The sequence below is a fragment of the Gramella sp. MAR_2010_147 genome (assembly GCF_900105135.1).
In the GTDB taxonomy this organism is placed as follows: Bacteria; Bacteroidota; Bacteroidia; order Flavobacteriales; family Flavobacteriaceae; genus Christiangramia.
The window spans coordinates 1,672,469-1,903,154 of sequence record NZ_LT629741.1 but is presented as its reverse complement, the minus strand read 5'-3'; the positions used below and the strand labels follow the sequence as shown (position 1 = coordinate 1,903,154).

General features: G+C 37.5%; 215 protein-coding genes and 4 tRNA genes (2 of these 219 cut by a window edge). 118 read left to right on the top strand and 101 right to left on the bottom strand.

Annotation, left to right across the window (positions count from 1 at the left end; translation table 11 throughout):
- Nucleotides 1-537 carry the 3' portion of a dihydrofolate reductase gene (locus BLT95_RS08620; RefSeq protein WP_089665694.1) on the top strand. 1,551 nt of this gene lie to the left of the window's left edge, so the window shows 537 of its 2,088 coding nt (coding positions 1,552-2,088); its start codon lies beyond the left edge, outside the window; the stop codon is at nt 535-537.
- Nucleotides 538-1,020: 483 nt separating this feature from the next.
- Here the strand turns inward: BLT95_RS08620 and BLT95_RS08615 are convergent, their stop codons facing one another.
- From BLT95_RS08615 to ruvC, 13 genes are all read right to left on the bottom strand, one after another.
- Nucleotides 1,021-1,239: a VF530 family protein gene (locus tag BLT95_RS08615; RefSeq protein WP_089665693.1), complete on the bottom strand. Its 219-nt coding sequence runs from the start codon at nt 1,237-1,239 to the stop codon at nt 1,021-1,023.
- Nucleotides 1,240-1,425: 186 nt separating this feature from the next.
- Nucleotides 1,426-2,004 carry an alkylphosphonate utilization protein gene (locus BLT95_RS08610; RefSeq protein WP_089665692.1) on the bottom strand — a complete coding sequence of 193 codons (579 nt, stop codon included), beginning with the start codon at nt 2,002-2,004 and terminating at the stop codon, nt 1,426-1,428.
- A 74-nt stretch (nt 2,005-2,078) separates the two neighbouring features.
- A complete protein-coding gene (locus BLT95_RS08605; protein ID WP_089665691.1) occupies nt 2,079-3,788 on the bottom strand; it encodes a DUF885 domain-containing protein in 1,710 nt (569 codons plus the stop codon).
- Nucleotides 3,789-3,985: 197 nt separating this feature from the next.
- Entirely contained in the window at nt 3,986-4,990 is a 1,005-nt protein-coding gene (locus tag BLT95_RS08600) for a metal-dependent hydrolase (RefSeq protein ID WP_089665690.1), read from the bottom strand.
- Between the two features lie 116 nt (nt 4,991-5,106).
- Nucleotides 5,107-5,469: a GIY-YIG nuclease family protein gene (locus BLT95_RS08595; protein ID WP_347584291.1), complete on the bottom strand. Its 363-nt coding sequence runs from the start codon at nt 5,467-5,469 to the stop codon at nt 5,107-5,109.
- A 132-nt stretch (nt 5,470-5,601) separates the two neighbouring features.
- On the bottom strand, nt 5,602-7,380 hold the full coding sequence (locus BLT95_RS08590) for a DNA mismatch repair protein MutS (RefSeq protein ID WP_089665689.1): 1,779 nt from the start codon (nt 7,378-7,380) through the stop codon (nt 5,602-5,604).
- Nucleotides 7,380-7,739 (bottom strand): MmcQ/YjbR family DNA-binding protein, encoded by a 360-nt coding sequence (locus BLT95_RS08585; RefSeq protein WP_089665688.1) that lies wholly within the window; start codon nt 7,737-7,739, stop codon nt 7,380-7,382. Before BLT95_RS08585 ends, BLT95_RS08590 begins: the two co-directional genes overlap by 1 nt.
- Before the next feature lie 101 nt (nt 7,740-7,840).
- A complete protein-coding gene (locus tag BLT95_RS08580) occupies nt 7,841-8,455 on the bottom strand; it encodes a DUF4230 domain-containing protein (RefSeq protein WP_089665687.1) in 615 nt (204 codons plus the stop codon).
- A gap of 1 nt (nt 8,456) precedes the next feature.
- Nucleotides 8,457-8,807, bottom strand: a complete 351-nt coding sequence (locus BLT95_RS08575; RefSeq protein ID WP_089665686.1) for a DUF4260 domain-containing protein — start codon at nt 8,805-8,807, stop codon at nt 8,457-8,459.
- Between the two features lies 1 nt (nt 8,808).
- Nucleotides 8,809-9,555: a cyclase family protein gene (locus tag BLT95_RS08570; protein ID WP_089665685.1), complete on the bottom strand. Its 747-nt coding sequence runs from the start codon at nt 9,553-9,555 to the stop codon at nt 8,809-8,811.
- A 252-nt stretch (nt 9,556-9,807) separates the two neighbouring features.
- Nucleotides 9,808-10,932: a radical SAM family heme chaperone HemW gene (hemW, locus tag BLT95_RS08565; protein WP_089665684.1), complete on the bottom strand. Its 1,125-nt coding sequence runs from the start codon at nt 10,930-10,932 to the stop codon at nt 9,808-9,810.
- Between the two features lie 14 nt (nt 10,933-10,946).
- On the bottom strand, nt 10,947-11,318 hold the full coding sequence (locus tag BLT95_RS08560; protein WP_089665683.1) for a four helix bundle protein: 372 nt from the start codon (nt 11,316-11,318) through the stop codon (nt 10,947-10,949).
- 23 nt (nt 11,319-11,341) lie between these two features.
- Nucleotides 11,342-11,893 carry a crossover junction endodeoxyribonuclease RuvC gene (ruvC, locus tag BLT95_RS08555; RefSeq protein WP_089666884.1) on the bottom strand — a complete coding sequence of 184 codons (552 nt, stop codon included), beginning with the start codon at nt 11,891-11,893 and terminating at the stop codon, nt 11,342-11,344.
- A gap of 73 nt (nt 11,894-11,966) precedes the next feature.
- Between ruvC and BLT95_RS08550 the strand changes: the two genes are divergently transcribed.
- The gene (locus tag BLT95_RS08550; RefSeq protein WP_231896348.1) at nt 11,967-13,133 is read left to right on the top strand and encodes a glycosyltransferase; all 1,167 of its coding nucleotides are present in this window, start codon (nt 11,967-11,969) and stop codon (nt 13,131-13,133) included.
- 198 nt (nt 13,134-13,331) lie between these two features.
- Here the strand turns inward: BLT95_RS08550 and BLT95_RS08545 are convergent, their stop codons facing one another.
- The 5 genes from BLT95_RS08545 to BLT95_RS08525 form a co-directional block, all read right to left on the bottom strand.
- Nucleotides 13,332-13,805 (bottom strand): hypothetical protein, encoded by a 474-nt coding sequence (locus tag BLT95_RS08545; RefSeq protein WP_172822581.1) that lies wholly within the window; start codon nt 13,803-13,805, stop codon nt 13,332-13,334.
- A gap of 126 nt (nt 13,806-13,931) precedes the next feature.
- A complete protein-coding gene (locus BLT95_RS08540) occupies nt 13,932-15,077 on the bottom strand; it encodes a tetratricopeptide repeat protein (RefSeq protein ID WP_157718033.1) in 1,146 nt (381 codons plus the stop codon).
- Between the two features lie 18 nt (nt 15,078-15,095).
- Entirely contained in the window at nt 15,096-15,566 is a 471-nt protein-coding gene (locus BLT95_RS08535; RefSeq protein WP_089665680.1) for an energy transducer TonB, read from the bottom strand.
- Between the two features lie 18 nt (nt 15,567-15,584).
- Nucleotides 15,585-17,171 (bottom strand): M56 family metallopeptidase, encoded by a 1,587-nt coding sequence (locus tag BLT95_RS14485; protein ID WP_231896347.1) that lies wholly within the window; start codon nt 17,169-17,171, stop codon nt 15,585-15,587.
- The gene (locus tag BLT95_RS08525; protein WP_089665679.1) at nt 17,171-17,533 is read right to left on the bottom strand and encodes a BlaI/MecI/CopY family transcriptional regulator; all 363 of its coding nucleotides are present in this window, start codon (nt 17,531-17,533) and stop codon (nt 17,171-17,173) included. The genes BLT95_RS14485 and BLT95_RS08525 overlap by 1 nt, the downstream gene beginning before the upstream one ends.
- 109 nt (nt 17,534-17,642) lie before the next feature.
- Here BLT95_RS08525 and BLT95_RS08520 point away from each other — a divergent pair, with 109 nt between their 5' ends.
- The 14 genes from BLT95_RS08520 (at nt 17,643) to BLT95_RS08455 (ending at nt 27,781) form a co-directional block, all read left to right on the top strand.
- Nucleotides 17,643-18,140: a DUF456 domain-containing protein gene (locus tag BLT95_RS08520; RefSeq protein WP_089665678.1), complete on the top strand. Its 498-nt coding sequence runs from the start codon at nt 17,643-17,645 to the stop codon at nt 18,138-18,140.
- 58 nt (nt 18,141-18,198) lie between these two features.
- A complete protein-coding gene (locus tag BLT95_RS08515) occupies nt 18,199-19,239 on the top strand; it encodes an NAD(P)/FAD-dependent oxidoreductase (RefSeq protein ID WP_089665677.1) in 1,041 nt (346 codons plus the stop codon).
- Between the two features lie 108 nt (nt 19,240-19,347).
- Complete coding sequence (locus tag BLT95_RS08510) at nt 19,348-19,923, top strand: YceI family protein (protein WP_089665676.1); 576 nt, start codon at nt 19,348-19,350, stop codon at nt 19,921-19,923.
- Nucleotides 19,920-20,825, top strand: a complete 906-nt coding sequence (locus tag BLT95_RS08505) for a DUF5777 family beta-barrel protein (protein ID WP_089665675.1) — start codon at nt 19,920-19,922, stop codon at nt 20,823-20,825. The genes BLT95_RS08510 and BLT95_RS08505 overlap by 4 nt, the downstream gene beginning before the upstream one ends.
- Nucleotides 20,826-20,835: 10 nt before the next feature.
- Complete coding sequence (locus BLT95_RS08500) at nt 20,836-21,291, top strand: Rieske (2Fe-2S) protein (protein WP_089666882.1); 456 nt, start codon at nt 20,836-20,838, stop codon at nt 21,289-21,291.
- A 112-nt stretch (nt 21,292-21,403) separates the two neighbouring features.
- Nucleotides 21,404-22,171, top strand: a complete 768-nt coding sequence (locus BLT95_RS08495; protein WP_089665674.1) for a TatD family hydrolase — start codon at nt 21,404-21,406, stop codon at nt 22,169-22,171.
- A 50-nt stretch (nt 22,172-22,221) separates the two neighbouring features.
- Entirely contained in the window at nt 22,222-23,355 is a 1,134-nt protein-coding gene (locus BLT95_RS08490) for a 1-acyl-sn-glycerol-3-phosphate acyltransferase (protein WP_089665673.1), read from the top strand.
- On the top strand, nt 23,348-24,376 hold the full coding sequence (locus tag BLT95_RS08485; RefSeq protein WP_089665672.1) for an asparaginase: 1,029 nt from the start codon (nt 23,348-23,350) through the stop codon (nt 24,374-24,376). Before BLT95_RS08490 ends, BLT95_RS08485 begins: the two co-directional genes overlap by 8 nt.
- Before the next feature lie 67 nt (nt 24,377-24,443).
- Nucleotides 24,444-24,531 (top strand) — tRNA-Ser (locus BLT95_RS08480).
- Nucleotides 24,532-24,598: 67 nt separating this feature from the next.
- Nucleotides 24,599-25,402: a MotA/TolQ/ExbB proton channel family protein gene (locus tag BLT95_RS08475; RefSeq protein ID WP_089665671.1), complete on the top strand. Its 804-nt coding sequence runs from the start codon at nt 24,599-24,601 to the stop codon at nt 25,400-25,402.
- Between the two features lie 13 nt (nt 25,403-25,415).
- Nucleotides 25,416-25,853, top strand: coding sequence for a hypothetical protein (locus tag BLT95_RS08470; RefSeq protein ID WP_089665670.1), 438 nt, complete (start codon nt 25,416-25,418; stop codon nt 25,851-25,853).
- A 1-nt stretch (nt 25,854) separates the two neighbouring features.
- The gene (locus tag BLT95_RS08465) at nt 25,855-26,463 is read left to right on the top strand and encodes a biopolymer transporter ExbD (protein WP_089665669.1); all 609 of its coding nucleotides are present in this window, start codon (nt 25,855-25,857) and stop codon (nt 26,461-26,463) included.
- A 30-nt stretch (nt 26,464-26,493) separates the two neighbouring features.
- Nucleotides 26,494-26,976, top strand: coding sequence for a biopolymer transporter ExbD (locus BLT95_RS08460; RefSeq protein ID WP_089665668.1), 483 nt, complete (start codon nt 26,494-26,496; stop codon nt 26,974-26,976).
- A gap of 88 nt (nt 26,977-27,064) precedes the next feature.
- Nucleotides 27,065-27,781: a porin family protein gene (locus BLT95_RS08455; protein ID WP_089665667.1), complete on the top strand. Its 717-nt coding sequence runs from the start codon at nt 27,065-27,067 to the stop codon at nt 27,779-27,781.
- Here BLT95_RS08455 and BLT95_RS08450 read toward each other — a convergent pair.
- From BLT95_RS08450 to pyrH, 8 genes are all read right to left on the bottom strand, one after another.
- Nucleotides 27,750-28,382, bottom strand: a complete 633-nt coding sequence (locus BLT95_RS08450; protein WP_089665666.1) for a hypothetical protein — start codon at nt 28,380-28,382, stop codon at nt 27,750-27,752. The genes BLT95_RS08455 and BLT95_RS08450 overlap by 32 nt on opposite strands.
- Nucleotides 28,382-29,839 carry an RNA polymerase factor sigma-54 gene (gene rpoN / locus BLT95_RS08445; protein WP_089665665.1) on the bottom strand — a complete coding sequence of 486 codons (1,458 nt, stop codon included), beginning with the start codon at nt 29,837-29,839 and terminating at the stop codon, nt 28,382-28,384. The genes BLT95_RS08450 and rpoN overlap by 1 nt, the downstream gene beginning before the upstream one ends.
- Nucleotides 29,840-29,920: 81 nt before the next feature.
- A complete protein-coding gene (locus tag BLT95_RS08440; protein WP_089665664.1) occupies nt 29,921-30,790 on the bottom strand; it encodes an RluA family pseudouridine synthase in 870 nt (289 codons plus the stop codon).
- Between the two features lie 4 nt (nt 30,791-30,794).
- Entirely contained in the window at nt 30,795-32,237 is a 1,443-nt protein-coding gene (gene asnS, locus BLT95_RS08435; protein ID WP_089665663.1) for an asparagine--tRNA ligase, read from the bottom strand.
- Between the two features lie 74 nt (nt 32,238-32,311).
- Complete coding sequence (locus tag BLT95_RS08430; RefSeq protein ID WP_089665662.1) at nt 32,312-34,726, bottom strand: efflux RND transporter permease subunit; 2,415 nt, start codon at nt 34,724-34,726, stop codon at nt 32,312-32,314.
- A 77-nt stretch (nt 34,727-34,803) separates the two neighbouring features.
- Entirely contained in the window at nt 34,804-37,266 is a 2,463-nt protein-coding gene (locus BLT95_RS08425) for a DUF5686 family protein (protein WP_089665661.1), read from the bottom strand.
- 97 nt (nt 37,267-37,363) lie between these two features.
- Nucleotides 37,364-37,915 carry a ribosome recycling factor gene (gene frr / locus BLT95_RS08420; protein WP_089665660.1) on the bottom strand — a complete coding sequence of 184 codons (552 nt, stop codon included), beginning with the start codon at nt 37,913-37,915 and terminating at the stop codon, nt 37,364-37,366.
- Between the two features lie 26 nt (nt 37,916-37,941).
- Nucleotides 37,942-38,649, bottom strand: coding sequence for a UMP kinase (gene pyrH / locus BLT95_RS08415; protein ID WP_089665659.1), 708 nt, complete (start codon nt 38,647-38,649; stop codon nt 37,942-37,944).
- Between the two features lie 193 nt (nt 38,650-38,842).
- On the opposite strand from pyrH, the gene BLT95_RS08410 reads away from it, so the two are divergent.
- Complete coding sequence (locus BLT95_RS08410; protein ID WP_089665658.1) at nt 38,843-39,535, top strand: zinc metallopeptidase; 693 nt, start codon at nt 38,843-38,845, stop codon at nt 39,533-39,535.
- A 58-nt stretch (nt 39,536-39,593) separates the two neighbouring features.
- Here BLT95_RS08410 and BLT95_RS08405 read toward each other — a convergent pair whose 3' ends face one another.
- Complete coding sequence (locus BLT95_RS08405) at nt 39,594-40,064, bottom strand: Lrp/AsnC ligand binding domain-containing protein (protein WP_089665657.1); 471 nt, start codon at nt 40,062-40,064, stop codon at nt 39,594-39,596.
- Nucleotides 40,065-40,116: 52 nt separating this feature from the next.
- On the bottom strand, nt 40,117-41,490 hold the full coding sequence (locus BLT95_RS08400; protein ID WP_089665656.1) for a saccharopine dehydrogenase family protein: 1,374 nt from the start codon (nt 41,488-41,490) through the stop codon (nt 40,117-40,119).
- Between the two features lie 66 nt (nt 41,491-41,556).
- Between BLT95_RS08400 and BLT95_RS08395 the strand changes: the two genes are divergently transcribed.
- Both BLT95_RS08395 and pckA read left to right on the top strand, forming a co-directional pair.
- Nucleotides 41,557-41,946, top strand: coding sequence for a DUF423 domain-containing protein (locus BLT95_RS08395; RefSeq protein ID WP_089665655.1), 390 nt, complete (start codon nt 41,557-41,559; stop codon nt 41,944-41,946).
- A gap of 79 nt (nt 41,947-42,025) precedes the next feature.
- The gene (pckA, locus tag BLT95_RS08390; protein WP_089665654.1) at nt 42,026-43,624 is read left to right on the top strand and encodes a phosphoenolpyruvate carboxykinase (ATP); all 1,599 of its coding nucleotides are present in this window, start codon (nt 42,026-42,028) and stop codon (nt 43,622-43,624) included.
- 81 nt (nt 43,625-43,705) lie between these two features.
- Here pckA and BLT95_RS08385 read toward each other — a convergent pair whose 3' ends face one another.
- Nucleotides 43,706-44,452, bottom strand: a complete 747-nt coding sequence (locus BLT95_RS08385) for a uroporphyrinogen-III synthase (RefSeq protein WP_089665653.1) — start codon at nt 44,450-44,452, stop codon at nt 43,706-43,708.
- Nucleotides 44,453-44,476: 24 nt separating this feature from the next.
- Nucleotides 44,477-45,130, bottom strand: coding sequence for a DUF4271 domain-containing protein (locus BLT95_RS08380; protein ID WP_089665652.1), 654 nt, complete (start codon nt 45,128-45,130; stop codon nt 44,477-44,479).
- A gap of 102 nt (nt 45,131-45,232) precedes the next feature.
- Between BLT95_RS08380 and BLT95_RS08375 the strand changes: the two genes are divergently transcribed.
- Genes BLT95_RS08375 through BLT95_RS08365 form a run of 3 tightly spaced genes read left to right on the top strand, consistent with a single transcriptional unit; the run spans nt 45,233 to nt 47,857 of the window.
- Nucleotides 45,233-45,964: a polyprenol monophosphomannose synthase gene (locus BLT95_RS08375; RefSeq protein ID WP_089665651.1), complete on the top strand. Its 732-nt coding sequence runs from the start codon at nt 45,233-45,235 to the stop codon at nt 45,962-45,964.
- Nucleotides 45,964-47,307 (top strand): dihydroorotase, encoded by a 1,344-nt coding sequence (locus tag BLT95_RS08370; RefSeq protein WP_089665650.1) that lies wholly within the window; start codon nt 45,964-45,966, stop codon nt 47,305-47,307. The genes BLT95_RS08375 and BLT95_RS08370 overlap by 1 nt, the downstream gene beginning before the upstream one ends.
- 58 nt (nt 47,308-47,365) lie before the next feature.
- On the top strand, nt 47,366-47,857 hold the full coding sequence (locus tag BLT95_RS08365; RefSeq protein ID WP_157718032.1) for a DUF4296 domain-containing protein: 492 nt from the start codon (nt 47,366-47,368) through the stop codon (nt 47,855-47,857).
- Here the strand turns inward: BLT95_RS08365 and BLT95_RS08360 are convergent.
- Nucleotides 47,851-48,864 carry an NAD-dependent epimerase/dehydratase family protein gene (locus tag BLT95_RS08360; protein WP_089665648.1) on the bottom strand — a complete coding sequence of 338 codons (1,014 nt, stop codon included), beginning with the start codon at nt 48,862-48,864 and terminating at the stop codon, nt 47,851-47,853. The two genes, BLT95_RS08365 and BLT95_RS08360, sit on opposite strands and share 7 nt — an antisense overlap.
- Before the next feature lie 81 nt (nt 48,865-48,945).
- Between BLT95_RS08360 and tyrS the strand changes: the two genes are divergently transcribed.
- Complete coding sequence (gene tyrS, locus BLT95_RS08355) at nt 48,946-50,241, top strand: tyrosine--tRNA ligase (protein ID WP_089665647.1); 1,296 nt, start codon at nt 48,946-48,948, stop codon at nt 50,239-50,241.
- A 365-nt stretch (nt 50,242-50,606) separates the two neighbouring features.
- On the opposite strand, the gene BLT95_RS08350 is transcribed toward tyrS, so the two are convergent.
- The 4 genes from BLT95_RS08350 to BLT95_RS08335 form a co-directional block, all read right to left on the bottom strand.
- A complete protein-coding gene (locus BLT95_RS08350) occupies nt 50,607-51,581 on the bottom strand; it encodes an acyl transferase (RefSeq protein ID WP_089665646.1) in 975 nt (324 codons plus the stop codon).
- 84 nt (nt 51,582-51,665) lie between these two features.
- Complete coding sequence (locus BLT95_RS08345; RefSeq protein WP_089665645.1) at nt 51,666-52,004, bottom strand: T9SS type A sorting domain-containing protein; 339 nt, start codon at nt 52,002-52,004, stop codon at nt 51,666-51,668.
- A 167-nt stretch (nt 52,005-52,171) separates the two neighbouring features.
- On the bottom strand, nt 52,172-54,157 hold the full coding sequence (locus BLT95_RS08340) for a hypothetical protein (RefSeq protein ID WP_089665644.1): 1,986 nt from the start codon (nt 54,155-54,157) through the stop codon (nt 52,172-52,174).
- A gap of 57 nt (nt 54,158-54,214) precedes the next feature.
- Nucleotides 54,215-57,013 carry a TonB-dependent receptor gene (locus BLT95_RS08335; RefSeq protein ID WP_089665643.1) on the bottom strand — a complete coding sequence of 933 codons (2,799 nt, stop codon included), beginning with the start codon at nt 57,011-57,013 and terminating at the stop codon, nt 54,215-54,217.
- Between the two features lie 176 nt (nt 57,014-57,189).
- Between BLT95_RS08335 and BLT95_RS08330 the strand changes: the two genes are divergently transcribed.
- Nucleotides 57,190-57,873: a response regulator transcription factor gene (locus BLT95_RS08330; protein ID WP_089665642.1), complete on the top strand. Its 684-nt coding sequence runs from the start codon at nt 57,190-57,192 to the stop codon at nt 57,871-57,873.
- On the top strand, nt 57,873-58,952 hold the full coding sequence (locus tag BLT95_RS08325; protein WP_089665641.1) for an ATP-binding protein: 1,080 nt from the start codon (nt 57,873-57,875) through the stop codon (nt 58,950-58,952). The genes BLT95_RS08330 and BLT95_RS08325 overlap by 1 nt, the downstream gene beginning before the upstream one ends.
- Here the strand turns inward: BLT95_RS08325 and BLT95_RS08320 are convergent.
- Nucleotides 58,890-59,951, bottom strand: a complete 1,062-nt coding sequence (locus BLT95_RS08320) for a glycosyltransferase (RefSeq protein ID WP_089665640.1) — start codon at nt 59,949-59,951, stop codon at nt 58,890-58,892. The two genes, BLT95_RS08325 and BLT95_RS08320, sit on opposite strands and share 63 nt — an antisense overlap.
- Before the next feature lie 66 nt (nt 59,952-60,017).
- On the opposite strand from BLT95_RS08320, the gene trmB reads away from it, so the two are divergent.
- From trmB to BLT95_RS08285, 7 genes are all read left to right on the top strand, one after another.
- On the top strand, nt 60,018-60,692 hold the full coding sequence (gene trmB / locus BLT95_RS08315) for a tRNA (guanosine(46)-N7)-methyltransferase TrmB (protein WP_089665639.1): 675 nt from the start codon (nt 60,018-60,020) through the stop codon (nt 60,690-60,692).
- Between the two features lie 6 nt (nt 60,693-60,698).
- Nucleotides 60,699-61,322 (top strand): LysE family transporter, encoded by a 624-nt coding sequence (locus BLT95_RS08310; protein ID WP_089665638.1) that lies wholly within the window; start codon nt 60,699-60,701, stop codon nt 61,320-61,322.
- Nucleotides 61,323-61,667 (top strand): MGMT family protein, encoded by a 345-nt coding sequence (locus tag BLT95_RS08305; protein WP_172822612.1) that lies wholly within the window; start codon nt 61,323-61,325, stop codon nt 61,665-61,667. It abuts the gene before it with no gap.
- 327 nt (nt 61,668-61,994) lie between these two features.
- Complete coding sequence (locus BLT95_RS08300; protein WP_089665636.1) at nt 61,995-63,131, top strand: Mrp/NBP35 family ATP-binding protein; 1,137 nt, start codon at nt 61,995-61,997, stop codon at nt 63,129-63,131.
- On the top strand, nt 63,132-63,377 hold the full coding sequence (locus BLT95_RS08295; protein WP_089665635.1) for a NifU family protein: 246 nt from the start codon (nt 63,132-63,134) through the stop codon (nt 63,375-63,377).
- Nucleotides 63,378-63,405: 28 nt separating this feature from the next.
- The gene (locus BLT95_RS08290; RefSeq protein WP_089665634.1) at nt 63,406-64,467 is read left to right on the top strand and encodes an NAD(P)/FAD-dependent oxidoreductase; all 1,062 of its coding nucleotides are present in this window, start codon (nt 63,406-63,408) and stop codon (nt 64,465-64,467) included.
- A 121-nt stretch (nt 64,468-64,588) separates the two neighbouring features.
- Nucleotides 64,589-64,924, top strand: coding sequence for a 2Fe-2S iron-sulfur cluster-binding protein (locus tag BLT95_RS08285; protein ID WP_089665633.1), 336 nt, complete (start codon nt 64,589-64,591; stop codon nt 64,922-64,924).
- Between the two features lie 157 nt (nt 64,925-65,081).
- On the opposite strand, the gene BLT95_RS08280 is transcribed toward BLT95_RS08285, so the two are convergent.
- The 8 genes from BLT95_RS08280 to rplM form a co-directional block, all read right to left on the bottom strand.
- On the bottom strand, nt 65,082-65,867 hold the full coding sequence (locus BLT95_RS08280; protein ID WP_089665632.1) for a DUF3050 domain-containing protein: 786 nt from the start codon (nt 65,865-65,867) through the stop codon (nt 65,082-65,084).
- A 295-nt stretch (nt 65,868-66,162) separates the two neighbouring features.
- Complete coding sequence (locus BLT95_RS08270; protein ID WP_089665630.1) at nt 66,163-66,600, bottom strand: SRPBCC domain-containing protein; 438 nt, start codon at nt 66,598-66,600, stop codon at nt 66,163-66,165.
- A gap of 10 nt (nt 66,601-66,610) precedes the next feature.
- Nucleotides 66,611-67,786: an acyl-CoA dehydrogenase family protein gene (locus BLT95_RS08265; RefSeq protein WP_089665629.1), complete on the bottom strand. Its 1,176-nt coding sequence runs from the start codon at nt 67,784-67,786 to the stop codon at nt 66,611-66,613.
- A 224-nt stretch (nt 67,787-68,010) separates the two neighbouring features.
- The gene (locus tag BLT95_RS08260; protein ID WP_089665628.1) at nt 68,011-68,733 is read right to left on the bottom strand and encodes a methyltransferase; all 723 of its coding nucleotides are present in this window, start codon (nt 68,731-68,733) and stop codon (nt 68,011-68,013) included.
- A gap of 243 nt (nt 68,734-68,976) precedes the next feature.
- Nucleotides 68,977-69,801: a translation elongation factor Ts gene (gene tsf, locus BLT95_RS08255; RefSeq protein WP_089665627.1), complete on the bottom strand. Its 825-nt coding sequence runs from the start codon at nt 69,799-69,801 to the stop codon at nt 68,977-68,979.
- Nucleotides 69,802-69,891: 90 nt separating this feature from the next.
- Nucleotides 69,892-70,800 carry a 30S ribosomal protein S2 gene (rpsB, locus tag BLT95_RS08250; RefSeq protein WP_089665626.1) on the bottom strand — a complete coding sequence of 303 codons (909 nt, stop codon included), beginning with the start codon at nt 70,798-70,800 and terminating at the stop codon, nt 69,892-69,894.
- A 166-nt stretch (nt 70,801-70,966) separates the two neighbouring features.
- A complete protein-coding gene (gene rpsI / locus BLT95_RS08245) occupies nt 70,967-71,353 on the bottom strand; it encodes a 30S ribosomal protein S9 (RefSeq protein ID WP_089665625.1) in 387 nt (128 codons plus the stop codon).
- Nucleotides 71,353-71,808 (bottom strand): 50S ribosomal protein L13, encoded by a 456-nt coding sequence (rplM, locus tag BLT95_RS08240; RefSeq protein ID WP_011708063.1) that lies wholly within the window; start codon nt 71,806-71,808, stop codon nt 71,353-71,355. Before rplM ends, rpsI begins: the two co-directional genes overlap by 1 nt.
- 354 nt (nt 71,809-72,162) lie before the next feature.
- Here rplM and BLT95_RS08235 point away from each other — a divergent pair, with 354 nt between their 5' ends.
- Both BLT95_RS08235 and BLT95_RS08230 read left to right on the top strand, forming a co-directional pair.
- Entirely contained in the window at nt 72,163-72,732 is a 570-nt protein-coding gene (locus BLT95_RS08235) for a DUF5004 domain-containing protein (RefSeq protein ID WP_157718031.1), read from the top strand.
- Between the two features lie 159 nt (nt 72,733-72,891).
- Nucleotides 72,892-75,543: a DUF5916 domain-containing protein gene (locus BLT95_RS08230; RefSeq protein ID WP_089665623.1), complete on the top strand. Its 2,652-nt coding sequence runs from the start codon at nt 72,892-72,894 to the stop codon at nt 75,541-75,543.
- A 17-nt stretch (nt 75,544-75,560) separates the two neighbouring features.
- Here the strand turns inward: BLT95_RS08230 and BLT95_RS08225 are convergent, their stop codons facing one another.
- The 3 genes from BLT95_RS08225 to BLT95_RS08215 form a co-directional block, all read right to left on the bottom strand.
- Entirely contained in the window at nt 75,561-76,070 is a 510-nt protein-coding gene (locus BLT95_RS08225; protein ID WP_089665622.1) for a DUF3124 domain-containing protein, read from the bottom strand.
- A gap of 10 nt (nt 76,071-76,080) precedes the next feature.
- Nucleotides 76,081-78,909: a DNA polymerase I gene (gene polA, locus BLT95_RS08220; RefSeq protein ID WP_089665621.1), complete on the bottom strand. Its 2,829-nt coding sequence runs from the start codon at nt 78,907-78,909 to the stop codon at nt 76,081-76,083.
- Between the two features lie 402 nt (nt 78,910-79,311).
- On the bottom strand, nt 79,312-80,289 hold the full coding sequence (locus BLT95_RS08215) for a N(4)-(beta-N-acetylglucosaminyl)-L-asparaginase (protein WP_089665620.1): 978 nt from the start codon (nt 80,287-80,289) through the stop codon (nt 79,312-79,314).
- A gap of 157 nt (nt 80,290-80,446) precedes the next feature.
- Here BLT95_RS08215 and BLT95_RS08210 point away from each other — a divergent pair, with 157 nt between their 5' ends.
- Together BLT95_RS08210 and BLT95_RS08205 are read left to right on the top strand one after the other, a co-directional pair.
- On the top strand, nt 80,447-81,673 hold the full coding sequence (locus BLT95_RS08210) for a metallophosphoesterase (protein WP_089665619.1): 1,227 nt from the start codon (nt 80,447-80,449) through the stop codon (nt 81,671-81,673).
- Nucleotides 81,674-81,748: 75 nt separating this feature from the next.
- Nucleotides 81,749-82,045 (top strand): thioredoxin family protein, encoded by a 297-nt coding sequence (locus tag BLT95_RS08205; protein WP_089665618.1) that lies wholly within the window; start codon nt 81,749-81,751, stop codon nt 82,043-82,045.
- On the opposite strand, the gene BLT95_RS08200 is transcribed toward BLT95_RS08205, so the two are convergent.
- Both BLT95_RS08200 and BLT95_RS08195 read right to left on the bottom strand, forming a co-directional pair.
- The gene (locus tag BLT95_RS08200; RefSeq protein ID WP_089665617.1) at nt 82,029-82,706 is read right to left on the bottom strand and encodes a polysaccharide deacetylase family protein; all 678 of its coding nucleotides are present in this window, start codon (nt 82,704-82,706) and stop codon (nt 82,029-82,031) included. The two genes, BLT95_RS08205 and BLT95_RS08200, sit on opposite strands and share 17 nt — an antisense overlap.
- Nucleotides 82,707-83,004: 298 nt before the next feature.
- Nucleotides 83,005-86,313: a DUF2723 domain-containing protein gene (locus BLT95_RS08195; protein WP_089665616.1), complete on the bottom strand. Its 3,309-nt coding sequence runs from the start codon at nt 86,311-86,313 to the stop codon at nt 83,005-83,007.
- Nucleotides 86,314-86,514: 201 nt separating this feature from the next.
- Here BLT95_RS08195 and BLT95_RS08190 point away from each other — a divergent pair.
- The 7 genes from BLT95_RS08190 (at nt 86,515) to BLT95_RS08160 (ending at nt 93,482) form a co-directional block, all read left to right on the top strand.
- Nucleotides 86,515-86,587, top strand: a tRNA-Gln gene (locus BLT95_RS08190).
- A gap of 367 nt (nt 86,588-86,954) precedes the next feature.
- Nucleotides 86,955-87,431: a UpxY family transcription antiterminator gene (locus BLT95_RS08185; RefSeq protein ID WP_089665615.1), complete on the top strand. Its 477-nt coding sequence runs from the start codon at nt 86,955-86,957 to the stop codon at nt 87,429-87,431.
- Nucleotides 87,432-87,533: 102 nt separating this feature from the next.
- The gene (locus tag BLT95_RS08180) at nt 87,534-88,547 is read left to right on the top strand and encodes an NAD-dependent epimerase/dehydratase family protein (RefSeq protein ID WP_089665614.1); all 1,014 of its coding nucleotides are present in this window, start codon (nt 87,534-87,536) and stop codon (nt 88,545-88,547) included.
- 27 nt (nt 88,548-88,574) lie between these two features.
- Nucleotides 88,575-89,453, top strand: coding sequence for a glucose-1-phosphate thymidylyltransferase RfbA (gene rfbA / locus BLT95_RS08175; RefSeq protein WP_089665613.1), 879 nt, complete (start codon nt 88,575-88,577; stop codon nt 89,451-89,453).
- 3 nt (nt 89,454-89,456) lie between these two features.
- A complete protein-coding gene (gene rfbB / locus BLT95_RS08170; protein WP_089665612.1) occupies nt 89,457-90,458 on the top strand; it encodes a dTDP-glucose 4,6-dehydratase in 1,002 nt (333 codons plus the stop codon).
- Between the two features lie 289 nt (nt 90,459-90,747).
- The gene (locus BLT95_RS08165; protein WP_089665611.1) at nt 90,748-93,099 is read left to right on the top strand and encodes a PAS domain S-box protein; all 2,352 of its coding nucleotides are present in this window, start codon (nt 90,748-90,750) and stop codon (nt 93,097-93,099) included.
- The gene (locus BLT95_RS08160; RefSeq protein ID WP_089665610.1) at nt 93,096-93,482 is read left to right on the top strand and encodes a response regulator; all 387 of its coding nucleotides are present in this window, start codon (nt 93,096-93,098) and stop codon (nt 93,480-93,482) included. Before BLT95_RS08165 ends, BLT95_RS08160 begins: the two co-directional genes overlap by 4 nt.
- Nucleotides 93,483-93,539: 57 nt before the next feature.
- Here BLT95_RS08160 and BLT95_RS08155 read toward each other — a convergent pair whose 3' ends face one another.
- From BLT95_RS08155 to BLT95_RS08145, 3 genes are all read right to left on the bottom strand, one after another.
- On the bottom strand, nt 93,540-93,890 hold the full coding sequence (locus tag BLT95_RS08155; protein WP_231896346.1) for a hypothetical protein: 351 nt from the start codon (nt 93,888-93,890) through the stop codon (nt 93,540-93,542).
- Nucleotides 93,891-94,004: 114 nt separating this feature from the next.
- Entirely contained in the window at nt 94,005-94,622 is a 618-nt protein-coding gene (locus BLT95_RS08150) for a metallophosphatase domain-containing protein (RefSeq protein ID WP_089665608.1), read from the bottom strand.
- Nucleotides 94,623-94,710: 88 nt separating this feature from the next.
- A complete protein-coding gene (locus BLT95_RS08145; RefSeq protein ID WP_089666881.1) occupies nt 94,711-94,923 on the bottom strand; it encodes a hypothetical protein in 213 nt (70 codons plus the stop codon).
- Between the two features lie 183 nt (nt 94,924-95,106).
- On the opposite strand from BLT95_RS08145, the gene BLT95_RS08140 reads away from it, so the two are divergent.
- Nucleotides 95,107-96,633, top strand: a complete 1,527-nt coding sequence (locus BLT95_RS08140; RefSeq protein ID WP_089665607.1) for a hypothetical protein — start codon at nt 95,107-95,109, stop codon at nt 96,631-96,633.
- Here the strand turns inward: BLT95_RS08140 and BLT95_RS08135 are convergent.
- A complete protein-coding gene (locus BLT95_RS08135; RefSeq protein WP_089665606.1) occupies nt 96,630-97,457 on the bottom strand; it encodes a universal stress protein in 828 nt (275 codons plus the stop codon). The genes BLT95_RS08140 and BLT95_RS08135 overlap by 4 nt on opposite strands.
- Before the next feature lie 247 nt (nt 97,458-97,704).
- On the opposite strand from BLT95_RS08135, the gene rimP reads away from it, so the two are divergent.
- Genes rimP through infB form a run of 3 tightly spaced genes read left to right on the top strand, consistent with a single transcriptional unit; the run spans nt 97,705 to nt 102,252 of the window.
- Nucleotides 97,705-98,166 carry a ribosome assembly cofactor RimP gene (gene rimP, locus BLT95_RS08130; protein WP_089665605.1) on the top strand — a complete coding sequence of 154 codons (462 nt, stop codon included), beginning with the start codon at nt 97,705-97,707 and terminating at the stop codon, nt 98,164-98,166.
- 12 nt (nt 98,167-98,178) lie between these two features.
- Nucleotides 98,179-99,411: a transcription termination factor NusA gene (gene nusA / locus BLT95_RS08125; RefSeq protein WP_089665604.1), complete on the top strand. Its 1,233-nt coding sequence runs from the start codon at nt 98,179-98,181 to the stop codon at nt 99,409-99,411.
- Between the two features lie 51 nt (nt 99,412-99,462).
- Nucleotides 99,463-102,252, top strand: coding sequence for a translation initiation factor IF-2 (infB, locus tag BLT95_RS08120; protein WP_089665603.1), 2,790 nt, complete (start codon nt 99,463-99,465; stop codon nt 102,250-102,252).
- A 67-nt stretch (nt 102,253-102,319) separates the two neighbouring features.
- Here the strand turns inward: infB and BLT95_RS08115 are convergent, their stop codons facing one another.
- Nucleotides 102,320-102,709, bottom strand: coding sequence for an SPOR domain-containing protein (locus BLT95_RS08115; protein WP_089665602.1), 390 nt, complete (start codon nt 102,707-102,709; stop codon nt 102,320-102,322).
- A 226-nt stretch (nt 102,710-102,935) separates the two neighbouring features.
- Between BLT95_RS08115 and BLT95_RS08110 the strand changes: the two genes are divergently transcribed.
- The 33 genes from BLT95_RS08110 to tsaB all read left to right on the top strand — a co-directional run bounded on the left by BLT95_RS08110 (nt 102,936) and on the right by tsaB (nt 146,714).
- Nucleotides 102,936-104,294, top strand: a complete 1,359-nt coding sequence (locus BLT95_RS08110; protein ID WP_089665601.1) for a c-type cytochrome — start codon at nt 102,936-102,938, stop codon at nt 104,292-104,294.
- A 48-nt stretch (nt 104,295-104,342) separates the two neighbouring features.
- On the top strand, nt 104,343-107,405 hold the full coding sequence (locus tag BLT95_RS08105) for a TAT-variant-translocated molybdopterin oxidoreductase (RefSeq protein WP_089665600.1): 3,063 nt from the start codon (nt 104,343-104,345) through the stop codon (nt 107,403-107,405).
- 36 nt (nt 107,406-107,441) lie between these two features.
- Nucleotides 107,442-109,235, top strand: coding sequence for an NrfD/PsrC family molybdoenzyme membrane anchor subunit (gene nrfD, locus BLT95_RS08100; RefSeq protein ID WP_089665599.1), 1,794 nt, complete (start codon nt 107,442-107,444; stop codon nt 109,233-109,235).
- A 5-nt stretch (nt 109,236-109,240) separates the two neighbouring features.
- Nucleotides 109,241-109,762 (top strand): DUF3341 domain-containing protein, encoded by a 522-nt coding sequence (locus BLT95_RS08095; RefSeq protein ID WP_089665598.1) that lies wholly within the window; start codon nt 109,241-109,243, stop codon nt 109,760-109,762.
- 12 nt (nt 109,763-109,774) lie between these two features.
- Nucleotides 109,775-110,476, top strand: coding sequence for a cytochrome c (locus BLT95_RS08090; protein WP_089665597.1), 702 nt, complete (start codon nt 109,775-109,777; stop codon nt 110,474-110,476).
- A gap of 18 nt (nt 110,477-110,494) precedes the next feature.
- Complete coding sequence (locus tag BLT95_RS08085; protein WP_089665596.1) at nt 110,495-111,889, top strand: quinol:cytochrome C oxidoreductase; 1,395 nt, start codon at nt 110,495-110,497, stop codon at nt 111,887-111,889.
- Between the two features lie 33 nt (nt 111,890-111,922).
- A complete protein-coding gene (locus BLT95_RS08080) occupies nt 111,923-113,104 on the top strand; it encodes a cytochrome c oxidase subunit II (RefSeq protein ID WP_089665595.1) in 1,182 nt (393 codons plus the stop codon).
- A 17-nt stretch (nt 113,105-113,121) separates the two neighbouring features.
- Nucleotides 113,122-114,945: a cbb3-type cytochrome c oxidase subunit I gene (locus tag BLT95_RS08075; protein ID WP_089665594.1), complete on the top strand. Its 1,824-nt coding sequence runs from the start codon at nt 113,122-113,124 to the stop codon at nt 114,943-114,945.
- A 136-nt stretch (nt 114,946-115,081) separates the two neighbouring features.
- On the top strand, nt 115,082-116,104 hold the full coding sequence (gene ruvB / locus BLT95_RS08070) for a Holliday junction branch migration DNA helicase RuvB (protein ID WP_089665593.1): 1,023 nt from the start codon (nt 115,082-115,084) through the stop codon (nt 116,102-116,104).
- Nucleotides 116,105-116,221: 117 nt separating this feature from the next.
- Nucleotides 116,222-117,556, top strand: coding sequence for a cytochrome P450 (locus BLT95_RS08065; RefSeq protein ID WP_089666880.1), 1,335 nt, complete (start codon nt 116,222-116,224; stop codon nt 117,554-117,556).
- 216 nt (nt 117,557-117,772) lie between these two features.
- Nucleotides 117,773-118,696 carry a tRNA epoxyqueuosine(34) reductase QueG gene (gene queG / locus BLT95_RS08060; RefSeq protein ID WP_089665592.1) on the top strand — a complete coding sequence of 308 codons (924 nt, stop codon included), beginning with the start codon at nt 117,773-117,775 and terminating at the stop codon, nt 118,694-118,696.
- 55 nt (nt 118,697-118,751) lie between these two features.
- Nucleotides 118,752-121,040 (top strand): NADP-dependent malic enzyme, encoded by a 2,289-nt coding sequence (locus BLT95_RS08055; protein ID WP_089665591.1) that lies wholly within the window; start codon nt 118,752-118,754, stop codon nt 121,038-121,040.
- 88 nt (nt 121,041-121,128) lie between these two features.
- The gene (gene ruvA, locus BLT95_RS08050) at nt 121,129-121,710 is read left to right on the top strand and encodes a Holliday junction branch migration protein RuvA (RefSeq protein ID WP_089665590.1); all 582 of its coding nucleotides are present in this window, start codon (nt 121,129-121,131) and stop codon (nt 121,708-121,710) included.
- 5 nt (nt 121,711-121,715) lie between these two features.
- Nucleotides 121,716-128,870, top strand: coding sequence for a cell surface protein SprA (gene sprA / locus BLT95_RS08045; RefSeq protein WP_089665589.1), 7,155 nt, complete (start codon nt 121,716-121,718; stop codon nt 128,868-128,870).
- 63 nt (nt 128,871-128,933) lie between these two features.
- A complete protein-coding gene (gene gcvH / locus BLT95_RS08040; RefSeq protein ID WP_089665588.1) occupies nt 128,934-129,314 on the top strand; it encodes a glycine cleavage system protein GcvH in 381 nt (126 codons plus the stop codon).
- Nucleotides 129,304-129,702, top strand: a complete 399-nt coding sequence (locus BLT95_RS08035; RefSeq protein WP_231896345.1) for a VanZ family protein — start codon at nt 129,304-129,306, stop codon at nt 129,700-129,702. Before gcvH ends, BLT95_RS08035 begins: the two co-directional genes overlap by 11 nt.
- Nucleotides 129,703-129,734: 32 nt before the next feature.
- The gene (locus BLT95_RS08030; RefSeq protein WP_089665587.1) at nt 129,735-130,454 is read left to right on the top strand and encodes an energy transducer TonB; all 720 of its coding nucleotides are present in this window, start codon (nt 129,735-129,737) and stop codon (nt 130,452-130,454) included.
- 110 nt (nt 130,455-130,564) lie between these two features.
- A complete protein-coding gene (locus tag BLT95_RS08025) occupies nt 130,565-131,287 on the top strand; it encodes an energy transducer TonB (RefSeq protein WP_089665586.1) in 723 nt (240 codons plus the stop codon).
- A 124-nt stretch (nt 131,288-131,411) separates the two neighbouring features.
- The gene (locus tag BLT95_RS08020) at nt 131,412-133,529 is read left to right on the top strand and encodes a gliding motility protein RemB (RefSeq protein WP_089665585.1); all 2,118 of its coding nucleotides are present in this window, start codon (nt 131,412-131,414) and stop codon (nt 133,527-133,529) included.
- Between the two features lie 89 nt (nt 133,530-133,618).
- Nucleotides 133,619-134,521 (top strand): heme o synthase, encoded by a 903-nt coding sequence (cyoE, locus tag BLT95_RS08015; RefSeq protein WP_089665584.1) that lies wholly within the window; start codon nt 133,619-133,621, stop codon nt 134,519-134,521.
- The gene (locus tag BLT95_RS08010; protein ID WP_089665583.1) at nt 134,512-135,093 is read left to right on the top strand and encodes a cytochrome c oxidase subunit 3; all 582 of its coding nucleotides are present in this window, start codon (nt 134,512-134,514) and stop codon (nt 135,091-135,093) included. The genes cyoE and BLT95_RS08010 overlap by 10 nt, the downstream gene beginning before the upstream one ends.
- Before the next feature lie 45 nt (nt 135,094-135,138).
- Nucleotides 135,139-136,119 carry a cytochrome c oxidase subunit 3 gene (locus BLT95_RS08005; RefSeq protein WP_089665582.1) on the top strand — a complete coding sequence of 327 codons (981 nt, stop codon included), beginning with the start codon at nt 135,139-135,141 and terminating at the stop codon, nt 136,117-136,119.
- Between the two features lie 17 nt (nt 136,120-136,136).
- Entirely contained in the window at nt 136,137-136,499 is a 363-nt protein-coding gene (locus tag BLT95_RS08000; protein ID WP_089665581.1) for a cytochrome C oxidase subunit IV family protein, read from the top strand.
- Between the two features lie 83 nt (nt 136,500-136,582).
- Entirely contained in the window at nt 136,583-137,227 is a 645-nt protein-coding gene (locus tag BLT95_RS07995; RefSeq protein WP_089665580.1) for a hypothetical protein, read from the top strand.
- A 1-nt stretch (nt 137,228) separates the two neighbouring features.
- The gene (locus BLT95_RS07990; RefSeq protein WP_089665579.1) at nt 137,229-137,963 is read left to right on the top strand and encodes an SCO family protein; all 735 of its coding nucleotides are present in this window, start codon (nt 137,229-137,231) and stop codon (nt 137,961-137,963) included.
- Entirely contained in the window at nt 137,960-138,499 is a 540-nt protein-coding gene (locus BLT95_RS07985; protein WP_089665578.1) for a DUF420 domain-containing protein, read from the top strand. The genes BLT95_RS07990 and BLT95_RS07985 overlap by 4 nt, the downstream gene beginning before the upstream one ends.
- A gap of 406 nt (nt 138,500-138,905) precedes the next feature.
- Nucleotides 138,906-139,607, top strand: coding sequence for an ABC transporter ATP-binding protein (locus BLT95_RS07975; protein ID WP_089665577.1), 702 nt, complete (start codon nt 138,906-138,908; stop codon nt 139,605-139,607).
- Nucleotides 139,600-140,844 carry an ABC transporter permease gene (locus BLT95_RS07970; RefSeq protein WP_089665576.1) on the top strand — a complete coding sequence of 415 codons (1,245 nt, stop codon included), beginning with the start codon at nt 139,600-139,602 and terminating at the stop codon, nt 140,842-140,844. The genes BLT95_RS07975 and BLT95_RS07970 overlap by 8 nt, the downstream gene beginning before the upstream one ends.
- A 1-nt stretch (nt 140,845) precedes the next feature.
- Nucleotides 140,846-142,108, top strand: coding sequence for an ABC transporter permease (locus BLT95_RS07965; protein ID WP_089665575.1), 1,263 nt, complete (start codon nt 140,846-140,848; stop codon nt 142,106-142,108).
- Nucleotides 142,109-142,134: 26 nt separating this feature from the next.
- Nucleotides 142,135-143,253, top strand: coding sequence for an efflux RND transporter periplasmic adaptor subunit (locus BLT95_RS07960; protein ID WP_089665574.1), 1,119 nt, complete (start codon nt 142,135-142,137; stop codon nt 143,251-143,253).
- A 62-nt stretch (nt 143,254-143,315) separates the two neighbouring features.
- Nucleotides 143,316-144,752 carry a TolC family protein gene (locus tag BLT95_RS07955; RefSeq protein WP_089665573.1) on the top strand — a complete coding sequence of 479 codons (1,437 nt, stop codon included), beginning with the start codon at nt 143,316-143,318 and terminating at the stop codon, nt 144,750-144,752.
- 4 nt (nt 144,753-144,756) lie between these two features.
- Nucleotides 144,757-146,043: an efflux RND transporter periplasmic adaptor subunit gene (locus BLT95_RS07950; protein ID WP_089665572.1), complete on the top strand. Its 1,287-nt coding sequence runs from the start codon at nt 144,757-144,759 to the stop codon at nt 146,041-146,043.
- 11 nt (nt 146,044-146,054) lie between these two features.
- Entirely contained in the window at nt 146,055-146,714 is a 660-nt protein-coding gene (gene tsaB / locus BLT95_RS07945) for a tRNA (adenosine(37)-N6)-threonylcarbamoyltransferase complex dimerization subunit type 1 TsaB (protein ID WP_089665571.1), read from the top strand.
- Between the two features lie 10 nt (nt 146,715-146,724).
- Here tsaB and BLT95_RS07940 read toward each other — a convergent pair whose 3' ends face one another.
- Nucleotides 146,725-147,588: a mechanosensitive ion channel domain-containing protein gene (locus BLT95_RS07940; protein ID WP_089665570.1), complete on the bottom strand. Its 864-nt coding sequence runs from the start codon at nt 147,586-147,588 to the stop codon at nt 146,725-146,727.
- Nucleotides 147,589-147,660: 72 nt separating this feature from the next.
- The gene (locus tag BLT95_RS07935) at nt 147,661-149,709 is read right to left on the bottom strand and encodes a thioredoxin domain-containing protein (protein WP_089665569.1); all 2,049 of its coding nucleotides are present in this window, start codon (nt 149,707-149,709) and stop codon (nt 147,661-147,663) included.
- Nucleotides 149,710-149,891: 182 nt separating this feature from the next.
- Between BLT95_RS07935 and BLT95_RS07930 the strand changes: the two genes are divergently transcribed.
- Entirely contained in the window at nt 149,892-152,162 is a 2,271-nt protein-coding gene (locus BLT95_RS07930) for an inorganic phosphate transporter (RefSeq protein ID WP_089665568.1), read from the top strand.
- A gap of 62 nt (nt 152,163-152,224) precedes the next feature.
- On the opposite strand, the gene BLT95_RS07925 is transcribed toward BLT95_RS07930, so the two are convergent.
- Entirely contained in the window at nt 152,225-153,139 is a 915-nt protein-coding gene (locus tag BLT95_RS07925; RefSeq protein WP_089665567.1) for a NifU family protein, read from the bottom strand.
- 60 nt (nt 153,140-153,199) lie between these two features.
- Here BLT95_RS07925 and BLT95_RS07920 point away from each other — a divergent pair, with 60 nt between their 5' ends.
- On the top strand, nt 153,200-154,249 hold the full coding sequence (locus BLT95_RS07920) for a type IX secretion system membrane protein PorP/SprF (RefSeq protein ID WP_089665566.1): 1,050 nt from the start codon (nt 153,200-153,202) through the stop codon (nt 154,247-154,249).
- A gap of 3 nt (nt 154,250-154,252) precedes the next feature.
- Here BLT95_RS07920 and murI read toward each other — a convergent pair whose 3' ends face one another.
- The 8 genes from murI to BLT95_RS07880 all read right to left on the bottom strand — a co-directional run bounded on the left by murI (nt 154,253) and on the right by BLT95_RS07880 (nt 162,221).
- Nucleotides 154,253-155,047, bottom strand: coding sequence for a glutamate racemase (gene murI, locus BLT95_RS07915; protein ID WP_089665565.1), 795 nt, complete (start codon nt 155,045-155,047; stop codon nt 154,253-154,255).
- A gap of 71 nt (nt 155,048-155,118) precedes the next feature.
- The gene (locus BLT95_RS07910) at nt 155,119-155,628 is read right to left on the bottom strand and encodes an OmpH family outer membrane protein (protein WP_089665564.1); all 510 of its coding nucleotides are present in this window, start codon (nt 155,626-155,628) and stop codon (nt 155,119-155,121) included.
- A gap of 35 nt (nt 155,629-155,663) precedes the next feature.
- On the bottom strand, nt 155,664-156,473 hold the full coding sequence (locus tag BLT95_RS07905) for an OmpH family outer membrane protein (protein ID WP_089665563.1): 810 nt from the start codon (nt 156,471-156,473) through the stop codon (nt 155,664-155,666).
- 31 nt (nt 156,474-156,504) lie between these two features.
- Nucleotides 156,505-159,126 carry an outer membrane protein assembly factor BamA gene (bamA, locus tag BLT95_RS07900; RefSeq protein ID WP_231896343.1) on the bottom strand — a complete coding sequence of 874 codons (2,622 nt, stop codon included), beginning with the start codon at nt 159,124-159,126 and terminating at the stop codon, nt 156,505-156,507.
- A 7-nt stretch (nt 159,127-159,133) separates the two neighbouring features.
- A complete protein-coding gene (locus BLT95_RS07895) occupies nt 159,134-159,874 on the bottom strand; it encodes an isoprenyl transferase (RefSeq protein ID WP_089665561.1) in 741 nt (246 codons plus the stop codon).
- A complete protein-coding gene (locus tag BLT95_RS07890) occupies nt 159,875-160,576 on the bottom strand; it encodes a DUF6089 family protein (RefSeq protein WP_089665560.1) in 702 nt (233 codons plus the stop codon).
- A 100-nt stretch (nt 160,577-160,676) separates the two neighbouring features.
- Entirely contained in the window at nt 160,677-161,561 is an 885-nt protein-coding gene (locus BLT95_RS07885; protein ID WP_089665559.1) for an NAD kinase, read from the bottom strand.
- Nucleotides 161,562-161,564: 3 nt separating this feature from the next.
- Nucleotides 161,565-162,221 (bottom strand): acetoin utilization protein acuB, encoded by a 657-nt coding sequence (locus BLT95_RS07880; protein ID WP_089665558.1) that lies wholly within the window; start codon nt 162,219-162,221, stop codon nt 161,565-161,567.
- A 90-nt stretch (nt 162,222-162,311) separates the two neighbouring features.
- Between BLT95_RS07880 and BLT95_RS07875 the strand changes: the two genes are divergently transcribed.
- The 8 genes from BLT95_RS07875 to clpX all read left to right on the top strand — a co-directional run bounded on the left by BLT95_RS07875 (nt 162,312) and on the right by clpX (nt 170,620).
- Nucleotides 162,312-163,025, top strand: coding sequence for a pyridoxine 5'-phosphate synthase (locus BLT95_RS07875; RefSeq protein ID WP_089665557.1), 714 nt, complete (start codon nt 162,312-162,314; stop codon nt 163,023-163,025).
- Nucleotides 163,026-163,787, top strand: coding sequence for an alpha/beta fold hydrolase (locus BLT95_RS07870; protein ID WP_089665556.1), 762 nt, complete (start codon nt 163,026-163,028; stop codon nt 163,785-163,787).
- Nucleotides 163,788-163,908: 121 nt separating this feature from the next.
- Nucleotides 163,909-165,159, top strand: a complete 1,251-nt coding sequence (locus BLT95_RS07865) for an outer membrane protein transport protein (RefSeq protein ID WP_089665555.1) — start codon at nt 163,909-163,911, stop codon at nt 165,157-165,159.
- Between the two features lie 7 nt (nt 165,160-165,166).
- The gene (locus BLT95_RS07860; protein ID WP_089665554.1) at nt 165,167-166,717 is read left to right on the top strand and encodes a G-D-S-L family lipolytic protein; all 1,551 of its coding nucleotides are present in this window, start codon (nt 165,167-165,169) and stop codon (nt 166,715-166,717) included.
- Between the two features lie 87 nt (nt 166,718-166,804).
- Entirely contained in the window at nt 166,805-167,146 is a 342-nt protein-coding gene (locus BLT95_RS07855) for a phage holin family protein (protein WP_089665553.1), read from the top strand.
- A gap of 85 nt (nt 167,147-167,231) precedes the next feature.
- Nucleotides 167,232-168,554 carry a trigger factor gene (tig, locus tag BLT95_RS07850; protein ID WP_089665552.1) on the top strand — a complete coding sequence of 441 codons (1,323 nt, stop codon included), beginning with the start codon at nt 167,232-167,234 and terminating at the stop codon, nt 168,552-168,554.
- 108 nt (nt 168,555-168,662) lie between these two features.
- The gene (clpP, locus tag BLT95_RS07845) at nt 168,663-169,340 is read left to right on the top strand and encodes an ATP-dependent Clp endopeptidase proteolytic subunit ClpP (protein ID WP_089666877.1); all 678 of its coding nucleotides are present in this window, start codon (nt 168,663-168,665) and stop codon (nt 169,338-169,340) included.
- Nucleotides 169,341-169,387: 47 nt separating this feature from the next.
- Nucleotides 169,388-170,620, top strand: coding sequence for an ATP-dependent Clp protease ATP-binding subunit ClpX (clpX, locus tag BLT95_RS07840; protein WP_089665551.1), 1,233 nt, complete (start codon nt 169,388-169,390; stop codon nt 170,618-170,620).
- Between the two features lie 76 nt (nt 170,621-170,696).
- Here clpX and BLT95_RS07835 read toward each other — a convergent pair whose 3' ends face one another.
- From BLT95_RS07835 to BLT95_RS07810, 6 genes are read right to left on the bottom strand one after another with little or no spacing between them, the layout of a single operon-like run.
- Entirely contained in the window at nt 170,697-171,269 is a 573-nt protein-coding gene (locus BLT95_RS07835) for a pentapeptide repeat-containing protein (protein ID WP_089665550.1), read from the bottom strand.
- Between the two features lie 44 nt (nt 171,270-171,313).
- On the bottom strand, nt 171,314-172,138 hold the full coding sequence (locus BLT95_RS07830) for a TPM domain-containing protein (RefSeq protein ID WP_089665549.1): 825 nt from the start codon (nt 172,136-172,138) through the stop codon (nt 171,314-171,316).
- Nucleotides 172,098-172,541, bottom strand: a complete 444-nt coding sequence (locus BLT95_RS07825) for a TPM domain-containing protein (protein WP_089665548.1) — start codon at nt 172,539-172,541, stop codon at nt 172,098-172,100. Before BLT95_RS07825 ends, BLT95_RS07830 begins: the two co-directional genes overlap by 41 nt.
- A gap of 4 nt (nt 172,542-172,545) precedes the next feature.
- Complete coding sequence (locus BLT95_RS07820) at nt 172,546-173,142, bottom strand: LemA family protein (protein WP_089665547.1); 597 nt, start codon at nt 173,140-173,142, stop codon at nt 172,546-172,548.
- Nucleotide 173,143: 1 nt separating this feature from the next.
- Nucleotides 173,144-173,473: a MerR family transcriptional regulator gene (locus BLT95_RS07815; RefSeq protein WP_089665546.1), complete on the bottom strand. Its 330-nt coding sequence runs from the start codon at nt 173,471-173,473 to the stop codon at nt 173,144-173,146.
- The gene (locus tag BLT95_RS07810; RefSeq protein ID WP_089665545.1) at nt 173,473-174,450 is read right to left on the bottom strand and encodes a M23 family metallopeptidase; all 978 of its coding nucleotides are present in this window, start codon (nt 174,448-174,450) and stop codon (nt 173,473-173,475) included. The genes BLT95_RS07815 and BLT95_RS07810 overlap by 1 nt, the downstream gene beginning before the upstream one ends.
- Before the next feature lie 131 nt (nt 174,451-174,581).
- Here BLT95_RS07810 and alaS point away from each other — a divergent pair, with 131 nt between their 5' ends.
- From alaS to BLT95_RS07795, 3 genes are all read left to right on the top strand, one after another.
- Nucleotides 174,582-177,197 carry an alanine--tRNA ligase gene (gene alaS, locus BLT95_RS07805; RefSeq protein ID WP_089665544.1) on the top strand — a complete coding sequence of 872 codons (2,616 nt, stop codon included), beginning with the start codon at nt 174,582-174,584 and terminating at the stop codon, nt 177,195-177,197.
- 46 nt (nt 177,198-177,243) lie between these two features.
- A complete protein-coding gene (locus BLT95_RS07800; RefSeq protein ID WP_089665543.1) occupies nt 177,244-178,194 on the top strand; it encodes a GSCFA domain-containing protein in 951 nt (316 codons plus the stop codon).
- A 316-nt stretch (nt 178,195-178,510) separates the two neighbouring features.
- Nucleotides 178,511-179,125 carry a DUF4230 domain-containing protein gene (locus BLT95_RS07795; RefSeq protein ID WP_089665542.1) on the top strand — a complete coding sequence of 205 codons (615 nt, stop codon included), beginning with the start codon at nt 178,511-178,513 and terminating at the stop codon, nt 179,123-179,125.
- Here the strand turns inward: BLT95_RS07795 and BLT95_RS07790 are convergent.
- The 4 genes from BLT95_RS07790 to BLT95_RS14400 form a co-directional block, all read right to left on the bottom strand.
- Nucleotides 179,122-180,879 (bottom strand): aromatic amino acid hydroxylase, encoded by a 1,758-nt coding sequence (locus BLT95_RS07790; RefSeq protein ID WP_089665541.1) that lies wholly within the window; start codon nt 180,877-180,879, stop codon nt 179,122-179,124. The genes BLT95_RS07795 and BLT95_RS07790 overlap by 4 nt on opposite strands.
- 151 nt (nt 180,880-181,030) lie before the next feature.
- The gene (locus BLT95_RS07785; RefSeq protein WP_089665540.1) at nt 181,031-181,573 is read right to left on the bottom strand and encodes a DUF4136 domain-containing protein; all 543 of its coding nucleotides are present in this window, start codon (nt 181,571-181,573) and stop codon (nt 181,031-181,033) included.
- Between the two features lie 28 nt (nt 181,574-181,601).
- Nucleotides 181,602-183,590 (bottom strand): urocanate hydratase, encoded by a 1,989-nt coding sequence (locus BLT95_RS07780; protein WP_089665539.1) that lies wholly within the window; start codon nt 183,588-183,590, stop codon nt 181,602-181,604.
- A gap of 6 nt (nt 183,591-183,596) precedes the next feature.
- Nucleotides 183,597-183,767, bottom strand: coding sequence for a DUF5522 domain-containing protein (locus tag BLT95_RS14400; RefSeq protein ID WP_011708162.1), 171 nt, complete (start codon nt 183,765-183,767; stop codon nt 183,597-183,599).
- Between the two features lie 32 nt (nt 183,768-183,799).
- Here BLT95_RS14400 and BLT95_RS07775 point away from each other — a divergent pair, with 32 nt between their 5' ends.
- From BLT95_RS07775 to hemL, 4 genes are all read left to right on the top strand, one after another.
- Nucleotides 183,800-184,126, top strand: a complete 327-nt coding sequence (locus tag BLT95_RS07775; RefSeq protein WP_089665538.1) for a hypothetical protein — start codon at nt 183,800-183,802, stop codon at nt 184,124-184,126.
- Between the two features lie 126 nt (nt 184,127-184,252).
- Entirely contained in the window at nt 184,253-185,179 is a 927-nt protein-coding gene (locus BLT95_RS07770) for a pyridoxal-phosphate dependent enzyme (RefSeq protein WP_089665537.1), read from the top strand.
- Nucleotides 185,180-185,183: 4 nt separating this feature from the next.
- The gene (locus BLT95_RS07765; protein ID WP_089666876.1) at nt 185,184-185,993 is read left to right on the top strand and encodes a glucosaminidase domain-containing protein; all 810 of its coding nucleotides are present in this window, start codon (nt 185,184-185,186) and stop codon (nt 185,991-185,993) included.
- Nucleotides 185,994-186,049: 56 nt separating this feature from the next.
- Nucleotides 186,050-187,339 (top strand): glutamate-1-semialdehyde 2,1-aminomutase, encoded by a 1,290-nt coding sequence (gene hemL, locus BLT95_RS07760; protein ID WP_089665536.1) that lies wholly within the window; start codon nt 186,050-186,052, stop codon nt 187,337-187,339.
- A 52-nt stretch (nt 187,340-187,391) separates the two neighbouring features.
- Here hemL and BLT95_RS07755 read toward each other — a convergent pair whose 3' ends face one another.
- Nucleotides 187,392-188,909, bottom strand: coding sequence for a GH3 auxin-responsive promoter family protein (locus tag BLT95_RS07755; RefSeq protein ID WP_089665535.1), 1,518 nt, complete (start codon nt 188,907-188,909; stop codon nt 187,392-187,394).
- A 113-nt stretch (nt 188,910-189,022) separates the two neighbouring features.
- On the opposite strand from BLT95_RS07755, the gene BLT95_RS07750 reads away from it, so the two are divergent.
- Nucleotides 189,023-189,817 carry a DUF2797 domain-containing protein gene (locus BLT95_RS07750; RefSeq protein ID WP_089665534.1) on the top strand — a complete coding sequence of 265 codons (795 nt, stop codon included), beginning with the start codon at nt 189,023-189,025 and terminating at the stop codon, nt 189,815-189,817.
- Between the two features lie 235 nt (nt 189,818-190,052).
- On the opposite strand, the gene BLT95_RS07745 is transcribed toward BLT95_RS07750, so the two are convergent.
- Together BLT95_RS07745 and BLT95_RS07740 are read right to left on the bottom strand one after the other, a co-directional pair.
- Nucleotides 190,053-192,755, bottom strand: a complete 2,703-nt coding sequence (locus BLT95_RS07745) for an AsmA-like C-terminal region-containing protein (protein WP_089665533.1) — start codon at nt 192,753-192,755, stop codon at nt 190,053-190,055.
- 23 nt (nt 192,756-192,778) lie between these two features.
- Nucleotides 192,779-193,483, bottom strand: coding sequence for a queuosine precursor transporter (locus BLT95_RS07740; RefSeq protein WP_089665532.1), 705 nt, complete (start codon nt 193,481-193,483; stop codon nt 192,779-192,781).
- Nucleotides 193,484-193,589: 106 nt separating this feature from the next.
- Here BLT95_RS07740 and folK point away from each other — a divergent pair, with 106 nt between their 5' ends.
- On the top strand, nt 193,590-194,726 hold the full coding sequence (gene folK / locus BLT95_RS07735; protein WP_089665531.1) for a 2-amino-4-hydroxy-6-hydroxymethyldihydropteridine diphosphokinase: 1,137 nt from the start codon (nt 193,590-193,592) through the stop codon (nt 194,724-194,726).
- Here folK and BLT95_RS07730 read toward each other — a convergent pair.
- Entirely contained in the window at nt 194,723-195,268 is a 546-nt protein-coding gene (locus BLT95_RS07730) for an RNA methyltransferase (RefSeq protein ID WP_089665530.1), read from the bottom strand. The two genes, folK and BLT95_RS07730, sit on opposite strands and share 4 nt — an antisense overlap.
- 159 nt (nt 195,269-195,427) lie before the next feature.
- Here BLT95_RS07730 and BLT95_RS07725 point away from each other — a divergent pair, with 159 nt between their 5' ends.
- The 9 genes from BLT95_RS07725 to BLT95_RS07685 all read left to right on the top strand — a co-directional run bounded on the left by BLT95_RS07725 (nt 195,428) and on the right by BLT95_RS07685 (nt 203,583).
- Nucleotides 195,428-195,862, top strand: a complete 435-nt coding sequence (locus tag BLT95_RS07725) for a hypothetical protein (protein ID WP_089665529.1) — start codon at nt 195,428-195,430, stop codon at nt 195,860-195,862.
- An 87-nt stretch (nt 195,863-195,949) separates the two neighbouring features.
- Nucleotides 195,950-196,285 carry a hypothetical protein gene (locus tag BLT95_RS07720; protein WP_089665528.1) on the top strand — a complete coding sequence of 112 codons (336 nt, stop codon included), beginning with the start codon at nt 195,950-195,952 and terminating at the stop codon, nt 196,283-196,285.
- A 71-nt stretch (nt 196,286-196,356) separates the two neighbouring features.
- Nucleotides 196,357-196,917, top strand: a complete 561-nt coding sequence (locus BLT95_RS07715) for a Pycsar system effector family protein (RefSeq protein WP_089665527.1) — start codon at nt 196,357-196,359, stop codon at nt 196,915-196,917.
- Between the two features lie 197 nt (nt 196,918-197,114).
- Entirely contained in the window at nt 197,115-198,947 is a 1,833-nt protein-coding gene (locus tag BLT95_RS07710) for an ABC transporter ATP-binding protein (protein WP_089665526.1), read from the top strand.
- Nucleotides 198,948-199,087: 140 nt separating this feature from the next.
- The gene (mutS, locus tag BLT95_RS07705) at nt 199,088-201,667 is read left to right on the top strand and encodes a DNA mismatch repair protein MutS (RefSeq protein ID WP_172822611.1); all 2,580 of its coding nucleotides are present in this window, start codon (nt 199,088-199,090) and stop codon (nt 201,665-201,667) included.
- A gap of 311 nt (nt 201,668-201,978) precedes the next feature.
- A tRNA-Gly gene (locus BLT95_RS07700) sits at nt 201,979-202,051 on the top strand.
- A gap of 14 nt (nt 202,052-202,065) precedes the next feature.
- Nucleotides 202,066-202,150, top strand: a tRNA-Leu gene (locus BLT95_RS07695).
- 199 nt (nt 202,151-202,349) lie between these two features.
- Nucleotides 202,350-202,589: a hypothetical protein gene (locus tag BLT95_RS07690; protein ID WP_157718030.1), complete on the top strand. Its 240-nt coding sequence runs from the start codon at nt 202,350-202,352 to the stop codon at nt 202,587-202,589.
- A 190-nt stretch (nt 202,590-202,779) separates the two neighbouring features.
- Nucleotides 202,780-203,583: a hypothetical protein gene (locus tag BLT95_RS07685; RefSeq protein ID WP_157718029.1), complete on the top strand. Its 804-nt coding sequence runs from the start codon at nt 202,780-202,782 to the stop codon at nt 203,581-203,583.
- A 269-nt stretch (nt 203,584-203,852) separates the two neighbouring features.
- Here BLT95_RS07685 and BLT95_RS07680 read toward each other — a convergent pair whose 3' ends face one another.
- Genes BLT95_RS07680 through BLT95_RS07670 form a run of 3 tightly spaced genes read right to left on the bottom strand, consistent with a single transcriptional unit; the run spans nt 203,853 to nt 205,142 of the window.
- Nucleotides 203,853-204,590 (bottom strand): SOS response-associated peptidase family protein, encoded by a 738-nt coding sequence (locus BLT95_RS07680; RefSeq protein ID WP_089665522.1) that lies wholly within the window; start codon nt 204,588-204,590, stop codon nt 203,853-203,855.
- A 5-nt stretch (nt 204,591-204,595) separates the two neighbouring features.
- A complete protein-coding gene (locus BLT95_RS07675) occupies nt 204,596-204,961 on the bottom strand; it encodes a hypothetical protein (protein ID WP_089665521.1) in 366 nt (121 codons plus the stop codon).
- Complete coding sequence (locus BLT95_RS07670; protein WP_089665520.1) at nt 204,948-205,142, bottom strand: hypothetical protein; 195 nt, start codon at nt 205,140-205,142, stop codon at nt 204,948-204,950. Before BLT95_RS07670 ends, BLT95_RS07675 begins: the two co-directional genes overlap by 14 nt.
- A gap of 439 nt (nt 205,143-205,581) precedes the next feature.
- Between BLT95_RS07670 and BLT95_RS07665 the strand changes: the two genes are divergently transcribed.
- Nucleotides 205,582-205,770, top strand: coding sequence for a hypothetical protein (locus BLT95_RS07665; protein WP_089665519.1), 189 nt, complete (start codon nt 205,582-205,584; stop codon nt 205,768-205,770).
- 136 nt (nt 205,771-205,906) lie between these two features.
- Here BLT95_RS07665 and BLT95_RS07660 read toward each other — a convergent pair whose 3' ends face one another.
- From BLT95_RS07660 to BLT95_RS07635, 6 genes are all read right to left on the bottom strand, one after another.
- Nucleotides 205,907-206,962 carry a hypothetical protein gene (locus BLT95_RS07660; protein ID WP_089665518.1) on the bottom strand — a complete coding sequence of 352 codons (1,056 nt, stop codon included), beginning with the start codon at nt 206,960-206,962 and terminating at the stop codon, nt 205,907-205,909.
- A 172-nt stretch (nt 206,963-207,134) separates the two neighbouring features.
- Nucleotides 207,135-208,055, bottom strand: coding sequence for a hypothetical protein (locus BLT95_RS07655; protein ID WP_089665517.1), 921 nt, complete (start codon nt 208,053-208,055; stop codon nt 207,135-207,137).
- Nucleotides 208,056-208,155: 100 nt separating this feature from the next.
- On the bottom strand, nt 208,156-208,545 hold the full coding sequence (locus tag BLT95_RS07650) for a hypothetical protein (RefSeq protein ID WP_089665516.1): 390 nt from the start codon (nt 208,543-208,545) through the stop codon (nt 208,156-208,158).
- Between the two features lie 11 nt (nt 208,546-208,556).
- A complete protein-coding gene (locus BLT95_RS07645; protein ID WP_089665515.1) occupies nt 208,557-208,832 on the bottom strand; it encodes a helix-turn-helix domain-containing protein in 276 nt (91 codons plus the stop codon).
- A gap of 94 nt (nt 208,833-208,926) precedes the next feature.
- Entirely contained in the window at nt 208,927-209,637 is a 711-nt protein-coding gene (locus tag BLT95_RS07640; protein WP_089665514.1) for a hypothetical protein, read from the bottom strand.
- Nucleotides 209,638-209,698: 61 nt separating this feature from the next.
- Nucleotides 209,699-211,069 (bottom strand): phage integrase SAM-like domain-containing protein, encoded by a 1,371-nt coding sequence (locus BLT95_RS07635; protein WP_089665513.1) that lies wholly within the window; start codon nt 211,067-211,069, stop codon nt 209,699-209,701.
- Between the two features lie 335 nt (nt 211,070-211,404).
- Between BLT95_RS07635 and BLT95_RS07630 the strand changes: the two genes are divergently transcribed.
- From BLT95_RS07630 to BLT95_RS07615, 5 genes are all read left to right on the top strand, one after another.
- The gene (locus tag BLT95_RS07630) at nt 211,405-213,840 is read left to right on the top strand and encodes a zinc-dependent metalloprotease (protein ID WP_089666875.1); all 2,436 of its coding nucleotides are present in this window, start codon (nt 211,405-211,407) and stop codon (nt 213,838-213,840) included.
- 160 nt (nt 213,841-214,000) lie between these two features.
- Nucleotides 214,001-214,195, top strand: coding sequence for a hypothetical protein (locus BLT95_RS14305; RefSeq protein WP_157718028.1), 195 nt, complete (start codon nt 214,001-214,003; stop codon nt 214,193-214,195).
- 99 nt (nt 214,196-214,294) lie between these two features.
- Entirely contained in the window at nt 214,295-214,711 is a 417-nt protein-coding gene (locus BLT95_RS07625) for a transcriptional repressor (protein WP_089665512.1), read from the top strand.
- A gap of 86 nt (nt 214,712-214,797) precedes the next feature.
- On the top strand, nt 214,798-216,786 hold the full coding sequence (locus BLT95_RS07620; protein WP_089665511.1) for a heavy metal translocating P-type ATPase: 1,989 nt from the start codon (nt 214,798-214,800) through the stop codon (nt 216,784-216,786).
- 82 nt (nt 216,787-216,868) lie between these two features.
- A complete protein-coding gene (locus BLT95_RS07615) occupies nt 216,869-217,636 on the top strand; it encodes a LexA family transcriptional regulator (RefSeq protein ID WP_089665510.1) in 768 nt (255 codons plus the stop codon).
- 50 nt (nt 217,637-217,686) lie between these two features.
- On the opposite strand, the gene BLT95_RS07610 is transcribed toward BLT95_RS07615, so the two are convergent.
- From BLT95_RS07610 to BLT95_RS07600, 3 genes are all read right to left on the bottom strand, one after another.
- Nucleotides 217,687-217,986 (bottom strand): hypothetical protein, encoded by a 300-nt coding sequence (locus BLT95_RS07610; protein ID WP_089665509.1) that lies wholly within the window; start codon nt 217,984-217,986, stop codon nt 217,687-217,689.
- A 69-nt stretch (nt 217,987-218,055) separates the two neighbouring features.
- Complete coding sequence (locus tag BLT95_RS07605) at nt 218,056-218,295, bottom strand: hypothetical protein (RefSeq protein ID WP_089665508.1); 240 nt, start codon at nt 218,293-218,295, stop codon at nt 218,056-218,058.
- Between the two features lie 111 nt (nt 218,296-218,406).
- Nucleotides 218,407-219,630, bottom strand: coding sequence for a glycosyltransferase N-terminal domain-containing protein (locus BLT95_RS07600; RefSeq protein WP_089665507.1), 1,224 nt, complete (start codon nt 219,628-219,630; stop codon nt 218,407-218,409).
- A gap of 98 nt (nt 219,631-219,728) precedes the next feature.
- On the opposite strand from BLT95_RS07600, the gene BLT95_RS07595 reads away from it, so the two are divergent.
- Entirely contained in the window at nt 219,729-220,859 is a 1,131-nt protein-coding gene (locus tag BLT95_RS07595) for a DegT/DnrJ/EryC1/StrS family aminotransferase (protein ID WP_089665506.1), read from the top strand.
- A gap of 127 nt (nt 220,860-220,986) precedes the next feature.
- Nucleotides 220,987-222,270, top strand: a complete 1,284-nt coding sequence (locus BLT95_RS07590) for an amidohydrolase family protein (RefSeq protein WP_089665505.1) — start codon at nt 220,987-220,989, stop codon at nt 222,268-222,270.
- A gap of 131 nt (nt 222,271-222,401) precedes the next feature.
- Here BLT95_RS07590 and fabD read toward each other — a convergent pair whose 3' ends face one another.
- The 5 genes from fabD to BLT95_RS07565 all read right to left on the bottom strand — a co-directional run bounded on the left by fabD (nt 222,402) and on the right by BLT95_RS07565 (nt 225,771).
- On the bottom strand, nt 222,402-223,286 hold the full coding sequence (gene fabD, locus BLT95_RS07585; protein WP_089665504.1) for an ACP S-malonyltransferase: 885 nt from the start codon (nt 223,284-223,286) through the stop codon (nt 222,402-222,404).
- 92 nt (nt 223,287-223,378) lie between these two features.
- Nucleotides 223,379-223,879 (bottom strand): pyridoxamine 5'-phosphate oxidase family protein, encoded by a 501-nt coding sequence (locus BLT95_RS07580; protein WP_089665503.1) that lies wholly within the window; start codon nt 223,877-223,879, stop codon nt 223,379-223,381.
- A 98-nt stretch (nt 223,880-223,977) separates the two neighbouring features.
- Nucleotides 223,978-224,838 (bottom strand): fructosamine kinase family protein, encoded by an 861-nt coding sequence (locus BLT95_RS07575; RefSeq protein ID WP_089665502.1) that lies wholly within the window; start codon nt 224,836-224,838, stop codon nt 223,978-223,980.
- Nucleotides 224,825-225,307 carry a dihydrofolate reductase gene (locus BLT95_RS07570; RefSeq protein WP_089665501.1) on the bottom strand — a complete coding sequence of 161 codons (483 nt, stop codon included), beginning with the start codon at nt 225,305-225,307 and terminating at the stop codon, nt 224,825-224,827. Before BLT95_RS07570 ends, BLT95_RS07575 begins: the two co-directional genes overlap by 14 nt.
- A 5-nt stretch (nt 225,308-225,312) precedes the next feature.
- Complete coding sequence (locus BLT95_RS07565) at nt 225,313-225,771, bottom strand: 2TM domain-containing protein (RefSeq protein ID WP_089665500.1); 459 nt, start codon at nt 225,769-225,771, stop codon at nt 225,313-225,315.
- 62 nt (nt 225,772-225,833) lie between these two features.
- On the opposite strand from BLT95_RS07565, the gene BLT95_RS07560 reads away from it, so the two are divergent.
- Nucleotides 225,834-226,910, top strand: coding sequence for an aminotransferase class V-fold PLP-dependent enzyme (locus BLT95_RS07560; RefSeq protein ID WP_089665499.1), 1,077 nt, complete (start codon nt 225,834-225,836; stop codon nt 226,908-226,910).
- Nucleotides 226,911-227,107: 197 nt separating this feature from the next.
- Nucleotides 227,108-227,398 (top strand): isoamylase early set domain-containing protein, encoded by a 291-nt coding sequence (locus BLT95_RS07555; protein WP_089665498.1) that lies wholly within the window; start codon nt 227,108-227,110, stop codon nt 227,396-227,398.
- A gap of 20 nt (nt 227,399-227,418) precedes the next feature.
- Here the strand turns inward: BLT95_RS07555 and BLT95_RS07550 are convergent, their stop codons facing one another.
- From BLT95_RS07550 to BLT95_RS07530, 5 genes are all read right to left on the bottom strand, one after another.
- Complete coding sequence (locus BLT95_RS07550; RefSeq protein ID WP_172822578.1) at nt 227,419-227,703, bottom strand: DUF427 domain-containing protein; 285 nt, start codon at nt 227,701-227,703, stop codon at nt 227,419-227,421.
- 18 nt (nt 227,704-227,721) lie between these two features.
- The gene (locus tag BLT95_RS07545; RefSeq protein WP_089665496.1) at nt 227,722-228,690 is read right to left on the bottom strand and encodes an L-histidine N(alpha)-methyltransferase; all 969 of its coding nucleotides are present in this window, start codon (nt 228,688-228,690) and stop codon (nt 227,722-227,724) included.
- A gap of 12 nt (nt 228,691-228,702) precedes the next feature.
- Nucleotides 228,703-229,866 (bottom strand): ergothioneine biosynthesis protein EgtB, encoded by a 1,164-nt coding sequence (gene egtB / locus BLT95_RS07540; protein ID WP_089665495.1) that lies wholly within the window; start codon nt 229,864-229,866, stop codon nt 228,703-228,705.
- Nucleotides 229,867-229,957: 91 nt separating this feature from the next.
- Nucleotides 229,958-230,368 carry an energy transducer TonB gene (locus tag BLT95_RS07535; protein WP_089665494.1) on the bottom strand — a complete coding sequence of 137 codons (411 nt, stop codon included), beginning with the start codon at nt 230,366-230,368 and terminating at the stop codon, nt 229,958-229,960.
- Between the two features lie 25 nt (nt 230,369-230,393).
- A protein-coding gene (locus BLT95_RS07530; protein ID WP_089665493.1) for an energy transducer TonB crosses the window boundary here: on the bottom strand, nt 230,394-230,686 show its 3' portion. Its footprint extends 85 nt past the window's final position; the window shows 293 of its 378 coding nt (coding positions 86-378); the start codon falls outside the window, past its right edge — the gene reads right to left on this strand; it ends in the stop codon at nt 230,394-230,396.

The following is a 230,686-nucleotide window of genomic DNA, read 5'->3' as shown; positions in this document are numbered from 1 at the left end:
AACGGACTAATGACTCAGTTGGTGAGGTTAGAGCTTGGAGACGATGTTGAAGAGGCTCACATGAGAAACCGCCAGTGGGTAAGCGCCTGGGTTTTTGAGAAAGGCAAGGAAGAAGGAGTGATCGAAAAAGTGGAAAAAGACGGTAAGACTTATTTTGATATCAAAGAATACCAGAAACTAAGAGAACTTTTCGGGGAGCTTTTAAGAGAAACTCAAAGGATTAAATCTGAAGGTGATTATGAAGCTGTAAAAGAGCTTGTGGAGAACTACGGAGTGAAAGTTGATCAGAAGATGCATAAAGAGGTATTAGATCGAAACGCTCAGTTCAAATCTGCTCCTTATAGTGGATTTATCAATCCTGTATTGGTTGCTGAAATGGATGAAAATGGAGAGATTAACACTATTAAAGTAACTCAACCGGCATCTTTTGAAAAGCAGATGATGATGTATTCTGAAAACTTTAGTTTTCTAACTGAGAAGAAAAGAGCTAATGGGGAAACTAAAAAAGAAGAGACTGCGGAGGCAGCTGAAATGTAAAATTTCATTCCTCATAATAAATTCAAAGCCCGGCGATTGCCGGGCTTTGAATTTATGGCTTTATCCTTGTCATTTCGACCGCAGGGAGAAATCTATTTTTAGCTAAATTTTTGTTGTGAGATTTCTCATTCGTTTCACTACTTCTAAATGACATCTGAAAATTAGCCTTCATCCTGAACTTGTTTCAGGATCTTCTCGAATGTCATCTGGGCTACAGGGAGAGATCTTATGAAAGTTTATTCTAATTTAAAGGGTTTTCCAGGAGTTGTTCTTACGTATTGCGAAAAGTAATAATCCAATTCCAAGGCCGATGAGTGCACCATTTAGAAAATCTGGTATTTCTAAATAATGCCAAATCACTTGAGAACCGGCGACAATTAATATTCCGATTGAAAACAATAATTGTATTTTTCGCTTATTCATATTTTCAGCTTTAGCATTCTTTAAAAATACTAATTCCTAATCTGTGGTTTATGAATGAGTTTACTTAAAATCAGTTCTAAGATAAAGTCTTTCCACTTTTTCCCGAGCCCATGGAGTTTTTCTTAAAAACTTAAGGCTGGATTTTATGGTAGGATTACTTTTAAAACAGTTAATATTGATTCGGTCGGCGAGTCCATCCCAACCATAATATTTTTGCAGTTCTTCTACGATAGTTGCCAGTTTTACTCCGTGTAGTGGGTTATTTGGTTGTGATTCCATAGTTGTTATTCTTGAATTATCTTGTGTGATTTCGACCAGCGAGAGAAATCTCCTTTGGAATTAGATTTATTATTCGCTATGCTTCTTCGAAATGACCTTAAAGTGCTTACACCGTCAAGCTGAACTTAATTCAGCATCTCATTTTGAGACCCTGAAACAAGTTCAGGGTGACGCCAATTTGAGAAATTAAACTTTCTTCACAAATTTCGTGAGAATCACGATTTGTTGCCCTTCTACTTTTCCTTCAATTTGTTCCGCATTATCATGAACCAGGGAAACTCTTCTTACGGCAGTTCCGCGTTTCGCCGTTAAACTGGAACCCTTTACATTAAGATCTTTGGTTAAGACTACGGTATCTCCAACTTCAATAATTGCTCCGTTGCTGTCTTTATGAATGATATTATTTCCTGATTTTTCTTCCGAAATTCCGGCTTTTGCCCAGGCTTTTACTTCATCTTCCATATACATCATCTCCAGAAGATCATTTGGCCAGCCTTCAGCTTTTAACCGTTGTAACATTCTCCAGGCCATCACCTGAACCGCCGGAACCGTACTCCACATACTGTCATTTAAGCAACGCCAGTGATTAGGCTCTACTTTTTCAGGATCTTCTATCTGTGTTTTGCAGGTTTCGCAGATAAGAATACTACTGTCCAATCCATCTTCAGGTGAATCGGGAACTTCAAAAACATTCAATTGATCCTTATTTTCGCATAATTCACAGGTGGAATCACTACGTTGTCTTAAATTTTCTTCAATAGTCATTAAAACTGAATTTGCCTGCAAAGATAATTTAAACTCAGGCGCATGAAATTTATTCTTGAACTACTTTTTTATTGTTAAGAATTAGATTTGATATAATTCATCACCCTTTGCTCGAGAATCGGCAAAGTGACCACACCTTCTTCAAGGATCACTTCATGGAATTTCCTGATATCGAACTCTGTTCCTAGCGCTTCTTCGGCTTTCTTTCTAAGCTCCCTTATCTTCAATTCTCCAATCTTATAAGATACAGCCTGCCCCGGCCAGGAAATATATCGGTCTACTTCGGTATTGATCTCATGAATGGAAAGTGCAGTGTTCTTTTCCATAAAATCTACGGCCTCCTCTCTGGTCCAGCCTTCTGCATGGATGCCGGTATCGACTACCAGTCTACAGGCGCGCCACTGTTCGTAAGTAAGCTTTCCGAAGACTTCATAGGGATTACGATAAATACCCATTTCTTCTGCTAAAAACTCTGAATATAAACCCCAGCCTTCCCCAAATGCGGAGATGTAAAAGTTTTTTCTGAATTTCGGAAAATCCTCCCCCAATTCATTGTTCAATGAGATCTGTAAATGATGACCTGGAACCGCTTCATGTGCGGTAAGAGAAGGTAAAACGTATTTTGGACGGCTAGGCAGGTCATAAGTGTTTACCCAGTAATATCCCGGCTGAGTTTCGTTGGAAGCGCCAATATATCTTCCGGTGGTATATTTTGGTGCAATAGCCGCTGGAACTTCTGCTACTCCATAAGGTTTTCGCGGAAGTTTGGTGAAATAGGCCGGTAATTTCGCATCGATCCTTTTAGAAATATCACGAGCGAACATCAGCAATTCTTCCGGAGTCTGAGCATAGAATTGTTCATCGGTTCTTAAGAAATCAAAGAATTCTGAAAAAGTGCCTTTAAAGTCAGTTTTGGCCATTACCTTTTTCATTTCAGTATTGATCCTTTTTACTTCCTCTATACCAATATTGTGTACTTCATCTGCACTAAGGTTCAAAGTAGTATAATATTCTAGCAAATAGTCATAATGTTCCCGGCCGTTTGGAGTCTCAGAAACTCCGAGTGTTTTTCTGGTTTTTGGAAAATACTCAGTTTCAAAGAATGATTTGATTCTTTTAAACTCCGGGATCACATTCTTTGTAATAGCCATTTTCGCAGCATTTAAAACTGAATCCTTTTGTTTTTCAGATAAGGTTGAAGGAAGATCTTCAAAAGGTTTATAAAAATAACTGTCCTTATAATCGTCTACGATCTGGCTGTCATAAGTGCTCTCATAACCTTCAAAGATCACCAGTGGCTGGGTAATTCCGTCTTTTAAACCTTTACGCAGTAAAACGAAATGCTGATCTACATAAGTAGGAATAGCATTCAATTTGTTGAGGTAAGCTCTTACCTGTGCATAATTATTAAGATCTCTTATGTGGTAATTCAGACTTAAATGAAAGCCGGCATCAGAAAGCAGCGGATTCAAATATTCCTTGAATTCATAGGTTTTTACCGTATTTCTCAGGTCATATTTTAGTAATTCCACCGAGATCTTTTGAGTTTCTGAAAGTTTTTCCAATTCGAGGTCTCTCAGTTCTTCCAGCAGGTCTTCAGCAAAATCAGCCTGATTTTTATAATGCTCTTCAGAATAAAGTCCGAGTGGATAATCTGAACGCTTGTAAGGTTCATAATCCTGAAACTCCGTGATGATCTTTTCAAGGGCAATAGAATCTTTTTGAGCAATGACGGAACTTGAAATAAGCAGAAATAAGGCAAAAATCACCGGGAATAGCCGCATAAATAGAATTTTCCCTAAATATAATAAATGTAAATACCTTGAATCGTGAAAACTGTGAATTCGTCACCACGAATTTATTTGAACTCCGTCGAATCTTCGATTTCAGGATCTCATTTTAAATTCAGAATCAAATAATAAAAGATTCTAAATCAAGTTCAGAATGACGCTTTTCCTGTTTAATCTTAAGAATTGAGTTCCTAATTACCGAGAATGCGTGTCCAAAGTCTGGGGAGAAGGTTTTTCGCATCGGTCATTTCCTTTTCGGTTTCCGTAGCCGTTAACTCACCATGCTCTTTAGCTAATTTATAGCTGAAGATAAATTCTGAATCCGGATCTTCAATATCCAGGTTTCCAAATCTTAGATCATTGAAATATAAATGATCATTTTTCGAAGAAAAGGTATACCAGCCTTCAGAAATTTGAATCAACCGATGAAGATTTGGATCGTCTTTTAGATTTTCAGCAAGAGTGTAATTTTTAGGAATGCTGTAGAAATCAATAGGCTGCGTATCAAAAATCGAATAATTACCGATTAAAAAAGCATCTTCGGTCTCGATATTTGCTGTCCATAGTATGGTATTTAGAGGAGTAGGTCTTGTGTCCATTCGCTCATATTTAATATTCTGAGTTTCCAGAGCATCTTCAAATTGCTGAAATGTATAGAATTTCAAGGCTGGTGTGAGCACCAGTAAATAGATACTGCTTACTATCAATCCGATTTGGTTGAACTTTTTCCTTTTAGGGTCGGTGCGTTTAAGACGCATTGCCAGGATTAGAAATATCAGGAAAGGAAGTGTATACAGCGGATCTATTACAAAGATATTCTTATAAGCCAGCCTTAGATCAAAAGGCCAGAATAACTGGGTTCCCCATGTAGTGTGAGCATCGAGTAGCGGATGGGTGAAAAGTCCCCAGAACATGAGCCATGACCAGTTTTTCCAGTTGGCAACCGACTTAGATTCGATCTTTGAAATAAGCCAGCCAAAAATAGGGGCGAAGACAATTGCAAAAACTATGGAGTGTGAAAAGCCACGATGGATTTCAATGGCGGTGATGGTATCGAAAAAGTTACCCACGAAGGTGTCCAGGTCTGGGATGGTGCCGGCGATCGCGCCATAAAGCATGGCTTTATTGCCGACTTTCTTTCCTAAAACCGCTTCGCCTACAGCGGCACCTAATACGATTTGGGTCAATGAATCCATTTGGCAAATATAGGGGCAAATATTTATTTGAGTGAGACCCTGAATCAAGTTCAGGGTGACGTCTTGGGTATAAGAAATTATAAAAGAACTCGTCATGCTGAACTTGATTCAGCATCTCATAATTCAGAAAATAAATCTTTCAAGTTTGGATTGAGTGTCTTAATCAAATCCCATTTCCATTCTTTTCGCCAGTTCTTTAATTGCTTTTCTCTTAAAATAGCCTGGGTGATGTCAGTAAATTCTTCAAAGTAAAGTAAATATTCAAGATTATATTTTTTTGAAAAATCCGAGCCTATTTTATTCTTATGTTCTGTAATTCTTTTGATCAAATTATTAGTTACACCTATATACAGGACAGTTCTATTTTTATTAGAAAGTATGTAGATATAACTTTTTTTCATTTTCAAAAGTAAAGACCCTGAATCGAGTTCAGGGTGACGTTTATTTTGAACGCCGTCATGCTGAACTTGATTCAGCATCTCATAATCTGGCATTTTGATACATTGTCATGCTGAGCGAAGTTGAAGCATACCTATTGAATATCATATTTCGACTTCGCTCCATGTGAAAGGTTTATCCTCATGCGGAACTCGTTTCAGCATCTCCCCAATTTATTCCTCTACAATTTTCATTTTCCGAAGTAAAAATGAAGCATTCATATTCTGGCATATACCATCCTTCAAATGATAGTCAAAATGAAGTTCATCATTTACGATCTCCGCATCAAAATAGAAATTTTTAACCTCATCCAGTTCTTTGCTGATCTCACATAAGCTGAGGTCGTGCGTGGCAATAATCCCGGTAGAATGGGTGCCAACCAAACGTTGCACAAATTTTCGGGAGCCTATCGCTTTGTCGGTACTGTTAGTTCCTTTTAGGATCTCATCAAGAATGATAAAATAATCTTCGGTTTGAATTTTATCTACAATGAATTTCAACCTCTTTAATTCTGAAAAGAAGTAAGATTCATCATCTCCCAAAGAATCATTGGTGCGCATACTACTAATTAGCTTTGTTGGAGAATAACTACAGGAATCTGCACAAACGGGAAGTCCTATATTAGCCATTACGATCTGCAAGGCGACCGTACGTAAAAAGGTACTTTTTCCCGCCATATTTGCTCCTGTAATGATAAAGAACTGTTCACCATCTATTCTGAAATCATTATCAACACGCTTGTTTGGGTCCAGTAACGGATGCCCCAGATTTTTGGCAGTAATTCCACCGCCTTTTTTCAAAATTTCAGGAAATTGATAATGCGAATGGTTAAAAGCAAAATTCCCCAGACTATTATAAGCGTCGGTTCTTTCTACCGCTTCAAACCAATGTTCTACAGCGGTGTGATGATGCTCGATCCATTTTTCAAGTCGGTAACTTTGTCTTAGGTCCCATAGCAGAAATCCGTTGGCAAAGATCGCGAATAATAGATTATTTCGCTGATCCAGTGCATCAATTGCTTTGGAAAATTCTTTTAGAATTTCTGAAGCTTTCTTAGATTCGGAGGTGATCGAAGTTTTCACTTCCAGCATTAATTCTGATTCGAATTCTTCTTTCTCCAGAAAAGAAAGGAGCTGGTGATATTGCTGAAAAGTATCCTGAATCTTGCTTACCGTTCCCGATAATTCATTGATTTTTTTTAGAAAAACTCCGGTTATAAGAACTCCAATTATATACCACAGAAGTACCTGTGAAAAACCGATGATGTCAAAATAAAAAATGCAAAGCACGCCAACTGATAATATTGAAAAAACTGCCGGGAGCCACTTTATATATTCTGGCACGAAACTTTTGTAATTACGAATCCAGTTGAGAATGAACTTAGAGTCTGTTTCGGTTTTTACGAGTGTTGCGGTAGCAGAATAATTCTGCCTCCAGTCGGCCTTGGAAGCAAGTTCTTTAACCGCCTCCTGTTTCTTTAAAATATCAAGCGTTCTATTTGCAAGAAGAATGTTCGCCAGTCTGGCTTTTCCTTCTCTAAGAGACGTTCTGTTCAGAAACTGAAAAAAAGACTTCTTTCCAAAAAGGTCAATATCCCTGGAAAATTCATGATCTTCTGGTTCGAATTTCTTTCCATCGGGCAAATCAGAAAAATCTCTTGTTTCCAGAATTCTTAATTCCTGCTGATTTATATCTATAAGCGCCTTCAATTTTTCCTGTTCCTTTTTTAGATCTGTATGTCTGGAGATAAGAAAAATAAAACCAGCGATAAGCACCATACCCAGTGGGAGCAGGATAGTGATATTTCCATAGAAAAAATAAATGGCAGCACATAAAGACAGAAAAACGAGTAGTCTTAGCGAGCTGGAAAGTGCTAATCTTTTGGTTATTCGCTTTTTTAATTCGGTATATGTTGCTCTTCGGGAGGAGTAAAAATTTTCAGCTTCTGTCATTATAAATCTTCAAGTTCCTTTTTTAATTTTTTGGTAAGGCCATCAAACACCAGCTTATAAGAATGATCTATCAATTCAAAGACCAGTTTTGGTTCGATTGTTCCGTCTAGAATCATGGTGTTCCAATGTTGCTTGTTCATATGATAGCCCGGCAGAATATTTTCCTCATATTCTTCTCTAAGATCGATCGCTCTTTCGGGATCGCATTTTAGATTTGCCCGCAGCGGAACTTCATCTAAAGAAACGATAGAGAACATTTTGCCCATAACTTTCAGCACAAGGTTATCCGGGCCAAAAGGGAGGCCTTCAGTCACTCCTTTTTTATTAAGGCAATAGTCTCTGAAAGTGTCGATGTTCATTTTTCTGATTTTTAGACCTTAAAACGAGTTCAGGGTGACGTAATAAAACCAATTAAGGTAAAAAGTCGTCATGCTGAACTTGTTTCAGCATCTCTGCATTATTACTTTTCAATTTTGTTATTGCTCGCATCTTCAATAGTCAAGGCCGTATAATCAAGTTTCCAGCCAATGGTTTCCACGATCTTTTCCATTAAAACTATAGTGTCAAGAGCTTCCTTTCTTGCCTGATCTATGAGTCCGCTTTGAGGAATTTTGTCTACGATTGCCTTTTTCGCGTCACGGTTAATATCTGTAAGATCTGAAGTGGTAAAAGGATTTGCCCATCCTTCCCGCTTGTCATAATATTTAAAATCGGTCTCGATGGTTAACAGTTCCGGCTGAGGAAAATTAGTAAGAATGATCTTTTTCTGCTCATTATCACTATCCATTCTAATCTTACTGAGATCAAAGCCTATATGGGCCTTGGCTGTTACCAGTACAATTGCTTTTTTCTTTCCAAGAACAAGACTGAGGTACTTCTCTTTCATATTCTCGTAATGATAGATCTCTGAAAAATCACCTTCAATACTAATGAATTTGCAGACGCTTTTAATCTTATCCATCAAAACAACCGACTGTTCACTGGTTTTCAGTTTTGAGCGATCTTTATTAAAAGCAGCAAAGATAAAGTAAGCAATCACGGCACCGACGGCCAGTCCTATAAAGAGTAATTCCATATTAATTTCCTATTTCTCCCAGATGCGTAAATTTAAAGCCTTTTTCGTACTTCAATCCGTATCCCAGTAAACGATCAAAACTGGCGTGAGCGAACAGAATGATGCCTGTAATTTCCAGTGCCTGCAATTTAAGATAATATCCAAGTAAGCCAATCACAATCGCCAGGCCTTTATGATGAAAAATATTATAGAAAAAAGCGCCTGTTTTTGAATTTACAAGGTAACCCAACATGCCAATATCAGGAAGAAAGAATAACCCGACAAACCACCACCACGATAAATGCTGTAAACTAAACACCCAAATGCTAAGCAGGAGCATACCCAGTTCTTCAAGTTTTAAAGTGAACTTCATATTACTGAATTTTATAAAGTACCGGTTTACAAGGCGCCGCATCGTTTTCAAAGGATGCCGGCTGAAGGTTTAGAAAATATTCTCCGTCCTCGATTTTATTTGGCACATAGATCAATTCTGTGATCGTTGCATCAAATCGGGTGTTTTTTGGATAATCCCAGAATGCTTTATGCGCCAGTAATTTTCCGTCGTCCTTTTCTTTATCAACAGAAGGCTGATCAATCAAAAAATGTTTAATTCCTGCTTCCCTAATTAGGATCATAGCATCTTCTTCTAAATAGGGCCAGTTGGTATGCGAATGATTTTTAGCGATTTTACCAATGTAATTCGGAATTGTTCGCAGCACTAAGGCTTCTGAATCTATTTCCCTTAATTCTTTAGAAATATGTTCCTTGGTAAAAACCAGGTCATCACCTTTTTGCTTAGGTTCTATGGAAATAAGCCTGGCCTTGAAAAAGAAGGTTTTTAAATGTTGCTGAATAGTATTCAATTCAGGAGTGATGTGCCCTACACATTCTGTATGTGTGGCATGCGCATGCGGATTAAACCAGATGTTATTGAAATTCACCGAAGAGCCTTTACTCACTTTTCCAATAAAATCACCATCTACTACAGGTTCAATTTTCGGATGTTTTAAATACCAGGCCATAGGATTCTTGTTGTCTCCCCGCAGACTTATGGAAATATCCAGTGGTTTCGAGAAATCTATGGTATAGGAAACTCCTTTATGGCTGATAGTAGCTAACATGTGCGATCAATTGGTCTTAACAAATGTAGCATTGTTAGTTGATAATTGATAATGCTTTATAAAATTAAGAATTGGAAGGTCACTGCGAGTGCGACGAAGTAGTCTTTTGATGAGATTCCTTCGCTGCGCTCGGAATGACTTAACGATTTTCATTTCGACCGAAGGGAGAAATCTAAATTGAGTGATGCTGAACTTGATTCAGCATCTTCAGCGACCTTGAAACGAATTCAGGGTGACGTTTTATGAAAAATTTTAGTCGATATAAAATAAATCTGCGGCGATCCCGTCGCTCAGAAATTTGCCTTTTGAAGTTATATGAAAATTATTTCCGGAAGTTTCCATAAGTCCATCCCGGAGAAATTTATCTGATTCTTTTAAAAAGTGAAGCCTGTATTTTTCTCCGAATTTCTCCTTAATATCTTCTTCGGAAACCCCAAATTTAGTTCGGAGCCTGGTCATAACATATTCGTTATAAGAATCTGTCGTAGAAAGCTTTTCGGTTTGTTGAGGTAAGTTTCCTGCTTCAATGGCTTTATTATATAACGTATTATTACTGATATTCCACTTCCTGGAAATACCGTCATAAGAGTGGGCAGAAGGACCAATTCCCAAATATGGTTCTCCTAACCAGTAGGCCATATTGTTTTGCGAATGATAGCCCGGTTTTCCATAATTGGAAAACTCATAATGCTCGAAGCCGTTGGAGGAGAGTGTATTTACCAAAATATCGAATTGCTCCCGATATTGCTCGTCTTTCACCGGTTTAATCTTTCCCTTTTCGATGAATTTTTTCAGTGCAGTTTTAGGTTCCACGGTAAGTGCATAACTGGAAATATGCGGGATATCAAGATCTAAAGCCTTTTGAAGATTTTGTTTCCATTGTTCGTTGGATTGTCCCGGAATACCATAGATAAGATCAATACTAATATTATCAAAATACTGCTTCGCTAATTCTAATGATTTCAGCGCCTCTTCAGAATTATGCGCCCGGTTCATCAATTTCAGGTTCTCTTCAAAAAATGATTGAACGCCTATACTTAATCGGTTAACCGGAGAAGTATTCAGCATTTTAATCACTTCTTCGGTAAGATCATCAGGATTTGCTTCAAGCGTAATTTCGGCATTTTCAGAAACCTCGAAATTCTGGGAAATGGTTTTGAAAATCAGATCTAATTCTTCAGAATTCAGCAGGGAAGGAGTACCACCTCCAAAATAGATGGTTTGAATAGGTGGTGCTATTTCTCCTTTTCTAAACTCAAGCTCTTTACAAAGCATTTCAACCAATTGAGATTTCTTCTTCGTGGATGTCGAAAAATGGAAATCACAATAATGACAGGCCTGCTTGCAAAAAGGGATATGGATGTAGATACCACTCATTCAATTATCAGTTATCAATTACCAGTTTTATTCATTCTGGTTGATTTTAGAATAGAAAAAAGAATTTTTGACAATTCATCTGCAAGTTTGAACAATTCTGTAAATTCATTTTCATCGATGGAGTTTGAATCATTAAGCAATTTTAACCAATATTTAGTTTCAAGACTTTCTTTGTAGGCGATAGATATTTTAGCAGAAAAATCGGCATTTGAAATAGCTCCATTTGCTTCAGCAACATTCGCTCCGATCGAAGTGCCACATTTTAATAACTGCCTGGATAAAATATATTCTTTTTGAGCATTTAAATCCTTGCATAGAAAAACGATTTTCAATGCAAATTGATAAGATTTATCAGCCAAAACATTTTTCTTTCCAGACTCGATCATTGATCATTGTTTATTGCTAATTGTTATTTGACTTTATTAGGGTTTTGCTTTACAAAAGCATCCCAGCCGGTGTAACTTTTACCGATCTCCGTTTTGCCGGAATTATAAAAATGACAAACCGCAGCGGCAAGTCCGTCGGTCGCATCCAGATTTTTTGGAAGCTTGCCGATCTTCAACTGACTTTGCAGCATTTTTGCCACCTGTTCCTTACTGGCGTTTCCGTTCCCGGTGATGGCCATTTTGATCTTTTTTGGCAGATATTCGGTAATTGGAATTTCCCTGGAGAGGCCGGCAGCCATAGCGACTCCCTGGGCACGTCCAAGCTTTAGCATAGATTGAACATTCTTTCCGAAAAAAGGAGCTTCAATCGCAATCTCATCGGGATGATAATTATCAATTAGTTCTATGGTTCTTTCAAAAATCAGTTTTAATTTCTTGTAATGGTCTGAATACTTGGTAAGCTGAAGTTCATTCATTTGAATAAAACTCATCTTTTTATTTTCTACTTTGATGAGGCCGAAGCCCATAATAGTGGTTCCGGGATCAATACCGAGAATGATCCTTTCGCTTTTCAAAACTGATTTTTCCGAAGAATTGCTCACAAAAATTACCTAATTTGGGACTTTTACAAAGCTAAACAATTCTGTGTTGGCAGCACCAAACTTACAGGTTATGCTTTTGCTGATCTTTTTTGGAATAATTACCGCAGCTTATCTGGGAATAGTGGCCGCATTTGTTTTTGGTTGGAATAAAGTACCTGAATTCAGTCTAACAGGAATGGCTTCAGTAAACACATTTTCTATTATCATTCCTTATAGAAATGAAGCTGAAAATTTACCAGTATTATTCAAATCCTTAAGCAACCTGAATTACCACACCAGTAAATTTGAAATTATCCTGGTAAATGATGATTCTAAAGATGATTCTAAAATTCTGGCTGAAAATTTCAAGGAAGATTTTCCGGAAATGAATATCAAATTACTGGAGAATAAGCATAAAACAAATTCACCTAAAAAGGATGCGATCCAAACTGCGATAGAGTTTTCAAATTTCGATTATATCGCGACTACAGATGCCGATTGTGTAGTTCCTTCTAAATGGTTGCAGTTTTTTGATGAAAGCATTCAAAATTCAGCTTCAAAAATGATTGCAGGACCGGTTGGTTTTATTCAACTAGTAGGTAAAAAAAAGCCTTATTTTCAGAATTTTGAAGAAATGGATTTTATGAGCTTGCAGGCTTCTACCGTTGGTGCTTTCGGCGTTGAAAAAGCTTTTATGTGCAACGCCGCCAATATGTGTTATGAAAAGGAAACTTTTTTAAGGGAAGCAGGATTTAATGATAATGTAAGAGTTGCCAGTGGCGATGATGTTTTTCTGTTACAGAAACTAAGAAAGAAAGGAATTGAGGTTTTCTTTATAAAATCTATAAAGGCTGCTGTTTATACGAATTACCAAAAAAGTTTAAGTGGACTCATAAACCAGCGAATTCGATGGGCAGCGAAAGCTTCATCCTATACCAGTGTTTTTGCAAAATTTACAGGACTTATCGTTTTTCTGATGAATTTATCCCTGATTGTATTAACAGGTCTGACTTTTTTTAAACTTTTTTCATACCAATTCCTGATGTTGATTTTCCTTCTAAAATTCAATCTGGATTTTATATTGATCTATAAGTCGGCAAAATTCATGAACCGGGAAAACCTGATGCGACATTATCTTTGGAGCAGTTTGCTTTACCCGTTTTTTACGGTGTATGTGGCGATACTTTCTTTTTTTAATGGTTATGAGTGGAAGGGGAGAAGATTTCATAAATAATTGAGAATCGAAAATCCCTCCGCACAGGATGACAATGATTAACATTCCTGCGAGGAAATTGAGGGCCGTCACCCTGAACTGGATTCAGGGTCTCTTGAGATGCTGAATCAAGTTCAGCATGACAAGATTTAATAAGAAAGTCACTGCGAGTGAAATGAAGCAGTCTCCTACTTTGTCTTTCTAAAATCTACTATAGGTTTATTCTGCCTTAACCACAACCGGCATTTTAAATACCGTCGAAACCGGAATTCCACGCTTGCTGGCGGGATAGATCTTTGGAAGAGAATCTATGCTTTGCTTTAACCACTGTTCAATTTCAGGTAATTGATTGGTTACGGTGGTATCTGCCTTCACCGAATCGATTTGGGGTGTTCCATCTTTGGTGATTTCAAGATAAATAAAGATCGTGTCGTTGATACTTTCAGTCACTACAGGCTGCTGACTGGCTAAAAAAGAATAGATCGTAGTGGCTACGGTTCGCTCAAAACAGTTTTTGGCCGCGGCCAGTTCGGTTTCATTCTGACAATTTTCAAAAGCAGGATATTCATCTACTTCCTTCCAGTTCAGAGAACGGGATTCCTGTTCCAGAACCTCTTCAGAAGAGATCTTTTTTGTTTCAAAATTGCAGGAAGTTAGTATTAAAGTAAATACAAAAAGTAAAACTTTTTTCATTGGCCATCCGCTTTCGGATTTCAAAAATAGTGAAATATAGCAGGTTAGGAAAAATTGCAAGAATTAAAATATTCAATTATTAACCTGTAATTTTTCGAACAGGGATTTTTAAATGAAAATAGCTGACTATTTCGCCTGGTGCATCTCGCTTTTTAATTCACTAATACGATATTTTGCAACAGAGATCATATCATTTCTGCCAGATTCACCATATTTTTTTATATAGGTTTCATAAAGATTTAAAACTGCTTCCTGATCTTCAAAATATGCATCGGCAGCAATAGCACGTTCTAATAAGGCTCGTTCGTTTTCAGGATTTTCTTTAAGAGCCGACTCAAAATTTTCAAATGCACTTTTAAAGTCTTCCATTCTTTTAAACGTAAGTCCAATATTGAGATATTCACGGTCTACAGCCTGTTTTTTAATTAGCAGTGCCATAGTGAAGTGTTGCTGAGCTTTTTCAACTTCATTTGTTTTAAGGTAAAGCGCGCCGAGGTTGGAATGAACCGCGCTATTCATATCGTTGATATCCAGCATCATTTTATAGGTTTCTATAGCTTTTTCGGGCTGGGAATTGACGCGATAAGCTTTCGCAAGTTTTCCCAGAATAAATTCTGAACCTTCGCCAAGTGCTACTAGTTTTTCATAAGGAGCAATGGCTTTTTCAAATTGCAGGGAAGCAGAATATGCCTGACCTAAAATTGACAATAAGGAAACATTATCTGGCCTTACTTTCAGCCCTGATCTGGCTGAAACGATCGCATTGTAAGATTTGCCATTTTTAAGGTAGTATTTTGCGGTTTTATAAAGTGCTCCCTGATGAGTAGAATCCCAAATTGTTGTTTTAAAGAAGTACCTCATGGCCGTGCTATCCTTCTTTTTCTCTTTAGCAAGTCCAATCCTATAAATGAAGCCAGCATTTTCAGGATATTTTTCACTTAGATCACTGAAAAGACTATCTGCCATGTCCAGTTTTCCGGTTTCCAGAAGCAGTTCACCATAGTCAATAGAGGTGAGAATTTTTTCTGGATTTTTTTTCATTACCATTTTATAATTCTGAAGTGCTTCCTCATTCTGACCATTGGCCTGCTGGATCCTGGCTAATTTTAGATAGACAGTTTCCGATTTTGGTTGCAAGCTTTTTAAAAGTTCAATCGCGGCTGTTTTTTCGCCTACAGCTGAAAGGCTGTCAGCTGTCTTGATAGTTTCTTCCTGAGAAAAACCAGACAGCATACAGCCTAATATTAAAAATATAATAAATCTAATTTGCACTTTTAAATTTTAAGTAGCCTAACCTTTCTTTTTCTCCTTTTCCGGGACTGCAAAAGCTATGGGCAAAGAATACATGATCGCAACCTCTTTACCATCTTTTTGGCCCGGCTGCATCCTGGGTAGACTGCTTACCACACGATTAGCTTCATTTTGCAAAGCATCTCTAACTTCGGCTTTATCTGCTAAGGAGCGGGAACGAACATTTGTGATATCTCCGTTCGCATCAATTTTAAACTGAACGACTATTCGGGTTTGCCCCTGAATATTCAGCTCTTTCCCTAAAGCAGTGTTGAAATTCATATTTACATGATTGGAGATTTTCTGAACGGTGCAATCTTTTAAATTCTCCCCATCCAGTTGTTCACACCCTGGATATGCCGGTACCTGATCTACCACCGCAAAAGGGATTGATTCATCTTCCTGACTAAATCCGCAAAGGGAAATTAAGGTGAATATGAATGTAAGTGTGTGATAATTAAGTGTTTTCATAATTTTTAAATTTTAAGTTTATCCCGCCACTTTAAAGGCGATAGGTAAGGAATACATCACGCTAACGGGCCTGCCCTTTTGTTCTCCAGGAATCATATTAGGTATCAGGGAAATTACTCTTTTAGCTTCTGCTTCCAGTTCGGGATGTGCAGCTCTTGCCTTGATATCTACTATCGCTCCGGTTTCATCTATTCTAAATTGAACGATCACACGATTTACTCCGGTTAAGCCTAGCTGCTTACCTAAATCTGTATTGAAATTTTTATTTACAAATAATGATATTTGTTTAGACGTACATTCCTTTCTAAGTTTACCCTCTTGCTGTTCGCAACCTTCAAAGGCAGGAACTCTCTCTATCACAGCATATGGTATATTCTCTTTGTCGTCCCATTCTGTAGATTTTTTTTGATCATACCTCTTTTTATTAGCGCTTGTGTTGGAGCCTGTTGATTTAAGGTTCATATACATCGTATATTCTCTTCCATCTTTCATGGAAACCATCATTTTATTATAGGATTCCGGAACCTCTTCAGAAGCTTTATGAACAGAATATGAAACCATATCAGACTCATAATCTATTGTGGCCCAGCTCACATAATCAGGATTATTGATCAGAAAATCTTCAAAGGCCTGATGTGTTTTTTTCTTATCAGGATCACTGTCCAGGTCTTCTCCTTTTTGTAGACTGTAATTGTATTGAGATAATGATGAATCTGTTTCGTCTTTTGTCTCGACATCTGAGCAAGCTACATACATTAACATTGCCAGCATAAGCGGAATGGTTAGTAAAAACTTGAATTTTGAGAGTTTCGATGATTTGTTCTTTTGTAACATAAAAATTCGCTTTTTGATTAATGAATGATTAAAAAATTGATTGATAAATGAAATATTCTGAGTGCTGAAAGCTGTATTCAGCAATTGCTCATAATATGTTTTTCTTTCAGTAGTTTTTACGACTTCTTCATCTGCAATGAACTCATGAAGACCGGCAATCCTGTTCTGATAAATGTAGATCAAGGGATTAAACCAAAAGATCACCTTCAACAGTTCAAAGAAAATTAGATCCAGGCTGTGCTTTTGCCTTACATGTACCATTTCATGAGAAAGAATATGTTGTTTTTCAGAATCTGAAAGTTGATCTCCAAGGAAAACAGTACTAAAAAATGTGTAAGCTGCATTCGAATTTGGTACCTCTATGATCCTGAAATTGTCCTCCTTTATGATCTGCTTAAAGCTGAACAGCTTGTTCAGGTTTTTATATTTTTTGATGAAAAGAAACATAGAAGCTGCGAATCCGGTTAAATAGATAATTAGCCACCAGTTTAGTTGTAATCCGCTTTCACCATAAATGGTCACTATTGGCAAAGTTTCCCTGTAAATATCGGGCTGACTGGCAATAGCCTGAGGAATAATTATTCTGGCATTTTCAGGAACAGCTGCTACGAGAAACTCCAGTCTTAGCCATGGAATAAGAAATGCCAGTATTGGTGTAAGTAGAAGGTATAAACGGTTATAGTTGAAGAAAGTTTCTTTCTTCAGAAATATCTCGTAAACCAGTAAGAAAAATAGCTGGAAAAATATGATCTGTATAATATAGTGTGCCATTACGAGTCCTTTTTGTCAATTTCATTTAATATGGCTTCAAGATCCTTGGAGCTCATATCGTTCTTTTTCATAAAAAATGAAACCATACTTTTAAATGAACCATTAAAATAGTTATTCATTAACTGGTTCATACTCTGATTGCTGTAGGTCTCTTTCTTTACAATAGGGAAGTAGATATAGCCTTTGCCTTCCTGTCTATGATCAACAAATTCTTTATTCTCTAAAATTCTAACGATAGTTGAAACCGTATTATAAGCCGGTTTTGGTTCTGGCATTTTTTTTATAACGCTGGCAACATTAGCCTCTTTCAATTCCCAAAGAATTTGCATGATCTCTTCTTCGGCTTTCGTTAATTGTTTCATATTAGATGAATTTGTTTCTGCTAATATAAACTAAGTTTTTAGTTTAAACTAATATTTTAGTTAAAAATTGAATTTAAGTTGATTATCTTCGTTTTCTTAAAAATATAGAATGGATATGATTTTATTAGTAGTGGCAGGAGTATTCATGCTGCTTGGTGTATTAGGTAGTTTTCTTCCTGTTTTACCCGGAGTACCGCTAAGCTGGATAGGCTTATTGATATTTTATCTTATCCCGGGCGTTGGAATGAATTATTGGTTTTTAGGCATCACCCTCGCCGTCGCTATTCTTTTCTATATCCTGAACCTGATAATCCCAGCAATGGGGACTAAAAAATTTGGCGGAAGCAGAAAAGGAATGATAGGCGCTACCATAGGTTTGATCATAGGTATCTTTGCCCCATTTCCTTTCGCGATCTTAATTTGTCCTTTTATAGGCGCTTTTATTGGAGAAATTTTAAATAAAAGCAATTCCCGAACTGCAGGGAAAGCGGCATTCGGATCTTTTTTGGGTTTACTGGCTTCCAGTTTTATGGAATTTATCGTGACGTTCGCTTTTCTTATCCTTTTTCTATATCAGTTTTGGAGCTATAAAGAGATCATTTTTTAGGAAGAGGCTCATTTTCAGAAACCTTTAAATAATCATACTTTCGCAAAAAAATAAAGGAATGCTGGATTTTATTGTTGTTGGAGCTGCACAGGCTGGTCTGGCTATGGCTTACTACCTTAAGGAACAGGGAAAAGATTTTCTTGTGGTAGATAAAGAGTCAGAAATTGGTGCTTCGTGGCTTAATCGCTGGGATTCACTTACTTTATTTACCCCTTCTGAATTTAATAATATGCCGGGAATGGAATTTCCGGCTGAAAAAGGCCATTATCCAGGTAAGACTGAAGTTGCTGACTATTTTCAGGATTATGTGGAAGAATTTCAAATTCCTATTGAGTTAAATATGATGGTTGAGAAAATTTCCCATCATGACGATCATTTCTTACTGAAGACATCCCGGGGAGAGTTGAGAGCTAAGGAGGTGGTAGTCGCTACGGGCCCATTTCATATTCCTTATACCCCGCCATTTTCAAAAAAGATAGATCAGGATATTTTTCAGATCCATAGTAATTATTATAAAAACCCGTATCAGCTTCAGGAAGGTAAAGCCATGGTAGTTGGAGCAGGAGATAGTGGGTTTCAGATCCTTGATGAAGTTTCTGATGGAGACCGGGAGGTTTATTTTTCAGGAACTACAGAGGTAAAAGTGCTCCCCCAGGAAATTCTGGGAAAAACATTGTGGTGGTGGTTTACAAAATCAGGATTTTTGAGTTTTAGCCGCGATACCTGGCTCGGAAAAAAGATTTCCAAATCAAGACAGCCTGTGATTGGAACCCCTGTAAAAGAAATTCTGGCACGGGAAAACGTAGAAGCTGTTGGTAAAACTAAAAATGCAGAAGGAGAACTAATTTTTACGGAGAATAGGAAAATATCTGATATCAGAAATATTATCTGGGCTACAGGCTATCGTCCAAATTTTAGCTGGATTGAGGGGCTGGAACTGGCAAAGAATGGCTATCCAAATCATTATAGAGGAGTTAGTAATATTGACGGACTCTACTTCATAGGCCTTCCCTGGCTACATACCAGAGGTTCGGCGACTTTGGGCGGAATTAAAAAAGACGCGAAATACCTTGCTGAGTATATAAACCAAAACGGTTAAAAAAAATTCACCTCGACAGTTACAGCAAGTAATTTTCATATTTCAAATAATATTACATAAATTTATTAGGGTATAGGTTAAAACTATATCCCTTTATTTTTCGTAAGTATGATGATGCGTGCTCTAATACTTTCAGTTTCTTTTTTCATACTTGGAATTTTATTTCCTTTATCTATCAGTGCTCAGTCCTCATTTTACCAAACTACCAATGCCAGCATAAAATTTTATTCTTCGGCGCCAGTAGAAGATATCGAAGCAATTTCAAAATCTGGAGTTTCTGTTTTCAATGCTAAAAACGGTTCCATCTCCTTTAAAGTTAAGATCCGAAGCTTTGAATTTGAAAAAGGTTTAATGCAAGAGCATTTTAATGAGAATTATATGGAAAGTGAAGAATATCCAGATGCCAGTTTTAAAGGCGGTTTGATGGAGATGATAGACCTTAATCATACAAAAGTTCAAAATTTAATTCTTGCCGGCACTTTAAATATTCATGGAATACCCAGGGAACGTGAAATCCCGGTGAGGGTGAGAATTTCTAGAGATAAGGAAACTATTACACTAAAGTCTGAATTTGAAGTTTCTTGCAATGATCATAACATTAAGATCCCGAAGTTGTTATGGGAAAATATAGCCGAAGTGATCAAGGTAAATATTGATATGGAATATAAAATTATAAAGGAATGAAAAGATTTTTACTGTTTGCGATTACGATAATCTGTTCTGGAATGTATGCTCAGGATGTAGATAGTATAATGGACAATATTTCAGAAACTAAGGAATTTAGAACCATTGCAACTTTTAAGAGCCCAAGACTGGTGCTACTACAGACCAATGAAACACAAAAAGCACATGATCTGGCTTTCTGGGTTGGACATAGATTTGGTGACATTGGCGGCGAGTTTGGAGGTTCTAATACCTTATACGGGCTGGATGTGGCCAGTGATCTTTATCTTGGTTTTGATTACGGTATTACCGATGCCTTAACCGTAGGAATAGGAAGAAGTAAATTTAATGAGGCTTACAGTGCTTTAATAAAATACAGGCTGTTATGGCAGGATGAAAATATGCCAGTTTCTGTAACCTTGTTTGAGCAAAGTAGCTGGATCACCAGAAAACCATTTTCTAATAATGAATTTGATAGTGAGGGTGATAGGATCTCCCATTTTTTTCAGGCCATTATAGCCAGAAAATTTAGTCCCGGTGTATCTGTAATGGTAAACCCTGGATTTTTATTCAGGCCAGAGGCGCAAATTCAGGATTTTGAGGATGCAGATAATCTTTTTGCTCTGGGAATTGGAGGAAGGTTTAAGATTTTTAAACGAATATCAATAATTACAGATTATACTTTTGTAAATGGTTTGAGCAGGCCAGACGACCTTCAAACAGATTATTCCAATCCTTTTGGGGTAGGTGTGGAAATTGAAACGGGAGGTCATGTATTCGCTCTCAACTTCCAGAATTCACAATATATCACAGCAAACAATTTTATTCCAAATACAACAAAAAGTTGGTCTGACGGTGGCGTTAGGTTTGGGTTTATGATATCAAGGAATTTTAATCTTGGATCGAAAAAGGAGAGTAATTAAATATCATATTATGAAAAGAGGTGAGTTTTTAGTAAAAGGAGTTTTGTTAGCCTGTTCTGGAGCCTGTGCTTTGTCAGCTTGTAGTTCTGGTGATGATGGAGGAGGGACCACGACACCTCCTCCGGGAAATGGTGGAGGAAATAATGGGGAGACAGTTTCGGTCAACTTATCAAATCTTGCCAATGTAGGAGACCAGGTAACCAGCAATGGAGTGCTTTTCTTTCGTATTGGAGAGGGAAATACTTCAGCAGATTTTGTTGCTACTGAAGCCGTATGTCCGCATCAGGGCGGAGCACTGGTATGGGTGGAAGAAGGAGGATTTATTGAATGTCAGTTGCATTTTGCAAGATATGAGGACGATGGGGATGTAATTCGCGGCCCCCAGAATTCTGCCGGGAATACTCGGGATCTGGAAGTTTATGCCACCTCTATTAGTGGAGGAAGCATTACGGCTACGAAAAGCTAATAAAGCTTTTACTATTATTGAAACATACCGGAAAACTTTCCGGGAGTATACTTATTGTTATTTAACGACTTCTATTTTTAGCATTCCGCATTCTTCTATTATTTTTGCGGCTATGATAATTACAGATACCCATACCCATTTATATAGTGATTCTTTCGATGGCGAAAGAAGGGAAGTTATTCAGGATGCGATTAACAATAATGTAAAGAGATTTTTTATTCCCGCGATAGATTCTGAAACTACTCAAAGCATGTATGATCTGGAAAATGAATTTCCAGATCATATTTTTTTAATGATGGGGCTTCATCCTACCCATGTAAAAGAAAATTTTGAAGAAGAACTGAAACATGTAGAGGCAGAGCTGGATAAACGAAAATTTTATGCTGTAGGGGAAATTGGGATCGATCTATACTGGGATAAATCAACACTGGGAATCCAGCAACAGGCTTTTAGAAAGCAAATTCAGTTTGCCAAAGATCGCAACTTACCTATTGTGATTCATTGTCGTGAAGCTTTTGAGGAGATATTTGAAGTTCTTGAAGAAGAGAAGGATGATAAGTTGTTTGGTGTTTTTCATTGTTTTACAGGAACTCATGAACAGGCTTTAAAAGCGCTTTCTTATAATATGAAATTGGGAATTGGAGGTGTTGTCACCTTTAAAAATGGAGGTATAGATAAATTTATTAGTGAAATTCCTCTGGAGGAGATTGTTTTGGAGACAGATTCGCCTTATCTGGCACCAAAACCATACCGGGGCAAGAGAAATAATCCTGTTTATATATTGAAGGTGGCTGAAAAGTTAGCCGAACTTTATAATTTGCCTTTGGAAAAAGTTGCTGAGGTAACCACAAAAAACTCAAAGGAAGTTTTCGGAATTTAGAGCTGTTAAACAGAAATTTTGTTCATTTGTTGAAATAATTTTAGAGATAGGTGCAAAATTTTGACGATATAAGATTTTTTAAGGATGATGAAGTAAATCCTGCTTTGCAGGAGTTTATGAAACATCCAATGGTAAAAGCATTGCTTCAGTTTACATTTCCAGATCTTAGGTCTGAAGATATTCGGGCTGTTTTAAATGAATGTCATTCCATCGCAGATTTTCAAAGCAAGGTAATTTACCTAAGTGTTGAAAAGGTGCTGGAAAAAACCAGTGAGGGATTGACCGATGCTGGCTTTGATAATTTAGACACTTCTGAATCTTACTTCTATATCTCAAATCACAGGGATATTATTCTCGACACCTGTCTTATAAATTACACTTTACACGATCATGACCTTATCATGACGGCTTCAGCTATTGGGGATAACCTGGTGCAAAAGCCTTTCTTAATGGCATTGTCAAAGCTTAACCGGAATTTTCTGGTACTGCGTAATCAGAGTCCAAGGGAAATGCTGAAGAGTTCACTAAAGCTTTCAGAATATATAAAACACCTGCTTTTTTCAGAAGACCGCTCCGTTTGGATGGCACAGCGTGAAGGAAGAACTAAAGATGGGAACGATTTTACCCAGCAGGGAGTTCTTAAGATGGTAGGAATGGCCAAAGGCGATCTGGATGTTCTGGATTATTTCGCAAAACTTAAGATTGTTCCAGTTGCCATGTCTTACGAGTTTGATCCCACAGATATGTTGAAAATGCCAGAGGTTTTGGCAAAACGTATGAAAGAAGACTATAAGAAAAGCGCCAATGAGGACTTTAATAGCATTATGCAGGGAGCGATGGGACAAAAAGGTCGCATCCAGATAAATGCGGGGCCTGTGCTAACCGAAGAAGATTTTGCTGAAATCAGGAAAAAAGAACTTTCCATTAACGATCAGTTAAAAGAAGTTGCCACTTTAATAGATCAGGCTATTTACCGAAATTACAAATTATGGCCTTCTAACTATATCGCTTATGATCTGCTGAAGAATGAAGAAAGGTTCACCAGTGAATATACTGAAAAGGAAAAGAGGCAATTTGATAGACGTATTAGCAGGAGGGTGGATGTGAAAAACCCGCTTGCTCTGAATAGCTATTTATTGATGTACGCAAATCCAGTGATCAATAAAATGTCTCTAAATGAATAATAAGTCCAGGATATTATTAATTTATACCGGTGGAACCATTGGTATGATCAAAGATTATGATTCTGGTGCACTGAAGGCTTTCAATTTTGATGAGCTTTTACAGAATATCCCCGAGTTAAAGATCCTGGAGCACGATATTGAAACTTTAAGTTTTGAAGATCCCATAGATTCATCTAATATGAATCCGGCTTATTGGGAGATTATCGCTAAAACAATCGATGATCATTATCATCAATATGACGGTTTTGTAGTACTTCATGGAAGTGATACCATGTCTTATACCGCATCTGCCTTAAGTTTTATGTTTGAAAATCTTACAAAGCCAATCATATTTACGGGATCACAGTTGCCCATAGGTGATCTTCGTACAGATGCAAAAGAAAATTTGATAACCAGTATCCAGATTGCCGGTTTGCAAAAAAATGGGAAGCCGGTAATTTCTGAAGTTGGTTTGTACTTTGAGTATAAATTGTACCGGGCGAACAGAACCACGAAGATCAATGCAGAACATTTTCAGGCATTTTCCTCGATGAATCATCCTGCGCTGGCAGAATCTGGTGTATATCTTTCAGTAAATTATAAATCCCTGTGGAAACCAAATAGAAAACAAAAGACTAAATTACATGCGGGATTTAATACTGATGTACTGGTTTTAAAAATGTTTCCCGGTATTACTGAAACTACAGTAGAACATATCCTGTCCAAGCCAAATTTAAAAGGAGTGGTACTGGAAACTTTTGGTAGCGGGAATGCTCCAAACGATCCATGGTTCCTAAATATTCTTAAAGAAAAAATTAGCAATGGACTGAGCGTAGTGAATGTAACCCAGTGTATTGGGGGTAGTGTTACAATGGGGCAATACGAAACTAGTGTGGGGCTAAAAAAGATAGGAGTGGTCTCTGGAAAAGACATTACCACAGAGGCAGCTGTCTCTAAATTAATGTATTTATTAGGAAAAGATTTGTCCCCTAAAGTGTTCAAAACAATCTATGAAACATCGTTAAGAGGCGAAATGTCTTAAAATTAACGCTATGTTACTTGATGGGGACGGTTTTTTTTTGTTATTTGCCGCCCCGAAACAATTAAACAGAGAGGTGGCCGAGTGGTCGAAGGCGCACGCCTGGAAAGTGTGTATACGTCACAAGCGTATCGAGGGTTCGAATCCCTTCCTCTCTGCTAAGTGTTTTATTAAAAATAATTTATATCTTTAACCCTTTAACTAATTAAATTAAGACAAACAGTAATGAAAAGATTATTTTCTATTTTGGTAATCGCCGCGATTACGGTTCTTGGGGCCTACAATCTAAAGGCGGCTAACAGCGCGAATATTTTGCCAGGAACGATTGTGACCTTTGTACAAGATGACGAAGAAGCAATGGCCGGTGATGATTTGGAAGGAGAGGAACTTGGTTTTCACCAGGAACTTAAAAAACGTTTCATCGAAGGTGGTCCCGCCTTTATGGGGATCGTTCTATTGTGTTTAATTCTTGGTCTGGCTATTGCCATTGAGAGAATTATCTTTTTAAACCTTTCAACAACTAACACTAAAAAGCTTGCTCAGGATGTTGAGGATGCTCTTAATAGTGGTGGTATCGAAGCGGCTAAAGAGGTTTGTAGAAATACAAAAGGACCTGTTGCTTCTATCTATTATCAAGGTCTTGACAGGGCTGACGAAAGTATCGAAGCTGCTGAAAAAGCGGTTGTTGCTTACGGAGGTGTTCAAATGGGACAACTTGAAAAGAATGTGTCCTGGGTTTCTTTATTTATCGCACTAGCTCCTATGCTTGGTTTCATGGGTACTGTAATCGGGATGATTCAGGCTTTTGACCGTATTGAAGCAGCTGGAGATATGCAACCATCACTTGTAGCAGGAGGTATTAAAGTAGCACTTCTTACTACCGTATTTGGTTTGATCGTTGCGATTATTCTTCAGATTTTCTACAACTATATCATCGCTAAGATAGACAGTATCGTAAACGATATGGAAGACGCGTCTATCATTCTTATCGATATGTTAGTAGCTTACAAGAATAAAAAAAGAATCTAAGACAAAGTAAATTATGAGCTTACATAAAATATTAAAATATCTGGCACTTGTTATTGGTGTGATAGGGATGATCTTTCTTGGAAGGATTATCGCTACCGGTGACGATGCCATTAAAGCCTCGGCAGACCTTCAGGGTAGTCATTTAGACCCTTACATGTGGATTGCTTATCTGGTTCTGGCAGTAGTTATTCTGTTAGTCGGAATATTTGTGATCGTAGGTTTATTCAGAGGTAATATTAAGAACACAATTATTGCTGTAGGATCATTTTTAGTGATCGTAGTTGTTGCTTATGTTTTAAGTGACGGTACAGCAACGGAGCTTAAGGATGGTACTATGCTTTCAGCATCTGGTGATCATTGGGTTGGTGCAGGTTTAATTACCTTCTATATCCTGGCCGGAATAGCTATTGCAGCGATGGTATTCTCTGGAATTAAAAAACTGGCTAAATAATATGGCAAAGAGATCAGCACCGGAAGTTAACGCTGGGTCTATGGCAGACATCGCCTTCTTACTTCTTATCTTTTTCCTGGTAACTACTACCATTGAAACAGATAGCGGAATAAGCAGGAAGTTACCGCCATGGCAACCTGAAGACGTTGAGCCTCCGGTTATTAAACAACGTAACATCTTCACAGTAGAGGTTAATAGTAATAACCAACTACTGGTAGAAGAAGAGGAGATGGAACTTTCTGAACTTCAGGAAGCGGCTGTTGAGTTCTTAGACAACGGTGCGGGTACTGGTGACGAAGCGTGTAGCTTTTGTCGTGGAGCCAAAGATCCTTCATCATCTGTGAATCCTCAAAAAGCTATTATTTCATTGATGAACAACAGAGGAACGGAATACGGTACTTATATCGCTGTTCAAAACGAACTTGTAGCTGCCTATAATCAGCTAAGAGATCGTGAAGCTCAGAGAATGTATGGTATGACTTTCGTAGAGATGGAAAAGAATTATAACGATCCAGGATTTAATGGTGATAAAGATGCCCTTAAAGAGAAGATCGATATAGTTCAGGATATGATTCCTCAGAAATTATCTGAAGCCGAACCAAGAAGCTAGAGCTTTTAACAAACGAAAACGACTTTAATTATGTCTAAATTTAAAAAGAAGAAGTCTGGAGATTTGCCTGCGGTAAATACGGCATCTTTACCTGATATCGTTTTTATGCTCTTATTTTTCTTTATGGTTGCAACTGTAATGCGTCAAAATACTTTGATGATAGAAAACAAGTTACCGTTTGCAGATCAGGTTGAGAAGCTTGATAAGAAAGATTTGATCATGTATATCTATGCTGGTAAACCAAGCCAAAGATACCAGGCTAAATATGGAACAGAAGCCCGAATTCAGTTAAATGATAAATTTGCAAGTGTAGAAGAAGTACAGCAGTTTATCTATTCTGAAAGAGAGTCTAAAAGAGAGGAATTAATTCCTTACTTAACCACTGCTCTTAAAGTGGATGAAAAGACAAATATGGGTCTTGTTTCAGATATTAAACAAGAATTGAGAAAAGCCGAGGCATTAAAGATCAACTACACTACTGTAGTTGGTGATGCTCAGCAAAATGTAGAATAATCTTTTCTATTTAATTATATAAAGCATCCTGTTTGGGTAATCCAGACAGGATGTTTTTTTATATTTAAACTTTAGATACATACGGCCAATGAACATTACTAGAATTTCAATATTCTTTATTTTTATTCTTTCTTTTATAGGAAATGCACAGGAAGAAGAACAAACTAAGATACCAGATTCAGTTCCTTTTTCTATAGATAGCTTGTATAGGGAAGATCAATTTTATGCCGGGTTTCACTTCAATCTGGTGACCGACAGGCCATCTACCATATCACAGGAAAGTTTTTCCGGAGGAGTTAATTTTGGATTTATTAGAGACCTCCCATTGAATGAACGAAGAAATATTGCCCTTGGAGTAGGACTAGGATGGTCTATTAATACTTATGGGCAAAACTTATTTATTGGTAAAAATGAAGATGGATCTACCAATTTTAGAAATCTTGCTGATGAAGATGATTATAGCCGAAATAGATTTACCACTCAGTTAATAGAAGCGCCAATTGAATTTAGATGGCGTACCTCAACCCCTCAAACGTATAAGTTCTGGAGAATTTATTCTGGCGTGCGATTGGGGTATATGTACAATTTTAGAAGCAGATATGTAGATCCAGATAATGAGATTATCGTTAATAATCTTTCTGAGTTAAATAGGTTTCGTATGGGGGCTACTTTTACCTTTGGATATAACACATTCAACTTTCAATTCTATTACGCGCTAAACCCATTCTTTAAAGATGCAGTGGTAGATGGGGAAAAAATTGATCTGTCCACCCTTAAAATAGGTCTGACATTCTATATTCTCTAAGCCATAAATTAAAAACTATTAGTTGTGGGATAACGCCAATGACAAATCCCAGAAAAAGTTCTCCTGAGGTATGTGCTTTATTATAGAGCCTTGAAGAAGCTGTAAGGCCCGTAGCGATCATTAAAAAACTAATGGTGTATATAAAATAGAGGTGAAAGTAAATGCAGAATCCTACTATAAACATCAATAGGCCAGAGATTCCAACCATATGAAGACTCGTCTTTAAATTTAACCAGGTTAGTGAATAGCTTAGTGCTGCAGAGATCATTATCCCAACGAAGTAATAAAAGAGACCGGGATAATTATAAATGTTAAGTATCTGGTGAAGTACCATAAAGCTTAAGAGTACAAAGAAGAATAAAGGCCACCTGCGCTCATTTACACTTTCCAGAAAAATGTTCTTGGCTTTCCCAAGATTCTTTAAAAGAAAATAAAACACCACAGGTATAAAGATGGTAATAATGGCAATCGCCATTAGCTTCGCTTTTACGATCTCGGCAGGGAAATATCTTGGAATGAAAAGGAAATAGAATAAACTTCCCAGAAATGGCATCCAGAGCGGGTGAAAGAGATAAGATGCCAGCTTAAGTACTACTTTCATTAAATTTCTTTACGCAATCTTGCAACAGGGATATCTAACTGTTCCCTGTATTTTGCTACTGTTCTTCTTGCAATTGGATAACCTTTATCTTTTAAAACCTTTGCGAGTTTCTCGTCGGTCAAAGGTTTGCGTTTGTTTTCCTCATCAATAGACATTTCAAGGATCTTTTTAATTTCCCTGGTAGAAACTTCCTCACCCTGATCGTTGGTCATTGATTCTGAAAAGAATTCTTTGATCAATTTCGTACCGTAGGGAGTATCAACATATTTAGAATTAGCCACTCTGGAAACGGTAGAAACGTCCATTTCTATTTCGTCGGCAATATCCTTTAAGATCATGGGGCGCAGATTACGCTCATCGCCGGTTAGGAAGTATTCTTTTTGATAATTCATTATAGAGCTCATCGTCACCATTAAAGTTTGCTGGCGTTGCTTAATTGCCTCGATAAACCATTTTGCGGCATCAAGCTTTTGTTTGATGAACATCACCGCATCCTTTTGCGCTTTTGTCTTTTCCTTGGATTCTTTATAACCCTTTAGCATATTATTATAATCCCTGGAAATATGCATTTCGGGAGCGTTTCTACCATTGAGCGTTAACTGTAATTCTCCGTCTTCAATCTTAATGGTAAAATCTGGGATAACATGCTCCACCATTCTTGTATTTCCTGAATAGGCTCCACCTGGCTTTGGATTGAGGTGCTCAATAACTTCAATCGCATCCCGAAGTTCGTCTTCAGAAATATCGTGCCGGCTTAAAAGTTTGGTGTAATGTTTTTTACTGAAATGGTCAAAGGACCTTTCCATAATATCTATAGCGAGTTCCACCTGTTTTGTAGATTCCTTTCTATGTAGCTGTATCAAAAGGCATTCTTCCAGGCTTCTTGCACCAACACCGGCAGGATCTAGTTTTTGTACTTTTTTAAGTACTTTTTCAACGGTTTCTTCATCGGTGTAAATATTTTGAGTAAAGGCAAGATCATCCACAATATCCTGGACACTTCTTCTAATATATCCACTTTCGTCTACACTTCCTACCAGGAATTCAGCAATTTCATGTTCGGTATCTCCAAATCTAAAAGTGCTAAGCTGTGTTTTTAAATGCTGTGTAAATGAAGTTCCTGCTGCATATGGTACTTGTTTATCATCGTCATCAGGACTATAGTTATTCGCCTGCAGCCTGTAGTTAGGAATTTCATCATCACTAAGATACTCATCAACATCAATCTCAGTCTCTATAGTTTCATTATCGTAATCGTCTTCAGAATTCTCATTACCCAAGTCGTCATATTCATCAATCCGTTCCTCCTTACCATCTTCCAATGCAGGGTTTTCTTCCAGCTCTTCTTTAATTCTCTGCTCAAATGCCTGTGTTGGCAATTGAATGAGTTTCATCAACTGTATCTGCTGTGGCGATAGTTTTTGTGATAATTTAAAATTTAATTGTTGCTTTAGCATAAATTCTTGCTTGTCTAACAAAAATAAGGAAAATACAAACCAACTCGACTTTGGCACGCCTTATGTTGTGGTAAAATTTTGTTAATGCGCCCTGTAATAGCCTAGGTTTCTGAATTTTTTAGGGAGTTCAAGTTGAAAGTTCATCTGCTCCTTGGTAACGGGATGTGCAAACGAAATTTTGCCTGCAAAAAGATATAGATTTCTGCCAACAAATAAACCTTTCTCTTCCTTCCCGTAAATAGCATCACCTACAATGGGAGTTTTATTATTACTCAAATGAATTCTTAATTGATGTGTTCTACCAGTTAACGGAACTAACTCCACTAACGTATATTTTTCATCCATTATGAGGTAAGATTCTACTGGTTTAAGAGTAGTTTTTGAAGTTTTTCCCTCAATGGGCAGATTGATTTCCAATATATTTTCTATCTCACCGTGAACTATTGCGAAATAGATCTTCTGAATGTTTTTTTGCGCAAAAGCTTCCTGAAGTAGAATAAGTGAATTCCCTGTTTTGGCACAAAGTAGAATGCCTGAAGTAGGGTTGTCTAATCTATGCGCTGGTAATGGGTAGGCTAAAGCATCCAGCGCCTCGCTTTTTTCTAAATTATGAGGTAACGCGTTTTCAATGGTTTTGAAATAATTTCCGCTGGTAGGAAATCCCGGGGGTTTATGAACAACAGCGATGTGTTCATCCTCAAAAAGAACATTAAAATTGAGCTTGAATATTTTTTTACTTTCAACAGAAGGTTTTAAAACTTCAATTTTCTGTCCTGTTTTAATCCAGTCACCGGTTTGTGCTTTTTTACCATTAAGAAGGATCAATCCCTTCTTAATAGCCTTCTTAATGCCGCTTCTGGTTTGTATGGAAGTGAAGATAGAAACCGCATATTCCTGCAATCTAATTTCTTCAGAGATTGCAGGAACTATATGCGATTCTAAAACTTTCAAATGATTAAAATTCTGCGTTTTGCGGAGTACGCGGAAATGGTATTACATCTCTAATATTTCCCATTCCGGTGGTGAATTGAACAAGTCTTTCAAATCCTAGCCCAAAGCCGCTATGTACACAGGTTCCGAATTTACGGGTATCAAGGTACCACCAAAGCTCTTCTTCTGGAATATCCAGTTTCGCCATTTTTTCTTTAAGTACTTCTAAACGCTCTTCACGCTGGCTTCCCCCAACAATTTCTCCAATCCCAGGGAAAAGGATGTCCATCGCTCTAACAGTCTTCCCATCTTCATTCATTCTCATATAGAAGGCTTTGATATCTGCCGGATAGTCAAAAAGGATCACAGGAGATTTAAAATGCTTTTCTACCAGGAATCGCTCATGCTCACTTTGCAGATCGGCTCCCCACTCTTCAATAACATAATTGAATTTCTTCTTTTTATTAGGCTTAGAGTTCTTAAGAATTTCAATAGCCTCGGTATAGCTAACTCTTTTAAAGTTATTATCTAGCACAAAGTTCAACTTCTCAAGAAGATTCATGTCGCTACGTTCAACTTTCGGCTTTAGCTTATCCTCATTCTCCTGTCTTTCGGCAAGAAATTCAAGATCTTCTTTACAGTTTTCTATAACATACCTAAGAACATATTTTATGAAATCTTCAGCAAGATCCATATTCTGATCCAGGTCACAAAAAGCAACTTCAGGCTCGATCATCCAGAATTCAGCAAGATGGCGTGAAGTGTTCGAGTTTTCAGCTCTAAATGTTGGTCCAAAGGTATATACCTGGCCAAGTCCAAGCGCAAAAGTTTCGGCTTCTAATTGCCCGGAAACTGTAAGATTGGTCTCTTTCCCAAAGAAATCTTCTTTGTAATTGATGCTTCCATCTTCGTTCTTTGGAGGATTTTTCATGTCTAATGCAGAAACTCTGAACATTTCTCCGGCTCCCTCAGCATCACTACCTGTAATAATAGGAGTATTAACGTAATAGAAGTTCTTTTCCTGAAAATATTTATGCACGGCGAAAGACAGTTTACTTCTTACTCTCATAACCGCCCCAAAAGTATTGGTGCGCACTCTTAAATGAGCTTGTTCCCGAAGTTTTTCCAGACTATGCTTCTTAGGTGAAAGAATAGTGAGTTTTACCTCTTCAGGATTTGCATCTCCAAGAATCTGAAGTTCGGTTACCTCAATTTCTACTCGCTGTCCGCTTCCCTGACTCTCTTTCAAAGTACCTTTTACTGAAATTGCAGCACCTACGTTGATTCTTTTGATGAGATCCTCACTGGTATTTTCAAAATCGATAACACACTGAAGGTTTTTTATAGTTGAACCATCATTAAGGGCAATAAACCTATTACTTCTAAAAGAGCGTACCCAACCTTTAATATGGTGTTCCTGTAAAAACTGATCGCTTTCCAGTATTTCAGCGATTTTTGCTTGTATCATTTAGTTGAAATTTAGAAAAAACAAAGATAGTTTTTCGCCTGAAGCTTAGCAAGCAGGCTATTTTATTAAAATTTTTAATTCTTTAGTTCTTCAGATGTATAATTTTTCTCGTCCTCTTCTGTTTCGATGATCTTCATCGCCGGCTCTTTTAATACTTCTTTATTGGCGATGCTTCTTTCAAGAGACAGCAGTAAAGAAGGTAAGAGTAGCAGGTTGGCAAGCATCGCAAATAATAAGGTTGCTGAAACAAGACCTCCTAAAGCTACGGTTCCGCCAAAACTACTGATCATAAATACAGAGAATCCAAAAAACAGAACTATAGAGGTATAGAACATACTTACTCCCGTTTCTCTTAAAGCTGCATAAACCGAGCGTTTTATTTTCCAGTTATTTGCTTTAAGCTCCTGCCTGTATTTAGCCAGGAAATGGATGGTGTCATCTACCGAAATTCCAAAGGCGATACTAAAAACCAAAATTGTTGAGGGTTTAATGGGGACCCCAAGGAATCCCATGACTCCTGCAGTTACCAGTAAGGGCAATAAGTTTGGCACCAGCGAAATTAAGATCATTCTAAAACTTCTGAACATCCAAGCCATTAGTAACGCAATTAAAAGAATTGCAAGACCTAAAGAGATAATAAGATTTTTTACGAGGTAATTGGTTCCTTTTTGAAAAAGAAGAGCTTTCCCGGTTATGGAAACATTATATCTTTCTTCCGGGAATATTTTTTTGATCTGAGGTAAAAGATCATTTTCAATCTCTTCCATTTTCTCGGTACCCACATCTTTCATAAAAGTGGTGATCCTGGCATATTGACCTGTGGAATCTATGTAAGATTGCATAATTCCTTCGTTGGAAGATAGACTTTTCGCATAAGGCATAATAAAATTGCGTTCCTGCGAAGAGGGTAACTGATAATATTTGGGATTTCCGTTATAATACGCCTGCTTAGAATATTTTACCAAACGATTTACAGAAAGAGGCTTGGAAAGTTCAGGGATCTCCTGAATAAAATTTTCAAGCTCTTCCATTCTTTTTAGAGTAGAAAGCTTTAAGACCCCTTTAGGTCGCTTGGTGTCTACTAGAATTTCCAGCGGCATTACCCCGTCAAATTCCCTTTCAAAGAATTTAACGTCCTTGAAGAACTGGGTGTTCTGAGGCATATCTTCAAGAATACTTCCTGAAATTTTTATGGTGTAAATTCCTATAATGCTTAGAACAAGAAGAAGTACAGAGGAAATGTAGATTGCGATCCTGTGATGTCGAACCATATTTTCCATCCAGTTTACAAAACCACCTATCCATCTCTTGGTAAGGTGTTTTAGATGTCTATCTTTTGGAGGTTTGAGATAGCTGTAGATAACAGGAATTATCAATAAACTTAAAATAAATATTGCGAGAATATTAATGGAAGCCACGACTCCAAACTCACGAAGTAACTGGCTATCGGTTAGAATAAAAGTAGCGAAACCGGAAGCGGTGGTAACATTGGTCATTAACGTGGCATTTCCAACCTTGGTGATCACACGTTGTAATGACTTTGCCTGATTTCCGTGTTTTTTTATTTCCTGCTGATATTTGTTTATCAGGAAAATACAGTTAGGGATCCCAATCACAATAATTAAAGGAGGGATCAGCGCTGTTAAGATCGTGATTTCGTAATGTAAAAGTCCGATAACCCCGAATGCCCACATCACACCAATACAAACCGTAAACATTGAAATAATGGTAGCCCTGATAGATCTAAAAAAGAAAAAGAAAATTAGAGAGGTTACTATTAAAGCCGCAAGTATAAAAAGCCCGATTTCATCAACAATATTTTGGGCATTCAGCGTCCTTATATAGGGCATTCCTGATACCCGTACATCAATATTATGTTTCTTTTCAAATTCCTGGATAATTGGTTCCAGTTCTTCAAGGACAAATATCTTTCTGGCTTTGGTATTTACCAGTTCTTTATTCAGGTAAAGTGCAGACTGAATGGTGTTAGAATGAGAACTATAAACCAGATTCTCATAAAATGGTAGTTCAGTAAAAAGCTTATTTTCGAAATTAGCAAGTTCAAGACTATCCGGCGAATCACTCTCTAAAACCGGGACCATTTCAAACCTTTTCGGATTTTCAAATTTTTTAAGTTCCTGAAGGCTTGCCGGGGAAATTATATGATCAACCTCAGGATACGTGGTAAGCTTCGAGGTGAGCTCATTCCATGCCTTAAATTTTTCAGGAGTAAAAAGAGCAGAATCCTGAACTCCTAGCAAAATTAAATTTCCTTCTTCACCAAATCTATCCAGAAAGTCATTGTAAGCAATATTTACTTCATGATCATCGGGCATCAGGTTTGCCTCGGTAAAAGAAAAACGCATGTTTTTCCATTGGGTAGAAAGCAGAAAGGTTGCGATGGTAATTAGTAGAATTATTACAATCCTGTTTCTTAAAATAAGGCTGGCGATGGAGTTCCAGAATCCAAAGCTAAAGATCTTCTGCATGGCTTCATTTTAGCGGCGCAAAGGTAGAAAAAGCTTTGTTAATTAGTTTGGTATTAAACGATTAATAATTGCAATTATTAAAGTTGAAGCTGAAGTGTAAATTTAAACGAGAAGTTTTGCTTAAAGGTTGGTAGGTGATAGGCTCCATATCTATAAGCCGTACTTAGGCCGAAACCTCCCAGGAGTTTATTTAACTCTATACCTGCTTCAGAATATCCATGCTCTAAGGTATTGAAACTAACATTTTGATGTTTTTCTGGATCTTCAAAATCTCCAATGGCATGCCTTGAAATAAAAACAAGTTCTGGCTGAAAGCTTTTGGAGATATGGAAAGGTCTTAATTGATGGCGCACGTGAAGCATGGCCTGACTGGTACTGTAAAATTCGTTGAAATACATGGTTTCAAAGCTATTTCTACCTGCAATGGAAAATCTTCTAAAAATACTCTCCCTGTTAGGGTTGTTGGGGTAGGAATGAAATGCATGTGTTAAAGGAATATCTCCAAATGCATAATTTCCTTCGAGAATAAATTCGGTTCTGGAGTTGTCAAGTCTTTTAATTTCGTGCTCAGCCTTTAAACCAATTCGGGTAAAGTTGAAATCCCCGCCGAAAGCTGAAAATGATTGTTCTAATTGTCCTGTGAACTGAGGAAAATCCTTTTCAAGAATAATATTTCCATCGGGGGTATTCAGGAATCTGGAAAATGGTCTCCATAGAAAAGAAAAACTGGCGCTGGTAAGGTCATATTCTTGAAATTGCTGGGCGTCTTCAAGGTAAGTGTAATCCCTGATTTGCCAGATATCTTCTCTGGAAAGTCTTAACTGGGTATCAAATTTAGGAGTGATCCTATGCTCCAGCCCTACAGAATACCGGCGATAATTATAAAAGAAATTAATGTTTACAAATCTAGGTTCCAGTATCGAGAATGTATTTTGACCTTTTAAATAACCAAAGGAAGCAACTTCCTGAATGTCCCTGGAAAAATTAAAGTTAAGGTTGGTGCCGTTCTTTTTATTTAGATAGATCTGTGTCCCAATTCCATATTTAACCACTTCATCTTTAAAACCATAAGTGGTATATCCATTTATATTGAATTTTTCTGAGACCCGGTCATTGGTTCTGCCTCCAAATCCAAGTCTAATGCCTTCGTAGTTATTAAACTTGAAGATCTTGCTCAGGTCCAGATCCCAAAACCCAACGGGGTAGGAGCCAGAGGCCATGGCTTTTTTAACCTCTATCTTACGCTCCACATCGCCAGCTTTTATAAGACTGTCTACCTTCTGTTTTGTAGCTTCATCGCGTGAGGAAAAACGAATTTTACGGTTCTCCTGCCAAAAACTACTATCCCTTTCAATAGCTTTGCCAAACACATTTATATCTGCATCAGATTTTTTAACATTAGCGTCAAAATCGAGATCTATTTCATAATTTCTGGTGGTTGAATTAAGGTAAATATCACCGGCAGATTTTTGCTTAGAACCAAATATTTTACTCAATAATCCACCTCCTTGTTGTACCGCGCCTACAGAAATAGTACCTCCAAAAACAGAAACTTCTTTTCCACCAGCTCCCGGTCTAATTTTGGTGGTTTGTTCTAAAGGAAACCAAAGATCTTTTTCAGGATAGTATTTATAAGTGTGGGTAACTTCCAGTTTTATGGCGCCCAGAAGCTGAGCTGTTGCTTTTTGAATTGCCAGGCTTTCGGTGTCAAGATATAAGATGCCTTCAAGTCCTGCTACAATTTGTTCGCGTTTAGGTTTAAAGTAAACCATATATGATGGCCTCTCTGAAGCAATTGTGTCCAGAATTTGATATTCATAATTCCGAAGTGCATTATTGGCTAATGGTCCGGCATATTTGGTTTTATATAATTCGTAATCTCGTTGGTACAGTGAAAATGGATTTACTTCCATCGCAAGCACATTGTATACTGGTTTATTAAAACCGGCAGTTTCAATGCCAATCACATCTTCTCTTCTTCCGTTTTTGGAAGAGAAGGAAAGCTCTGCGACTTTTTCTGAAAGATAGGCTCTGCCTTCATTAATGATGGTTTGCATGGCAGAGGAAGTAGAATCGGCCTGTAATGAAATTCCATTGAATTCGTTATCTATAATGAATTTTGTATAAGAGGTATATTTGAAGCCGTCCAATACTTTTTCAGGATCATTGAAATCTCGTCTCTCAATGGCCTTTTTAATCAGTTTTTCTGCCGGATCTGGTGCGTTTGAGATCGTTACTGTTTCAAGCATTTCCATTTTTGGGGTCATGCCAACCTGAAGATATTGGGTCGCTTCAGTGATTTCAATGGTAATTGGCTCAAAACCAACATAATAGAACGTGACATTTTCACTTTCTTCGGTTAACTTTAGCTTGAAACTGCCATCAATATTGGTTAAAATCTGAGAGCCTTCTTCAGATGAAATCTTTGCATAGGCAAGCGGTTCCCGGGTATCTTTATTTATTACTCTTCCGGGAATACTTTTTTGTGCAAAGAGAAAAAAGCCACTAAAGAAGAATAGTAAAAAAAGAGAATGACGCATGGGGTTGCTTAGTTATAAGAACTTAAAATAAAAAATGCCGAATCAAATCTGATATTTTTCAGATTTGAGCCGGCATATAAATGTGCTGTAAAGATCATTAAACAGTCATGATCTCTGTTTCTTTTACGGTAAGAATCTTGTCGATTCTTTCAATATAAGTATTGGTGAGTTCCTGAACATCATCTTCAGAGCTTTTCAGTAAATCTTCAGAAATATCAAGTTTTTTCAATTCCTGATTTGCCTGTTTTCTATCGTTTCTCACACCAACTTTAGCGTCTTCAGCCTCAGCCTTTGCCTGTTTAGACAATTGTTTTCTTCTTTCCTCGGTTAACGGCGGAACGTTAATGATAACGCTCTCCCCATTATTCATAGGATTAAATCCAAGATTCGCAAGCATAATTCCACGTTCTATTTCCTGGATCAAACTTTTTTCAAAAGGTTGAATAGAAAGTGTTCTGGCATCTGGAGTATTCACATTCGCCACCTGTTGAAGCGGAGTTTGAGATCCGTAGTATTCAACCATTACACTACCAAGCATGCTTGGGCTGGCTTTCCCTGCACGTATATTTGAAAGTTGTTTTTTAAGATGCGAAATGGCTTTTTCCATTCCTTCTTTTGCTTCTTCTAAAATAAATTCAACTTCATCCATTTTTAATATGATTTACAATTTGAGATTTATAAGTTCACTTTGGTTCCAACACGTTCTCCAGTAGCTACTTTTAAAAGGTTGCCCGGTTTGTTCATGTCGAAAACTATTATTGGTAATTCGTTTTCCTGACTTAGGGTGAAAGCTGTGGTGTCCATAACTTTCAGGCCTTTTTTAATTACATCTTCAAATGTAATGAAATCGAATTTAGTTGCTCCTTTGTCCTTTTCGGGGTCTGATGTATAGATCCCATCTACACGTGTTCCTTTAAGAATTACATCAGCTTTAATTTCAATGGCTCTAAGTACCGCTGCTGAATCTGTGGTGAAATAAGGGTTTCCCGTTCCACCTCCAAAGATCACGACTCTGCCTTTTTCCAGATGTCTAATAGCCTTACGCCGAATAAAAGGTTCTGCCACTTCATTAATTTTTATTGCCGATTGTAACCTGGTTTGGATATTGGCGTCTTCGAGAGCACTTTGTAAAGCCAGTCCGTTTATAACGGTTGCCAGCATGCCCATGTGGTCGCCCTGCACCCGGTCCATTCCCCGGCTCGCGCCTGCAACACCTCTAAAAATATTTCCTCCTCCAATAACAATAGCCAGCTCAACACCTTTATCAACTACCGATTTGATTTCTGCGGCATATTCTGCCAGTCGCTCGGGGTCAATGCCATATTGACGGTTTCCCATTAAAGCTTCTCCTGATAGTTTTAAAAGTATTCTTTCGTATTGCATAGCTGCTTTTTAATAATCGTTGCAAATATAGCTAATATCTGAATTTGTGAAATATAAAGCGACTATTTTGAAAATCATTCAGAGACTTTAAATATTTATTAACGTGAACTCGCAATTATTCAAGCTGTCATGCAAATGCAATGGCTGGATTTTTGATATCTTTAAAACCTATAAAAATGAAAAAAATTAAAAGATGTTAGGATATTATATAATAGCAGGACTTATTTTTCTGGTAAGTATGTTTGTGAGCAACAGGCTCAAGAGTAAATTTAAAAAATATTCCAAGGTTCATCTTCAAAATGGGATGAGTGGAAAAGAGATCGCAGAAAAGATGCTTCGTGACAATGGGATTACAGACGTGAAAGTGATCTCTACGCCGGGAATGCTTTCAGATCATTACAATCCTTCTAAGAAAACTGTAAATCTTAGTGAAGGAGTTTATTCACAAAGAAATGCCGCAGCCGCAGCTGTGTCTGCTCATGAGTGTGGCCATGCAATTCAACATGCAAAAGCCTATAACTGGTTGCAAATGAGAAGCAAGCTGGTACCGGTGGTGAGTGTGGCTTCCAAGCTTTCGCAATGGGCAATCTTTGGTGGTCTTATTCTAATGACCATGGTTGGAGTTGGTGTAGGACAAACAGTCCTTCTTATTGGTATTATCATGTATGGGATGGGTACGCTATTCAGCTTTATCACTTTACCTGTAGAATATGATGCAAGTAATAGAGCGCTGGCATGGTTGGAAAACGAAAATATGCTAACTGCTTCTGAACATGATGCTGCTGAAGATTCCTTAAAATGGGCCGCGAGAACTTATGTGGTTGCGGCCGTTGGATCACTGGCTACGCTGCTTTATTTTGTAGGTATATTTATGGGAAGAGATTAAAAAAAATCGATTGAAATATAAAAGAAAAAGGCTGCTTAATTTAAGCAGCCTTTTTTGATTAAATCTTAATTTGTCTATCTATCTGTTGATTTAGAGAAATAAATGTCTCTGTTCTTGAGACACCTTCTATCGCCTGAATATTCTTGTTGAGCACATGCATTAAATGCTCATTATCTGTACACAGGATCTTTAAAAAAATAGACCAGTTCCCTGTAGTATAATGGCATTCTATAACTTCTGGGATTTCATTAAGCTGTTTTACAGCCTGGGGATTACTTACGGCCTTATCCAGGTAGACTCCCACAAAGGCCATAGTCTTATAACCAAGCAATCTGGCATCCAGCATCATTTTTGAACCTTCGATCAAACCTGATTTTTCAAGTTTCCTTAAACGCTGGTGTACCGCAGCACCGGTTATTCCAATATTTTTCGCGATCTCTAAAATTGGTTTTTTAGCATCTTTCATCAGGAAGTTGAGAATAGTTTTATCAATTCCATCCAGCTTCACATTATCATTCACTATTTTCATAGATAGTTCGTTTTTGATTGTTAAGCTAAAATATAAAAAATGCTTTCCAATTCTAATTGCCTACCTCTCCAAATGGGTTATATCCCAGGTATTCTGTCTTTTTTTCTTCAAATTTGATATTGTGGTCCTCCAGTTTCTTTAATATTGGTTCATACACCTCTTTATTTATAGGGAGCTGAACACCGTGAGTTTTAATTTCACCATTAAGGATCATGATCGTAGCCATTGCAACCGGTAATCCCACAGTCTTAGCCATGGCTGTCTTAGACTGGTCTTCTCCAATATGTACCATGGTAGAGTCAATCTGTTTTCTTTCGCCATTTAATTCATATCCAAACTTATGGTACATCACGATCATATCCTTATCGTCTTTTGCTAATGACCATTTTTCCATTAATATCTTTTGAAGAGCCTGGGCGGGAGTAGCATTTTTAATGCCTATTTTTTTATTAGGGTTGAACAGGTCCAATTCTATTAGTTTCTCCCACATAATATCATCCTGGTCAATCTTCAGGTTATGACGCACTTTCAATTCTACTGAATCGCTTGGAGAATAAGGCAGGAATGAATTTATGAAGTCCCTGTAACTCATTTCTTCAGAATCCTTCATTTCAAAACTGTCATCTGTCATTCCCAATTGAACAAACATATTCCATGCACGGCTGAATCCTACTTTTCGGATGGTTCCTCTATATAAGGTGAGGGCATCTTCCAGGCCATAAATACTCTGGTATTTAAGTGAATTTCTGTTGGCCAGGCCTTCAAATTTACCATGTCCCTGAATTTGTAGAAATTCCGTTCTTCTAAATAGGCGGTGGTAAGGAATGTATTTGTATTTACCTTCCTGGATAAATTCGGCAACACCACCCTGACCGGCAACCACCACATTTCTTGGGTTCCAGGTAAATTTATAGTTCCATAGATTGTTGTCGCTTTCAGGGGCCACGAGACCGCCGGTAAAAGATTCGAATAATAGTACTTTGCCGCCTTTGTCCCTGATTCTGTCTATCACCTGCATAGCACTCATGTGGTCTATGCCGGGATCTACGCCAATCTCATTCATAAATACTAGGCCTTTGGCTTTTACCTCTTCATTCAGTTCTTTCATTTCATCGCTCACATAAGAAGCGGTCACCATGTTCTTTCCAAATTTCAGGCAGTCCTTTGCTACTTGAATATGAAATCTGGCAGGGAGCATAGATATAATAATATCGGCCCTCTTTATGGCTGGCTCCCTGCTTTCAGCTTTAAAAACATCAAGTTGGAAAGCTTCACATTTAGCATGGTCGTTACAGGCTTTTTTTGCATTTTCTATATCAAGATCTCCAATTCTTAAAAAAAGGTCTTCTTTGTCGGCCTGCTCTAGCAGGTAATTTATAAGAACAGAGGTAGATTTTCCTGCTCCCACAATTAAAATTTCTCGCATAAATTAAGTTAGTTTTGTGTAGTTGGACGAATGTATTAAAACTTTAATTCAAATAAAATTGAAAGTATGTACAGGAAATTTTTAGTAGCCGGGACACTTTTCGGGTTGTTGGCAGTAATTTTAGGCGCTTTTGCTGCTCATGGTTTGAAAGGAACGATCTCTACAGATGCATTAAATTCTTTTGAAACCGGTGTAAGATTTCAAATGTATCATGCTTTTTTGTTGTTAATAATAGGAGTTTCAGGATCATTTTCAGAAAAAACATTGAATACTGTTTTTTATCTTATAGTGATAGGAACTGTTCTTTTTTCTGGTTCTATATACCTGTTGTCTACGGGAAGCGTTTTTGCTGTAGATTTTACTTCAATCGCATTATTAACTCCTTTAGGCGGAAGCCTTTTGATCATTGGCTGGGTGATTTTGCTCCTGAAATTCATAAAGTTAAAAAAGAAATAAATTGATTCTGTTTAACGTTTTATCTTCATAAGATTTTTATTTTTGTACGCCTAAACAAACAACAGAATTGCTTTTTTTTATGGTCGATAACACCCAAATTACGAAAACGATTTCGTTAGAGGATTATGGAATCAATAATGCCACAGTACATTATCAGCTATCTCCACAGGAATTACATCAGGAAACTTTAAGACTCGGTCAGGGAGTTGAGAGCTCATTTGGAGCTTTGGCCGTGAATACCGGGGAGTTTACAGGAAGATCACCAAAGGATAGATTCATTGTAAAAGATGAAGTTACAAGCGATAAAGTATGGTGGGGTGACATTAATATTCCATTTGATCCGGAAAAATTTGACAAACTTTACCATAAGGTAACTAATTATCTTAGTGGTAAAGAGGTATACGCCAGAGATGCTTATGCCTGTGCAGATAATAATTACCAATTGAATATTAGAGTTTTAAATGAATATCCATGGTCTAATCTTTTTGCATTTAATATGTTCCTGCGTGCTGGTGATGAAGAGTTAGACAATTTTAAGGAAGACTGGCTGGTTGTAAATGCACCAGGCTTTAAAGCCGATCCTGAAATAGACGGAACAAGGCAGGAAAATTTCGCCATTCTCAATTTTAGTAAAAAGATCGCTTTAATTGGTGGTACTGGATATACGGGAGAGATCAAAAAAGGAATTTTTTCTGCATTGAATTTTGTGCTTCCGGTTTACAAGAAGACATTGCCAATGCATTGTTCTGCGAATGTTGGAGAAGATGGTGATACCGCAATTTTCTTTGGATTATCGGGAACTGGAAAAACCACCCTTTCTGCAGATCCTGAGCGTAAACTTATTGGAGATGATGAGCATGGCTGGACCGAAGAAAATACTATTTTCAATTTTGAAGGAGGTTGTTACGCGAAAGTGATAAACCTTTCAGAAGAAAATGAACCTGATATATATCGTGCGATCAAGCCGGGAGCAATACTCGAGAATGTTGTTCTTGATGAGAATGGAGATGTAGATTTTGATAATACCACTATTACCCAAAATACTAGGGTTAGTTATCCAATACATCATATTCAAAATATTCAGGAGCCGTCTACTGGTGAAAATCCAAAAAACATATTTTTCTTAACGGCAGATGCATTTGGTGTTTTGCCTCCTATTAGTAAGCTTACACCAGGCCAGGCTGCATATCATTTTATAAGTGGATATACGGCAAAGGTAGCTGGAACAGAAGCTGGTGTAGATGAGCCGGTACCAAGTTTTTCAGCTTGTTTTGGAGCACCTTTTATGCCGCTCCATCCAACCAAATATGCTGAAATGCTCAGCAAGAAAATGAAGGCTGCCAATGTAAATGTCTGGCTTGTAAATACCGGCTGGACAGGTGGACCTTATGGAGTAGGAAGCAGAATGAAGCTTAAATATACCCGTGAGATGATTAGTTCTGCACTTGAAGGTAAGCTTGATCATGTAGATTATGAAAAGCACGATATTTTTGGTCTGGAAATGCCTAAGACATGTGAAGGTGTGCCTTCAGAGGTTTTAAATCCTAAAAATACATGGAAAGATCAGAATGCATATGATCTTAAAGCCAAAGAGCTTTCTAGTTTCTTCAGAAAGAACTTCAGTAAATTTGAAGAGTATGCTAATGAAGAGATTTTGAACGGAGCTCCGGTTGAATAGTGATAAATTGTTAGATGTTGAAAATGAAAAATCCGGTCTGTTGACCGGATTTTTTATGTTATTAAAATAAATCCAGAAGAATTACTTCTTATTTACTTGCGTGATATATTTGTTAATAGCCATGGTCATACTTGGAGTCTCCGGAGTTGGAGCTTTAATATTGCAAACAAGACCATGCTCTTTAGCTGCCTTAATGGTAGTATTTCCAAAAACAGCAATTCGTGTATCATTTTGTTTAAAGTCCGGGAAGTTCTCAAAAAGAGATTTAATTCCACTAGGGCTAAAAAATACCAGAATATCATAGGTCACATCTTTCAGGTGAGAAAGATCACTTACAACTGTTCTGTAAAAAACCGCTTTTTTCCATTCAACACCTAACTTGTTCAATGTCTTTGGAACATCAGGCTTAAGCATGTCTGATGAAGGCAAAAGAAATTTTTCGTTCTTATACTTCTTAATTAGTGGTGCCAGTTCAGCAAAAGTTCTCTTCCCTACATAGATCTTACGCTTACGGTATACTACATATTTTTGCAGATAATATGCTACTGCTTCACTCAGGCAGAAATACTTTAAAGTGTCTGGCACTTTAAATCTCATTTCTTCAGCAATTCTAAAAAAATGGTCAACGGCATTTCGGCTTGTAAGAATAATGGCCGAGTACTCCGTAAGATCAACCTTTTGTTGTCTAACTTCTTTAGAAGGTACGCCTTCAACATGAATAAAGGGGATGAAATCAATTTTAACTTTTTGCTTTTCCTCTAGCTCAAAATAAGGTGAATTTTCTACCTTAGGTTCTGGCTGAGAAACCAAAATTGTTTTCACTTTCATAAATTAAACTTTATTAGATCCTTTTTAAATTGTAATAAGCTTGTACAAAATAATATAAGGGGCGATTTCAAGTGCGCAAAGGTACAAAATAAAATAGAACCAATTAGCGCTAAGTACACTTTGATTTCTTTTGTATATGATAATTAGGCCAATAGCGTTCGCTAGAATCGCCAGGATTCCTATGGTACCGAGGATTAAAGAAGTTGGATTTATGGTGTAGATTAAAAATAAAGAAGCGGCTAATATAAAAAGAGAGATGAAGTTTCTATAGCTAAATTTCTGAAACAGGTAATAATCGATCTTTTCATCCAGCTCAAAAATATTTCCAATAATTTTTTCAATGCCTGCTTTTATGAGAATCAAACATAGGTACGCAGTTAGTATACGTATATACAATATAAAATCTAATATGGAGGTTTCAAAAAAGTGTGAATACGCAATGTGTAGAAACAGGGATATTGCTATAGCCTGTATCCCCAATAATAAAATGTTAAAAGCATGAAAAGCCTTATTCTCTTTTCCTTTAAAGGCTATAAATTTGCCGGAGTTCAAAAGGGATGCAAATTCCTCGAACCGTTGTGGGAATAATAATTTTGCAAGGACAAGAAGAGTAAAGCATGCCAGGAAAATAATGGTAATCCAATCCTGATATTCATAAATTCGCTCTGTCGCCTGCATGAAATAAATTTTTACAAATGTAAAATTTTGACCATTATTCCTACGACCATACTTAAAGTTTTGAAATTTTAATTTGCATACATTTGTGCAAAATATTTGGGAATGGTAAATGGGATAATTATTATACCCACCTTTAATGAAATTGAGAATATAGAGCGCATTATAAGAAACGTGTTCTCTCAACGTCGCAAATTTCATATTCTGGTAGTGGATGATAATTCTCCAGATGGTACTGCAACCCGGGTGAGAACCCTGCAGGCTGAGTTTCCGGAAAGATTGTTCATTGAAGAGAGAGTTGGGAAACAGGGATTGGGTACCGCCTATATTCATGGTTTTAAGTGGGCGTTAAAGAGAGATTTTGAATATATATTTGAAATGGACGCCGATTTTTCTCATAATCCTAATGATCTGGTAAGATTGTATAATACCTGCAAAAGGGATGGGGCAGATGTTGCCATTGGTTCAAGATATATTACAGGAGTAAATGTGATTAACTGGCCAATGAACAGGGTTTTAATGTCCTGGCTGGCATCCAGATATGTCAGGTTTATAACCGGGATGGATATCCAGGATACCACGGCAGGTTTTGTTTGTTATAAAAGAAGAGTACTGGAAACTATTAATCTTGACAAAATTCAATTTGTTGGGTATGCTTTCCAGATAGAGATGAAGTTCAAAGCTCATCTTCATAATTTTAAAATTTTAGAAGTTCCGGTGATATTTACTGATAGGACACGAGGAACTTCAAAAATGAGCGGCTCCATAATTTCTGAAGCCGTTTTTGGGGTAATTAAAATGAAGCTTAAAAGTCTGTTTAACAGGAAAAAAGTCTAATGAAGAAGGTTTTAATCAAGAACGCGAAGATAGTAAACGAAGGAAAAATTGTGGATGGTGACGTTTTTATAGAAGACGGCATTATTTCAGAAATTTCAGAAAGTATAAGTGCCAAATCTCCCGACGTAAACATTTTTGATGCGGAAGGAACTTATCTGCTTCCGGGTCTTATAGATGATCAGGTACATTTCAGGGAACCGGGACTCACTCATAAGGAATCTATTGAAACAGGTTCTAAAGCGGCAGTAGCCGGTGGGATCACTTCTTTTATAGAAATGCCAAACACCTTACCCCAGACAACCAATATGGAAGAGCTGGAAGGGAAGTTTAAAATAGCTTCTGAAACTTCATATGCTAATTATTCTTTCATGTTTGGAGGCACCAACGATAATCTTGAAGAAATTGAAAAAATCGATCCTAAGAATGTCGCTGCTTTAAAACTTTTTCTCGGTTCATCTACTGGTAATATGCTGGTAGATGACGAAAAAGTGCTGGAGCAGATATTCAAAAAATCTCCTGTATTAATTGCGGCTCATTGTGAAGATGAAGCGACAATTAAGAAAAATATGGAAGATTGTATAGAAAGATATGGAGATGATATTCCTATTGAGTTACATCCTAAAATTAGAAGCGAGGAAGCTTGTTACAAATCTTCTTCTAGAGCGGTGGCACTTGCAAAAAAAACCGGGGCCAGACTTCATGTATTTCATGTTTCAACAGCAAAAGAGCTAAGTCTATTCAATAATAAAAAGGCTTTAAAAGATAAAAAGATCACTGCAGAGGTTTGTATTCACCATCTATGGTTTAATGATTCAGATTATGCCAGAAAGGGAACTCTTATAAAATGGAATCCGGCAGTAAAGACAAAGAAAGATCAGGATGCTTTATTAGCTGGTTTACTGGATAACTATTTAGATGTACTGGCAACAGATCACGCACCGCATACCAAGCAGGAGAAGAAGAATGTTTATACCAAGGCACCCAGTGGAGGCCCACTGGTACAACATGCTTTACCTGCGTTATTGCAAATGCATCACCAAGGGAAGATCTCCCTGGAAAAGATCGTTGAAAAAGCCTGTCATAACCCGGCAATTTTGTTTCAGGTAGAAAAAAGAGGTTTTATAAGGGAAGGTTATAAAGCAGATTTAGTGCTGGTTGATCTTAATTCTCCATGGGCGGTGCAGCCAGATAATATTTTTTCTAAATGCCAGTGGTCTCCATTTGAAGGTACCACCTTTAAATCAAGAGTGACACATACGTTCGTGAACGGGAAACTTGTGTATAAGAATTTTAAGCATGCAGCATTCACCAAAAACGCCGAAAGATTAAGCTTTGATCGCTAATTATAGAAATATTTTAATTCTAATTTCAATTTTGATCTTTTCAATTTCCTGTCAGGATTTGAAAAAATCAGAAAAGCCTAAAGATCTTATTCCTGAAGAGAAAATGATAGATGTTCTTACAGAACTTTCTCTTCTTTACGCTGCAAGAAACTATAACAAACAAAAACTGGAGGGTACCGGGGTAGATCCAGATACATATCTCTATGAAAAATTTGATATAGATAGTCTTCAGCTTGAAAGGAGTAATGATTGGTATTCTGAGCAGTACACTCAGTATGAGCGGATATATGATAGTGTGAAATTCAGGGTGGAGAAGATGAAATCTAAACTGGATTCTCTAAGGGATATCGAGGTGAAAATTGAAGATAGTATACGCAAGGCCAAAAGAGATTCCATTGAATTAATAGACTCATTAAAATTAGATCCTAAATTAAGGGATTCCATCAGAAATGATTCTATCAAACGCAGGGAAATCGAAGAATTGAGCAGAAGCGAAAAAGATAGTTTGTTGCCACCTCCGGTTTCTACTGAAAATGATTCTGATCAATAATTTTCTTTAATGTAAATTTTTGCCGTTTCTTCTAAGACGTGGCTCATTGGGGTAAATTTAAAACGGTGCTCGGTTTTAATTTTACTATTGTCAAAATACGATTTCTCGTAAAGACCATGAATAGAATCTCTGGTGAGCTGCCTTTTTGCTCCCAGCAAACTTCCAGTTTTCTGAAAGATCCAGCCTAAAGCGATCATCCATTTTTTTAATTGTTTTGAAGGTTCTGGTTTATTCATGTACCTGGCCGATTCTTTAAAAACCTTTTCAAAACTCAAATTTTCGGAAACCACGATGAATTGCTCATTTTTTACTTCAGATTCCATGAGCTGAATCATACTTTTCACCACATCTTTTACACCAACAAAGCCTGTTATTTTTGGAAAATGATAATTTAGACCTTTGTCTATTTTACTAAAAATTTTCCCTGAGCCAGAATTCCAGAATCCAGGGCCTATGATCACTCCTGGATTTATAATAACCGTGTCTATTCCTTCCTGAGTACCTCTCCATACTTCAATTTCAGCACCATATTTAGATATCGCGTAATCATTATGATTTTCTTCCGGGTTCCATTTAGAAGTTTCATCAATTTTAGAATTGTTGTGCTTAGAACCAACAGCCGCGATACTACTTACATAACACAGTCTGGAAATTTTATTGGCAATACAGAGATTTACAATATTTGCGGTGCCTTCTATATTGACCTTCCTTAGTCTTTTTTCATCGGATGGGTCAAAAGACACCAGTGCTGCGCAGTGGTATACTTCTGTGACATCTTTAAAAGCTATATTAAGAGAAGGAATATCATTGATATCTGCTTTGATCCACTTAATACGATCAAACAGCTTGTTAGCTTCAGTTTCTTCACTGTAATAGCCAAAAATTTTTCTCACCTGAGAAATATCAGATGAAGGCCGAATTGTTGCCTTGAGTTTTTCATTTTTGGCCGCCAAAGCATATAAAAGATGGGAGCCTACTAAACCTGTTCCTCCGGTTACCAGAATCATGGGGTAAATATAACTAAAGCACTTAGGAAAAATAAGAGTAAATGGTATCTTTACGGCTGTTTTTATCTGAATAATTAGAATATGGAAAAGAATTTTGTTGAAGAATTAACCTGGCGGGGAATGTTGCACGATGTGATGCCAGGGACTGAAGAACATCTTATGGAACAAATGAGATCTGCTTATGTTGGGATTGATCCTACAGCAGATTCTTTACATATAGGGCATTTAGTAGGGGTAATGATGCTGAGGCATTTTCAGCTGGCAGGGCATAAACCTTATGCTTTAGTAGGTGGTGCAACTGGAATGATTGGTGATCCTTCTGGGAAATCTGCTGAAAGGAATCTTCTGGATGAACCAACGCTAAGGCACAACCAAAATTCTTTGAAAGAACAACTATCGCGATTTTTAGATTTTGATTCAAATATGGATAATGCCGCTATTCTGGTAAATAATTACGACTGGATGAAGGAGTTTTCCTTTCTGGACTTTATTAGGGATGTGGGCAAGCATATCACAGTAAATTATATGATGGCTAAAGATTCGGTTAAAAAGCGATTGTCTTCAGAATCTGCTGAAGGAATGTCTTTTACTGAATTTACCTACCAGCTGGTACAGGGTTATGATTTTCTACACCTGTTCAGAGAAAAAGACTGTACTCTGCAAATGGGAGGGAGCGACCAGTGGGGGAATATCACTACGGGTACAGAACTTATCAGAAGAATAGGAGACGGTAAAGGTTATGCGCTTACCTGCCCTTTAATTACAAAAGCAGACGGGACTAAGTTTGGCAAGACAGAAGGAGGAAACATCTGGTTGGATGCCAATAGAACCTCGCCTTACAAGTTTTATCAATACTGGCTAAATACGAGTGACGAAGACGCTGAAAAATATATTAAAATCTTTACCTTTTTGAGTAAAGAAGAGATTGAAGCACTCATTGAAAAGCACCGGGAAGCTCCACACCAGAGAGAAGTACAAAAGGTTCTTGGAAGAGAAGTGACTACTATGGTTCATTCTAAAGCTGATTTTGAGAATGCCCTGGCAGCTTCTGAGGTTTTATTCGGGAAAAGTACTGCAGATGATTTTAGAAAACTGGATGAAGCTACTTTCCTGGATATTTTTGAAGGTGTTCCACAGGCTGAGGTTTCAATTATTGATATTGAAAATGGTCTGGATATGATCGCGGCACTTTCGGCCAAAACAAACTTTCTCAATTCTAATGGAGAAGCGAGAAGAGCCCTGAAAGAAAACTCAGTTTCTATAAATAAAGAAAAGGTAAAAGACGATTATATGATTACTACGTCTGATCTTATCAATAATAAATATGTGATTCTAAATAAAGGAAAAAAGAACACTTATATCATTCACGCCAAGTAAAAAAAATCTGTGTGTTTAAACTGTGTTACTAATTTTTACGTAAGTATTTACACACAGTATTATGAATAATTCAAAGGCTGAAAATATAGTGAGCTTGGTTATTTTTACCGTTTCCATAGCGGTGATTCTATATCTAACCTTTTTTCATAAGGTATGATAGCTCATTTTTATTATAATTTAAAGTAGTACAAGGCTGCCAAAAAACGAAAGCCTCCAGATAAACTCTGGAGGCTTCGCAACTAACTAACCAATCTAATATGAAAAATTTCACTTAGCCTGCAGAATATCAGTGATATAGTGTCACTTGCTTTCTGCACTAGTTGTGTCGTAAAACTTTCTGAAACTTTACAAATAGATTGAATATTTTATAATAAAAGCAGGTTGCACCCTCTAACATCACTATTATCAAACCTTCCCAGGATTTCGATTTTATTTTTCTCGATTCGTCCAAGATCCTGAGTAGCAATAAATGAACATGAATTGATGTTCGCCAGATCAATTACATTGATGCCTCCTGTTTTTCCTTCAGGCATGAAAGATTGAGCGTCTTCAGGATCACGTATTAAGAATTTCATCCAGGAGGGGCATTCAAAAGTACCCTGTCCTTTTGAGTAGGCCTGTGAAAGTAACTCAGTCATTCCATATTCACTATGAATATGATCTACTCCAAACCCCTTTTTTAAATGCTCATGTAATTCTTCACGTATCATTTCTTTACGTCTACCTTTCATTCCACCAGTCTCCATAATTATAGTATTCTTCAGTTGAAACTGCTGTTTTTCTATGAGATCGAGAAGTGCAAATGAAACCCCTATAAGAAATGCTTTTTTTCCGCTTTGGTCCAGTTTAAGGAGTTTACTGGAAAGAGAGTCAAGATCGTCCAGGTAAAAACCACTTTCCCGGTGGCCTGAACTTTTTATTAAATGATCTGCCATGTAAATCAAGGAAGATCCCTGGCGTTCGAGATAAGAAGGTAGAAGCGCTAGAAAAATATAGTTGGAAGGCTGGCCGTAGAATTCTGTAAAGGCCTTCATAAAACTTTTCTCGTAAAGACGAAGATCGGTTACATGATGCTTACTTGTTTGGTTTCCGGTTGTCCCGCTACTTGAAAAAGTGATTTGTGGAATCCCTGTATCGCTTACTATCTTTTTTGTCTTGAAGAATTCTATTGGTAGAAAGGGAATTTCTTTTATGTGATGCACCGTTCCCGGGTCTTTATTTAGAAGCTTGCAAAAATCACCGTAAACTTTGTTATTGCTATATTGATGTTTAAAAACCTCTAATGCAAGAGCCTCAAATTCTTCGTTATCTGAGATCTCAAAAATTCTTTTTTGAAGCATGGAGATTAATTGGATTTTTCTCAAAATTAAAGAATAAAAAAAGCCTCTGAAACAGAAGCTGTTTAAAAAGTAAATCGTGTAGAATTATTTCACCACTAATTTTCTTGTAGCTCTCGCTTTTCCTTCCTGGATTTTAAGAATATATATTCCTGGTGTTAATGTAGCTACATCTAATTCACGACCTCTTAAACGAGCTTTTTGGACAGGTTTTCCCAGAACATTGTAGATGTCAATAATCTTATCCTGATTTTTGGTAGAAGAAATATATACTTTTCCGCCGGTAACGGGGTTAGGATAAATAGATAGACCATCAATAGGAATCTCTGTTCGTTGTGGAGCACGATCAGATTCCTGAGCCCTTGCCGGAGCGGCAATTATCAGGAAGCATACAAGAAAAAAGGCAAATAAGTATTTTTTCTTCATTCTATTTTGATCGAGGTTTAAACAAACTTACAAATAAAATTTCAAAAATCTTGCCATGAAATCTAACTAAATAAAAATTTATAAAATAAAAAAAGGGATTGCTCGTTACAATCCCTTTAATATTGGCTAATTATTGATATTCAATTTATTACAAAACTTAGAAATAATTAATTCACCCATTCAAACAGACTGATATCTACCGTAGCGGCAGCATCATACGCAGCAGTAATATCTACGATGGTACCGTCTATTGTAATTCCTGAAATATCTGTTCTTGTATCGTCTGTAATATCTATGATAGTTTCATATCCGCTTAAAGAAAGTCCTGTAATTTCAGCTCCAGAAGTCGCTTTAAATTGAAGGGCGGTTCCCCCTGTTGAAGAAACAGCGGTGAAATTAATGATCTTAGGCATCGCATTTCTTTTATCTGCTTCTATAGCGGTAGAGAAATTTTCTATGGTATGATTTACGTAAGTATTTTCAATAGTGCCGTTCCATCCTTCAGTCCAGTCTACTGCATCATCTTCATTGTTTTCAAGATAAATGTTTTTTACTGAAACGGTTCCTCCAAAGAACTCAACTCCATCATCTGCACCATTCAGGATTGCGATGTTTTCTATCACAGTACCAGAGCCAACTGCATAAAGGGAAAGGCCATTGTATTGAGATTCAGAATTTATAGAAGCTCCCGCATCTTTTAAAACAAGGTATTCAATAGAACCAGAGTTGTCATCATCTGTAGTTCCTCCATAGATAATTCCGCCTACTTCAGCCGTGGCATTTACACCGGCATCTGTAGAAGCATTACCGGCGATTACAAGACCTCCCCAGCTTCCCGCTTCACCTGAAGTAGAAGACATCACTACAGGATTACTTTTAGTTCCCTGAATGTCTATCATTCCTCCTCTTTGTACTACTATATAAATACTAGTTGCGTCAGTTTCGCTATCACTTCTCGCGGTAATCTGAGTTCCCGCAGGAATAGTAAGTGTTGCACCGTCCTGAACAGAAACAGTACTACTTATTACATATTCACTGTTTGCATCAAGACTTAAGTCATTTTCAATGCTAGAAGGTAATACTGAAACCTGACCTCTGTTAGTGATCCAGTTGAACATAGCAACATCTACGCTTGGGTCTCCTGAGTAATCCAGGCCAAGATTTGCAGTTGCTCCATTAAGCTGAATTCCTGTAAGATCAGTTCTTGATTCGTCTGCGATATCTACTGCGGTATCATATCCTGAAAGGGAAAGACCTGTAATTGTTGCTCCTGAAACAGACTTGAACTGAAGAGCAGTTCCTCCTGTGGTAGAAACAGCAGTAAAATTAGTGATCATTGGATTTCCATTCTCTTTATCTGCTTCTATAGCAGTAGAAAAATTCTCTATGGTATGAAGAACATATACATTTTCCAGGGATCCATCCCATCTTTCTGTCCAGTCTACAGCATCATCCTCGTTATTTTCAAGATATAGATTAGTTATAGAAACAGATCCTCCAAAGAATTCAACACCGTCATCAGCGCCATTTACTAAAGCTACATTTTGAATAGAAGTTTCAGAACCTACGGCGTAAAGAGATAATCCGTTGAACTGGGATTCAGAATTAATAGATGCTCCGGCATCAGAAAGCACAAGGTAGTTGATAGAACCTGAATCATCTGAAGCATCTTCTCCTCCATAGACAATCCCTCCTACCTCGGCAGTAGCATTTGCTCCTGCGGCAGTTTCAGCATTTCCTGCAATAATTAATCCGCCCCAGGTTCCAGGTTGCCCATTTTTAGATCTCATAATTACTGGAGAAGAAGAAGTACCCTGAATATCAATCTGAGCTCCTTTTTGAACTACAATATATACATTGGTAGCATCGCTATCATCAGTATCGGTATCTGCAATGATCTCAGTTCCTGCTGGAATGGTTAAAGTTGCACCAGATTCTACAGATAGAATTCCCGTTAAATTATAAGTTTCAGCAGGGTCAAGAGTTCTGTCTTCTTCTATAGATCCGTTTAACTCTGTGTCACCAGTTGGTGCTCCACCATTGTCATCATCTGTAGGGTTAATAGGCTCAATGTTGGTGTCATCACTACAAGATGTTGCCAGTAGTCCCATAGCAACTGCAGAAATCAGCATTAATTTTTTTAAGTTTTTCATAATCTTAAGTAATTCTAGCGTTAAAAATTGGTTTGTGGTTTATAAAATTTCAATTGATTAAAAACTATAGTTTACTCCCAGACTTAATACCGCTCCACGATCATAAGATCGTACCGTTTGATTTGATTCTCCTGCATTTCCAGAGATAGGGCGTATTGCCTGGATTCTTTCAATTTCAGGGTTTAGAAGATTTTGTCCTCTAAACTCCAGTTTCCAGTTATCGTTAAGTTCTTTAGACATTATAAGATCTAAGGTTACAAATCCTTTTTCAATGATCTCATCATTATATTGAATGTCAATTTGATCCAGTCTCTGGCTTTCAGGGTTTCCTAAAGCATATATTTTATCTGACGCATATGCTCCTACAAGGGTTGCCTGAAAAGGATTTTCAGTTTCAGTTGAAACATTTACAGAGGCGTTGAAAATCCAATCTGAAGCTCCCTGAAGTCCTATTTCATCCTTAGCATTGTAACGGAAAGTTCTAATGAAATTTCCATTAGCGTCATACACATCTTTAAGATCCTGGGAATGCCACATTCTGGTCACGTTTCCAGATGCTGTAAGGTCAAGACCCGCTTCATTTTCATTTTCGATCACATTTATTCTGGCTTCGAGTTCCAGTCCATAAATATTCGCTTCTTCTCCTGCGTTGAAATAGGAGAATACCGGGGCAGATCCTCTTTCTCTTGCCTTGTTTATAGGGTTATCAATATTCTTATAGAATCCTGTTAATGAGATCAGTTCTCCAGAGCTTGGGAACATTTCATATTTAATATCTACGTTTGTGTTTGTGGAAGCTTCAAGATTTGGATTTCCTCTTGTAACCAGACCTGTTTGAGAAACATATTCAAAAGGAGCAATTTCCTTGAATTCCGGTAGCGTGATCGTTCTGCTTGCCGCAAATCTTATGTTCGAATCATCGTTAGGTGAATATCTAAAATTGATGCTGGGATAAATATTGTCGTAAGACTGGTAGACAAAATTAGGAAGGTTAGACGGGTAGTTGTTTACATCAAAAACCACATCCAGGTCGTCCTGTTGAATTCTTGCCCCAAGGTTTAGGTTCCATTTCGCATTTCCATAATTGAAAAAAGCAAAACCAGCCAGAGATTCCAGACTAGCCTCATAGATATCAGGGTTAAGAACATTGAAAGAAAGAGCTCTTGAATTGAAATTCTCTGTGGTAAAAATCCCGCTAAGATTATCTATAGAAGTAGGGTTTATAGTATTGTAATCCCTTTCTTCAGTTCCAAAGAATCTTGAATAAAAATCTCTTTGTTTATTACGATAGTTCCCTCCAGCTTTTAAGAACACCTTTTTTTCAGTTTCATCTTCCTGAACAAAATTATATTGGTTCTCTATTAAAGCGTTAAATTCAATATCATCAATCTCCTGAATAGATTTTCTTTGCTGGTAAGCGTTTGTTTCACCAAGAAGAATTGGCTCAGTTGGATGGATATTTACCTCGTTTCTAATACGGTTAGGCTCATCTGCATCTACCATATTGTAGCCTGCAGCCCATTCCAGCTCATTTTTACCGTCCAGCATATCATGAAAACCATGTAACTGATTTACCCATAACCTGGTTTGTTTGGTGTTCTGGTCACGAACAAATTGATTAAAACCATCACCGCGATCACTTTCTTCAAAAACGATTCCTTCGCCATTTCTACCACCTTCAAAAACTTCGTCAGAAACTTTATTGATGAATAGACTGGTTGCTTTAATCCTGTTGTTGTCATCTATCTGATAGCCCAGGTCAAGAAGTGCTGTATTATTATCTGTTTTCTTATAATTTGTCGCATCAGTAAAACCATCTTCAAAATCGTTGTTACGATAATTTGCAAAAGTTCCCTGATTATATTCGAAGCTTACTGAATTAGAAGCGGTGAATAAAACTCTTAAATCGCCAAATTCTTTACCGGCTGTAAGCGCATATCTTCTGTTTATCGGTAGCGTGGCATTTCCGGGATCCCAGGCCTGATTATTCAATGCGTTTTCTGTAGGAATCGCCTGGTCATAAAACCCAAAATAAACATCATCCTGGTTTGGAGAGACTTTGAAATCGCTAAACTCACCTACTGCATTTGTATTAGCACCAAGTCTTACTCCAAGATCTAATTCATTTTTTCCTCTAAGTTCGCGAGAAGTGATGTCTATATTTCCTGAAGCCTGGTCTGCTGAATTTTCAGCTGAATAGTTCTTACTAATAGAGATATTCTGGATAACTCTCGTAGGAAATAAACCAAGATCAATATTCTTGCGTTCCACATCGTCTGAAGGAATTGGAAGTCCGTTTAAAGTGGTGTATAAATAACGATCTCCCAGACCTCTTACAAAGATATCTCCAGAAGCCTCACTACTAGTAACTCCTGAAATTTTTGTCGTTGCCGTTGCAGCATCAGAAACTCCCAATTTTGCCAATTCCTGAGCTCCGATACTTTCCTTAATGTCTACAGAGTTCTTCTGTTCAATTAATAAAGCAACCTGTGAATCTCTTCTGGAAACGGTGGTAATAACAACCTCATCAAGAGCCGCAGCGCTCGATCCAAGATCAGTATTTACCTCTGTAACTTTTCCTGCTTCAACAACAACATCAGGAACTTCTAAAGTTTCATATCCAATAAAGCTAAATACAAGGGTATAAGTTCCGGGTTGAAGTTTATCAAGTAAGTAAAGACCATCATAATCTGACGTTGTACCTTTAGTAGATCCTTTTATTAATACGTTTGCAAATGGTAAGGGCTCTCCGCTCATTTCGCGATCAGATAGTTTTCCGGCAATAGATCCGGTGGTGTCCTGAGCCTGCATTATGCTTGCAATTAATAATAATGATAGTAATAAGAATTGTTTCATTTTGTTTTTGCTATAAAATCTCGCTGCAAATTAACGGCGAAGACAGGAGGCTCATGTTACCTAAGAATTAATCATTTGTCATTAAAGAGTTAGTTTAATGTTACTAATGTGTTAATGCCTTTATAGTTCAAATTATTGGTTAATTTTATAAGCTCTTAACTACACCTTAATTAGATATGAAGAAAAAAGACATTCAAATTTTACTGGTAGATGATGAGCCGGATATTCTGGAAATAGTGGGTTATAACCTTTCTTCAGAAGGCTATAATGTTATAACTGCAGATAATGGAGCAGATGCTGTAAAGCTTGCAAAGAAAAAGAAGCCTCATTTAATTATACTCGATGTTATGATGCCCGAGATGGATGGCATTGAAGCATGCGAGCAAATAAGAAAAATGCCAGATATGGAAGGGACAATTATAACATTCCTTACCGCTCGTGGCGAAGATTATTCCCAAATGGCAGGATTTGATGCCGGTGCCGATGATTATATTACAAAACCTATCAAACCAAAAGTTTTGGTTAGCAAGGTTAAAGCATTATTAAGGAGATATCGCGACGAAGAGAAAGCCTCTAGTGTCGTGAAATTAGGCGACATTACCATTAATAGGGAGGAATATAAGATTGTACAGAATGGTGAGGAAATGGGATTGCCACGCAAAGAATTTGAATTGCTCTCTTTATTAGCTTCAAAACCTGGAAAGGTCTTTACCAGGGAAGATATTCTGGATAATGTATGGGGTAATGATATTGTGGTTGGAGGAAGAACCATAGATGTCCATATAAGAAAACTTCGGGAGAAAATTGGGGATGAAAGGATCAAGACCATAAAAGGAGTTGGTTATAAGTTTGTTGTGTAATGTCACAAAGCCTTAAGCGTTCATACAGGTTTGCATTAAGAACTGCCCTTTTCATAAGTGTTTTTCTAACGGTGATCATGGGTGTATTTGCCCTTTTAGAGATCCGGTCGCTTTGGATATCACTTTTGATTTTTGCTGGGCTTTGTTATGTTTTTTCTTTCCTGATCATTCAGTATAGAGTAGAAAGATTTATTTACCGCAGGATTAAAAAGGTATATGATAATGTTTCCTTGCTGGATTCAAAAACTTTGAGTCCAAATCAAATCACCACCGATATGTCCAGCCTTACCCGCGAGGTAAAAAAGTTTGCTGAAGACAAGAAGTTGGAGATAGAAACACTTAAAGTAAGGGAAAATTATAGGAAAGAATTTATGGGAAATGTTTCTCATGAGTTAAAAACACCTTTATTCACCGTTCAGGGTTATATACTTACTTTACTGGATGGAGCTCATAAAGATAAAGTAATTAGGAAAAAATACCTGGCTCGCGCTAATAAGGGAGTAGAAAGGCTTATTTATATTGTCAAAGACCTGGATATGATCACTAAATTAGAAACGGGGGATCTTCATTTACGATATGAGAATTTTGATATTGTTGAGTTGATTCAGGCTTCCTTTGATCTCTTGGAAATGAAAGCTGCCCGGAAAAATATCACATTAATCTTTGATATTGATTATGAGGAGCCAATTTATGTTAGAGCAGACCGAGAAAGAATTCAGCAGGTGCTTACTAATCTTATAGTGAACTCAGTTAAATATGGAAAAAAAGGTGGAACAACTGAAATTAGTATTGAGAACCTAATCAAAAATAAGGTGATCGTAAGGTGTACAGATAATGGAGAAGGGATTGAGAGCGAAAATATTCCTCGATTATTTGAACGATTCTATCGTGTTGATAAAAGTGGTTCTAGAAAAGAAGGAGGCTCTGGTCTTGGGCTCTCTATAGTGAAGCATATTTTAGAAGCTCACGGGGAGAGGATCTATGTAGAAAGTGTTTTTGGGGTTGGAAGTGAGTTTTCATTCACTCTTGAAAAGAGTAAAAAGATCCCGGGAGATAGCGTGATTCCCGAAATTACCTAAACCTTTATATGTTTCAATGTTTCTTAGCAGGCTTAAATTAAAATCTCTTTGCTTGCAATAGGGTGCAATTCCCAGCTGGTTTAGTCTTTTTGCGAGATATTCCTGTTCCTTTTGACCGGGAGTAGGAATAAAAAAAGCTTTTTTATCCAGCTTAGCCAGGTCCATAATGCTGGTGTATCCTGATCTTGAGATAACATACTTACTGGCATTTATAGCTTCCTCTAAAGCTTCGCCAAAAAGATGATTCTTTATATTGATGTTGGGATTTGTAAATTCTAATGAATCTTCTGAAAAAAAACCTCTAATCAATAGAATTTGAGCTTTAGAATTTCTGAATTCTTTCAGTAAAATGGATTCTAATATACTTCGCTGAGGTTCCGGTCCACTTAGTAAAATAAGAAAGTCATAAAGTTCGGGCGTTTCTAATTTTTCCAGTCGGCTTAGTGGTCCTATATATTTTACATTTTCAGGTTTCTTTTTAAGATGTCCCAAAATGCCACTAAGATTTTTTTCTCCTTCAACATCAGGAACCCAGCACTCATCAAATTTACTGATGTATTGTTGATTTAAATAGCTGCTTAAAAAAGTAGTGTTTCCGCTAAGCACATTTAGCTGGTGCGTAATAAAGATATTCGTTTTCAAGAGTTCATTTCTAACACCAAAACGGTTGTCTGAAATAATTCCTTTAATATCATAGTCTTTAACGATTTCTCTGGTGAGATTCTTTTCTGCTTTTATAGCCTTTAAGATCATGGGACTATCCATGATCATTTTCCATTTAAGATAATAGCCTTTTTTGGTGTATTGAATGTTGTATGAAGGGAGTTCAATATGAATTAAATGAGGAAATTCTTTTTTTAAAAGTTTGAGAGCCTCCCCGTCTGAAGCTACGATGGGTTCGAAATTATTTAATTGAAGATGTTTTATAATTGGAATGCAACGGGCAGAATGACCTAATCCCCAATTTAGGGTCGCAACCAATATTCTCTTCTTAACCATATTACAAATATATTCTCATAGACAGGTGGACGATTTTATTTAATTTTACCAAAATATTAATTTTTAGTGGGAAGTAAGAATAAACTAAAGCGCTTTAAGGAAAACGAAAAATTTGAAAATGTTATCCAGCCTTCCAGGGAAGAGCTTACCGATAATTTATTTGAATTAAAAGGAAAGTGGAGCAAAGATTTTTTCAAAAATGATCATCCTGTCGTTCTTGAATTAGGTTGTGGTAAAGGTGAATACACAGTAGCGCTGGCCAGGCAAAACCCCAACAAGAATTTTGTAGGTATAGATATTAAAGGAGCCAGATTTTGGCGCGGAGCGAAAACTGCAATAGAAGAAGACCTTCCAAACGTAGCATTTGTTCGTACTCAAATAGAATTAATAGAATATGCATTTGCAACAAATGAGGTTAGTGAGATCTGGATCACATTTCCTGATCCTCAGATAAAATATAAACGAACAAAGCATCGATTAACAAATGCTGAATTTCTCCAGAGGTATAAAAATATCCTGAAAGAAGACGGGATTATGCATTTAAAAACAGATTCTGAATTCATGCATGGTTATACTCTTGGACTTTTACACGGGGAAGGCCATGAGATTTTATATGCGCATCACGATATATATAAAAATGAATATTCCCCAGAAGAGGTGACGGGTATTCAAACTTTTTATGAAAAACAGTACCTTGAAAAAGGAAAACCTATAACGTATATTCAATTTAAGATTAAATAAGAGGTATTGGAAGAAGCAAAAGTTTTCCTGATTACTTACCTGGCTGCTTTTATAGGGGTGGTTCCGCCCGGTTTAGTAAACATGACGGTTGCAAAAACCTGTGTGGAAAAAGGTAAGAAAAACGGATTATACGTAGCTATTGGAGCGGGGATCGTAATTTTAATCCAGGCTTTTATTGCTGTTTTACTGGCTAAGTACATCTTTGATCATCCTTTTGTGCGAAGAATGATCTTACGCGCTGGGTTGGTAGTTTTTTGTATCCTGGCAGTCTATTTCTTTATACAGGCAAGACATCGAAAAGGAATCAAGCATAATCGACAGCAAGCAAATGCGAATAGCGTTTTTAAGGGCATGTTCATGGCTGCGCTTAATATTTTTCCAATTCCATATTTCGTTGCCATTGCAGGTACAATGGATATAAGCGGAGGGATGGAGTATGACTGGTCGCTTATTATTTCATTTGCATTTGCCGCCTGTATGGGAAGCTTTACCTCACTATATCTTTACGTGGTTCTTTTTGATAAAATTGAAAAGAAGGCCGAATCTTTCGCTAAGTATTCCAATTACTTTATGACCGGCCTAATGCTGGTCCTTATAATTGTGGCACTGATAAGAATATTTAACACCTAGATTTTGAGCGATAATTCAGGATTTTTTGAAAGGGTTTATGAAGTCTGCAGGAAAATACCTGAAGGAAGAGTAACTTCTTATGGAGCGATCGCAAAATATCTGGGAGCCGCTAAAAGTGCGAGAATGGTGGGTTGGGCAATGAATTCTTCGAAGAAAATGGAGGATATCCCGGCACATAGAGTGGTAAATAGAAAGGGATTGCTAACCGGTAAAAGTCATTTTGGAGGAACCAATGCCATGCAGCAGCTACTCGAAGAAGAGGGAGTAGAAGTAAAAGAACTTCAAATCATCAATTTTGAAAAGTATTTCTGGGATCCTGTGAAAGAACTTTCCCAGGATTTATAGGTTGCTTTTAATCGAAATTTTATCATTAGGTTGGGGTCAGGCTACCCGTTAGATATCTTCTGAAATATAAATAAGGTGTTTTTTACAGTTTTGAAGAATAGTACATAATAACTTTCCGGTTTTTAGTGCAGATGCCAAATGAAGTGAAGGAAACTGCCTTGCCAGATGTCTTAGGCTTGTTCACTTTAATAAAATTTTTATTTATAATTTTCAACTATTACAGCATAAATCTAAAATGCCTAAATTCTTCGTATTCTTAGCTTTTCCAACTATATTTGCGTTTAGAATCAGTCTATATAAGCTAGAGAATCTGATTAAAATTCGTATATGAAATTAGACAGAAAAGAGATTTTAAAAGCGCTGGAAACCATATCCGTAGCAGGAGAAGGTAGCAATATGGTAGAGAGTGGTGCAGTTCAAAATGTAATGACTTTTGGTGATGAAGTAGTGGTAGATCTGGTACTTGGTACTCCCGCACTTCATATTAAGAAAAGAGCAGAGGTGGATGTCATGAAAGCGATCCATGAAAAAGTTTATGAAAAGGCGAAAGTCAAAGTAAATATTAAAGTGGAAGCTTCAGAGAAGAAGAAGCCGGAGATCAAGGGAAAAGCCATTCCCGGTATTAAGAATATCATAGCCGTGGCTTCAGGAAAAGGTGGCGTAGGAAAATCTACAGTTACCTCCAATCTTGCCGTGACACTTTCTAAAATGGGATTCAAAGTGGGTATTCTGGATGCCGATATTTATGGTCCTTCTACACCAATGATGTTTGATGTGGAAGCTGAAAGACCACTTTCAGTAAATGTTGATGGAAAATCTAAAATGAAACCTGTAGAAAACTACGGGGTGAAAATCCTTTCTATTGGTTTCTTTACAAAACCAAATCAGGCGGTTGTATGGAGAGGGCCTATGGCTGCTAAAGCACTTAACCAGATGATCTTTGATGCAGATTGGGGTGAACTGGATTTTATGCTGGTAGACCTTCCTCCGGGAACAGGAGATATCCATCTTTCCATCATGCAATCATTGCCAATTACCGGTTCAGTGATTGTTAGCACCCCGCAAAATGTGGCCTTGGCAGATGCTAAAAAAGGAGTGGCAATGTTTCAACAGGAAAGCATTAACGTGCCAGTATTAGGGATCATAGAAAATATGGCCTATTTTACACCTGAAGAATTACCCGATAACAAGTATTATATTTTTGGAGAAAAAGGAGCTAAGAATCTTTCAGAAGATTTAAAAGTACCTTTTCTTGGCGAAATTCCTTTGGTGCAAAGCCTGAGAGAATCAGGAGATATTGGTAGGCCTGCCGCGCTACAAACAGCAACTCCAATTGAGGCTGCTTTTGAAGATATTACCAGGAATATGGTGCAGGAAACGGTAAATAGAAACAAACAGCTCCCACCCACAGAGGCCATTAAGATCACAACAATGGCGGGATGTAGTGCTGTTAATAAGAAATAAATGACAAGCGAAGAAGTTAAAATTAATGTTGAAAAGGCTTTAGCCGAGATTCGTCCTTTCCTTGAAAGTGATGGAGGAAACATCTCTTTAGTTTCCATTGAAGAAGATGATCGTCTGGTAAAGGTCCAGTTGGAAGGTGCATGTGTTGGCTGTACAGTGAATCAGATGACGCTGAAAAGTGGAGTGGAGATGACTATAAAAAAATATGTACCCCAAATTGAAAAGGTGGTAAATATTGAGCGATAGATTTGCTAGCCTTTAATTGAATTTAAACATGATTAAAACCGATATACTTATCATTGGTGCAGGTCCTACGGGCCTTTTTGCCGTTTTTGAAGCTGGATTATTAAAACTGAAATGTCATCTTATAGATGCGCTCCCGCAAGCCGGAGGTCAGTGTTCTGAAATTTATCCAAAGAAACCTATTTATGATATCCCGGGATTCCCCGAAGTAATGGCAGGAGATCTTGTGGATAATTTAATGGAGCAAATAAAACCTTTTGAACCTGGTTTTACTTTAGGAGAAAGAGCAGAAACTATAGATAAGCAGGAAGACGGAAGCTTTATTGTAACTACAAGTAAAGGAACAAAACATCATTCGCCGGTAGTAGTTATTGCTGGAGGTCTTGGAAGTTTTGAGCCTAGAAAACCACCAATTCCATCTATTAAAGATTACGAAGATAAAGGTGTTGCCTATATAATTCGCGATCCTGAAGTTTATAGAGACAAGAAAATAGTGATTGCTGGTGGTGGTGATTCTGCTTTAGACTGGAGTATCTTTCTTGCCGATGTGGCTTCTGAAGTTTCGCTGGTTCATAGAAGAAAAGATTTTCGAGGAGCTTTAGATTCCGTGGAAAAAGTGGAAGAACTTTCAAAAATTGGAAAGATCAATTTGATTACTAACGCTGAAGTGGTTGATCTTAAGGGTGAAGATGAATTAGATTCTGTTCTTATTAGACATAAAGATCAGGCACGTGGAGAAGAACTTAAAAAAACAGATCATTTTATCCCTTTATTCGGACTGTCTCCAAAATTAGGTCCTATTGCAAACTGGGGGCTGGAAATCGAGAAGAATGCTATAAAAGTGGATAATTCTTACGATTATCAAACAAATATTCCTGGGATTTATGCGATAGGAGATGTGAATACATATAAGGGAAAATTGAAGCTTATTCTATGTGGTTTTCATGAAGCAGCGATCATGTGTCAAAGTGCTTATCAGCGAATTAATCCAGATAAGAAATACGTGATGAAATATACCACTGTAAGTGGTGTAAGCGGATTTGATGGAAGTAAAAAAGAAGCGAAAAAAGAAGTGGTTAAAAGTATAAATTAGGATTATCGTCAAATTGAAGTGTCACACAAGCTTGTCCTGAGCTTAGGCGAAGGGTCAGCTTAATTTATTAGGTTCTGAAACAAGTTCAGAATGACAATATTTGAGTATATATTAAAAGAAAATGTCAGACATTAAGATCACCATTATAGACCGCGAAGGGGAAGCTCATACCATAGATGCCCCTACAGATATGAATATGAATCTTATGGAAGTTATACGTTCTTATGAACTCGCTCCAGAAGGTACTATAGGTATTTGCGGCGGAATGGCGATGTGTGCTTCCTGCCAATGTTATATGTTGAATTTTGAGCATATGCTCCCTGAAATGAGTATTGAAGAAGAAGATATGTTAGACCAGGCTTTCCTGGTGGAGGATAACAGCAGACTTAGCTGCCAGATCCCAATTACCGAAGGGCTAGATGGCCTGGAGGTTAGGATTGCACCCGCTGCGGAATAGGGATTAGATTCTGTAGTGCTTTTCATTTCGAAGGAAAGTAGCGACCTGGGAATCTCAAGATTGCAAATACGAATAAAAAAGATCTCAGCTTTTGATCGAGGTGAACCACCACCTTGAGCGCAGTCAAACGATTAATGCGGGCAAAGCGAAAGAGTCGCTATGCATTTTCCAGCTTCGTTTTTGCTTCAATTTCAGATTCAATACCATCCCAGAGTTCAATACGGCTTGTAAGTGATCTTTCAGCAGTTTGCTTCACTTCATCCCATTTTATATCCTCATTTCCGCAAAGATCTGCTACCATTTTAAAAGCCATAGGCCCATGTTCATCTCCGTCTAATTCAATATGTCGGTCAAAATAATACTTGAACAGGCTAAGATCATCCTCAGGAAAGTTCTTTTGAACTTTTTCTATGATCGCCGAGAACATATCAGGAATAAGTCCTTCGCGTCCAAATGTGAATGCTGAAGCAATTTTATGAGGCTCTCTGCTGTAAACAACTTCAAAGGTATGTTTTAGAAATTGTTTGATACTAATAGGTAGTTCGCTGGTGGCAATTACCAAAAAAATATCGGTGCCATGGGAGACCTGCATTAATAGATCCTCAATTTTCTTTTTATTGGCTCCTGCGGCATTCATAGCATCCAGATACATTTCAAAATGACTTTGTCTTTTGCCGTGAATATTGACATCGGTCTCCTCAGCCAGAACAATTTCATTAATTAAATACCGGGTTTCAGGATCTCCTACAGGTAACCAGGGATTTGTAGTTTTGGTGAGTATTTCCTGTAAGGAGGTTAGTAAGGACATAAAATCCCAAACTGCAAAAATATGATGCTCCATAAAGATTTGAAGTTCTTTTGGAGTGTTTATTTTTTTATATAAAGAATGATTTATTAACTGGTTGGTTAGAGGTGCTAAACTTGCGTTTATCTCTTTGATCATAATTCTTCCAATTTTTTGCAAAGGTAAAATCTGAGGAACTATTTAGAAAATATTAATTGGTTTTTATGGCTTGTTTAACGCAGAAGGTCAGCCCTTTGGATTATATTAAAACATGGCTTGCAAAGTTGTTAGGAACATCCACGTTATCGTGTTCTATTCAAATAAATCCAAGGATTATTTGAAGGTGGAAGGAGTGGTGGCTAAAACACCGAAGCCTTTAAAAAAGGAATGTTGTGAAAAATATAAAAAGGGCAAACGTTGTAAACGCTGCCCTTGTTTTGATCTCTTGTGAAAACTAGCAATTATCCTCGCAGACTTCCTTTAATTTTTGAAGTGCTTTAGGCCAGGTATTTTCTAAATCTTCCATCCAGTCGTCTTCCGTATCCATTTCTACTTTTAATAAAGTAGAGCCGCCTTTATCTTCTAAATAGTAATTTTCGTAAAGATCATCACCAAAGGAAGTTTCTTTGCCTTTCTCTAGCATGCCCAGATGCTTAATACTTATAAACTTATTAGGTTCGAGTTTTTCAATCAGGCTATGCATTCCGGCTTTTTCTCCTTTTTCAGTTTCACCTAGAAATAAAATCTTACTGCCTTCTTCCCAGGAACCTTCGTAATGTGAAGTTGGGTTGAATATAGCTGTCCATTCCCGGTAATGCTCTTTGTCCAGCATAATTTGAAATACCTCTTCTTTGGGGCAATTGATCTCTATTTGATAATGAACTTTCTTCATAATAATAGAATTAAAATGCTGGGTGTCCTGTAATATCCATTCCTGTGATCAATAGATGAATGTCGTGCGTACCTTCGTAAGTGATCACACTCTCAAGGTTCATCATATGTCTCATGATGCTGTATTCACCACTAATTCCCATGCCACCAAGAACCTGTCTAGCTTCCCTGGCAATTTTGATCGCCATTTCTACATTGTTCCTCTTGGCCATGGAGATCTGCGCTGAAGTTGCCTTGCCTTCATTTCTTAGAGTCCCTAATCGCCAAGCCATTAGCTGGGCTTTTGTGATTTCTGTGATCATCTCGGCCAGTTTCTTTTGCTGAAGCTGTTTTGAAGCAATTGGCAACCCAAATTGTTCTCTTTCCTTGGCGTATCTCAAAGCTGTATCATAACAGTCCATAGCCGCTCCAATAGCGCCCCAGGCGATACCGTAACGAGCAGAGTCGAGACAACCAAGTGGCGCTCCTAATCCAGATTTATTCGGCATGAGGTTTTCTTTTGGAACTTTCACATTGTCAAAGATCAGCTCTCCGGTGGCACTTGCACGCAATGACCATTTATTATGGGTTTCGGGAGTGGTAAAACCTTCCATTGCGCGTTCAACGATCAATCCATGAATTCGTCCTTCCTCGTTTTTAGCCCAAACGATTGCGATATCGGCAAAAGGTGAATTCGAGATCCACATTTTAGCACCATTTAAAAGGTAATGATCTCCTTTATCTTTAAAATTAGTGGTCATTCCACCGGGATTAGAGCCGTGATCTGGTTCAGTTAACCCGAAGCAACCAATCATTTCACCGGAAGCTAATTTTGGTAAAAACTTCTTCTTTTGCTCTTCAGTTCCATATTTAAAAATAGGATACATTACCAGGGAGGATTGAACCGAGGCAGTAGAACGAATTCCACTGTCACCACGTTCAATTTCCTGCATGATCAATCCGTAAGAGATCTGGTCTAATCCGGCCCCACCATATTCTTCAGGAATATAGGGTCCAAAAGCACCAATTTCGGCTAGGCCGTTGATTAGTTGTTTAGGAAATTTTGCTTCTTGCGCCGCTTCTTCGATGATAGGGGAAACCTCACGTTTTACCCATTCTCTGGTAGCGTCGCGAACCATTCTATGTTCATCGGTTAAGAGGTCGTCAATATTATAATAATCAGGTGCCTGAAATTGGTCTGGTTTCATTTTGTGTAGTGTTTCTAACAAATGTAACCAAGTCTTTTATGAGAAGCAATCTTTTTTATTGGGGTTTGAAATGTTGAATTTTGACCCTGATTCGGTTCCGGAATTAAAAATTTAACGGAATACGTCACCCTGAACTTAACCCAGGGTCCCAGGAGAAATTTTAAAATTTGAAAAATGCGAGATGCTGAATCAAGTTCAGTATAACGTAAATTGGCAAAAAAGGATTATAATTTTAAGTAAAAATCTTTAACCAGTTCTTTAAATTCCTCAGTATAATGATGTCTCGAAATTTCTAAAACGAGTTCTTTGATTTTAGGTTCAGTTTCGTCAAAACTAAAACTGATCAGGCTTCTTTTGATTGGAGCAGATTCTGTGCCTTTTACTCTGGTGATCTTAGAAGGAAATAATCCATGGTTTTTTCCAATATTAAGGCCATTGCTTTCCTCTGAAAATGGAATAATAATATCAAAATGACCATTTTCTGAAAGTAGCAGAGAAGCTCCTTCGATTAATTCAGTTAGGGGAAGAGCATCAGCGAAACGTGCCTTATCACGGTTTTCATTTCCGCTTTTATAGTCTTCAGAATAGAACGGGGGATTGGAAATTATAAGGTCATATTTATCTTCTTCCTGCATCTCTTCCACAAATTCGTCAAATCCTGCGTGGTAACAAAACAACCGATCTCCCCAATCGCTTTTTTCAAAATTTTCTACCGACTGCTCATAGGCGTTTTCTTCGATCTCTAAAGCGTCTATTAATTTGGCTTGAGACCTTTGAGCTAACATTAAGGCAATTAGGCCTGTGCCAGTGCCGATATCGAGGATACTTTCAGGATTGTGGTCCAGAGAAGACCATGCACCAAGAAGTACTCCATCTGTACCAATTTTCATGGCACATTGATCCTGATCTATGCTGAATTGTTTGAATTTGAAAGGTTGGTTTGACATTCTGTAAAAATAAATATTATTGATTGTCTTCTCGATTGAAAGGAGGGATCTATTTGGGATTCAGGTTAATCTTCGTAGAGATTTCTCAGTCGTTGCACTCCCTCGAAATGACATTTCCGTCAAGCTGAACCTGATTCAGCTTCTCCAGAGATCCTGAATCAAGTTCAGGATGACAGGTGGTAAAAAACAAAAAGAGGTTTTAAATGAATAAAACCTCTTTTTTCAATTTTATATAGAATTAGCTTATCCTAAAGCTACTCTTTCAAAACCTACAACTTCAAGGTCACTGTCTACAGACTTAACGTACTGGGCAACGCTTTGTTTGTTGTCCTTGATATACGCCTGGTGTACCAAAGTGTTGTCTTTAAAGAAACGCTGAAGTTTTCCCTGAGCGATCTTGTCCAGCATATTTTCTGGCTTTCCTTCTTCTCTTAAAGTATCTTTTGCAATCTCGATCTCTTTGTCGATAGTAGCCTGGTCAACACCACTTTCATCCAGTGCAACCGGGTTCATAGCAGCAGCCTGCATAGAAACGTTTTTCGCAGCTTCTTCAGCTCCATCAACATTTTTAGAAAGACCTGTAAGAACAGCAATTTTATTACCAGCGTGGATATAAGATCCTACGAATGGAGCTTCCAGAGTTTTGAATGCACCAATCTCGATCTTTTCACCAATAACTCCGGTTTGTTCTGTTAATTTGTCTTCAACAGAAATTCCTTTGTAGTCTGCCTTAAGAAACTCTTCTTTTGAAGAATAATTAAGAGCGATATCAGCGAAGTCGTTTGCCATTTTGATGAAATCATCATTCTTAGCAACAAAGTCTGTCTCACAGTTCAAAGAGATGATCACACCTTTTGTGTTTTCACCGTTTACCTGTGCAATTGCAGCTCCTTCAGAAGAATCTCTGTCGGCTCTCTTTGCTGCAACTTTCTGACCTTTTTTACGTAGCAATTCAATTGCTCCGTCAAAATCACCTTCAGCTTCTACTAATGCCTTCTTGCAGTCCATCATTCCTGCACCAGTAGCTTTTCTTAATTTATTTACTTCAGCGGCGGTTATCTTAGCCATAATTTTGTTTTTTTATTTAAAAAAAGTCGTTTAGAAACTCACTGTAAAGAAAGAAACCAAACGACTTTTAGATTTTATTAAAACCTTATTTTATTCTTCTTCGTTAGATGTTTTGGCCTTGTCTAAAGTTTCACTTTTAGATTCAAGTTTCACATCTTTCTTAGCTTCTTTCATTGCCTTTTTATCTTCGGCATCTTTAGAAGGAACTTCAGCTTTTTTCTCCTTTTTTTCTTTTGGAGCTTTATCTGATTTCTCTGACTTTTCTTCTTTTGAAGCCTTTTCATCTTTCTTCTTGGTAGTCTTTTCAGACTTTCTTTCAGAAAGACCTTCTACGATAGAATCTGCAACGTAAGAAACAACTTTGCTAATAGATTTAGAAGCATCGTCGTTAGATGGAATTAGATAATCAACCTCACGTGGATCTGAGTTGGTATCTACCATCGCAAAAATTGGAATGTTTAGTTTGTGTGCTTCTTTAATCGCGATGTGCTCACGTGTAGTATCTACAACGAAAAGCGCAGCTGGAAGTCTTGACATGTCTGAGATAGAACCTAAGTTCTTTTCTAGCTTAGCTCTAAGACGATCTACCTGCAAACGCTCTTTCTTAGAAAGAGAGTTAAAAGTTCCGTCTTTCTTCATTCTATCAATAGAAGCCATTTTCTTAACAGCTTTACGAATAGTCACGAAGTTAGTAAGCATACCACCAGGCCAACGCTCGGTGATATAAGGCATATTCGCCTTTTCAGCCTGTTCAGCAACGATCTCTTTCGCTTGTTTCTTTGTAGCTACGAAAAGGATCTTTCTTCCGCTTGCTGCGATCTTTGCAAGGGCATCACCTGCCTCCTGCATTTTAGCAGCACTTTTATATAAGTTGATGATGTGGATTCCGTTACGCTCCATATAGATATATGGGGCCATGTTTGGGTTCCAACGTCTGGTTAAGTGTCCAAAATGAACACCAGCATCAAGTAATTCTTTTACTTCTACTTTGTTTGCCATTTTTGTAATAGTTTACGTTCTGTTGAGATAGCAACATTCAGGTGGCTACTTTTAAGTACGGCCCTGAGTGTTTAGATGCTAAACTAACTTCTGCCCGGCATGAACAGAATAACAACAAAAAATTAATTTTTTAATGAACTCCCCGGAATATATTCCGGTAATAATATTAACGTTTAGAGAACTGGAATTTCTTACGGGCTTTCTTCTGACCGAATTTCTTACGTTCTACCATACGTGGATCTCTTGTAAGAAGACCTTCTGGCTTAAGAGCGCCATGGTTTTCTTCGTCTAGTGCTACCATAGCTCTGGAAAGCGCCAAACGGATCGCTTCAGCCTGTCCAGTGATACCGCCACCGTATACGTTAATTTTAACGTCGAAGTTTCCTTCGTTCTCGGTAAGCATCATTGGCTGGTTCACTTTATATTGAAGTGTTCCAGTTGTGAAGTAATCATTAAGGTCTTTCTTGTTTACGGTAATGTTTCCTTTTCCTTCTGAAACATATACACGGGCCACAGCTGTTTTTCTACGGCCAATTTTGTGAATTACCTCCATTACTTAACGTCGTTTAAGTTAATAGTTTTAGGTTTTTGAGCTTCGTGATCATGTTCAGATCCTACATAAACCTTTAAATTTCTGAATAGGTCTGCTCCAAGTTTGTTCTTAGGAAGCATTCCTTTAATTGCCTTTTCGACAAGTCTCTCCGGACTTTTTTCGAATAATTCGGCAGCTGTTAGACTTTTTTGTCCACCTGGAAAACCTGTGTGACGGATGTATTCTTTCGCGTCCCATTTTTTTCCTGTCAAGTTGATTCCCTGCGCATTCAATACAATAACATTGTCTCCGCAATCAACATGTGGGGTGAAGTTAGGCTTGTGCTTTCCTCTAAGTAGGTATGCTACTCTTGAAGCAAGACGACCTAAATTTTGTCCTTCAGCATCTACCACAACCCATTCTTTGGTTCTGGTGGCTTTGTTAGCCGATACTGTTTTGTAACTTAATGTGTCCACACCAATTGATTTTACTAATTATTAAACATTCCAATCCCATTTACCCGAATCTCAATCGGGAAAACAGGGGTGCAAATGTACAATTATAAATTCTAATAGCAAATAGGGAAAAGATTATTTTATTTGCTTTGAAAGGCTGATTCTCAGACCAATCTAATCAGGATTATTTTTAATGCCAAATCTTATGTTTTGAGTGATAATTTGTAGTGTATTTCTGTAATAACAAAAAGAATCCCACGTTGTAAACAACGATAAAATACATTAAAAATCGATTAATGCCAATTTTAATGTTAATAAAGTCATAAAAAAAGTAAATGTTTTTTAATTTTGTACCCAATTAAATGCCCTATGAAAATGAATAACCTATTTAAAATTAAAACTTTAGCTGGCCTTTGCCTGCTGAGTCTTATATTGGTGAGCTGTAGCAAAGATGAAATGTCTTCAGAATCTCAGTTAAAGGTAAGTAATGCCACTGCAGTATCCATGAATGATATGATTGGAAACTGGGACCTCTCCGGGATGATCGCAGATACCGCTGTCAATCTAAATGAAGATGAAATTTACAGCCGAAACTTATTGGATGAAACCCAATGTTTTAACACAATGAATATAACATTTGATGAAGATGGAACGTTTGTAACTAATAATGCCCAAATGACTTTTGAATCTGGAACGTCAAGTGATCAGTTCTCATGTTTGACAGATAGATTGGATAGCGGGGATTGGGAAGTAAGAAATGACAGTTTGATTTTAACATTAGTGATCAATTCTGCTACATATACCCATAAGAAGCTTATTAATTTAGAAACTAATAAATTTTCTTTTGATGTGACAAAGATAGAATCTAATCAATATGTGGATGATCCTGGAAATACACAGGCTTCCCCTATAAGAATTTTAGAATTAGAGTATACTAAATCTTAGTGTACCGTTCTAATTGTAGTTTTAGTGTTAGTTGGAAAAACCTCACAGATAGCATTCTGTGAGGTTTTTTGTTTGCAGCTATTTAAAGTTCATTTATAAAAGTGTAACACTTCAATATTTGTAGCGTCCTTATATAGAACCATCAATCAATATCCACCCATGAATTTCATCAAAGCGGTATTTTTCCTGTCTCTATTTTGCTTATCAATTTTTCAACTCCACGCCCAATCTTCTTCAAATTCAAAGCCAAAACTTGATGTGAGTTTTGCTAAAAGGTCATATACCACAAAGTCCGTAAAGAATCTGGCTCAAATCAAAATTGATGGTATCATAGAGGATTCTGCCTGGGATGCGGTAGAATGGACTTCAGATTATATTGAGTGGGAGCCAGATAACAGTACAGCTCCAAGTCAGCAAACTAAAATGAAGATCGTTTATGATGACAAAAATCTATATGTTGCTTTCAGGTGTTATGAATCTGATCCTGAAAATATTGTTCAGCGAATGGGGAGACGGGATGATTTTCCCGGCGATTGGGTTGAGATCAATATAGATAGTTATAACGACGACAGAACAGCATTTTCATTTACAACTTCGGTAAGTGGGGTAAAAGGGGATGAGTTTGTCTCAAATAACGGAAACTTTGACTCGAGTTGGAACCCTATCTGGTATGTGAAAACGAATATTGATAATGAAGGTTGGACTGCCGAACTTAGAATACCTCTTAGTCAGCTTCGTTTTAGCAGTGCAAAAGACCAGGTTTGGGGAATCCAGTCTACTCGAAGATATTTTAGTAAGGAAGAACGATCTACCTGGCAACCTATTCCGGCAAATCCTGCCGGTTGGGTAAGTTCCTTTGGAGAACTTAGAGGCTTAAAAGATTTAGAACCTCAAAAACAACTGGAAATTCAGCCCTATTCCGTAACGAAATATAGAACCTATGAAGAGGAAGTGGGTAATCCATATAGAGATGGCAAAGACGGCGAACTCACTGCAGGTCTTGATGCGAAAATAGGGATCACTAACGATCTTACCCTGGACCTTACGATCAATCCCGATTTTGGACAGGTAGATGCCGATCCAGGAGCCGTGGCGCTTGATGGATTCGAGATATTCTTTCAAGAACGGCGGCCATTTTTTGTTGAAAATAAGAATGTATTCGATTATAGTTTTACCAATTCTCAGGACAACCTTTTCTTCTCAAGAAGAATTGGACGCTCACCACAGGGTAGAGCAGTGGGGCCAGGTGTGGTGTATGCCGATACACCTAATAACACCACAATACTTGGAGCAGCAAAATTCAGCGGAAAAACCGAAGATGGATGGACAATTGGTGTTTTGGAATCTGTTACTGCAAAAGAATACGCTGATGTGACGAATGAAAATGGAGAAGAAAGCGAAATTCTTGTAGAACCACTGACAAATTATTTTGTAGGTAGGGTTCAGAAAGATTTTAATGACAGGAATAGTTATATAGGCACAATGTTCACGGCTACACACCGAAACATTGAAGATGATCTAACATTTCTTCATACCCAGGCATTTTCCGGGGGGCTCGATTTTAAACATAACTGGAAAGAAAGAACATATTATCTGGAAGGGAACGCTGTAATGAGTCATGTAAAAGGAAGTAAAGAAGCCATTCTCAACACACAAAATTCTATCGTTCATCTTTTTCAGAGAGTAGATGCAGATCATGTTGAAATAGATCCGGATAGAACATCTCTTACAGGAACCGGTGGCCGACTTGAATTTGGAAAAGGTGGTGGAGGTAAATGGCGTTATAATGCGGGAGGTAAATGGATTTCGCCAGAATTGGAAACCAACGATATTGGCTTTTTACGGCAGGCAGATGATATACGTCAATATATAGGAGTGAGAAGGCTGTTTAATGAGTCTACTAACTGGTATAGAAGGGCAAGTATAGGTGTTGAGCAGTCCAGTGCTTTCGATTTTGAAGGAAACTATAACAGGATGCAGTATGAAATAGGAGCTTTTGTCAACTATAAGAACAACTGGTGGAGTGAAGGAGGGGCTGCACATAAACCCAGGATCTTTGTTAATTCGTTTTTAAGGGGAGGTCCCAGATGGAGATTTAATGAAGAAAATTTCTGGTATCTTTTCTCCGGAACCGATCAGAGAAAAAAGCTAAGTTTTAGGCTGGGTTATGTTCATTCCCAGGCAAAACAAGATGCTTTTAGTCTAAGAAGGTATGTGGTGGGAACAAAATACCAGCCATTAAATTCCTTAAATCTTTCCTTAGATTTTGAATATGAGCAGAATCCCAGTAAAACGCAATATATAGCTGAAAGATCATTTGGCAATTCTGCCCGTTATATATTAGGAGAGATAGATCAGGAAACTTTAAGCGCAACCCTGCGGGTAAATTACAGTATTAACCCCAATCTCTCGATCCAATATTATGGACAACCGTTTATATTCAAAGCAGATTATTCAGATTTAAATTATGTAGTAGATCCTACAGCGAAAGATTTGAATAAAAGAGTTTCATGGTACGATAATGATCAGATTTCTTTTGAAGAAGATATTTATTTAATTGATGAAGATAGGGATGATGTGACAGATTATACCGTGAATAATCCAGATTTCGCCTTTGTACAATTTCGGTCTAATCTTGTAGCTCGCTGGGAATATATTCCAGGATCTGAAATTTTCTTCGTATGGTCCCAGGGAGTCACCGGACTGGGAGATGTGAATAATAAATTTAGTGCGATCGTAGATAATCAGCTATTAAGGCAAAGGCCCCAGAATACCTTCTTAATAAAAGCGACCTATAGATTTATATTGTAATAGATAAAGAATTCATTTTATTTAATTCGAACTCCCTGGCTAGTAAAAGACAAGCCTTGTTGTCCCGAAGTAGAGATCATCACTCCTTCAAATAAAGGTTCAGAAATAGCGTTTTTTATAGCCCATTCAAATACAAAGTTGGCGCCAGTGCCTCCTGCAATATCTGTTTCGTCTACCACTATTTCAACCGTTTCTAAAGGCGCGATATAAATGGGGTGATCAAAATAGGTGCGTATAGGTGCTCCCTCAGTATTAAAATATTCGGCTTTATTTATGTAGATAGTATCGCTCATATTGATGTTTCTCATACTTACCGTGGTGGTGAGATTATGAGTTCTATGCTCTGTCTGGCTATATATTTCTGAATAGACAGACAGATAAGACTTGCCTCTTACAAGAGAATCAATTTCAGGAATTTCCGCACTTCTCGTTTCCCAGTTCACAGGATTATAGGAGCTTATCGTTTTTTCATCTTCGCAAGATGCGATAAGTCCCATAAGAAGGATAAGTAAAATTCCCTTTTTCATATATTAATTATTAATGCGCTTCCAGCCAGTTTTCGCCAATTCCAAGGTCTACATCTAGCGGCACTTCCAGCTTATAAGCGTTTTCCATTTCAGACTTTATCATTTTCTGAACTTTTTCCAGTTCATCTTTATGAGCATCAAAAACCAGTTCATCATGTACCTGAAGCAGCATTTTGGTCTTGTAGTTTTGCTCCTTCAGTTTCTTATGAATATTGATCATGGCCAGTTTAATGACATCGGCGGCACTTCCCTGGATTGGTGCATTCACCGCGTTACGTTCCGCAGCGCCACGAACCACCTGATTCCTGGAATTTATATCTTTTAAATATCTTCTTCTGCCAAGAATGGTGCTAACATACCCATGTTCCCTGGCAAACTCCACCTGGTCTGCGATGAAATTGCTCAGTTTCGGATAGGTTTTATAATAAGTATCTATCAGTTCTTTAGACTCACTTCTGGAAAGCGAGGTCTGATTGCTTAATCCGAAAGCGGACACTCCATAAATGATCCCGAAATTCACCGTTTTCGCATTGCTTCTTTGTTCTCTGGTTACTTCTTCCAGCGGAACATTAAAAACTTTTGCGGCGGTAGAAGCATGAATATCTTCCCCCTCCTGAAAAGCTTTGATCATATTTTCCTCCTGGCTTAAAGCAGCGATAATTCGTAATTCTATCTGGGAATAATCGGCAGCGAGTAAAACGTAATTCTCATCTCGTGGTACAAAAGCTTTTCTCACCTGTCTTCCTCTTTCGGTTCTTATAGGAATATTCTGAAGATTGGGATTGTTAGAACTCAATCTTCCAGTGGCCGCTGTAGTTTGCACATAATCTGTATGTACTCGTCCTGTAGTTTTTTCAACCTGGTTCGGTAGCGCATCAACGTAGGTATTCTGAAGTTTCACCAGTCCGCGGTAATCCAGCACATGACGAACAATGTCATTCTCTTCAGCTAAGCCTGAAAGCACATCTTCACTGGTAGAATACTGTCCGGTTTTGGTCTTCTTCGGTTTTTTGGAAAGTTCCAGTTTTTCAAAAAGAATGATCCCTAGTTGTTTTGGTGAGCTAATCAGGAATTCTTCTCCTGCTGCTTCGTATATTTTGGTTTCAAGATCTTTAATGTCTGCTGATAGAGCTTCAGAAAGAGATTTCAAATAATCTTCATCCAGCTTTATTCCTTCCAGTTCCATATCGGCAAGGACTTCTACCAGCGGAATTTCTATCTCATTGAAAAGTTTTCTTGTTTCGGCATCATCAAGTTCTTTTTCGAAAAAGTTTTTCAGCTGAAAGGTTATATCGGCATCTTCAGCGGCATATTCGGTTTGCTTGTCCAGTGCCACATCTCTCATATTTCCCTGATTTTTACCTTTTTTGCCGATCAATTCTGAAATAGGCTGGGGAGTATAATTAAGATATGTTTCGGCCAGGACATCCATATTATGACGCATATCCGGATTGATCAAATAATGTGCGATCATAGTATCGAATAATGGTCCCTTTACATCGATCTTATATTTGTCTAAAACTTCAATGTCATATTTAAGATTCTGACCGATCTTTTCTATAGTCTCATTTTCGAAAAATTCTCTAAGCTCCTCGATCAGATTTTGAGCTTTTTCTTTGTCTTCAGGAAACGGCAGGTAAAAACCTTTTCCTGCTTCCCAGGAGAAAGCAATTCCAACCAGTTGAGCTTCCAGCGGATTCAAACTGGTTGTTTCAGTATCAAAACAAACACTTTTTTGCTTCAGAAGTTTTTCAATAAAAATTTTGCGGGCCATTTCAGTATGTAAACACTGATAGAAATGTGGAGTGTCAGAAAGATTGGTTCTGGAAGAAGTTCTTTCTATTTCTTCACCATCTCCTCCGAACAGAGAAAACTGACCCGCTCCTGCAGTTGCCTGCGCATTCTTTTTAGCAGATGGGGAATTAGTTACCTGCGTTTGCTGAGTTTCTTCTTCTCCACTAAATAATTTTATGAATTGGTCTTTTAGTCTTCGAAATTCCAGTTCTTCAAAGATTTTCTGGACTTTCTCCCCATCTGGCCTTGATAGTTCATAATCTTCCGCATGGAATTTTACATCACAATTGGTGAAAATAGTGGCGAGCTTTTTAGATAGTCTACCTAGTTCTGCATTCTCGATCACTTTTTCCTTCATTTTACCCTTCAGGTCATCGGTATTTTCAAGCAGTGCTTCCATGCTACCGTACTTCTTCAGGAATTTTTTTGCTGTTTTTTCGCCGACACCAGGAAGTCCCGGAATATTATCTACAGAATCTCCCATCATTCCGAGAAAATCGATCACCTGCTCCGGTCTTTCCACTTCAAATTTTTTCTGAACCTCAGGAATTCCCCAGATCTCAATACCGTTTCCCATTCTTGCAGGGCGGTACATAAAGATGTTCTCAGAAACCAGCTGGGCAAAATCCTTATCAGGAGTCACCATGTAAACCTTGTAATTCTCTTTTTCAGCCTGCTTGGCCAGTGTTCCAATAATATCATCAGCTTCCATTCCGGCGCATTCCACCACCGGGATATGCATCGCTTTCAGGATATCCTGGATAATTGGAATTGCTTCGCGAATAGGTTCGGGAGTTTCATCTCTATTGGCTTTATATTCCGCGAACATTTCCGTTCTTTCCTTACTTCCATCTTTATCGAAACATACCGCTAAATGATCTGGTTTTTCTCTCCTGATTACATCAAAAAGGGAATTGGTAAAGCCCATGATCGCAGACGTATTGAATCCCTTGGAATTGATCCTCGGGTTCTTGATAAAAGCGTAATATCCGCGAAAAATTAAAGCGTATGCGTCTAGTAAAAAAAGGCGTTTTTGATCGGCCATCTGGTTTGTTTAAAGATAAATTGAGAATAATTCAAAACTACAAAGATAAACTCAGTCTTCCTTATGAAAGAATTCAATTATATGTATTTATTGTCACATGGAGCGGAGTCGAAATGTATATACTGAAATAGTAGTATGAATGATTTCTAAATAATATAGGCCACGAAAGCACTAAAAATTCTTATTTAGTACTTTTAATTCGTAGAATAGACCTCGACTGCGCTCAGCCTGACATCGAAATACCAGGAGACTTATTAATGAATTCATACCAGATAAATTGTTATTGCTCCTAATTTATTTCAGGATCTCAGGTTGCTCATCGATACTTAGTTTTATAAGATTCTGAAACAAGTAGAATGAAGCTATTTATGATTTTATGAAATTTTCGGGATATACAAGCTTTTATTCATCCAAATAAGAAGCACTTAGATTATCGGTGCTTTCTCCTTTATGAAATTTGGCATAACTAAATCCTTTATGAATACAGTAAGATCCAATTTCACCCTGTTTATTCAGGGCCACATAGGCTACCTGGAAATCTTTATAATTAGGTGCTTTTCGAATAGTTCTGATCACTGCCTCTTTGCAGGCTTCCTGAGGTGACATTCCATTTCGCATAAGTTCAACAATTAAAAAACTGCCTACGCTTTTCATGATGGCTTCTCCCATTCCGGTCCCAACAGCGCCCCCAACTTCATTGTCTAGAAATAAACCAGCACCAATAATTGGCGAATCACCTACACGACCATTCACTTTATAAGATAGTCCGGAGGTTGTACAGGCAGCTGCAATATCACCCTTATCATCCAGACATAGCATCCCAATAGTATCGTGATTTTCAATGTTGATAATGGGTTTGTATTCTTTATGTTCCAGCCAGTCTTTCCAGGCTTTTTCAGAATCTTCTGTCAATAGATTTTTCTTTTTGAATCCCTGTTGAATAGCGAATTGTAGAGCTCCTTCACCAGCCAGCATTACATGTGGAGTTTCTTCCATTACTTTCCTGGCCACCGAAACCGGGTGCTCGATCTCTTTTAGATAAACCACGGCGCCAGCATCACCATCGGGTGACATAATGCAGGCATCAACAGTAACATTGCCGTCCCTGTCTGGAGCACCACCATTTCCCACTGTTGTATTTTTTAAATTGGCCTCTTCTATCATTACACCCTGCTCAACTGCATCCAAAGCCTTAGAGCCAGATTCAAGCATTTTCCCGGCTTTCTTTGTTGCATTTTGAAAATTCCAGGTTGCTACTGCAACCGGAGTTGTTTTAGTCATATTCAAATTGTTTAATATCGGATTAGAGAATAGGGATGGAGAAGCAATTAGTGTAGCTCCCGCAATTCCTGTATTCTTTATAAATATTTTGCGTTTCATGGTCTTAAAATGACTTCATAAATATAGTATTTTGGATTGGCCGGAACCAAATCCTCACCCTTTATTGATATTCCTTTAGAAACGATCAAATTAAATTATCGTTAATTGAATATTCTTAGGTTCTATTAAACCTATCTTCGCAAAAAATTGTGATAAAATGCGTTGGTTTATTTTGGCCGCGATCTATTTGATCGTAGATATTTATGCATATCAGGCTTTAAGGGTGTTTACTAAAAATACCTGGGTCGCGGTGATCTATTTCATTGTTTCAGCAATAGTGATTGGGAATTTGTTTTATCAATTTAACCAGCCTTCTCCAAATGATGGTTTTGGTGGTGGACGCGGTTATGCCATAGGGATCTTTTTAGCATTTTTTGCCGGAAAGATCGTTCTCCTGTTAGGAATGTTAGGTGAAGACGTAGTGCGTATTCCTTTGGCGGGAATTGAAAAATTCTTTGGATCTTCTAAGAGTTTTGATATGCCCTCCAGAAGAAAATTCATAAGTACTATAGCGATTGGTCTGGCAGCTATTCCCTTTGCCGGCTTGCTTTATGGAATGTATAAGGGCCGTTATAACTTCCGTGTTTTAAGATATACGCTATATTTTGAAGATCTTCCTAAGGCTTTCGATGGTTATCGCATTAGCCAGATCAGCGATGTTCATAGTGGTAGTTTTGATAATAAGGAGAAAATCAGGTATGGTGTTGATCTTTTAAAAGATCAAAATAGTGATCTTGTAGTTTTTACCGGAGACCTGGTGAATAACAAGGCTTCTGAAATGGAAGACTGGAAGGATCTTTTTTCAGAAGTTAAAGCACGGGATGGTGTTTATTCTATCCTGGGGAATCATGATTATGGGGATTACCATAACTGGGAGAGCCAGACTGCAAAAGAGGAAAATCTTGATAAATTGAAAAAGACCCATGCTGAAATGGGCTGGAACCTGATGCTGAATGAAAACAGGTTCATTGAGAAAAACGGGGAGCGTATTGCTTTAGTAGGAGTAGAGAACTGGGGAGCCGGCGGTTTTAAAAAAGCAGGTGACCTGGAAAAGGCTGGAGCGGGAGTAGATGAGAAGGACTTTAAAATTCTTTTAAGTCACGATCCTTCACACTGGGAGCAAGAAGTGAAAAAGCATCCTAAGAAATATCATTTAACTATGAGCGGGCATACTCACGGGATGCAATTCGGGATCGAAATTCCCGGTTGGTTCAAATGGAGTCCTGTTCAATATAGATACAAACACTGGGCGGGTATTTATGAAGAGGCCGGCAGGTATATAAATGTAAACCGCGGATTCGGTTTTCTAGCCTATCCCGGGAGGGTTGGCATTTGGCCGGAAATAAGTGTGATAGAACTGAAAAAAGGTTCGAAACCCGCATAATTAGCAGAATTTCCTATATTTGATTATAGCTGGCATACCTGGTAATTACCAAGCGCTAAAATTAAATCCTGAATTATGTCAAAATTTGGTGAGTTAGTAGATTTAGATATTCCTGTTCTTTTAGATTTCTACACAGAGTGGAATGATGCCTCTGTTGCAATGCATCCAGTGTTAAGGGATGTCGCTGCGGCGTTAGGAGATAAGGCAAAAGTGATAAAGATCGATGTAGATAAGAACTCCCAGTTAGCTGAAGCACTTCGCGTAAAAGGGCTTCCCACCTTAATGATCTATAAATCTGGTGAGATGAAATGGAGACACAGCGGGGAACAGGATGCCAATACCTTAATAGGCTTGCTTAAAGAACATCTTTAAGACTTCTGAATTCCAGACCTTTTTCTTTATAATATTCGAGTATTTCTGGAAGAATGATCTTTAAATTTTTTGATGCTTTTATACTATCATGAAGTACTACGGTGCTTCCGGCAGAGGCATTCTCAATGATATTTTTAAAACATTTTTCTGCGGAAAATTGATTATTATAATCTCCACTAATTACGTCCCACATTACAATCTTATAACCTGCTTTTTTAAGTGTCCTGGCCTGTGAATTTTTAATTCTTCCAAAGGGGGGGCGAAATAGTTTATAGGTTGGAGCTCTTAGTTCGGGGTTTGTAGTTCTTTTGACCTCCAGCTCTATATTCATAGATATCTCAGCCTTCCAGGTGTTTTCGAAATATTCTGATTTTGAGAATTTCCATCCATTCAAATGGTTGAAAGTATGATTAGCGGGTTGATGTCCTTCTTCCTGGATTCTCTTGAAGATATCAAGGTGTTTTTTCACATTTTCGCCAATACAAAAAAAAGTGGCTTTGGCATCATATTCTGCAAGCACGTCCAGTACCCATGGAGTGACTTCGGGAACCGGCCCGTCATCAAAAGTGAGGTAAATGGCATTAGGGTTTTCGATCTTTGTAATCCTTTCCGGATACAGCAGTCTTAAAAGCGCAGGATATTTCGGAAGGAATAGTTTCATAGCTTATTTTCTATTATAGAAAGAGACCCTGAATCAAGTTCAGGGTGACGATCTCGAATTCCTATGTTATCGTCATGCTGAACTTTTTTCAGTATTTATACTAATCGTATCCAGATGCTGAAGATATTGTGCAGAAAGAATTATAGATTTTAAATGTCATTCAGACTTCGCCCTTCGACAGGCTCAGGTTGTTCAGTCTGGCACTTTCGAAATTTTAAAAATCCATCGATTCAGCCTCTAAACTTTATCTCGCTTTGTTTGTTACTTATGTCTAAGATCTCACATCTAAAAACGACCATTACTCCTCCACTGTATCCAGAGAAGTGGAATCAATCATGCTTTCTACCGGAACAGCACCGTCAAGCCCTTTCAGGATTTCTTCCTGCGGTGACTTTACATCCGCATCTATCTCTTCATCTTCTCTGTAAAAGTGCCTGAATAGTCTTAAGTAATTATTAAATTCTTCAGCTTTTTTTCTTGCTGTTTCCCTGTCCTCATAAACCATCATCATATCTACAAGTCCGCGGTAACGCTCCATATCTGTAATGATCTCATCAGCATATCTGTATTGGCGTTCTACTTCCCAATTGCTGTAGAAATTTAAATTCTCCTGATATTTCTTCGCGACTTTCTCCCAAATCTCTCGAGCTTTTTCAGGTTTATTTACTTCATAATACCCGGTAATGAAAGGTTCCAGTAGCGTGTAATATTCATAGTATTCCACAGGCATTTGTTTCATTCCAAGATCCAGGATCTCTTCTGCATGAATGGTATCCCCTTCATTTAAAAGGTTTTCGGTTAACCTGGCCAGATTACTTCTGTAGGTTATAGAGTTTTTGCGTGTTTCAGGATCGTGATAGATGTCATCTGATCCCATATTACCCCAGTCCCAGTTCTTAACGATATTGTACATTTTATTGGTGTTCACCCTTCCCATATCAAATGGGTTTCTGGGATTTAGAGGGGTGCGAATAGGAACCAGCTTATAGGTGACTCCTTCTAACTGAAGATAATCTTTCATCCATAAGTAATCTTCATCGCCAAAACTACCACCGGTAAAATAAATAGGTCTTTCCCAGTTGTTATTTGCCAGAATATCCAGCATTAGAAGGCGGTTCTTATAAAGGATCTGGTCACCAATAGCAATATCTATATGGTCTACAATTTCATCAGCTTCAGAACTATCTACGATATTATTTTGAAGAACGGTTTGCTTGTTTACCGGAATCCGGACATATCTAGAAGGGAAGGTATTGATGAAAGTTCCACTCTGAAGTTCTGCCTGGGTACGCGGATCTTCATTTTCGATATAATTCATCCAGGTTTTAATAGGAATGGTGTCCTGAGTGACTTCTCTCAAGAAAATAGCGTCATTTTTGCCGTTATAGAAATCATTTTCAAGCTGAGATGGAATGGCATCACTTTCAAAAGCTTTACGCTTCATCTGGTCTATATACCAGTCTGTAGCCAGAAGGCTGGTGTTGATAATCCGGACATCTGTACGGTATTTTTCCACTTGCTGTACATACCACAGGGCAAAAGTATCATTATCACCAATGGTGAATAAAATTCCATTTTCATCTACCGAATCCAGATACATGCGAGCCATAGTTAGTGCGGTATCTCTGCCAGATCTATCATGATCGTCCCAGTTCTCTGAAGCTAATAATGTAGGTACACATAGTAAGCTTACCGCGACCACTACGGGAGCAAGAATTTTTGGACTGATAGAATTTCGAAGTTTATCAAAGATCGCGTAGACCCCAAAGCCTATCCAGATGGCAAAGACATAAAATGACCCAACCAGGGCATAATCTCTTTCACGCGGTTCAAAAGGACGTTCGTTCAAATAAATTTTTAAGGCAATTCCGGTAAACAGGAAGAATACCATGAGGACCCAGAAATTCTTTTTATCCTTTTTCAGATGAAAAACTAGGCCTATTAATCCTAGTAATAGTGGTAGGAAAAAATAGGTGTTGCGTGCCTTATTGTTTTTTACGTCTGAAGGCAGTTCATCCTGGGAACCAATATGCATTTCGTCTATGAAATCGATACCACTAAGCCAATTACCATGGAGGTCATTGTATTTTCCCTGAATATCATCCTGTCGTCCCGTGAAATTCCACATGAAATAACGCCAGTACATATAGCCCACCTGATATTCCAGTAAATAGGCAATATTTTCGGCAAAGGTTGGTTTCTGGATATCCAGGTACTCACTCATTTGCCTTAGGAAACTGTGGTAGTCTTCCATATCGCGTTCTCCTCGCGAAAATTGGTTTTTAAATTCATTTACTGCCTGAAGCAGTCTTTCTTCGCCCTGGTATTCAGATTTTATTTTGAAATCCAGCGGCCCGGTAAATTCCATATAATTCACCGCATGTTCGGTACTCCACATTCTTGGCAATATCGCCTTGTGGTCGTCATCAAGGTTCTGTTTGGCATTTTTGTAATCATTTACAATAATGTACTTGCCAAGTTTTTCATCCTTTTCATATTTGGGTTTCGCATCATCATATGGGTTGTCACTATCTAAGCCTGAATACATTTCAGACCACTGTGGGCCATAGAAAAGATGTGTTTCACCATATTGTTCGCGGTTGTAATACGCCAGTAGCTCGCGGGCGTTATCAGGACTATTTTCATTGATCACCGTTGGCGCGTTACTTCTTATAGGAAGCATCACCCAGCTGGAAAATCCTACAAGCACAAACAGGATGCATAATAGCAAAGTGTTGTATTTGTAAAGGTTCTTTTTTCTAGTATAATTTATTCCGAAGTAGAATACAGCGATAATTACGAGTAAAGCCACCACAGTTCCTGTGTTGAAAGGCATACCCAGACTGTTGGTGAAAAACAATTCTGAAGCAGAAAAGAACGTAAGTGTATAGGGCAGCAGGAGTTTAAAAATAAACATCAATACAGCAACTACCACCACATTGGCAATAATGAAGTTTTTAACGGTAACTTTTTTATAGTTCTTGAAGAAATAAAGAAATCCAATAGCCGGTAAGGTTAGAAGTCCCATAAAATGAACCCCGAAGGAAAGTCCTATCACTAATGAGATCAAAATGATCCAGCGATTCCCACGAGGAGTAAACATGTCCCTTTCCCATAAAAGCCCCAGATAGAACATGACAGACATAAAGCATGCGGCCATGGCATAAACTTCAGCCTCCACCGCATTAAACCAGAAACTATCGGTAAAAGTAAAAGCCAGAGATCCTACTAAGGCACTACCAAGAACAGCTATTTTTTTTGACGAGGTTAATTTTGCAACCGGTCCGGCAACTTTAAGTACCAGTAAACTTATAGACCAAAACATGAACATGATGGCAACGGCGCTGGCAAAACCAGACATAAAGTTCACCATTAAGGCAACTTTGGTATTATCTGGAGCAAAAGTAGAAAAGAAGGCACCCATCATTTGGTAAAAAGGCGCTCCCGGCGGGTGTCCTACCTCAAGATTAGCAGAAGTTGCAATGTATTCACCGGCATCCCAGAAACTTGCCGTTGGTTCTAAAGTAAGGGTGTAAGTGGTCAAAGCGATCAAAAATACCAGCCAGCCCAGTATTTTATTCCACTTACTAAAGTTAAAATCAGTCATAAATACTCGTGTGATTGTACTAAAGTGGCGAATTTAATAATAAAATGCTGAATGCTTTAAAAACGAAAGATAAAAGCATTTATTTTGGAAAATGCTGAGAATGAAGACAAAGACTGAGGAGTGATATTTTTTCAGTAAAATTTCAATAAAAAGTTTGTGTAAATTAAAGTTTGTCTTAAATTTGCATCCGCATTTAAGCATTGGCCTATGGTGTAACTGGCAACACGTCTGGTTTTGGTCCAGAAGAGTCTAGGTTCGAGCCCTAGTAGGCCAACAAAAAGCCCAAACTGAAAAGTTTGGGCTTTTTTAGTTATTAGTGGAGTCTTTAGTTTGTAGGTATAGATGGAACAAATATTCATAGTTGGTCATTTTTACAAACTAAAGAAACCTGTATAAAAACTGGAATCCTCTTATACCTCTTTTTGAGAAACCTGAACTGGCGGTATTTATCGCAAATCTTGTGAGGTGTTCTCATTTCAGTGAGCGATAAATAATTTTCAAATCTCCATGTAGCTTTGTTTCCTGTTTTTTCATCTTATCCAACTTCCAATGAAAAAAATGTACTTTTGTAGCCTCAATATTTCTCCATCAAAATAAATACCCTACTACGAGAAATTTTAAATTCTAAAAAAGATCGCGGTATGCCCTGGTATGTAGTAGTTCGAACAAAACCACAACATGAGATAAAGACGGCTCAATTTTTAGAGAAAGCTGGTATTGAAGTCTTCTGCCCGGTAATTACCGAAGTACGTCAATGGAGTGATCGCAAAAGAAAAGTTACAGTCCCGTTATTCAAGTCTTATATTTTTGTGAAAATTCAGGAGAAAGATAGAAATGCCATTTTTAATGCCCCTGGGGTTCTAGGTTTTTTGAAATGGTTACAGAAACCTGCGATTGCAAAAGATGATGAGATAGAAGCTATTAGATCCTGGTTAAATAATGACCGATTAGGTGATTTCCAGGTAAATCAATTAAAAGAAGGTGACGAGGTGGAGATTAAATCAGGGAAAATGACGAATAAAAAGGCCATCGTTAAAGAAGTAGGCAATAAAAAATTAAAGCTTATTCTCAATGAGCTTGGGTGGACACTTACCGCTAATATTCAGGATTTAGTATAATTCAATAAGAATATTTTTTTAATTCACATTCTTATTACTAATTGGAAAGAAATAAATCTGGTATTTTTGGCTGAATTTTAATATCAGGGCAGAATCATTTTTATGAAAATACTCGTTACAGGCGCAGCAGGATTTATAGGTTTTCATTTATGTGAAAAATTAATAAAGGAAGGTCATGAGGTTGTTGGTCTGGATAACGTAAATAATTATTACAGTCAGGAGTTAAAACTTGCAAGATTAGAAGAGCTTGGAGTAAAAAGTGATCATGATCTTAAATTTAATAGGGCGTATAAAAGTTCTTTGCATAAGAACTTTGCTTTTTTCAGAATGAAGCTGGAAGATCGGCAAGAGCTTCCGGAATTGTTTAAAACAGAAAATTTTGATATTGTGTGCAATCTTGCTGCACAGGCGGGCGTTCGCTACAGTTTGGAAAATCCGGAGGCTTATATAGACAGTAACCTGGTAGGATTTGCTAATGTGCTTGAATGCTGTCGCAACCATAATATTAAGCACTTGATCTACGCCAGTAGTTCCAGTGTATATGGGCAGAATAAAAAAATTCCATTTTCTACAGAAGACAGGGTCGATGAACCTATAAGCCTCTATGCAGCTACTAAAAGAAGTAATGAGATCATGGCTTATACCTATAGTCATTTGTATAATTTAGCGACTACAGGATTAAGATTTTTTACCGTTTATGGTCCCTGGGGCCGCCCGGATATGGCTATGTTCTTATTTACAGATGCTATCACAAAAGGAAAAACTTTAAAGGTTTTCAATGAAGGGAATTTAGAACGTGACTTTACTTTTGTAGACGATATCGTTAACGGTGTAATGGCTGTAATTAATCGAATTCCTTCTGAAAAAGACTTAAAATATAATCTTTATAATATTGGAAAAAGCAGGCCGGTAAACTTGATGAGTTTTATAGAGGAAATTGAAACCCAGTTAGGCTTGAACGCTAAAAAAGAATTAATGCCAATGCAGCCGGGAGATGTAGATAAAACCTGGGCCAATTCACAACCTTTAATGAAACATTTTGATTATAAGCCTACTGTTGAAATTAAAGAAGGAGTGGAAAAGTATCTTAAATGGTATAAAGCATATTATTCTTAAATTCGAATTTCAGATAATTATTATAAAATGAAAGGAATAATACTAGCCGGTGGTTCAGGTACCAGACTTTATCCTATTACCAGGGGAGTTTCTAAACAACTTCTGAATGTGTATGATAAGCCGATGATCTATTATCCTTTATCTGTTCTGATGCTCGCCGGTATAAAGGAAATTCTCATCATCACAACACCCGAAGATCTGGCTAATTTTGAAAAACTGCTCGGTGATGGCTCAGATTTAGGGATCAGCTTAAGTTATAAATCACAGCCCAGTCCTGATGGCCTTGCACAGGCTTTTCTTATAGGAAAAGAGTTTATAGGAAAGTCCGATGTTGCACTTATCTTAGGGGATAATATTTTTTACGGACAGGGTTTTACAGGACTTTTAAAGAATTCTGTGAACAATGTCGTAAATGATAAGAAAGCTACCGTATTTGGATATTATGTTAATGAACCTTCCAGGTATGGTGTGGCGGAGTTTGACAGTAAAGGAAACGTAATAAGTGTTGAAGAGAAACCTGAAATTCCAAAAAGTAATTTTGCGATAGCCGGATTGTATTTCTTTCCTAATTCGGTCGTGGAGATAGCTCATCGCGTGAAACCCAGTGAGAGAGGGGAATTGGAGATTACTTCCGTAATTCAAGCCTACTTAAAAGCTTCGAATTTGAAATTAGAGGTTATGGGAAGGGGTTATGCCTGGCTTGATACGGGTACTCACGAATCAATGCTGGAGGCATCCAACTTTATTCATACCATAGAGAAGAGGCAGGGATTAAAGGTTGCCTGTCTTGAAGAAATAGCCTTTGAAAGGGGGTATATCACCAGGGATCAGTTATTGAAATTAGCTGAACCGTTAAGCAAGAATACTTATGGAGAATATCTTTTAAAAAGAGCTAAAAATTTATAGAACATGAATATTCTTATAACCGGAGGTGCAGGCTTTATAGGCTCTAATTTTATTCCTTATTTTCTGGAATCAAATCCCGGGTATACCGTGATTAATTTGGATTTACTAACATACGCAGGCGACCTCAATAACCTGAAGGAGATTGAAAGGCATCCAAGATATAAATTCATTCAGGGAAATATTAATGACGAAAAACTTGTAAAAGGTCTTTTTTCAGAATTTAATATTAAAGGAGTTATAAATTTTGCGGCAGAATCTCATGTAGATAATTCTATAGAAGAGCCTGAAGTTTTTATAAAGACCAATATAAATGGCACATTTACTCTTTTAAGCAGCGCATATCGCCACTGGATGGCTGAACCTGGTGTTTATAAAGAAAATTATAAAGAATCGAGATTCCATCAAATTTCTACAGATGAGGTCTATGGTAGTTTAGGAGCGAAAGGTCTTTTTACAGAAGAAACACCTTATGCTCCAAATTCTCCTTATTCTGCCAGTAAAGCTTCTGGAGATATGCTCGTAAGAAGCTATCATCATACTTACGGAATGAATACGGTTATTTCAAACTGTTCTAATAATTATGGTCCTAAGCAAAATAATGAGAAGTTAATACCTACGGTAATTAGAAAAGCACTTGCCGGGGAATCTATACCTATTTATGGAGATGGCCAGAATATCAGGGATTGGTTATATGTGCGGGATCATTGTATCGCACTTAACGCCATATTTAGAAAAGGTAAAAGTGGCGAAATATATAATGTTGGAGGAAATAATGAGCTGGATAATCTTTCAGTCGCAAATAAAATATGTGGTATTCTGGACAAAAAGAAACCCCTGGAGCGTGGTAGTTACCGGGAGCTTATAAAATTTGTTAAAGACAGAGCGGGCCATGATCGTCGCTATGCGGTAGATTCCTCAAAAATTCAAAAAGAACTAGGCTGGAGTCCAAATGAAAATTTTGAATCTGGATTACATAGAACTATAGAATGGTATTTAAATCAGTAAAATTTTTACTCTAAATGGAGATTGTTAAATGTTCCTTTCGAAGTTGAGATGATGCTGGGTTTTGAACTAAACTCGGAAAGAGAACCTGTTTATGCCGCAGGTTTAAATCTTTCAAAACGCTTCTGAATTTTTAATAATTAGTTTAAGGAACCCGGGTCATTGCATCCGGGTTCTTTGGTTTTTAGGCCCGATAGTTTCTCTAAAAACTCTATTTAACAGGTAATTAATTATCTTTGGCTTCCGGAAATTTTCAACTTTTAAATGAAATTTCTTTTCCAATCTGAATTAAATGGCAAATAAAATTGGTAAGCCTAATAAATCTTTAGCTCTTAAAAAGCCCTTATTTATTGGCCTTTTTGCCTTTTTTCTACTTCTATTGGCAGTCTGCTTTATGCTTTGGCAACGCTATCAGATTTTGTTGGACGATCGGCAAACTGAAATGGCGGCTATTATCGATGTGGCTGAACAGAACATTGACCAGTCTTTAAAATATAGTTATTCGGCAGCACTTTCTTTGGCCCTTCAAATAGATGAAAACGGCAAAATTGAAAATTTTGATGAGGTGGCTCCTCAATTGGTAGATAATAATCCTAATATCGATGCTATAGAAATAGTGCCAAACGGAATTATCACCAGGGTATATCCTTACGAAGAAAATAAAGATGTCATTAATTATAATATTCTTAAAGATAGTACGCGTAATGGAGAAGCCTTTAAAGCAATAGAAAGAAAAAGCATGTTCTTTGCTGGACCTTTGGAATTAAGGCAGGGTGGATTGGCTATTATTGGCAGACTTCCGGTTTTTAAAAAAGGTGATTTTTGGGGTTTTGTGGCTGTTCTTATTCATTTTGATAACCTGATAGACCAATCAGGACTTCAGGATTTAGCCGGAGATAAATTTCGCTTTCAGTTCTCAAAAATAAATCCGGTATCAAAAAAGGAGGAGTTTTTCTTAAATGGAACTGAAATACAGGATAAGTCCTATTCAGAAAAACTGGTATTGCCAGATGGAGATTGGAAAATCTATATCATCCCGGTAGATCCTCATGAACCTTTTTATGCTATAATTCCTATCGCTATTATGATCCTGGTGATATCAGGCGCTATTTCGTGGATCATTTATAATGCTTTAAAGCAACCTGCTAAATTACAGAAATTGGTGAAGGAGCAGGCCGGAGAACTAGCCAAAAGTGAATTGCATTTCAGGACAATCTTCAACCAGGCAGCTATCGGGATGGTACGTGTTAATTCAAATTCTGGAATGATCCTGGAAGCAAATAAGCGGTTTCAAAATTTGCTTGGATATTCAGAAGAGGAACTAAAATTAAAAGATTATAAGATTATTTCCCATCCAGACGATCTGTCTGAAAATGCAGATTTGATGGCTAAATTAAGTCGGAATGAAATTCGTGAATACAGTCTGGAGAAACGCTTGCAAACAAAAGATGGCAGTCGTATTTGGGTGCGAATAAACGTATCGCCATTATGGGAAGCAGGAGAAGAAGTCACTTCACACATAGCACTGGTAGAAGATATCTCGGCTAGGGTGAAAGTAAAACAAGAGCTGGAAGAGAATGAAAATCGCTTTAGATCTCTTGTTGAGAACTCCAATGAAATTATACTTATTGTTGATGATCTAAATAAGGTGAAATATTATTCTCCATCGCTTGCCAAGATCACCAAGTATGAACAAATTGATTTCTCTATTAATGGGGTTCTGTATTATGTTCATGAAGAAGATCATGATCTTTTAAGAATGAAAATTGAAAAAGCTTATCAAAAACCGGGTATTCCTATTGTTGATATTATTTTACGTGTAAAAGATGCTGAAAATAACTGGTTCTGGGTAAATGCGACACTAACCAATATGCTGGCTTCAGAAGGTGTAAACGGATTTGTGGTGAATTTGAGAGATATCACAGGCAAGAAAGAGGCTGAAATGAACCTGGTAAAATCTTATGAACTGGTTATGGAGCAGAACAAAAGATTGTTGAACTTCGCCTATATTGTCTCTCATAATTTAAGATCGCATTCCAGTAATATGTCATCAATACTGGAGTTATATGATATTGAAGAATCTCAGGGCGAAAAGGATTCTTATATAGATCTACTGCGAAAGGTATCAACTAATCTGGATCAATCCCTGCACGATCTTAATGAAGTGGTCTCTATAAATACCAATTTGGATATTAAGGCCGAGTCAATTAGTGTTTCTAAGTTTATAGAGCAGGCTTTGGACGTGTTGAGTATACAGATTAAGTCAAAAAATGCCAGAATTACAAATGAGGTGCCTGCAGATATGCAAATATCTTTTAATTCGGCCTATATGGAGAGTGTACTTCTCAACTTTCTAACAAATGCTCTGCGTTACTGTCATCCTGAAAGGACTCCCGTTATTTCATTACTGGGATATAAAGAAGATAGTGGCTGGGTTCTGGAAGTAAAAGATAATGGAATAGGGATAGATCTAGATAAATATGGAGATAAGGTTTTTGGTCTTTATAAAACATTTTCCGATCGAAAAGATGCCAGAGGAGTGGGGCTGTTTATTACGAAAAATCAGATAAATGCAATGGGAGGAATGGTGAAGGTAGAAAGTGAACCTGGAGTGGGTACAACTTTTAAAGTTACTTTTAAATGAAAAAGACTATTTGTGTAATAGATGATGATGAGATCTACCAAAGAATTATTAAAAAGATAATTTCCAGAGCTGAGGTTTTTACTGATGCACTTTTTTTTAAATCTGCAAAAGTAGCTCTTGATGAATTTCTTAAAAAGGATACACCGTTGCCATCAGTTATTTTATTAGATATTAATATGCCTGTTATGGATGGATGGCAATTTTTGAAAACCTTAGAAAATTTTACTCCCACATTATACGAGGAATCTAAAATTTTTATCGTCACTTCCTCTATAGCTTATTCTGATAAGGAAAAAATGAAGGACTTTCCCGAAGTTTCTGGATTTTTATCGAAACCTTTAAGAACAGAAAAATTAAGGGAAATAGGATTGTCTATGAACTAAAAAAGCTTGGTGTAGGGACCAAAGCTTATATCTATTTAGTGTAAATCGAAGAGAAAATTATGCTGCCGTAGTAATATTGTAATGATCTAAGATATCTTGATAAAAGAAGATACTTTTCTCATCTTTCTTAAGACAGGATCTAAGAAATCTTTCCAGGTCCATACATTCAAATGTAATATTTGTATATTTTTTTTTGCCAACTGGTAGTTGCAGATCGATAGTTTGATCGTCATAATTAATATTCACATGCTTCGCTTCAAAATACTTTTTTATGATAGCTCTATGCATGATCTGAAAATTAGAATTCTCCTGACCTTTATTGATAATGCTATAAGAAATAAGATTTTTGACTTCGTCAAGAATCTCCGGGGGAGTAGTTGTATTCATGGATGTATTGCTTTTCGACATTTATTCTTGGCTAAATTACTATTAGACAGCATAAAAGCTGTTAAAAAAAATGTAATACTTTGCCCGTTAATATTATTTTAACTTCATCAGAAGTTTCTTAACTAGATATTTGGTTTAAATGTCAATTATACGGGGTGAATGCATAATGCGATGACGTTCATCTAAAATAGATAGGTTGAAGTATTGGGTAGATGACTGTTTGGTAGAGCCCGCAGCATGATGAATATGACCAAAGCAATGATATTCAGGTTTAATAAATTTCACTATTTTATTTAATTCTTCACAGCCTAATTTTATACCACTACTAATTTCATCCAAGGTTCCGTATGGTGGTGTATGGGTGATAAGGATATCAGTATTTTCAGGGATGAGATTCCAGTGATGTCTAATTGGGGCACCTCTTTCTCTGTTAAAAGCCCAGTTTTCCATACCTGGAGTAACGGGAGATCCCCAAAATTGAAATCCGTGAATTTTTACGCCACGATCAATAAGTAAGTTTATATTTTCTGGAACATTACGCAGCTGCTCGGGCTTTTCAAAATAGAAGTCATGATTTCCGGGAATTAGAATTTTATGTTTATGAGATTGCAGGGAAAACCATCTTAAAAAATTTTCGGTTTCATTTCTGGTTCCTCCATCGGTGCAATCGCCGGCATGAATTAAAATATCTCCGTCTGGAATTGCGATATCATGATGAAAATTATGTGTGTCTGAAAGGCAAACAAGCCTCATATTTTTTGATTAAAATGAAGGGCAAAATAAATAAAAAAAATCCGTTGAGTTCTTCAACGGATTTTTCAATATATCTACTTGCTAATTTTTATTCTTGTTCATCAGCTGGAATTTCTACCAAACCTCTATCTGTTGGTAAAATTTTATTGATCGTTTTAAGCATCGCGAATGCAATAATTGCGGCAGTCACAGCGAAAAATAAGAATTTGATCAATAGACTTTCGGTAATTACAAGACTGTAAAAACCCAGGAAAATCTCCGTGATAACAAATAATACTTTTATACCGACCTTTAAAAACATTCTTTCTTTTTGATTTATTCCAAATATACTATCCAATTATCATACCGAGGAAGTATTATCCCAAGTTTGACGAAAATTTAACTTTGGCAACTTCTGAATTACAAACTTTTAAGTTAAAAATTCTTAAACAAGGTTTTTGATACACTCTGAATTGTAAATTGGTTTCACAAATTAGATCTAACATTGAAAAGAACTACAAAAATTGCGGTTGGTACTCTTATTGGGATTGGAGTGCTGGCGCTTACTTTATTGTTATTAAATAATTATCTTGAAACCAGGATTAGAACTAGTATAGAAGAAAACCTTAAGAAGGCAAATGGAAGTTTTGAGAAAGTAGATGTAAAACTTTTAGATCGAAGCGCTGAAGTGACCAATCCTTTTTTTACGGTGAAGGGTAAGACTTTAAAGGTGGATGCAATTCAATTAGATGATATTCAGCTTTGGGATTATATCTCTCAAAAGAATATCATAGTTGGAGATCTTCATATTTCCAATCCCGTAATAAAGGTTTTTAAATTTCAGGAAGATAACGTTGATTCTACCTCGGCAAAAAAAGAGAGTGTCAGTTTTAAGAATAAAGTACTTATTAAGAATGTAAATATTGCTGGAGGAAGTCTACAGATCTTTGAAAAAGATAGTTCGTCTCATAAGCTATACGCAAAAATAAAAGACATTAAAATGGAACAGGTGCGGCTTGACGCTAAAACCTTAAAAGAAACCGTCCCTTTTAATTATGATCTGATACTTTTAAAGTCAGATAGTGTTTTTTATGATCTTGATGAACGACATAAACTGGGAGCTGGAGATTTTGTTATGGATAATAATAAAGTCTTGATAAAAGATCTAAAGATCATACCCAGGTTTTCGAAAGCTGGACATCAGAAAACCACCCCCGTTGAAAAGGATAGATATGAGCTGAAAATAGATTCCCTGTCCATGAATAATTTTAGCTGGTCTATGCAGAATGATTCACTAAAAATTCAGAATCCTCTCACTAAAATTTCAGGTGTTTACTATGATATTTACAGGGATAAGCTTCAGCCGGATGATACCAGTATTAAACCACTTTATAGTGAGATGATAAGGAAGATGCCAATCCTGATTCAGTTAGATAGCATTCAAATTAATAGAGCGTATTTAAGATATGAAGAAAAAATTCAAGCCGATAGAGAAAGTGGGGTGGTTGATTTTTCGAATCTCAACGCTCAAATAAAGAATATTACGAATCTCAACCTAACCAGAAAGAATTTTCCAAAGACAGTTTTAATTGCAACCGCCAATTTTATGCAACAGGCTCCTTTAAAGGTGAATATGGAGTTTGATATTAGCGACAGGAGCGACCGCTTTCATATTACCGGGAATATGGGAAGGCTTGCAGCAGATAAAATGAATAATTTTATGAAGCCCGCAATGAATATAGAGGCGAAAGGTGAAATTTTAAATATGTATTTTAATTTTTATGGAAATCATACCAAAGGTAGCGGCGATATGAGATTAGAATATAAAGATTTTAAAATAGAGGTCCTTCGTAAGGATGGTTCAAAGAAAAACAAAATAGTATCTGCGCTCGCAAATCTTATTGTGAAAAATAAAGCGATCAATAAAAAGGCAAATTATAAAGAAATTAGCTTTATTCGGGATAAGACCAAATCATTCTGGAATTATCTATGGAATCTCTTAAAGAACGGAGCATTAAAATCCTTTCTTTAAATTTTAAAAGTGACCACAGGTCGCTTAGCATGGTTTACAAGATCTTCACTTATACTGCCATTAAAGAAGTGTGCGATTCCCTTTCTGCCATGTGTGCCTATGCCTAAAAGTCCGGCATCTATCTTCTGCGCAAAATTAAGGATGCCCTTTTCAACACTTATGTCGTTATATATGTGAATAGTGTATTTTTTGTGATTTGAATCACCGGCGAACTCCATCATTCTTGCATTGGCTTCCTCACTTGTTATAAAATCGTTAGGGGTGTTTACATAGAGCAAATGAAGATCTGCATTAATTGTATTAGCAAATTTTACAGCTTTTGTTAGAACATGTTTGTGATCATTATTGGCATCGGTTGCCAGTACAAAATTTTTAATATCAAAATCAGAGATTTCATTCTTGATCACTAACACTGGAATTTCTGAATGTCTAACCACTTTTTCTGTATTGGAGCCTATAAACATTTCCTGAAACCCACTTGCTCCATGCGAACCCATTACGATCAGGTCGCATTCCTTTTCTTTTCCAATTTCCATAATACCATCAAACGCTCGATGAAATTCTACGGTTTCATGAACTTTAATACCTTTCAGGTAAGGTTCTTTCATAATTTTCGCAAACCTCTGGTGGGCGAGTTTCATAAAAAAAATGGCTTCAGGAATATTTTGACCTCCGCCACCAATGGGATCTATTAGCTGAAGGGGAAGCTCTAGCATATGCAACAAATAGATCTCGCCATCGAATTTTCGGGCTAGCTGTGCAGCAACTTTCAGAGCCTTCTCAGCCTGGTCGCTAAAGTCTGTGGGAACAAGGATATTTCTCATGATTGAAGTTAAATGCTTAAAAATTATAGCTCTATTAAATTTACAAAGAATATTTCATCTGTTCCCGGTTATTTATTATTTTATGGTTAGCTGCGATTGCTAATACCTGCTATTCCCAAAAGAGAAATTCTGTTTTAGCTCATTTCATTTATTTCCACGTTTTTATACTTGGAAAATATTGCTATATTTGCAGCGTTGAAACTAAAAAAGTACAGCGAGGGGACAGAAGTCCCCTCTTTTTATAAGCATGCTGAAGGAGAAGGTAGAAAAGTTAGCAGAGAAGGTATTCGAAGAAAATAATTCATTATTTTTAATAAGCCTTGAGGTAAACTCCGCCAACCATATTAAGATAGTGTTGGACGGTGATGAAGGTGTTTCCGTAAACGACTGTATCCTGGTGAGCCGTGGGATTGAGCATAACCTGGACAGGGAAGAGGAAGATTTTTCTCTTGAAGTTACTTCGGCAGGAGTCTCTGAGCCTCTTTCAATGCCAAGACAATACAAGAAAAATATTGGTCGCAGGTTAAAGGTGAGGACGGAGAATGAAAAATTCGAAGCCGATCTTGTATCTGCAGATGATAGTGAAATAAAGCTTTCATGGAAAGCAAGAGAGCCCAAGCCAGTTGGTAAAGGGAAAGTGACAGTACAGAAAGAGGCGGTAGTGCCTTATACTGATATTGTGGAAGCAAAAGTTAAAATAACATTTTAATCACAAATTGATATGGAAAATATCGCGTTGATTGAGTCATTCTCAGAGTTTAAAGACGATAAACTTATAGATCGTGTTACGCTGATGGCGATCCTGGAGGATGTTTTTAGAAATGCTTTAAAGAAAAAGTATGGAGAAGACGATAATTTTGATATTATTGTAAACCCTGATAAAGGGGATCTTGAGATTTGGAGAAACCGAATCGTAGTGGCAGATGGAGAGGTAGAAGATTCAAACAGGGAGATTTCTTTAGCTCAGGCAAGAAAAATTGAGCCCGATTTTGAAGTTGGGGAAGATGTTTCTGAAGAAGTGAAGCTGGTAGATCTTGGTAGAAGAGCGATTTTAGCGCTACGTCAAAACCTGATCTCTAAGATTCATGAGCATGATAATACAAATATTTACAAGCAGTTTAAAGATCTTGAAGGAGAAATTTATACTGCTGAAGTTCATCATATAAGGCACAGGGCAATTATTCTTCTCGATGATGAAGGGAATGAGATTGTGCTTCCAAAAGATCGCCAGATTCCTTCAGATTTCTTCCGTAAAGGAGAAAATGTTAGAGGGATTATTGAGAGCGTCGAGTTAAAAGGTAATAAGCCTACGATCATTATGTCCAGAACCGCTCCCGGTTTCCTTGAGAAATTATTCGAACAGGAAATCCCGGAAGTGTTTGATGGTTTAATTACGATCAAAAAAGTGGTTCGTGTTCCTGGTGAGAAAGCAAAAGTAGCGGTAGATTCTTATGATGATAGAATAGACCCTGTTGGAGCTTGTGTGGGGATGAAAGGTTCCAGAATACACAGTATTGTACGTGAACTGGGGAATGAGAATATAGATGTGATCAATTTCACCAATAATGAACAGTTATTTATTACAAGGGCCTTAAGTCCTGCAAAAATAACTTCCATTAAAATGGACGAAGAAGCGAAAACAGCGGAGGTTATGCTGAAGCCGGAAGAAGTTTCTAAGGCAATTGGTCGAGGAGGGCACAATATTAGATTGGCAGGTCAGTTGACGGGTTATGAAATAGATGTGTATCGTGAAGGAGTAGAGGAAGATGTTGAGTTAAAAGAGTTTACAGATGAAATAGAAGACTGGGTGATTGCTGAGTTTTCTAAAATAGGTCTGGATACTGCAAAGGCTGTATTAGAGCAGGATGTTAATGATCTTGTTCGTCGTACAGATCTTGAAGAGGAAACCATTAAAGATGTGATGGCTGTTCTTCGTTCAGAATTTGAAGAATAATATTTTTTTAATATAGTTTACATTAAAAGAGGTTAATTTAGAGGGCAATTTATGGCAGAAGCGAAAACAACGCGATTAAATAAAGTTCTACGTGAGTTCAATATCTCGTTAGACAGGGCTGTGGAATATCTTACTTCCAAAGGCTATGAGATAGATGCACGTCCAACGACCAAGATCTCGGGAGAAATCTACGAGGTGCTTTCTGATGAATTCCAAACCGACAAGAGTAAAAAGGTTGCTTCTAAAGAAGTTGGAGAGGAGAGAAAGAAGGAAAAGGAAGAACTTCGCAAGGAGATCGAAGAAAAGCGTAAGGCAGACGAGGAGAAGAAAGAGAAGCAGGAAGAAGCTGTGTCGTCTAGAGCCAAGCTTGAAGGTCCAAAAACTGTCGGGAAGATAGATCTGGATAAAAAGCCAGGCGAAAAACCGAAAGAAGAAAAAGTCGAGGCCCCTAAAGAGGAAGCAAAAGAAACTCCAGCTGAAGAACCTGTCAAAGAAGCTGAAGAAACTAAGCAACCTGAAAAGCCTGCTGCGAAAGCAGAAGAAAAGGAAGAAAAGCCGAAAGAGGAAGAAAAAGCTGAGCCTAAGAAGGAAGAAGCTAAGCCTCAGGAAGCTAAAAAAGAAGAATCTAAACCTGAAGAACCTGCCGAAGCCGGCGAGTCTGAAGAAAAGGAGTCTGATAGGATAGAGACTAAGTATACCAAACTTAATGGTCCTAATTTCACCGGTAAAAAGATAGATCTTTCTCAATTCAAGAAACCTGTTAAGAAGAAGGAGGAGAAGAAAGACGATAAGAAAGATGATAAAGATAAGCGCAAGAAACGTCGCCGTCGCATCAGTAAAGATGTAAAAGGTGGAGGTGGAAACAACCAGCGCGGTGGAGCCAAGAAAGGTGGAAGAACCAGAAGTAAACCTATTACTAAAGAAGAGCCTACCGAGGAAGAAGTACAGAAGCAGGTGCGTGAAACACTTGAAAAACTTCAGGGTAAATCTTCTAAAGGTAAGGGAGCAAAATATAGAAGAGAGAAAAGAGATCAGCACCGTCAAAGATCTGAGCAGGATCTTGCGCAGCAGGAATCTGACGAAAAGATCTTAAAAGTAACAGAATTTGTTACTGTGAGTGAGGTTGCAACTATGATGGATGTTTCTGTAACTCAGGTGATTTCTGCATGTATGTCTCTTGGGATGATGGTTACGATGAACCAGCGTCTGGATGCTGAAACTCTTAGTATTGTTGCTGAAGAATTTGGTTATGAGGTTGAGTTTACAACCGCCGATGTTGAAGAGACTGTTGAAGAAGTAGAAGAGAATCCGGAAGATCTTGAAACAAGAGCTCCAATTGTAACGGTAATGGGTCACGTAGACCACGGTAAAACATCTTTACTAGATTATGTTCGTAAAGAGAATGTGATTGCCGGGGAAAGTGGTGGAATTACTCAGCATATTGGTGCTTACGGAGTAAAGCTTGAAGGCGGACAAAAAATAGCTTTCCTTGATACACCGGGTCACGAAGCCTTTACGGCGATGCGTGCTCGTGGTGCACAGGTTACTGATATCGCGATTATTGTGATCGCGGCAGATGATGATGTGATGCCTCAAACAAAAGAGGCGATTTCTCACGCCCAGGCGGCAGGAGTGCCGATCATCTTTGCAATTAACAAATCTGATTTGCCAACGGCAAATCCGGAAAAAATTAAGGAAAAACTAGCTTCCATGGATCTTCTTGTTGAAGATTGGGGTGGTAAGATTCAGTCACACGATATTTCTGCAAAAACAGGAGCTGGTGTAAAAGAATTGCTTGAAAAAGTGCTTCTTGAAGCGGAGATCCTGGAATTGCAGGCAAATCCTAAAAAACTTGCTAAGGGTACAGTTGTAGAAGCCTTCCTTGATAAAGGTCGTGGTTATATTGCAACCATACTAGTGCAGGCAGGTACGCTTAAGGTAGGAGATTATGTGCTGGCCGGTAGACATAGTGGTAAGGTAAAGGCTATGCACGATGAGCGCGGTCATGAGGTGAAAGAGGCAGGCCCTTCAACACCGGTTTCAATTCTTGGTCTTGATGGTGCGCCACAGGCCGGGGATACTTTCAAGGTGATGGAAGATGAACGTGAAGCTAAAGATATTGCTGCAAGACGTACTCAATTACAACGTGAGCAGAATGTTAGAACTCAGCGTCACATAACGCTTGATGAGATTGGTAGACGTATCGCTCTTGGAGACTTTAAAGAATTGAATATTATCCTGAAAGGTGATGTGGATGGTTCTGTGGAAGCACTAACAGATAGTTTCCAGAAGCTTTCTACGGAAGAGATTCAGGTAAATATCATACATAAAGGAGTAGGTGCAATTACTGAAAGTGATGTGTTGCTTGCTTCAGCATCTGACGCAGTAATCATTGGATTTAACGTTCGTCCTGCCGGAAATGCAAGACAGGTTGCCGATAAGGAAGAAATCGACATCAGAACATATTCTATTATCTATGATGCGATCAACGATCTGAAAGATGCGATGGAAGGTATGCTTTCTCCTGAATTAAAAGAGGAGATTACAGGTACTGCTGAAATTAGAGAAACTTTCAAGATCTCTAAAATCGGAACTATTGCCGGATGTATGGTAACTTCAGGAACAATTTATAGAAGTGCCGGTGTGCGCCTTATTAGAGATGGTGTGGTTGTTTACACGGGTGAGCTTTCTTCATTGAAACGTTTCAAAGACGATGTTAGAGAAGTGAAGAAAGGTTACGACTGCGGTATGCAGGTTAAGAATTATAATGATATTAGAGAGGGAGACGTAATTGAAGCCTTTAGAGAGGTGGAGGTTAAGAAAACCTTGAAGTCTAAATAGGGGCTTGTAATGGCATAAAAAAAGCGACTCATTCCTGAGTCGCTTTTTTTATGCTATAATTTTAAAATTATCGGCGTTGGGGTTTTGGGATAAAGGCGGAAGGAAAGTTTTCCTTTACTTTCAAAAGCGCTCGATCAGCCTCTAGTCTGCTTCTGAAATTCCCGACCCATACTTTGTAATTAGGTGCTTCATAAGTAATTTGTGAAGGGTAATTATAGGTATTCCTGTATTTCTGGATCACCTCGTTTGCTTCCCCATTGTCACCATAGAATAACTGAATAACATAACGATCACCGATCTTGTTATTTTTATTCAGTTCGGTTTTGACTTCCATTAGTTTTTCTATCTTTTGGTTTTGTTGAATAGAAACATTGCCTTCCTGAGCATTCATTTTTTGATTGGAAATGAATAAAAGAACAGCGAAAGATAAAAGAAACAGGGATGTTGGTTTTCTCATGGTATTCTGGCTTTTTGACAAATGTAAAATTAAATAACTTAAACAGGTTGTAAATTATTATTTAGAACTAATATAAATTAACCATTAACACTTATGTAACATTCCTAAAATCGTCTATAAGTATTACTTTTGTGCCTGAATTTAAAGGTACCTTTTTAGGTTTTTAGCCCTAAAATACTGAGTGTAAAAACCGTACCAAAGTTTAGACGTTAATCGAACTTATAATATGAAAAAGGTGATTTTCCGCCATTCAACTTCGCGACAACTACTATTAAGCGTAGCATTTTTATTTACATTCACCCTTTCCGGCTTTGCTCAGGCTCAGACGGCGCAGGATACTACTGCACAGGCTGAAGCTGGTCAGGAGGCTACTGCTTCAGATGCTGCAGCTTCAAGTTTGGGGGATGCTGCCGCAGGAAAAGAATTGTTTAATTCTCTTTGTGCTGCATGTCATAAACCTTATTCAAACTCCATTGGTCCTGCCTTGAATGGCGTGACAGACAGGCATGAAATGACCTGGATCTATGAGTGGATTAAAAATTCAGCGGCATTGATCGCAAGTGGCGATTCTGAAGCACAAGCTGTTTATGAAGAGTGGGGTCAAACGGCGATGCCTGCATTTCCTCAGTTAACTAATGCTGATATTGATAATATTCTTGCTTACGTAGAGCAGCCAAAGCCGGAGCCACAAGCGGCTACTGGAGGTGCTGCTGGAGAAGCTGGAGCTGCCGGAGGATCTGGAGGAGTTTCTACAAATGTGATCCTTGGTATCCTGGTTTTTGTATTGGCTATATTATTATTGGTTTTGTTCCTGGTTAACAAAACACTTAGAAATTTTGCTGATGCTTCTGGGATCGTAATTCCGGAAAAGCCTAAAAGAAAGCCAATTCATAAAGCATTTGTTGAAAATCAGTTCCTGGTATTGGTGAGCGCGATATTTGTTCTTTTGGCAGTTGGTTATTTTGCTTACGGATTCTTGATGCAGGTTGGTGTAGATAAGGGCTATCAGCCAATTCAGCCAATTCATTATTCTCATAGAATTCATGCTGGTGATAATGAGATCGAGTGTAAATACTGTCACTCTTCTGCAAAAACATCTAAGCATTCAGGGATTCCTTCTCTAAATGTATGTATGAACTGTCATAAGTCGATTGCTGAAGTATCTCCTGAAACAGCTACAGAAGATTATTCAAAAGAATTTTACGATAAAGAAATTCAGAAGTTATATGCCGCCGCCGGATGGGATCCTGCTTCCAGAACTTATTCTGGAGAGGAGAAACCTGTAAAGTGGGTGCGTATTCATAATCTTCCGGATTTCGCATACTTTAACCACTCTCAGCACGTAAGTGTGGCGGGTATCGAATGTCAGAAATGTCACGGTCCTATAGAGGAGATGGAAATCGTATATCAGGATGCTCCTTTGACTATGGGGTGGTGTATTAACTGTCACCGTGAAACCAATATCAGGATCGAGGGTAATGAATATTACGAGAAGATCCATGAAGAGTTATCGAAAAAATATGGTGTAGAAGAGCTTACTGCTGCTCAGATGGGCGGATTGGAATGTGGTAAGTGTCACTATTAAAATCCTGGAATTCAGGTATAATTTAAGAAGCTAATATCTAGATATAATATGTCATCAAACAAGAAATACTGGAAAAGTGTTGAAGAGCTAAATGAAAACAGCTCTGTTGTTGAGACGCTCCAACAAAAGGAATTTGCTGAGGAGATCCCGGTAGAGGACTTCCTTGGGGATAAAGAGAATCTTGGAGATTCTAAAACTTCAAGAAGAGATTTCCTTAAGTATGTTGGTTTCAGTACAGCAGCGGCATCACTGGCTGCCTGCGAGGGCCCTGTGACCAAATCTATTCCTTATGTGGTGCAACCGGAAAGAATTGTGCCTGGGATCGCGAATTACTACGCATCTACGATTGCTGATGGTTTCGACTTCGCAAGCGTTCTGGTAAAAACTCGTGAGGGTAGGCCAATTAAAATTGAAAATAATGATCTGTCGAAGTTTAAGGGAGGAGCAAATGCTCGTGTCCATGCATCGGTACTTTCATTGTATGATACAAAAAGGGTGAAACGCCCAATGATTGAAGGTAGAAATGTTTCCTGGGAAGAATTTGACCGTGAGGTTGAGTCTGCACTTGATAATGTAGGTGGGGAAATTGTTCTTCTAACGCAAACATTTGCGAGTCCTTCAACTTCAAAATTAATTCAGGAATTTTCTTCAAAGTATGGGAATGTACGTCATGTAGTGTACGATACCGTTTCTGAAGATGCTGCGTTGAATGCGTTCCAGTCTAAATACGGGCGACGTGCTTTACCAAATTATGATTTCTCGAAAGCGGAAACCATAGTAAGTGTGGGTGCAGATTTTCTTGCCGACTGGCAGGGAGGTGGTTTTGATGCTGCTTATGCGAAGACAAGAATTCCTGAGAATGGAAATATGTCCCGTCATATTCAGTTTGAGTCAAATATGTCTCTAAGTGGTGCAAACGCAGATAAGCGAGTTCCATTAAAGCCTTCTCAACAAAAAGCAGTTCTTGCTGCTTTGAATGGATATGTTACCGGAGGTTCATCTACGAGTGATCTTCCTTCGGGAATTGATGATGCTGTAGTAAAAGCCGCTAGTCAGCTTAGAAAAGCAGGTAGTGGGGCTGTAGTTGTTTGTGGTATTCCAGATGAAGAAGCTCAAACCTGGGCGTTGGAGATCAACGAAGCTCTGCGTAGCGCTGTGATGGATACTTCAAATGCAAGAATGATTCGTCAGGGTAATGCTTCTGAAGTGGCTCAGTTAGTAGAAGATATGAATAATGGTAGTGTTGGCGCTCTTTTGATCGCTGGTTTAAATCCTGCTCATACGCTTCCGAACAGAAAAGAATTTATTGAAGGTTTAAAACAGGTTGATACGGTAGTAGATTTCACAACCAGAACCGATGAGACTTCAAAATTAAGTAAATATGTAGCTGCTACTCCACATTACCTGGAGAGCTGGGGCGATATTCAGTTTTCTGAAAAATCTTTCAGCTTAATGCAGCCTACCATAAGACCATTATTTGATACAAGACAATTTCAGGATACTCTTTTGAAATGGTCTGATAATAATTCGTCTTTTTACGAATATATTAAAGAGACATGGTCTGCCGGATTAGGAGATAGAAACTGGAGCGAGGTGCTTCATGATGGAGTTTTTGAAGCTTCTTCTCCCGTTGCGATGCCGGTTTCAACAAATTCAGGCTCTTCTTCAGTATCGTTCAATATGGACGATATGGAAGGTGAAGGTTTTGAATTAACGCTTTATACAAATACTGCGATCGGTGACGGTCAGCAGGCAAATAATCCATGGTTACAGGAATTACCAGATCCTCTTTCGAGAGCAAGTTGGGATAACTATCTAACCGTTTCTAAAGCTGATGCTGAAGAACTTGGACTGGAGAATGAAAATGTTGCCAACGGTGGTCTTAACGGAAGTTATGTAAACCTTAGTGTTGGTGATACGGTAGTTCAAAACGTACCTGTATATGTAATGCCGGGTCAGGCAAAAGGATCTGTAGGTCTTGCGCTTGGTTACGGTAGAAAAGCTGGTATTCAGTCTGAAATGCAAACAGGAGTAAACGCGTATCCTTTATACAAGAACTTTAGTTCTGTTCAAAAAGTAAAGATCGAGAAGGCTTCAGGAATGCATGAATTTGCATGTGTCCAGCTTCATAATACCTTAATGGGTAGAGGTGATATTATAAAGGAAACCAGTCTTGAGATATTCAATACTAAAGATGCTCACGTTTGGAATCATGTTCCTGAAGTTTCCCTGGCTCACCAGGAAACCCCGGTAACTTCTCCTGAAGTTGATATGTGGGATAGCTTTGACAGGTCTACCGGTCCGCATTTTAACCTAAGTATAGACTTAAATGCCTGTACGGGTTGTGGTGCTTGTGTGATCGCATGTCATTCTGAAAATAACGTTCCTGTTGTTGGTAGGGAAGAGGTGAGAAAATCAAGAGATATGCACTGGTTACGTATTGACCGTTATTTCTCTTCTGAAGATACCTTCACGAACGATCTTGATAAAAAAGAAAATATTGGTGGCCTTGGAAGTTCGCTTTCTGAATTTGGAGAGCTTGAACAGCCGGCAGATAATCCACAGGTGGTATTTCAGCCTGTAATGTGCCAGCATTGTAACCATGCTCCATGTGAGACTGTATGTCCTGTTGCGGCAACTTCTCATGGAAGACAGGGTCAGAACCAAATGATCTATAACAGGTGTGTGGGTACAAGATATTGTGCAAACAACTGTCCTTATAAAGTACGTCGTTTCAACTGGTTTAATTATGCCCAGAACGACGAATTTGATTACCATATGAACAATGACCTTGGAAGAATGGTGCTTAACCCAGATGTGACTGTACGTTCCAGAGGGGTTATGGAGAAATGTTCTATGTGTATTCAAATGACACAAAAGACGATCCTTGATGCTAAACGCGAAGGTCGAACGATTGAAGATGGTGAATTCCAGACGGCATGTTCTGCTGCTTGTGATAAAGGAGCGATGGTCTTTGGAGATGTGAATAACGAGGACTCGAAAGTTCTTGAAAAGAAAAATGATGACAGGATGTATCATCTGCTTGAGTATGTAGGTACAAAACCAAACGTGATGTACCAGACGAAAGTTAGAAATACAACCGAAGCTTAATAATAACGAATAACTAAGAATCAATCAGATAAGGATATGTCTCATTACGAAGCACCTATACGAAAGCCTCTAGTTACCGGGAACAAAAGCTATCACGATGTGACTGTTGATGTTGCTGCTCCGGTTGAAGGAAGGGCTAATAAAACCTGGTGGATAGTCTTTGCTATCTCTCTTGTTGCCTTTCTTTGGGGTGTTGGATGTATAGTTTACACAATTTCTACAGGTATTGGTACCTGGGGATTAAACAAGACCGTAGGTTGGGCCTGGGATATTACCAACTTTGTATGGTGGGTAGGTATCGGTCACGCCGGTACATTGATTTCTGCTGTACTATTGCTGTTCCGTCAGAAGTGGAGAATGGCAATTAACAGGTCTGCAGAGGCTATGACCATTTTCTCTGTAATGCAGGCAGGTCTATTCCCTTTAATTCACATGGGGCGTCCATGGCTGGCATATTGGGTACTTCCAATCCCTAACCAGTTTGGATCTCTTTGGGTGAACTTTAACTCACCGCTTCTTTGGGATGTATTTGCGATCTCTACATATCTTTCAGTGTCACTTGTATTCTGGTGGACTGGATTATTGCCAGATTTCGCGATGATTCGTGATAGAGCGATTACGCCTTTTACAAAAAGAGTATACGGAATATTATCATTTGGATGGAGTGGACGTGCCAAGGACTGGCAGCGTTTTGAAGAAGTATCACTAGTACTTGCCGGTTTGGCAACACCACTGGTGCTTTCTGTACACACTATTGTATCTTTTGACTTTGCAACTTCGGTAATTCCGGGATGGCATACCACCATTTTCCCTCCTTACTTTGTTGCGGGTGCGATCTTCTCTGGATTTGCCATGGTAAATACCTTGCTTATCATCATGAGAAAGGTTTCTAATCTTGAAGATTATATTACTATTCAGCATATCGAATTGATGAACATTGTGATCATGATTACGGGTTCTATCGTAGGTACTGCATATATTACCGAGTTGGTGATCGCGTGGTATTCAGGTGTTGAGTACGAACAGTATGCATTCCTTAATAGGGCTACCGGGCCTTACTGGTGGGCATACTGGAGTATGATGACCTGTAATGTGTTCTCGCCACAGTTTATGTGGTTCAAGAAATTACGTACCAGTATTATGTTCTCGTTCTTTATCTCGATTGTGGTAAATATCGGAATGTGGTTTGAGCGTTTTGTAATTATCGTGACTTCATTGCACCGTGATTACCTTCCGTCTTCATGGACGATGTTCTCTCCAACTTTTGTAGATATAGGGATCTTTATTGGAACCATTGGATTCTTCTTCGTGTTATTCCTTCTATATGCACGTTCGTTCCCTGTGATCGCTCAGGCAGAGGTAAAAACAATCTTGAAGTCTTCAGGAGAAAAATATAAAAAATTAAGAGCTGAGCATGGTGACGATGTTTCTCATGTTGATGTAGACCCAGCGGGTGCAGGCCCTTCAGCAAATATTAATGAGGAGCATACTTCTCAATTTGGTGATACTGAGGGGGAATCACATGAAGATACTGTGAATATGGAAGGTCTTTCTTTATCTGAAGTAACTAAAGATCGTATAGATGAGATGCTTTCCAGAATTGGGACTTACGATCCAAAAACTCAGGATGCTGATGATCTTACGAAATTGAAAAATGTTGGACCGTTGCTTCAGCAACATTTCCATCAGGTTGGTATCTATCTGTTTGATCAGGTAAGTAAATTAACAGAACAGGATTTTGAATTGCTTGATGAAGTGATTGAAAACTTCCCTATCCAGGAGAATAGAGAAGGATGGATCGCTCAGGCAAACAAACTAAAAAATAAATAATCAGGATGGCATCTAAAGTTTTACACGCTATTTACAGAGATGACGATCTGCTTTTACAGGCTGTAAAGCAGATTCGTGAAGCACGCTATCATATAGGGGAGATCTATTGTCCATTTCCGGTTCACGGACTTGATAAAGCAATGGGGCTGGCTCCAACAAGATTGGCAATCACATCCTTTATGTATGGATTAGTTGGTCTATCTGTAGCCGTTGCAATGATGAATTTTATCATGATTGAAGACTGGCCACAGGATATTGGTGGTAAACCTAGTTTTAGCTTTATTGAAAACATGCCGGCCTTTGTGCCTATCATGTTTGAATTAACAGTATTCTTTGCTGCCCACCTTATGGTGATCACTTTTTACATGAGAAGTAGATTGTGGCCATTTAAAAAAGCAGAAAATCCTGATGTGAGAACTACAGATGATGTATTCTTAATGGAGGTAGACGCTTCCAATCATAATATAGATGATCTTACCGATTTTTTATATAACACGGGAGCTTCTGAAATTAAATTAATAGAATAATAAATAGTGATAATGAGAAGTTTGTTCCATAAAACTATAGGATTTTGTCTGCTTGGCTTTGCAGTTGTTTCCTGCCATGACAAGGGGGATCCAAACTATCAGTACATGCCAGATATGTATGAGTCGGTAGGTTACGAAACTTACGGTGAGTATAAGGTTTTTCAAAATGGACAGGAAGCAAAACTTCCTGTAGAGGGCACGATTCCTCGCGGGTGGTTACCTTATGATTACCAGAATAATCCTGAAGGCGCTGCTGATGCAAAAGCTAACCTGAAAAATCCACTGCCTTACACACAGGATAACCTTGTAGAAGGGAAAGCGCTTTACACTGTTTATTGTGCGGTATGTCACGGTGATAAAGGAGCAGGGAAGGGAATCCTTGTAGAACGAGAAAAGATTCTGGGAGTTCCTTCATATGATGATGCCGGGCGTGCGATTACCGAAGGTAGTGTATATCACGTTATGTATTATGGTCTTAATAATATGGGGTCTTATGCTGCTCAAACGACGATAAAAGAACGTTGGCAGATAGATCACTATGTGATGAGCCTTAAAGACAAGTTGGAAGGAAAAGCTGAAAGAGAGTACGAAGAAGAAACCGGGGAACCAACTCAACTTCTTCCTTCAAGAGCCGATGCAAATCTTTATGATGATGCAGGTGATATAAACTCTGATCAGGAAAACCAGAACGACCAAACCGAAACCCAAGAATAAAGATTTAGATCTATCGATATGTATACGCTATCCAGTAAATTAAAATTAACAGCAATCATTTGTATGGTTGTTGGCGCAATAGGTCTCATTTATGGATTCATCGCTGCACCGGAAACCGTAGAGGATGTCAAGGAAATGATGGCTTCTCATGGTGAACATGGTGAAGAACATGCTACAGAAGATACACATCAGGTTAATGTAGAGCAGCTTCCGGGCGCTAATACAGAAGTTGAAAGTATAGAGCATACCCAAGACAATGAATCTCATGCCGCTGAAGCAGGGCATGGCGAAGAAGCTTCACACGATGATGAGCATTATGAACATATATTACATCAATTACAGAATAAGCCGTGGGCTGCATTATATGTGGCTGCCTTCTTTTTCTTTATGATATCTCTAGGGGCCTTAGCCTTTTACGCAATTCAATACGCTGCACAGGCAGGATGGTCTCCCGTACTTTTTAGGGTAATGGAAGCGATCACCGCATACCTTTTACCTGGTGGACTGATTGTATTTGTATTATTGGTGCTTTCAGGATTACATTTAAATCACTTATTTATATGGATGGACCCGGAAGTAGTTGCTCATGATGAGATCATCCAGGCAAAAACAGCATATTTAAATGTTCCTTTCTTTTTGATTAGAGCGGCGATTTATTTAGGTGGCTGGATCTTTTTCAGACATTTGCTTAGAAAGAATTCCATTAAAATGGATGATGCTACAGATAATACCATCTTTAAAAAGAACTTTAAACTTGCAGCAGGATTCCTGGTATTCTTTATAGTGACTGAATCTATGATGTCATGGGACTGGATCATGAGTTTAGATCCGCACTGGTTTAGTACATTATTTGGATGGTTCGTATTTGCCAGTTTGTTTGTTTCAGCAATTACAACTATTGCCATTGTTACCATCTACCTTAAATCAAGAAATTATCTTGAATTCGTGAACGACAGTCATATCCATGACCTTGCGAAATTCATGTTCGGGATCAGTATTTTCTGGACGTACCTTTGGTTCTCTCAGTTTATGTTGATCTGGTATTCAAATATTCCTGAAGAAGTCGTGTACTTTATCCAGAGAATTGAAGATTATCAGTTACCATTTTTCGGTATGTTGGTTACAAACTTCCTTTTCCCTGTACTATTATTAATGAACAGTGATTACAAAAGAGTGAACTGGTTCGTGATCATGACTGGAATTGTAATTCTATGTGGTCACTACCTGAATGTTTATGTCCTTATAATGCCGGCAACTGTAGGAGAATCCTGGTTTATTGGAGTGCCTGAGATAAGTGCAATATTACTGTTTGGTGGGTTGTTCACCTTCATAGTCTTTAATTCACTAACAAAAGCACCCTTACTGGTTAAAGGAAATCCTTTTATCAAGGAGAGTAAGCATTACCATTATTAATTAAGATTGATTGTTTAAAGAAGAACTTATAAAATGACCGTATTTTTAGTAATCATAGTACTAGCACTTCTGGCCGTAACAGGTTGGCAGATCTCTAAGATATTTCAATTATCTCAGAGGCCCGATGCCGATACTTCTGAGGTTGCAAACGATAAGGATAACAAGTTGCACGGAATCCTTAATCTGGCTTTTGTTATTTTCCTTTATGTAATCACCATTTATTGTTTCTGGGAATATGGAAGATTCTATTTACCTGAAGCAGCCTCTGAGCACGGTGGTGAATATGATACTTTAATGTTTATCTCTATCGCGCTCATCATGTTTGTTCAGGTGATCACGCAGGGACTTCTGCATTACTTTGCTTATAAATATAAAGGGAAGAAAAATCAGAGAGCTTTATTTTATGCAGATAATGATAAATTAGAATTTATCTGGACCATTATCCCGGTAATTGTACTTGCAGGACTTATTATTTACGGATTGTTTACCTGGAGTGATATCATGAATATCAACCAGGAAGAAGATCCTATGGTTATTGAACTATATGCTTATCAATTCGATTGGAGAGCGAGATATTCTGGAGAAGATAATACCTTAGGAAAAGCGAATGTTCGTTTTATTGAAGGAGTAAACCAGCTAGGTGTGGATGAATCTGATTCTTACGGAAAAGATGATAAGATCGTAACTGAATTGCATCTACCTGTTGGAAAGCCGGTATTATTCAAATTCCGTTCTCAGGATGTATTGCATTCAGCTTACTTCCCATTCTTTAGAGCACAAATGAACGTTGTACCTGGTATGATTACCCAATTTGGATTTACACCAACGATCACTTCCGAAGAAATGAGAGAGAGTGAATATATGGTAGATAAGGTGAAGAGCGTCAATGACGAAAGAAATGAGAAGAATAAAGAGTTACTCGCGCAGGGAGAACCTACCTTAGATACTTACGAATTCGATTACTTCCTGCTTTGTAATAAAATTTGTGGACAGGCTCATTATAATATGCAGATGAAGATTATTGTGGAGTCTGAAGAAGATTTCAATGCATGGTTAGAAGAGCAGCCAACTTTTGGAAGTACTATGGAAGATCAGAATAAAGATGCTGATGCTTCTGAAGCTACCGAAAGCGAAGAGCCTTCACAACAGGAAAACGGAACAGAGGAGCCACAAGAGAATAACGATGTGGCTGTAGTAGAAAACGAACAAAATTAAGATAAAGAATTAGAGATATGTCAGCAATTGCAAACGCACCGGCACACGATCATCACGACGATCACGGACATCATCATAAAGAGACTTTCATAACGAAGTATATTTTTAGTCAGGATCATAAGATGATTGCCAAGCAGTATCTTATTACCGGGCTTATTATGGGAGTTATTGGTATCGCCATGTCGGTACTTTTCCGTATCCAGCTTGCCTGGCCAGAACAATCTTTCTGGGTTTTTGAAGCATTGTTGGGTGATAGATGGGCTCCAGATGGAGTGATGACTCCAAGTATCTATCTTGCTTTGGTTACTATTCATGGTACCATTATGGTTTTCTTTGTACTTACTGCAGGATTAAGTGGTACATTCTCTAACCTCCTAATTCCATTGCAAATTGGTGCACGGGATATGGCATCAGGATTTCTGAACATGGTTTCTTACTGGTTGTTTTTCCTTTCAAGTGTAATCATGTTAAGTTCTCTATTCGTGGAATCTGGTCCTGCTATGGCAGGGTGGACGATATATCCTCCTTTAAGTGCATTACCTCAGGCTATTAGTGGTTCTGGAACAGGTATGACCTTATGGCTGGTATCTATGGCAATCTTTATTGCTTCCTCATTAATGGGATCATTAAATTATATTGTAACCGTTATTAATCTTAGAACGACGGGGATGTCTATGACAAGACTTCCTTTAACTATCTGGGCATTCTTTGTAACTGCAATTATTGGGGTTGTATCTTTCCCGGTACTACTTTCAGCGGCATTGTTATTAATAATGGATAGAAGTTTCGGTACCTCATTCTTCCTAAGTGATATTTTTATCCAGGGAGAGGTGTTAAGTCACCAGGGTGGTTCACCTGTTCTTTTTGAACATTTGTTCTGGTTCCTTGGTCACCCTGAAGTATATATTGTAATTCTGCCTGCGATGGGTATTGTTTCAGAAATAATGGCAACCAATTCACGTAAACCAATTTTTGGTTATCGTGCAATGATCGCCTCAATACTGGCAATTGCTTTTCTTTCTACGATCGTATGGGGTCACCATATGTTTATATCTGGGATGAATCCATTTCTTGGGTCAGTATTTACATTTACAACATTATTAATTGCGATTCCTTCAGCTGTAAAAGCTTTTAACTGGATCACAACTTTATGGAAAGGGAATCTCCAGATGAATCCCGGAATGCTATTTTCTATAGGATTCGTTTCTACATTCATTACAGGAGGTCTTACCGGTATTATCCTTGGTGATTCTACTTTAGATATCAACGTTCACGATACTTATTTTGTGGTAGCTCACTTCCACCTGGTAATGGGTATTTCGGCACTTTACGGTTTACTGGCAGGTGTTTATCACTGGTTCCCTAAAATGTTTGGTAGAATGATGAATAAGAACCTTGGTTATATTCATTTCTGGGTAACTGCGGTGGGTGCCTATGGAGTTTTCTTCCCAATGCACTTTATTGGTATCGCAGGTCTTCCACGACGTTATTACACCAACACCAATTTCCCGTATTTTGATGATTATGCAGATGTAAATGTGATTATTACCGTAGCTGCGATCATTACGGCGGCAGTACAGTTAGTGTTCCTTTACAATTTCTTTGGTTCTATTTTCTTCGGAAAAAAAGCAGTTCAGAATCCATGGAAAGCAACTACGCTGGAATGGACGACTCCTGTAGAGCATATTCACGGAAACTGGCCTGGAGCAATTCCATCGGTATATCGTTGGGCATATGATTATTCTAAGGAAGATGAGCATGGAAATTATGTGATTAAAGGACAGGATTTTATTCCTCAAACGGTTCCTTTACAGAAAGATGAAGAAGAACTGAATCATTAATAAAAAGATTCAATTATCAATATATAGAAAAGCCTTTTCCCATTTGGAAGAGGCTTTTTTAATTATCTTTGATTCTTAGTTCTTATCTGAAATTTGGCCTAATATTTCTTATATTCATCCGGATAATCTTTTTATAATGAACGAAAACCTTGATGCTACCGGAGATAATTTTTCTCCTGAAGAATTTGATGTGGAAAGAGCTTTACGGCCGCTGAGTTTTGATGACTTTGCAGGGCAGGAACAGGTACTGGAAAATCTTCAGATATTCGTTCAGGCTGCTAATTTACGAGGTGAGGCGCTAGATCATACCTTATTTCATGGTCCCCCGGGATTAGGGAAGACCACTCTTGCACATATTCTAGCTAATGAATTAAATGTAGGGATTAAAATCACCTCGGGTCCCGTATTGGATAAACCCGGAGATCTCGCCGGACTTTTGACTAATCTTGATGAACGGGATATTCTTTTTATTGATGAGATCCATCGATTAAGTCCCATTGTAGAAGAATATTTATACTCGGCAATGGAAGATTATCGAATAGATATTATGATCGAGACCGGACCAAATGCGAGAACAGTTCAGATCAATTTAAATCCGTTTACCCTTATTGGAGCAACTACAAGGTCAGGACTTTTAACAGCTCCCATGCGGGCAAGATTTGGCATTTCCAGCAGATTACAATATTATTCAACTGAATTGCTTTCAGGAATTGTAGAACGAAGTTCAGATATTTTAAAAGTGCCAATTACCCAGGATGCCGCAATAGAAATTGCAGGGAGAAGCCGCGGAACTCCAAGAATAGCAAATGCATTGCTTAGAAGGGTTCGTGATTTCGCCCAGATAAAGGGTAATGGAAAAATAGATATCGAAATTGCTAAATTCGGATTGAAAGCATTAAATGTAGACGCACATGGTTTGGATGAAATGGATAATAAAATACTTGCCACGATAATTGATAAATTTAAAGGAGGTCCTGTAGGAATCACGACCCTTGCAACCGCCGTAAGTGAAAGCGCTGAAACTATTGAGGAAGTGTACGAGCCTTTTCTAATTCAACAGGGTTTTATCTATAGAACGCCAAGAGGACGAGAAGTTACTGAACATGCTTACAGGCATCTTGGAAGAATTAAGGATAATACCCAGGGCGGACTTTTTTGATGCGCTTATAAGGTCTTTGATCAATTGTTCGGCTTGGTACTTTAGTAGTGTTGAAATATTTTGTTGAAAATCTCATGCTGAGTGCAGGTGAAGCGTAATGGAAAAGAAAAATGTTTAATGAATAACAACAAAAATATCCCGGAAGTTTCACTGCTTAAATTTCTAAAGCATTCTGCCAATATTCTGAAGAATCCACTACCGTTTCATCATAACAATTTTCAGAAAAAAGGCGATACTTTTCGGTTGAATATAGGTTTTAATAAATCTGTGATCTTTTCCCGGGATGCCGGGTTGGTAGAATATGTTCTTCAGAAAAACCAAAAGAATTTTGTGAAATCTGAAATTCAAACCAAAGATCTTGTAAAATATGTCGGGGAAGGATTATTAACTTCGGAAGGAGAGCATTGGAAAAAGCAGCGAAAATTAATTCAGCCGGCTTTTCATAAGAAACAGCTTGCTAATTTACTTGGTTCAATAAAAAGTGCTATTTGTGATGAATATAAAAAAATAGTCACCGGAAAGGAGATTGATATTTTTCCTGTTTTCAATGATCTCGCATTTCAAACGGTGGTGAAATCTTTATTTAGCAGTGCAGCTAATCAAAAAGAAATCAACAGGCTGCAATTTATTACCGAGGAGACTCAAAAAATGTTGGTGAGAGAATTGCGGCAGCCATATTTAGGTTGGTGGTTTAGTTTAAGTGGAAAGATTGATTCGTATGTTCAGTTAACTAATGAAGCTCGGGCAATTCTTCGAAATATTGTCCATGAACGCAGGGCTTCACAAGAACGTTTTGACGATCTACTGGATATGCTGCTGGAGGCAAAATATGACGACGGGAATTTTATGGATGAAGAGCAGCTTATCGATGAGATTTTAATTCTATTTACCGCTGGGCATGAAACTACGTCTAATTCCCTGACTTTTACATCTCAACTTTTAGCTTTAAACCCTGAATGGCAGGAGGTCATTTTCAAAGAGGTTAATCAATTGAAGAAAGAATCTGATGATTTGATGTATTTGGTGACCGGTGCCGCTAAAACGCAGATGGTTATAGAAGAGTCGATGCGTTTATATCCGCCTGCTTATTTTATAGACAGGGTAAATTTAGAAGCTTTTGAATTTGAAGGTAAATACTTTGAACCGGGTTCTAATTTACTATTTTCTTTATATGAGGTTCACCGTCATCCAGATCTTTGGAGAAATCCGGATATTTTCGACCCGGAAAGATTTTCTGAAGGAGGAAGAAAATTTTCTTCCCAGTATTTTCCGTTTGGCGCGGGACCCAGAAAATGTATTGGTAATAATTTCGCGATTTTTGAAATGATCATCGCAGTAGCTGAACTGGTTAATGACTATAAATTAATTCCGGTTGCTGAGGATATAGACATAAAACCCTTGATCACCTTAAAGCCTGAAAATGCATTCTTGAAATTTGTAAAACGAACTTGATTTTCATGGAACAATTCTAAAACATTATATTAGAATGTTTTCGTGATATAAAGTTTGATAAATCAATTCGAATTTAAATTTATGAATATGAGAAAGTTGATGTTCATAACGCAAGTGTCTTCGATCTTGTTTCAAATTTGAGATAGGAAATAATAAGTTAATACTATCTTCAGGAGAACGGAGCTGGTATTTAAAAAAGTAGATTAATTTGACTGAATGAGCATTAAATCCAAACATTCCGAATTAATTAAAGCCGAAGCTAAACGCCTCGGTTTTTTGTCTTGTGGAATCTCTAAAGCCGAATTTCTGGAAGACGAAGCTCCCAGACTCGAATACTGGTTGAAAGACAATATGCATGGCGAAATGCGCTACATGGAAAATTACTTCGATAAGCGTTTGGATCCAACAAAGCTGGTTCCCGGCTCAAAAAGTGTAATTTCTCTTTTACTAAATTACTATCCTTCAGATTTTCAGAATAAAGATTCATATAAGATCAGTAAATATGCGTATGGTAGAGATTACCATTTTGTGATTAAGGATAAGCTGAAAGAACTACTTTCATCCTTGCAAGATGAAATTGGTGATTTTCACGGCCGTGCTTTTGTAGATTCGGCTCCTGTTTTAGATAAAGCCTGGGCGGCAAAAAGCGGACTAGGCTGGATTGGTAAACACTCTAATTTGCTCTCTAAGCAAACAGGTTCTTTTTATTTTATTGCAGAATTGATCGTAGATCTGGAACTTGAATATGACACTCCGGTTACAGATCACTGCGGAAGCTGTACCGCCTGCATAGATGCCTGTCCAACAGAAGCTATTGTAGAGCCTTATAAAGTAGATGGTAGTAAATGTATCTCTTATTTCACCATTGAATTGAAGGATGAATTACCAGATTCAATGAAAAATCAGTTTGATGACTGGATGTTTGGCTGCGATGTGTGCCAGGATGTATGTCCCTGGAATCGTTTTTCAAAACCTCATAACGAGCCATTGTTTAATCCGCATCCTGATCTTTTAGAGAACGATAAAAAGGACTGGGAAGAAATTACCAGGGAAACTTTCAATGAAATTTTCAGAAAATCTGCCGTAAAACGTACCAAATTTGAAGGTTTGAAAAGGAATATCAGTTTTCTGAAAGAATAGATTTCTTATTCGCTTCAGCCTTGTTACCTTTGTTACTCAGCCGAAAAAACGAATTATGAGTAATACTTCCAGAAAGAGAAGAGAGGCATTGGTTTATCACGCAAAACCGAAGCCGGGGAAAATTGAAGTGGTGCCTACCAAAAAATATGCGACGCAAAGAGATCTTTCTCTTGCGTATTCACCGGGTGTGGCTGAACCCTGCCTGGAGATAGAAAAGGATAAAGAGAACGCTTATAAATATACTACCAAAGGAAATCTGGTAGCCGTGATCTCTAACGGAACTGCGGTTTTGGGACTAGGAGATATTGGTCCTGAAGCATCTAAACCGGTGATGGAGGGAAAAGGTCTGCTCTTTAAGATCTTTGCCGATATCGATGTTTTTGATATTGAAGTTGATACGAAAGACGTAGATAAATTCATTGAAACGGTTAAGAATATCGCTCCAACTTTTGGAGGGATTAATCTTGAAGATATCAAAGCTCCTGAAGCTTTTGAAATAGAACAGCGATTAAAAGCTGAGTTGGATATTCCGGTAATGCATGACGATCAGCATGGTACTGCAATCATTTCAGCCGCTGCATTACTGAATGCCCTGGAACTTGCTAAGAAAAAGATCGAGAAGGTAAAGATTGTGATAAGTGGCGCGGGTGCCGCAGCAGTTTCATGTACCAAACTGTATAAAGCTTTTGGCGCGAAGGCAGAAAATATCGTAATGCTGGATAGTAAAGGCGTTATTAGAAAAGACCGGGATAATCTTTCAGAAGAAAAAGAAGAGTTTGCAACCGCCAGAAAAATTGATACGCTGGAAGAGGCGATGAAAAATGCCGATGTATTTGTAGGTCTTTCAATCGCTAATATCGTTTCTCCTGCTATGCTGAAAAGTATGGCGAAAAGACCAATTGTGTTTGCAATGGCAAATCCTAATCCGGAGATAGATTATCAACTGGCTATGGATACGAGAAAGGATATCATTATGGCTACCGGCCGGAGTGATCATCCTAACCAGGTAAATAATGTACTTGGATTCCCATTCATCTTCCGCGGTGCTTTGGATGTCAGGGCCTCCAAGATCAATGAAGAAATGAAAAAAGCGGCCGTGAAAGCGCTGGCTGAACTTGCCAAGGAAGCGGTACCGGAACAGGTAAATATTGCTTACGGGGAGACCCGTTTGAATTTTGGCCCCGATTATATTATCCCTAAACCTTTTGACCCCAGGCTTATTGCCAAAGTTCCACCGGCAGTTGCCAAAGCAGCGATGGAAAGTGGTGTGGCAAGACAGGATATTCAGGACTGGGAGCGATATGAAGAAGAATTACTTGAGCGAATGGGTAATGAGAACAAGATTACCCGATTGCTGTTGAATAGAGCTAAAACAAATCCCAAGCGCATTGTTTTTGCAGAAGCAGATCATCTGGATGTACTAAAAGCAGCACAGATCGTGCGGGATGAAGGAGTAGGAGTACCCATTCTTCTTGGTAGGCGTGAGGTGATTAAGGAATTAATGGCAGAAATTGACTTTGAAGAGAATGATGTAATTATTATAGATCCAAAATCTGATGAAGAGGAAGAGCATAGAAAAAATTATGCTTATAAATACTGGCAAACCAGGCACCGTAATGGAGTAACAAAGTATGATGCCGAGAAATTGATGCGAGAGCGAAATTATTTTGCTGCCATGATGGTCAACGAAGGGGATGCAGATGCATTACTATCGGGATATTCACGTGCCTATCCAACCGTGGTAAAACCTATGCTGGAATTGATAGGAATGGCCAAGGGTGTTTCCAGGGTCGCTGCTACCAATGTGATGAATACCTCCAGAGGGCCTATCTTTATTAGTGATACTTCTATAAATATAGATCCTCCGGCAAAAGATCTTGCAAAGATCGCGCAAATGACCGCACGTACAGTACAGTTATTCGGGATGGAGCCGGTGATCGCAATGATCTCATACGCCAATTTCGGATCCTCTAAGGATCCAAGAGCTAAAAAGGTAAAAGATGCGGTTTCTTATTTACACAGGTTTCACCCAGAGTTACATGTAGATGGAGAATTACAGACAGATTTCGCCCTGAACCGTGAAATGCTTCAGAGTAAGTTTCCGTTTTCGAAGTTGGCTGGAAAAAAGGTGAATACACTTATTTATCCAGATCTGGACTCGGCAAATAGTACGTACAAGCTTATTAAAGAACTGAATAATGTAGATTCTATTGGGCCTATTATGATGGGAATGAAAAAGCCGGTTCATATATTGCAACTTGGAGCAAGCGTTGAAGAAATGGTGAATATGGCTGCAGTTGCGGTAGTAGATGCACAGGAAAAGGAAAAGAGACAAAAAAAATAGTTTGATAATCCTACTGAACTTGCTTCCTTTGAAGAATTAAGACGAGTGATTATTTTACTACATTTGAGATTAAACACAAGGTTTTTTCATGATTCATCATTTAAAAGGGCAGTTAATTGAAAAAAATCCTACATATGTTGTTATTGAATGCAACGGGATAGGGTATTCAGTAAATATTTCGCTCCATACATTTTCTTTGATCCCAGATTCTGAGGCCGTGAGTCTATATACACATCTTCAGGTTAAAGAGGATTCTCATACGTTATATGGGTTTGCTGAAAAATCTGAAAGAGAGATCTTTCGATTATTGATTTCGGTTTCGGGAGTAGGAACAAGTACCGCCAGGATGATGCTATCTTCGCTTCAACCAAGAGAAGTTACAGAGGCCATAGCCGCTGGGGATGTGCCAACTATTCAAAGTGTAAAGGGAATAGGTGCGAAAACTGCACAAAGGGTGATTCTAGACCTTAAGGATAAGGTGTTAAAAGTCTTGGGTGATGATGAAGTTTTCGTGTCTCAAAGCAATACTAATAAGGAAGAAGCGTTATCTGCTTTAGAGATCTTAGGTTATAATAGACGCCAGGCCGGCAAAGTTGTAGAAAAGATCCTGAAAGAAGATCCCGAATCTACCGTAGAATCTATAATTAAACTGGCTCTTAAAAAGCTGTAAGTAAATTGAGGAACAATTACCCGAAATTGTCTGTACCGGTACGCCTAACTTTCCTGATCTTACTGTTCTATGCAGTGGATGCTGTAGCTCAGGAGACGCCACAGGATACCACAAGCACTGGTTACGTCCTGGGCCAAATAAGCCTTCCTGATCCTGAAAGTATGGAGTCTAAATACGAGTATGACCCTATTCTTAACCGTTATTTTTATAAAGAAAATCTAGGCCAGATCAATCTTGGTTTGCCATTGGTTCTAACTCCACAGGAATATGAAGATCTTGTGATGCAGGAAGAAATGCGTAATTATTTCAAACTAAAGAATGATGCGCTAACCGGTAGAAAGGAAGGTTCAGAAGATATTCAAAAAGATCTTTTACCAGATTTTTATGTAAATAATAATTTTTTCGAGACGATATTTGGAGGTTCTGAGATTAATATTGTTCCTCAGGGTTCAGTAGAATTAGACCTTGGGCTTCTGTATACAAAACAAGATAATCCTGCTTTTTCACCTAGAAATCAACGAAACCTTTCTTTTGATTTCGATCAGCGCATTAGTTTGAGTATGCTGGGCCAGATTGGAGAGCGGCTTCAAGTGACCGCTAATTACGATACAGAGTCAACCTTCGATTTTCAAAACCAGTTAAAGCTGGAATATACTCCAAATGAGGACGATATTGTTCAAAAAATTGAAGTAGGTAACGTGAATATGCCTCTGAACAATGCATTAATTCAGGGCGCACAAAGTCTTTTCGGTTTCAAAACCGAACTGCAGTTTGGGAAAACAAGAATTACAGGAGTTTTTTCTGAACAGAAGTCTGAAAGAAGAACTGTGAATGTAGAAGGTGGAGCTACTGTAGAAGATTTTGAGAAATTTGCACTGGATTATGACCAGGACAGGCACTTTTTTTTAGCGCATTATTTTCGTGATACTTATGACGAAGCATTACGGAATTATCCTTTTATAAATACTAATATTCAAATAAAAAGGATCCAGGTTTGGGTGACCAATAGAACCAATAATATCCAGAATATTCAAGATACCCGAAATATTGTGGCAATTCAGGATCTTGGTGAAACCAATGTGCCTGGGAATATAGGTCTGGACACCCCTCCGGGTGGTTTTTTTAATCAGCCTGCGGGTGCATTTCCAGATAATACGGTGAACGATTTCAATCCTTTTGGGATCACAGGTGCCGGAGAATCTGTTCTAACTCCTGCCATTCGCGATATCGCAACGGTAGATAGAGGTTTTGGACCGGTTACAGTTTCTGAAGGGACAGATTATGCTAAACTGGAAAACGCAAGACAGTTAAAACCTTCTGAATATACTTTAAATACGCAGTTAGGTTATATTTCTCTTAATCAGCGTTTAAGTAACGATGAAGTTTTAGGGGTTGCATTTCAGTATACAATAAACGGGGAGGTATATCAGGTGGGAGAATTTGCCAATGATGGGGTGAATGCCACCAATGATGATACGGGTGTGGAGCCAGATACCGGGACGAATCCCAGGGCGAGTCAGAATCTTGTAGTGAAAATGCTAAAAAGCACCATTACCAATGTAAATGAGCCAATTTGGGATTTGATGATGAAGAATATCTATAGTCTTGGCGCCTATCAATTAGAGCGGCAGGATTTTAGAATGAATATTCTTTATACAGATCCACAACCACTTAACTACATCAAACCGGTAGAGGGAACCACATTACCGGCCGATGTTGCTGATACACCGTTGCTGAGGATATTTAGATTGGATCAATTAAATTCAAATAACGACCCTATAAACGGGGGAGACGGCTTTTTTGATTATGTGCCGCAAATCACGATAGATCCGGTAAATGGAAATATCATCTTTACTACGGTAGAGCCTTTTGGAAATCATTTATTTGAAAAGCTTGATGAAACCCCGAATGGTGGTTCTGAAGATTATACGATTCCAGAAACATGGAATGAGAATCAGCAGAGATATGTTTTCAGGGCAATGTATCGTACCACCAAAACCCAGGCTGAGCAGGAAGAGGCAGATAAAAACAAATTTCAGTTAAAAGGAAGATATAAATCTGCTGAAGTAGAAGGGATTCCCATTGGCTTCAATCTTCCTCCAGGATCTGTTACGGTTACTGCCGGAGGTAGAATTCTTCAGGAAGGCGTAGATTATGTGGTGAACTATGAACTGGGTAGAGTGCAAATTCTTGATGAGGCCTTGCTGGCTTCTGATATTCCAATTCAGGTAAATACTGAAAATAATGCACTTTTTGGTCAGCAAACTAAGCGTTTCACAGGGCTTAATGTCGAGCACCAGTTTAATGAGAATTTTCTTATTGGTGGTACTTTTATAAACTTGAAAGAACGTCCATTAACGCAAAAAGCGAATTATAGTTATGAGCCAATTAATAATACCATTCTTGGCCTCAATTTAAATTATAATACTGAAGTTCCTTTTCTTACAAGGATGGTAAATAAATTACCGAATATAGATACAGATGTGAAATCAAATGTATCTGTTCGGGGGGAGTTTGCTTATTTGGTGCCGGGCTCACCGGCATCTAATGATTTTGACGGGAAAGCCACTACGTATATAGATGATTTTGAAGCCTCCCAGACTTCTATAGATATTAATAATCCGCTAAGCTGGGAACTTTCCAGTGTGCCAGTTGGTTTTGGAGGTGAACTGTCAAATGGAGATCTGGGTGTAGGATACAAAAGAGGTAAACTCGCCTGGTATACCATAGATCCTATTTTCTATAGCAACAGAAGACCTGATGGAATTAGTGATTCTGATATTTCTACTTATGAGGCCAGAAGAGTTTCATTAAGTGAAATTTTCCCGAATACAGATGTGGTACAGGGGCAACCGCAAGTGATCTATACAATGGACGTTGCCTATAATCCTGAGGAACGCGGACCTTATAATTATAACCCGGCTGCTACAGGATCTAATAATCTACCGAACCCGAGTGGTAATTTCGGTGGAATAATGAGATCTATTAATACTACCAATTTTGAACAATCAAATGTGGAGTATATCCAGTTTTGGGTAATGGACCCTTATATTTATCCGGAGAACTCTGGTAATACGGGAGGGACAATCAATTTTAACCTCGGTAATATTTCTGAAGATGTACTAAAAGATGGAAGAAAGCAGTATGAGAATGGATTGCCTGAGCTGGAAGGAGAAGCGAATATCATAAACACTGCTTTTGGAGCAGTACCGGCAGATAACTCTCTTGTATATGCCTTCGATACGGAAGGCGATGCTCGAACCAGACAGGATGCTGGTTACGACGGACTTCAGGATGCACAGGAAGGTGTGAAATTTTCAGATTTCGCAGGTCTTCCCGATCCCTCTGCAGATAATTATGAATATTTCTTAAGTGCGAACGGAAGTATTCTTGAACGTTATAGAAACTACAATGGAACTGAAGGTAACTCTCCAACACAGGTAACCGATACCAATAGAGGAAATACAACATTGCCAACTACTGAAGATATAAATCGTGACAACACGATGAATACCATTAATAGTTATTTTGAATATAAAGTTCCTTTTTTCCAGGGAATGAATATTGATAACAATGAGTATATCACAGATGTTAAAGAACTTTCGGTAACCTTAAGGAACGGCCAGGAACTTCCGGTGAGATGGCTTCAATTTAAGGTGCCAATCTTTGAGCCAACCAATGCCGTAGGCGGAATAGCAGATTTCCGTTCAATAAGATTCATTAGAATGTTTCTCTCAGATTTCCAGGATCCAACAATTATGAGATTTGGAACCATGGATCTTGTAAGAGGTGACTATAGAAGATATACGCAGAGCCTTTTTGAAGACAGGACACAAATAGAGAACCCTAATACGCTCTTTGAAGTAAACGCGGTTAATATTGAAGAGAATGAAAACAGGCAGCCAATTCCATATGTACTTCCTCCGGGTGTTCAACGTGAAGAGTTGTTTCAAAGTAATTCTAATATCAGGCAAAATGAACAGTCACTATCGTTAAGGACTTGCGATCTTCAGCCTCAGGATGCGAGAGCAGTATATAAGAATTTCCAGATCGATATGCGGCAGTATAAGAATCTTGAAATGTTTCTTCATGCTGAATCCTTATTAAATCAGAGACTGTTGAAAGATGGGCAATTAGTGGCATTTGTTAGAATGGGAACCGATTTTACTGATAATTTCTATCAAATTGAGATACCGTTATCGCCAACCCTCTTTGGAGCAACCACTCCGGAAGAGATTTGGCCCGAAATAAACCGGTTAAATCTTGAGCTTGATCTTCTACAGCAAATTAAAACGGCTGTTCTGGGAGATCCTTCCCTAAATTCAACCGATCTTAATTTCTTTACCGATGAGTTGCAACCTGTAGATGCTGAAGCTGCTTACGACATGGGTAGATTAAGATTAGGGGTGAAGGGAAACCCTAGTTTTGGTAATGTTAGGTTATTAATGGTGGGCGTGAAGAACGGAACAAGCGTAGATGGTGTTACCGATCTTTGTGGAGAAGTTTGGTTTAATGAATTAAGACTGTCAGACCTTAAAAATGAAGGTGGTTGGGCTGGAGTTGTTAGCATGGATAGTAATCTGGCAGATTTTGCCAATATATCTGCAACAGGAAGGAGAAGTACCGTTGGTTTTGGTAGTATTGAACAAGGACCTAATCAACGAAGTAGGGAAGATCTGCAACAATATGATTTTGTTACCAATGTGAATATGGGACAGTTACTTCCAAAGAAATGGGGTGTAAAAGTACCTGTGAACTATAGCAGAGGAGAGGAGTTGATCACCCCAAAATACGATCAGGAGTTTCTGGATGTAGAGCTTGATACTAGATTGGCGAATATTCAGGATCCCGAAGAAAGAGACAGAGTAGAAAAACAATCACAGTCTTATACCAAAAGAGAAAGTATCAATGTGATAGGGCTTCGAAAAGAGAGGGTAGGAGAGAAAACACCTATGCCATACGATGTTGAGAATTTTGCTTTTTCATCTTCGTATAACCAGGTAAATCATCGTGATTTTGAGGTGGAAGAAAGTGTAGATAAAAGTGTAAGACTGGGTGGTACTTATGAATTTAACTTTCCTGAAAAAACCGTGGAGCCTCTAAAAAATATCGCAGTACTGGATAGTAGTGATTATTTTGCGATTTTCAGAGATTTCAATTTTAATTACCTTCCTTCTAATATAAATGCCAGTTCTAATATTTTCAGGCAGTATAATGAGCAAAGATTCCGTTCTCTGGATTTAAGTGATGATGATATTCGTATTCCAACTTTGTATCAAAGAAACTATCTTTTTGACTGGCAATACGGGGTAAATTATAATCTAACCAGGTCTTTAAGTTTCTCTTTCAATGCTAGTAATAATAGGATTATTAGAAATTACATAGATGAAGAAGGTTTTGCCGATAACAGTATAGGCTTATGGGATGATTTTTTTAATATTGGAGAACCTAATCTGCATTTTCAATCATTGCAGGTAAATTATCAGTTGCCTTTTGATAAAATTCCGGTTCTGCGATTTATAAAAGCAACCTATACTTATACGGGAGATTTTCAATGGCAGAGAGGGTCTAGAATTTACCAGCAACTGGAAGGTATTCCTGATATTGGTAACAGTGTTCAAAACTCCAATACCCATCAGATCAATGCAAATTTAAACATGCAGGATCTTTATAATTACTTCGGGCTGGTAGAGAAAAAATCTGGAAGTGCAGGGAAGAGTATTCAGGAGAGAAGTAGAGGGGTTCCTAGTCTTGGTCCGCCGGGTCAGGAGAAAGAAGAAGAGGCTGCTAAACCAGAATCCAGAGGAAATAAAGGTTATAATACTTTTGTGAGTATAGTTACGGGAATTAAGACCTTACAATTAAATTATCGTAATACGCGAGGTATTTTTCTTCCGGGATATACCGAGAGTGTCGGTTTTATGGGCACTTTTAGACCTACAGCAGGATTTACGTTTGGTTTTCAGGACGATATAAGATACATGGCTGCAGAAAGAGGCTGGCTTACTTTATTCCAGAATTTCAATCAGCAGTACACGGCTTTAAAGAACGAACAGTTAGATTATCAGGCAGGCCTTGGGTTTTTGCCAGATCTCACCATAGAGCTTACCGGAAGAAAGAACTATTCAGAGAATTATTCAGAAAATTATAAAGTAGATCCAAACACGCTGGAATATCAATCTTTAACACCATATACGTATGGTAATTTGAATATCTCAACCATACTTATAAGAACCTCCTTTAGTAATTCTACTGAAACGAGTTCAGAAAATTTTGAAACTTTTAGAGAAAATCGGCTGGAAATAGCAAGAAGACTTGCTCAGGATAGGGGGCTGGATCCTAACGATGTGGGAGAAGACGGTTTTCCTCGCGGAATAGGTAAAAGTAACCAGGCGGTGTTGCTTCCCGCATTTATAGCGGCATATTCAGGTCAAGATGCGGGTAGCATAAAACTAGGAGCTTTCAGAGATTTTCCTATGCCTAACTGGAATGTAAAATACACGGGATTAATGAGGCTTGACTGGTTCCGGGATAAGTTTAGAAGATTTTCAATTAATCATGGATACAGAGCCGATTATACTTTGAATCAATTCCAGACAAACCTTGATTATGATGCTGCTAATCCTAATGAAGTGAACCAGGCCGGAGATTTTAAGAACCCGGTGCTTTTTTCTAATCTGGTATTAACCGAATTATTTACACCTCTGGCACGTGTAGATTTTGAAACCAAAGGCAGTATCCAGATCCTTGCTGAAATAGAAAAAGATAGATCCCTTGCATTTAGTTTTGATAATAACCTTTTGACTGAATACAGCGGGAATGAATATACGATGGGATTAGGGTATCGTATTAAAGACCTAAAAATAGCGACCGCACTTGGAGGGAGAAGAAGAGTACTTAGCAGTGACCTTAATTTTAGGGCAGATGTTTCTTATAGAAAGAACCGTACTATTGTTAGATACCTGGATCTGGCAAATGCCCAAACAATTTCCGGACAGGATATATGGTCTATTAATTTCAAGACAGATTACGCCTTTACCCGAAATTTAACGGCGAGATTTTATTACGATCATGTTTTCTCTGAATATGCAGTTTCTACCGCATTCCCGCAAACAACAATTAGATCTGGTTTTACCTTAATATATAATTTCGGAAATTAACGAATTCCTTATTTGAACAATTCGGCTAAAAAACTAACTTTGCGATCCTATTAAAATTATACTATGAATATTCCACAAGAATTAAAGTACACTAAAGACCACGAATGGGTTAAGATTGATGGCGATACCGCGACTATAGGAGTTACAGATTTTGCCCAGGGAGAGCTTGGGGATATCGTGTATGTTGAGGTAGAAACTCTTGATGAAACTCTTGAAAAAGAAGAGGTTTTTGGAACCGTTGAAGCTGTAAAAACCGTTTCAGATCTTTATATGCCACTTTCGGGAGAGATCATTGAATTTAATGATAGCCTTGAAGACGAGCCTGAAAAAGTAAACGAAGATCCTTATGGTGAAGGATGGATGATAAAAATTAAGCTTTCAGATACTTCAGAACTGGAAGATTTGTTATCTGCAGATGAATATAAGGAAGTAGTTGGTAGCTAAGATATTATTATTCGCCGCGCTCATTTATACCAGTGCCATTACCTATTTTTCTTTAATTGTAATGGACTTTAAAGTAAGTGTAGGCGGTTTTGATCCTACAGACAAAATGCTCCATGCCGGGGCATATTTGTTTTTAGCTTTCTTGTGGAAGCTATATTTTGTATTTCAAAAACCTGATTTTAAGAGGTATACATCCAATTTATGGTGGGTGGCTCTCGCTTGTTTTGTATTTGGTATGTTAATTGAGGTTTTGCAGGGAACTCTAACCAGTTACAGGACACCCGATTGGTGGGATGTTCTGGCAAATTCTACTGGTGTAGTACTTGCTGTTTTATTTTTTATCGTCATGGCGCCGACAGTGAAAAAAGTAAAGCAGAAAGTTGCCTAGCTAAATTATAACCTTTATTAACTCAACTTTTTATGAAACCTAAGAAAAACCCGAAAGTGGACCTTCGTCGGAGATGGGTCCTGTTCCTGCAAATTGGACTTATTCTCGTACTTTTTCTAACCCTCCAGGCCTTTCAATGGAAAACTTATGATCCAAAACCCCAGGAGAAAGAAAAAATAAGCATGGATGTTCTTGAAGACGAACAACCTCCAATTATGATTATTCCGAAGAAAACACCTCCACCGCCACCAAAACTAATCGTAGACGTTATTGAAGAGGTGCCAGACGATTCAAACCGCAAAGAGGATGCTGTAATTCCAACAGATCTTGATCTTGAAGACATTCCAGAGCCAGAAGATATTAAAGAACCTGAAAAACCAGAAGAGGATATAAAAGTGCCTTTTGATTTTATTGAGGAGGTACCCATTTTCCCCGGATGTGAAGATTTGATTGATAATGCAGGTCGCAAGAAATGTATGAGTTCAAAAATCTCGAATTTTGTAAATAGAGAATTTGATACGGGATTAGGTGCTAAGCTGGGGCTCACTGGTACGAATCTTGTGGTTGTTATGTTTGTGGTAAATAAAAATGGACTGGTAGAGCAAATTCAAACCAGAGCTCCACATCCCGAACTTGAACATGAGGCTAGAAGAGTAATAGGAGAATTACCAAAAATGAGTCCCGGTCGTCAACAAGGTAAACCTGTTCCGGTTTCATATACAATACCTATTCGGTTTAAAGTTCAGGAATGATAATGAGCGGTTTATAAATTTACTGTAGTTTTAATGACTTATTATTCCAGATAAATTTATTTTTTTAGAAAAAATCTTTATTTTAGCAACCCTTAACAATATAACGCATTATGGAACCTAAGAAAAATCCAAAGGCTAACTTGAAAAGATACAGTGTATTTTTTTTACAACTTGGTCTTATTGTAGTTCTATTTATAACATGGAGGGCGATTGAGTGGAAAACTTATGACCCTGATAATATAGATATAGGACAGGTAAATATGGACGCCCTTGATGAAGAGGATGTGCCAATTACTGAAATGCTTAATACCCCACCACCTCCACCTCCACCGCCACCGGCACCAGAAATTATTGAAGTAGTGGAAGATGAGGAAGAAGTGGAAGAAGATGAAATTCAATCTACTGAAACAAATCTTGATGAAATCGTTGAGGTTGAAGAAGTTGTTGAGGCTCCTGTAGAAGAGGAAGTTGCAGATGTTCCTTTTGCGGTTATTGAAGATGTGCCAATCTTCCCAGGTTGTGAAAATTTGGGTAATAACAATGAGCGTAAGAAGTGTATGAGTGAAAAGATCAGTAGATATGTGAACAAAGAGTTCGATACAGATCTTGGAGCTGAACTTGGGCTTAGCGGGATCAACCGTGTAATTGTTCAGTTTAGAATTGATGAAAAAGGAAATATTGGTCAGGTAAGAGCACGTGCTCCACACCCAAGACTAGAGCAGGAAGCTGCAAGAGTAATTAACAGTCTGCCTAAAATGAAGCCGGGTAAACAACGTGGTAAGCCGGTAGGAGTTATGTACTCACTTCCAATTGCATTTAAAGTTCAGGATTAATTTTAGTATCCTTACTCTAATATATTAAATCCCGGCAATCGCCGGGATTTTTCTTTTTATGTCAATTCCCTTTTGGAAAAAATGTATATTACACCCGTAAAAACTAACTATAGGTCCCCGGCGTATGAAGTATATCTTACTTCTTCCTTTTATTATTTTAAGCTTTCAACTCGCTGCTCAGGATGTTAATCAATCTTCAGAAGTGTATCCTGAATTTGTAGAATGTGAGAATGTCGCATATTCCAATCAGCCAGATTGTTTTAATCGAACTCTTATTGCATTTATAACTACTAACTTTCAGGTGCCTGAAATTGTCCAAACCGAATCCTATAAGGGTCAGTTAACCATTATTTTTGAAGTTGATGAATCGGGAGAATTTCAATTAATCTACCTGGATGCTTCCTATGATGAATTGAAGAAAGAGACGGAGCGCGTCTTTGATGCCTTACCTAAAATAAAGCCTGCAACCTATAACGGTCGTCCTATTCATATGCAGTTCAGGATGCCGCTTAGAATTCCGCTTCAGGAAAATGTGGCGGTTGAGCCAGTTAATCAGGAAGATGAAATTGAATTGAGAGAGGAAAGTGAAACAATGGTTGCTGCTAAGCCTAATGCCTTATCTGAATATGAAAAAATAAAGTCAGATGAATTTAAAAGTCCGCGTTATAATAGCCAGATAAATATTCCCTTATCTCATGAGTTTTATAGCAGGTTTGATGCGCAGTTTAATGAAATTGGTGCCAATACGCATTCAGCCTCAAAACCTTTAATGTTTAGCGAAGTAAATCCTTATTACGATTTTGAAGCAAATCGAGATGAACTGCTTCAGGATAGAAATACGCTGGCGGGAAGAAAATTATGGAATGAACATCTTTTTAGGTATCAAACCGAAAATTACTGGTTTACAATAGATCCTGGTTTTGACCTTCAAATAGGAAAGGATTTTGAACAAACGGAACATGATTTTACTTACAATAATACCCGGGAATTTATCATCCAGGGAGGATTGGGTGAGAAATTCAATTTCTATTCGGTAATATATGAGAGCCAGGGAAGATTTGCGCAGTATTATAATAATTTTGCTGAATCTATAAGGCCGGCGGGAGGTGACCCTGCAATCATTCCTGGAAGGGGGATAGCTAAAACATTTATGAATGATGGTTATGATTATCCTGTAGCTGAGGGTTATCTTTCTTTTACGCCATCAGAATTCATTAACATCCAATTTGGACATGGGAATAACTTTATTGGTGATGGGTACAGGTCGCTGTTGCTAAGTGATAATCCTTCTCCATATCCCTACTTGAAATTGAATACCAAGTTCTGGAAAATTAAATATACCAATACCTGGATGTCTCTACGGGATGTAAGGCCTGCAGTGACTAATAGCGGATCTTTCAGGACAAAATATATCGCCAATCATTACCTGAGTCTAAATATCACTAAGCGTTTAAACCTTGGTTTTTTTGAATCGGTAATGTGGGAGAATGATAATGATCGTGGTTTTGATCTTAACTACCTGAACCCGGTAATATTTTATCGTGCTATTGAATTTGCAACCGGAGCTGACGGAGGAAATGCGATTATCGGTTTAACCGGAAAGTATAAGATCTCAAATCAAATGTACGCTTATGGTCAATGGTTGATCGATGAGTTTTCTTCCGTAGATGTTTTTGGAGGAGAGGGTAGCTGGAAGAATAAGCTTGGTTTTCAGGCTGGGTTCAAATACTTTAATGCATTCGATGTAAAGGATCTTTATTTGCAGGCAGAGTATAACCAGGTGCGACCTTATACGTATTCACATAATTCCATTACTTTGAATTACGGGCATAATAATCAGTCTATGGCACATCTCTGGGGAGCTAATTTCAGGGAGATCATTGGGATTGCCAGGTATAGAAAGGATCGCTTGTTTGGTTCAGCTAAATTGATCTATGGGGAAAGAGGTTTTGATTTTTCTGAAACAGGAGATTATTTTGGACAGGATATTTACAGGAACGAAGAAGATCGTCCATTTGATACCGGTGTTGAAATAGGCCAGGGAAATACCACCAATTCATTTTACTCTGAATTGGAGGCTGGGTATATTGTAAATCCTACTACCAATTTGAAGTTATTTGCCAGCTTTATTTATCGTGATTTTAATCCACAGGCAAATACTCCAGCTAATTTCGAAAATTCTACCACCTGGATAAATTTCGGATTAAGAACCGATATTTTTAACTGGTACTTTGATTATTAGCCATTTTTACTACTGAAAATTAACACATTGCCATCCTTGCTAAAACCTAATTAAGGAGTATCTTTGCGCCAGTTAAAAAAAAGCTTTTTTTGAGCAATACTCGCGTACATAATCCCAGCGCTTCCATCTTATCAGATTTCAAGGAAATAACCAAAATGAGATTGGCTATAAGTGTAGTCTTTTCATCGGTTGCCGGTTATTTTCTGGGAGCAGATAATATAGATTTCGTGGTAGTGACATTACTGGCTATAGGGGGGTATTTAATGGTAGGCGCTTCCAACGCATACAACCAGATTATTGAAAGGAATCTGGATGCATTGATGGATCGAACGAAGAACAGGCCACTGCCAGCAGGTAGAATGTCTGTTCCTGTTGCTTTTGCCATTGCCAGTGCTTTTACCATTTTAGGTTTGATAGTGCTTTATGTTATTAATCCTAAAACAGCAATGTTTGGGGCTATAAGCATCTTTTTATATGTAAGTGTATATACACCTTTAAAAACAAAAACACCTTTATCGGTTTTTGTGGGGGCTTTTCCCGGAGCTATACCGTTTATGCTGGGATGGGTTGCCGCAACAGGAAATTTTAGTATAGAACCAGGAACTTTGTTCATGATACAATTTTTCTGGCAATTCCCGCATTTCTGGGCAATTGGCTGGTGGTTGTTTGACGATTATAAAAAGGGAGGTTTCTTTATGCTGCCTACCGGAAAGCGTGATCGTGGTACGGCAATTCAAATCATTCTATACACCTGCTGGACTATCATGGTATCTTTAATTCCGGTCTTCGGAGTTACTGGTAAGCTATTCCTTACTCCAGTTTCAGGTATTATTATATTCCTGCTGGGCTTAGGAATGCTTTATTACGCGATCAACTTATTTAAGAAGAAGACAGCAGAAGCTGCGAAAAAATTAATGTTTGCAAGTGTTTCTTACATTACACTTTTGCAAATAGTATATGTACTGGATAAATTTATTAGACAATGGATTTAACTCAAGGATCTGAAGAACAAAAATATGGCCGGGCAAAGAAAATGATGCTTTGGTTTGGTATTGTAAGTATGGTAATGACCTTTGCGGGTTTAACGAGTGCGTATGTGGTAAGTAAAAACAGGCCGGACTGGCTTACAGATTTTGAACTGCCAATTTCCTTTCTTTGGAGTACGCTGGTAATTATTGGAAGCAGCATTTGTTTGATGCTCAGTAAGAAGATGATCAAAGCTGGTAACCGTCGTAATGCGAGTGCCCTCTTAATAGGAACTTTAATTCTTGCAATACTCTTTGTGGTATTTCAGTTTTATAGTTTTTCTGAAATTGTAAATTCTGGTTATTACTTTACAGGGAGTGAAAGTAGTATTACCACATCTTTTATTTATGTGCTGGTTTTAGTGCACCTTGCACACCTGGCGATAGGAATCATAGTGCTTTTAGTGTTAATTTATAACCATTTTAAACAACGTTATAAGGCAGGGCAAATGCTTGGATTTGAGCTTGGTGCAACTTTCTGGCATTTTGTAGATGTACTGTGGCTTTACTTGATTTTCTTTTTATATTTCTTTAGATAATAAAATTGCGTATTTTTGCGCATCCTTTAACATTAAACAACTTCTATGGAGGCTACTGTCGTTAGAACAGGCACAGAAGGTAAAACCTGGGGTGGTGGTAATGATCCACTAAAAGCAAGTTACGGAAAGATGATGATGTGGTTCTTCATCCTTTCTGATGCTTTAACATTTTCAGGATTCCTTGCCGCTTACGGTTTTTCAAGATTTAAATTTATCGATTCATGGCCAATTGCCGATGAGGTCTTTACTCACTTTCCGTTTTTACATGGAGTAGATGCCCCTATGTACTATGTGGCTTTGATGACGTTTATACTTATTTTTTCTTCTGTAACGATGGTGCTGGCGGTAGATGCCGGGCATCATATGAAGAAAGGAAAAGTGACAATTTATATGTTTCTTACCATTATTGGAGGAGCTATTTTCGTAGGTTCTCAAGCCTGGGAATGGAAAAACTTTATCAATGGTGAATATGGCGCAGTAACTACAAAAGGAGGAAATGTATTGCAATTCGTTGATGGTGAGGGCGAGCGGGTAGGACTATCTGAAATCGCAGTGCCAATTTCTGGTGATAGAGTAGCACATGAAAGTAGTAGCGGAATCTGGTTTGATTCTGGTGAAGAGCTTCCAACGTATAGCCTTGAAGAAGTTAAAGCTGGTTTTATTCAAAATGAAGACCTGCTTATAAGAACTCAAATGCTTACTGAAAAAGGACAGAAAACTGTTCTTTCCAGAGAAGAATCACTAATGAAAATGAATAATGATGCCATTGGAACGGTAGAAGGAGCAAATCTTGTTCAAAACGAATATGGAGTTCCTTTATTTGCAGACTTTTTCTTCTTTATTACAGGTTTTCACGGTTTCCACGTACTTTCTGGAGTTGTTATTAACATCATTATCTTTTTTAACGTCATCATAGGAACGTATGAAAGAAGAGGAAGTTACGAGATGGTTGAGAAAGTTGGACTTTACTGGCACTTTGTAGATCTTGTATGGGTATTTGTATTCACTTTCTTTTACCTGGTTTAATTTAGAAATAATTAATTATGGCTCACGATACTGCACAACATCACGAATCGGCAACCAAAAGAATTTGGATCGTTTTTGCAATTCTTTCAGTAGTAACTATTGTAGAAGTTATCCTGGGAATTATAAAACCAGAATTTTTAACTGACACCTATTTATTAGGGATGAGGTTGCTTAACTGGATCTTTATAATCCTTACCATTTATAAAGCTTATTATATTGCATGGGCATTCATGCACCTGGAACACGAAACGAAAGGATTGCGAAGATCAATCGTTTGGACAGCGATATTCCTTATAGCATATTTGATCTTTATCCTTCTTACTGAGGGTGGTTACATCTACGACGTTTACAAATCTGGACATGTAGCCTGGGATTTCTAACAAAAGTTAAAAGTATTTGAAAAGGCGGTTTTATGAAACCGTCTTTTTATTTTTGTAGCCCTGTGTAAAACTGGATTTTCATCATGAAAAAGTTTCTGGTACTCGGTATTTTATTTGCCCTTCCCATCACTGCATACTTATTTTTTGCTTCTGGAAAGAATAACTTTGCTAAACTTCCCGTATTAACTGACAATGTTAAGGATATCAATTCTTTTGATACAGACTCTGATGAAGAGATTAGTTTTGAAGATCATATTAGCGTGGTTGCATTCTTTGGCTCAGATCTTGAAAATATAAAAGGGAATACCTTCAATCTGGATAAGAAGATCCTTGAAAAGTATTACGATTTTGATGATTTTCAATTCGTTCTTGTTTTGCCTATGGAAGCAAGGCAGGAAACAACAGATTTCGTACAAAGTTTTAAGAAGATCACAGAATCTTCTAAATGGAAAATAGTCTATGCTGCTCCTGAAGAAATTTCAGAAGTTTTTGAAAGTTTTGAGACGCCTCATCAATTAGATGCTCACAGTTACTCACCGTATGTATTCATTATAGATAAAAAATCCAGTCTTCGAGGAAGGGATGATGATAAGGATCACGGGCAGATATATGGTTACGACTCCAGAGATGTGGCTGAGTTGAACAATAAGATGAATGATGATATGAAGGTAATTTTGGCTGAATACCGTCTTGCCTTAAAGCGTAATAATCCTGAAAGTAATAATTGATATGAAAAATTACTCATATATAGGAATTTCACTGGTAATTCTGGTTTTCGGAATAATTTTTATCCCGAGGATCATCGACAGAATTAATGATGACGAAGTAGTTTCTTCAGATAGATTAAATCAGCAAAGAGAGAAGAAAGCTAAAGATCCAGGTGAGGCTTTATCTTATATAGAGATCAACGGTAAAAAGAAAAAGGCACCAGAGTTTGAATTCATCAATCAGGAAGGAGATACCGTTTCAAATGAAGATTATAAAGGGAAGGTCTATTTGGTTGAATTTTTCTTTACTACCTGTCCCACGATCTGTCCTATAATGAATAAAAATCTCGTAGAGATTCAGAATGAGTTTGAAGATACTGATAATTTTGGGATTGCTTCTTTTACTATAGATCCTGCGCATGATACTCCGGAAGTTCTTGCTGATTATGCTGAAAGTTATGGAATAGATCACCCTAACTGGAATTTGATGACCGGAGATAGAGCGAAAATCTATGAACTGGCCAATAAAGGTTTTGGTTTGTATGCCGGGGAAGATGCTCAGGCTGCAGGAGGTTTTGCTCATCAGGGGATGTTTGCGCTGGTTGATAAGGAAGGGTACATTAGATCGAGAAAAGATCAGTTTGGAAATCCTATGATTTATTACAGAGGTTCCGTCGAAAGGAATAAATCGGTGGCACGTGGAGAAGAAGAACCTCAAATAGAACTGTTAATTGAAGACATAAAAAAAATACTTTGAAAAAAAGCATACAATCATCTGATAAGGTAGCTGTACCTGTTATAATTGGTCTTTCAATCGCTGTACCTGTGATTGTCCTGGTTTTAATGCTACTACCGGAGCGATATAATATTTTTGGAACAGATGCCATTACTTTTCCGTTATTTCATGGAATCTTGAATTTTCTAACTGCAATATTGCTAATTATAGGTTTCTTTTTTATGAAAGCCGGGAAATATCTTGAGCATAGAAATACAATGATCACCGCTTTCTCGCTTTCAGTGATATTTTTAGTTAGCTATGTGCTTTCAAAAATCAGTAATGAGCCGGTGCCTTATGGGGGCGAGGGTGTTTTGAGATATATTTACTTTTTTATATTGATCACCCATATCGTTCTGTCTGGTATAATTGTTCCTTTAGTACTATTTACCATGTACCGGGGCCTGAGTGGGCAATATGATAAACATGCCAGAGTAGCGAGATGGACATTTCCTATTTGGTTATACGTTGCGGTAACTGGTGTATTGGTATTTCTATTTATGATGCCATATTATTAATTTTGTGTCTAATTGCTTAATTTTAAGCGTCCTTAGAGAGTGAAATGATGATGAAGAATTTTAAATATATAGGAATAATTTTTTTACTCCTTCTTTTAGTCCCGGGGTTTGCTGAAGCACAATGTTCTATGTGTAGAGCAGTTTTACAAAGCGAGGCCGATCAAAGCACGGCGAAAGGTATAAATGACGGTATTCTTTATTTAATGATTTTCCCATATTTATTGATAGGCGGGGTTGGATACTACATTTACCGCTCCAGAAAAATAAAGAAGAAATCTTCTTCCAAATCTTAAAGGCGATGTTAACTTAAAGAGTTTTAACGTTTTTAATTAATTTCTGTAACATTTTATTTTTTTGATAGTCTTATTAAGTAGTGAGTCATTTCTCTATTTAATAACCATCAATCATGATAGAAATATCCAATCTTCACAAATCTTATAAGATGGGTGCTAATTCCCTGCATGTACTCAAGGGAATTAATCTCGATATCAAGGAAGGTGAACTTGTGTCAATAATGGGGTCTTCCGGTTCAGGTAAATCTACCCTTCTAAATATTCTGGGAATGTTAGATGAGGCAGATGAAGGTTCTTATGTTCTTGATGGTGTGCCTATCAAGAATTTAAATGAAAAAAAAGCAGCACAATACCGGAATAAATTCCTTGGATTCATCTTCCAGTCCTTCAACCTGATCTCTTATAAAACTGCCTTGGATAATGTTGCACTGCCTTTATATTATCAGGGTTTCGCTCGTGGTGAAAGAATGGACAGGGCAAACAGTTATCTCGAAAAAGTAGGTTTGGCAGATTGGGCGGGGCACCTGCCAAATGAGCTTTCCGGAGGGCAAAAACAGAGAGTGGCCATTGCCAGGGCACTTGCCAGTGATCCAAAAGTGCTATTGGCCGATGAACCTACAGGTGCGCTTGATACTAAAACTTCATATGAGGTTATGGATCTTATTCAACAGATCAATGATGATGGAAGAACCATTCTGGTCGTAACTCACGAACATGACATTGCCCAGATGACGAAAAGGATCGTTAATCTTAAAGATGGTGTTATTATAGAAGATACCGTAGTTTCACAAGTTAGAGCACTGGAAAATGTTTGATATAGATAGGTGGAACGAGATTTTTGAAACCATACGTAAAAATAAATTACGAACTTTTCTAACGGGGCTTTCTGTAGCTTCAGGAATTTTCATCTTAGTGATTCTGCTGGGTATTGGTGAAGGGATGAGAAATGGGATTGCGCGGGAATTTGAACAGGATGCATCCAATTTAATTTATGTTTTTCCTGGAGTTACTTCAAAGGAGTATAAAGGCCTTAATCCCGGCAGGCGCATTCAAATGAAGAACGATGATTTTAACCAGATTTTGCTTTTGTATGGAGATAAGATAGATAATTCTGCATCTACTTTTCAAAACTGGGGAATGGTCTTAAATTATGGCAGGGAGTCAGGTTCCTACGATGTACGTGGTAGTTTCCCGGCTTACCAGCAACTAGAAAATATATCCCTTACTGCCGGGAGATTTATAGATTTAAACGATATCAATAATTCTGAAAAGACCATGGTCATTGGCCATAGGGTTAAACTTGATCTTTTTAAAGATGAGGATCCTATTGGTAAAATAGTGCAGGTATCCGGGGTTAACTTTAAAATTGTTGGGGTTTACACAGATCCTGGAGGCGATAGAGAAGAGAGCAGGGCGGTAATCCCAATCACAACCGCTCAGAAAGCTTTTGGAGGTGGGAATAACATAGACCGCTTATATATCACTTTAAAACCAGAAGAAAGTTTTGACGAGGCAGTTGCTGTATCTACCCAATTTTCAGCTGAGCTTGAGTCTTTTCTTAAAAGCAGACATATAGTAGCGCCAGATGATAATAGTGCTATTCATATCAATAATACTCTGGAAAATGCCAAAAGATTTTTCACTCTCATGGATATGATAAGATACTTCTTCTGGGGTGTGGGCATTTGTACCATAATAGCCGGAGTAGTGGGGGTAAGCAATATTATGCTCATTATAGTTAAAGAGAGAACCCGTGAAATTGGAATTAGAAAGGCATTAGGGGCTCAGCCCATGTCTATCATAGCAATGATCTTACATGAATCAATATTTGTAACTGCCATTGCAGGATTTCTGGGCTTAATTTTCAGTCTTGCCCTATTGGAGTTTGTTGGGCCTTTAATAGAAACGCAATATATCTATAATCCAACGGTGAATTTTACTGTAGCTATAAATACAGTTGTGATTCTTGTAGTAGCGGGTGCATTGGCAGGATTTTTCCCGGCCTGGAGAGCCGCGAGAATTAAACCCATAATAGCTTTAAGAGACGAGTAATATGTTTAGCAGGGATCGTTGGGAAGAAATATTAGAAGCCTTAACCGCAAACTGGTTTAGAACCATTTTAACAGCTTTTGGAGTGTTATGGGGAATATTTATCCTTGTAATTCTTCTAGCTGCTGGTAGAGGCCTGGAAAATGGAGTGAAGCAGGGATTTAGTGGGATAGCCACGAATACCATGTTCATGTGGACGCAGGTAGCTTCAAAACCATATAAAGGTATGCCAAAAGGCAGGCGTTATAGTTTTGAGATTGAAGATGTCACCGCCATTAAAGAACAGGTTCCGGGATTAAGATTTGTGTCCCCAAGAAATCAGTTAGGTGGTTTTGGCGGCGAAAATAATGTAGTTAGAGGGTTGAATACCGGAGCTTTTAATGTCTATGGAGATTATCCTGAAATTATTAAGCAGGAAACCATGGATATTACTTCAGGCCGGTTTCTGAATTACTCAGATATTAATGGAAAACGCAAGGTAGCGATCATTGGAGACGGGGTAGAGTCTGCATTATACGATGAAGTGGAAGATCCGCTGGGAACCTATATAAAAATAAACGGCGTGAACTTTATGGTTATTGGCACCTATAAGAAAAAGAGTCGGGGTGGGGATGCTGAAGAGGGGCAGAAGGAGATATATGTTCCTTTTACCGCGTTTTCGCAGGCATTTAACCGTGGAAATAAAGTTGGCTGGATGGCTATAACCGCAAAGGATGGCTCGTCTATTACCAATCTTAAAGATAGAATCATAGAGATCGTTAAAAGCCGTCATAGTATTCATCCGGAAGATGACAGGGCTGTAGGTAATTTCGATCTTTATCAGGAATTTAGTAAAGTAAACGGACTTTTTGTAGCCCTTAAAGCGGTGGCATATTTTGTAGGCGTCCTGGTGTTGCTTTCAGGAATTATTGGAATTAGTAATATTATGCTCATCGTGGTAAAGGAAAGGACGAATGAAATTGGTGTGCGCCGGGCACTAGGGGCCACACCCTGGTCCATAAGAGGTCAGATCTTGATGGAGTCAATATTTCTCACTATCGTTTCTGGGATGTCTGGAATTATTCTGGCAACCGGAGTTATATGGCTTGTGAACCTGCAGCTTGATAGTATGGATACTTCAGAAATGATGTTTTTGAACCCATCAGTGAACCTTGGTGTGGTAATAATAGCATTAAGTATTTTAATAATATCCGGTTTACTGGCCGGTCTAATCCCTGCACAGCATGCGATAAAGGTAAAACCTGTTGATGCTTTGCGTACCGAATAAAAAGTAAATAGAAACACAATCAAAAAATGAAAAAATTTGTAACCATCGGAATTTTAGTGCTAATCGCTGTGACTTTTGTTGGAGCCCTGTACTATTTGTATCAAAAAAATCAGGAAGATCCCGTAGTTTATGAAACTGAAGAGCCTACTGAGCAAACTATTATCAAGAAAACGGTCGCTACCGGGAAAATAGTTCCAAAAGAAGAAGTGCTTATTAAACCAAATATTTCAGGGATTATAGATGAAATATATATCGAGGCAGGAGACAAGATTAAGGCTGGGGATCTTATCGCAAAGATCAGGGTTATTCCTAATGTATCTTCTCTACAGAGTGCTAAAGATGCTGTGGCGACAGCCAGAATAAATCTTGAAAACGAAAAAAAGCAATTTGAAAGACAAAAGGCTCTTTATGATAAGGGAGTCATTTCTGCTAACGACTTTGACGCGGTACAGGTAAGTTTTCAAAGAGCTGAGCAAAATTATAAATCGGCGCAGCAGAACTACGAAATTGTTCGAACCGGTACCACTAGTGGTATTGGAAGTGCCGCGAATACTTTAATTAGATCTACCGTGGAAGGGATGGTGCTGGATGTCCCGGTAAAGACAGGAAACCAGGTTATTGAAAGTAACAATTTTAATGATGGAACAACCATTGCCACCCTCGCAGATGTAAATGAGATGATCTTTGAAGGAAAAGTTGATGAGAGTGAAGTTGGGAAAATTAAGGAAGACCTTCCTTTAGAGGTCACCGTTGGAGCTATTGAAAATAAATCTTTTGATGCGGTACTGGATTATATCGCACCAAAGGGAGTCGAAGAAAATGGAGCTATCCAATTTGAGATAAAAGGAACTTTGAATAAGGCTGATACAACGTTTATTCGAGCCGGCCTCAGTGCTAATGCTTCTATTATTCTTGCACGTGCAGATAATGTGCTTTCCATTAAAGAAGCATTGGTGCAATTCGATTCAGAAACAAAAGAACCTTTTGTTGAAGTGATGACGGGCGATCAGGAATTTACAAAGCAAAATGTTGAGCTAGGGGTAAGTGATGGTATTAATGTAGAGGTGCTTGACGGAGTAAAAAAAGGAGATAAGATCAAGGTTTGGAACCAGATTAAACCAGCCATGAATATCGCTCAAAACTAGAAATATTATTCCGGGTGTAACAACCTGCACATTTTACAGACATATCATACAGAATAACCATTATGAAGAATTTTAGTTTAATTGCCATTGTATTGCTTTTCTGCAGCCAGATAAATGCTCAACAAAAAGAATGGACGTTAGAAGAGTGCGTAAATTATGCACTGGAGAACAATATACAGGTAAAACAATCTCAACTAGACCTTGAGGTTTCAGATATAGAAAAAAGAGATGCCCTTGGTAACTTTGTTCCAAGTATCAATACACAGGCATCTAACTCATGGAATACGGGTTTAACTCAAAATGTTACCACTGGTATTCTTGTGAATCAAACCAATAGAAATTTTTCTGCAGGGGTAAGTGCCGGGATTACTATTTTTGATGGTCTTAGAAATTTTAAGCAACTCCAGAGAGCTCGTATTTCAAAGCTTTCCAATCAATATGCTTTAGACAAGATGGAAGATGATATTGCTCTATTTGTAGCAGATTCTTACCTGCAGGTACTTTTTAACAAACAAAGCCTTGAAGTGCTTCGCGCTCAAAATGAGGTAACCCAGGAGCAACTTCAAAGAACTCAGGATCTTGTGGACGCGGGAGTACTGCCTCAGGGTGATCTTTTGGAAATTAGAGCTAATATGGCTGATGAAAAGCAACGAATGATCCTTGCTGAAAATCAGATACAAATTTCATTAATAAATCTTGCTCAAATTCTGGCGATCCAGGATTATGAAAATTTTGATATTGTAGATCGCGATTACAATGTATTCGGAAATGAGATTCTTGAAAATACAGTGTATGATGTAATTGATAGAGCAAAAGAAGAACGTTCAGAAATAAAGATCGCAGAGGCTAATATGGAGCTTGCTGAAAAAGATGTGGAACTGGCGAAAGGAGCCTATCTTCCAACCTTAAATGCATTTTTCAATTATAATACAAGGGAAACCAACCAGCCAAGAATTACCGGCTCTTCCTTAGATCCTAATGAACCGTCAAGACAAATCGGGGTTGTAGAATCAACGCAGGACATAGTAGTAGCGCCCAATACAATTCCCAATATAGGTAGTCCGCTGCCTTTTATTGAACAATTATACAGAAATGATGGTATAAACTATGGTTTCCAGTTAAACGTGCCTGTTCTTAATGGATTTGCTACCAGAAATCAGGTGAAAAGGAATGAGATCAATGTAAAACGTGCCGAATATCAGTTAGAGCAGGCAGAACTCGATCTTGAAGCCAATGTTTACCAGGCGTTTACTGATGCTAAAGGCGCCTTTGAAGCTTATGAAGCAGCTTTGGTCGCTTCAGAAGCTCAAAAGAAAGCTTTTGAATATGCTACCGAACGTTATGATGTAGGACTTACCAATGCCTTTGATTTTAGTCAGGCGAAAATTAGATACGAGAATACACAAAGAGAAGCCTTAAGGGCGAAATACGATTATATATTTAAATTGAAGGTTGTAGAACTTTATTTTGGGATTCCGGTTAGGGATTTAAAATTTTAATTACATGAGTAAAAAGAAACTTTTCATCATTCTTGGGGTTGTAGTAGCCTTGATTGTATTACTGGTAGTTGGTAAAAAAGCGGGTTGGTTTGGTAAATCTGCCAATGTAAAAGAGGTAGAGATCACAGAGATTGAGCCTTTAGACATAACCGAAACTGTTTCGGCTACAGGGAAAATTCAGCCTGAGGTTGAAGTAAAGCTTTCTTCTGAAGTTTCAGGAGAAATTATTGAACTTCCGATTGTGGAAGGACAGTCCGTTGAAAAAGGCGATCTTTTGGTTAGGGTAAATCCAGATATTTATCAGTCTAATGTACAAAGAGCCCGTGCGAGCTTTCAAAATTCCAAAGCCAATTATGCGCAGACTCAGGCGAATTTAAAGCAGGCACAGGCAGATTATAACAGAAATAAAACCCTGTTTGAAAAAGGAGTGATCTCTAAGGCCGAGTGGGACGGAATCGTTTCTAATTATGAAATGGCCGAAGCTAATAAAGAATCTTCTTATTACAGCATGCAAAGTAGTGCGGCTACGGTTACAGAAGCTCAGGATAATCTTGGCCGTACCAATATCTATGCTCCAATGAGCGGGACGATTTCCAAGCTTGATGCTGAATTAGGTGAAAGAGTGGTTGGGACACAGCAAATGGCAGGTACTGAAATTCTTCGTGTAGCCAACCTTGAAAATATGGAGGTTGAGGTAGATGTAAATGAAAATGACATTGTAAAGGTGTCTACAGGTGACTCTACTATTGTTGAGGTAGACGCTTACCTTGGAAAAGAATTTAAGGGAATTGTTACTGAAATTTCAAATACAGCCGATAATGAACTAACAACAGATCAGGTTACGAATTTTAAAGTCAAAGTGCGTATTCTTAAAGAATCTTATACAGATCTAATGGAAGGTAAATCTGAGAATTACTCGCCTTTCAGACCTGGAATGACGGCGACAGTAGATATTATTACCAACAAAAGGATGAACGTGATTGGAATTCCAATAAGTTCTATAGTAATTAAGAGCGACACTACGTCTACTAAAAAATCATTCTCTGTAAAAAAAGACACTAATGGAGAGGAAGAAAAATTTGAATGTGTGTTTGTAAAAGATGGCGAAAAAGCTAAACTTCGCGTTGTAGAAACAGGAATTCAGGACGACTCAAATATTGAGATCAAGAAAGGTCTTAAAAAAGGAGATATTGTAATTACCGGGCCTTATAGCACTGTGACCAAAAGTTTGGATTCTGGGGACGATATTGAAGTAAAGAAAGAAGGAGAAGAGGAAGAAGAAACTGACTAAATTTGTGAATTTTGGCAATTATTTTATGTCTTGAAACCGCTACTACCAATTGTTCTGTTGGGATAGCAAAAGATGGTAGATTACTTTCATTAAAAGAAGATAACAGCAAGAATTATTCTCATGCAGAAAAGCTTCATTTATTCATTAATGAAGCTTTAGAAGAGGCGAAGATCACAAAAAATGATCTGGATGCAATCGCGGTAAGTAAAGGGCCAGGATCTTACACCGGTTTAAGAATTGGTGTATCTGCAGCTAAAGGATTGTGTTTCTCCCTTGATATTCCGCTTATTTCCATTCCAACACTGGATCTTTTATCACATAAATTAAAAGGTAAAACTGGTATTTTTGTGTCTATGCTTGATGCTAGAAGAATGGAGGTTTATTCTGCTGTGTATGATTCAAAAATGAAACAGCTTAGAGATACCGAAGCGCAGATCCTGGATGAAAATTCTTTTGCTGAATACTTAGAGACATCCCAGGTGCACTTTATAGGAAATGGAGTAGAGAAATTTGAAGAAATCTGCCAGCATAAAAATGCTGTTTTTTATAAGCAGAAATTTCCATCTGCTAAAGAAATGGCGACACTTGCAGAATACAAGCATCAAAAAAGCGACACCGAAGATGTCGCTTATTTTGAGCCCTATTATCTAAAGGACTTTATTATTGGTTAAAAAGTAAATCTTATTCAGATTTTTTTTCCCTTTCTGTTCCTTTCATTTTTGTCTGATCGTAAAGATATACATCTCTTTGTGGGTAAGGAATTGTCATTCCAGCCTCTTCAAGTCTAATTTTACCTTCTTCAATCATATACCAGTGTAGATCCCAGAAATCAGGCAGTTCAGCAAAATACCTAACTGAAAAATTTACCGAATTATCTCCTAGAGAATGCACAATGATTTGTGGTGCAGGGTCTTTTAGTATTTTTTCCTGTTCCATTACCATATTTGTAAGGACCTCTTTCGCTTTCTTAATATCATCGTCATAAGAAATTCCAAAAGTAAGAGCCTCTTTTCTGGTTTTGTTGAAACTGTAATTGGTAATATTATCGTTACTTAATTCACCATTAGGGATTACCACTCTCTGGTTTCCAAAAGTGTCTATTTTAGTATAGAAAAGGGAAATCTCCACCACACCACCAGAAACACCCTGTGCTTCTATCCAGTCACCAACTTTAAATGGCTTTAAAACAATAATTAAAACACCCCCGGCAAGATTGGCTAGTGACCCCTGTAATGCAAGACCAATAGCTAAACCAGCGGCACCAATTGCAGCGACCAGAGATGCACTTTCCACGCCTAATTGAGTGATTACGAGTACAAATAGAATGATTTTTAAACCCCAGCTTGCAGCGTTTACTGTAAATTTTTCAAGAGTAGGATCATAATCCTTTTTATCGAATATTTTTTTTAGGTACTTTACAATTAACTTAATAACCCAAAGTCCAACAATAAGCAATGCAATTGCTCCAAGAAGAGTAGGTAGATAATCAATAAATTTGGCTCCATACTCTTTGGCGATATCGCCCCAGCTGTCCAGCTTTTCCATAATTTTTTTGTTCGTTTTTTTATTTAAGGCCTAATGGTAAAAAAATAGAGTTTATTTCCTCTTTAAATTTTGTTAAACTTGCGATATATGCTGCAAAGCTTCATGTTTTGATTCTACAGGAAGCTGGCAGGAACCTTCAGTGCAAATATAGATAAGATCCTTGCCGTTCACTAAACGATCTTTAAGGAGGTTCATATCAGATTTAGAACTGGTTGCTGCAAGAACTATATTTGGCAGGTAATCATCTTGAAAACTTTTAGCCATTTTTTTATAATTTCCTCCTGTAATAGCAATTTCAAAGAAAGGATTTGTAAAATTCAGCATGAGATCAAGCCAGTTGGAATAGGCTTGCGGGTACTCTGAAATCTTATCCATAATGGTTTGAAGCATTTTTTCTGCTTTTCTCACATATTCTAAATTACCGGTTAATTTTCCAAAACGAAACAGGTTCCTAGCCATTTCTGAATTGGAAGCAGGAATTACATTATCATTGATCTCGATGGTTTTTGTCACCAGTTGTCTGTCTTTTATGGAATTGAAAAAAAATAATCCCGAAGATTTATCCTGAAAGTCTTCCTCAACAACACTAATTAGATTCTGGGCATGATGCAGGTATTTTTCTTCAAATTTAGATTCATAAAGGTCTAAAAATGCAGTGATAACAAACGCGTAATCTTCAAGATATCCATTAATAGAACTTTTTCCTTTTTTGTAGGTATGGTATAATCGGCCATTTGTCTGGATCTGTTGAGTAAGAATAAAACTGGCATTTTTCTCTGCCGTTTCCAGAAATTGTTCTTGTCCAAAAGCTTTGTGTGCTTCGGTATATCCGCTTATCATCATTCCGTTCCAGGAGGTCAGGGATTTGTCATCCAGGGCTGGTTTTTTTCTTTTTAATCTGGCAACTTTTAGTTTCTCATGGCAATTGGATATCCTGTTTTTTAACTCATCCTCCGAAATATTGAATTCTGAAGCTAATTCACTTCTGGTTTTGGTTCTTATTAATACGTAATTTTCAGCTTCCCATTTTCCATAGTTATTAATGTTGTAATAGGTTGCAAATAGTTCAAAATCCAGGTCAAGAATGGTATTTAGCTCATTTTTTGTCCAAACGTAGTAAGCACCCTCTTCTTTTTTGCCATTTTCATCTTCGCTATCGGCATCTAAAGCTGAATAGAATGCACCGGATTCATCCGTCATTTCAGCATTAATAAATTTTAAGGTTGAATCAATAACATCTTTGTACCAGTCATTTTTAGTGATCTTATAAGCTTTGGAGTAAAGCTGAACTAATTGTGCATTATCATAAAGCATTTTTTCAAAATGAGGAACGTGCCATTTCTCATCTACAGAATACCTTGAAAATCCACCTTCAATTGGATCATACACGCCTCCCCATGAGATTCTGTTTAAAGTAAGAAGGCACTGTTGCATGAGATCCTCGTCAGAATTCTGGAATGCATACCTCATTAGAAACTTATAATTATTAGGCATCATGAATTTTGGAGCTCTTTGATAACCTCCATTATTGAAGTCGAACGATTTCTTCCACTTTTCTATTATAGGAATAAAAAAATCCCGGTGTAGCTTATGAGTTTCTTTGATGGGTTCAATTATTTGAAGTTGCTTTAGACCCTGGTCCAGCTTTTCAGCATATTCTACTAACTTTTCAGGTTGGGATTTATATAAATAGGAAATTTGTTTTAAGGCATCCATCCATTGTTCTTTTTTGAAATAGGTGCCACCCCAAACTGGTCGTCCATCGGGCAGCGCCACTACATTCATTGGCCATCCTCCCATTCCCGTCATGATTTGTACAGCGTTCATATATACCTGATCTACATCTGGTCTTTCTTCCCGATCTACTTTTATATTCACATAATTGGAGTTCATTATTTCAGCTACTGCTTCATCCTCAAAACTCTCGTGTTCCATTACATGACACCAGTGGCATGCTGAATATCCAACACTAATGAGAAGTAATTTGTTGTTTTCCTGGGCTTCATCTAAGCTCTTATCGTTCCATGCTTTCCAATTTACCGGATTATGCGCATGTTGCAGTAAGTAGGGACTACTTTCATGAATTAATTCGTTTGTATGCTTTTTATTATCATAATTCATAAATAGAAAGTTGATTAAAATGATATTCTGGTAAAATAGAATTTAGTGATTAAACTATTAAAATTACTAATATTATAAGACAAGCTTAAATAAGCTCCATATTATTAATCTTTTAATAACTTTAAGGCTCAAGACTTTGTGAAATTATATTTCAATCTTACTGGTTGATAATCGATTTATCTATGGAAGACATTTACCTGGTAATGTTAGTGGCCCTCTTGGCCCTTGCGATTACAGATTTAGTAGTAGGAGTAAGTAACGATGCCATTAATTTTTTGAATTCTGCAATTGGTTCTAAAGCAATTTCTATGCGAACCATCCTTATCGTTGCCAGTATTGGGGTAGCCGTGGGAGCAGTTTTCTCGAGCGGTTTGATGGAAGTTGCTCGGAAAGGAATTTTCTTACCCGGTGAATTTTATTTTGAAGAGATCATGATCATATTCATGGCGGTAATGATTACAGATGTTCTGCTTTTAGACTTTTTTAATTCCCTTGGACTACCTACATCCACTACGGTTTCTATAGTCTTTGAATTATTGGGGGCGGCCGTTTGCATGGCAGCAATAAAAATATATAGAGATAGTGACGGTAATCTTGCGCAACTAACAGAATATATTAATACGTCCAAGGCTACAGAAATTATTGTAGGGATCTTAATGGCGGTGGTTATAGCCTTTCTAATCGGTGCCATTGTTCAGTATATTTCACGGCTTGTTTTTTCATTCCAGTTTGAGAAAAAAATAAAATATGTAGGTGCTGTATTTGGCGGGGTTTCCCTAACGGCGATTCTTTATTTTATTGTAATAAAAGGCCTTAAAAGTGTATCGTATATTCCAGAGGAAACCATGGAGTATATCAATACCCATACTTTTGTGATCGTCTTAATTGGTTTTTTAGTTTTTACAGCAATTTCTCAGTTTCTTATGAGTGTGCTTAAAATCAATATTTTAAGGACGATCATTATTATAGGAACCTTTGCATTGGCACTGGCCTTTGCAGGAAATGACCTTGTGAACTTTATAGGCGTACCCATAGCTGCCTGGCAGTCCTTCGATCTCTGGCAAACTGCGTATGAGACTACCGGGGTTCTACCCTCGCAATTTAAAATGACAGGCCTATCGGGAAGTGTTCCAACTCCCGAGTTATTATTAGTAGCTGCCGGAGGTATTATGGTAATTACATTGTGGTTTTCCAGCAAAGCACGCTCCGTAGTAGATACAGGGATAAATTTGTCCAGACAGGGAGATAGTGTAGAGCGTTTTGAGCCTAACTGGCTTTCCAGAGGGATTGTGAGATATTCTGTGCTTTTTGGGAATGCATTTTCTACTATTCTTCCGGAAAGGATGAAAGTAAAAATTAATAATAAATTCAATAAACCTGATGCGGCCCATAAAAGTAGAAGAATCGATGCACCTGCTTTCGATATGGTTCGCGCTTCTGTAAATCTTGTAGTGGCCAGTGTGCTAATTTCTATTGGTACAAACATGAAGCTTCCACTTTCCACAACTTATGTAACCTTTATGGTTGCAATGGGAACTTCCTTAGCCGATAGAGCCTGGGATAGGGAAAGTGCAGTCTACAGGGTTGCAGGAGTACTTAATGTAGTAGGGGGCTGGTTTGTGACGGCAATAGTTGCATTTACAGCTGCAGCTATTTTTGCGGCCATCATTTATTTTGGCGGTACCATAGCCCTGGCCGTTTTAATTATCCTGGCAATCGTTCTGGTTGTGAGAAGCGGCATATTACATTCAAGAAAAGCTAAAGAAGAAAAAACAAAGAAAAGATTTAATAAAAGCGATATCGTGACCATTAATGAAATTACTTCTGAAACTTCAGAAAATATCTCTAATGTCATTGGCGGAATTAATAAAATGTATTCGAAAACTGTAGATCAATTAGGATATTATGACCTTGGTAAACTCAAGAAAAATTATAAAAAGATTGAAAAGCTGGAATCTGAAGTCGACGAGTTAAAAGATAATATCTTTTATTTTATTAAATCGCTGGACGAAGATTCGGTTGAAGCCAGTAAATTCTATATTCTCACGCTAGATTATCTTCAGGATATGGTTCAGTCAATAGGATTCATAACCAGAAACAGCTATAATCACGTTCATAATAATCACAAAAACCTGAAATTTAATCAGATCCGGGATCTTAAAAAAGTAGATGACAAGATGCAGATCCTCTTTGATGAGATCACCGAAACCTTTGATAATCATGAATTCGGAAATATCAATAATCTGCTGAATGAGAAGCAGGAATTAATGGATTATGTAAGTGATTTAATTCAGAAGCAAATTCAAAGAATTCGTACTTCAGAATCGAGTCCGAAAAACACAAAATTATATTTCGGGATATTACTGGAAACCAAAGATCTTATAGGCTCAACCATGAATTTACTTCAATTGTTCCAGGAGTTTTATAACGAAGCAAGAACTACTAGTTACTAATTAAAAAATCCCTTTTTCAAGGGATTTTTTTCTTAAGTATAGTTGGTTGCAATATTTAAGTATTACCCATTCACCGCTTCTACATATGCTACTTTATCTTTTAACATATCTCTTAGCATGGTTTCAATACCACTTTTAAGAGTCATGGTAGAGGAAGGGCACCCACTGCAGGCTCCCTGAAGGATAACCTTTACTGTCTTATTTTCCTCATTATAACTGTCAAATAAAATGTTTCCTCCATCACTTGCAACTGCAGGCTTAATGTATTCATCCAGGATAGCTATGATCTGCTGTGAAGTGTCATCCAGGTGCTCATAACTGGCAGTGTTGTTTTCCTGATCGGCTGCAGATTTTTTTGAAGCTTCTACGGTCTCTGCATTTAAGATCTCGTTGCCTTCTTCAATATAATTCCTTATAAATTCACGTAATTCCATGGTGATTTCTTCCCAGCCTGACATGTCATATTTCTGGATCGAAACATAGTTTTCATCTATAAAAACTTCTTTTACAAACGGAAAATGGAAAAGTTTCTGAACTAAGGGTGCATTTTTAGCATCATCAATATTTTTAAATTCTGAAGCCTGTAACACAAGTTTTTTATTGGCTACGAATTTCATCACTGCAGGATTCGGAGTACTTTCAGCATAGACCGTTACAGGAACTTTTCCTGTAGAAGTCTTTACTTCTTTAATAACTTCGCCGCCCTTATTAAGATAGGTTTCAATTTGATCTGCTACTTCTTTTTCTACATCCTCCCATTCAACAATATCATATTTTTCTATCGCTATAAAATTCTGGGCGATATAAACCGTTTTTACAAAGGGTAGATAGAATAATTGTTGTGCTAGAGGAGATCTTGCCGCCTCGTCAATATTTTTAAATTCAAAGTTCTCGTGACGGGTAAGAAATTTATCGGCTTCAAATTTAGCAATGGAAGGCGTGGTAGTTCTTACTATGTTGATAGTGAAATCTTTCATCTCAAAATTTTTGACAAAAATACTAAAGAAAAACTACTAATACATATATTTACAGCCTTTATGGGGAGCGTTACTTATATATTGAAATGCAGTTGGAGGCATTTGGTAATTCTGAAATATTCCTTGTTTTTAGTGTTGACAGTATTCTTTAATATATCGGCATTAAAAGCTCAGGAAATTATTCCTACTTATTCCGATTATCTTACAGATAATCTATACCTCATACATCCCTCTATGGCGGGGGCTTCTAATTATGATAAGATAAGGTTGACCGCAAGACAGCAATGGTTTGACGTGGAGGACGCACCAAACTTACAGACACTTGCCTATAATTCCCGTGTAAATGATAAAATTGGGGTAGGGGGCATTCTTTTTAGGGATGAGAACGGTAACTATTCTAAATTGGGAGCTTACGCTACTTTTGCGTATCATCTTATGTTTTCTCGAAGTACGCTAGATCTGAATCAATTATCGTTTGGAATTAGTGCGGGAGTCATACAGCATAGGTTAGATACCAGTGATTTTACAAGATTTGATCCTTTAATTGGGGAGAATAATACCGATATTTTTGCAAATCTGGATTTTGGAATCTCATATTATGTGAGAAATCTCTATTTTCATTTTGCTGCAAAGAATATTTTATCGGTGAACAGGGAGCTGTTTTATTCTGATGCAGTGCCAAGTAATATGAGAAAATACCTGTTTTCTGCAGGCTACGTTTTTTCACTTAATCCAAATGACCCATGGAGCTTTGAACCTTCGATCCTTTTTCAGGCACGGGAGGCTACCAATGAAATGGCTTTAGATGCGAATGCGAAGGCATATTATGAACTGGAAAATGGTAAACTTTGGGGAGGTCTGTCTTACCGTAACAGTTTTGAAAGTGCAGAATATACGGAAAACGGGGAGCTGGTAAATAATCAGCAATTGAGATATATCACCCCGTTTGTTGGGCTGAATTATAAAAAGTTTGTGTTTGGTTATACCTACAGCTACCAGCTAAATTCCATAGTGCTCAGTAATGGTGGTTTTCACCAGATTACTTTAGGGTATAATTTTGGGGAGAGCAGGGAGCGATATAATTGTAACTGCCCGGCAATTAATAATTAAAAATTAAAAATTCATTTCAGCTACTTTATATCCTTTCTCTTTCGCAAGAATGATATCTGAAAGCACTTGTGGGTCGATATTAGTATAAAATTCAGGGATATTATTTCCTTTTACAGTATTGTTGAGCAGGCTGCTGTTGCTTAATATAGCTTTGGTTTGCCTGGCAACCGCCTCTCCCGAATCTATAATCTGAACTCCTTCTGGTAATAGATTCTTAAGCAATGGAATTAAATAGGGATAATGGCTACATCCGAGCACCAAATAGTCAATTTTGGCCTGTATCATGGGTGCCAATAATACCCGAAGTAAGTTCTTGGTTTCCTCTGATTCTTTTTTGCCACTTTCTATAAGCTCCACCAATCCGTTTCCTTCCACTTCAATTACATTAATGTCCCTGGTATATAGTTCTGAGGTCTGTGCAAAAAGCTGACTGGTAAGTGTGCCTCGCGTAGCCAAAATGCCAATAGCTTTATTCGTACTTCTTAAGGCTGCTGGTTTAATGGCAGGTTCAATGCCAATAATAGGTGTTTTATAAGCTGATCTTAGTACTTTAATGGCGTTTGTGGTAGCTGTATTGCAGGCTACTACAATGAGCTTGCAATTCATTTCCAGAAGTTTTTCAGTGTTCTTTATGGATAATTGAATGATCTTTTCCTGGGTTTTTATTCCGTAGGGAGCATTCCTGCTATCAGATAGGTAAATGGTTTTTTCTAAAGGCAAAAGATGATGAATCTCTTTCCAGATGGAGGTGCCTCCTACACCTGAATCAAAAATACCAATGGGCCTGGAATCGTTCATATAACTACAAAAATAAAAACTGCGTACAAGTCTGTACGCAGTTTTTTAATTTTATTTGTAAAAGGCTGAAATTACAGGCCTAATTCTTTTTTTACATCTGGCATTAGATCATAACCGTCAGCAAGAAGTACTCCTGTTCCTGTAGTAGAGTCTAATACGTAATCGTATCCTTTAGCTCTGGCTACTTTTTGGATCGCAGTACGTACTTTCTCAAGAATAGGTCTAAGTAGATCAGTTTCTTTTTTCTGAAGATCCTGTCTGGCTTTAGAACTGTGCTCCTGAATTCTTCTTTGAGCAGCTTGAAGTTCTGTAGCTCTCTTTTGGTTCTCTTCTTCAGACTTCGTATTTGCCTCTGCCTCGTAACGTTGCATAGTGCTCTGAGCCTCAGATAGCATATCTTTTATCTCTGCATCATAAGTCTTCTCAAGCTTTTGAAGCTGATCCATAGCGCCTTTATACTCAGGCAAAGATTGTACTAGATCTTGAGTAGCGACATGTGCAACCTTAGACTGTGCGTTTGTAAAAGCAGTAGCGCCAATCATTAAAGCTAAAGCTATAAAAAGTGTTCTGAATTGTTTCATTGTAATCTTCGTTAAGTTTAATTAAGGTTTAAAATTTAGTTTATCGTATCGTTCTTTTTCTCCCGGGATTTTAAAATAGAATCTCTCTTTCTTTCTCTCTCTGCAAGAATTTTTGCTCTTCTATCTTCAAACTCTTTTTGCCTTGCAGCTTTTAGAGAGTCTCTTTCCCTCTTTTTCTGTTCTAATATTGTCTCACGCTCAGACTTGCGTTCTTCAGCCAATTCCTCCCTTTCTGTGATCTCTTTATCCTGTTCAACAGTTCGGTTTTCAGCTTTCTCGAATGCTTCAATTTCATCTTTATTTTCCAGTTGTTCACGATTAGCTGTTCTTTTAATGGTTCTAAGAACTGTCTCGCTCACATCGAATTGCTGGTCTGCATATATCATTCCAATATCTGCAGTACGATCAAAAACAAAGTCTAAATTTCTATTTTCTGCAATTTGCTGAACAGCCGTGAAAACCTGATCCTGAATTGGTCTTACCAATTGCTTTTTTTGAATCATATAATCACCATTTGGGCCAAATCTATTTTGCTGATATTCTAAAGCCTGTTGTTCCATGTAGGCAATCTCGCCTTCCCGCTCTTCAATAAGCTCTTTGGTTAAAAGCGCTCTTTCATTATCCAGCCTGGATTTCATGTCTTCTACCTTCTGTATTTTTGCTTCGGCTTCAACCTTCCATTCCTGAACGCGATTATCAAGTTGCCTGGTTGCTTCCTGATATTCCGGAACATTTTCAAGAATATATTCCATATCTATATAGCCAAGCCTAATGGTTTTTTGAGCCATTAGCGTTGAAATGCTAAATACGGTAATCGCTACTATGGAGAATATTCTTTTTTTCATTTAGATCGAATATAGAAAATATCGTGCCAAATTAAAATTGTTGGCCTATGATAAAGTGTGTTTCCCATCCATTAGGACCTGGTTGACCAACAACTTCGTCAAAACCATATCCAAAGTCAATACCTAATAATCCGAAGGTTGGCATAAAAATTCTAAGACCAACACCTGCAGATCTATTTAACTGAAACGGATTATAGTCTCTAAAATTGTCATAAGTGGCTCCTGCCTCTAAAAATGAAAGAGCATAAATAGATGCTGCCGGTTTAAGAGTGATTGGGAAACGCAGTTCTAAAGAATATTTATTATAGATCACCGCTCCATCATCTCTTTCATTTACAGGCCTGTCTATTGGAACTACAGATTGGTTTGGGTAACCTCTTAGCTGAATGGTCTCTCTACCGTCCAGGCTATAGGCACCAAGTCCATCACCTCCAAGATAAAAACGTTCAAATGGAGGCACACCTCTTTCATTATTATAGGCTCCCAGGAAACCAAATTCTGCATGCGTTCTTAGTACCAGGTTGCTACTTGGTCCAAAGCTAGCCAGGGTTTCATACCAGTCACCGTTTAACTTAATCTTATAGAATTCCAGCCAGTTGTATTTCTTTTGATCTACTTTTTGCTGGTCGGCTACAGAATTTTCCGGAGTAACTCTATTTCCAAGTTCATCGATTAAATTACCATTATCGTCTCTTAACTGAAATTCATCCAGATTTTCCAGGTTTCCATAATCAACTCCATTCCATAGAGAGTAGGGAGGGGTTAATTTTGCTGTAAAGGCAAATTTAGAACCTCCGGTAGGGAAAATTGGATTTACCCTGGTATTGTCTCTGGTGATTCCTAGCTGGTAATAAAGATTATTTGAATGTCCGTTACCAAAAGTAAATAATCCGGTATTGTAATTGTTTAGATCGTATCTCTGGAAACCAACTACATTAGAAATAGTGGCGTATTGATCTGGAGCTTTTAATCTTTTTGCAAGTCCTATGCTCACCCCAAGAATATCAAAGCTTCTGGATCTATCGGCTTCTCTATTTATATAATCATATAAAAACTGCCTTGTGTAGCTAAAAGATGTAGATAAACTTACCGGTCTTTTACCCCCTAACCATGGCTCTCTAAAGGAAAGGCTGTAGGTTTGATAAAAAGTACTTGCCTGTGCTCTTAAAGATAGGGTTTGCCCGTCTCCCATTGGAATAGGATCGTATGCGTCCTTATCAAAAAGTCCCTGTATAGAGAAGTTGTTAAACGATAGTCCCAGGGTTCCAATGAAACCTCCGCCACCATAACCTCCCTGAAGTTCAATCTGGCTGGCTCCAGCTTCAACAACCTGATACTCCAGGCTTAAAGTTCCTTCTCTTGGATCTGGTTCTACAAATTCAGGATTTAATTGCTCAGCATCAAAGAAGCCTAGCGCACCTAATTCACGTACGGTAGCTACCACAGCTTCCTGACTGTATTTTTGCCCCGGTTTGGTTCGCATTTCACGGTAGATCACGTGATCTTTGGTCTTGTCATTCCCGGTTACTCTTATTTCATCGAAATATGCCTCTTTTCCTTCTACAATTCTTACCTCAAAATCTATCGTGTCATTATATACGTTGGTTTCAACAAGATCGATATTAGAGAAAAGATATCCATTGTTTTGATAAAGGTTGGCTACAGATGTTTTGTTAGGTTCTCTGCCCTGAATTCTCTCATCAATAAGTACTCCATTATAGATGTCACCTTTTTTGAGTCCAAGCACTCTTCCAAGCTGTTCATCGGTATAGGCTGCATTACCAAGGTAATCTATATTTCCAATATAATACTGGTTTCCTTCTTCCAGTTCTAATTTTAACGCGATATCTTCCTCATCTATCTTTATTAGTGTATCTGAAGTGATCCTTGCGTCTCTATATCCAAGTGCTTTATACTTATCAATTATCGAAGCTTTATCTTCCTGATAATCGGCTCTTACAAATTTAGAACGCTTCCAGAACCTGATAAGATTCTTTTGCTTCGTGTTCTTCATGTTACGTTTTAACTTGGCATCAGAAAGTTTTTCGTTCCCCAGAAATTCTATATCTGAAATTTTAACGCGATCACCCTGCTCTATATCCACCACCATATTTACCTTATTGCTGTTGGTCGTGTCTACTACTTCAGAGGTTCTAATATCTACTTGGGTGTTGAAATAACCCTCTTTTTTATATTTATTCTGAATATAATTTTGAGTAGTGGTAATAAGGTTTTCTGTTACTTTTACTCCAGGTTTAAGATCGTTTTCGTCAACAAGATCTTCCCTGTCGCTTTTTTTCTTGATCCCACTGAATTTAACCTGGTTTAAAACAGGTACTTCCTTGATCTCAAGTTCAAGATCTGCAACATTGCCTTCCACATTGGTGATATAGAAATTAATGTCGCTAAATAGATCAAGCTTCCATAGTTTATTAATTACATCACGTAATTTTTCACCTGGAATAAATATTTCTTCTCCTTCTTTTAAACCTGTGTATGCTATTACCGTTTTTTCATTATAGGTAGTAGTACCGGTAACCTTAATATCTCCAATGGTATATTTTTTTGAATCTCCAAGGGGTAGGTCCTGTGCTTTGGCAGCTATGCTGAATATGAAAAATAATGCAAAAAGTGTAAATATCTTCTTCGTCATGAATGCACTAACTGAGTTGCTCACTTGTTTTTCCAAATCTTCGTTCTCTATTTTGATAGTTGTATATGGCTTCAAAAAGATCTTCCCTTCGGTAATCTGGCCATAAGATTTTCGTAAAATACAATTCGGCATAAGCAATCTGCCATAAAAGGAAGTTGCTTATACGCTGTTCACCACTGGTGCGAATTAAAAGATCCACATCTGGTAAATTTTGGGTGTAAAGATGCTCATTTATAACCGATTCATCAATAGCATCTTCAGATAATTCTTCACTTTTAACCTTCGTTGCAATTTGCTTAATACAATTGGTTATTTCTTCACGGCTTCCATAACTTAAAGCAAGGGTTAAAGTCATTTGTGTGTTGCCTGATGTTTTTTCAATTACATCAAGCAATTCGTTTCTGGCTTTCTTCGGGAGGCTGGAGATGTTACCTATGCAATTGAGTTTTATGTTGTTATCTTTAAGAGTCTTGATCTCTTTCTTCAGGGAAGAAACCAGGAGCTTCATCAAAGTATCAACCTCTAATTTTGGTCTGTTCCAGTTCTCTGTAGAAAAGGCATAGAGTGTAAGATTTTTCACTCCAATTTCAGCACAACCTTCAACAACATCCCTTACAGCTTTTGTGCCTTCTTTATGACCGGAAGCCCTAAGGAAACCTTTTTGCTTAGCCCAACGCCCATTACCATCCATAATAATGGCTATGTGTTTGGGTAATTTATCAAGGTTTAAATTGTCTTTATAATTCATCTAAAAGCAATAACATGGCTTTCGCCCAAAAGTAAAAGTGAATGTTATACCGGTAAAAACATACCAGTCGTTTGTATTTCTATTTCCAAATTCGGCAGCTGGCTCTCTTCTTCCAAGGTACTCCTCAGGCCAGCTTCCGTCTAAATTATCTGTGAGGGTATACCTGGCGCCAATTTCAATAGCACCAATAATATGCTCTGTTACAGCTTCTTTATAACCCATTACCATCGGGATCGCAAACTCCCAGTTTGCCCCATTTTGATTTACCAGATTGTTTGCCCTGCCATTTTCAAGATAAATATGATCTGCCCTGAAATAGGTGATACCCGTATATAAATATGGGGTGCTTTGGGGCAACGGATTGGTAAGATCAAATTCAAAAAAATTAAATTCTAATCCCAAAGAAGCCTCAGCAATGGTATTTTCAAAAGAATAGCCACGTTGCTGTCTTCTGGTATCAGCAGATTTTTCATCATCTGCTGCAATTTTAGCATATAGCAAACTAAGCCTCAATGCATGTCGGGGACTTCTATTCCATTTTGCAATTAAACCTCCAACTGGTGTGTTTGGCAGGATATAGTTGGTTTTTCCAACATCTCCAATGAAATTTGCACCGCCGGCAAAAGCTCCAACCTCAATTTGTTGAGAATGTGAACTGGTTGTTAAAAATGCCATTAATACAAAAGCAATTAGGTGCCTCATAGGTTTTCAAAAGTTTGCAAATATAACAATTCTGGTTGCTCTGCAATAATTTGAGCAGATTTGTACATACGTATAAACAGTTTTTGGAAAGTTTTATTGCTTAATTACGCTTGTCTTCTCCCCATAGAAGTTTTTTTCTAAGGGTGTTAAGAAAGCTGTCTCCCTGTAATTCTACGAAATTTATGGTGTAGGGTGCTTTTTTAATAATGATCTCAGTGTCATTTTCAAGAGTGGCAATTCGAGAATCCATAGAAACCAAATGTTCTTTTCCTCTTCCTGAAACTTTTAATTTTATACTGGTGTGATCTTTTATAACCAGAGGTCGTGCGTTCAGGTTATGCGGTGCAATGGGTGTGATCACCAGGGAATCTGCATCTGGTGTGATAACCGGTCCGCCGCAACTTAGGGAGTAACCTGTAGAACCTGTGGGAGTTGAGATTATTAATCCGTCTGCCCAATACGAGGTGAGGTACTGGTCATCCAGCCAGGTGTCTACGGTGATCATGGAAGTGGTGTTTTTTCTGCTTACTGCAATTTCATTCAAAGCAATATGAGAAAATACAGGATCATAACTTTTTGGATTTGTTTCTATAGTTAAAACAGACCTGGGAGAAAGACTGAATTTCTTTTCAAGTATGTCCACCAGCGTGCTTTCAATTTGTTCTTTTTGAATAGTAGCAAGAAAGCCTAATCTCCCGGTGTTGATCCCGACAATTGGAATGTTTAGGTTTCTAATGTAATTGATAGATTTTAAGATCGTCCCGTCCCCGCCAATGCAAAAAAACAGATCAAAAGAATTATCCAGCTCCTCAAAGGCGCTAAAATGCTTGTAATCTTTTTCAATGTTGTTGTTGCTGTGAATAAGTTTAAGAAAGTCTTCCTCAATAAATACTTCTATGTTTTTCTGGTCTAGCAATTCAAGAAGCTGACCGATATACTGAGCTGCATTGGTGTGGTAAAACTGACCGTAAATGCCTATTTTCATAAATTAAATATTCAGGTATTTGTCGAGATATTTCGAGCGATCCTTCAGGTTCTTATTAAATGTATCCTCCTGGTGTTCCGAGATGATGATATATCCATATCTCCTAAATGCCTGTATGATCTCATTCATGCCAGAAGGGGTTATTTTTAAGGTGATCTCTGCCATATCATTTTCAATCTTCGATACAAAAGCGCCTAAAAGATGTGCGTTATTAGATTCTACAATCTGGCTAACTTCTCCAAAAGTATAATCTTTAAAGGCTTTTTCTATAACCAGAATATTTCCTGGTTCGTGTAAAAAAGGGGTTTCCTTAAAAAGGGATATCATCTCGTTTAATTCAACATATCCCACATATAAATTATCGTCATCCAGAACCGGAAGAATATTAGAATTGTTCTGGGCAAAAGCCTCCAGGCTATCCAGCCAGTAATTACTTTCGGTTACATAAAATCCCTCAAGGGCATATCTATAATCTTCCAGTGTTTTGCCATTTTCAAAACATCGCACATCGTTTTCTGAAATACATCCAATATAAACTCCGTCGTTTTCCACGGGCAGATGCGTAAAGGTTAATTGATTGAAAAATTTTTGGACTTCCCCAACTTTTTCAGAAAGATTAATAATCTCTACATCATTCAATATATACTCTTTCAAACTCATTGTTATCTATTCCTTTAATGCAAATTAATCAAAATAAAATTCATTGAAGCAGACTGCACTTTGTATTTTTGTTAATAAAATGAAGCACTAATGACGAAATTAAGCGTAAATATAAATAAGATCGCAACTTTAAGAAATGCGCGTGGTGGGGATGTTCCCAATGTGATTGAAGCCGCTAAAAATATTGAGGCTTTTGGAGCTGAAGGGATCACGGTGCATCCACGACCAGATGAAAGACATATACGATATGCAGATGCGCGTGAGTTAAAACCAATACTTACAACAGAATTTAATATTGAAGGAAAACCTATTCAGCAATTTATAGATCTGGTGTTAGAAGTTAAGCCCGCTCAGGTTACGCTGGTTCCGGATGCTGAAGATGCCATCACCTCCAATGCGGGTTGGGATACCATAAAATATAAGGATTATTTAAGAGAGGTAATTTCTGAGTTTAAGAACAACGGAATAAGAACATCTATCTTTGTAGATCCAGATAAGAATATCATCGAGGGAGCGGCTAAAACCGGTACCGATAGGATCGAACTATATACTGAAAGTTTTGCGGTAGAATACGCAAATGGAAATGAAAATGCCGCGCAATCCTATACTGATTGTGCTAAGCTCGCTCATACACTTGGGCTGGGAATTAATGCAGGACATGACCTTTCATTGAAAAATATCAAATTCTTTAAAGAAAATGTGCCTCATCTCGCTGAGGTTTCCATAGGGCATGCTCTGATTTCGGAAGCGCTTTATCTTGGTCTGGAGAAAACGATTCAACAATATTTAAACCTGTTAAAATAAATGAAATTACATTCATTAATATTAGGAGAAGGTGAACCTTTAATAATCCTCCATGGGTTTCTGGGAATGAGTGATAACTGGAAAACCCTGGGGAAGAAATTTGCAGAAGAAGGTTTTCAGGTTCATTTAATAGATCAGAGAAATCATGGAAAAAGTCCACATAGTGAGGAGTTTTCTTACGAGTTGATGGCAAACGATGTTGTTGAATATTGCAATGATCACGATTTAGGAGAGGTGGTGCTTCTAGGGCATTCTATGGGTGGAAAAACAGCCATGTTGTTGGCTTGTGAAAATCAGGATATGGTAAAGAAACTCATTGTGGTAGATATTGCACCTAAATATTATGCTCCTCATCATCAACAAATATTGAAAGGTCTTACGGCACTTGATGAGGCAAATCTAACTTCCAGGGGAGAAGCTGAAGATTTTCTTGAAGATTATATTCCAGAAACCGGTGTAAGGCTGTTTCTTTTGAAAAATCTTTACTGGAAAACAAAAGAAAAACTTTCATTAAGGATAAACCTGGATGTTCTAAAGGCAAATATAGAACAGGTTGGGAGAGCACTTCCGCAGGAGGCTGTTTATGAAGGTCCTGTTTTGTTTATAAATGGAGAACTTTCAAATTATATCACAAAAGAAGAAGAACCTTTGATCCGGCAACATTTCCCTGAAGCTAAAATTGAAACCATCGCGAAATCCGGGCATTGGGTACATGCTGAAAATATGAAGGACTTCTATGAAGCTGTAATTCGATTTGTTTAAAATCTTTCTAAATTTATTATGTATGCATAATAAAATGTGACAATATGTTGCATAATATCTATTTTGTGCTATTTTTGAAACTAGATTTTTAAGATATGTTAAATAAAATCCTACTCTTATTATGAAAAAATTATTTTTACTTGGCCTGTTTCTTTTGGCTGGCGCTACAACGTATGCCGGTGGTTACAGGGTAAGTCTACAAGGTCAACGAGGACTGGCGATGGGGCATACAGGTGTTGCTGTAGTTAACAATGCAGAATTGGCCTTTTTTAATCCTGCTGGATTGGTGTTTCTTGAAAACAAGATCAATGCTGCTGTGGGTGTGAGTGCTGTATTCTCTGATGTGGTATGGCAAAATGAAGAATTTGGACAAATGGCAAGAACAGATAGTCCTGTGGGAACTCCCTTTTATGCTTACTTCTCTTATAAGTTAAGTGATAAATTTAGTGTGGGTCTGGCTGCGTATACGCCTTATGGAAGTTCAGTTGAATGGGAAAAAGATTGGGCAGGGTCTCATCTTATTAATGATATTTCTTTATCTGCTATTTATGTGCAGGCGTTAGGTTCGTATAAAATTAGCGAAAATCTTTCTGTAGGTGGTGGACCTATCTACGTAAGTGGTTCAGTTAACTTCAATAGAAACCTGACTAGAACACTTACAGATCTTGAGGGAAACCGTTCTAATGTTACTGTAGATGCTTCAGGAGTGAGTGCCTGGGGATGGTCGGCTGGTGCTATGTGGAGTCCTATAGATAGTTTGAATATTGGGGTGAATTATCGTTCAGAAATTATTGTAAAGGCTGAAGATGGGGAAGCAGATTTTGAAAATATTCCTAACTCTCCATTAACTTCTTTTCCTGATACAACTTTTGATGCGGAACTACCTCTTCCTGCTGAGTTAACTGTAGGTGCCTCGTATCAATTAAATGACAAATGGTTATTTGCTTTTGATTACAACCGTACATTCTGGAGTGTTTATGAATCTTTAGATGTAGATTTTGCTGCGGAAGGAACTCCAGATTCTGTGAATCCCAGAAATTATGAGGACTCTTCAATATATAGATTTGGGGCGCAGTATACCGCAAACGATATGTTTACGCTAAGAGCTGGATATTATTTTGATGAATCACCAGTACAATCAGGGTACTTCGCTCCTGAAACTCCAAGGAATGACTCGAATAATTTCACTGGAGGTCTTTCAGTAAATGTAACCGATAATGTGGCGATTGATGCTTCTTTTCTTTATAGTAAGTTCAAGGAGATCGATGAGTCTTATGATTTTTATCAGGAAAACGGACAGAATGTACCTTTTGAAGGAACTTACAAGTCCAGTGCATTTGTACCAGGTTTAGGTGTAACTATTAAAATATAATTTGACGATGAAAAACTATTTTAAATATATAGCTATTCTTGCTTTGGGAGTTGTTTCTTGTGAGCCGGAATTAGAAAATCCAATTGAAGACGGAGGAGTTTATAGTAATGGGGAAGCAGATTTTTCTAACTATGTAGCATTGGGGAATTCCTTAACTGCCGGTTATGCTGATGGAGCTCTTTATATTACAGGGCAACAAAACTCATATCCTAATATTCTTGCAAGTAAATTTGCGCTAACCCAGGAAACAAATGACTTTACACAGCCTTTAGTAGATGATAATACGGGTGGTCTTCTTTTAGGAGGAACCCAGATTGCTGAAAACAGGTTTGTTCTTGCGGTAGGGGCAAATGGAAGTCCTGCTCCGGCAAGGTATACAGGTGCAGCTCCAACGACAGATATTACTAATAAATTGGCAGGTCCTTTTAATAATATGGGAGTTCCGGGTGCTAAATCTTATCATTTACTTGCTCCAGGTTACGGAAATGTTGCTGGTGTACCTTCAGGCGCAGCGAATCCTTATTTTGCGCGATTTGCTTCTTCAGACAATGCAACGGTACTTGCTGATGCGTTAGCTCAAGATCCAACCTTCTTTACTTTATGGATTGGTAATAATGATGTACTAAGCTATGCTACTTCTGGTGGCGTAGGGGTGTATCAGGAAAATAATACAGATTTCACTCAGTACGGGCCGAATGATATAACAGATGCTAATGCTTTTTCTTTTGTCTATAATTCTATCGTAAGCGAGTTGGCTGGAGGTGAGAATGGAGCTGAAGGAGTGTTGATCAATATCCCGGATGTAGCAGATATACCATTTTTCAAGGTAGTTCCGGTAAATCCAATTCCTCTTGATGCCGCAACTGCTGGTGCTTTAAATGCTCAGTTTGGTGCATATAATACTCAAATTTTACCTGGTCTGGCTCAGGCGGGAGTAATAACTCCGGAAGAAGCAAATAGCAGAAAGATCACTTTTGCTGAAGGCCCACAGAACTTTGTAACTCTTGTTGATGAAGATTTAACTAATGTATCTGGGATTTTACAACAGCCTCCGTTTAACCTGGATCCTCAAACCGCCGGTTTGCTGGGACAACTAAGACAGACTACTCCTTCAGATCTTATACCACTTACTTCGTCATCATTCATTGGAACTACAGTTAACGATAATCCTATGCTTATTAATGGTGTTTCTGTTCCGCTAGGTGATCAGCATGTGTTAACTTCTACTGAACAAACTTTGATTTCTGAAGTGACCCAGAGATACAATGCGGCTATAAATTCTATAGCTCAGCAATATTCACTGGCTTATGTGGATGCGAATTCCTTATTAGGTCTAATTGATTCTGATGGGGGTCTTGTTTATGAAGGAGTGCCAATTTCTTCAACTTTTGTTTCGGGAGGTGCTTTCTCATTAGATGGCGTGCACTTAACTCCTCGTGGTTATGCGGTCATTGCTAACGAGATTATTAAAAGAATTAATACCACCTATGGTGCTGATGTTCCTGCGGTGGATGTTGGAAGTTATGGTACGATTACCTTAAATAATGAAGTGCAGTAATATATTAAAATTGCTATAAAATTTAAAAAGGTCGGGAAATTCCCGACCTTTTTTTTGCAACTTTACTCATAACCAATATTAAAAATCATGAATTTTATACTTAGATTGTTGCTAACTGCACTCGCAGTAGTGATCCTGGCCAAGCTTCTTCCAGGGGTAAGCGTAGATGGCTATTTAACCGCCATAATTGTGGCGATCGTTCTGGCTCTTTTAAACTTTATAGTAAAACCGATATTGGTGCTTTTAACGCTCCCTGTTACGGTTCTTACCTTAGGGCTATTCTTGTTGGTAATTAATGCTATCATTATTTTCCTGGCTGATGGTTTTGTAAGCGGGTTTGATGTAGATGGCTGGTTTATTGCCATTATTTTTAGTTTATTACTGTCGCTGATACAATCTATACTTTTCTCTATTTTAAAATCAGATTAGATTTAACTGAATTTCAACATTTTGAAACTTTGTAGACTTTAATAAAAAATGTAATTTTGCACTCCAATTTTTATAATAGATCAAAATGAATATTACCAGAGAGAATATTGATGAATTAAATGCGGTAGTTAAAGTTGATATCGCTAAAGAAGATTATGCCGGTAAAGTAGAGAAGATTTTAAAAGATTACCGTAAGAATGCCAATATTCCCGGGTTTAGAAAAGGTCATGTGCCTATGGGGATGGTTAAGAAACAATATGGTCAGGCTGTATTGGTAGATGAGGTAAATAAATTGCTTCAGGAAAGTCTTAACAAATACCTTACAGAAGAAAAACTGGACGTTCTGGGAAATCCACTTCCTAAAGAACAGGAAAATTTTGATTGGGAAAAAGAAGAATATAGTTTCGAATTTGAATTAGGAATTGCACCTGAATTTGAGGTAAATCTGGATCTTAAGAAGCCAGTGACTAAATATAACATCGTTGCCGATGAGAAAATGGTGAACGATCAAATTGAAAGTATTCAGAAGCAGTATGGTAAGCTAAAGACCAAAGAAGAGGTTGCTGAAGTCGATACTGTTGCGGGAACTTTTAAGAATGAAGAAGAAAGTATTGAAAATGAAACAACCATCGAACTTGAAAATATCAAGGGAAAACGCAACCTTAATAAGTTTGTAGGTGCTAAAGTTGGTGATGTGATCACTTTAAAAACCAAAAGTTTATTTGAAGACGATCACGCGCTAGTGAATCATTTAAACATTGAGCACGATAAATCCCACGATCTTGATATTGAAGTGGAATTCACTATTTCTGAGATCAATGAAAGAGAACTTGCAGATCTTGATCAGGAATTATTTGATAAGCTTTTTGGAGAAGGCAAAGTGAAGTCGGTAACTGAGCTTAAAGAAAAGATCAAAGAAGATGCGGCAAAGCAATTTGAGCAGCAAAGTGATCAGCAGTTAATGAATGATATTACTGAAGCACTTATTGAAGCGACAGATTTTGAATTACCTAAAGAATTCCTTCAAAAATGGATCCAGACAGTAGGTGAAAAACCGTTGACAGAAGAAGAAGCTAAAGAAGAATACGAAAAGAGCGAAAAAGGACTGAGGTATCAGTTAATCGAAGGTAAGGTTGTAAATGAAAATAACCTGAATGTAGATTTTAACGATCTTAAAGCTTTTGCTTCGGAAAAGATCAAGCAGCAAATGGCGCAATTTGGCCAGATGGATCCTTCTCAAAAGGAACTTGATGATATCGCTGCGAGAATCCTATCAAATCAGGACGAGGTAAAAAGACTTTCTGAGCAGTTAATGAATGAAAAACTTCTTGAATTTTATAAGGAGAATATGAAATTTGATGAAAAGGAAGTTACTTACGAAGAATTTGTGAAAGCTATTTATAAGTAAGCCTTTTTACGATATATTAATTATCTTTAGGGCGTTAACTCAACCGGGGTAACGCCTTTTTTGGTTTTTACCGGTTAATTGATTAAGATTAGAAAAACAAAAAAATTGATGGACTACGGAAAGGAATTTCGAAAATATGCTGTCTCAGATCATAATATAAACAGCAACTATTACGATAAAGTAGTGAGTAGTATGCTACCTCAGGGCATGACTCCAAATATTATTGAAGAACGCCAGATGAATGCTGTAGCTATGGACGTTTTTTCAAGATTGATGATGGACAGGATCATCTTCCTGGGCACCGGGATCAATGAGCAGGTTGCGAACATTGTGCAAGCGCAGTTATTGTTCTTAGAAAGTACCGATGCTTCCAAGGATATTCAAATTTATATTAACTCTCCAGGTGGTAGCGTTTATGCAGGTCTTGGTATTTATGATACCATGCAGTTCATAAAGCCTGATGTTGCGACTATCTGTACAGGAATGGCAGCTTCTATGGGAGCAGTTTTACTTTGTGCGGGGGAAGCAGGTAAACGTAGTGGTTTGCCACATAGTCGTGTGATGATTCACCAGCCAATGGGTGGTGCACAAGGGCAGGCAAGTGATATTGAGATCACAGCAAGAGAGATTGTTACTTTAAAAGAAGAATTATATAAAATCATCGCCAAACATTCAGGGCAAACTTATGAGAAAGTTCATGAGGATAGTGATCGTGATTACTGGATGAAAGCTGAAAAGGCTAAAGAATATGGTATGATAGACGAAATTTTAAAAAGAGAAGGATAAATTGTACATTACTTGGAATGAAGTAATTACCCCCGAAAATTTAAATGATGGCGAAAGAAGATCTAGAATGTTCCTTTTGTGGTAGAAAAAAGCCCGAAACAAACCTGCTAATAGCTGGTTTAGATGCTCATATTTGTGATCGCTGTATTGAACAGGCTCATGGAATTGTTGTGGAAGAATCCAAGCAGGGAGAAGCTCGTGAGCTTTCTTCAGACTTAATGCTTAGTAAGCCAAAAAAGATCAAGTCATTTTTGGATGAATACATTATTGGTCAGGAAGAGACCAAGAAAGTGATGTCGGTGGCTGTTTATAATCACTATAAAAGATTGTTGCAACCGGAAAGTGAAGACGATGTAGAGATTCAAAAAAGTAATATCGTAATGGTTGGTGAAACCGGAACCGGTAAAACCTTAATGGCTAGAACGATCGCTAAGATGTTAAACGTTCCGCTGGCAATAGTAGATGCTACAGTATTAACTGAAGCGGGATATGTCGGAGAAGATGTGGAAGGAATCCTGACACGACTTCTTCAGGCAGCCGATTATAACACTGAAAAAGCACAACGAGGAATCGTTTTTATTGACGAGATAGATAAAATCGCTCGTAAAAGTGATAATCCTTCCATAACTCGTGATGTTTCCGGGGAAGGTGTTCAGCAGGCTTTATTGAAATTGCTGGAAGGTACTAGTGTGAATGTGCCGCCAAAAGGAGGTCGTAAGCACCCTGATCAGAAATTTATTGAGGTAAATACTGAAAATATTCTCTTTATCGCTGGTGGAGCTTTTGATGGAATTGAAAGAATTATCAGTAAGCGATTGAATATGCAGGCCGTTGGCTTTAGCGCTTCGAAAAGTGAAGATGCTATTGAGCGTACAAATCTTTTAAAGTATATCATTCCAAAAGATTTGAAAGAATTTGGTTTAATTCCGGAGATCATTGGTCGTTTACCCGCTTTAACTTTTATGAATCCGCTGGATAGAAAAACTCTGAGAGCTATTCTTACAGAACCTAAAAATGCGATTATTAAACAATATAAGAAGCTCTTTGAAATGGATGATATCGAGTTTGATATTACCGATGATGCTTTAGATTATATAGTTAATAAGGCGGTAGAATATAAGCTTGGTGCCCGTGGATTAAGATCGCTATGTGAAGCCATATTAACAGATGCGATGTTTGAACTTCCTGAAAGCGATGAAAACCATTTCACGGTGACCCGTGAATATGCAGATGATAAACTTAATAAGTCAACAATGAGTAAGCTAAAAGCAGTTTCTTAAGCTTTTAGTAGTGTTACAGTAATTGAAAAGCCATCAGATTTTGATGGCTTTTTTTTATTTATAATACCTGAGGGAACTATTCAATCTTGAGCTGGTATTTGTTTAGTAAGCCAACTATTTCAGGGATTGAAAACCAGGCATTCGTAACCTTATTATTTTCCGGATCTATGGAGTAGTTTTTTGCATCTCGAAAATCTGCCTTTTCCAAATTTGTATTCTCAAAGATTGCTTCTGAAAATTCGCAATTTCTGAAATTTGAATTAATAAGTATAGCTTCTGAAAAATCTACATTCTGGAATTTGCTGTATGAAAAATTCGCTTTGGGTAGTTTCACCTGAAAAAAGCTGGAATGATTCATAATACAGCTTTCAGCAGAAATTGAAAATGCAAAACTTTCACACTGCTCAAAACGCAGGCCTATCATTTTACAACTGTAAAAAGTGCAGTCCTGGAATGCGGTTTTTAATAGTTTTGAATTGCTAAGATCGCATTCGGTGAACTCACAATTTATAAATTGAGAACCACTAAGATCGGAATTAGAGAGATTACAATTAAGAAAAGAACAGCCTTCATAATCAGCTTTAATGAATTCTTCTAAGCTGAAATCTTTCTTTTCAAAATGTTCTTCTTCAAAGAATTGATCGTTCATCGGGTTGTATTAGACTAGAATTCAGAATTAGCTAATTTCAGTATTTACCAGCTTCCACCGGCACCACCACCGCCAAATCCGCCACCGCCGAAACCACCTCCAAAGCCTCCGCCGCCGCCAAATCCACCTCCGGAGCTTCCACCTCCAAAGCTGCCGCGACCTAAAGAACTTAAAATAATGGCGTCCCAAAGTACACTTCTACCGGTTCTTCTCCCACCATTTTTACCACCTCCGCGCTTATTGAACATAGAGATCAGGATAACTATAAATATGAAGAAAATAATGATCGTTCTTATAGGGATGCCACCGCTACCAGAACCTTTAGATCCCGGAGCGCCTTTAAAAGTGCCGTTGAGAACCTGAAAAATAGCTGTAGTCCCATTGTTCAGGCCTCCGTATATGTTACCGTTTCTAAATTCCGGGAGAATGATTAATTCTATAATTTCCTTGGTCTTTGCATCAGTAAGATATGCTTCTAGTCCGTAACCTGTAGTAATCCATATTTTGCGTTCGTCTTCAGCTACGAGAATAAGAAGCCCGTTGTCTTTTTTGCTTTGACCAATTCCCCATTCATGGGCCCAGTGTGCAGCATAGGTTCCTTCGTATTCACCCTGAAGTGATTGAATGGTCACTACAACTATTTGAGTTGATGTAGTATCGGCATAATTGATCAGTTTCTGCTCCAGCCTTTTTTCATCTGATGAAGAAAGCATATCTGCTTCATCATAAACACTGGTTTGTTCAGAGGGTTTTGGTGGAATGTCACGCTGGGCCAGCGCGGTGAATCCCGTACAAAGTATAAATAAAAAAAGTAATCGTTTGATAAGCCTATGCTTTTGAAATTTTATCGGATAATTCGTTGGTATCATCTTCATCCCAGGGGAAATGTTTTTGTAACTGCTCACCTGCTTTAAGAATTCCATCTACCAGGCCGTCTTTGAAACGACCATTCTTAAAATGTGATACTATAAGATCTTTGGTGCTCTCCCAGAAATCATCCGGAACCACTTCATTAATTCCTTTGTCTCCAAAAATCACAAAATTCCGATCTTCTACTGCAACATAAATAAGAACACCATTATCTTGCTTGGTATTATCCATTTTAAGGGCATGAAATACTTCCATTGCCCGCTCAAAGATGTCAAGTTTACCGGTACTTGGTTCTAAATGTACCCGAATTTCGCCACTGGTAGTTCTCTCTGCCTGTCTTATGGCATCAACGATCTCCTCTTCTTCCAGTTTGCTAAGGAAGGCTTCGCTTGCTTTACTCATGTTTCTAAAAATCGAATTCTACGTCCGGGGCATTTTCAGCTCCCGCATCTGCCTGGAAGCGTTCCATTCTTTCAAAGCCGAACATACCGGCGAAAAGGTTATTGGGGAACACTCTTATATAGGTGTTGTAATCTGTAACCGCTTCATTAAAACGATCTCTGGCTACATTTATCCTGTTTTCAGTACCTTCCAATTGAGATTGTAATTGAAGAAAATTCTGATTTGCCTTTAGTTCAGGGTATCTTTCTACAGTTACCAGTAATCTGGAGAGGGCAGAGGTTACTCCTTGCTGCGCCTGTTGAAATTGCTGGATCTGTGCCGCACTTAAATTTTCAGCATCCACATTTACAGAAGTTGCTTTTGCACGTGCCTCAATAACTTCGGTTAACGTACCTCTTTCAAAATCTGCAGCGCCTTCCACTGTTTTTACAAGGTTTCCAATAAGGTCATTTCTTCTTTGGTAAGAACTTTCCACATTAGACCATGCAAGTTTTGCATTTTCTTCTTTTGCTACTGCGTTGTTATTAAATCCTGCTGTAAATCTCCAAATTACAACAATACCTATAACGATTATTATTAATGGGATTAGCCACTTTTTCATATTACAATTGATTTTTCAGGTTAACTAGTTCAGCTTTTACACTTTCTAATTTTCTTATGATTTCAAAGTTAGTAAGTGTTTTTTGTTTTTCTTCCTTTAGATGTGTTTTTGCTCCCTCAAGGGTAAATCCCCTTTCCTTTACCAAATGGTAAATGAGTTCGAGGTTCTTAATATCTTCAGGAGTGAATTTTCTATTTCCCTTAGCGTTTTTCTTTGGTTTAATAGCATCAAACTCCTTTTCCCAGAACCTGATAAGGGAAGTGTTTACTTTAAATGCTTCGGCTACCTCGCCAATGCCGTAATAACGCTTTTCAGGAAGGTTTATGTGCATTAATCAAGAGATTGATTTTCACGTTGGGCTCTTTCAAGAACTTCTCCAAATTCTTCCGGAGAAAGATTTCCATAGTAGAAATTGATAGGATTAATCCTGTCTTTATCCTTGAAAATTTCGTAGTGCAGGTGAGGAGCTTCAGAACGTCCTGTGCTTCCCACGAAGCCAATAACATCCCCTCTTTTTACACGTTGGCCTCTACGCACATTGTATTTGTACAAATGTCCATACAGGCTGGTGTAACCGTAGCCATGGTCTATTCTAATGTGATTTCCGTATCCTGTGGACCTGCTGTCTGCTCTTGTCACCCTTCCGTCTCCGGTGGCATAGACAGGCGTTCCTCGTGGCGCGGTGAAATCCATTCCATAATGGAATTTTTTCACTTTGGTAAATGGATCTGTTCTCCAGCCATAACCCGATGCAATCCTGCTTAGATCTTCATTATTCACAGGTTGTATGGCCGGGATAGCCTCCAGCAGTTCACCTTTTTCTTTTGCTAAACTGGCAATCTCATCTAAAGATTTAGATTGTACAACAAGCCTTTTGGTAAGGACATCCATTCTTTTGGTGGTTTCCTTAATAAGCTTACTGTTATCAAAACCTTCCAGATCTTTATATCGGTTGATACCTCCAAATCCAGCTCTTCTTTGTTCTTCAGGAATAGGATTGGCTTCAAAATACAGTCTGTAGATATTATTATCCCGGTCTTCAATATTGGCCATTACATCCTGAATCTGGTCCATTTTCCTGTTTAAGAGACCATACTGAAGTTTCATATTTTGCAATTCACGCTCAAGTGCTTTTTCCTTGGGAGTTTCTATTTGAGGAATATTCAAATAGATAATAAGAAGTATAAAACCAGCCAGGAAAGAACCAGTGATGCTAAGCAGCACAATACCTAATCGCCTACCCTTTTTTTGCTCGATCTTTTTGTAAGAAAGGGTCTCGCTATCGTAAAAATATTTAACCTTCGACATGAGTTAAATTTATACTATTTTTGCGTCCAGAAACGGCTCTAATACCGTGTAATGTAATACGGTTAACGAACAAATATATGAATTGTTTTGCCGTCTTCATAATTTAATGAATTTTGCAAGAAAATAACTGAATGAAGTCACAGGATATCCGAAAAGAGTTTCTCGAATTTTTTAAATCGAAATCACATAGCATTGTCCCATCAGCGCCCATGGTCTTAAAAGAAGACCCAACCCTGATGTTTACCAATGCAGGGATGGTTCAGTTTAAAGAGTATTTTCTCGGGAATTCTGTTCCGAAGAGTAACAGGATGACCGATACTCAAAAATGTCTTCGTGTAAGCGGAAAACATAATGATCTGGAAGAGGTAGGGCATGATACTTACCATCACACCATGTTCGAAATGCTTGGTAACTGGAGTTTCGGAGATTATTTTAAGAAAGAGGCCATAAGCTGGGCCTGGGAACTGTTGACAGAGGTGTATAAGATTAAGTCTGAAAACTTATATGTTTCTGTTTTTGAGGGAAGTGACGATAGAGATGATCTTGGCCTGGATACAGAGGCTTTAGAACTTTGGAAAAAGATTGTTCCTGAAGACAGGATCATTTACGGAAATAAAAAAGATAATTTCTGGGAAATGGGTGATCAGGGACCATGCGGGCCTTGTTCCGAAATTCATATAGACATACGTTCAGAGGAAGAGAAAGCTAAAACACCGGGTAGGGATCTTGTTAATATGGATCACCCGCAGGTCGTGGAGATCTGGAATCTGGTATTTATGCAGTATAATCGTAAGGCAAATGGTGATCTTGAAGAATTGCCAGCAAAGCATATAGATACAGGGATGGGTTTTGAACGCCTTTGTATGGTTCTGCAAAATAAACAGTCTAATTATGATACCGATGTTTTCGCTCCATTACTTCGTGAGATCGAAACTATTACTGGTGTGAAATATGGTAGATCCGAAGAAAATAATATTGCGATGAGAGTGATCGCAGATCACGTGAGAGCAGTGGCCTTTTCTATCGCAGACGGGCAATTGCCAAGTAATACCGGTGCAGGTTATGTAATTAGAAGGATTTTAAGGAGAGCAATTAGATATGGATTTACCTTTTTAAATACTAAAGAACCATTTATATATAAGCTTACTCCAATATTGAGCGATCAAATGGGGGCTACTTTTTCTGAACTCAAATCCCAGCAAGGTTTAATTGAGAATGTTATTCGTGAAGAAGAAGCTTCTTTCCTGAGAACGCTGGATCAGGGACTGGTTTTGCTAGACAATCTTATGAAAGATTCAAAGAACAAAGTGATTTCAGGAGAAAAAGCATTTGAGCTCTATGATACTTTTGGTTTCCCTATAGATCTTACAACGCTAATTTTAAGTGAAAAAGGATTCGATCTTGATCAAAAAGGATTTGAAGCTGAATTGAAGAAACAAAAAGATCGTTCTCGTGAGGCAACTCAAGTAAATGCTGGAGACTGGGTGGAGTTAAATTCGGTTGAAGAAGATCCTTTTATAGGTTATGACGAGCTTGAAGCTGAAGTGAAAATCGCTAAGTACCGAAAAGTTGAATCCAGGAAAAAAGGAGAAATGTATCAGGTTGTTCTTGATAGAACACCTTTCTATCCTGAAGGAGGTGGCCAGGTTGGAGATAAAGGAATCATTCTGTCATCAGATGGAGAGGCGATTGAAGTAGCAGATACCAAAAAGGAGAATAATCAGATTATTCACTTTACGAAAAAGCTTCCAAAAAATACCGAAGTTGCATTCAAGGCAATAGTCAATAAAACTGAAAGATCTAATACGGCTGCGAATCATTCGGCCACTCATTTATTGCATCAGGCGCTAAGGAGTATTCTTGGTGCTCATGTAGAACAAAAAGGATCTATGGTGCAAAGTGGTTATTTAAGATTTGATTTCTCTCACTTTAGCAAAGTAACTTCAGAAGAATTAGAGAAAGTTGAGAATTTCGTGAATTCACGAATTCGTGAAAATTTAAAACTAGACGAGCAAAGAAATATTTCTTATCAGGAGGCAATAGATCAGGGAGCGATCGCATTATTTGGCGAGAAATATGGAGATTCTGTTAGAGCTATCCGTTTTGGAGATTCTATGGAATTATGCGGGGGAATTCATGTTCAAAATACCTCAGATATCTGGTATTTTAAGATAACAGGGGAGTCTGCTGTTGCATCTGGAATTAGAAGAATTGAAGCCATAACCGGGGAGGCTGCCGTGAAATATTTTGAAGAGCAGACAAATATTCTTGAAGAGATTAAAAGCAGATTAAAGAATGCCAATGATCCCGTGAAAGCTATTAGCAACCTTCAGGAGGAAAATATAAGCCTTAAAAGACAGGTTGAGAGCTTATTGAAAGATAAAGCTAAGAATCTAAAGTCTGATCTGAAGCAGGAAGTTAAATCTGTTAACGGAGTTAATTTTCTTTCTAAAAAGATAGATCTGGATGCTGCAGGAATTAAAGACCTGGCTTTTCAATTAGGGGAAGATATTGATGATCTTTTTATCTTGTTTGGGACAGAGCAAAACGGGAAGGCACTTCTTTCCTGTTATATCTCTAAAGATCTTGTAAAAGATAAAGGTCTGAATGCAGGACAAATTGTTCGTGAACTGGGAAAATATATTCAGGGTGGCGGTGGAGGCCAGCCGTTTTTTGCTACTGCAGGGGGTAAAAATCCAGACGGATTAAATGAAGCACTACAAAAAGCAGAAAGCTTTATAAAATAACATTAAAAGATCCTGGTAAGTCACCGGGATTTTTTAATTTAAGGATATGGATTTTAGAACTAAGGTTCCCGTTCAGGAAGGTATTTCAAAGATCGAACATTCTTCAGGAGTTTTCCTGATAGGATCTTGCTTTGTTGAAAATATTGGGGGCAAACTGGATTGGTTTAAATTCAAAAACCTTCAAAATCCTACCGGAATTATCTTTCATCCTTCACCTATTCGTAGATTCTTTCAAAGATTATCCAATCACGAAGAATTCAGGCAAAAGAATGTTTTTGAATTTAACGGTGGGTGGCAGTCTTTAGAAGCACATTCTGATATGCGCAGAGATACCGAAACAGAATGCCTTAATGATCTAAATTTCGCACTAAAAAATACCAGGGAATTTATTGAAAATGCTGCGCACATTATAATAAGTCTGGGTACGGCATGGGGATATGTATATGAGGGATCTGAAGAGATTACAGCGAACTGCCATAAGATCCCTCAGAAAAAATTTAAAAAGGAGCTTTCTTCTATCAGGGAGATTGTAAATGACCTTGAGGTGATTAGTCATTCGGTTTTGCAAATAAACAGGAATGCTAAAATTATATTTAGTATTTCTCCCGTTCGGCATCTAAAAGATGGTTTTCAAGAGAATCAACAGAGCAAAGCTCACTTGATAGCGGCAGTTCATCAATTTATTCAAACCAATGATCAATCAGTTTATTTTCCTTCTTATGAGATCTTAATAGATGAGCTTAGAGATTACAGGTTTTATACCACAGATATGATTCATCCAAATGCGGTTGCTGTAGATTATATATGGGAGCTATTTTCTAATCACTGGATGTCTGAAAAATCCCTGGAACTTAACCGTGAAATTAGTAAAATTCAAACAGCTCTTTCCCATCGACCACGAGAAGAAAATTCATTGTCTCATAAGAATTTTCTTACGAAATTACAAGCAAAAATCGAGGAAATTCAAAAAAACCACCCTGAAATTACCTTCTCTTAGGCCTTATAGGCACTAGGATTGTTAAATTTTTAATATTCCTACAACATATTTTTTATACTATATATTAAAATATTCGTATTTTTACCAGGCAGATCTGGAATAATTTACGTCAATTATTATTCTTGTAGTACACGAATAATCAGATAATTATAAAGATTTGTTTTCTAAAATTTGTTGGGGTAGATTTTAGAATATACTAAAGGACGGGTGGGGCCGTCCTTTAGTTTTTATTTAAGTTATTTTAACTTTCTTTTGGATATCAAAATCTTCCGCGCTCCTTCTTTTTTTCTAATTTCCCTTTTATAAACGGTATTTTATGAAAAATATTTTATTGGCCATTTTAATGGTTGCTGTTGTCATTTTAGGATTTATGTACTGGCAGCAAAAAAATAATGAAAAAGAAAGTTTAGAAGAAAATACAGCGCTCATTCAGGAGCAAATTAGAAATGTAGGAAAGCTGGTAGTGACTGAAGGAACTTTTTCCCAGGTGTTCACTTATAAAAATTCTAAGAGCTTCTATTTTGATGTGCTTTCAGCTCGAAAAAAAGCCCTTATCGTTGTAAATGCAGATGTTAGTGTAGCATATGACCTGAGTAAGCTGGATGTAGAGGTAGATGAGGAAGGAAAAAGAGTGATCATTAAAAATATTCCCAAGGAGGAAATAAAGATAAACCCGAACATCAAATATTATGATGTAACCCAGGATTACCTTAATCAATTTGAAGCTGAAGATTATAATAAGATAAAATCACGAATTGAAAAAGGCTTACAGGAAAAGATCGAAAAATCTACTCTGAAATCAAATGCTAAGAACAGACTGGTAAGTGAGCTTCAGAAGATTTACATATTAACCAGTAGTATGGGCTGGACACTGGAATACGAGAGCCAACCCATTGAAAACTCCCAAAGTCTTGAGAATATCAAGCTTTAAGGAGTTACCATCTTGCTTTCGGTCATTTCGATTCCGTCATCAATGAGATGGGCTACTTCGGGTCTTTCTTTTTTAATTTCTTCCAGCCTGCTTTTTATTTCGTTAGCAAGTTTTAGATCATTCTCTGAGGCCAGTTCGTAAATTTCTACAGAAAGTAACCAGTCTTTTTGGTGGTGTTTTCTCACAATATCAAAAGCTGCATTTAGTGAGAACCTGGTGTTTTCACCGTTTCTTATATTTCTAACCGATTGGTAAAGGGATTCCAGTTCTTCTCTCTCCGGCGTCTTTTTGCTTTTTATCGTCGTTGTAGACGGTGTATGGGTGATTAGATCGAATGAACCATGATCTGCCGGGCCAGCGAATGCGGAGATAATATCTTTACCCACGGCCATATCGTACTTTCCCCATTCAGGTTTGAACAAAGTTTCATCATTATAGGTAACAGTGCAATTTTTGAAACTGATCAGGATAATTTTCCCCTGGAGATTACGGGTGCCGGTAATGATCTCTCCTTCAACCTTAATTCCGCCCTCAAACTCCAGGCTAATCTTTTCACCTTCATAGATATCGTAGGCTCTCAGGTCTCTGGGACTCATATCTTCGATGGCCAGGTTAATCCCCTTTAGACTTCCAGCCGGGGAACCAAAGCCTTCAGGGTGTGTTGAGACCCCATGGCCTACCAGTTCTTTTTCTCTGTAAGAAAGTGCCGTTTCTCCGGTAGTCTGGATGTATATTGGTTTGCCTTCGTGTTCAATGACTCTGGAAAAATTACCTGAAACCTGAATTCCGGTACTAAACTCAATAGTTCCAAGATTTTTAGAATCTATCAATTTCTGAATTCCTCCAAGTCCACCTTTTCGTAAGGCCATTTTACTAGCAAACTCTTCCAGCACCAGGCTTAAATGTGCAAAGTCTGGAGTTACAAAAAGCTGAGGTTGAGGTTTGGTAATATCAAATTCTTTTTTTGCTGCTTCGATGGTATAAGGAAATTTTTCAACAGCATCGGTCATACAGGATTTGCTTTCTCCTATTGAAGAAAGAAGTCCCGCGCCATAAATTTTTGGGTTTTCCGGAGTTCCTATTAATCCGTACTCAACGGTCCACCAGTGTAAATTCCTTATCTGAGCCATTTCACTTGGCTTTACATCAGCGTTTTGAAGATCATCTACTCTTTTTTCAACTTTGTCTATCTTTTCTTTCGGAGTATCTTCAGCTTCCTTTAAAATTGAAAGCTCGCGTATGGCTTCATAAACCTCATAATCATGAGAACTGGAAATCGCTTTACAGCCAATTTCACCAAATCGTCTAAGGTATTCTGCGTACTCGGGATTTGCAATGATTGGCGCGTGACCTGCTCCTTCATGAATAATATCAGGCGCTGGCGTATATTCCAGATGCTCTAATTGCCTAATATCACTGGCGATCACCAATACATTATATGCCTGAAACTCCATAAAAGCTGCTGGTGGAATAAATCCGTCTACCGCAACTGCAGCCCATCCAATCTCTTCAAGGATACGGTTCATCCCATACATATTTGGAATACTGTCTATAGAAATTCCGGTTTTCTTCAAACCATCCAGATAGGAATCATGAGCTACTTTACTAAGATAATCTACATTTTTCCTCATTACATAGCGCCATACTGCCTGATTGATAGGGCTGTAGTCATCATAATTCTGAGGTTTTATATATTGCTGAAGGTGGGCCGGTAGCCTGTCCAGTATTTCGTTGGATTGTATATTATCTAACATGATTCAGTTTTACTAAAACGTTTGCGTTAAAAGTACAAAATTTGCCAGAGAAAGGGAAAGATATTGGTTCACGACTGTCTATAAAAATGCCCCTCTTTAAAGGGGCATTTTCTATAAATTATCCAATCTATTCCTTTCGGAATTTATAAGGTTACCTCTCCATTCCAGGAGGATATTTTTCCATGATCTTAGCAACGATCTCATTGATACGTTCCTGTTTTTTATTTACCTGGCTTGCAAGTGCTGCAGTTCCCATTCCCTGCCAAACCAGTTCTTTTCCTTCGGAATCTATAAGATCTATATAAAGTGTTCCCTCGCTGGTCCTATTTACGGTATTAAAACCACTTCCCCAATACCACGGGTTCCATCCCCAGCCATAACCCCAGTAAGGATAGTTGTTTTGATAGATATTTATATTTTCATTGGTTTTTGTAAATATGCTCACAAGAAGGTCTGGATCTTCAGATTTTGTAAACCCATTTTTCTCCATTTCAGTTTCAATAGCTCTTAAAATTCTTTTCTTATCCAGATCAGAGATTTCGGCTTTGTCTATGCCGGGTTTGAAGAAAGCGTAAGTACCATATTTATTAAAGTCGGCTTCACGATCGTAATCTGAAGCAACCCTAACACTGCTGCAGGAAGTTAAAACTACTGCGAAAATAAGCAGCACAGGAGTAAATTTTAGAAATTTCATAGGTTAGATTTTAAAATTATATAAGTTTTTAATCTAAAAGAGCCGGATCTACAAGATTAGGAATCGTAACTTTTAACTGAGGATTCATATCCATTGCACGCTTTGCTGCAAATACGGCTTCCTTATTCCTAGCCCAGGATCTACGGGAAATACCGTTATTTACATCCCAGAACAACATAGATTTCAACCGGTCTTCTGATGCTTTATCACCTTCAAGAATCATGCCGAATCCACCATTTACAACCTCGCCCCAACCTACTCCGCCGCCATTATGGATACTTACCCAGGTAGCTCCTCGAAAACTATCACCTATAACGTTTTGTATGGCCATATCTGCGGTGTAGCGTGATCCATCATAGATATTAGAGGTTTCACGATACGGGGAATCGGTTCCCGAAACATCGTGATGATCTCGTCCAAGAACTACCGGTCCAATCTCGCCGCGACCAATCGCATCGTTAAATGCTTTGGCAATCGCAATTCTTCCTTCAGCATCTGCATACAGAATTCTTGCTTTTGAACCCACTACAAGTTTATTCTCCCGTGCACCTCTGATCCATTGAATATTATCCTGCATTTGTTGCTGAATTTCAGCAGGTGATTTTTCTTTTAGTTTGCTTAATACTTCGGTAGCGATCTCATCAGTTTTCTGAAGATCTTCATCTTTCCTTGAAGCACAAACCCATCTAAAGGGTCCAAAGCCATAATCAAAACACATAGGTCCCATGATATCCTGAACATAACTAGGATATCTAAAATCTTTTCCGTCTTTGCTCATAATATCGGCTCCAGCTCTGGAAGCTTCCAGTAAAAAAGCATTTCCGTAGTCAAAGAAATAGGTGCCTTTCTTGGTGTGTCTATTTATTGCAGCTGCCTGTCTTCTTAAGCTTTCCTGAACTTTTTCTTTAAATAATTCGGGATCTGAAGCCATCATTTCATTAGCCTCTTCAAAACCTAGATCTACCGGGTAATAACCTCCGGCCCATGGATTGTGTAAAGAAGTTTGATCGCTCCCCAGGTCTATATAAATATCATGCTCAGCGAAATACTCCCAGATCTCCACCACATTGCCCTGGTAAGCAATGGAAACCACTTCTTTATCTGCTTTTGCTTTTCTAACCCTTTCTGCTAGGTTTTCTACATCATCAATCACTTCATCTACCCAACCCTGCTTATGCCTGGTTTGAGTTGCTTTAGGATTCACTTCTGCACAAATAGTAATGCAACCGGCAATATTTCCGGCTTTTGGCTGAGCACCACTCATTCCTCCTAGTCCGGAAGTCACAAATAATTTTCCTTTAAGATCTTCACCATGTTTTGAGATCTTTCTGCCAGCATTTAAAACGGTAATAGTGGTACCGTGAACAATTCCCTGCGGACCAATATACATATAACTTCCCGCGGTCATCTGCCCATACTGGGTAACTCCCAAAGCATTAAATTTCTCCCAGTCATCAGGTTGTGAATAATTTGGAATCATCATTCCGTTTGTAACCACAACTCTGGGGGCGTTTTTATTTGACGGGAATAAGCCCATGGGATGACCAGAATACATTGCTAAAGTCTGCTTATTGTCCATAATCGCAAGGTACTGCATGGTCAAGCGATACTGGGCCCAATTCTGAAATACAGCTCCATTCCCTCCATAAGTGATTAATTCTTCAGGATGTTGCGCAACTTCCGGATCCAGGTTATTCTGGATCATCAGCATAATTCCTTTAGCCTGTATGCTTTTTCCCGGATATTCATCTATTGGCCTGGCATAAAAATCATAGTCTGGTTTAAAACGGTACATATAGATCCTGCCGTATTTTTCGAGTTCCTCTCTAAATTCAGGAAGTAGCGTTTTATGATGTTTTTTGTCAAAATACCTTAGCGCATTTTCAAGAGCCAGTTTCTCTTCTTCTTTATCCAGAATTTTCTTCCGCTTTGGTGCATGATTCAGAGCTGGGTCATATGCTTTCGCTTCAGGTAATTCATCAGGAATCCCTTCAAGTATCTGATCTTTAAAATTCATTTTGTATTATTCTTGAGAGTTGGTCTTTTTGTTATATCCGTAGGGGCAATGCCTGCAGCCGCTTTCACAGCAATAACCTCTTTTTAGGTGATATTGTTCAGTAAAACAGCGGTAGCCTTCCGGGGTAAGGTAATAATCCCCATCTTCTAACGGAATTCTTTTTTTCTGAAAATTCATAGGGCTAAAATACAATTTCTTATCTTGAAAGCATGATTTTGATCGTCAACAAAAGGTTGCTTTCCGGCAGGTTTAAAGGTATAAGTTTATGGCCTTTTGTGATTTTACAGGATAAGCGATTAAAGAAAGACGAATTCTTTCTAAATCATGAAAAGATTCATCTCAGGCAGCAACTCGAGCTGCTGGTGTTATTCTTTTACGTTTGGTATGCTATCGAATTTTTTGTGCGATATATAGATTGTCGTGACGGCATGCTGGCTTACCGAAATATTAGTTTTGAACGGGAAGCTTACAGGCGGGAACACGATCTTAGTTATTTGAAAAATAGACCTCTTTGGGCTTTTCGGAAATTTCTTTGATCCTTACTTTAGTTAATTCATCAAGCTGAATTTATTTCAGCTTCTAATAGATCCTGAAATAAATTCAGGATGATGATTTTTCGTAATATTTATTTATTCTGAGTCAACTGAACTAGTTTTGTACTTATGCAGGACTTTTTTGACAAGCGACATTCTAACGATATTCCAAATGAATTTATCACTGAATTTCCAGGTGGGATTCAGCTTTGGATCAAAAGAGAAGATCTGCTGCATTCTAAAGTCTCCGGTAATAAATTTCGAAAATTAAAATATAACCTGCTGCAGGCTAAAAATGAAGGGAAAAATACCATTTTGACTTTTGGCGGGGCGTATTCCAATCATATTTCAGCAACCGCTGCGGCAGGACAACTATTGGGATTTGAAACTATAGGTATCATTCGGGGAGAAGAGCTGGAAAACTCCGATGAAAAGTGGAGCCCGACTTTAAAATATGCAGCTTCCTGCGGAATGAAATTTGGATTCATCAGTAGGGAAGCGTATAGAGAGAAAGATGCTGAAGAATTTTTGGGAAATTTAAATACCAAATATTTCGAAACCTTCATAATTCCTGAAGGCGGAACCAACAACTTAGCTATTAAAGGTTGTGAGGAAATACTTTCAGAAAAGGATAGAGATTTTAATTTTATCTGCTCTTCTGTAGGTACCGGGGGGACTTTGGCTGGTTTGATCAATGCCGCTTCGAGCTTTCAACATATTTTAGGGTTTTCCGCATTAAAATCAGATCATCTCAAAGATGAAATTTCGAAACTTGTTGCCAAAACGAATTGGAGCCTTATAAAAGATTATCATTTTAGTGGTTATGCTAAGGTTAATGAAGAGTTGATCAACTTCATTAATGATTTCAGTAAAAAATATAAAATCAATCTAGATCCAGTCTATACAGGAAAATTACTTTTTGGTATTTTTGACCTCATAAAGCGGGGTTATTTCCCTGCGAATTCTAAAATACTTGCAATTCATACCGGTGGCTTGCAGGGAATTGAAGGGATGAACCGGTTTTTGAAGAAAAAAAAGCTGCCTCAAATTGAATAATATTATGAAGATTACCCGCATTTTATCGCTTTTATTGATCATTATCTTTGCAGCTTCCTGTGGAAGTAAAAAGAAAGTAGTGACTAGAAAGGATAATGTTGAAATTGATAATAAAGGAGAAAAGAATCGTGAAACTCCTGCGGAGGTGGTAGATGATGTAAAAGAAGAAATGCCTCGTAATTCATACCATTATAGAGTGGAGGATTACATCAGGGATTATGCCCCCATAGCACAGGAAGAAATGAAATTATATAAAATTCCTGCAAGTATTACACTGGCTCAGGGAATTTTAGAGTCTGGAGCGGGAAATGGAGATCTTACCAGAAGAGCTAATAATCACTTCGGAATAAAATGCCATGACTGGAACGGCGAAAAAGTCTATCATGATGACGATAGAAAGGGAGAATGCTTTAGAAAGTATAAGCATGCAAAATATTCTTATCGGGACCATTCTTTGTTCCTTTCAGGAAGAGGCAGGTATTCGGAATTATTTGATCTGGATATAGATGATTATAAAGGCTGGGCAAAAGGATTGAGAAAAGCCGGTTATGCTACAGATCGCAGGTATCCCGATAAATTGATAGACCTTATTGAAAGATATGAGCTGTATAAGTTTGATGATGATGTAACAAACCGGCCAGCTCCCAGATATACGGCTCAACCAAAAAAAGGGTCTGAAACGCATCAGGTTCAGAAGGGGGATACCCTTTATTCCATTTCAAAGAAATATAATACCTCGGTGGAAGAAATAAAGGAAATGAATGGCTTAAGAAGTAATAACATTTCAATAGGTCAAATATTAAGTATAAAATAAACGAGACGCCATTCTGAATCAAGTTCAGGAGAGGTGTAAAAAATAAAAGGTCATTTATGATTTATAAAAGAAGTAGTCAATTATTCACAGAAGCACAAAAAGTAATTCCTGGTGGGGTGAATTCCCCGGTAAGAGCTTTTAAAGCTGTTGGGGGTGAACCTATTTTCGTAGAAAAAGCTGAAGGTGCTTATTTGTATGATGAAGATGGAAATAAATTAATTGATTATATCAATTCCTGGGGGCCGCTTATTTTGGGGCACGCACACAAGCCGGTGATCGATGCAGTAATTGAAAAAGCTAAAAAAGGAACTTCATTTGGAACGCCTACTGAGATAGAAACTAAGATCGCAGAACTGGCAGTAAAAATGGTTCCGAATATAGATAAGATTAGAATGGTGAATTCGGGCACTGAAGCTTGTATGAGTGCCGTTCGGCTTGCACGTGGATTTACCGGAAAAGAAAAGATCATCAAATTTGCCGGTTGCTATCACGGGCATAGTGATTCTTTCCTGATCCAGGCTGGAAGTGGTGCAGTGACTTTTGGGACACCAAATAGTCCGGGAGTTACTCAGGGAACTGCGAAAGATACCTTGCTGGCCAAATACAACGATCTGGAAAATGTAAAAGAGCTGGTTGAAGCGAATAAAGATGAAATTTCCTGTATCATTCTGGAACCGGTTGCCGGAAATATGGGGTGTATTCCGCCAGCCGAAGGTTTTCTGGAAGGATTGAGAAAGATCTGCGATGAAACTGGAATTTTGCTTGTTTTTGATGAGGTAATGACCGGATTCAGACTTGCTCCAGGCGGAGTTCAGGAAAGAGCAGGAGTAAAGGCAGATATTGTATGTTTTGGAAAAGTGATAGGTGGTGGTTTGCCTGTAGGCGCTTTTGCTGCCAGAAATGAAATCATGGACTATCTGGCGCCTGTTGGCCCGGTTTATCAGGCGGGAACACTTAGTGGTAATCCATTGGCGATGGCTGCTGGATTAGCAATGCTTACTGAACTGGATAGTAAAAGAGAGATTTTTGAAAGTATCGATAAAAAGACCAGATATCTTCATGAGGGTATGGAAAAAGTTCTTACAGAGAATAATATCGATTTTACCATAAACAGAGTGGGATCAATGATATCAGTTCACTTCGGAACAGAACCGGTAACCGATTTTGCTTCCGCAGCTAAATCTGCAAATCTGGGAACTTTTAATAAATTCTTTCACGGGATGCTGGAAAACGGAATTTATATCGCACCAAGTGCCTACGAAACCTGGTTTATTAGCGAAGCACTTTCTTATGAAGACCTTGATAAAACAATTAAGGGGGTAGATAACGTGTCAAAAAAATTATAGATTTTCAGTGACTCGATATTATGAAAACCGTTGATATCTTTCAGCGGTTTTTTTATTCCCTTTCCATCTTTAGTAATTCTTCTAAATAAGTACGGGAATTGGAAAGCCTTGGGATTTTATGCTGACCGCCAAGTTTATCATGCTTCTTCAACCAGTCATAAAAAAGATCTTTACGTGCCTGGTGGATCTTTGGCATATTCAGCGTCATATTATTGTAGCGCTTAGCTTCATAATCGCTGTTTACCTCTTGCAAAGCAAGATCTAATTGTCTGGTGAAATTTTCGAAATCTTTAGGTGCGGTTTTAAATTCCACGATCCACTCATGAGCACCTTTTTCTTTTCCTTCCATGAAAATAGGAGCCACAGTATAATCTATAATTTCACAATTGGTAATAAGGCAAACTTTTTTGAGAGCAGATTCGGCATTTTCAATGATTAATTCTTCTCCAAAAACGTTAATGTGATGCTTGGTTCTTCCGGAAACCTTGATTCTGTATGGATTTATATCTGTAAACCGTACTGTATCCCCGATCTTATATCTCCAAAGCCCGGCATTGGTGGTAATTACCACTGCATAATTTTTACCAATTTCAACCTCACTTAAAGGAATTGCCATTTCTTCATCAGTTCCATATTGATCCATCGGAATAAATTCATAAAAAATACCATAATCAAGCATTAACAGCAGGTCTTTGGTGTCGTTATGATCCTGACAGGCAAAGAAACCTTCAGAAGCATTATAGATCTCATAAAACCTGAAATCCTCTTTTGGTAGTATCTTTTGATATTGAGAAGCATAGGGCTCAAAACTTACCCCGCCGTGAAAATAAGCTTCCAGATGTGGCCAAACTTCAAAAAGGCTTTGTTTTCCGGTTGTTTCCAGTACATTATTCAGTAAAACCAACATCCAGCTGGGAACTCCGGCAAGGCTGGTTACTCTTTCCCTTGTCGTTTCATCAACAATCGCCTGCATTTTATATTCCCAATCATGCATCAGGGAAACTTCATTGCTCGGGGTACTGCTAAATTCAGCCCAGAAAGGCATATTATCTATCAATATTGCAGAAAGATCGCCGTAAGAAGTGCCATTTTCCTGATAAAGCTCCTTGCTGCCGCCAAGCCTCAAACTCTTTCCGGTGAACATCTGTGACTGCGGATTGTTATTCAGATAGATGCATAAAAGATCTTTTCCGGCGGCATAGTGACATTCTTCAAGCGAATCCTGGCTTACCGGAATAAATTTACTTTTCGCACTGGTAGTACCGCTGGATTTTGCAAACCATCTAATTGGAGTAGGCCAGAAAATATTCGATTCCCCTTTTCTACTCCGCTCTATAACGTCTTGATAATCCTCATATTTCTGAATTGGAACACGCTCTTTAAAAGTTTCATAAGAGGTGATTTCTGAAAAATTATAACGTTTGCCAAACTCGGTATTTTTTGCTTTGGATAGAAGGTTTTTAAGAAGCTCATTTTGAACTTCATGCGGGTATTTTATAAACAATTCCATTTGATGGATTCTCTTTTTCAGAAACCAGGAAGCTATGGAGTTGACTAATGGAATTGGCATTATTCTTCTTATCTTTAAGCCTTATATTTATTGGGCGGTTGGTTATTTGGTTAAAAATAATCGAAACTTTGTAGCCTGCAAAAATTTCATTCAGTCTTAAAACAAAAATTTAAATGCGATACGAGGGAGTTTTAACGAAAATGAGAACTGAAATCACCGATGTGGTTCAATATTACCTTATTTGGGAAAATGATTTTATCAATTTCAATCAGTTGATAGACAAAAAAATAAGTTTGAATTTCCTTAAGTATCAATGTCTTAATTGTGGGCTGGAAAAGAAAATTTACAGACAGGGATTTTGTTATGATTGTTTTAGTTCAATTCCTCAGGCTGGAGATTGGGTAATAAGCCCTGAAAAAAGTAAAGCTCATTTAGATGAAGAAGATCGTGATCTGGAATATGAGAAGAAAGCACAACTCCAACCACATATTGTTTATCTGGCGAATTCCAGTGATGTAAAAGTGGGAGTTACCAGAAGAAATCAGGTTCCAACCAGATGGATAGATCAGGGAGCGCATGAAGCCATTGAAATTGTAGAGGTTCCAAACAGGTACCTGGCAGGGATTACCGAAGTTGCTTTAAAGGAGCACGTTTCAGATAAGACCAACTGGAGAAAGATGTTAACCAATGATATTATTGATCTTAATCTCGTGGAAGAAAGGGAAAAACTGAAGGACTTTATTCCGGAGGAAGCTAAGGAGTACTATATCCAGAACAATAAGGAAACCGAAATTAAATTTCCTGTGAAGCAATTTCCAGAAAAGATCAAATCTCTCAATCTGGTTAAAAATCCTTTCTATGAAGGAGTTTTAAAAGGAATTAAGGGGCAGTATTTGATCTTTGAAGACGGGACCGTTTTTAATGTTAGAGGAAATGAAGGTTTGGTAGTTGAACTAAAAGTTTTGTAACTATCATTCCGAGTATAGCGAAGGAGAAAACCTCTCAATATTTTTTGAACTTTGATGGAATCTCTCCCTTTGGTCGGGATAACAATTTAGACAATATATAATTTCATGGTCATGCTGAACTCGTTTCAGCATGACCATGAAACCAGTTCAGGGTGACGTTCTCAAGAGGGTTGTTGTCATTGCGAACGAAGTGAAGGAATCTCATGTTAAAATGGCTTCACTTCGCTCACAGGGGTTAATTATTATTCTTTGTAGTATCCGTCTTCTTTTTGGAACCTTTTAATAATCCACCAAGAATATTCTTGGCCGCATCCTGAACTTGTTTTTGTTGGGATTGATTGATAGAATCTCTTTTCGTCACGGGGGTGCTGCCTGAAGTAGAATCTGTTTTTACAGCTGTAGAATCATTTTTGTTGAAGGGTTTACTGGGATCTCTTTTGCCTTTAAGAATGTCGTTGATCGCATCTACCGCTTTATTTTCAAGATTCTTCTTTTGTTGCGCAACTACTTTTTGGGTTAGATTATTCACCGCCTGCTGCATATCTAATTTTATCTGCGGACTCTGGAAATTTCCTGTAATTCCTATTGGTAATTCTACCGTAGTATTTTCAATAGTTTCGCCGCTAAGTTTACCTAAAGTGCTGCTTACTTCAGAACCAAGATATTTTGCAGGCACATCCAGTTTGAGGTCATAATTCATATTCATATCGAACCCATGACTTCCCGAAACCTGGAAGTCTATCCCCTTAATGTTAAAGTTCATTGGTGCAACCTGTACCATTCCATCAGTAAACGTCAATTTGGTTTTTAGCTTGCTAAGATCTATTTTATTTAGATCAAGAAAATTAAGCTGCCCGTCTAATTTTGATAATAACGCAGCTTTTTCAGGATTGATTTCAGCAGTTAATAATTCTGCTAAAGCGTTACCGGCAAGACTGGCAAGCTGGGGTGTTAGATCTTCGTTCAGATTCCCTTTAAGATTAACCGTAGACTGAATTTTTCCTTCAATTGCACTGGCTAGCGGCGCAAGATTTTGAATAAGCTCCAATCCATTGAAAGAAGATGCAATATCCAGGGAATTCAGGTTGAGGTCCATTTCAAAAACAGGAGTAGGATTCTTTGTGGAAACCAATCCGTTAACACCAATACTACCATTGAAAATATTCGTAGAAACATCCTGGAGCCTTGCTGTTTCATCCCGGATGATGAGAAGGCCCTTAGCATTTTTAAGTTCCAGGTTATCATATAGAACGGTGTTGGCATTGAATCTTAATTCCATATCCAGGAAAGAAGGCACTTTTACTGCTTCCTTACCGGTAGATTTAGCTACAGTTTTGTCATTCCCATTATCATCTTTAGTAGTGATCTCTTCCGTTTCAGCCACCATAAAGTCATTGACTGAAAAAGTATTGGACTGTACTTGGAAGTTTCCTTTTAATAGCTCATCGGTAAGTAAGAATCCAATCAGGTTTTGAAGCGAACCAGAAGCAGAGATATCTGTCTTTCCTGTTGTCATCTTTAGATTAGGAACACTAACATTCCCCTGGTTAAAGGTCATATCGGCATTCGCAATTTGTACCTCATTTGGAATTTCAGGAGAAGAGTATTTGAAGTTTCTTATTGAGGCCGTACCGCTACTTTTTACATTTTGGTATTGTTCTTTTTCGATGGAATTCATATCGAAAGTGGTTTTAATATCGGCGGTAAGCATCCCGTTAAGATCCTGTTCCAGTTCTAAAGGATATGCTTTGCTGATATTTGCCAGATTCACTGTTCCTTTTAGAGCAAGATCAATTAGCATATTCTCGGTGATATTGCTAATGTTTCCATTGGCTGAAAAACTGTCCTGGTCTATTCTAAAGGTGGCATTATTGATATTGATATAAGTTTCTTCGGCAAGACCGGTATCGTTCAAAATTTCCATGTCCAGGTTAATATCCTGAACACTTTTCGGAAGATCGGGATATTTGAAAGAAGCATTGTCTGAAGCAACTTTAATATCCATTTTAGGGATATAGGTATCATCTGCTTTTCCGAAAATTCTCCCGGTTAGTACAAAATCTCCACTGGTATCTACATTTTCAATATTCTTAGCATAGATTTCAGGAATAACGGCCAGGAAATTCTTAAAGTCTGAAGAAGGAGTTTTAAAACTGATATCCATTTCAGTATCTTCTTCATTTACCTGAACATACCCATCAAAAGTCAGGGGAAGCTGATTCACTTTGGCTTCATTCTCCAAAAACGTATATTTCATATTTTCCAGGTCCATCTGAAATACTGCATCTAAGGTCAGAGAGTTCTGAGTAAGATAGTTTACCCCATCATAATTAAGAGAGACCAGCGCTTCAGAATAGGTGTCGAGTTCAGATTGATCTAATGAGAAATCACCATTTCCTTCATGATTTAGATTTTCTACGTCCAGAGCAATTTTTGATGATCTATCGTCATATTTTACACGGGAATTATTGATCTCATAATGTTTAAGATCCAGGCTGAAAGGAGTATTTTCTGAAGTTGGACCGGTAGTAGTGTCTTCCACGGCAATATCATAATTGGCATTGCCCAGTGAATCTACTTTTATATTGATAAAAGTATTATTAAGCGTTAAGCGATCTATTCTCTTAGGTTCATCACTGCCTTTAAATAATTCTTTTATAGACATCTCCAGGGTGACTTCTTCACCCAAAGCCAGGGTGTCTCCTTCAAAAGGTTTATTATTTATAATGCTAAGATCCTCAATAACCAGTGTTGCCTGTGGAAAACTGCGAAACATGCTAAGGTCTATATCCTGAAAATCTACCTGCGCGTTCAGGTTCTCATTCATTGTTTTCTTAACCAGGTCTTTGAGTTGAGACTCAAAGACAAAGGGCGCCACTATCATTAGGATAATGATGGTAAGTATTATAAATCCTAAAATTTTTAAAGCCTTTTTCATAAGGATTGTTTTTTGTGTTTTATTTAAACTGCGTCAAATTTGAGTTCTTCAGCAGGTTTTAATTTGAAAGATCTTCTCATTCCGTAAACGGCGGCATATAGAAACGGAGTATCCAGTGCAGCGATCAGTACTTTGAATAAAAATCCGCTAAGTAACAGTCCGCCAAATAATTCCCAGTCTATCTTACCAAAGCTACAAAGCAAAAATAAGACCGAAAAGGTATCTACAAATTGCGAAAGGAAGGTCGAGAAATTATTCCTTAGCCATAAGTGTTTGCCTTTAGTAAGTTTTTTCCAGAAATGAAACAGCTGGATGTCTATATATTGTGCCAGTAAGTAAGCTGCCATAGATGCAAAAACAGCGATAGCAGTTGCCCCAAAAACCCTTTCAAACAAAGAATTGTTAATTGGAGACCAATCGGTTGCAGGCACCGCATCAGCCGCATAAATGATCAATAAAGAAAAGAACGATGCAAAAATCCCCGTGGTAACTACCCGATTTGCTTTTTTCTTTCCATAAATCTCACTGATAATATCAGTTATTAAAAAAGTAACCGGATATGGTAAAATCCCGACAGAAATTTCAAAAGTATAGATCCCGAAAAAATCCCAGTAAAAGAACTTTTGAAAGATAAGATTTGAAACAACCAGTGAAGCGATAAACAGTGCGCTTAAGATCATATAAATTTGCTGAGCTTTAAGCTTATCTTTCAGGGTAAGTTTTGCCAAATTTTGTTATTAAGTCTTCAAACAAAATTAAGGGTATGTGCTTTTGTTTTGCTTAATTTGCTGTGAAATTATTTACCGCTACCTATTAAAATTTTCTTAATTCGCTTTGAAATCCCCTAAAACAGTAATACTAGCACTGGGAAGTAATCTTGGTGACCGATCTGGTTACATGCAAAATGCCCTTGAAAAAATACACCAGAATATTGGTTGGGTGCATGATATTTCTAAAATATATGAAACACCTGCCTGGGGTTTTGAGGGAAATTCGTTTTTAAATGCCTGTATTTCGGTTTCTACCAGACTGGAAGCTGAAGAAGTACTTTCAGAACTATTAGCTATTGAAAATGAATTGGGAAGAGAGCGATCTGATTCAGAAAATTATCAAAACAGGACGATAGATCTCGATATTCTGCTTTTTGGAGAAGAAATTATGGAGACTGAAACTCTTAGCATTCCGCATCCTGGAATTCCTGATAGAAGCTTTGTGTTGGAGCCATTAAATGATATTATTCCTTCTGAAAAACATCCGGTTTCAGGAAAAAAGATAAGTCAGTTACTAAAAGATACAACCGATACTTCTGAGATTTCACTTTCTACCGAAGAGCTTAAGAGGTCGGTTCTTCATTATAATTTTCCAACCTGTAATTATATCGCGGTAGAGGGAAATATCGGTGCAGGAAAGACCAGCTTCTCTACGATGATTTCTGAAGATTTTAATGCCAAATTGATCCTGGAACGATTTAAAGACAACCCTTTTCTTCCGAAGTTTTATGAAAATAAAGAGCGCTATGCTTTTCCGTTAGAAATGTCATTTTTGGCAGACCGCTATCAGCAACTATCAGATGATCTTGCGCAATACGATCTTTTTAAGGATTTTGTGATCTCAGATTATGATGTCTTCAAGTCGCTGATCTTTGCGAAGATCACCCTGCATGAAGATGAATACTCCTTGTATCACAAGCTTTTTCACTTAATGTACAAAGAACTGGTAAAACCTGAACTTTATATCTATCTATATCAAAATACTGATAGACTTCTTGAAAATATTAAAAAGCGAGGCCGGGATTATGAGCAGAATATCCAGCCGGAATATTTAATTGATATCAATAATAGTTATTTGAACTTTATAAAATCCCAGAGCAATATGAAGGTGCAGATCATAGATATTTCAGGGCTGGATTTTGTTTCTAATAGAAAAGACTATTTGTGGCTGCTTTCAGAAATTGACAAAGCGCTACGTTAAGATTTTTTGAGCTTTATTTTTGAAAAAAGATCCCATAAAACCACTCCGGTACTCACTGATATATTTAGCGAATGTTTACTGCCAAGTTGAGGTATTTCAATTACGCCGTCACTAGCTGAAACTACTTGTTGCTGAACCCCTTTAACCTCATTTCCAAAAACTACTGCCAGAGTATTTGTGCTTTCAGGAATAAATTTATCAAGCATTACGGCACCTTCGGCCTGTTCAATAGCATAGACTTTTATGCCATCAGCTTTCAATTTTCCAACTAATTCCAGGCTGTCATTCACATATTCCCAGGCAACAGTTTCTGTAGCTCCAAGGGCAGTTTTCTGAATATCCTTATGTGGCGGCTGGGCCGTGATTCCGCAGAGATATATTTTTTGAATGAGAAAAGCATCGGCCGTGCGAAAAACAGAGCCTATATTATTTAAACTTCTCACATTATCCAGGATAATGATAATCGGTGTTTTCTCAGCTACTTTGAATTCATCTATACTTTTTCTCTCCAACTCACTGTTTCGCAATTTTCTCTTTTCCATAGCGCAAAAATAGAAATTTGTAATATTATTTTACAGTATATAATCGCTTGTAAATCAAAACATTATAATTTTTTCATTAAATTAGAATTCTCATTTCCTCTAATCTTATTTAACAGCTATTGCATGTTATGGTTTTATTATTAACTAAAACCAATCATTATGAAAATTTTTAAAATTACTACAATGGCAATGATACTTTTCTTGATTGCCGGGAATTTTAGCTTCGCTCAGGAAATGAAAGCTGAAAAATATGAAGATCCGGAATGGGTAAATATCGCTTATATCAAGTTTAAGCCTATGAAAAAGGATGCTGCAATGAGTATTGTAGAGAATTATTTTATGAAGGCAGACCAGGATGCCGGGATTGATGCCCCAACCAGCTATCACTTTGCTTTTGGAAAGTATGATATGATGGTAATTTGGAAAATGGCCGAAGGTATTGAAACTCTTAACTATAAAATGACACCTGAAGATGTTGAATGGATGAAGTCTATGGCGAAGGTTGCAGGCGGGCAGGATAAAGCCATGGCAAAACTGGAAGAATTCATGTCTTATGTAGAGGCCTGGGATAATAGCCTGGCACGAAAGGAATAGAGTGCTAAGAACTAGCGGATGGGTGATAATCCCCATCCTTTTTCCCAATGGAGCAGTATTAAATAAAACCAACCAAACAATGACTTTATGAAGAACGAACAAAAACACTGGACCAAAGCTGAGCTTCAGATTTATATTTTGATGCTTTGTGCAAATGCCGATTCAAATGTAACCAATGAAGAACTGGATTTAATCAAAGCTAAGACAGACAAAAATACATTCGAAAATATTTATAAAGAGTTTTCAGAAGATTCCGAAGAAGAAAGTTTAGAGAAGATTCAGGATAATCTTGTATTGCATGAGTATTCTCATAAAGAGCTGGTAACCATTCGAAAAGAAATGTTTGAAGTGTTCTTTTCAGATAAAAAGTTCAGCCAGATGGAAAATATGCTAGATAAGATTTTGAACAATATTATTTACTAGCCGTATAGGGCGATAGAAAAACGGTAGCGCTTTTTTGTTCCACGAAATATTTTTGGCTTAACAATATAACCATGGAGAAATCTGAGAAAAAATCTTCTGTTCATTTCAAGAACAAGCATACAGACGATCTAATTGATCATTATTGGGGGAGTATTAGTTACGTTTCCAGTTTAATTAAAGCTTCTGAAATTAAAGCCGGGCTTATTCTTTCATTTTATGGAATCCTGCTAAACTTTGTGTATCAAAATATAGCCCTGGTATTAGAGCGTTTTGAAGATGCTACTGTAATTTACATTTTATTGACTCTTTGGTTTGTTTGTGCTGTTGCATCCATTTATTATAGTATTAGATGTTTTATGCCCCGAATTGAATCTAAATATGATAAGAACATTTTCTTTTTTGGGGATGTGATTAGCAAATTTGGGGACATTAAAGAATTTTCCCGTACTTTTTTCTCTATTAGCGTAGATGAGGATCAGTTGTTCGATCAATTGGGACAACAAATATTTATCAATGCAAAGATTGCCAATCTTAAATTTAGAAATGTTCAGAAAGCCCTGAAATTTCTTGCGATTCAGTTTTTGATGCTCCTTATTATTGTTCTTTATTATGTAATAGCCACTTTTTTATAGACGATCGACGGTTTTAATAAATCTTAGAAGAAATTTGAGATCCTAGTTACGATCCAGCATTTTTCGTTTTTCCATTTCTGAAAAACTACTATTAAATGCTTTCTTTTTGTTCTGAAATGTAGAGCTATAATTTGCGACCCACGTAAAGCCAGTTTTAAGAGATCACTTAAATTGCGTGAAAATTAAATTTATAGAGCTTGCCCAGACCAAAAAAATCATTCGAGACCAATAATATTAATTTTAGGGAGAGTTTTTCTTCTTTACAATTTGTTCCAAGATTCTTTAAAGAAATACGAAGCGTCAATCCATTTCTATTTTTCGCGAATGTTAGCGGACGTATTATGAATGCCGTACTTCCAGTGATCATGCTCTGGCTGGGAAAATTGATCATCGATGAAGTTGTGATCCAGATCACGGCAGATAAAAAAGAACTGGATACATTGTGGTTGCTGGTTGCTGCAGAATTTGGTCTTGCGATCATTTCAGATCTTCTAAGTAGGGGAATTAGTCTTAGTGATGCACTACTGGGTGATCAATACGCAATAGATACCTCTGTAAAGATCATTAAAAAGACTTCGGAATTAAACCTGGATCAGCTGGAAGATTCTGAATTTTACGACAAGCTGGAAAGAGCCAGGCAGCAAACTACCGGTAGAGTGGGTTTAATGTCTAATATTCTTACCCAGGGAGAAGATGTGATCGTGATTATTTCCCTGCTTGTTGGGGTGGTGACTTTTGAACCCTGGTTGATCATCCTTTTGGTTGTTTCTATTATTCCCACAATTATTAACGAGATCAAATTTAGTGGAACCAGTTATTCTTTGGCGAGAAGCTGGACGCAGGAACGCAGGGAACTCGATTATCTAAGGTATGCCGGTGCGAGTGATGTTACGGCCAAAGAGGTGAAATTATTCGGGTTATCAAACTATCTGGCAGACAGGTTTAAAGGACTTTCAGATAAATATTATTTACAAAGTAAAAAACTGGCGAAGCAACGGGCAGGATGGGGTTCTATGTTTAATGTTATTGGTACGGCTGCTTATTACGGCGCCTATATCTTTATAATTTTTAGAACGGTTGCCGGGGTCTTCAGCCTGGGAGATCTTACTTTTCTTTCCGGATCCTTTAATAAATTGAGGTCTAAACTCCAAGGTTTTTTTACTCGCTTCACGGCAATTACTGAAAGCGCCCTGTATCTTCAGGATTACTTTGAATTTCTCGATCTTACTTATACCGAAAGTGTTTCAGATGGGAAGCTTGATCTTCCAGCGAATATTAAAATGGGATTTGAATTTAAGAACGTTGGCTTTAAATATCCCAAATCTGAAAAATGGGTGGTGAGAAATATCAATTTTGAATTGAAAGCAGGAGAGAAGCTGGCATTTGTAGGAGAAAATGGAGCTGGTAAAACTACTCTTATAAAATTACTGCTTCAATTCTATGAGCCCACCGAAGGGGAAATTCTTCTTGACGGGATCCCAATTACCAACTATGATCAGGCAGCTTACAGGCAGTATTTTGGAGTGATATTTCAGGATTTTGTAAAGTTTGAATTAACGCTCCGGGAGAATATTGCCATGGGTGAGATCGGGCAGATCGAAAATCAGGATAGGATTGACAAAGCTGCTGAAAAAAGCCTGGCGCGTGAAGTAGTTTTAGACCTTCCTTTAGGCTACAGTCAGCCTTTAGGAAAACGATTCAAACATGGAAAAGATCTTTCCGGAGGCCAGTGGCAAAAGATCGCCATCGCCAGGGCTTATATGAAAGATGCTGAGGTTTTGATCCTTGATGAACCAACTTCGGCTTTAGATGCACGTGCAGAAACCGAGGCTTTTCAAAGGTTTATTCAACTTACCGAAGGCAAGACCGCGGTAATCATTTCCCATAGATTCAGCACCGTAAGAATTGCTGACAGGATTATGGTTTTGAAGGACGGCGCGGTACTTGAAATTGGAACGCATCATGAGCTCATGGAGAATGATAAGCTTTATGCCGAACTTTTTAATCTTCAGGCTGCGGGTTATCAATAACAGCAAGAATCACTTCTTTATAACTTGTGAGAAAATTGCAATTTCATCATTTCAGAAGAACGCGATAGATTTCTTACTTTAGCGAGCAATAAAATTCCCTGAAATTGGCAGCTAATAAGACTCAGAAAGTAACTCCCTTAATGAAACAGTACAATAGCATCAAGCTGAAATACCCTGATGCTTTATTGTTATTCAGAGTAGGGGATTTTTATGAAACTTTTGGAGAAGATGCCGTTAAAGCCGCCAGAATCCTGAATATCGTTCTAACCAATCGTAATAATGGAGGGGAGAAGATGGAACTGGCAGGATTTCCGCATCATTCATTAAATACTTATTTGCCAAAACTGGTGAAAGCGGGTCAAAGGGTTGCCATCTGTGATCAGCTGGAAGATCCTAAAATGACCAAGACCATCGTAAAACGTGGAGTGACTGAACTGGTGACGCCTGGTGTGGCCATGAATGATGATATCCTGAATAGTAAATCGAATAATTTTCTCTGCGCTGTTCACTTCGGAAAAAAGAATTTAGGAGTTTCCTTTTTAGACGTTTCTACTGGTGAATTTTTATGTGCCCAGGGAAACAGGGAGTATATAGATAAGCTTCTTCAGAATTTCGGACCCAGTGAGATCCTGGTTCAAAAAAAATACAAGAAGGATTTTAATGATAATTTCGGTAAAGATCTGCATTGTTTCTACCTCGATGACTGGATCTTTAAAACCGATTATGCTGAAGAAACCTTAAACGGCCATTTTAATACAAAGTCTCTTAAAGGTTTTGGGATAGATCATCTGGAAGAAGGTATTATCGCTTCGGGCGCGGTACTTTATTATCTGGCTGAAACCAGGCATCACCGTTTGCAACATATTACATCAATCAATCGGATCGCTGAGGAACAGTATGTCTGGATGGATCGCTTTACCATCAGAAACCTGGAATTATATCATTCAACTTCGGCCAATGCCGTGACCCTTTTAGATGTTATTGATAAGACGATTTCTCCCATGGGGGGGCGACTACTAAAACGTTGGTTAGCCTTGCCGCTCAAAGATGCTGAAATGATAGAAAAAAGGCTTCAGGTGGTTGACTTTCTTATCAGGAACCCGGAAACTTTAGCGAATATTCAGGATCAGATACGTGAAATTAGCGATCTTGAGAGGCTAATTTCAAAGGTAGCGACCCAAAGAATTAGTCCGCGGGAAGTGAATCAGCTTAAAAATTCAATGAATGCAATTGTGCCGGTAAAAGAACTGGCCTTGAAATCTGACAATGAAGCGCTGAGGATCATTGGTGATAATTTACATTCCTGTGATCTGCTTCGGGAAAAGATTTCAGAAAGTATCAGCGAGGAAGCACCGGTAAATATTCAGAAGGGAAATGTGATCGCCAAAGGTTTTTCAAAAGAACTTGATGAACTTAGAGACATCGCTTTTTCCGGGAAAGATTATCTGGACAATATGATAAAAAGGGAGACTGAAACCACGGGAATTTCTTCGCTCAAGATCGGGAACAATAATGTTTATGGGTATTATATAGAAGTGCGTAATACTCATAAAGATAAGGTTCCTGCAGAATGGACGCGTAAGCAAACCCTAGTTAATGCTGAAAGGTATATTACTGAGGAACTAAAAGAGTATGAATCCAAGATCCTTGGGGCCGAAGAAAAGATCCAGCAATTGGAGCAGGAGATATTTGGAAAGCTGATCGCGTGGATGGCGGAGTATATAGATCCTGTTCAGCAGAATGCGAGATTAATCGCCAGGCTGGATTGTCTATGTTCTTTTGCTCAGCAAGCCCAGATTGAAAATTATTCTAAACCTGAGATCACCGATTCGTATGGAATGGATATCGAAGATGGCAGGCATCCTGTGATCGAAAAGCAATTGCCCGCGGGAGAAGTTTATGTGACCAATAATCTTCATCTGGATAGGGAAGAGCAACAAGTAATTATGATCACCGGGCCTAATATGAGTGGTAAATCAGCGATCTTAAGACAAACGGCACTTATTGTGTTAATGGCACAAATGGGAAGTTTTGTTCCTGCAAGATCTGCTGAAATTGGCCTTGTAGATAAAATTTTTACCAGGGTAGGAGCCAGCGATAATATTTCTATGGGTGAATCTACTTTTATGGTAGAGATGAATGAAACTGCCAGCATCCTGAATAATATTTCAGATAGAAGTCTGGTACTTTTAGATGAAATTGGTCGTGGAACCAGTACTTATGATGGAATTTCCATAGCCTGGGCAATTAGCGAATATCTACATGAGCATCCTGCAAAACCAAAAACATTATTTGCCACGCACTATCATGAGTTAAATGAAATGTGTGAAACTTTTGACAGGATCAAAAATTTTAATGTTTCAGTAAAGGAGCTAAAGGATAATGTACTGTTTCTTCGGAAACTGGTACCGGGTGGTAGCGAGCATAGTTTTGGTATTCATGTAGCAAAGATGGCCGGAATGCCACAGATGGTTTTGCACAGGGCTAATAAGATCCTGGCAAAACTAGAAGCTTCCCATTCTATGGAAGATTCCGGAGCAGTATTAAAAAAATCTGCTGAAGATGAGATGCAATTAAGTTTCTTTAATCTGGATGATCCCTTACTGGAAGATCTGAAACAGGAATTACTGGGAATTGATATTGATACCTTAACTCCCGTGGAAGCTTTAATGAAACTGAATGAGATCAAGCGAATGCTAGGAAAGAACAATAAACAATGATCTATCATCAGTAAAATTATAGTTGTCATCCTGAACTGGTTTCAGGATCTCATGCTGAGGAAGTCATTCCGAATACAAGGAAAAATCTCAACAATCACCAATAAACAAGTATTAACAACTTGTTTCTGTATCTTTTAATTCAACCTAATTGCGCACGTTTCGTGCTCATTATTAATGACTAAGCAAAGCGTGTACTAATTTATCAAAATCAGCCTGACTTTTTTCTGAAAAAATTCTTTGCTGTTATAAGATTTGTCTTAAATTTGCCTCCGCAATAAAGGCGTCGCCAATATTGTTTGTTCTTAAAAATCGCGAAAATAGCTCAGTTGGTAGAGCGCCACCTTGCCAAGGTGGAGGTCGCGGGTTCGAATCCCGTTTTTCGCTCATTTATATATTCCGCTCGGGTGGTGGAATTGGTAGACACGTTGGACTTAAAATCCAATGGCCATTATGGCCGTACGGGTTCAAGTCCCGTCCCGAGTACTGAAACCCTCTTTAACTAACTGTTATTGAGGGTTTTTTGTTTTTAAATACTTTTATTTGTACGCTCATTTGTACGCAAAAGATAATTTTAAGTTATTTAATACCTCAAATTGATATTATAATAGATTTATTTTTTAATTTGTACCTTTATTTAAAGTATTAAATAATGAGTGTCGAATCAATAATTCTTAGTAGTAAGATGAAATCACTCAAAAGAGTGGTTAATATTATTTCAAATATGGTTTCTTCAAATCTTGAAGATATGTTTGGAAGAGATACTTCATTAATTGATCGAGACATAGTTAAGGTTGTTTTATCAGATCCTGCAAAAAAGAAAATCTTAATGGATCAAATTAAAAAGGATAAAGACTTTTCAATTATACTTCACGGAAAAAATCTTGAATTTGATGAAAAGGAAAATGAATTAGTTCCTCAATAGGTTTATGAATTTAGCCTTAAATTCCATTTTTCTTTTTTTACTAGTCGTTTTCCCTGGAATTGTATTTAGAAGATTCTACTATGTTGGTGAATTTTCCAAACAGTTTAATAGTTCGAATTGGATAACCTCAGTAACCTCAGCATTAATTCCTGGATTGCTAATCCAACTATTTACGTTTCTAACTTTTTCATTGGCAATTATAAAAATTGAACCTGAGAATGTAAATGATGTTTACACTGCACTATCCAGTAATACTTTACCAAAAACCTTATTCGATCTTGAGAATTTGAAATTGAATGGTTTGTATTTGGGTATTATGGTGTTTTATGCGGCTTGCTTAGCGCAAATCTTATATCATATTGTGCGTATAGGGAAATTAGATAGGAAGATTTCAATACTTAGATTTAAAAATCATTGGCACTATTATTTTCGAGGCGAAATTTCTGGATTTAAAGATTTTAAGGATATTGAAATAAAAAAGGTTGGTTTGACCGTTGCTGATATTCTCATTCAGACTAGTGATGCGACTACAAATTTGTACAAAGGATTTCTAAGGCAACATACTATTAATCGCAATACTGGAGACCTTGAAAATGTTTATTTAACCAGTGTACAAAGGTATAGTGAATCCCGCAAAAAGTTTGTGGAAATTCCAGGTGATTTAATGATTTTTCAGAACGAGCGAATTGTTAATATTAATTTGAAGTTCTATCCGCTGGAGCCAAATAAGAATAAAGTTGCTTTCTTTCCATTATTTGCATTCTTCTTTTTGATCGTATTATTCTTTGATCCATTTAGATTGTTCGTAGGGGAGAGTGTATCAATGAAAATTTTAGGTCGAGCCTTGACTATTTTCGACTGGATATTCTTAAGTACGTTTATAAATACACTATTTTCAGAGGATAAAACTGATAAGGCAATGCAATACGCTCGCTTTGGTCTAATACTATTGTCTGTTTCAATTTCAGTAGTAATTTATATACTTATCCAATAGTTGAAAAGAGAATTTCAACGATAATAATGTTAGATAAGTTGCTATAACACGCGAACAGATACCAATGAAGTTTTTAGATGTTAGTTTTCTTGCACGCGCGTAGTGACCTCCATAAAACCTTACTTTGTCTTAATTAACTCTAAATAGTTCTAATCGTATACGCGCGTAATGGTCGGAAAATCTTTTTTTACTGTCTAAATTGTATAATTTGAGGTTAGGAATTAAAACAGATTAGAAATATCGAAATAGGTAAAAAATGTTTCATATTTCTAAATTAATCCGGCTTCTATAGGTTCAACAGGTTCAATAACTTCATCAGTATATTTCTTTTCTTGATTTACTTTTTTCCGATAATTCATTACCGGATGACCTGTAAAAGTTTTTTGTGTAAATCCTTCTTGCATTATCCCCTTGATAATTGAATCACTTTGATTTTGGTTTATCCAATCATTTTCATATTTCCTGTCTAAAACTAAAGGCATTCTTTTTGCCTTATTATGAATTTTTTCGAATAATAGGTTTGCATCTGTAGTTATTAAACTTGCAGAATAATTATCATTATTGTCCTTAGAGTAAATACCAGCAAACATAAAAATTGATCTATTTTTATAATTGTCACTCTCATTCAAATAACAGAAGTAGGGTTGAGATTCACTATTATAATGATGAGGTTCAAAAAATCCATCACAAAATATTAAACACCTTCTTTCTTTAATAGCATTTCTGTAGGAGTTTGATTCATAAACTTTATCATCTCTTGCATTCAGAGTATTGTATTTTCTGTTATTATAGAATTCTTCTCTTTCCCCTCTAAACCAATCAGGTACTAATCCCCAAGATGCCGAAAACCAATTTCCAGGTTCTTCCATAGGAATAATATATATATTATCATGTGTAAAACCATCATTCATGTTATATGCCTCAAAATGGGTATTGATGTATGGAGGTTTATCCATATATCTAGTTAAATTATCTTGAAATTGATTAAGTGATTTCTGGTAGCACATGATAATTAAATTTCAGATAGTAGTCTATCTAATTCATATAGTTCTCCTGCTTTCCTAGGAATTTTAAAAAAATCTGACCGAATCTTTTTTCTTTTCTTTGCTAGTTCGATATTTCTTTCAATTTTAGAAAAATAAAAACCTGCCCCATCAGTTTTAAAGGTGCCAATTAGTTTTCCTTTATAAAAGTTCGTTTTACTTCTTGTATCGGTTATCCAACATGTTCCTTTAGGCGTAACCTCCATCCTGCAATGTTTTATATCATTTTCATAGGATAGGTTAAGATCTTTAAAGGCAATGATTAAATTTTCAATTGCTCTTTTAGGAATGTGTTCTTTTATTTCTTCTCCGATATAAATTTTATCCTTTATCAAATCTTGAGTCTTTTAACCAATTTATTATTTCCAGATCCTCTTTAGGTAATAATAACCAATCTGCACCGCCATTTTTACTGCTAAAGTTTTCCCACATTTCAAAGGCTTCATCTTGATTAACCTTTAAAATCATCGATAACCTTTCTACATCTTTGATTCTGTATTTTTGTTTTGCATCCATAATAATGAATTTTACTTTTAAAATACATTAAGAAAATGACTTTTGCATAAGGGATAATGGAAATTTTAATTTTGAAGATTAAAATATTTTTAAATACTTAATTGTTCTAAATAATCTCATTTGTAATAGTTTTTTTGCCTAGCCTAACTAATTTTTATAAATATGATTCTTAATATCCAGAGGTGAAAAGTGAAGTTTTGTTAAGTTTCAAAGTCAAGTTTTGACAAATTATAATCTCAGGTTTTTTCAGGTTCTTTAAATACAGGTTAAGTAATAACGCTCTTTTAAGTAGTTCGATTCGTTCGGTTTCTAGTATTTGTAAATTTTTACGCGCGAACAGATAGGGAAATATTTGAAAACGTTTGATTAATCAAATTTTTTAGGTTTAACCGTATAATTTTATAAATAACTCTATTTTAGTATTTCTAAACTAATCACAATGAAAAATGTAATATTAATTTTAGGTGTTTTCGCCCTGGTTTCCTGTAGTGCTGAAGATGACAATTGTAGGTATAACAAAGCGGAACTTGACGCTCAATATGAAGAGTGGTTTAAGCAGGATTTAACCGACTTTGAAAGAAGACAAATGCAAAAAGAATATTCTGCTAAATTAGAAGAGGCTTGTTAATTATATCTTCCCTTTTTTTGGTTTCCGAAAACTCTTTTTTATCGTGTGAAAAACAACCTTTTTTATAGTGTAAGAAAACTCATCTTTAATTCAGTTAAATTGATTTAGTTGCAACGTCGCGCGATTTTATCTATGATTAATCAATAATTTCAAATCCCAACCCTAGTCCAATCCAGAACTTATTGTCGTAGTTCCATAAATCACTTTGGTTTCCTACAGCATTATCCCATCCGCCAAAAACTGTACCTTGAAACTTTCCAATAGATATACCAGTACCAAAGCCATAACTTAATACTCCCTTTCTGAAAGTTTCATTAGCATCTAGTGAAGGTAACGTATTGTTAGTATTAAATTCAATTGAAGAAGTACCTATAAATAATCCCATTAGCCACTTTGTTTCTCTTTCTAAATTGTCAACATTTTTCCGATACATGAATTTTTTTCTTCCTAATGAAAAACCAAAAAGAACATTTACATTAATATCACTTGCAAAATCCTCTTCAATATCGCCATTTTCGCTTCCAAACCTATATTTAATAGGTAGTGTAACTGCAGAAATGAATAATTCAGAGAAAGGAATTTTTATTGATTGCCTATTCTTCAATTCATAATAGTAAGTCTTGCGCGTATAATTACTTTCCTCTTCGGAACTATTACTTATTGAATCATTCTTTTCAAGAAGTTGATTTATTTCATCAATATCTATCGACTTTGAAATTCTTTCTTCCTGTCTTGAAATTTCCTTTTCCATTATTAAGTAAGGATTCACATATACCTTTTCTTCTTTCATTTTTAAATTTCCTCTGTCAAATCCTGGACCAACATATGGAGTTTCCATTTTAAAAAGAAGATCTTCAAAAAAAACATTATCTATAGAAGTTTCGGTTTTAATTGTTATCTCAGTTTTTAATGAACTATCCTTTTTATAAAAATTAATTTTTTTACCCATTGGATAGGACTTTTGAATCTCTTTTAATTTTTTCTCGTAAATCTTCTTAATCTCTTTGTCTGAAGAATTTGCTAAGGAATCTATTTGGCTTTTAGTCCAATAGTTAGTTTCCATAAGTAATATTGTCTTTCCGTCTTCAAACGATATTTTTTCAGGTATCCAAAAGGATTTTTTGAACACTTCTTGTGAGGTTCCATTTAAAGAAAATAGGGCCAGAGCCAGAACTAATAAAATTTTCTTCATTCTAAATATCTATTAATTACAAAACCTAAGATACAGAATATTAGTATTTTAAAATAACCATATATTTGAAAAGGGGGAAAATCCCCTTCCTTTGCGGAGGAAAAAAAGATCCTAAATACAATTTTAAATATCTACTAGATAAGTGTGTAATGATTAACAGTATATAGATTAGTTAATGGTTACACATTTCAGTACTTTCTAAGCGGTTAATAGTTACACACTTTTTTAAAATATCAATTGTAAATTTGGCTTTAAGATTTTCTGAATACTTAATTATTGTTTCCTGGAGTTTCTTCTTATGCCTATCTCTATGATGAGGTTTTAAATCTTTAAGCCAAAATTGTAGATTTGCGTATTTATTTAGGCGAATTTGAAGAGGTTTAGAAATGCCACATTTTCTTATTGTATAATCGTAATAAACCACTTCATCAAACTGCCTTAAAAGTTCAATTTTGGCATTTTCTAGGGTTTTTATATTAATGTCTGCAAATGTGTAAATACCTAGTTTGTTAATCTTATTTGATTTTTTCAGGCTCATCTCTATTCTAGTTGTAGGTGTTAGCATTCCATACTGCTCTGACTTGTTGTAAATCTTAATTCTATATTGTTGATGTTCACAGTAGTAGAAATTACCATTAAATTTACTTTCAAACCTTTTTCCTTTATGATAAAGCAATCCTGGCAAAAAGGATAATTGATCAATCATTGGTGTGGTATTGATTCCAAATTCTATATTTTGAAAAACCATTTGATTGGACTCGCATTTAAATAATCTTCTTAAATGATCTCTAACATAAATAATATTTGAAAGGGTAAATTGATTACCGTTAAAACCTTTGTATTGTTCTTTACTTTTTGGATTGTAATTCGGTGCATTTATTCCTTTAATTGAATTGAACATTTTGTGAATACTCCCAGTAAATAGGATTAATCCATATTCATATACTGTAATTTTGCAAAAATGATATTCTGCTACGTGTTTATGAATTTGCCCTCCATTCCTGAAAACAACAGTTTTAAACTCAAAACAATTATTATCTAATATGCTTGTAGGATTTATGCCTAAAAGCCTTATTTTAGTATAGTCAATCAAAGTATTTACTTATATTTGTAAAGGGGGTACGCGTTGCCAGTGTACTCAGCATTTGAACAATATTAGAGGGGTTATGCGCCCCTCTTTTTATTGCTAAATACTAACTAACTGTTACAGGTGCTAAATATTGAAGTTGTCTAGTGTAATAATTTTGGTAATAATAAATTTTAACCTCTTTGCCGTTGTTTAAAAACTCGGCTAATACTAGATGCTTTTTATAATATATGTCACCAAAATAAATACCTTTAAAATCAGTAGGAAAGAAACCAGTCAGGGGTTTGCTCCATTTGTTGCCGTTCCTAATCTTTAACCAGTAGTCTGGCATAGATCGAGCATATTTGCGGTCTTTCTGAATATTGATTTTTTCAGATAGTAAAGATTTGCCATTAATAACCTCATCGAGTTCATAATGCTTTACACTTGCGTATTTTCCCGCGTTTATTTCTTTGTAAGTGTGAATTACTGGAGTAGGAATGTTTTGCGTTGCCATATCTGAAATTTTTAAAGTTGAATAATTGCTTTCTCTATTTCAGATCTTTTATAATAGACTCTTTTACCAAGTCCATGCCTTTGTAATTTACCGGCTTTAGTCCAGTTGTGAACAGTAGAAATATCTACTTTAAGTAGTTTTGAGACCTCAGCACGCGTCAAATATTCTTCTGGCTCTTTGGGTTGGTAAGACTTCTTTAAGTCGTTTAATTGGGCTTGTATGCCGTTTAAAATTGATTCCTGAAGTTTCTCAGGGGTCGTGTTGTGGAGTTGAGTTACATTGCTCATTGAAAACTGTTTAAGGGATTAATACAGTACAATGATATTATAAGAGGGTAGTGTGGGTAAAGATTGGGTAAAACTGTTTTTACCCTTTTTCAATCTATTGCAATTGTTTCAAATACTTTTCTATTAAATTCGGTCGATCCTTACTGTCATAGTTGTTCAAAACTAATTTTCTGGCATTATCTTCATTTATACCCAAAGTTAATGCTAGTAATTTGTATTTTTTTAATTGAGATATCTCTTTTCTATCTATCAACTCCCATAGCCCTAAAGACTGGTTAATTATTTTAAATCTTTCGCTATTATTTAAGGTTTTACCCTCAATCGTGGCTTTGGCGGTTTTTCTAATTGGTTTTTGAAGAATGTTGATGCTTTTTTTTAGGCTGTTTATTTCTTTTGCTGAGGTTGCTCTTTTTAGTTTCAGGTGGACATGTTGACCTTTAAACATATTTCCCTCATGATATTCTTCTAAATTTTGTGGGAATTCTTTGCCGACATTATCACAATGCTCCATATAATCTTCCAAAATACAATGAATCCTTGTGATTTTCAATTCCAAGTAATTTAAGAAGATAAATTCAGTAGCATCTTCCAATTTTTCGCCGGTTATTGGATCGTTTATTTGCCCAGGAAATAAATCTGAAACACCAATAGCATAATCTAAATTAATCGCAAATTCTTGTTCTTCATATTGCAATAAATTATCTGCATTTTTACGAATAAGATAATAGTCTTTATTTGTGAATATTTCTTCGATAAAGGGATAGTATTCTTCTTCATATATATCTTTAAAACTTTCAAGTTTCATTTGAACAATTATTATACGTTGCCGTTACTAAACTAATGAAATAATTGCAATGATAACCTGCTTATTCATTTGAAGCATTTTTAATTACATTTAGATGAGGTTCCTTTTTCTCTTTGGCGTTTTGTTTTGCGTAGAAATCTGCAATTTGTTGAGCATAGTCCATAGAAGATTTACCTATATAGCCGTAAAACTGTTTTTCCGTGCTGTGGGCGGTTGTCTGCATTATTAAAGGAGTTGGTAATATGCCGTATTGATTGGTTGCAAATGATCGCCTGCAAACGTGTGAAGTAATTAATTCGTGTTTAGGAAATTCCCCTGTGATCTTTCTCTTTTTTCCTTTGCCTATATATTTGCCGTTTTCGTTTTTAGGCAATTCTTCCCCCTTTTCATTTACCATAGCAATCTTTGCGCCTGGTATGTATTCATTTATTTCAGCAATCTTGCACAATTCCTTTAAACCATTATTAAAATTTTGAATTGCAATTTTATAGGGTAATCCTTTTTTTAAAATTTCTTTGGTTTTGGGTAGGACTGGAATAGTAACATTTTTTCCTGTTTTTTGTTGTTTGAGTTCGATTAACTCTAAACCATTCCTAACAATAAAATTTTCCTGAGTAATATTTAAAAGATCACCACCTCTTTGCCCAATATTACAGCCTAATAAAAGCCATTTACGAACGTTTTGCAGTGCTTCGCTAACTAACTTAGTTTTTTCTATCTTTCTAAGTTCTGAGGGGCTTAAATAGATAATATAATCATTTGTAGTTTTTCCGCCTTTCACCTTTTTTAGTTGTGGACTGGTTTCAATTCCATTTACCTCAGCATCTGCACAAACAGATTTAAGATCGTCAATCTTTTTTCGTGCATAACCTTCTGAGTAGTTCTGTTCGTTTAATAGCCAGTTTAGAAACCTTTTGCCAAAGTTTATATCTACATCTTTAATTTTATATTTCTTATTGCCTTGAAACTTTTTAAATACGTTTAGGAGGTTGCTATATGATTTTTCCCGGCTCTTTGATAATCCTAAACCACCTCTAGAATTTTCGCGGGTTCCTGCCGTATCTATAACGTGCTGAATACAATCTATTATAAGATCGCTCTTCTGTTCGTCTTTTTGAGGGTTGTAGAAAGTGTAAATTGTTTCTTTTAACCAGTCTTTTTGGTTGGGTTCTGGCTTTTCTTCTTTGAATTTCCCAATTAGGTAGTTTTCAATTTTAGATAGTTCCTTATTGACTTCGGAAATTTCTTTTTTATCGGTTGCACTTACATTTCTTTTTTTATGCCGGGTTTGTTCCCAATAAACTTTTGAAACTTCAAATTGCGTTTTTGCCTGAAATTGGAATTTTTTGCCTTTTTGGTCGTGGTCTTGAAGCCGAACGGTTAAAGGTGCTGTTTTTCGCGTAGATCGGTATAAAAAATAAATGGTTGCCATAATAAATACATTTGAACATTGTAAATATATAAAATTGTACGCTCATTTGTACGCAGTAATTCTTATTAGTTCAATTTGTTTCTATTTTATTCTATTTTCGTTAAAGTGTTATTATACTTGCAATGATAGAATTTATAAGCCTTTCTATCTATTTTTGTTGTGGTGCGTAAATGTTAAAAATAGAGGTATTCAAGTCCCGTCCCGAGTACCAAAGACCCTCTTAATCATTTGATTTTGAGGGTTTTTTTGTTTTTTGTAATTTCCCAGAGTCACCTATATTATCTAATTTTCAGTATTCTCAGGCTTTGCTTATCTTCGGAAGCAAATTTATTTTTATGATCAAGAAGATACTCCTAATGGGAACGCTTGCAGTTTTTAGTGTCGGTTGCAAGACTTCTCAAATCCCTGAATCGACACCAAAACCTGAAAAAAAGGAATCAGATTTAAAAGAATATTCCAAAGTTATTACCAGTGAGGCCCAAAGTGATGAAGGTCTATTTACTACTCATTTCGTAGATGATAAATTGTATTTCGAAATTCCAATGGAGCTGCTGGAGAAAGATATGTTGCTGGTTAGCCGTATTGCCGGTGTACCCTCAGGCTTTGGCGGAGGTTATATGAATGCCGGCTCTAAAGTAAATGAGCAGGTTGTACGATGGGTAAAGCGAAATGGAAACATAGATATGAAGGTGATCAGTTTTGAAAACCAAAGTGATGAAGAATCACCTATCTATCAATCTGTTCAGGCGAATAATTTTTTTCCAATTTTATTCAGTTCCAAAATACAGGCCTGGAGCAAGGACTCCACCAGCGTGGTGATTGATGCAGGAGCTTTATTTGAAGAGGAAGTAGATGCAATTAATGGCGTTTCAGCAAATCTTCGGAAAAGGTACAAGGTGAAAAAACTTGATAAGAATAGATCTTATATTGAATCTGCTAATTCCTACCCGAAAAATATTGAGATAAAGCATGTGATGACTTATGAAGCTGAAACTCCGCCAGAACGAGATCAGGCAGGTACGATTTCCATGCTATTAAATCAATCGATGATCTTGTTGCCTGAAAATAAGATGCAGCCAAGACTGGCCGATTATAGGGTAGGCTGGTTTAGTATTGATAAATATAATTATGATTCAGATGAATTGAAGGCAGATGATTATGAGATCATTCGTCGCTGGAAGCTGGTTCCAAAAGATATAGAAGCATATAAGAGAGGGGAGCTTGTAGAGCCTGAAGATCCAATTGTATATTATCTTGATCCCGCTACCCCAAAAAAATGGCGACCTTATTTTAAGAAAGGGATTGAAGACTGGAATGTGGCGTTTGAGAAAGCAGGCTTCAAAAATGCAATTATTGCCAAGGATCCACCCACCAAAGAAGAAGATCCCGAATTCAGCCCGGAGGATGTAAGATATTCGGTAGTGAGATATGTTGCCAGTACTACCAGAAATGCAGTGGGGCCATCGGTTACAGATCCTCGTACCGGAGAGATTATTGAAAGTGATATTATTTGGTATCACAACCACCTTAGATCTTACAGAAACCGTTTTATGATTGAGGCCGGGGCTCAAAATAAGAATGCCAGGACTCTGAATACTCCTGAAAAGGAAATAGGAGAGATGATGCGAATGGTCATAGCTCATGAGGTGGGACATGCCCTGGGACTTCCTCACAATATGAAAGCCAGTTCAGCTTATCCTACAGATTCATTAAGATCGGCTGAATTTACTCAGAAATATGGCCTCACTCCTTCTATTATGGATTATGCGCGGGTAAATTATGTAGCGCAGCCTGGAGATGAAGACGTAAGATACATAAGGATGATGGGCCCTTATGATCTTTATGCAATTAACTGGGGCTACAGGTTTCTACCGGAGGCAGCTTCTGCACAGGAAGAAAAATCTACGTTAGATAAATGGATTCTGGATAAAGCAGGTGATCCTGTCTATGAATTTGGAAATGGATATTCTGGAGCAGATCCCCAGTCACAAAGAGAAAGTTTAGGTGATGATCAGGTGAAGGCGAGTGAGTATGGAATTGCAAACCTTAAAAAGGCGGTGCCCAATCTTATCGAGTGGACATCAAAAGATGGATATGCTTACGATGACCTTGAGGAGGTTTACCGTGAGCTAAGTTATATGTGGAGAGGTTATATTTCTCACGTCATCACTAATGTTGGAGGAGTGTATGAAACTCGTAAGACTTCAGATCAGTCTGGGGCGGTGTATGAACCGGTGCCTGCAGAAATTCAGAAGAAAGCAGTAAAGTTTCTGAATAATGAAGCTTTTAGTACGCCTTCCTGGATGCTGGATCAGGAACTTTTAAGTAGAATTGAGATTTCAAAAGCGAGAGAAAGAATTCAGTCGTTGCAAACCCGCGCATTGGAAAATTTACTGGAAAAAGACCGGCTAAAAAGGATGATCGCTAATGAAGAAACCGCAGAGAAGTCTGTTTATACCACGATAGAAATGCTTGACGATCTTCGTGAAAACATTTTCAGCGAGTTATATAGTACTCGTAAAACAGATGCTTATCGCAGAAATTTACAGCGATCTTTTGTAGATGTGGCCGCTTCTTATGTAAAACAACTTGAAAGTCGTGAAAATGATGAAGTTCTTAAATCTGATATTATGGCGCTTATGAGAGGTGAATTAAATCAGCTTAAAAGAGACCTTAACAGGTTAAAAAATCGCGGAAATCATTCTCTTACTAAATATCATTGGAATGATCTTGTAGCGAGAATTGACGAAGCGATATTAATAGATAGCTAGATTGGCATTAACGTAAATAAGAACGGTCGTCTGTGAATAGACGACCGTTCTTATTTGTAGAGAAATCATTACTGCAATAAAATAATGTGTAGATATTAAATAGATTAAAATATTACTGAAATACCGTATTTCCTAGTTGGGCGATATTATAAATTGCGGCATGAAATTTTATTATTCAGGAAAGAGTCCCGATATACACGGTGTCATTATGATCCATGCTGATGACTGCAAAAGCCTGCCAGATGTATTGAACAGAGTTTATCTGGGGATTTTCCCCAATGGAAACCTTGCAACTAGTTCTGCAATAGTAAAACTTCAGCTTTCTAAAGTTAATATATGTAGTTGTTGTAATTAATCTTTTTGAGGTTTTTAAATTTCACTAAACCGTCATCCACCTTGGTAGCCGCTTAATTTTAAATAAATTCATCCTAACTTTGTCTAACTTCTGGTTATTATGAATAAAATAGAGCAGGTTTTACAGGATCATCATATACGTCCTACGGCTATACGACTTCTTATGTACAAATTTCTAAATGAAAGAAATGTTGCCGTAACTCTGAATGATATAGAATCGGGTTTTGATAAATCTGAACGTACTACCCTCTATCGCACTATTAAAACTTTTGAAAAGCACGGGCTCGTACATCAAATTGATGATGGTACGGGTGTTGCTAAATATGCTTTGGACGAACCTGAACAAGGTACAGGCGGCTCTCAAGATCTCCATCTTCACTTTCACTGCACAAATTGCAATGAAACAATTTGTCTTACCGATCATAAAATCCCGCATATTAGTTTGCCAAAGGGTTTTGTTACTCAGGATATGAACCTTGTTTTAAAAGGTTCCTGCGATAAATGCAGTACTGATTAATGCACTTAAGTTGCATTAATTTCCACTTAACTTAGCTCTTAATTTCAGATAGGTCTGAAAACTAATTAGTTTAAAAATAAAGCTTGATGTCTGGACATAATCATGGGTGTTGTGAACCTCATAATGATGGAATATTTGGAGATAAAACAGAACTTATCCTTGCAATTTCCAGTGGAGTATTCTTATTAACAGGTTTTTTGCTGGATAACTTCAGTGAATTCAACTTTATATACATTCTTATTCCTTATTTGATCTCTTATGGCTTTGGAGGTTACTATACATTAAAGGAGGCTGTCCAGGAAATTTCTAAAGGGAAATTTCAGATAGATTTTCTAATGCTGATAGCTGCGGTAGGCGCGGCTCTTTTAGATAAATGGGCTGAAGGAGCCTTGTTGCTTTTTCTATTTAGCCTGGGGCATGCACTGGAACATCTTGCAATGGCGAAAGCTAGAAAATCTATTGAATCTCTTACTAATCTCTCTCCAAAGGTCGCATTAAGAAAAGAAGGGGATGATTTTGTTGAAGTAAATATTGGGAAATTAAAGATCGGAGATTTGATAAGGATCAGGCCAAATTCTACTGTAAGTGCTGATGGGGTTCTTATTAATGGAAGCACGAGTATTAACCAGGCACCCATTACAGGAGAAAGTATTCCGGTAGATAAAGAACCAATCAGGGATAATAATATCGAATTCACATCTTTTGAAGAAATTCCTGAAAGAAGTAGAGTGTATGCGGGGACTATTAATGGGAACAGCAGCATAGAGATAAAGGTAATAAAGGAATCTCAGGATTCAACTTTGAACAGGCTTATTACAATGGTTCAGGAAGCGCAGGAAAAGAAATCACCAACGCAACTCTTAACCGATAAGTTTGAGAAATTTTATGTGCCGGGAGTGCTTATATTGATCATACTTTTGAATTTTGCCTTTCTTATAGTAGACGAAACGTGGCAGGATAGTTTTTATCGTTCTATGGCAGCGCTGGTAGCTGCTAGTCCCTGTGCATTGGCTATTTCAACCCCCTCAGCGGTATTAAGCGGAATTGCCAGAGCAGCGAAGGGAGGCGTGCTAATAAAAGGAGGGAAGCCATTAGAAGACCTGGGAACTCTACGGGCTCTGGCTTTTGATAAAACAGGAACGCTAACCGAGGGAAAACCAGAAATGACCGATGTTGTTCTTTTAAATGGTCTCTCCAATGATGAGTTTCTTCAGAAAGTAGTTGCACTGGAAAGTTCCAGTAATCACCCTTTAGCCAAAGCTGTAGTTCGGGATGGGAAAGCTAAAATTACAATACTTAACGGACTTCCTGAAGTTTCAAATTCTGAAGCAATTCAGGGTAAAGGAATTAAAGGGATGGTCAATGGCGAAACGATTCGTATAGGAAATTTGGAGTTATATGAAGAAATTTCTGAAGTTCCTCTAGAGATACAACAAAAAATAAAAGTCCTTGAGAAAGAAGGTAAAACGGTAATGCTTGTTCAGAATAATAATGAATTCAGCGGGATTCTGGCTTTGATGGATACTCCAAGAAAATCTGCCAAACCTACCCTGTCGAAACTTAAAAAGATAGGTATTCGAAAAATGGTCATGCTCACAGGAGATAACCAGGAAGTTGCCAATGCCGTTGCTTCTGAAATAGGATTAACCGATGCCTATGGAAATTTACTGCCAGAAGAAAAGGTAGAGCGTATTAAAAAACTTGAAAAGGAAGAATCAAAGATCGCAATGGTAGGGGATGGAGTAAATGATGCTCCGGCAATGGCAAATAGTACGGTTGGAATTGCAATGGGTGCTGCCGGCAGTGATGTGGCCCTGGAGACTGCAGATGTTGCTCTAATGGCAGATAAGCTGGAAATCCTTCCTTTTGCAATAGCCCTGAGTAGAAAGGCACAGCAAATCGTGAAACAGAATTTATGGATTAGTCTTGGTGTGGTAGCCCTGCTATTACCTGCAACAATTTTTGGATGGGCCAATATTGGGATCGCTGTTGTGTTTCATGAAGGGTCTACCATTGTGGTGGTTCTTAATGCATTACGCTTACTTGCCTTTAAAGATAAGTACAGCAATATTTAAAAAATCTTGAGCTTTTCTGGTAAAATAGGATTAAATCCAATATTTTTGATTAAATTTTGGAATTCTTCCTAATAAATCAATTATGGGCACACCTGGATCTATAGAGATCAAGCACTTTAAAGAAGTACGTGAAGAGAACAATTTTACACAGTCTGAATTTGCCAGTTTAATCGGTATAAAAAATTCCACTGCAGATATAGAACGTGGAAGAACCAAGCTGTCTGGTAAAGTAGTTGCAGAATTGCTTCGTCAATTTGCAATTAATCCTCTGTGGTTATTTGGAGAAAGCGGGCAGAAGTACCTGAAAATTTCTAAAGGAGATGTAAGCCCTAAAGTGGTGACCGTAGATAATGCCGATAATGAAAATATTGTTCTTGTAAATCAAAAGGCAGCAGCAGGCTATCCTCATAATGTTCAGGATGTTGAATGGTATAATCAATTACCGGCCTTTGATATTCCTCTTCCGGAATTCCGGAATGCGACTTACAGAGGTTTTCAAATTGAGGGAGATAGTATGTTGCCAGATTACAGGCCGGGAGAATGGGTGATGGGAAAAGCCGTTTCCAGTATAGAAGAGGCTAGTAATAACAGGGTTTATGTTATCGTAATGTATGATTCAGTACTGGTGAAGAAGCTTCAAAAAATGCCAGATCCCACCAAGGTCTTGTTGATTTCCCTGAATGAAGAATATCTTTCCTTGGAGATCAATGTTCATGATATACAGGAGATATGGCAGGTAAATTCTAAACTTACTTTTAATCTGGATAACCCATCTAATAGTGGGTTATTTCAGGAGTTACAGCAATCTATGAATGAACTTAGGAGAGAATTAAAATCTTTTAAGCAATAATAAAAAAGCCCTTTCAATTGAAAGGGCTTTAAATTTTTAACTAAGAACGATTAGTAGTCGTCATTACCTTCTACTTCGTCTTCAACTTCATTAGCTGCATTTTTCACGGCATCGCCAGTTTCATTAGCAGCATTCTTTACGGCGTCACCTGCGTCATCAGCGGCTTGCTCAATATCGTTTCCAACACTGTTATTGTCATCATTCATGTCATCCATATCGTCAGATACATCATCCATATCATCAGACATTTCCATGTCATCTGTTTCATTCTCTTTTGCTGTGTCTCTACATGAAGTAAAGAAAACTCCCATAGAGAGCATTAAAGCGAACATTACTATTGGTTTTTTCATCTTTTTAAGTTTTTGGAGTTAGTTATTATATTAATGTAAATGTGCAGTTATAACTGCGAAGGCTAAAATCTAATTATCGTCGCCTATTTTTTCTATTTCTTCGTCAATCTCTTTATTTACTTCTTTATCTACTTTTTTAGCAGTTCTTTCAAGAATCCCCTCTCTTTCTTCTGCTTCTTCAGGGGTTTGTACTTTTTTCTCTACTTCAACCTCTCTTACAATCGTTTCTTTCTCTGTGGTGTCTCTACAAGAAATAAGTACCGAAGAGAACAGTAATAGCCCACTGGCTAAAATTGATAAACGTTTCATGGTTCAATAGTTTATTTGGTTATTTTAAATCGAAATTACAATTTAAACCAATTGTAAAACTATATTTTACTTTTTTTTAGCAAAGAATGTTAAGGTCTTTTTAAGACTCGTTTAAAGATATTTCTGCAGAATACGAGTGGCACCGGTATTACTGTTAATGAAGTGACCAGCTATCATTCCGGTCTTTTCCCTAAATTCAGTATTTGAACAAAGCCTGGTCATAATAGCTGAAAACTCATCAGAATTTTTAACAGAAAATAGTCCAGCCAGCTGTCTTAATCGCTCAGCTTCAAGGAATCTATCAAAATTTTCCCCTATAATGATCGGAATTCCAAAGGTTGCAGGTTCCAGAATATTATGGAGTCCCGTAGTTCCTGCAGCTCCGCCAACGTAGGCAATATCAGCATAACTATAGGCTCTTCCCAGTAACCCAATAGTATCCAGAATGAATACTGAATGATCTTTGAGACCTTTAGCTTCCTTTTCAGAATATTTTATACTCGGTATTTTTAATAGGGCTTCAAATTTTCTGATTTTTTCTGGTTTGATCTCATGCGGAGCAATGATGAATTTGATATTTGAAGAATTATTTATGAAACTGGTAATTAATCTTTCGTCTTCAGGCCAGGTACTGCCACAAACCACAAGTAGACTGTTCTGTTTAAATTCTTCAATGAAATCAATTCTATTATCAGTTTCTATTTGCGCAGCAACACGATCAAATCTGGTATCGCCACCTATGCTTGCATTATTAAAACCAATAGAATTCAATAGCTCTTTAGATTCTTCATTCTGAACGAAAAAATGCTCAAAAGCTTTTAAAGATGGAACCATCCATTTTCCATAAGGTTTAAAGAAAGTCTGGTCCTTTCTAAAAACTCCGGAAACCAGAAAGGTTCTAATTTGTCTCTCTTTTAATTTATTCAGGAAATTAGGCCAGAAATCATATTTGATGAAAAATGCCATTTTTGGCTGAAGTATATCTATAAATTTTTCGGCATTTTCCGGGGTGTCCAGTGGGAGATAGGTAAAATGGTCTACTAATGGATGTTTCTTTTTATTCTTATAACCAGATGGTGAAAAAAAACTAACCACAGTTTTCGTTTCGGGATATTTCTCTTTCAGCATTTTTAAGACCGGAACGGCCATTTCGAATTCCCCGAGAGAAGCTGCATGTATCCAGATGTGCTCCTTAGATTGGTCTATGTTCTTTATCAATTTGGGAAAAAGATCCTCCCGGCCCTCTATAAATTCTTTTAGTTTAGGACTGAAATTTCCTGCCGATTTAAGAACGACTCCGCTTAGTTTCACCAATACGTTGTATATTCTATGCACACTAAAAACTTAAGGTTGCTAAAATAGGCCTTTCCCATTAAATGGATTGCCAGAAGGGGCTATATTTCGTATTTTCGTAATCCTGAAAAATATTGTAGATGAAAAAGATTCAAATGGTTGACCTTAAGGGTCAATATGAAGGTATAAAAGATGAAGTAAATAAAGGAATGCAGGAAATACTGGAGGAAACTTCCTTTATAAATGGTCCTCATGTTCATGCTTTCCAGAAAGAACTGGAAGATTATTTAGATGTAAAGCACGTAATTCCCTGTGCTAACGGAACTGATGCCCTTCAAATCGCTATGATGGGACTGGGTTTAAAACCGGGAGATGAAGTGATCACTGCCGATTTCACCTTTGCAGCTACCGTTGAAGTCATAGCGTTACTTCAATTAACGCCTGTGCTTGTTGATGTAGATCCCCAAACCTTCAATATTGATCCTGAAGAGATCAAAAAAGCAATAACACCCAATACCAAAGCTATTGTTCCTGTTCATTTATTTGGTCAAACAGCCGATATGGATGCTATTATGGAGATCGCTAAAGAGCATAATTTGTATGTGATTGAAGACAATGCTCAGGCTATAGGTGCCGATTTTCATTCTAAAAATGGAAAAATTCAAAAGGCCGGAACGATTGGAGATGTTGCTGCCACTTCATTTTTTCCGTCTAAAAATTTAGGTTGTTATGGTGATGGGGGTGCTATCTTCACCAATAATGATGAGCTGGCACATACCATTAGAGGAATTGTGAATCACGGCATGTATGAACGTTATCACCATGATGTTGTTGGAGTGAATTCCAGACTGGATAGTTTTCAGGCTGCCGTTTTAAGGGCAAAACTTAAAAAGTTGGATATATATAATGAAGCCAGGAAGGAAGCAGCTTTAAAATATTCGAATGCATTTCATGGAAATGTAAATATAGAAACTCCGGTGAGAACTGGCGATTGTGATACACATGTATACCATCAATATACATTGAAGATCAAAAATGATAAAAGGGATGCACTTGCCAAATACCTTCAGGAAAAAGGAATTCCTTTTGGGATCTATTATCCAATTCCATTACATCGTCAGAAAGCATATCTGGATGAGCGGTATAAGGAAGAAGATTTTACGGTTACCAATCAGTTAGTGAAAGAGGTAATTTCATTACCAATGCACACAGAAATAGAAGATGATCAAATAAAATATATCACCGATACCATTCTTGAATTTTTAAACTGATTCTATATACTTTGACGTGAAAAAATCCGGCTACCTGCCGGGTTTTTTGTTTTAACGACAAGCTAAAAACGATGAGACGTAATTTCTGTATATTGCTGAAACCTTAACCACTATTTATTTGAAATTTATGAAAAGACTTTTTACTATTGTTGCAACCTTAATATTTACGGTACATCTTTCTGCTCAGGATACTTATATTCATGCAGGAAAACTGGTAGACACAAGGAACGGAAAAGTTCTCAATGATCAAACCATCATCGTTTCAGGAAATAAGATTAAAAGTGTAGAGAAAGGATTTGTAGATCCGCCTTCTACCACAGATAGTTTAATTGATCTAAAGAGTAAAACGGTATTACCGGGACTTACAGATATGCATGTACATTTGGAGAGTGAAACAAATCCCAGTAAATACCTGCAAAGGTTTACAAATAATCCGGCTGATGATGCTTTTAGCTCAGTAAGCTTTGCTAAAAAAACATTAATGGCCGGTTTTACCAGTGTTAGAGATCTGGGAGGGTCTGGTGTAAATATCGCACTACGAGATGCTATTAATAAAGGAAATATCCCTGGTCCAAGAATTTTTACCGCAGGTAAATCTTTAGCAACAACTGGTGGACATGCTGACCCTACTAATGGAATGAATAATAATATGATTGGGGATCCGGGTCCAAAAGAAGGAGTGGTGAATAGCGTTGAAGATGCTCGTAAAGCTGTTAGGCAACGTTACAAAAATGGGGCAGACCTTATAAAAATTACCGCAACCGGAGGTGTTTTAAGTGTAGCGAAAAGTAGTTCCAATCCGCAGTTTTTTGATGAAGAGATCGAGGAGATTGTAAGAACAGCAAAAGATTATGGATTTCATGTTGCGGCTCATGCCCATGGAGATGACGGGATGCAAAGAGCAGTTAAGGCTGGTGTAACAACTATTGAGCATGGTACTTTAATGAGTGAAGCAACGATGGATCTCATGAAAGAAAAGGGAGCTTATTTAGTGCCAACCATTACTGCAGGGAAAGAAGTGACAGAGAAAGCCGAGATCGAAAATTATTATCCCGAACTGGTGGTTCCAAAAGCAAGGGAAATTGGACCTAAAATTCAGAATACATTTTCAAAAGCATATAAAAGAGGCGTGCCAATTGCATTTGGTACCGATGCCGGTGTATTTAAGCATGGTAAAAATGCCAAAGAATTTGGATTTATGGTAGAAGCAGGGATGCCTGCAATGGAAGCAATTCAAGTGGCTACTATAATCCCGGCGAAGATCCTGAAAATGGAAACGGAAAGCGGGCAAATAGCTCCGGGATTCTTTGCTGATATTATTGCAGTGGATGAAGATCCTACTCAAAATATTAAAACCATGGAAGATGTGAAGTTTGTGATGAAGGAAGGAAAAGTTTACAAAAACAAGTAATTTTCGTCAATCTAAACTTGTTTCATATTCTTCAGAAAAGATACTGAAACAAGTTCAGGATGATAAAATATACAAAAAAAGCCTGATCGTTTGATCGGGCTTTTTAATTTTCTTCAGAAGATTTTTTTTATTTATTTGATCTCTGCGGAAGAAGTTTCCATACTTCTGTCAATCTTCTTAACTAAGCCCTGTAATACTTTTCCAGGTCCAACTTCTACAAATTCAGAAGCTCCATCCTTAATCATGTTTTGAACAGATTGAGTCCATTTAACGGGAGCGGTTAATTGAAAAACCAGATTCTTTTTGATCTCGGCAGGATCATTTACAGCAAAAGTGCTTACATTTTGATATATAGGGCAAATTGGCTTATTGAAAGTTGAGTTTTCAATAGCTGCGGCAAGATCTTTTCTTGCAGGTTCCATTAATGGGGAGTGAAAAGCTCCTCCAACCGGTAATATCATGGCTCTTCTGGCGCCTCTTTCTTTCAGGTTTTCACAGGCTCTTTCAACCGCAGCATACGCTCCAGAGATCACTAATTGTCCAGGGCAGTTATAATTTGCAGCGACAACGATCCCCTCGGTTTCAGAACAAACAGACTCAACCATTTCATCTTCAAGGCCAAGAACTGCAGCCATGGTAGAAGGTTCTATTTCACATGCTTTTTGCATCGCCTGTGCTCTTTGAGAAACCAGTTTTAAACCGTCTTCAAAGCTTAATACACCATTGGCAACTAAAGCTGAAAATTCCCCAAGCGAATGACCTGCAACCATATCAGGTTTAAAATGATCGCCCAGTACTTTGCTTAAAATTACAGAATGTAGAAAAACAGCGGGTTGAGTAACTTTTGTTTCTTTAAGATCTTCTGCAGAACCTTCAAACATAATGTCTGTAATAGAAAATCCTAATATGTCATTTGCTTTGTTAAACAGTTCCTGTGCTTCAGGAGATTTTTGAAAAATATCTAATCCCATTCCCGAAAACTGGGCTCCCTGACCGGGAAATATGTATGCTTTCATAAATTTTACTTTAGATAAACAAAAATAGGTATAAATAAAAAGACCTCACAACAAAGATTCGTTATGAGGTCTCTTCCGACAAATACAGTCTTTTATACTTCTAATTTTCCTTTTTCTCCAATATCCTGATTTTTGCCACTTACTGCAGCCATTCCTAACTTGAATAGAGTGATCATTTTATTATCCTTATTATCCCAATAATAGGCTTCTTTTGGATTTACTTTAATGGCAGTAATACTTGGATCATCTTTTCCATCAAACCATGCATTATCTGCCTTGGAATATAGATCATGGATCACGTCACGGTTAGTTTCAATAAACGCTTCACCATATACGCTCAAAAATTCCATGTCTGAAGTTCCGCTATAAAGCAATTGAACATCGCTATCTTTTTTAATATTTCTATTATGCTCACTATCACTTTTGCTTAAGAACCAAACAGCTCCGTGATCGTCTACCTGTTTAGTAGACATTGGAACGGCACTTAATGGTTTTTCGTCCATATTGGTCACCAGCATGCAAAAGTCTACATCTTCTGCGAGTTCCTTGATCTTTTCTCTTGCTTTATCGTCATATAAATTCTTAGTACTCATAATCAGTTTTTTATTTGATATGAAGATACTTTAGATAAGACGCTTTATGCGCTAATGAAGTATTAAAAAAAGAAAGACTGTTGTTAAGAATTGTAAAATCAACTAAATCTTTTAATGATAGCAGTTACCTGAGATCTATAACCTGCTCCGAAAATATTCAAGTGAACCAGTAAATAATATAACTGCCATAAAGAAATTCTTTCCTCCCAGTTTCCCTGTAGTGGAAAAATCTCATTATAGGTTTGAAATAAATTTTCATGAAATCCGCCGAAAAGTTTCATCATTCCCAGATCCATTTCTCTGGGCGCATAAGTAACAGCAGGGTCTATCAAACAGGGATTTCCCTGGGCATTTACAAGATAGTTCCCATTCCAGAGATCACCGTGAATAAGCGCCGGTGGTTCAGAAGGAATTAAGTTTTCACAGTTCCTGTAAAAAGAATCTTTTACGTTTAGCTGAAAGCCTTTATTTTCAGCCATCTCAATCTGAGGTTGAAGCCTCATGTCTATATAAAATTCAGCTGCCGAATCTCTATGCTCATTATACTGCGGAAGACTCCCTATATAATTGTCTTTACGAAAACCGAATGATTTTGAAGACTGCTGGTGTAATTTAGCCAGTTGTTCTCCAAACATTTCCCAAAAACCTGAAATTTTGGGAGCAGCATTTTTATGTTCAAGAAGTAGATAAGATTTTGATGAAACTTTCCCAGTCTTTAAAACCTCCGGAATATCAATTGCTGAAGCATCGTATAGTTCCTCAAGCCCAGTTTTTTCAGCTTCGAACATTCCTGGAAACTTTTCAGAATCATTGAGTTTAACCACGAATTTTTCAGATCCACATTCTATAAGAAAAACTTCATTGATATCTCCACCTGTAAGAATTGAAAATTTTGTTAGATCTTTTCCAAAGACCCGTGCAATTTTAGATAGAATGGTTTTTGGATCATTTACGCTCATAGGTTAAATACGTAAAAGAATAATCATGTTTTTCATCTTTGTCGTGAAATTGCTCTTTCACCAATTCCCATTCATCCTCATTAATTTCAGGGAAATAAGTATCGGCTTCAAACTCTCCATGAACACGAGTAAGTTCAATTTTCCTGGACATTTCCATTCCTAATTTGTAGATCTCTCCGCCGCCAATAATAAAAGGTTGTTCATCGAGCTTGGAAACTTTAATGGCTTCTTCAATAGAACCAACAACAATGGTATCTTTTGGCTGATAATCTTTTTGGCGCGTAATAATTACATGAGTTCGATTAGGCAGTAATTTAGGGAATGATTCGAAGGTCTTTCTTCCCATAATAATATGATGGCCGGAAGTGAACCTTTTAAATCTCTTAAAATCGTCTGGTAAATGCCAGACGAGGTCGTTGTCTTTTCCCAATGCGTTATTTTCTGCAGCAGCAGCGATCATTGTAAGCATTTGTCTTAACTGTTTATTGGTCTGTCTGGATCTTCCGGACTAATTCTTTTTGGTGGCGTGGTAGTTTTAGTGTTATCGTTTGACCCTGCAGCTGGATTATCTTTTTCAACCTGCTCTTTTAATCTGGCTATTTTCTCTTTCTGTTTTTTAACCAGTTTATCTACCTGTTTTGTTTCCCATTCTTTTCCCATAAAACTGTTCACGATAAAAACATTGAAAAAATGAATAAGAAATAAGAGGGTCCAAAGCAGCACAGCCCATACAAACCAGTTGTATCCCAAAGGCTTAAAATCTTCCTGGTAGCCTATAACAACGTTTAGAACTATAAGGAACACAGCTCCAATTAAAAATATCACGAAATGCTGAAAGAGTCGTTTTTTTTGCCTGGCTCTTTTTCTCGCATTTTCATATAGCTCACGCTGTTCGTAATCTACTTCGGAATTGTTTTTCTTTTTAGAAAACATAATAACAGTTACATTAGTGTAGTATCAAATTTACATTTTTATAAAAAGAACTTCCAAAGCTTATGGATAATTTAAGAAAAGGCTTTCCCGTACTTGAACAATATACCTATTTAAATACCGCCGCCTCCGGGCTTCTTTCTGAAAAAGTTTGGGAATTTAGACAGGAACATGATTTGGATTTTCTTATTAAAGCCAGTCTTCTTAAAGAGAAAATGGGAGAAATGCTTACAGATGTGAGGGAAAGTATAGGTGATTTTTTTCACTGCGCTCCTAACAGGGTCGCTTTAATTCCTAATTTTTCCTATGGGTTTAATAGCGTTCTGGAAAGCCTTGATAAACCCAAAAAAGTACTTTTGCTTAAAAATGATTATCCTTCTGTTAATTGGCCAGTGGAATCAAGGGACTTTGAGGTAATTCATGCTGAAATAGATGAGGACCTTGAAAATAATATCCTTGCAAAAATAGAAAAAGAAAAGCCTCAAATTTTTGCCTTTAGCATTGTACAATATATTAATGGTGTAAAACTAAGTATTGATTTTCTTAAAGAATTAAAAGATAGATTTCCCGATCTTATTCTTATTGCTGATGGGACCCAGTATTTTGGAACCGAAAACTTCAATTTTGATGATTCTGGGATAGATATTGCTATTAGCAGCTGCTATAAATGGATGAATGCTGGTTATGGTAACGGATTTATGCTTTTTAATGAAAGCGTACAGGGGAAACTTTCTCCTAAACATCTGGGATTTGGATCGCTCCAGGGAAAATATAAGGCTCACGAGGGAAATTTTATTGGCAAATTTGAACCGGGACATTACGATACGCTCAATTTTGGAAGTGTGAAAGTAGCGATAGATCAAATTAATCAAAAAGGAATGGAGAATATCCAGAATAAAATTAATGATCTAAAAAAAATAGCAAGGGATAGGCTTGTCGGCGCCGGATTATTGGAAAAATGGACTGTTAATCGTCGGGATTATTCTTCACTTTTTAATATAAAAGGTGATGAGAATCTGTTCAATAAATTGAGAGGAGAAGGAATTATTACTTCTCAACGTGGAGAGGGAATCAGGCTGAGTATACATTATTTTAATTCAGAAAAAGATCTGGATCATCTTTTCAAGGTTTTGAAGATCTAAATTGAAAATTTTTAAAGGCTGTAACTTTACAGATTTTACAAAAATGTAGAATTATATCGTTTGCGTATTTTCAATTTCATAGATGAAGGCGGCTTTCATTTTTAAATTCGGAAAAATGATTTCAACTAACTGATTTTTATTGTTTTATAAGTCTTTATGGTTTTAATTTGGAGCATGAAATTTTAAATATTTAAGTCATGCCAATTACAAAGCAATACCTGAAATCTAAACCGGAGTGTAAGATAACTTTTGTAGTGCCTGCAAAGGAGGCTAACAAAGTTGAAGTAGCGGGTGATTTCAGTAACTGGAATACATCTTCCCTGAAAAAATATAAGAACGGAAATTTCAAGGGACATTTAAATCTTCCTGTAGATAGGGAATATCAATTTAGATATATCGTTGATGGGGAATGGGTTAATGAATCTGAAGCCGATGCTTACAAATGGAATGATTATGCCGCTACTGAAAATAGTGTTTTAAAAGTCTGAACATCTCATTTTGGAGGAGATTAGTCTTCCACCACTTTAACTCCATTCCAGAATGCAACGTGATTTTCAATAGGTTTTGCAGCGTGACTAGCCTCAGGGTAATACCATGCTGCATCCTTATTAATTTCTTTGTTAACCTTTATGTGAAAATATGACGCCTTGCCTTTCCAGGGGCAGCGTGTATGAGAATCGCTAGGTTCAAAATATTCTTCCTTAATGTCCTCTCTGGGAAAATAATGGTTGTTTTCCACGATTTTGGTATTGGAACTTTCAGCAATTATTGTGTCATTCCAGATGGCTTTCATAATCTAATAAATTAGAAGTTACTTTCTTCTAAAGATATAGTTTTTATAGTAATTTTCCTTATCACTAAAGGACTTCTCTACTAAAAGCCCGGCTTCATCGGCCAGCCAGTTTACGATGGAATCATCATATTTTTGGGAAATTTCGGTATGAATGCTTTCCCATGCATCAAAATTAATTTCCAGCCCAAGTTTTTTAATATTTACCTGCTGTTGGTTTTTACTAACCAGAAAACTCTTTGCCGTTCCGGTTTCAGGATCGTATGTTTCCCAGTGAAGAAAATTATCAGTGTTAAATTCGCCGCCTAATTCAGTATTAATCCTTACCAGTAAGTTCTTATTAAATTCTTCAGTAATTCCGGCAGGATCATTATAAGCATCCAGGATCTTCTGGGGATGTTTCTTTTGATCAAAACCCATAAAAAGCATGTCCTCCTGGCTCATTGCCTTGGCAATATGAGCGAGAAAATCAACAGCTTCCTTATGAGATAGGTTGCCAATATTACTTCCTAAAACAAGGATCACTTTTTTTCGAGTATTATATTCCGAAAGTTTTTCGAGTGTCTTAAAATAGGTTCCCTGCTGCACTTTTACATTGACTTCGGGAATTTCATAACTAAGAGCATCTTTCAATTCGTCAAGAACATTTTGACTGATGTCTATAGGTAAATAATCAAATTTGGCATTTTTCGCAATGAGTTTTTTAAGAATTATCTTTGTCTTTTTCCCGTCACCAGCGCCAAGTTCAATTAGATCCAGGCCATCTTCACTGCTAAATGAATTGGTGATCGCATCAGCATTCAGTTTGAGGATATCAAATTCGCTTGAAGTTAAATAATACTCTGGCATATCCATGATTTTTTGAAAGAGTTTGTCACCCTTCTTGTCATAGATGTATTTAGAGTAGAGGTATTTGGGATAGCTCGTGAGTCCTTTATAGGTATCTTCAGCAAAGGCTGTTTCAAACATTGTTTCTGGTGGATTTTTCATATAAATCTATCACTATTTTGCCAGTCTGAAGCCTGTAAACTGCCATCTGAGCTGCGGATGAAAAAAATTTCTATAGGTTGGTCTGCTATGATTGTTGGAGGTAGCAACCGAACTGCCTCTTAAAACTTTTTGACTTACCATGAATTTACCATTGTACTCTCCAAGGGCTCCTTCAGGTTTTTTATAATTGGGATATGGAGCATAAGCGCTTTCGGTCCATTCCCATCTCGTTCCCCAATTAAATTTACTTTGGGCCGATTCCCACTCTTCTTCGGTTGGTAATCGCATTCCTTTCCATTGGGAATAAGCAAATGCTTCAAAATATGAAATATGGGTGACCGGTGCTTTTTGATTCAGCTTAACAAGCCCATTCATGGTATATTGATGCCATTCATCGTCAATCTTATGCCAGTACGCCGGGGAGCTTATATCATTTTCATTTTTCCAGTCCCAGCCCTCTGCATGCCATAAGAGCACATCTTTATAACCGCCAGCGTCCATAAATTCAATAAACTCTTCGTTGGTTACCAGTTTGTTTGATATACTGAAATCGTTAAGATACTTTTTATGAAATCCCTGCTCATTATCATAACAAAAATCATCACAATTATGCCCAATCTCATAAATCCCTTCTGATAACCCTATCCATTCCTGGTTGAAATCCTGAATGATATTCTCCTTGAAATCATTATTATATTTGGGAAGAAGTGGGTTGTTGCCTAGAATATATTTAATATCTGTATAAAGTAATTCCTGGTGTTGTTTTTCATGATGACAACCAATCTCAATAACATCAAGAATCTCATTGTCAAGCTCATTAGCTTCAAGAAATTTCAACATCTCTTCAGTAACATATTTTCTGAATTGGTAGATCCATGCTACTGTTGGGCGTGACAAATTACCCCTGTTAGTTCTTATCACTTTCTCTCCTACACTTTCATAGTAACTGTTGAAAACATATGCCGTGTTCTCATCAAATAGTTTGTGGGAACCTGCATATTTTTTCAGAACAAATTCTTCAAAGAACCAGGTAGTATGTCCCAAATGCCATTTGGGAGGAGAAACATTCTCTATAGGCTGAACAACATAATCTTCGGTTTCGAGAAAAGAACATATCTTTTCTGAATCGGCTCTGGTTTCCTTAAAGAGTTGAATGATTTTGTTCTGTGAAAGCATAAAAAAGAGTGATACGTTTTGGTATCACTCAAATTTACAATTTTTTCAAAATCACCTTGCTAATCACTCGTTAAGGTCGAGTTAAAAGTGCTTAAAACGTAAGCGGAATAGTGTATTTAATAGCTTTTGGCTTTCCAGCCAGTTTTCCGGGAGTCATCGCTGGAATAGATTCCATCAATCTTTTAGCTTCAGTTTTTAGTTCAGGATATTTACTGTCAACAGAATTTACTACCACATTCCCTTTTTCGTTCACCTCCATCTTAACGATCGCTTTTCCGCGAATCCATTCTCCGTTAGCATTTTTAGAATATTTAATATTCTCTTTAATATGCTGCATAAGCATTTTATTGAAGCAGGCCTTTTTATCGGCACTTTCTTCACAACCGGTCCAGATTGGGGCCGTCTCTTTCATGCTCACTTTATTCCCTTTTACATTTACATCATCCTGTGCGAAAGATGTAAGACCTGTAAGCATCAAAGCAATAATCAGTAATTTTTTCATAGCAATTTTATTATTTAAATCTTATCTAGAAATTAAATGGAACCGTAAAGTTTCTTGAGTCTGGTTCTCCATTTAGAGTTCCAGGTTCCATTTCTGGAATTTTCATGATCATTTCTCTGGCTGCTTTTTTAACAGCAGGCTTATCACCTTCGATAGAGTTTACAACAACCTCGCCATTCTCATCTATAGCAAAAGAAATGGTGACTTTACCTCTCACATATTCCCCTGCATCATTTTGAGGGTATTCATAATTCTCACTCACATGTTGAGAGAGTTTCTGGTTAAAACACTTTTTTACATCTTCGCTGTTCTCACATC

Bases quoted from the DNA above. Each gene is read 5' to 3' on its own strand.
- BLT95_RS08615 (WP_089665693.1), bottom strand. From the start codon at position 1,239: ATGGAATCACAACCAAATAACCCACTACACGGAGTAAAACTGGCAACT.
- BLT95_RS08610 (WP_089665692.1), bottom strand. From the start codon at position 2,004: ATGACTATTGAAGAAAATTTAAGACAACGTAGTGATTCCACCTGTGAA.
- BLT95_RS08605 (WP_089665691.1), bottom strand. From the start codon at position 3,788: ATGCGGCTATTCCCGGTGATTTTTGCCTTATTTCTGCTTATTTCAAGT.
- BLT95_RS08600 (WP_089665690.1), bottom strand. From the start codon at position 4,990: ATGGATTCATTGACCCAAATCGTATTAGGTGCCGCTGTAGGCGAAGCG.
- BLT95_RS08595 (WP_347584291.1), bottom strand. From the start codon at position 5,469: ATGCTGAATCAAGTTCAGCATGACGGCGTTCAAAATAAACGTCACCCT.
- BLT95_RS08590 (WP_089665689.1), bottom strand. From the start codon at position 7,380: ATGACAGAAGCTGAAAATTTTTACTCCTCCCGAAGAGCAACATATACC.
- BLT95_RS08585 (WP_089665688.1), bottom strand. From the start codon at position 7,739: ATGAACATCGACACTTTCAGAGACTATTGCCTTAATAAAAAAGGAGTG.
- BLT95_RS08580 (WP_089665687.1), bottom strand. From the start codon at position 8,455: ATGGAATTACTCTTTATAGGACTGGCCGTCGGTGCCGTGATTGCTTAC.
- BLT95_RS08575 (WP_089665686.1), bottom strand. From the start codon at position 8,807: ATGAAGTTCACTTTAAAACTTGAAGAACTGGGTATGCTCCTGCTTAGC.
- BLT95_RS08570 (WP_089665685.1), bottom strand. From the start codon at position 9,555: ATGTTAGCTACTATCAGCCATAAAGGAGTTTCCTATACCATAGATTTC.
- hemW (WP_089665684.1), bottom strand. From the start codon at position 10,932: ATGAGTGGTATCTACATCCATATCCCTTTTTGCAAGCAGGCCTGTCAT.
- BLT95_RS08560 (WP_089665683.1), bottom strand. From the start codon at position 11,318: ATGATCGAGTCTGGAAAGAAAAATGTTTTGGCTGATAAATCTTATCAA.
- BLT95_RS08545 (WP_172822581.1), bottom strand. From the start codon at position 13,805: ATGAAAAAAGTTTTACTTTTTGTATTTACTTTAATACTAACTTCCTGC.
- BLT95_RS08535 (WP_089665680.1), bottom strand. From the start codon at position 15,566: ATGAAAACACTTAATTATCACACACTTACATTCATATTCACCTTAATT.
- BLT95_RS14485 (WP_231896347.1), bottom strand. From the start codon at position 17,171: ATGGCACACTATATTATACAGATCATATTTTTCCAGCTATTTTTCTTA.
- BLT95_RS08525 (WP_089665679.1), bottom strand. From the start codon at position 17,533: ATGAAACAATTAACGAAAGCCGAAGAAGAGATCATGCAAATTCTTTGG.
- BLT95_RS08520 (WP_089665678.1), top strand. From the start codon at position 17,643: ATGGATATGATTTTATTAGTAGTGGCAGGAGTATTCATGCTGCTTGGT.
- BLT95_RS08515 (WP_089665677.1), top strand. From the start codon at position 18,199: ATGCTGGATTTTATTGTTGTTGGAGCTGCACAGGCTGGTCTGGCTATG.
- BLT95_RS08510 (WP_089665676.1), top strand. From the start codon at position 19,348: ATGATGATGCGTGCTCTAATACTTTCAGTTTCTTTTTTCATACTTGGA.
- BLT95_RS08505 (WP_089665675.1), top strand. From the start codon at position 19,920: ATGAAAAGATTTTTACTGTTTGCGATTACGATAATCTGTTCTGGAATG.
- BLT95_RS08500 (WP_089666882.1), top strand. From the start codon at position 20,836: ATGAAAAGAGGTGAGTTTTTAGTAAAAGGAGTTTTGTTAGCCTGTTCT.
- BLT95_RS08495 (WP_089665674.1), top strand. From the start codon at position 21,404: ATGATAATTACAGATACCCATACCCATTTATATAGTGATTCTTTCGAT.
- BLT95_RS08485 (WP_089665672.1), top strand. From the start codon at position 23,348: ATGAATAATAAGTCCAGGATATTATTAATTTATACCGGTGGAACCATT.
- BLT95_RS08475 (WP_089665671.1), top strand. From the start codon at position 24,599: ATGAAAAGATTATTTTCTATTTTGGTAATCGCCGCGATTACGGTTCTT.
- BLT95_RS08470 (WP_089665670.1), top strand. From the start codon at position 25,416: ATGAGCTTACATAAAATATTAAAATATCTGGCACTTGTTATTGGTGTG.
- BLT95_RS08465 (WP_089665669.1), top strand. From the start codon at position 25,855: ATGGCAAAGAGATCAGCACCGGAAGTTAACGCTGGGTCTATGGCAGAC.
- BLT95_RS08460 (WP_089665668.1), top strand. From the start codon at position 26,494: ATGTCTAAATTTAAAAAGAAGAAGTCTGGAGATTTGCCTGCGGTAAAT.
- BLT95_RS08455 (WP_089665667.1), top strand. From the start codon at position 27,065: ATGAACATTACTAGAATTTCAATATTCTTTATTTTTATTCTTTCTTTT.
- BLT95_RS08450 (WP_089665666.1), bottom strand. From the start codon at position 28,382: ATGAAAGTAGTACTTAAGCTGGCATCTTATCTCTTTCACCCGCTCTGG.
- rpoN (WP_089665665.1), bottom strand. From the start codon at position 29,839: ATGCTAAAGCAACAATTAAATTTTAAATTATCACAAAAACTATCGCCA.
- asnS (WP_089665663.1), bottom strand. From the start codon at position 32,237: ATGATACAAGCAAAAATCGCTGAAATACTGGAAAGCGATCAGTTTTTA.
- BLT95_RS08430 (WP_089665662.1), bottom strand. From the start codon at position 34,726: ATGCAGAAGATCTTTAGCTTTGGATTCTGGAACTCCATCGCCAGCCTT.
- BLT95_RS08425 (WP_089665661.1), bottom strand. From the start codon at position 37,266: ATGCGTCATTCTCTTTTTTTACTATTCTTCTTTAGTGGCTTTTTTCTC.
- frr (WP_089665660.1), bottom strand. From the start codon at position 37,915: ATGGATGAAGTTGAATTTATTTTAGAAGAAGCAAAAGAAGGAATGGAA.
- pyrH (WP_089665659.1), bottom strand. From the start codon at position 38,649: ATGCAATACGAAAGAATACTTTTAAAACTATCAGGAGAAGCTTTAATG.
- BLT95_RS08410 (WP_089665658.1), top strand. From the start codon at position 38,843: ATGTTAGGATATTATATAATAGCAGGACTTATTTTTCTGGTAAGTATG.
- BLT95_RS08405 (WP_089665657.1), bottom strand. From the start codon at position 40,064: ATGAAAATAGTGAATGATAATGTGAAGCTGGATGGAATTGATAAAACT.
- BLT95_RS08400 (WP_089665656.1), bottom strand. From the start codon at position 41,490: ATGCGAGAAATTTTAATTGTGGGAGCAGGAAAATCTACCTCTGTTCTT.
- BLT95_RS08395 (WP_089665655.1), top strand. From the start codon at position 41,557: ATGTACAGGAAATTTTTAGTAGCCGGGACACTTTTCGGGTTGTTGGCA.
- pckA (WP_089665654.1), top strand. From the start codon at position 42,026: ATGGTCGATAACACCCAAATTACGAAAACGATTTCGTTAGAGGATTAT.
- BLT95_RS08385 (WP_089665653.1), bottom strand. From the start codon at position 44,452: ATGAAAGTGAAAACAATTTTGGTTTCTCAGCCAGAACCTAAGGTAGAA.
- BLT95_RS08380 (WP_089665652.1), bottom strand. From the start codon at position 45,130: ATGCAGGCGACAGAGCGAATTTATGAATATCAGGATTGGATTACCATT.
- BLT95_RS08375 (WP_089665651.1), top strand. From the start codon at position 45,233: ATGGTAAATGGGATAATTATTATACCCACCTTTAATGAAATTGAGAAT.
- BLT95_RS08370 (WP_089665650.1), top strand. From the start codon at position 45,964: ATGAAGAAGGTTTTAATCAAGAACGCGAAGATAGTAAACGAAGGAAAA.
- BLT95_RS08360 (WP_089665648.1), bottom strand. From the start codon at position 48,864: ATGATTCTGGTAACCGGAGGAACAGGTTTAGTAGGCTCCCATCTTTTA.
- tyrS (WP_089665647.1), top strand. From the start codon at position 48,946: ATGGAAAAGAATTTTGTTGAAGAATTAACCTGGCGGGGAATGTTGCAC.
- BLT95_RS08350 (WP_089665646.1), bottom strand. From the start codon at position 51,581: ATGCTTCAAAAAAGAATTTTTGAGATCTCAGATAACGAAGAATTTGAG.
- BLT95_RS08345 (WP_089665645.1), bottom strand. From the start codon at position 52,004: ATGAAGAAAAAATACTTATTTGCCTTTTTTCTTGTATGCTTCCTGATA.
- BLT95_RS08340 (WP_089665644.1), bottom strand. From the start codon at position 54,157: ATGAAAAACTTAAAAAAATTAATGCTGATTTCTGCAGTTGCTATGGGA.
- BLT95_RS08335 (WP_089665643.1), bottom strand. From the start codon at position 57,013: ATGAAACAATTCTTATTACTATCATTATTATTAATTGCAAGCATAATG.
- BLT95_RS08330 (WP_089665642.1), top strand. From the start codon at position 57,190: ATGAAGAAAAAAGACATTCAAATTTTACTGGTAGATGATGAGCCGGAT.
- BLT95_RS08325 (WP_089665641.1), top strand. From the start codon at position 57,873: ATGTCACAAAGCCTTAAGCGTTCATACAGGTTTGCATTAAGAACTGCC.
- BLT95_RS08320 (WP_089665640.1), bottom strand. From the start codon at position 59,951: ATGGTTAAGAAGAGAATATTGGTTGCGACCCTAAATTGGGGATTAGGT.
- BLT95_RS08300 (WP_089665636.1), top strand. From the start codon at position 61,995: ATGAAATTAGACAGAAAAGAGATTTTAAAAGCGCTGGAAACCATATCC.
- BLT95_RS08295 (WP_089665635.1), top strand. From the start codon at position 63,132: ATGACAAGCGAAGAAGTTAAAATTAATGTTGAAAAGGCTTTAGCCGAG.
- BLT95_RS08290 (WP_089665634.1), top strand. From the start codon at position 63,406: ATGATTAAAACCGATATACTTATCATTGGTGCAGGTCCTACGGGCCTT.
- BLT95_RS08285 (WP_089665633.1), top strand. From the start codon at position 64,589: ATGTCAGACATTAAGATCACCATTATAGACCGCGAAGGGGAAGCTCAT.
- BLT95_RS08280 (WP_089665632.1), bottom strand. From the start codon at position 65,867: ATGATCAAAGAGATAAACGCAAGTTTAGCACCTCTAACCAACCAGTTA.
- BLT95_RS08270 (WP_089665630.1), bottom strand. From the start codon at position 66,600: ATGAAGAAAGTTCATTATCAAATAGAGATCAATTGCCCCAAAGAAGAG.
- BLT95_RS08265 (WP_089665629.1), bottom strand. From the start codon at position 67,786: ATGAAACCAGACCAATTTCAGGCACCTGATTATTATAATATTGACGAC.
- BLT95_RS08260 (WP_089665628.1), bottom strand. From the start codon at position 68,733: ATGTCAAACCAACCTTTCAAATTCAAACAATTCAGCATAGATCAGGAT.
- tsf (WP_089665627.1), bottom strand. From the start codon at position 69,801: ATGGCTAAGATAACCGCCGCTGAAGTAAATAAATTAAGAAAAGCTACT.
- rpsB (WP_089665626.1), bottom strand. From the start codon at position 70,800: ATGGCAAACAAAGTAGAAGTAAAAGAATTACTTGATGCTGGTGTTCAT.
- rpsI (WP_089665625.1), bottom strand. From the start codon at position 71,353: ATGGAGGTAATTCACAAAATTGGCCGTAGAAAAACAGCTGTGGCCCGT.
- BLT95_RS08235 (WP_157718031.1), top strand. From the start codon at position 72,163: ATGAATAACCTATTTAAAATTAAAACTTTAGCTGGCCTTTGCCTGCTG.
- BLT95_RS08230 (WP_089665623.1), top strand. From the start codon at position 72,892: ATGAATTTCATCAAAGCGGTATTTTTCCTGTCTCTATTTTGCTTATCA.
- BLT95_RS08225 (WP_089665622.1), bottom strand. From the start codon at position 76,070: ATGAAAAAGGGAATTTTACTTATCCTTCTTATGGGACTTATCGCATCT.
- polA (WP_089665621.1), bottom strand. From the start codon at position 78,909: ATGGCCGATCAAAAACGCCTTTTTTTACTAGACGCATACGCTTTAATT.
- BLT95_RS08215 (WP_089665620.1), bottom strand. From the start codon at position 80,289: ATGAAACGCAAAATATTTATAAAGAATACAGGAATTGCGGGAGCTACA.
- BLT95_RS08210 (WP_089665619.1), top strand. From the start codon at position 80,447: ATGCGTTGGTTTATTTTGGCCGCGATCTATTTGATCGTAGATATTTAT.
- BLT95_RS08205 (WP_089665618.1), top strand. From the start codon at position 81,749: ATGTCAAAATTTGGTGAGTTAGTAGATTTAGATATTCCTGTTCTTTTA.
- BLT95_RS08200 (WP_089665617.1), bottom strand. From the start codon at position 82,706: ATGAAACTATTCCTTCCGAAATATCCTGCGCTTTTAAGACTGCTGTAT.
- BLT95_RS08195 (WP_089665616.1), bottom strand. From the start codon at position 86,313: ATGACTGATTTTAACTTTAGTAAGTGGAATAAAATACTGGGCTGGCTG.
- BLT95_RS08185 (WP_089665615.1), top strand. From the start codon at position 86,955: ATGCCCTGGTATGTAGTAGTTCGAACAAAACCACAACATGAGATAAAG.
- BLT95_RS08180 (WP_089665614.1), top strand. From the start codon at position 87,534: ATGAAAATACTCGTTACAGGCGCAGCAGGATTTATAGGTTTTCATTTA.
- rfbA (WP_089665613.1), top strand. From the start codon at position 88,575: ATGAAAGGAATAATACTAGCCGGTGGTTCAGGTACCAGACTTTATCCT.
- rfbB (WP_089665612.1), top strand. From the start codon at position 89,457: ATGAATATTCTTATAACCGGAGGTGCAGGCTTTATAGGCTCTAATTTT.
- BLT95_RS08165 (WP_089665611.1), top strand. From the start codon at position 90,748: ATGGCAAATAAAATTGGTAAGCCTAATAAATCTTTAGCTCTTAAAAAG.
- BLT95_RS08160 (WP_089665610.1), top strand. From the start codon at position 93,096: ATGAAAAAGACTATTTGTGTAATAGATGATGATGAGATCTACCAAAGA.
- BLT95_RS08155 (WP_231896346.1), bottom strand. From the start codon at position 93,890: ATGTCGAAAAGCAATACATCCATGAATACAACTACTCCCCCGGAGATT.
- BLT95_RS08150 (WP_089665608.1), bottom strand. From the start codon at position 94,622: ATGAGGCTTGTTTGCCTTTCAGACACACATAATTTTCATCATGATATC.
- BLT95_RS08145 (WP_089666881.1), bottom strand. From the start codon at position 94,923: ATGTTTTTAAAGGTCGGTATAAAAGTATTATTTGTTATCACGGAGATT.
- BLT95_RS08135 (WP_089665606.1), bottom strand. From the start codon at position 97,457: ATGAGAAATATCCTTGTTCCCACAGACTTTAGCGACCAGGCTGAGAAG.
- rimP (WP_089665605.1), top strand. From the start codon at position 97,705: ATGCTGAAGGAGAAGGTAGAAAAGTTAGCAGAGAAGGTATTCGAAGAA.
- nusA (WP_089665604.1), top strand. From the start codon at position 98,179: ATGGAAAATATCGCGTTGATTGAGTCATTCTCAGAGTTTAAAGACGAT.
- infB (WP_089665603.1), top strand. From the start codon at position 99,463: ATGGCAGAAGCGAAAACAACGCGATTAAATAAAGTTCTACGTGAGTTC.
- BLT95_RS08115 (WP_089665602.1), bottom strand. From the start codon at position 102,709: ATGAGAAAACCAACATCCCTGTTTCTTTTATCTTTCGCTGTTCTTTTA.
- BLT95_RS08110 (WP_089665601.1), top strand. From the start codon at position 102,936: ATGAAAAAGGTGATTTTCCGCCATTCAACTTCGCGACAACTACTATTA.
- BLT95_RS08105 (WP_089665600.1), top strand. From the start codon at position 104,343: ATGTCATCAAACAAGAAATACTGGAAAAGTGTTGAAGAGCTAAATGAA.
- nrfD (WP_089665599.1), top strand. From the start codon at position 107,442: ATGTCTCATTACGAAGCACCTATACGAAAGCCTCTAGTTACCGGGAAC.
- BLT95_RS08095 (WP_089665598.1), top strand. From the start codon at position 109,241: ATGGCATCTAAAGTTTTACACGCTATTTACAGAGATGACGATCTGCTT.
- BLT95_RS08090 (WP_089665597.1), top strand. From the start codon at position 109,775: ATGAGAAGTTTGTTCCATAAAACTATAGGATTTTGTCTGCTTGGCTTT.
- BLT95_RS08085 (WP_089665596.1), top strand. From the start codon at position 110,495: ATGTATACGCTATCCAGTAAATTAAAATTAACAGCAATCATTTGTATG.
- BLT95_RS08080 (WP_089665595.1), top strand. From the start codon at position 111,923: ATGACCGTATTTTTAGTAATCATAGTACTAGCACTTCTGGCCGTAACA.
- BLT95_RS08075 (WP_089665594.1), top strand. From the start codon at position 113,122: ATGTCAGCAATTGCAAACGCACCGGCACACGATCATCACGACGATCAC.
- ruvB (WP_089665593.1), top strand. From the start codon at position 115,082: ATGAACGAAAACCTTGATGCTACCGGAGATAATTTTTCTCCTGAAGAA.
- BLT95_RS08065 (WP_089666880.1), top strand. From the start codon at position 116,222: ATGAATAACAACAAAAATATCCCGGAAGTTTCACTGCTTAAATTTCTA.
- queG (WP_089665592.1), top strand. From the start codon at position 117,773: ATGAGCATTAAATCCAAACATTCCGAATTAATTAAAGCCGAAGCTAAA.
- BLT95_RS08055 (WP_089665591.1), top strand. From the start codon at position 118,752: ATGAGTAATACTTCCAGAAAGAGAAGAGAGGCATTGGTTTATCACGCA.
- ruvA (WP_089665590.1), top strand. From the start codon at position 121,129: ATGATTCATCATTTAAAAGGGCAGTTAATTGAAAAAAATCCTACATAT.
- gcvH (WP_089665588.1), top strand. From the start codon at position 128,934: ATGAATATTCCACAAGAATTAAAGTACACTAAAGACCACGAATGGGTT.
- BLT95_RS08030 (WP_089665587.1), top strand. From the start codon at position 129,735: ATGAAACCTAAGAAAAACCCGAAAGTGGACCTTCGTCGGAGATGGGTC.
- BLT95_RS08025 (WP_089665586.1), top strand. From the start codon at position 130,565: ATGGAACCTAAGAAAAATCCAAAGGCTAACTTGAAAAGATACAGTGTA.
- BLT95_RS08020 (WP_089665585.1), top strand. From the start codon at position 131,412: ATGAAGTATATCTTACTTCTTCCTTTTATTATTTTAAGCTTTCAACTC.
- BLT95_RS08010 (WP_089665583.1), top strand. From the start codon at position 134,512: ATGGATTTAACTCAAGGATCTGAAGAACAAAAATATGGCCGGGCAAAG.
- BLT95_RS08005 (WP_089665582.1), top strand. From the start codon at position 135,139: ATGGAGGCTACTGTCGTTAGAACAGGCACAGAAGGTAAAACCTGGGGT.
- BLT95_RS08000 (WP_089665581.1), top strand. From the start codon at position 136,137: ATGGCTCACGATACTGCACAACATCACGAATCGGCAACCAAAAGAATT.
- BLT95_RS07995 (WP_089665580.1), top strand. From the start codon at position 136,583: ATGAAAAAGTTTCTGGTACTCGGTATTTTATTTGCCCTTCCCATCACT.
- BLT95_RS07990 (WP_089665579.1), top strand. From the start codon at position 137,229: ATGAAAAATTACTCATATATAGGAATTTCACTGGTAATTCTGGTTTTC.
- BLT95_RS07975 (WP_089665577.1), top strand. From the start codon at position 138,906: ATGATAGAAATATCCAATCTTCACAAATCTTATAAGATGGGTGCTAAT.
- BLT95_RS07970 (WP_089665576.1), top strand. From the start codon at position 139,600: ATGTTTGATATAGATAGGTGGAACGAGATTTTTGAAACCATACGTAAA.
- BLT95_RS07965 (WP_089665575.1), top strand. From the start codon at position 140,846: ATGTTTAGCAGGGATCGTTGGGAAGAAATATTAGAAGCCTTAACCGCA.
- BLT95_RS07960 (WP_089665574.1), top strand. From the start codon at position 142,135: ATGAAAAAATTTGTAACCATCGGAATTTTAGTGCTAATCGCTGTGACT.
- BLT95_RS07955 (WP_089665573.1), top strand. From the start codon at position 143,316: ATGAAGAATTTTAGTTTAATTGCCATTGTATTGCTTTTCTGCAGCCAG.
- BLT95_RS07950 (WP_089665572.1), top strand. From the start codon at position 144,757: ATGAGTAAAAAGAAACTTTTCATCATTCTTGGGGTTGTAGTAGCCTTG.
- BLT95_RS07940 (WP_089665570.1), bottom strand. From the start codon at position 147,588: ATGGAAAAGCTGGACAGCTGGGGCGATATCGCCAAAGAGTATGGAGCC.
- BLT95_RS07935 (WP_089665569.1), bottom strand. From the start codon at position 149,709: ATGAATTATGATAATAAAAAGCATACAAACGAATTAATTCATGAAAGT.
- BLT95_RS07930 (WP_089665568.1), top strand. From the start codon at position 149,892: ATGGAAGACATTTACCTGGTAATGTTAGTGGCCCTCTTGGCCCTTGCG.
- BLT95_RS07925 (WP_089665567.1), bottom strand. From the start codon at position 153,139: ATGAAAGATTTCACTATCAACATAGTAAGAACTACCACGCCTTCCATT.
- BLT95_RS07920 (WP_089665566.1), top strand. From the start codon at position 153,200: ATGGGGAGCGTTACTTATATATTGAAATGCAGTTGGAGGCATTTGGTA.
- murI (WP_089665565.1), bottom strand. From the start codon at position 155,047: ATGAACGATTCCAGGCCCATTGGTATTTTTGATTCAGGTGTAGGAGGC.
- BLT95_RS07910 (WP_089665564.1), bottom strand. From the start codon at position 155,628: ATGAAACAATTCAGAACACTTTTTATAGCTTTAGCTTTAATGATTGGC.
- BLT95_RS07905 (WP_089665563.1), bottom strand. From the start codon at position 156,473: ATGAAAAAAAGAATATTCTCCATAGTAGCGATTACCGTATTTAGCATT.
- bamA (WP_231896343.1), bottom strand. From the start codon at position 159,126: ATGACGAAGAAGATATTTACACTTTTTGCATTATTTTTCATATTCAGC.
- BLT95_RS07895 (WP_089665561.1), bottom strand. From the start codon at position 159,874: ATGAATTATAAAGACAATTTAAACCTTGATAAATTACCCAAACACATA.
- BLT95_RS07890 (WP_089665560.1), bottom strand. From the start codon at position 160,576: ATGAGGCACCTAATTGCTTTTGTATTAATGGCATTTTTAACAACCAGT.
- BLT95_RS07885 (WP_089665559.1), bottom strand. From the start codon at position 161,561: ATGAAAATAGGCATTTACGGTCAGTTTTACCACACCAATGCAGCTCAG.
- BLT95_RS07880 (WP_089665558.1), bottom strand. From the start codon at position 162,221: ATGAGTTTGAAAGAGTATATATTGAATGATGTAGAGATTATTAATCTT.
- BLT95_RS07875 (WP_089665557.1), top strand. From the start codon at position 162,312: ATGACGAAATTAAGCGTAAATATAAATAAGATCGCAACTTTAAGAAAT.
- BLT95_RS07870 (WP_089665556.1), top strand. From the start codon at position 163,026: ATGAAATTACATTCATTAATATTAGGAGAAGGTGAACCTTTAATAATC.
- BLT95_RS07865 (WP_089665555.1), top strand. From the start codon at position 163,909: ATGAAAAAATTATTTTTACTTGGCCTGTTTCTTTTGGCTGGCGCTACA.
- BLT95_RS07860 (WP_089665554.1), top strand. From the start codon at position 165,167: ATGAAAAACTATTTTAAATATATAGCTATTCTTGCTTTGGGAGTTGTT.
- BLT95_RS07855 (WP_089665553.1), top strand. From the start codon at position 166,805: ATGAATTTTATACTTAGATTGTTGCTAACTGCACTCGCAGTAGTGATC.
- tig (WP_089665552.1), top strand. From the start codon at position 167,232: ATGAATATTACCAGAGAGAATATTGATGAATTAAATGCGGTAGTTAAA.
- clpP (WP_089666877.1), top strand. From the start codon at position 168,663: ATGGACTACGGAAAGGAATTTCGAAAATATGCTGTCTCAGATCATAAT.
- clpX (WP_089665551.1), top strand. From the start codon at position 169,388: ATGGCGAAAGAAGATCTAGAATGTTCCTTTTGTGGTAGAAAAAAGCCC.
- BLT95_RS07835 (WP_089665550.1), bottom strand. From the start codon at position 171,269: ATGAACGATCAATTCTTTGAAGAAGAACATTTTGAAAAGAAAGATTTC.
- BLT95_RS07830 (WP_089665549.1), bottom strand. From the start codon at position 172,138: ATGATACCAACGAATTATCCGATAAAATTTCAAAAGCATAGGCTTATC.
- BLT95_RS07825 (WP_089665548.1), bottom strand. From the start codon at position 172,541: ATGAGTAAAGCAAGCGAAGCCTTCCTTAGCAAACTGGAAGAAGAGGAG.
- BLT95_RS07820 (WP_089665547.1), bottom strand. From the start codon at position 173,142: ATGAAAAAGTGGCTAATCCCATTAATAATAATCGTTATAGGTATTGTT.
- BLT95_RS07815 (WP_089665546.1), bottom strand. From the start codon at position 173,473: ATGCACATAAACCTTCCTGAAAAGCGTTATTACGGCATTGGCGAGGTA.
- BLT95_RS07810 (WP_089665545.1), bottom strand. From the start codon at position 174,450: ATGTCGAAGGTTAAATATTTTTACGATAGCGAGACCCTTTCTTACAAA.
- alaS (WP_089665544.1), top strand. From the start codon at position 174,582: ATGAAGTCACAGGATATCCGAAAAGAGTTTCTCGAATTTTTTAAATCG.
- BLT95_RS07800 (WP_089665543.1), top strand. From the start codon at position 177,244: ATGGATTTTAGAACTAAGGTTCCCGTTCAGGAAGGTATTTCAAAGATC.
- BLT95_RS07795 (WP_089665542.1), top strand. From the start codon at position 178,511: ATGAAAAATATTTTATTGGCCATTTTAATGGTTGCTGTTGTCATTTTA.
- BLT95_RS07790 (WP_089665541.1), bottom strand. From the start codon at position 180,879: ATGTTAGATAATATACAATCCAACGAAATACTGGACAGGCTACCGGCC.
- BLT95_RS07785 (WP_089665540.1), bottom strand. From the start codon at position 181,573: ATGAAATTTCTAAAATTTACTCCTGTGCTGCTTATTTTCGCAGTAGTT.
- BLT95_RS07780 (WP_089665539.1), bottom strand. From the start codon at position 183,590: ATGAATTTTAAAGATCAGATACTTGAAGGGATTCCTGATGAATTACCT.
- BLT95_RS14400 (WP_011708162.1), bottom strand. From the start codon at position 183,767: ATGAATTTTCAGAAAAAAAGAATTCCGTTAGAAGATGGGGATTATTAC.
- BLT95_RS07775 (WP_089665538.1), top strand. From the start codon at position 183,800: ATGATTTTGATCGTCAACAAAAGGTTGCTTTCCGGCAGGTTTAAAGGT.
- BLT95_RS07770 (WP_089665537.1), top strand. From the start codon at position 184,253: ATGCAGGACTTTTTTGACAAGCGACATTCTAACGATATTCCAAATGAA.
- BLT95_RS07765 (WP_089666876.1), top strand. From the start codon at position 185,184: ATGAAGATTACCCGCATTTTATCGCTTTTATTGATCATTATCTTTGCA.
- hemL (WP_089665536.1), top strand. From the start codon at position 186,050: ATGATTTATAAAAGAAGTAGTCAATTATTCACAGAAGCACAAAAAGTA.
- BLT95_RS07755 (WP_089665535.1), bottom strand. From the start codon at position 188,909: ATGCCAATTCCATTAGTCAACTCCATAGCTTCCTGGTTTCTGAAAAAG.
- BLT95_RS07750 (WP_089665534.1), top strand. From the start codon at position 189,023: ATGCGATACGAGGGAGTTTTAACGAAAATGAGAACTGAAATCACCGAT.
- BLT95_RS07745 (WP_089665533.1), bottom strand. From the start codon at position 192,755: ATGAAAAAGGCTTTAAAAATTTTAGGATTTATAATACTTACCATCATT.
- BLT95_RS07730 (WP_089665530.1), bottom strand. From the start codon at position 195,268: ATGGAAAAGAGAAAATTGCGAAACAGTGAGTTGGAGAGAAAAAGTATA.
- BLT95_RS07725 (WP_089665529.1), top strand. From the start codon at position 195,428: ATGAAAATTTTTAAAATTACTACAATGGCAATGATACTTTTCTTGATT.
- BLT95_RS07720 (WP_089665528.1), top strand. From the start codon at position 195,950: ATGAAGAACGAACAAAAACACTGGACCAAAGCTGAGCTTCAGATTTAT.
- BLT95_RS07715 (WP_089665527.1), top strand. From the start codon at position 196,357: ATGGAGAAATCTGAGAAAAAATCTTCTGTTCATTTCAAGAACAAGCAT.
- mutS (WP_172822611.1), top strand. From the start codon at position 199,088: ATGAAACAGTACAATAGCATCAAGCTGAAATACCCTGATGCTTTATTG.
- BLT95_RS07690 (WP_157718030.1), top strand. From the start codon at position 202,350: ATGAAATCACTCAAAAGAGTGGTTAATATTATTTCAAATATGGTTTCT.
- BLT95_RS07680 (WP_089665522.1), bottom strand. From the start codon at position 204,590: ATGTGCTACCAGAAATCACTTAATCAATTTCAAGATAATTTAACTAGA.
- BLT95_RS07670 (WP_089665520.1), bottom strand. From the start codon at position 205,142: ATGGATGCAAAACAAAAATACAGAATCAAAGATGTAGAAAGGTTATCG.
- BLT95_RS07665 (WP_089665519.1), top strand. From the start codon at position 205,582: ATGAAAAATGTAATATTAATTTTAGGTGTTTTCGCCCTGGTTTCCTGT.
- BLT95_RS07660 (WP_089665518.1), bottom strand. From the start codon at position 206,962: ATGAAGAAAATTTTATTAGTTCTGGCTCTGGCCCTATTTTCTTTAAAT.
- BLT95_RS07650 (WP_089665516.1), bottom strand. From the start codon at position 208,545: ATGGCAACGCAAAACATTCCTACTCCAGTAATTCACACTTACAAAGAA.
- BLT95_RS07645 (WP_089665515.1), bottom strand. From the start codon at position 208,832: ATGAGCAATGTAACTCAACTCCACAACACGACCCCTGAGAAACTTCAG.
- BLT95_RS07640 (WP_089665514.1), bottom strand. From the start codon at position 209,637: ATGAAACTTGAAAGTTTTAAAGATATATATGAAGAAGAATACTATCCC.
- BLT95_RS07635 (WP_089665513.1), bottom strand. From the start codon at position 211,069: ATGGCAACCATTTATTTTTTATACCGATCTACGCGAAAAACAGCACCT.
- BLT95_RS07630 (WP_089666875.1), top strand. From the start codon at position 211,405: ATGATCAAGAAGATACTCCTAATGGGAACGCTTGCAGTTTTTAGTGTC.
- BLT95_RS14305 (WP_157718028.1), top strand. From the start codon at position 214,001: ATGAAATTTTATTATTCAGGAAAGAGTCCCGATATACACGGTGTCATT.
- BLT95_RS07625 (WP_089665512.1), top strand. From the start codon at position 214,295: ATGAATAAAATAGAGCAGGTTTTACAGGATCATCATATACGTCCTACG.
- BLT95_RS07620 (WP_089665511.1), top strand. From the start codon at position 214,798: ATGTCTGGACATAATCATGGGTGTTGTGAACCTCATAATGATGGAATA.
- BLT95_RS07615 (WP_089665510.1), top strand. From the start codon at position 216,869: ATGGGCACACCTGGATCTATAGAGATCAAGCACTTTAAAGAAGTACGT.
- BLT95_RS07610 (WP_089665509.1), bottom strand. From the start codon at position 217,986: ATGAAAAAACCAATAGTAATGTTCGCTTTAATGCTCTCTATGGGAGTT.
- BLT95_RS07605 (WP_089665508.1), bottom strand. From the start codon at position 218,295: ATGAAACGTTTATCAATTTTAGCCAGTGGGCTATTACTGTTCTCTTCG.
- BLT95_RS07595 (WP_089665506.1), top strand. From the start codon at position 219,729: ATGAAAAAGATTCAAATGGTTGACCTTAAGGGTCAATATGAAGGTATA.
- BLT95_RS07590 (WP_089665505.1), top strand. From the start codon at position 220,987: ATGAAAAGACTTTTTACTATTGTTGCAACCTTAATATTTACGGTACAT.
- fabD (WP_089665504.1), bottom strand. From the start codon at position 223,286: ATGAAAGCATACATATTTCCCGGTCAGGGAGCCCAGTTTTCGGGAATG.
- BLT95_RS07580 (WP_089665503.1), bottom strand. From the start codon at position 223,879: ATGAGTACTAAGAATTTATATGACGATAAAGCAAGAGAAAAGATCAAG.
- BLT95_RS07575 (WP_089665502.1), bottom strand. From the start codon at position 224,838: ATGAGCGTAAATGATCCAAAAACCATTCTATCTAAAATTGCACGGGTC.
- BLT95_RS07570 (WP_089665501.1), bottom strand. From the start codon at position 225,307: ATGCTTACAATGATCGCTGCTGCTGCAGAAAATAACGCATTGGGAAAA.
- BLT95_RS07565 (WP_089665500.1), bottom strand. From the start codon at position 225,771: ATGTTTTCTAAAAAGAAAAACAATTCCGAAGTAGATTACGAACAGCGT.
- BLT95_RS07560 (WP_089665499.1), top strand. From the start codon at position 225,834: ATGGATAATTTAAGAAAAGGCTTTCCCGTACTTGAACAATATACCTAT.
- BLT95_RS07555 (WP_089665498.1), top strand. From the start codon at position 227,108: ATGCCAATTACAAAGCAATACCTGAAATCTAAACCGGAGTGTAAGATA.
- BLT95_RS07550 (WP_172822578.1), bottom strand. From the start codon at position 227,703: ATGAAAGCCATCTGGAATGACACAATAATTGCTGAAAGTTCCAATACC.
- BLT95_RS07545 (WP_089665496.1), bottom strand. From the start codon at position 228,690: ATGAAAAATCCACCAGAAACAATGTTTGAAACAGCCTTTGCTGAAGAT.
- egtB (WP_089665495.1), bottom strand. From the start codon at position 229,866: ATGCTTTCACAGAACAAAATCATTCAACTCTTTAAGGAAACCAGAGCC.
- BLT95_RS07535 (WP_089665494.1), bottom strand. From the start codon at position 230,368: ATGAAAAAATTACTGATTATTGCTTTGATGCTTACAGGTCTTACATCT.